This window comes from Streptomyces sp. NPDC033966, assembly GCF_055575955.1.
The window spans coordinates 1-223,609 of record NZ_JBVIRQ010000012.1; the positions used below are offsets into that span (position 1 = coordinate 1).

Consider the following 223,609-nt stretch of genomic DNA (forward strand, 5'->3'; position numbering starts at 1 on the left):
CCGCGTAACCGCCGCCGATCACGACCACGTGGGTGTTGTTCTCGCTCATCGTGTCCTCCTCCGTTGGGGTTCGGACACAAGACACCGGACGGCGGCAACCTGTGACAGGCTGTGAGCCAGATCACTCGGGGCGGGTTGGAACGGCCCCCTGCCGTCACCCCCGTGAACGACAAGTGCCCCTCTAGCCCTTCGGGCGGCGGCGGAACAGCCGCTTGCCCGCCAGGACCAGGGCCGTGCCCGCCGCGAGGACCAGCGCCCCCTTGGTGTAGCCGCCGGAGTCCTGCCCGGCGGGCGCGCCCTGCGCCCCGGAGGAGCCCGTCGGGCTGCCGCCCGGCTGCTGCGGGGCACCGGTGCGGGCAGGGCCGGACGGGCCCGCCGCCGGGGCCACCGGTACGGCCACCACCCTGCTGTTGGCGCCCTCCGCCCCGAACATCAGCGTCCTGCCGTCCGGCGTGTACGTCACCGACTCCGCCTGCCCCTGCCACGGCGCGTCCACCCGCTCGCCGGCGCCCTCCGGGCGGCCGTCCTTCCAGGGGTACGTACGGGCCGTGAGGTACCCGCGCAGCGTCAGCCGGGTCCCGTCCGGCGAGAACGCCCCGTCCGTCACCCACGGCACCTCCGCGACCCGCCGGAAGACGTTGCGCCCGTCCGCCGACAGCCGCTCGGGGCCCTCGTAAAGGCCGCCGCCCTGCTCGTTCTTGCTCGCGATGTACACCCGGCCGGTCACCGGATGCACCATCAGCGCCTCGGCGTTGCGCGGCCCGTCCGCGTACGCGACCGTGAACTGCTCGGCCTGCACGGTCCGGTCGCCGAGCTCCTTCGGCTCCTGGAAGCGGTAGATCCACACGTGCTCCCAGGTGCCGTCCTTGTTGTCGCCGATGTCCCCGACGTACAGCTGCCCGTCCGGTCCGAGCGAGATCGCCTCCACGTCGCGCGGGGTCCCGATCCCCGTCAGCTTCAGCCGCGCCACCGTCCTGCCCGTCGCCGAGTCCACCGCGTACACGTACGGGCCGTCGTCGCTGTCGTTGTGCGTCCAGTACACGCCCGGGTGGATCCGGCTGGCCGCGAGCCCGCTCGACTCCTTGATCCGCGGATCGGTGATGGTGAACCCGGACGCGGCCCCGGACGCGGCGGGGGTCTCCGCCGCGAGGGCGGCCCCCGGCAGCAGGGCGAGCACGAGAGCGGCGGGAACGGCGGTCGACCGGGGCAGCAGGCGCATCCCACAAGCCTGCCACCAGGCAGGGCGTGTCCGGCATCACAGGGGCTCCCGGCGCGTGATCCGCGATGATGACCGGATGCGTTTCATGTTCGTCGGCGACTCCATGACCATCGGACGCGCCGGCGACTACACCTGGCGCTACCGGATGTGGCAGCACCTCGGCGCCACCCTGGGCGACGGCTCCTTCGAGATCGTCGGACCGCGCACCGCGCTGTACGACGACACCGGTGCCGACGGCCCCGTCGGCCAGGACTACGCGGCCCCGGACTTCCCCGGACACGCCCGCCGGCACCTCGCCGGCTGGGGCGAGGGCTGGCAGCACATGGCCCCCCTCATCGGGCCCGCGGCCGCCGAGGCCCGGGCCGACGTACTGCTCGTCTCCCTCGGCCTGATCGACCTCGGCTTCTACACCAACGCCGAGCAGACCGCCGGCAACGTCCGCGCCTTCGTCACGGCCGCCCGCGAGGCCCGCCCGGCGGTCCGGATGGTGTTCCTCCCCGTGATCCCCAACGTGCGGGCCGAGGACGAACCCCCCTTCGCCGCCGAGGTCGCCCGCTTCAACGAGCTGCTCGCCAAGGCGGTCGCCGACCTGACCACGGACGCCTCGCCGATCCTGCTGGCCGCCCGCCCGGACGCGTACGACATCCGGCACGACACCTACGACGGCACGCACCCCAACGCCTCCGGCGAGCACCGCCTCGCGGGCGAGTTCGCGGCCGTCCTGCACCAGGCGTGGGGCATCGGCGGCCCCTACCGTCCCGCGTCGGACCGGTAAGTCCCGTCCAGCGAAAGGGTCTTGCCTGGAGGGCACTCCAAGCAGTTGGCTAGTGCCCCATGAAGTACACGCAGCTCGGACGCACCGGTCTCAAAGTCAGCCGCCTCGTACTCGGCACCATGAACTTCGGCCCCCAGACGGGCGAGCCGGAGAGCCACGCGATCATGGACTCGGCCCTCGACGCGGGGATCAACTTCTTCGACACGGCGAACGTGTACGGGTGGGGTGAGAACAAGGGCCGCACCGAGGAGATCATCGGCACCTGGTTCGCGCAGGGCGGCGGCCGCCGCGAGAAGACGGTCCTCGCCACCAAGGTCTACGGCTCCATGTCCCGCGAGGGCGAGACCTGGCCCAACTACGACCGCCTCTCCGCCCTGAACATCCGCAGGGCCGTGGACGACAGCCTCAAGCGGCTGCGGACCGACCACATCGACGTCTACCAGTTCCACCACATCGACCGGCGGACCCCCTTCGAGGAGATCTGGCAGGCCATCGAGGTCCTGATCCAGCAGGGCAAGATCCTCTACGCGGGCTCCTCCAACTTCCCCGGCTGGAAGATCGCCCAGGCCAACGAGACGGCCGCCCGGCGCGGCATGGTCGGCCTGGTCAGCGAGCAGTGCCTCTACAACCTCTCCGAGCGGCGCGCCGAGATGGAGGTCATCCCGGCCGCCGAGGCGTACGGGCTCGGAGTCATCCCCTGGTCCCCGCTGCACGGCGGCCTGCTGGGCGGCGTCCTCAAGAAGGAGGCCACCGCCGGCCGGCGCGCCTCCGGCCGCTCGGCGGACGCCCTCGCCAACACCGCCGTACGGGCGCAGATCCAGGCGTACGAGGACCTCCTCGACAAGCACGGCCTGGAACCCGGCGAGACCGCCCTGGCCTGGCTGCTGACCCGCCCCGGCGTCACCGGCCCGATCGTCGGCCCGCGCACCGCCGAGCAGCTGGAGAGCGCGCTGCGAGCGGTCGAGCTGGAACTCTCCGAGGAACTGCTGGGTTCCCTCGACGAGATCTTCCCCGGCCCGGGTCCGTCGCCGGAGGCCTTCGCCTGGTAGGCCGGGTGCCGGATGCCGGGGGTCCGGGGGTCGTCCCCCGGGCGGGCACAGTCCCGGCCCGGGTCCGTCGCCGGAGGCCTTCGCCTGGTAGTCGGTGCCGCCCACGCGCACCGCCCCGGCCGCGCTTCGAGCGCGGCCGGGGCGGGCGGGTACGGGCGTACGGGGGACGGACGGCGGGGGCTACTGGCCCACCGCGGCCGCCACCGCCACGACGACGAACATCAGCACGAGCACACCGGCCATGACACGGTTTCTGGTCTTCGGGTCCACCCGTCGAGACTAACGCGCTCCCACCCGCGCCCCTCGCCGCGGGCTGCGAGACTTGCGTCATGGTCACCGTCGAAGACGTACGGCAGCTCGCGCTCGCGCTGCCGCGTACCGAGGAGCACCTCGTCCGCGACCGGGTGAAGTTCCGCATCGGCCGGATCGTCTACCTCGCCCTCTCCCGGGACGAGACCGAGCTCGGCTTCGCCTTCCCCAAGGAGGAGCGGGCCGCGCTCGTCGCCTCCGAGCCGGAGAAGTTCTCCCTGCCGGGCGCGGGGGACATGCGCTACCACTGGGTGCACGCCCGCATGGCCGCCCTCGGCACCGAGGAGCTCGCGGAACTGGTCACCGACGCCTGGCGGATGTGCGTACCGGCCAAGGTCGCCCGCGCGCACCTGGAGGGCGGCGGCCTGCCGCCCGCGCCCGGCCTCGACGGGCTGCGGGCCGCCGCCGGGGTGTTCGGGGACTTCCCCGGGGTGGACCGCAGCTGGCACGCGCTCGTCGCCGGAACCGCACCCGGCATCGACCTCTCCGAGGCCGCGCACCGCACCGCCCTGCACCGCTGGCTCAACGCCTGGGGCTGCCGCATCCGCTACCCGCGCGAGGGCGAGCCCGACCCGCTGGGCGCCGGGCTCGGCACCTGGTGGGCCCGGCACACCCTGCCCGGGTCCCCGATCGCGGCCCTCACCGACCGGGAGATCGGCGCGCTCGCCGCCGCCTACGCGGACCTGGCCGCGCTGCCGCTCGGCCGGCGCACCCTCGGCCCGACGGCGGCCGCCAAGGCCCTGTTCGCGCTGCGGCCGCGTACCGTCATGCCCTGGGACGCGGCCATCGCCACCCGGCTGCACGGCGCCCGCGACGAGGCCGCCTTCGGCCGGCACCTGCGTACCGGCCGGGCCTGGGCCCGGGCCGCGCTGGCGGAGAGCGGCCTCGACGAGGACGCGCTCACCGCCGAGCTGGGACGGCCCGGGCTGCCGCTGGCCAAGGTGCTCGACGAATACCTCTACGTCACGCTCAGCCACTCACCCCGGCCGCCGGCACCAGCGCCGGCTCCGCACTGACCGATGCCCTCCGCGGCCGCACCAGCGCCAGGTAGCCGGCGGTGCGCAGCGCCACCGACACGTCGAGACGGCCCGCGTTGAACCAGATCTCCTCGTGCTCCAGGAGCGCCGGGTCGACGACCACCTCCACCGCCGGGTCGAAGCTCACCGGCATGATCGAACCGCTGACGCAGCCCGTCAGCTCCTCGGCGACCTCGCGGACGGCGAAGGAGGCGTTCGTGCCGCCGTACTCGGCCCGTACCGCCTCCAGGTCCACGCGGCAGTGGCCCGGCACCACGGCGATCACGTAGCGGCGCTGTTTGCGTCCCAGCGCGACTCTGATCACCAGGCATTTGGCGGCCTGTTCGAGGCTGTGGCCGCGGATCAGGCTGGCGAGTTCGGTACGCCCCTCCGGGGCGTGGCGCAGCAGCCTGTAGTCGGCTCCCGCGTCCGCCAGGAGGTCGAGCAGGCGGGCGTGGCTGTCCGCGATCGCGGTCGCAGAGGTCACAACTGTCCTTTCCGGAAACTACGTCGGTGGTGACTCAGCGGTCGCGCAGCTCCAGGGTGCAGCACTTCACGCTGCCGCCCGCCTTGAGGAGTTCGGAGAGCCCGACCCCGACGGGCTCGAAGCCGCGCGCGCTGAGCTGGGCCATCAGGCCGGTCGCCGCCTCCGGCAGCAGCACGTGGCGGCCGTCGGAGAAGGCGTTCAGCCCGAAGACCGCGGCGTCCTCGGCGGTGGCGAGGATCGCGTGGGGGAACATGGTGCGGAGCACGGCCCGGCTGCCCTCGGAGAAGGCGGCCGGGTAGTACATGACCTCGTCGTCGCGGAGCACGGCCAGGGCCGTGTCCAGGTGGTAGTACTCCGGGTCGACGAGGGTCAGGCTCGTCACCGGCAGGCCGAAGAACTCCTGGGCCTCGGCGTGCGAACGCGGGTCGGTGCGGAAGCCGGTGCCGGCGAGCAGCCGGCGGCCGACGGTGAGGAAGTCGCCCTCGCCCTCGTTGATGAACTCGGGCCACAGCACGTCGCGGTAGCCGCGGCGCTCGAACCAGCGCAGGTACGCCGGCCCCTCGGCGGTGCGCTGGGCGTGCCGGAACCGCGCGCCGTAGACCTTGCCGTCGACGACGGTGGCGCCGTTCGCGGCGAACACCATGTCGGGCAGGCCCTCGACGGGGTCGATCTCCTCGACGAAGTGGCCGAGTTCGCGGTACAGGTCGCGCAGCCGCTCCCACTGGCGGACGGCGAGGGCGGGGTCGGTGCTGTTCTCCGGGTGCATCCAGGGGTTGATCGAGTACGTGACGTCGTAGTGCCGGGGTCGGCACATCAGCAGCCTGCGGCGGGTGGCGACGCGCGCGGTCGCCGGCGGTGCCGGTGCCGGTGCCGGGGTCGGGGTCGGGGTGGTCGTCGGCTCGGTGAGCGGCACGGGGACTCCTTCGAGGGTGGCCGGAGGGACTCCGGGACGCCCCGCGGGGTGGTGGCGGGGCGGCCGTCGGTGCGGTGTCAGCGGGCGGCTTGCCAGGTACTGGTCCGGAGCATGGCGGGACCGCCTCTACTGCTTCTGTTTCACCGGAATCCGGATTCCGTGCCCCGAAGTACGGGCCACCGGGGGATGAACCGTCCCCGAACCCTGGGCCTCAGCCGGAGAGGGGCCAGGCCTCGACGACCTCGTAGCGGGGCTGTTCGCCGGGGACGCCGGAGGTGGGGAGGTCGCTGCGGACCAGGCTGAGGGTGTCGACCTGCCAGGGCGTGCCCTCGAAGTCCGCGAGGGCGTCGAGGCAGGGCCGCAGGTCGGTGCCGTGGCGGCCGCGGGCGAGGGTGAGGTGCGGGGTGTAGTGGCGGTGGTGCTCCATGGGCACCCCGGCCCGGCGGGCGGCGGCGTCGGCCCGTCCGGCGAGCAGCCGCATCGCGTCGAGCCCGCCGGCGGCGCCGGTCCACAGGGCGCGGTCGCCGAAGTGGCCGATGCCGTGGAGGCGGAGCGGGAAGGGGGCGCTGCGGTGTGCTGCGCGGGCGAGGCGGGCGTGCAGGTCGGGGAGGAGGGGGTCGGGGACCTCGCCCATGAAGGCGAGCGTGAAGTGCCAGGCCGCTTCCGCGGTCCACCGCAGTCCGTCGGGCCGCGGTGCCGTCGCGACGGCGTCGCGCAGCTCGGCGACGGCGTCGGCCCCTGGCAGCACGGCGGCGAACAGCCTCATGTCTCCGACGGTACCGGGTGCCGGGTGCGGGGGGTATGCCGCTGCGCGGGGCTGTCCCCTACCCGCCCTTCCACCGTTCCCCGGGGCTGCGCCCCGGACCCCGAGTGCGCTCAATCGCCGCGCGGGCCGGATTCGCGCAGCGAATTCCAGCCCCGCCGGCGTTTGAGGCGCGGGGGTCTGGGGGCGGGGCCCCTGGGAACGGGCGAAGGGTGGGGAGGGGCAGGCCCCGCGCAGCGGCCCACCCACCCGCAGGCGACCCACCGGCACCGGCCCCGCCCCGGCCCCGCCGGACGGAGTCCGGCGCAGCGGCGCGAAGCCGGGGAGGCCGCCTGCGGCCGAGCCGCGCGAGCGGCGCGTGAAGAAGGGCGGGCTCAGGCGGCCCGGGCGAGGTCGCGGGCGGTCGCCGGGACGAAGACGACGCCGTGGCGGTTCAGGCGGAGCCGGAGGTTGCCCACGCGGGACAGGACCAGGCCCACGGCCACCGCCGCCGCCAGGGAGATCAGGCCGCCGGACACCATGCCGAGGCGGGCTCCGTAGGTGTCCGTGATCCAGCCGACCAGCGGGGCACCGACCGGGGTGCCGCCGGTGAAGACCATCATGAACAGGGCCATCACCCGCCCCCGCATCTCGGGGTCGGTCGCCATCTGGACGCTGGAGTTCGCCACGACGTTGACGGTCAGGCCGAACATCCCGATCGGCACCAGCAGCGCCGCGAACAGCCAGAAGCCCGGCGCGAACGCGGTGACCAGCAGCAGGACCGAGAAGAGCACCGCCGCCGTGACCAGCAGCCGCAGGCGGGGGTGTCCGCGGCGGGCCGCCAGGAGGGCGCCGGCCAGGGAGCCGGCCGCGATGAGGGTGTTGAACAGCCCGTAGGTGCCCGCGTCGCCGTGGAAGACGTCTTCGGTGAAGGCCGACAGCCAGATCGGGAAGTTGAACCCGAAGGTGCCGATGAAGCCGACCAGCACGATCGGCCAGACCAGCTCGGGCCGGCCCGCGACGTACCGCAGGCCTTCGCGCAGCTGTCCCTTGGCGCGCGGCTGCGGGGTGACGGGGTGCAGTTCGTGCGTGCGCATCAGCAGCAGGCCCGCGATGGGCGCGGCGAAGGACAGGCCGTTCAGCAGGAAGGCCCAGCCGGAGCCGACGGCGGTGATGAGCACGCCGGCGATCGCCGGGCCGACCAGCCGCGCGGACTGGAAGTTCGCGGAGTTCAGGCTGACGGCGTTGGCGAGCTGCGCGGGGCCGACCATCTCGGAGACGAACGTCTGCCGGGCCGGGTTGTCCACGACGGTGACGAGGCCGATCGCGAAGGCGGCGAGGTAGACGTGCCAGACCTGGACGTTCCCGGCCAGGGTCAGTGCGGCGAGTGCGACGCCGGTGAGGCCCATCGCGCTCTGGGTGGCGATCAGCAGCGGCCGCTTGGGCAGCCGGTCCGCGAGTACGCCTCCGTAGAGCCCGAAGAGCAGCATCGGCAGGAACTGCAGGGCGATGGTGATGCCGACGGCGGACGCGGAGCCGGTCAGGGAGAGGACCAGCCAGTCCTGGGCGATGCGCTGCATCCAGGTGCCCGTGTTCGAGACGACCTGGCCGGTGGCGAAGAGCCGGTAGTTCCGGATCTTCAGCGAGCTGAACATGGAGTTCCTGCTCGCGGTGGCGGTAGTGGTGGATGTATGGCCGGGTGCGGAGTCTGCTCCGGTTCCCGTACTCAAAAGCGTTCGCCTCCTGGCGTCGTTACCTATAGGTGGGCGAGCTTCTCCAGGACGGGTGCGGCCGCGCGGAGCTTGGCCCATTCGTCCTCGGTGAGCTCGGCCGCGAGCCCGGCCAGGAAGGCGTTGCGCTTGCGACGGCTCTCTTCGAGCATCGTCTCGGCCTCCTCGGTCTGGCGGACCACCTTCTGGCGGCGGTCTTCGGGGTGCGGCTCCAGCGTGACCAGTCCCTTGGCCTCCAGCAGTGCGACGATGCGTGTCATCGACGGGGGCTGGACGTGCTCGCGCCGGGCCAGCTCACCGGGGGTGGCGTGGCCGCAGCGGGCGAGGGTGCCGAGCACCGACATCTCGGTCGGGCTGAGCGATTCGTCGACGCGCTGGTGCTTCAGGCGCCGGCCCAGCCGCATCACGGCGGAGCGCAGATCGTTCACGGCGGCGGCGTCGTCGCCATGGGAGAGGTCATGCATGTCTTTAGAATAACTCATTACTCTGTCTAATGAAAAATGGGTTAAGGGGATCTCGGGGAACCCCGCCGCCTCACTCGTACGGGTGAGTGGGCGGCGGAAAGTGACACGCGTACGCACCCTCTGGCCCGACCCTTTCGGGCATGGGGACACATGTGCTGAGCATGCGCATAGACGGGGAGCTGCTGGAACGGCTCCGGCACCATGCCGCCAAACGCGGAATGAGCGTCCAGGACTATGTGGTCCGGACGCTCATTCGCGATGACTTCGACGAGCGGTTCAAGGCCGCCGTCGACGAGACGGAGAAGTTCTACGGGCTTACGTGAGGCCGAGGGCGGGCATCGCGTAGTAGAAGACGAACACCGCGGAGACGGCGTACATGGCGGCCGGGACCTCGCGGCCCCGGCCCGTCGCCAGTCGCAGCACGGCGAAGCTGACGAAGCCGATGCCGATGCCGTTGGTGATCGAGTAGGTGAAGGGCATCATCACCATGGCCATGAAGGCCGGGACGGCGATGGTGAAGTCGCTCCAGTCGATGTCCCGGACCGAGCCCGCCAGGATCAGGAAGCCGACCGCGACGAGGGCGGGGGTGGCGGCCTGCGAGGGGACCATCGTGGCGAGCGGGGTCAGGAACAGCGAGACGGTGAAGAGGGCGCCGGTCACCACGTTGGCCAGGCCCGTGCGGGCGCCCTCGCCGACGCCTGCCGTGGACTCCACGAAGCAGGTGGTGGCGGACGAGGAGGTCGCGCCGCCCGAGGCGACGGCCAGGCCGTCGATCAGCAGGACCCGGTTGATGCCGGGGAAGGTGCCGTCCGGCTTCGTCAGCTTGGCCTCGTCGCCGACGCCGAGGATGGTGCCCATCGCGTCGAAGAAGCAGGACAGCAGCACGGTGAAGACGAACAGGATGCCCGTGAGCAGGCCGACCTTCCCGAAGCCGCCGAAGAGGCTGACCTGGCCGACGAGCCCGAAGTCGGGCGCGGCCACGGGGTTGCCCGGCCACTGCGGCACGGTCAGGCCCCAGGCCGGCTCGGGCAGGTCGGCGATCAGCTGCACGGCGACCGCGACGACGGTCATGGCCACGATGGAGATCAGGATCGCGCCGGGCGTCTTGCGGATCAGCAGCGCGAGCGTGAGCAGCACGCCGACGACGAAGACCAGGACGGGCCAGCCGTGCAGGTGGCCGTTGCCGCCGAGCTGGAGCGGGACCGTGGTGTGGGCGGCGTCGGGGATGCGGGTGACGAAGCCGGAGTCGACCAGGCCGATCAGCATGATGAACAGGCCGATGCCGATCGCGATGCCCTTGCGCAGGCCCTGCGGGACGGCGTTCATGACGCGCTCGCGCAGGCCGGTGGCGACCAGCAGCATCACGACGAGGCCCGCGAGGACGACCATGCCCATGGCGTCGGGCCAGCTCATGCGCGGGGCGAGCTGGAGGGCCACGACGGTGTTGACCCCGAGGCCGGCGGCCAGGGCGATCGGGACGTTGCCGATGACGCCCATGAGGAGGGTGGAGAAGGCGGCCGTCAGGACGGTCGCGGTGACGAGCTGGCCGCCGTCGAGCTGGTGCCCGTACATGTCCTTCGCGCTGCCCAGGATGATCGGGTTCAGCACGATGATGTAGGCCATCGCGAAGAAGGTGGCGAAGCCGCCCCGGACCTCGCGGGCGACGGTCGAGCCGCGCTCGGAGATCTTGAAGTACCGGTCCAGGCCGGTGGTGGGGGCCGCGGCGGGTGCCGAGGTGCTCATGCGGTCCTCAAACGGGTCTATTGGGCGGTTCATACGAACGAATCCGGTCGTAGACAAACCGTTTCAGTATGAACACATGAACGAAGGGCCGTCCATCTCCGCGCGTAGACCCCAAAACGCGCCACCTAGACTTGACCGCATGGCGAAGTGGACTGCGAAGCACGAGGCGCCCGAGCCCCTGGAGGGCCCGGTTGTCGCCACCATCACCGGCGGCACGATCATCTGGTTCGCCATGTTCCTCGTCCAGCTGCCCTTCTACGGGTGGTTCGCCGACCGCGACCTGCTGTGGTGGGTGTGGACCTGCGCCGCCGGCGGCGGGCTCGGCCTGATCGGCATCTGGTACGTCCGAGGCCGTGACGCGGCGCTCAAGCGCCACGCGGCGGAACGGGCCGCCGGGGCCGCCGGGGACGGGGAAGCCGGACCGGCCCCGCAGGCGGGCGGCGGAGCGTAGCTCCCGGGCGACCTCGGGACGATTCGGGTCATCCTGAAGTCGGATCTTCCGACCGCTCGGCGGGTGAAGCGTTCGAAGCGCCTTTACCGTCGAAAGCATGACGCAGCGGGCGAGGATCGACCATGACGGGCCGGAACGGGCCGGCGCCGCCATCGACGCGGGAGCCGAGCTCGACCCCGTACACCCGGTGAAACCCCCCGCCCCCCGGTTCAAGCCGGCCGGCCTCAGCACCGCCGAGGTCGCCGAACGCGTCGCGCGCGGCGACGTCAACGACGTCCCCGTCCGCTCCTCCCGCTCCACCGCCGACATCGTCCGGGCCAACGTCTTCACCCGCTTCAACGCCATCATCGGCGTCCTGTGGGTGATCATGCTGATCGTCGCGCCCATCCAGGACAGCCTCTTCGGCTTCGTGATCATCGCGAACACCGGCATCGGCATCATCCAGGAACTGCGCGCCAAGAAGACCCTCGACGGCCTCGCCGTCATCGGCGAGGCCAAACCCGGCGTCCGCCGCGACGGCACCACCGCCGAGGTCTCCACCTCCGAGATCGTCCTCGACGACGTCATCGAACTCGGACCCGGCGACAAGGTCGTCGTCGACGGCGTCGTCGGCGAGGCCGACGGACTGGAGATCGACGAGTCCCTCCTCACCGGCGAGGCGGACCCCGTCCTGAAGAAGCCCGGCGACCAGGTCATGTCCGGCTCCTTCGTCGTCGCCGGCGGCGGCGCCTTCACCGCCACCAAGGTCGGCCGCGAGGCCTACGCCGCCCAGCTCGCCGAAGAGGCCTCCCGCTTCACCCTCGTCCACTCCGAGCTGCGCTCCGGCATCTCCACCATCCTCAAGTACGTCACCTGGATGATGGTCCCGACCTCCATCGGCCTGATCATCAGCCAGCTCGTCGTCAAGGACTCCAACCTCAAGGACTCCATCGCCCGCACCGTCGGCGGCATCGTCCCGATGATCCCCGAGGGGCTCGTCCTCCTCACCTCCGTCGCCTTCGCCATCGGCGTCATCCGGCTCGGCCGCAAACAGTGCCTCGTCCAGGAGCTCCCCGCCATCGAGGGCCTCGCCCGCGTCGACGTCGTCTGCCTCGACAAGACCGGCACCCTCACCGAAGGCGGCATGGACGTCACCGAGCTCCGCCCGCTCGGCGGCGCGGAAGCCGCGTACGTGAAAAAGGTGCTCGGCGCCCTGGGCGAATCCGACCCCCGCCCCAACGCGAGCCTCCAGGCCATCATCGACGCCTACCCCGACAGCGCCGAGTGGCGCTGCACCGAGTCCCTGCCCTTCTCCTCCGCCCGCAAGTACAGCGGCGCCAGCTTCAGCGAGGGCGACGGCGAGAACAACACCTGGCTGCTCGGCGCCCCCGACGTGCTCCTGCCCGCCGGGGACCCGGCACTCGACGAGATCAACGGCCTCAACGAGCAGGGCCTGCGGGTCCTGCTGCTGGCCCGCTCCGCCCGCGAGCTCGACGACCCCGCCGTCGCCACCGGGGTCCGGCCCACCGCCCTCGTCGTCCTGGAGCAGCGCCTGCGCCCCGACGCCGCCGACACCCTGCGCTACTTCGAGGACCAGAACGTCAAGGCGAAGGTCATCTCCGGGGACAACGCCGTCTCCGTCGGCGCCGTCGCCGGCAAGCTCGGGCTGCCCGGCGCGCACCACACGGTCGACGCCCGCGAGCTGCCCGCCGAGCGCGCCGACATGGCCGAGGTCCTCGATGGGAACTCCGTCTTCGGCCGCGTCACCCCGCAGCAGAAGCGGGACATGGTCGGCGCCCTCCAGTCCAACGGCCACACCGTCGCCATGACCGGCGACGGCGTCAACGACGTGCTCGCCCTCAAGGACGCCGACATCGGCGTGAGCATGGGCTCCGGCTCCGAAGCCACCCGGGCCGTCGCGCAGATCGTGCTGCTCAACAACAGCTTCGCCACCCTCCCCTCGGTCGTCGCCGAAGGGCGCCGGGTCATCGGCAACATCACCCGCGTCGCGACCCTCTTCCTCACCAAGACGGTCTACTCGGTGCTGCTGGCCATCCTCGTGGTGTGCTCGCAGGTCGAGTACCCCTTCCTGCCCCGCCACCTCACCCTGCTGTCCACCCTCACCATCGGCATCCCGGCCTTCTTCCTGGCACTCGCCCCGAACAAGGAGCGCGCCAAGCCGCACTTCGTGAAACGCGTGATGCGCTACGCGATCCCCGGCGGCGCCATCGCGGCCGTGGCCACCTTCGTGACCTACCTGATCGCCCGCGCCCACTACAGCGGCCCCGACTCCCTCAAGGCCGAGACCAGCGCGGCGACGCTCGCCCTGTTCCTGACCTCGATGTGGGTGCTGGCGATCATCGCCCGCCCCTACACGTGGTGGCGGGTGGCCCTGGTCGGCGCGATGGGCGGCGCCTTTCTGGTCGTCCTCGTCGTCCCTTGGCTCCAGGACTTCTTCCAGCTCAAACTGGAGGGCGTCACCATGCCGTGGATCGCGGTCGCGATCGCGGCGGCGGCCGCCGCCGCGATCGAGTTCACCTTCCGCTGGGTGGACCGGCGCTTCCAGGCGTAGGCCGTGTCCTCTGGATCAGGCCGGCCCGGCGGGTCCGGTTAGTCGAACCACCTGTCCCGGGCCAGCTCCGCCGTCCGCGACGGGTCCTCCAGCAGGGCCGCCACCTCGAAGCGGCGCGGCCACTGGGACGCCGACCAGGCCAGGCCCGCCGCCACGCCCTCCAGGGTCGCCGCGTGCAGCACCCCGTCCGGGGTGAGCCGCCAGTCCAGCTCCGTGCCGCCCGCGACCAGCTCCTCGTGCTCCACGTACGTCGCCGGGGTGGCCGGGCCCAGCAGGACCCGTACCGACTCCGGGACCTCGTGCTCCTCGCCCGGCGTGCTCACCTCCGCCGGGACCGTCTCCGACAGGCGGCGCACCTGGAACAGGTCGGCCAGGTCCGCCGCGCGGGACGGGGAGACCGGCAGGAGGGGCAGGCCCGCCGTCAGCGGGAGCAGGTCGGGGGCGTCGGCGACGACCGCGTCGGCCGCGTCCACCACGACCACCTCGCCGTCCACCACCGCACGCAGCTCGTCCGGCAGCGTCACCTGCTCCGGGTCCAGATCGGCCAGCGCCCCGTACAGGCCGTGCAGCTGGTGCCCGGTGACCTCGCGGTCCGGGTCGGCGAGCCGGGACAGGAGCTCGGCCGCGCCGCCGGGCTCCTCCAGGAGGGCGGCGACGGAGGTGCGTACGCCCAGGGCCCGCAGCACCTGCTCGTCCTCGAAGCCCGTCGCGTCCGCCGGGGTGTACAGGCCCGCGAGCAGCGGGTCGCCGCCCGCCGCCCGCAGCCCGGCCGGGCGGCGGCCGTCCAGCACCGGGTGGTCGCGCAGCCACCAGGCGGTGTACGAGCGCACCGACTGCGTGGTGCCGTCCGGGAGCAGGATCCGCACCGGCTGGGTCAGGGCGTCGCGCAGCGGCGGCTGCGCCAGCATCGCCAGGGCCTGCGGCCAGCGGTCGTCGTCGACGAGGTCCAGGTCCCGGACGGCGATCAGCTCGGTCGCCACCGGCGGCACCGGGGTGTCGGGGAACTGGTCGAGCAGGTCCTCGCACCACACGTCGACCGCGTCCAGCAGGCCGGCGTCGTCGGGCTCGGCGAAGTCGCCCTCGCGGGGCTCCAGTTCGTCCGGGTCGAGGACCACGTCGGTGGCGCGGACCAGCTGGAACGCGGTCAGCACCCCGCACGCGGCCAGCGTGTCCGCGTCCCAGCGGGCGGCGAACTCGGCGTCCAGGCACGGGACCTCGTCCTCGCGCAGCACCGACGCCAGCGGGCTCCCGGCGAGCAGCAGCTCCCCGGCCGGGGTGAGTTCCCCGTCCTCGTCGGGCAGGGCCAGCGCGCCCAGCCAGGGCTCCTCGCCGGGCGCCAGGCCGGCCGCGCGGACCAGGGTCAGGACGGTGTCGGCGAGCTCCTCCGGGTCCGGCGCGTCCTCGTCCCAGATCTCGCCCGCGTCCAGGGAGGCGGCCACGGCGGCGCGGACCTGGGGGGTCGTCAGGACGGCGCGCGCGGTGGCGGGGAGCGCGCCCAGCTTCTCCAGCAGCGGGTGCGCGGCGTCCGGGTGGGCCACCTTCAGGCCGAGGCGGGCCAGGTCGGCGGGGGTGTCCGGGCCGGGCAGCAGGACGTGGCGCGGGCCGATGGTGGTGCGGCCGTCGGCGAGCGGCACGGGCAGGCCCGACAGCCGGTCGGGGTCCACGCCGGCCAGGGTGTCGTACAGGCGGTGCCACCAGTCCGGGGTGCGCTCGATGCCCGCGATCCGCTCGATGGCGTCGCCGAGCGGCAGCCGGCCCACACCCAGGGTGCGCAGCTCGGGGCGCCGCTCCAGCCCGGCGGGCAGCAGCGTCGGGAGGACCTCCGCGAGGACCCGTACGGTGTCGGCGCCGGCGCCCTCCACGACCTCGGCCTCGAAGGGCCGCAGCGACGGCAGTTCCTCGGTGGGGGCGGCCGGGGCGAGGAACGCGGTGCGGGGCAGCCGCCGCAGGACGGCGGCGCGCAGGGCGCCGTCGAGGGGGCTCCCGCCGAGCGGGCCGGGCACGAGGTCGACCAGGCCGGTGCTCACCGGCTCCCAGGAGTCCAGGAGTTCGGCGTACGCGTCGGCGGCGCGCTCCACGAGGAAGTCGGTCAGCGGCCCGGGCGCGGGGTGGCGGCGGGTGGTGTCCAGCGGCAGCGAGGCGATCAGCAGGGCGGGGACGCCGAGGGGCTCGTCGGTGGGGGTCGGGGCGTGCACGACGGGCGCGGTACGGGGGCGCACGGGGGCGCCGTCCGGGTCGACGGGGGCGGCCCAGGTGACCGTCCAGTCGGGCCGCAGCCGCTCCTCGACGGGCCGGTCGGCGAGGAGGGCGGGGTCGATGGGGCCGGTGTGGCGGACGGTGCGCCAGCGGTGGGTGCCGGAGGCGGAGTCCTCGATGACGGTGTACGGGCCGTCCATGCGCCGGAAGAGCACGCGGTGCCCGGCGGAGGGGGTTTCGACGACGACCTCGCGCAGCCCGGGCAGGGTCAGCAGCAGGGCGTCGTCGATGCCGGCCAGCAGGCGTTCGGCGAGGTCCTCGGCGGCGGCGTCGCGCAGCGGGAGGACGACGACGGTGTCGTAGCCCTCGGGGGCGGTGCCCTCGGCGGGCAGCGGCAGCCGCAGCAGCGGTACGTGGCCGTCGCGGCGGCGGAGTTCGTCGCCGAGGCCGGGGCTGCCGTTGGCGGCGTCCCGGGCCAGCTCGCGGGCCTCGGCGAGGGACCAGCGGACGCCGCCGTGGCGGCCGAGCACCGCCGGCTCGTCGGAGACGGCCAGTACGGCGGCGAAGCCGACGCCGAAGCGGCCCACGGAGCCCTGGTCGTTCTCCCGCTTGGCGGAGGCGCGCAGGGTGCTCAGCGACTCCACGCCCGTCGCGTCGAGCGGGGCCCCGGTGTTGGCGGCGGCCAGCACGGCGGGGCCTTCGGGTCCCGCGGGGTGCAGGGTCAGGCGCAGCCGGCCGGGGACCTTGGCGCGGGCGGCCGCGTCGGCGGCGTTCTGGGCCAGCTCGACGACGAGCCGGTCCCGGTAGCCGCCGAGCGCGAGGTCCTCCTCGGCGTTGGCGTCCTCGCGGAACCGGGCCGGGCCCGCACCCCACGCGTCGAGCACCCCGCGCCGCAGCCGGGCCGTACTGAAGGGGTCAACGCCGCTCTGGGCCGCCGTCACTCGCACGTTCACGCCGTTGCCTCCATGTGCCGCTTCTGGAGTGCTGAAGGTATCGCGTGGGGAGCTACGCCTTGCCCGTGAGGTGGGCGAACACGACGACGTTGGAGTCCCAGTGGCGGTCGGCGGTGAGGTTGCCGCCGCAGGTGATCAGGCGCAGCTCGGCCCTGCCGTGGGTGTCGCCGTAGACCTTGTCGGTGGGGAAGGCGTCCTTCTTGAAGGTGTCGACCGAGTCGACGGCGAAGACGGCGGTGGTGCCGTCGGTGCGGTGGACCTGGATCTCCTGGCCCTCCTTCAGCGTCTTGAGGTTGTGGAAGACGGCCTCGGGGACCTGTGGGGTGTCCATGTGCCCGACGATCGCGGCCGCGCCGGCCTCGCCGGGGGTGGGGCCGTCCTCGTACCAGGCGGCGTCCTCGGGTTTGCCGAAGTCGGGTTCGCGCATGACGCCCTGGGCGTCGAGTCCCACGGAGTCGAGCGGGGCGTCGACCTTGATGCCGGGGATCTCGATCCGGTCGGGGACGGAGGCGGGGAGGACGGAGGCGGGGAGGACGGACGCGGGCAGGGCGGAGGAGGCCGTCCGGGGGGTGGTCCCGTGGGCTTCGGCGCCGGCCGAGCAGCCGGTGGCCAGGACCACGGCGAGGGCCGGGGCCCCCGCCAGGGCGGCGGCGCGGCGGGCGCGGCCTCCCCGGCGGCGGGAGGGGGCGGGCTCAGGCATCGGCGGGGGCCTGCCCGGTGTTGACGGACCCCTTGGGCGTCTTGTGCTCGGAGGGCTTCAGCGGGGTCACCGGCTTCACGCCCGGGCTGCCCTTGGCCTCGGTGGAGAACTTGGCGGTGTCGAACTTCTTGCCGCCCGCGAAGGCGTCGACCCCGTAGTACCCGGTCCGGACGTCCTTGGCGACGGTCGCGGTGCCGGTGAAGGTGCCGTGGCCGTCGTTCTTCAAGTCGACGCGGCCGCCGGCGAAGGCGCCGGACTTCACGTAGGCGTCCTTGGCGGTGGTCTTCACGGTGACGGTGACCTTGTCGCCGGGCCGGCCGAAGTCCGTGGAGAGCCGGAGCGTGGAGGACACGGGGGTGGGCGGCTTCGGGGCGTCCCCCTTCTTCACGGTGAGCTGCGCGGTGGCCCGGAGCATGGTGCCGTCGGGGGCGCTGCCGGTGAGGGAGACGCCGTAGGAGCCGTCCTTGACGTCGGCGACCTCGGCGGTGCCGCTCCAGCTGCCGCCCTTGCCCGGGGTGAGCGGGACGCCGCCGAGGGCGGCGGAGGACACGGCGAGGTTCCCGGAGCCGGCCGGGGCGGTCACGGTGACGCTGATGGCGTCGCCGGGCTTCACGGGCGAGGAGGGCACCTCCACGCGGGCGGAGGCGGCGGGGTGCGTGCTCGCACTGGCGGTGGGGGAGGGGGCGGGGGTGCCGACGGCGAAAGCGGTGGTGCCGCCGAGGGCCAGCGACGTGGTGAGGGCCGTGGCGGTGAGGGTGAGTGCCTTGCGCATGAGTTCCTCCTGAACGGAACGGGCCGGCCGGGGATCGTTCCCGGCACACCGGACAAGAGGGGCATTCGGGGTGTTCGGTTTCGGTGGCCGGGCGGTGGCCGGAGGGGTGGGCCGAAGGTCCCGGGGGATGGATCCGCAGGTGGGGGCGGGGTGATGGAGGTCCGTTTGCGGGGTTTTTGCCCGGAATTTTGGGACCAAGGTCCCGTCGCTCCCGGGGCCCCGGGCGGGACGGGAGCCCCCGGAACGACGGGAGCCCCCGGCGCCGGGAAGGCGCCGGGGGCTCCACGCGTACGGGCGGGGCGGGCAGGGCCCGTCAGGTCAGAGCTGCTCGATCACGTAGTCGATGCACGCCGTCAGGGCCTGCACGTCCGCCGGGTCGATCGCCGGGAACATCGCGACGCGCAGCTGGTTGCGGCCCAGCTTGCGGTACGGCTCGGTGTCCACGATGCCGTTGGCGCGCAGCACCTTCGCCACGGCCGCCGCGTCGATGTCGTCGGAGAAGTCGATCGTGCCGATGACCGCGGAACGCTTGTCGGCGTCCTGGACGAACGGGTTCGCGTACTTCGACGCCTCCGCCCAGCCGTACAGGTTCCGCGCGCTGGCCGCCGTACGGCCCGTCGTGAACTCCAGACCGCCCTGCGAGTTCATCCACCGCAGCTGCTGGTCCAGCAGGAAGAGGGTGGACAGCGCGGGGGTGTTGTACGTCTGGTTCTTCAGCGAGTTGTCGATCGCCGTCGGCAGCGAGAAGAACTCCGGGATGTGCCGGCCCGAGGCGTGCACGCGCGCGGCGCGCTCCAGGGCCGCCGGGGAGAACACCGCCAGCCACAGGCCGCCGTCCGAGGCGAAGGACTTCTGCGGGGCGAAGTAGTAGACGTCGGACTCGGTGATGTCCACCGGGAGGCCACCCGCGCCCGAGGTCGCGTCCACCAGGACCAGGGACCCGGCGTCCGCGCCCGCGACACGCTTGACCGGCGCCGCGACACCCGTCGAGGTCTCGTTGTGCGTGTACGCGTACACGTCCACGCCCGCCTCGGCGACCGGCTCGGGGTGCGTGCCCGGCTCGGAGGAGATCACGGACGGCTCGTCCAGCCACGGCGCGAGCTTCGCGGCCTTGGCGAACTTCGACGAGAACTCGCCGAAGGTCAGGTGCTGGGACTTCCGCTCGATCAGACCGGCGGTCGCGACGTCCCAGAAGGCGGTGGAGCCGCCGTTGCCCAGGATCACCTCGTAACCCTCGGGCAGGGAGAAGAGGTCCCGGAGGCCCTGACGCACCGAGCCGACCAGGTTCTTGACCGGGGCCTGGCGGTGCGAGGTGCCGAGCAGGGAGGTACCGGTGGCGGCGAGGGCGTCCAGCGCCTCGGTCCGCACCTTGGAGGGGCCCGCGCCGAAGCGTCCGTCGGCGGGCTTGATGTCAGCGGGAATCTGGATCTCAGCCACGAGCGGAGCGTATCGGGTCCCGGACCGGGCGTTGGAGCCGCGTCCACCCGGTGAGACGGACGGGCCCCTTCCGTACCTGGTGGTTCAGGCCGCGGCGTCGACGAGGAGCGCGACCCCCGCGATCAGTCCGGCGTACGCGAGCATGATCAGCAGGCTGACCAGGAGCGCCAGCCAGCCGGCCAGGATGCCGAACAGGGCCGCGCCCCGGTCGCGGCCGCCGAGGCGTTTGGCGCGGCGCCGGCCCAGGTGCCCCGCCGGGATCGCGACGAGCCCGAACACCGCCATGGCGACGGTGTAGAGGTCGCCGAAGCCGACCCACAGCAACGGCGTCACGAAAATGCCGACGATCAGGCCGATGCCGCAGGCGGCGGACCAGAAGCTGATCCGGGCGGGTGTGTTGCGGGCCACCGCCGCCGGGCGCACCGCCGGATCGGGTATCTGCTCGGCGCCGGCGGTACTGCCGCCGGCATTGCCGCTGGTACTGCTGGTCACGTCGGGTCCCCCTCGTCAGGCCGGCCGGGCCGGGCGGGCCGGCCGGGCAGGCCACTCTACGGAACCGCCGCTGTGCCGGGACGGGACGGCGGCGCGCCGGTGGCAAGGTGGGCGCCGTGACGACACCCGGGGAACTCGAACGGACCTTGCGGGACCGGCTGCGCGGCGAGGTGGACTTCGGCGCCGCCGCGCGGGCGCTCGCGACCATGGACGCCTCGAACTACCGGCGGGTGCCCGTCGGGGTCGTCGCCCCGCGCGACGCCGAGGAGGTCGCGGCCGCGCTGCGGATCTGCGCCGATGCCGGGGTGCCCGTCGTACCGCGCGGCGGCGGCACCTCCGTCGCCGGGCAGGCGACGGGGACCGGGGTGGTGCTCGACCTCACCCGGCACATGAACGCCCTGGTGTCCGTGGACCCGGCGGCCCGGACGGCCGTCGTCCAGCCCGGCCTGGTGCTCGACCGGCTGCGCGACGCCGTGCGCCCGTACGGGCTGACCTTCGGGCCCGACCCGTCCACGCACTCCCGCTGCACCCTCGGCGGGATGATCGGCAACAACGCGTGCGGCGCCCACTCCGTGGCCTGGGGCACCACCGCCGACAACATCACGGAGCTGGAGGTCGTCCGCTACGGGGGCGCCGCCCACAGGATCGGCACGGGCTGGACGGGGGCGCCGGCCGGACTGCGGGAACTGACCGAGGGCAACCTCGCGGTACTCCGCACCGGCCTCGACGCCGGCTCCTTCTCCCGCCGCATCTCCGGCTACGGCGGGCTCGACGCCCTGCTCCCCGAACGCGGGGTGCAGGTCGCACGGGCCTTCTGCGGCAGCGAAGGCACCCTCGGCGTGGTCACGGAGGCGGTGGTGCGCCTGGTGGAGCTGCCGCCCGCGCCCGTCCTCGCGGTGCTCGGCTACCCCGACGAGAGCGCGGCCGCGGACGCCGCCGCCGGGCTCCTCGGACACGGGCCGCTCACGGTCGAGGGCATGGCCGAGGACCTGGTGCGCGGCGCCACCGGACTCCCCAGGGGCGGGGCCTGGCTGTTCGTGGAGATGCCGGACGAGGCCGCGGGCCGGCGCCTGCTGCGGGACGCCGACGCGCTCGATGCGGCACTGGTGACGGACCCGGCCGCGCAGCGCGCCCTGTGGCGGATCAGGGAGGACGCGGCGGGCACCGCCACCCGGACCCCTGGGGGCCCCTCCCGGACGGAGTCTGGGGGAGGCGGCATGGCCTGGCCGGGGTGGGAGGACTGCGCGGTCCCGCCCGCGCGGCTCGGGGCGTACCTGCGGGAGTTCCGGGCGCTGCTGGCGCAGCACGGGCTGCACGGGACCCCGTACGGGCACTTCGGCGAGGGCTGCGTCCACGTCCGGATCGACTTCGACCTGGCCTCGGCGCCGGGCGTGGCCCGCTTCCGGGCCTTCTCCGGCGACCTCGCCGACCTGGTCGTCGCCCACGGCGGCTCCCTGTCGGGGGAACACGGCGACGGACAGGCCCGCGCGGAGCTGCTGCCGCGGATGTACGGGCCGCGGGTCATGGAGCTCTTCGGGGCGTACAAGGACGTGTGGGACCCGGCGGGCGGCATGAACCCCGGAATCCTGGTCCGCCCGGCCCGGCTGGACGAGAACCTCCGGTTCGCGGTGGTCCCGGCCGGCGCGCCGCTGGGGGAGGAGGTGGCCCGCTGCGTCGGCGTCGCCAAGTGCCGGTCCGCCGAACCGGGCGGAGCCGGGGTGATGTGCCCGTCGTACCGGGTCACGGGGGAGGAGCGGCACTCCACGCGCGGCCGGGCCCGGCTGCTGCACGAGATGCTGGCCGGGGAGGTCATCACCGACGGGTGGCGCTCGGCGGAGGTCGCCGAGGCCCTCGACCTCTGCCTCGGCTGCAAGGGCTGCCGCAGCGACTGCCCGGTGGGCGTGGACATGGCCGCCTACAAGTCGGAGTTCCTGCACCGACACTGGTCCGGCCGCCTCCGGCCCCTCTCGCACTACACCCTGGGCGGCCTTCCCACGTGGCTCCGCCTGATCGCCGCGCTGCGCGCGGCCGGGGCCGTCAACGCGGCGGGGCGCGTGCTGCGGGTGCCCGGGCTGGCCCGGGAGCGGGGACTGCCGGCGGTGGCGGGGGTGCCGTTCACACGGTGGTGGGGTGCGCGGGGGTCCGGGGGCGGGGAGGCCGCGCCGACGGTGCCGGCCGTGGCGACGGTGCCGGCCGTGACCTTGTGGCCCGACACCTTCACGGAGTACCTGGCCCCCGAGGTGGGCCGGGCCGCCGTCCGGGTGCTCACGGCGGCCGGACTCGGCGTCACCGTTCCCACCCGGGGCCGGGTGTGCTGCGGGCTGACCTACGTCTCAACCGGCCGGCTGGACCGCGCCCGCGGGGTGCTTCGGCGCACCCTGGATGCTCTGGATGCTCTGGATGCTCTGGGCGACCTGGACGGCGTACGAGGACCCGTGCTGGTCCTCGAACCCAGCTGCGCGGCGGCCCTGCGCACCGACCTCCCGGCCCTCCTCCCCGACGACCCCCGCGCCCACCGCCTCGCCGCAGCCGTCCGCACCTTCGCGGAGACCCTGGAGGAGTACGCACCCCACTGGACCCCGCCCCGCCTGGACCGGCCCGTCGCCGGGCAGACCCACTGCCACCAGCACGCCGTCCTCGGCGACGCCGCCGACCGGCGCCTGCGCGCACGCGCCGGGCTGACGGGGGAGCTCAGCGGCGGCTGCTGCGGCCTCGCGGGCAACTTCGGCTTCGAGCCCGGCCACCACGCCGTCTCGGTGGCGTGCGCCGAGGAACAGCTGCTGCCGTCGCTGCGCACGGCGGCACCGGGCGCGGCCGTGCTGGCGGACGGCTTCTCGTGCCGCACCCAGATCACGCAGCTGTCCGGTCACCGGGCACGGCACCTGGCGGAACTGCTGGCGGAGGGGGTGGAGGAGGGGGTGGAGCAGGGCATGTAAGGCAGAACACTCAGTGATGGGCCTTACGCACCCCTTAGTCTGGATTCATGCCCGCACCATCCTCTTCGTCCCCGACGACCGCCCCGACGACCGCCGCCCCGGTTGCCGGTCCGGCTTCCGCCCCGGTTTCCGCCCCGGTTTCCGGTCCGGTTTCCGCCCCCGCCCGGGCCTCCCGGTTCGGGCCGGTCGCGCTGGTGGTCTCGGCCGGGGTGTCGGTGCAGTTCGGGGCCGCCCTCGCGGTGATGGTCATGCCCAGGGTGGGCGCGGCGGGCGTGGTCACGCTGCGGCTCGCGGCCGCCGCGCTGGTGCTGCTGGTGCTGTGCCGGCCCAAGGTGCGCGGGTACGGGCGTTCCGACTGGGGAACGGTCGTCGCCTTCGGCGTGGCCATGGCCGGCATGAACGGCCTCTTCTACCAGGCCATCGACCGCATCCCGCTCGGTCCCGCCGTCACCCTGGAGGTGCTCGGCCCGCTGGCCCTGTCCGTGGTCGTCTCCCGCCGCCTGGTGAACGTGCTGTGGGCCGCCCTCGCCCTGGCCGGTGTAGCCCTGCTGGCCGGCCACGGCGGAGGAGGCCTCGGCGGCCTCGACCTGCTCGGCGCGGGCTTCGCGGTGGGGGCGGGCGCGATGTGGGCGGCGTACATCGTCTTCAGCGCCCGTACCGGCCGCCGGTTCCCGCAGGCGGACGGCTTGGCCCTGGCGATGGCAGTGGCCGCGGTCATCTCGCTCCCGCTGGGCGTGGCGGAGGCCGGCTCCGACCTCCTCACGCCGAGCACGCTGGCACTGGGCCTCGGCGTCGCGGTGCTGTCGTCGGTGCTCCCGTACACCCTGGAGCTCCTCGCCCTGCGCCGCCTCCCGGCCCCGACCTTCGCGATCCTGATGAGCCTGGAGCCGGCCATCGCGGCGACCGCGGGCTTCCTGATCCTGAGCCAGGGGATGTCGGCGCTCGACGCGCTCGCGATCGCCCTGGTGATCGCGGCCAGCATGGGTGCGGTCCGGTCGCAGCGGGAGCGGAACGAGCAGAGGGAAGCCGGCTGAGGGGTGGCGGTAGCCCCTCGGGCGGCCTCATAGCCGGTTCGGGGGTTTCCCGTCAGTCCCATCGTCCTTCCGGTTCGGGCCGGTCCCTCAAGAGCGCTCCCTTCGGTCGCGTCGCTACGCGATGTCGCTTCGCTCCACTCTTGACCGACCGACCCGCCCCGGAAAGCCGAAAGACTGCCGGGAAACCCCCAAAAGAACGGTCACGGGGCAGGAGAGGAGGGGCGGGTCCGTCAGCGATGAGGCGACGGGGCCGGGCCTCGGCCCGCCGGGCATCCGGGCCCTCAAATAGTCGCGATTCCGGTCCGGGGACGCGACTGTGCGCACGAGAGGTCGACCAGAGCGGCCTGCGGAGCCCCCGGGCGCACCAGATCGCTACGCGCTCCTGTCGTCTCAGCGTCCGACGACCGCCCGGGGCTGATACCCGCACCAAATGACGACCAGAGCAGCGCGGGAAGCGCATGGGCGCGCCAGATCGCTACGCGCTCCTGTCGTCTCGGCGTCCGACGACCGTCCGTGGCTGATACCCGCACCAGAGGTCGATCAGAGAGCTCTGAGGAGAGGGCAGGCGCGACAGATCGCTACGCGCTGCCCATCTCTCGGCGGCTGACGACCGTCCGGGCTGATAGTCGCAGCTCAGGGGGCGATGGGGAGCTGGCGCTTGTGCTCCGTGAGGCGGTAGCGGTTGACGATCGTGTCGAAGGCGCGCGCGTCCACCGGCTTGCCCTCGAGGAAGTCGTCGATGTCGTCGTACGTGACGCCGAGGGCGTCCTCGTCGGCCTTGCCCGGGTCGAGGGTCTCCAGGTCGGCCGTCGGGGTCTTCCACACCAGTTCGGCGGGAGCGCCCAGGGCGTCGGCGATGGCGCGCACCCGGCGCTTGGTCAGGCCGGTCAGCGGGACCAGGTCCGCCGCGCCGTCACCGAACTTGGTGAAGAACCCGGAGATGGCCTCGGCGGCGTGGTCGGTGCCGACCACGAGACCCGCGTGCGCGCCGGCCACGGCGTACTGGGCGATCATGCGCTGGCGGGCCTTGATGTTGCCGTGCACGAAGTCCTGGTGGTGGGCGTCGCGGAAGGCCACGCCGGCGGCCACCGAGGCGTCGAGCGCCGCGTCGCTGGCGGGCTTGATGTCCACGGTCAGGACGTGGTCGGCCTGGATGAAGGACAGCGCGAGCTGGGCGTCGTGCTCGTCGGCCTGGACGCCGTAGGGCAGCCGCATCGCGTAGAACTGCGCCTCGTGCCCCGCCTCGCGGGCCCGCTCCACGGCGAGCTGGCAGAGCCGGCCCGAGGTGGTCGAGTCGACACCGCCGCTGATGCCCAGGACGAGGGACCGCAGACCCGTGGAGGTCAGCCGCTCGGTGAGGAAGGCCACCCGGCGCTCGATCTCCCGCTCGGCCTCGAAGGTCTCGGCGACCTGGAGTTCCCGGGCGATCTCCTGCTGCAGGGCGATGCCGCTCACGTCTGCTCCTTGTTCCGGTTCACGATGTGCCGTCCACCCTAGCCGGAAGGGTTGCGAGGAACCGGTGCGCGGCCCGCACCCCGCCTCGTCCCGTGCCCAGAGTCCCCACCTCGTCAGCCGCTCCTGGTCGAACGGCTCCGCGAACGTCCGTCACAAGTGCACGAGGAGCGCGTAGCGATCTGCCGCACCCGTCCGCTTCCCACAGCGCTCTGATCAGCATGTGGTGCGGGTATCAGCCACGGACGGTCGTCGGACGCTGAGACGACAGGAGCGCGTAGCGATCTGGCGCGCCCATGCGTTTCCCGCGCTGCTCTGGTCGTCATTTGGTGCGGGTATCAGCCACGGGCGGTCGCCGGACGCTGAGACGACAGGAGCGCGTAGCGATCTGGTGCGCCCGGGGGCTCCGCAGGCCGCTCTGATCAACCTCTCGTGCGCACAGTCGCGTCCCCGGACCGGAATCGCGACTATTTGAGGGCCCGGATGCCCGGCGGGCCGAGGCCCGGCCCCGTCGCCTCATCGCTGACGGACCCGCCCCTCCTCTCCTGCCCCGTGACCGTTCTTTTGGGGGTTTCCCGGCAGTCTTTCGGCTTTCCGGGGCGGGTCGGTCGGTCAAGAGTGGAGCGAAGCGACATCGCGTAGCGACGCGACCGAAGGGAGCGCTCTTGAGGGACCGGCCCGAACCGGAAGGACGATGGGACTGACGGGAAGCCCCCAAGCCTCCCTGACACCGCCCGGCGGAACCCCGCCCCCTCACACCCCCTCAAGGAACCGCGCCACCGCCGCCGCGAAGGCCTCCGGCTCGGCGGTGTACACGAAGTGGTCGGTGTCGAGTTCCGTCACGTCGGTGCCGGGGCGGCGTTCCGTCATGGCCCGGGCCTGGTCGGCCGGGATGACCCCCTTGGTGCCGCGTACCAGCAGGGCCGGGCAGGTGGAGGCCGTCCAGTCGGCCCAGTGGTCGCCGTGGACGTGGTGCTCGGAGTCGTACATCTCCCGGGGGCGGAAGGGCAGTCGCCAGCTGCCGCCGGTGTTCTCCCGGAGCCGGTCGGAGAAGTACGGCGCGGCCGGCCCGAGGCCCGCGATCAGCGCCTCGCGGGTCGGGGCCTCGTAGGGCAGCTCCAGCAGGAAGCCCAGCGGGTTCGAGCCGTCCAGCCCGAGCGCCGCAGGGCCCTCGGCATTGACGAGGGCGCTCACGCGCTCGGGGTGGCGCGCGGCGAACTGGTAGGCGTTGACGGCTCCGAGGGAGTGACCGAGCAGGACGACGCGCTCCAGCCCCAGGTGGTCCAGCAGGGCGCCGACGTCGGAGAGGTAGCCCTCCCGCGTGTAGTCGGCGGCGCTGTCGGACTCGCCCTGGCCGCGCTGGTCCGGGGCGATCACCCGCCACTCGGGGTTGAGGGCGCGGGCGAGGCCGGCGAACGTGGCGCCCTCGGACAGGTGCCCGTGCAGCGCGACCAGCGGGCGGCCGGTGCCGCCGAAGTCGAGGTACGACAACCGGCGGCCGTCGATGGTGAGTTCGGAGCGGGTGGCGGTGGTGGTGTCGTTCGCGGCCATGGTGGTTCGGCCCCCTTCGCGGTTCGTTCTCGCCTTGACGTGAAGAACCATACCCAGGATCCATACGCTTGTTCAATACGTTCGTCTAAAACAGTCGTACGGGAGCGTGCGCGAGCGTATGGAATCGTGCGGAATCCCGGACCCCTCACCCCACCGGCACCTCCAGGTACGACGGCGTCGGCTCCGGGGAGGTGAACGCCAGCGTCGCGCGCGGCAGGTTGGCGTCCCCGTAGAAGGGGTCCCGGGCGGCCGCCACCAGCAGGAGCCGGTGCCCGCGCGGGACGTCGTACGCCGCGGCCTGGAGGTCGATGTCCGCGCCGATCAGGCTGTCCGGCGGGGATTGCAGGTCGCTGAACGGGGCGTGTGTGATCAGCCGGGCCGAGCCGTCCGGGGCCAGGTCCAGGAGGTAAGCGACGAAGGTGGAGCCGGAGTTCGCGGCGCGGTACGTCACGCGCAGGCGGGGGACGCCCCGTACGCGGAGGGTCTCCTCGGCGGGGTCGCCGCACCAGGCGGCGGTGATGGACGCGGCCGCGGTGGCGCCGATCTCGCCGCCCGGGTACGGCTTCGGGCGGCCCGCCATCTCCGCGTACCCGGACCGGACCACCGCGTCGGCCACGGCGGCCGGCGTGTCCACCCCGCACAGCACGCCCGCCGTCCAGCCGTGCTCGGGCTCCCCGGCGAGCCCCCCGACACCGGCGAGCCCCCCGACACCGGTCGGCGCCCTGCCCCCGGCCGGAGCCCCGCTCCCGGCGGACGCCCCGGCCCCCGTGAGGTACAGCCGGCGGACGTTGCCGCCCGGTGCGGGCAGGGCGGCGGTGGGTTCCAGGGTGCGGCTCCACATCACCTCGGACAGCACCTCGGCCTCCCCCTCCACGCCGTTGGCGGCGCCGCACAGGTGGTGGTCGAGCCAGCGGTGCGCGTCCGTCCACACGGGGCTCGGCAGCCCCAGCAGTCCCGCGCTCTCGGGGCCGCAGTGGTCGCCGAGGGACAGGTCGAGCCGCTTGGGGCCGGTGAGTTCACCGAACAGCCTCAGCGTCTGGTTGGCCGGAAAGACCGTCTCGTGCCAGGCGTGCGAGAGGAAGACCGCCACCTGCCTGCGGTTGAACTCCTTGACGTGGACGGACGGCGAGCGCTGCTGCGCCCACCGCAGGGCGCCCTCTGCGCCCCGGTCGGCGAGGACGTCCTCCAGGGTCCGCTCCGTCTCGGGGCTCAGCCGGGCCCGTCCGGCCGACGTGAGCAGGGCCTGTACGGCGGCGGTGCGGCGGGTGGAGTTCTCGTACAGGACCTCGCCGAAGTCGCCCCAGGCGCTGAGCGCCGCCACCGCGTCGACCCGGGGGTCGTGCGCGGCGACGAGCAGGCCGATGCCGGCGCCGTACGAGACGCCGAGGAAGCCGATCCTGGTGACCGGGCCGGCGGCGCGTTCCAGTAGGTGGTCCAGGGCCCGTCTGCCGTCGGCGACGTCCAGTGGCCCGGCGAGGTCGGCCTGGCCGTCGGAGCGGCCGAACCCGCGGACGGTGTAGGCGAGTACGTCGTAGCCGCGCGCCGCGAGGGCGGCGGCCTGGACGGCGTACGTGGTCCAGCCCAGGCCCGTCCACGGCGAGGGCATCACGACCACCGCCCGCGGCGCGGGGCCGGTGTGCCGCCAGAGCGCGGCGTCGAGCAGGTCTCCGCAGGCGCCGGTCACCTTGCCCCGGCTGAAGGCGGCCGCGGCGCGTGCGGCCCGTACTTCCGCGGCGCGCGCGGGCGGCAGGCCCGCGGGGTCGCCGCTCTCCAGGGCGGTGGCGAAGGCGGTGAGGGCGGTGGCGTCGAGCTCGGGATAGAGGGAGTGGAACGCGGCTGGGGCAGCGGGATTCACGGCGGACCGTCCTCGTCGTCGAGTGGCGTGGAGGGGCGCGTGGAGGGAGGGGGTTGCGGGGCCCGGTGCGGCGGCTGCGCGGGCGGGGAGCCTCCAGTATCGGCGCGCGACGGGCGCAGCCAGGGCGCATTCCCGGCGTACGGCCGGAACCGCCCCTGATCGTTCCCGGTGTGCCGTGGCGCGTTTCGGCGGTGTCCTCGGCCGGGCCTTGTGTGATGGCCGGTAAGGATCAAGTCGCCCGCAGGGGAACGGAATTGACGGGCGTGGCGGGAACCGGACGCAGGCCGCAAAAATAATGCAAGCATGCTTGATTGTTTTAGCGGAGGCTGCCAGGCTTCCCCCCACGCCGAGAGGGGAGCACGCCGTGCCCGATCCGTCCGCCGAAGGCCGGTCCGCCACCACCGCCACCGCGTCCACCGCGTCCACCGCCACCGTCCTCGCCGACCTCCTCGCCGACCTCCGCGAGGAGGGGCGGGAACTCGACTCGCTCGTCGGGGAGTCGGCGGCTCAGGCCTGGGCGCGGCCGACGCCCGCGCCCGGGTGGAGCGTGGCCCACCAGATCGCCCACCTGCACTGGACCGACCGGGCCGCGCTGCTCGCCCTCACCGATGCCGAGGGCTTCGCGCGGATGGTGGAGGAGGCGTTGAAGGCCCCCGAGTCGTTCGTCGACGAAGGCGCGGCGGAGGGGGCCGCGCTGCAGCCCGCCGAGCTGCTCGCCCGGTGGCGCGAGGGCCGGGCCGCGCTCGACGCGGCGCTCGCTGCGGCCTCGCCCGACGCCCGGTTCCCCTGGTACGGGCCGCCGATGAAGGCCGCGTCCATGGCGAGCGCCCGGCTCATGGAGACCTGGGCGCACGGCCAGGACGTCGCCGACGCGCTCGGGGTACCGCGCACCCCCACGGCCCGGCTGCGGCACGTCGCGCGGATCGGGGTGCGGGCGCGCGACTACGCGTACGCGGTCCGGGGCCTGCCGGCGCCGGAGGGGGAGTTCCGGGTGGAGCTGACGGCTCCGGACGGGGGCGGGGTGTGGGCGTACGGTCCGGCGGACGCCGCGCAGCGGATCACCGGGCCGGCGCTGGACTTCTGCCTGCTGGTCACCCAGCGCGCCCACCGCGCCGACCTCGCCCTCAGCGCGACGGGCGCCGACGCCGACCGCTGGCTCGACATCGCCCAGGCCTTCGCGGGCCCGGCCGGCCAGGGCCGCGAGCCGCGGGCGAGCGGGCGGTGACGCGCCGGGCGGTGACGCGCCGGGCGGTGACGCGCCGGGCGCTGCGCGTCGGCAACGCGTCCGGCTTCTACGGGGACCGGTCCGACGCGGTGCGCGAGATGCTGACCGGCGGCCCGCTGGACGTGCTGACCGGCGACTACCTCGCCGAGCTCACCATGCTGATCCTCGGCCGGGACCGCCTGAAGAACCCGGACCTCGGCTACGCGAAGACCTTCCTGAAGCAGCTGGAGGAGGGCCTCGGGCTCGCGCACGACCGGGGCGTGCGGATCGTGGCGAACGCCGGCGGGCTGAACCCGGCCGGGCTGGCGGCGGCGGTGCGGGCGCTGGCGGCGAAGGTGGGGGTGCCCGTCTCCGTCGCGCACGTCGAGGGCGACGACCTGATGCCGTACGGGCAGGACGCGCTCACCGCCAACGCCTACCTGGGCGGCGCCGGCATCACCGCCTGCCTGCGGGCCGGCGCGGACGTGGTGGTGACCGGCCGGGTCACGGACGCGGCGCTGGTCAGCGGGGCGGCCGCCTGGTGGTTCGACTGGGGCCCGCAGGAGTACGACCGGCTCGCGGGGGCGGTGGTCGCGGGCCACGTGCTGGAGTGCGGAACGCAGGCCACCGGCGGCAACTACTCCTTCTTCACCGCCCACGACGTCCGGCGGCCCGGCTTCCCGCTCGCGGAGGTCTCCGAGGACGGCTCGGCGGTCATCACCAAGCACCCGGGCACGGGCGGGGCCGTCACCCCGGGTACGGTCACCGCCCAGCTCCTGTACGAGACCCAGGGCGTCCGGTACCTCGGCCCCGACGTCACCGCCCGCCTGGACACGGTCCGCCTGGCCCCGGACGGTGACGACCGGGTCCGGATCAGCGGGGTCCGGGGGGAGCCCCCGCCCACCACCCTGAAGGTCGGCGTCAGCCGCGTCGGCGGCTGGCGCAACGAGGTGGTGTTCGTCCTGACGGGCCTCGACATCGATGCGAAGGCCGCCCTGGTGCGGGCACAACTGGCGGGGGCGCTGCGCGAGGTGGAGTCCGTCCGCTGGACCCTCGCCCGCACGGACCACACCGACGCGGACACGGAGGAGGAGGCGAGCGCCCTGCTGCGGCTGGTGGTCCGCGATCCCTCCCCGGACCGGGTGGGGCGGGCGCTGACCTCGGCCGCGGTCGAGCTGGCCCTCGGCAGCTATCCGGGCTTCCACGTGACGGCCCCGCCGGGACCGGCCCAGCCCTACGGGGTGTTCGCCTCGGCGCTGGTCCCGGCCGGCTCCGTCCCGCACACGGCGGTCCTGGCGGACGGCACCCGCCTGCCGGTCCCGCCCCCGCCGGACCCCGCGCCGTTCCCCACGTCGGACCCCGCGTCGGACCCCGCGCCGTTCCCCGCGTCGGACCCCGCGCCGGACCCCGCGTCGGACCCGTCCCGGCCCCCTGCCCCGGATTCCGTGGCACCGCCACCCCCGGCACCGGCCCCCGACCGCACCGTCCGGGCCCCCCTCGGGGCCGTGGCCGGGGCGCGGAGCGGCGACAAGGGCGGCGACGCCAACGTCGGCGTGTGGGCGGAGGGCGAGGAGGCCTGGCGGTGGCTGCGCCGCACCCTCACCGTGGCGGCCTTCCAGGACCTGCTGCCCGAGACGCGGGCGCTGGCCGTCACCCGCCACGAACTGCCGAACCTGCGCGCCCTGAACTTCACCGTCCCCGGCCTCCTCGGCGACGGCGTCGCCTCCGGGCACCGCTTCGACCCGCAGGCCAAGGCCCTCGGCGAATGGCTGCGCGCCCGCCACCTCGACATCCCGGCCCACCTCCTCCCCGCCACCCCGACACCCGCTCCTGAGGGGACCCGATGACCCGCCTCGGAACCACCGTCGACCCGTACGCCGCCGAGCACGCGAAGGCCCGTACCGCCGCCCTGGAACGGCTCGCGGAGCTCGACGCCGAGCACGCCAAGGCCCTCGCCGGCGGCGGGGAGAAGTACACCGCCCGCCACCGAGACCGCGGCAAGCTGCTGCCGCGCGAGCGGATCGAGCTGCTCCTCGACCCCGATACCCCGTTCCTGGAGCTGTCCCCGCTCGCCGCCTGGGGCAGCGACTACCCGGTCGGCGCCTCGATGGTCACCGGCATCGGCACCGTCGAGGGCGTCGAATGCCTGATCACCGCCAACGACCCCACCGTCCGCGGCGGCGCCAGCAACCCGTGGACGCTGAAGAAGGCGCTGCGGGCCAACGAGATCGCCCTCCAGAACCGGCTCCCGTGCATCAGCCTCGTCGAGTCGGGCGGCGCGGACCTGCCCTCCCAGAAGGAGATCTTCATCCCCGGCGGGGCGATCTTCCGTGACCTGACCCGGCTCTCCGCCGCAGGCATCCCGACCGTCGCCGTCGTCTTCGGCAACTCCACCGCAGGCGGCGCGTACATCCCCGGGATGTCCGACCACACCGTCATGATCAAAGACCGTTCCAAGGTCTTCCTCGGCGGTCCCCCCCTGGTCAAGATGGCCACCGGCGAGGAGAGCGACGACGAGTCCCTCGGCGGCGCCGACATGCACGCCCGCGTGTCCGGCCTCGCCGACCACTACGCCCTCGACGAGTACGACGCCATCCGCCAGGCCCGCCGCATCGTGGCCCGCCTCAACCACCGCAAGCCGTACGCCGATCCGCCCCGGGCCGAGGAGCCGCTGTACGACCCCGAGGAACTTCTCGGGATCGTCCCGCCGGACCTGAAGACCCCCTTCGACCCGCGCGAGGTCATCGCCCGCATCGTCGACGCCTCCGACTTCGACGAGTTCAAGCCCCTCTACGGCACCAGCCTGGTCACCGGCTGGGCCACCCTGCACGGCTACCCGGTCGGCATCCTCGCCAACGCGCAGGGCGTGCTGTTCAGCGCCGAGTCACAGAAGGCCGCCCAGTTCATCCAGCTCGCCAACCAGCGCGACATCCCCCTCCTCTTCCTCCACAACACCACCGGCTACATGGTGGGCAAGGAGTACGAGCAGGGCGGCATCGTCAAACACGGCTCGATGATGATCAACGCGGTGTCCAACTCCCGCGTCCCGCACCTGTCCGTACTCATCGGCGCGAGCTACGGCGCCGGCCACTACGGCATGTGCGGACGCGCCTACGAACCCCGCTTCCTCTTCGCCTGGCCCAGCGCCAAGTCCGCCGTCATGGGCCCCCAGCAGCTCGCCGGGGTGCTGTCGATCGTCTCCCGCCAGTCCGCCGCCGCCCGGGGACTGCCGTACGACGAGGAACAGGACGCCGGGATGCGCGCCTTCGTCGAGGCCCAGATCGAGTCCGAGTCCCTGCCCCTCTTCCTCTCCGGGCGGCTGTACGACGACGGCGTCATCGACCCCCGCGACACCCGTACCGTCCTCGGCCTGTGCCTGTCGGCCGTCCACAATGCCCCCGTCGAGGGCGCCCGCGGCGGCTTCGGCGTCTTCCGGATGTGAGCCCCCAGATGACCGCACCGATCACCTCCCTCCTCGTCGCCAACCGGGGCGAGATCGCCGTCCGGATCTTCCGTACGGCCCGCGACCTGGGCCTGTCCACGGTCGCCGTCCACTCCGACCCCGACGCCGACGCCCTGCACGTCCGCCAGGCCGACGCGGCCGTCCGGCTGCCCGGAGCCGCCCCCGCCGACACCTACCTGCGCGGCGACCTGCTGATCGCGGCGGCGCGCACCGCGGGTGCGGACGCCGTGCACCCCGGGTACGGCTTCCTCTCCGAGAACGCCGGCTTCGCCCGGCAGGTCCTGGCCGCCGGCCTGGCCTGGGTCGGCCCGCCGCCCGAGGCCATCGAGGCCATGGCCTCCAAGACCCGGGCCAAGGACCTCGTGCGCGCCGCCGGCGTCCCCCTCCTCGACCCCGTCGACCCGGCCACCGCCACGGCCGCCGACCTGCCGCTCCTGCTCAAGGCCGCGGCGGGCGGCGGCGGCCGCGGCATGCGCGTCGTACGGCACCTCGACTCCCTCAAGGAATCCCTGGAAGCCGCCCGCGCCGAGGCCCTCTCGGCCTTCGGGGACGACGAGGTCTTCGCCGAGCCGTACGTGGAGCGCGGCCGGCACGTCGAGGTGCAGGTCCTGGCCGACGCCCACGGCACCGTCTGGGCGCTCGGCACCCGCGACTGCTCCCTCCAGCGCCGCCACCAGAAGGTCATCGAGGAGGCCCCCGCCCCCGGCCTGCCGGAATCCCTGCGTGAGAGTCTCCACGCCGCCGCCGTCGCCGCCGCCCGCGCGGTCTCCTACCGCGGCGCGGGCACCGTCGAGTTCCTCGTCGGCGCCGACGGCCGCCCGTACTTCCTGGAGATGAACACCCGCCTCCAGGTGGAACACCCCGTCACCGAAGCGGTCTTCGGCCTCGACCTGGTCGCCCTCCAACTGCGCATCGCCGAGGGCCGGCCCCTGCCCCTCACCCCGCCCCGGCCCTCCGGCCACGCCGTCGAGGCCCGCCTCTACGCGGAGGACCCGGCCCAGGACTGGCGCCCGCAGACCGGGGTGCTGCACACCCTCGACCTCCCCGGCCACGTCCGCGTCGACACCGGCTTCACCGCCGGGGACACGGTCGGCGTCCACTACGACCCCATGCTCGCCAAGGTCGTCGCCCACGCCCCGACCCGCGCCGAGGCGGTCCGGACCCTCGCGGACGCCCTGTCCCGGGCCCGGATCCACGGGCTCACCACCAACCGCGACCTCCTCGTACGCTCCCTGCGCCACCCGGACTTCGCCGCCGCCCGGCTCGACACCGGCTTCTACGAACGCCACCTCGACACCCTTGCCGCAGCCGCCCCGGACCCCGCACTCGCCTGCCTGGCCGCGGCCCTCGCCGAAGCGGCCCCGGCCCCCGACGCCCCCCTCGCCGCCCGCCTCGGCGGCTGGCGCAACCTCCGCTCCCAGCCCCGGACCCGCCGCTACACCGTCGCCGGCACCGAGCACGAGGCCCGCTACGCCCCGGTGGAGCACCCGGACGTCCGCGTCCTGGCCGCCACCCGCGAGGCCGTCACCCTCGAAGTCGGCGGCGTCCGGCGGATGTTCCACGTGAAACACAAATCGAACACCGTCTACGTGGACTCCGTGCTCGGCTCCCACACCCTCGTCCCCGTCCCCCGGTTCCCCGATCCCCAGGACCGCACCGAACCGGGGTCCCTGCTCGCCCCCATGCCCGGCACCGTCGTCCGCATCGCCGAGGGCCTCGCCCCCGGCGCCACCGTCACCGCCGGGCAGCCCCTGCTGTGGCTGGAGGCCATGAAGATGGAGCACCGCATCCTCGCCCCCGCCTCCGGCACGCTCACCGCACTCCACGCCGTCACCGGCCACCAGGTCGAGTTCGGTGCCCTGCTCGCCGTAGTCCAGGAGGACCAGCAGTGATCGAGACCGAAGAGCACCAGGCCCTGCGCGCCGCCGTATCCGCCCTCGGGCAGCGCTACGGCCGCGACTACCTCGCCCGCGTCGCCCGTGAGGGCCGCCACCCCGACGAGCTGTGGGCCGACGCCGCCAAGCTCGGCTACCTCGGCGTCAACCTCCCCGAGGAGTACGGCGGCGGGGGCAGCGGCATCGCCGAACTCTCCATCGTCCTCGAAGAGCTGGGTGCCGCGGGCTGCCCCCTCCTCATGATGGTGGTCTCGCCCGCCATCTGCGGCACGGTCATCGCCCGCTTCGGCACCGACGATCAGAAGAACGCCTGGCTCCCCGGCCTCGCCGACGGCAGCCGCACCATGGCCTTCGGGATCACCGAACCCGACGCCGGATCCAACTCCCACCGCATCACCACCACCGCCCGGCGCGACGGCGACGACTGGATCCTCACCGGCCGCAAGGTCTTCATCTCCGGCGTGGACATCGCCGACGCCACCCTCATCGTCGGCCGCACGGAAGACGCCCGCACGGGCCGCCTCAAGCCGTGCCTGTTCATCGTCCCGAGGGACGCGCCGGGCTTCTCCCGGTCGGTCATCGACATGGAACTCCAGGCGGCGGAGAAGCAGTTCGAGCTGGTCCTCGACGACGTGCGCCTGCCCTCCTCCGCCCTGGTCGGCGACGAGGACGCGGGCCTCCTCCAGCTCTTCGCCGGCCTCAACCCGGAGCGCATCATGACGGCGGCCTTCGCCATCGGCATGGGCCGCTACGCCCTCGGCCGTGCGGTGGAGTACGCGAAGACCCGCCAGGTCTGGAAGGAGCCGATCGGCGCCCACCAGGCCATCGCCCACCCCCTGGCGGCGGCGCACATCGACCTGGAACTCGCCCGCCTGATGATGCGGAAGGCCGCCGCACTCTACGACGCGGGCGACGACGCGGGGGCCGGTGAGGCGGCGAACATGGCGAAGTACGCGGCGGGGGAGGCGTGCGTCCGGGCGGTGGACCAGGCGGTGCACACCCTGGGGGGCAACGGGCTCACCCGCGAGTACGGGCTCGCCTCCCTGATCACGGCGGCCCGCGTCTCGCGCATCGCCCCGGTCAGCCGGGAGATGATCCTCAACTTCGTCTCCCACCAGACCCTGGGCCTCCCCAAGTCGTACTGATCGAGCCTCCAGCCCCGGGTTCCCGTGGCCGGGGCCGGTGGGCGCGTGTGGGCCGCTGCGCGGGCAAGGTCCCCTACCCGCCCTTCGCCCGTTCCCCGGGCTCCGCCCGGACCCGCGCCTCAAACTCCCCCAGCTACCGCTGGGAGGTGCCCCCAGGCGGGGCTGAATTCCCCCGGCTGGGGGCGGGGAGTGCAGGCCGGGGCTGGCTCTGCCCAGCCGGGAAGGTACTGGCCGGGGGCGGGGACGGGGTGGGGTGTCGTCCGGGACTAAAACGAGATGAATTCGGCGCGCGGTACCCCGTACGAATGCAATCCGGATCAGGCGCCGAACATCGAAGCCCGTCCCGGACGACACCCCACCCCGCCCCCGCCCCCGGCCCCGCAGCCACCCCACCCCCGCCCGACAGGGCGGGGGGTACCACCCACCGGCCCCCGCCCGGCCAGGGCAACGGCTCCACCCGCACCCGCCCGGCCAGGGCAACGGCTCCACCCGCACCCGCCCGGCCAGGGCAACGGCGCCGACCCCACCCCGCCCGGCCAGGGCAACGGCGCCGACCCCACCCCGCCCGGCAGGGCAGGGGGACCACCCACCCCGCACCCGCCCGGCCAGGGCCAGGGCAAAGGCCCCACCCGCACCCGCCCGGCCAGGGCAACGGCAAGGGCTCAGCCACCACGTACCCTGCCCCCGAGGGGGGCCGGCCGGGCCCACCCGCTCACCCCCTCCGGAGGAGACATGGCCCCACTCGTGCACGCCGCCCGGGCGGCGACCGGCATCACCACCCTCACCCTCGACTCCCCGGCCAACCGCAACGCGCTCTCCGCCCGGCTGGTCGCCGAGCTCCGCGGGGCCCTCGCCGAGGCGGCCGCCGACCCCGACACCCGGGCCGTGCTGCTCACCCACACCGGCAACACCTTCTGCGCGGGCGCCGACCTCAAGTCCCCCTGCGACCCCGCCGACTTCCTCGCCCTGCTCCGCGAGGTCACCGCACTGCCCAAGCCGGTCGTTGCCCGCGTCACCGGCCACGTCCGCGCCGGCGGCCTCGGCCTGCTCGGAGCGTGCGACATCGCCGCCGCCGGGCCGCAGTCCTCGTACGCCTTCACCGAGACCCACCTCGGCCTCGCCCCCGCCGTCATCTCCATGACCGTGCTGCCGCGCCTCGACCCCCGCGCCGCCTCCCGCTACCTCCTGACCGCCGAACCCTTCGACGCCGCCGAGGCCGCCCGCATAGGGCTCCTCACCCTCCACACCACCGACGACGTCGACACCGCCCTGGCCCCCGTCCTCGACGGACTCCGCAGGGCGTCCCCGCAGGCCCTCGCCGAGACGAAGGCGATGGTCGCCGCCGGCGTGCGCGAGGCCCTGGACCGGGACGGCGCCCGCCTGTCGGAACTCTCCGGGCGCCTCTTCGCCTCCGCCGAGGCCCGCGAGGGCATCACCGCCCGTTTCGAGCGCCGGGACCCGTCATGGGTACGGTGACCGGCGCCGTCCCCAAGCAGGCCCGCAGCCGCGTCACCCGGCGCCACCTGCTGGAGGCGGCCGTGTCCTGCCTCGCCGAACACGGCTGGGCGGGCTCCACCGTCGCCGTCGTCGCCGAACGCGCCGGCGTCTCGCGCGGTGCGGCCCAGCACCACTTCCCGACCCGCGAGGCCCTCTTCACCGCCGCGGTCGAGTACGTCTCCGAGGAACGCTCCACCGCCCTGCGCGAGCTCTTCCAGACCACTCCCGCCCCGCGCCCGCGCCCGGCGGTCGTCGAGGCCCTGGTCGACCTGTACACCGGCGCCCTGTTCCGCGCCGCGCTCCAGCTGTGGGTGGCCGCCTCCAACGAGGAGCAGCTGCGCCCGCAGGTCATCGAACTGGAGGCCCGGGTCGGCCGCGAGACCCACCGGATCGCCGTCGAGCTGCTGGGCGCGGACGAGTCGCAGCCCGGCGTACGGGAGACCGTGCAGGGCCTGCTGGACATGGCACGGGGCCTGGGCCTGGCCAACGTCCTGACCGACGACACGGCCCGCCGGGCCCGCGTGGTCGCCCAGTGGTCGAAGCTCATCGACGCGGCCCTCGGCTGACCGCAACACCACCCGGCCCCCCGGATGCGCGAGGGCGCCGCACCCCGTACGGGATGCGGCGCCCGGAGGGGGACGACGGCCGGAGCCTCAGGCGGTGGCGGTGATGTCCGCGAAGCCCCCGATGTCACGGGGGTCCCGCCGGCCCGGGCCCACGTACCGCGCCGACGGCCGCACCAGGCGGCCCGTGCGCTTCTGCTCCAGGATGTGCGCCGACCAGCCGGCGGTGCGGGCGCAGCTGAACATGGAGGTGAACATGTGCGCCGGGACCTCCGCGAAGTCCAGCATGATCGCGGCCCAGAACTCCACGTTGGTGGCGAGCACCCGGTCGGGGCGGCGTGCGTGCAGCTCCTCCAGCGCGGCCTTCTCCAGGGCGGCGGCGACCTCGTAGCGCGGGGCGTCCAGCTCCTTGGCGGTGCGCCGCAGCACGCGGGCGCGGGGGTCCTCGGCGCGGTACACGCGGTGGCCGAAGCCCATCAGCCGCTCGCCCTTGTCGAGCGCCTTCTTCACGTAGGCCACGGCGTCGCCGGTGCGCTCGATCTCCTCGATCATGCCGAGGACGCGTGAGGGCGCGCCGCCGTGCAGCGGCCCGGACATGGCGCCGACCGCACCGGACAGGGCGGCCGCGACATCGGCACCGGTCGAGGCGATGACGCGCGCCGTGAAGGTGGAGGCGTTCATGCCGTGCTCGGCGGCGGAGGTCCAGTACGCGTCGACGGCCTTGACGTGCTTGGGGTCGGGCTCGCCCCGCCAGCGGATCATGAACCGCTCGACGACGGACTCGGCCTTGTCGATCTCGCGCTGCGGCACCATGGGCAGGCCCTGGCCGCGGGCGGACTGGGCGACGTACGACAGCGCCATGACGGCGGCCCGGGCGAGGTCGTCGCGGGCGGTCTGCTCGTCGATGTCGAGGAGCGGTTTCAGACCCCACACGGGGGCGAGCATGGCGAGCGCGGACTGCACGTCGACGCGGATGTCGCCGGAGTGCACCGGGATGGGGAAGGGTTCCGCGGCGGGCAGGCCGGGGTTGAACGCACCGTCGACCAGCAGGCCCCAGACGTTCCCGAAGGAGACGTGGCCGACCAGGTCTTCGATGTCCACCCCCCGGTAGCGGAGCGATCCGCCTTCCTTGTCAGGCTCGGCGATCTCCGTCTCGAACGCGACGACCCCTTCGAGTCCGGGTACGAAATCGGACATCAGGCGGCTCCTCAGGTAGTGCGAACACGCGCGGTTCCCGGCGTGATTCGCGGTCCGACGCGGTCATCCCCGTTGATGCCCGGCTCGGCCGAAGGTCATCCGTGCGGGGACCCTCGGACCGGCCCCAAGATTTTGTCCGTTCCGGTGGGCCTGCGGAAGCGTGACATACGGCACACCGGCACCCGGCGTACTGCGGCAGGATGACCGTGTGACCGATCAGGACATTGACCCCGCCGTCATGCGCGAGCAGTACCGCTCCGAGATCATCGAGGAGGCGGGCCTCGCCGGCGACCCGATGGCGCAGTTCGCCATGTGGTTCCAGCAGGCGGCGGACTCGCACCTCTTCGAGCCCAACGCGATGGTCGTCTCGACCGCCACCGCCGAGGGCCGGCCGAGCTCGCGCACCGTGCTGCTGAAGCAGTTCGACTCGCGGGGCTTCGTCTTCTTCACCAACTACGGCTCCCGCAAGGTGCGGGAGATCGACGAGAACCCGTACGTCTCGCTGCTCTTCCCCTGGCACCCGATCGCCCGGCAGGTCATCGTGACGGGCCGGGCCGAGCGGGTCGGCCGGGAAGAGACGGCCGCCTACTTCCGGTCACGTCCGCACGGCTCGCAGCTGGGCGCGTGGGCGAGCGCGCAGTCCACGGTGATCGGCTCGCGCGCGGAGCTGGACCGCCGTTACGCGGAGCTGGCGGCGCGGTATCCGGAGGGGGAGCAGGTGCCGGTGCCGCCGGAGTGGGGCGGGCTGCGGGTGCTGCCCGACGCGCTGGAGTTCTGGCAGGGGCACGAGAACCGGCTGCACGACCGGCTGCGGTACGTCCTGGACGGGGACAAGTGGCGCATCGAGCGCCTGTGCCCGTAGCGCGAACGCGAACGCAGACGACCCGCGGTCTCGGGTTCCTCTCCTGCAGTGAGAGGAGCCGGCCGGACGTGCCGGCGAGACCGCGGGTCGGGTGACTGCTTGGGATTGGCGCCGGGCGGCTTCCGCCGGGCACCGCACTGGGTGCGCTGCTGACGACGGGCCCTAGCCCGCAGCCACCTCACGCGTCCGGTTTCCGTACATTTCGGGAACCACCTCCCTTCTCGTGTACGGCAGAGCCTAGATCGGCGTCCCGGAGCCCTCAAGCGATTTAAGGCACGGATTTCCGGGCGGACATTCCGGGAGGATTCCGGGAAGCGGATGTGGCATGGGTCACGTTCCAGTTCAATGATCTGACGTGCCGCACACGCGAACACCTGCAGGGGGTGCCAGGTGAGTGCTTCCGGGCGTAGTGACACCGCCGACGATCTGCTCGCAGCGCTGCTCGACGGGATGGACGCCGCCCTGTGCGCGTTCGACTCCGACGGCGTGATCACCCACTGGAACCGCGAGGCCGAGCGGATCCTCGGCTGGAGCGCCGCCGAGGCGGTGGGGCGGCGCGGGTTCGCGGGGTGGGCGGCGCGCGCCGCCGACGCGGGTGACGTGCGGGACCGGCTGATGTCCGCGCAGGACGCGCCGGGCCGGCAGGTCCACGAGTTCGCCCTGCTGACCAAGGACGGCGGGCGGATCCTCGTACGGACCCAGTCCGCCGGGGTGCCCGGCGCCGACGGGAAGCCGGCCGGCGTCTACTGCGCCTTCAGCGAGGTCCACGCCCAGATCGACCTGGAACGGTCCATCGCCCTCAGCGAGGCGCTGATGGACGACGCCTCCTGGGGGGTCGTCCTCGTCGACGTGGACCTGCGCCCGGCGGTGGTCAACGCGCACGCCGCCCGCGCCTTCGGAACCGGGCGCAGCGCGCTGCTCGGGCGGCCGCTCGGGGACCTGCTGGAGCAGGGCGTCGAGGAGCTGGAGGGCGCGCTCCAGCACGTGCTGGCCGAGGGGGCGCCGCCGTCGCCGCTGGAGCTGTGGGTCTCGGTGCGGACGCCGGAGGGGGTGCGGCGGCGCTGCTGGCGGTGCGGGTTCCTGCGGCTGGGGTCGCCGCTCGCGGAGGAGCCGGTGCCGCTGGGGGTGGGCTGGCTGTTCCAGGACGTCACCGAGGCCCGGCAGGCCGAGCTGGACACCGGGCAGCTGCGGTTCCGGGCCAGCCAGCTGTACCGGGCGGGGCGGGCGGCCGCCGAGTGCGAGGACCCGGCGGAGGCGGCCGCCGTCCGGCTGGACTTCGCACTGGCCGGGTTCGCGGACCACGCGCTGCTCGACGTACTGGAACCGGCGGCGGGCCGGCGTCTGGTCCGCTCGGCGGTGTCCCCGTCGGGGCTGGCGCTGCTGCTCCCGGGGCCGGGTGCGGTCCCGGTCCGGTACGAGGCCGCGCACCCGGCGCTCCAGGCCCTGGACCGGATCGGCCCGGTCCGGGCCAGCGCCCCGGCCGGGGAGGCGGCCGACGGGTGGGCCCGAGCCCGCCAGTGGCCCCCGGGCGCCACACACGCCCTGTGCGCGGTCCTCCGCAGTCGCGGCCGCACCCTGGGCGCGCTGACCTTCCTGCGGGGCCCGTCGCGCCCCGCGTTCGAACGCGCGGACGCCCTGTACGCGGAGGAGGTGGCGGCCCGTGTGGCGGCGGACCTGGACCTGGCCCGCCGTCCCGCTTGACTCCCGGCCCGGCCGGGCCGGAGGTCCGGTCCAGTGCCGGGAGAAGGTCCGGTCTAGTGCCGGAAGAAGATCCGGTCCCCGTACTCCTGCATGACCCGCCCGTTCCACTCGTGCCCGCCGTCCACGTTCCCGGACCGCAGCAGCGGCGGCTCGACCCCACGCGCCACCAGTTCCCCGGCGGCGGACGCCATCACCGCCTGCATGATCGCGCTGGTCACCACCGTCGACGCGGGAGCGAACGGCGCGTCGATGCCGTCCAGCGACAGCTCGGCGTCGCCGACCGAGATCTTGCTGTCGAGCACGATGTCGCAGTGGTCCTTCAGGAAGGTGCCCGAGACGTGCCGGGACCTCGTCTCCGTCGCGTACGCCACCGACGTCACGCCGATCACCTTCAGGCCGATCGCGCGCGCGTTCATCGCCATCTCGACGGGCAGGGCGTTGCGCCCGGACAGCGAGATGACGACCAGGACGTCCCCCGCCGAGGCGGGGCTGCTGTCCAGGACCGCTCCGGCGAGCCCCTCGACCCGTTCGAGTGCGCTGCCCAGCGTCGCCGGCATGACGTCGACGCCGGCCGTGCCCGGGACGGCGAGGAAGTTCATCAGCGCGAGCCCGCCGGCCCGGTAGACCACGTCCTGCGCGGGCAGCGAGGAGTGTCCGGCGCCGAAGGCGAAGAGCCGGTTCCCGGAGGCGACGGCCTCGGCGATCACGGTCCCGGCCTCGGTGATCCGTGAGCCCTCCTCGTCGCGCACCCGCTCCAGCAGGCCGATGGCGGCGTCGAAGAACTGCCCGGCCAGCTTGCTCTCGCTCATACGCCGTAGGCCCTTCCAGGTGTGGGGTGTCGGGTGTGCGGCGGCTGTGCCGCCGTTGTCCGCCGCTCACCGTGCGGTCTGGACCAAGGGCGTGTCAATACGGCCGTCAATCCGGGCGTGGACCCGCTCCGGCCGGATGTCCCGTACATGCCTTGACGCTCGACGCGGGACGGTTGTCGGCCCGATGCGTCAGAATTGGGGACAGGGCCAGCGCACGCAATCCGAGGGGCACGAATGTCCGGACTGATCGACACCACGGAGATGTATCTCCGCACCATCCTGGAGCTGGAAGAGGAAGGTGTGGTCCCCATGCGCGCCCGGATCGCCGAGCGGCTGGACCAGAGCGGCCCGACGGTGAGCCAGACCGTGGCCCGCATGGAGCGTGACGGGCTGGTCGCGGTGGCCAGCGACCGGCACCTGGAGCTGACGGACGAGGGGCGCAAGCTCGCGACGCGCGTGATGCGCAAGCACCGCCTCGCGGAGTGCCTGCTCGTCGACGTCATCGGCCTGGAGTGGGAGCAGGTGCATGCGGAGGCCTGCCGCTGGGAGCACGTGATGAGCGAGGCGGTGGAGCGGCGCGTGCTGGAGCTGCTGCGCCACCCGACGGAGTCCCCGTACGGGAACCCGATCCCGGGCCTGGAGGAGCTGGGGGAGAAGGCCGAGGCGGACCCGTTCCTGGAGGACGGCATGCTCAGCCTGTCCGACCTGGACCCGGGTACCGAGGGCAAGACGGTGGTGGTCCGCCGGATCGGGGAGCCGATCCAGACCGACGCCCAGCTGATGTACACGCTGCGCCGGGCGGGCGTGCAGCCCGGGTCGGTCGTGAGCGTGACGGAGTCGCCGGGCGGGGTGCTGGTCGGCAGTGGCGGCGAGGCGGCGGAGCTGGACGCGGACATCGCTTCGCACGTGTTCGTCGCCAAGCGCTGAAGCGGTCGGGCTGACGCCCCGAGGGTGTTGACGGCCGGCGGCCGGGTGCCGCCGGCCGGCCGGAAGCAAGGCGGTCCCGGCGCCTTTCGGCGCCGGGACCGATCCTCCCCTTGCTGACCTGGAGCCCCGAGCTCTCAAGGTCATCCCCTTCGGACCGTCTTCCCCGAGCGGCCCGCCTCCCTGTTGAAAGGATCTCCATCGGCAGCGGCGGCCAATCCTTGAGCAAGGTCACTCGAAAGAGCGGTGTTGTCGGCGAGACGCCCGTTTTCGAATGCGGGTTCGATAGTCTGGCCGGGAGCGAAGGGGGTGCATCTCCGGTGGTACAGCGCATCGATGTGACAGGTGCCGACGGCGTACGCCTGGCCGCCTGGGAGTTCCGGGACCCGCCCGCGGAGCCCCGGAAACCGGCGGTCCTGTTACTCCACGGCCTGATGGGCCGCGCCCTCCACTGGGCGGGCACCGCGCGCTGGCTGGGCGAGGACCGCCGCGTCATCGCCCTCGACCAGCGCGGCCACGGACACAGCGGCCACCCCGTGCCCGGCCCCGACCGGCTCGCGCGCCTGGGCCGCGAGGCATTCGTCGCCGACGCCGAGGCCGTCATCGAACAGCTCGGGATCGGCCCCGTGATCCTCATCGGCCACTCCATGGGCGCCCTCACCGGCTGGCAGCTCGCCGCCCGGCGCCCCGACCTGGTCCAGGCCCTGGTCATCTGCGACATGCGGGCCTCCGCGCTCGGCGAGGCCTCGCAGCAGGACTGGCAGGATTGGTTCCGCCGCTGGCCGCTGCCCTTCCCCACGCAGGACGCCGCCCGCCGCTGGTTCGGCGAGGACGACCCCCGGGTGGAGCGCCCCGACCCCGGCCGCGGGGCCTTCTTCGCCGAGGTGATGCACGAGGCGCCGGACGGCTGGCGCCCGCTCTTCTCCCGCAGCCAGATGCTGACCGTCCGCGAGACCTGGGTGCACGACGCGCACTGGGAGGAGCTGGCCCAGGTCCGCTGCCCCACCCTCGTCGTACGCGGCCTGGACGGCGAGCTGGGCCGCGCGGAGGCCCAGGAGATGGTCCGCGTCCTCCCGGCCGGCCAGTACGCCGAGATCCCGGACGCAGGCCACTACGTCCACTACGACCAGCCGGCCGCCCTGCGCGCCGCTCTGGAGCCCTTCCTGGAGGGGGTGGCCGTGTCGTAGCGGACCCCCGGCCGCGGGATCAGTCGTTGACGGTGCCGGCGGTGTCGGCGGTGTCGACGGTGAGGACGATCTTGCCGCGGGTCCGGCGGCTGTCGCTCAGCTCGTGCGCCTTGCCGGCCAGCTCCAGCGGCAGCACCGTGTCGACCTCGGACCGCAGCCGGCCGGCCTCCACCAGCGCGGCGATCTCCCGCATCCCCGCCTGGTCGGCCTCCACGGCCATGAACACGGCGCGCACCCCCAGCGGGTGCGCCGCCTCCGCGAGCCGGGCCTCGGCCGGAGAGGCCAGGGACACCACGATCCCGCCGGGGCGCAGGACGCGCAGCGAGCGCGGCCCGTACTCCCCGCCGACGGCGTCGACCACGACGTCGACGGGCTCGACGGCCGTCTCGAAGTCGACGGCGGTGTAGTCGACGACCTCGTCCGCGCCCAGGCCGCGCAGGAACGCGTGGTTGGCCGCGCGGGCGGTGCCGATCACGTACGCGCCGCGCGCCTTCGCGATCTGCACGGCGAGGTGGCCGACCCCGCCCGCCGCGGCGTGGACGAGCACCCGCTGCCCGGGGCGCACGTCGGCGGTGTCCACCAGCGCCTGCCACGCGGTGAGCGCGGCCAGCGGCAGCGCGGCGGCCTGTACGTGGCTCAGCGCGGCGGGCTTGCGGACCAGGTGCCGGGCGGGGGAGGTGACGTACTCCGCGTACGTGCCCGCCGGGACCGGGTGGCGCGGCATGCCGAACACCTCGTCGCCCGGGGCGAGGGTGGTGACCCCGATGCCGACCGCCTCGACGACCCCGGACACGTCCCAGCCGAGCCGGATCGGCTCCCCGGCCAGCCCGCCGGTGGCGCGGTGCCACGAGTCCGTCGGGTTCACCCCGGCCGCGTGGACCCGGACGAGGACCTCGGCCGGCCCGGGCTCCGGCCGCTCCACCTCGACGACCTCAAGCACCTCGGGTCCGCCGAAACCGTCCTGAGCCACTGCGCGCATGCCGTCATCCCCGTTCTCCGCGGGGCCCGTTCGGCCCCGTCCCGAGATCAAGGTTTCCGCACCGCACCCACTCGAACGAGTGGCAAGACTGCCACCATCTGAAAGAATCTTGCCATGCCCGCTCCTTCCGCACACCGAGTCGTAGTCCTGGCCCTGGAGGGCGTCTACCCCTTCGAACTGACGATCCCGGTACGCATCTTCGGCACCGCCGAAGGCCCGGACGGCGCACCGCTCTACGAGGTCGTCACCTGCAGCCTGGACGGCGCCCCGGTGACCACGAGCGCCGACTTCACCATCACCGTCGCCCACGGCAGCGAAGCCCTGAGCACCGCCGACACCCTGGTCATCCCCCCGTTCACCTGCGGCGTCGACGGCTCCCGCGAGTGGCTGCCCGCCGAACTGGCCGCAGCCCTCGCCCTCCTCCCGCCCCACGCCCGCATCGTCTCGATCTGCACGGCCTCGTACGTACTCGCCGCCGCGGGCCTGCTCGACGGCCGGCGCGCCACCACCCACTGGAACGAGGCGAGGAACTTCCAGGAGGCCTTCCCGCAGGTCAAGGTCGACGAGAACGTCCTCTTCGTCGACGACGGCCAGGTCCTCACCGCAGCCGGCGTCGCCGCCGGGGTCGACCTGTGCCTGCACCTCCTGCGCCGCGACCACGGCAGCGAGGTCGCCAACCGGGTGGCCAGGCTGTGCGTGGTCCCGCCGTGGCGGGAGGGTGGCCAGGCCCAGTACATCGAACGCCCCATGCCGGAACCGGAAGCCGCGACCACGGCAGGGACCCGCGCGTGGGCCCTGCGGCACCTGGACGAGCCGTTGTCCCTGGCGCAGTTGGCGGAGCACGCCCGCATGAGCGTGCGCACGTTCTGCCGACGCTTCGCCGAGGAGGTCGGCATGCCCCCGGGCCAGTGGCTGGCCCAGCGCCGCGTCGACCACGCCCGCCGCCTCCTGGAAACCACCGCCCTCCCGGTGGACCAGATCGCCGCCGAATCGGGCTTCGGCACCTCGGCGTCCCTCCGCCAACACCTGTCGGCCACCCTGGGCACGTCCCCGACGGCCTACCGCCGCGCCTTCAGGGCCACGACGCCCTGAAAGCCCCGACCACCCAGGCCGTTACCGGGAGCGGCCATGAACCGTCTCCTCCACCCCGACCGCACGCTCGACGAACTCGCCCCGCCCGGCTGGGGGTCGAGCCCGCCCAGCGGTGGCACCGGCGCTTCCGCATCTCGTGGAGCGGCCCTTCACTCGCACCGTAGGCGTACCGGTCGGAGTGCGACAGGTGCGCTCACGCGGGGTAGCGGCAGCATGGCCGAAGGGGGCGGCGGGTCTCGGCCCGTCGCCCCCTTCGGCCATGCACTCGGGGTGGGTCAGCCCTTGCTGACCGCCGTCAGGATCTCCGGGAGCTTGCGGGAGACCGCCGGGGCCGCCAGGCGGAGGCCCGCCCAGGTGGCCAGGCAGCCCCAGGCGATGCCGATCGGGAGGGCGAGCAGGGCCAGGGTGCCGGGGTCGTCCGACAGGCTGATGTAGATGGTCAGGGCGATCACCGGCGAGCAGATCACCGCCGACGAGACCATGCCGCCGACGATGCCCAGCCAGGCCAGGCCCGCCTGGCCCGGGGCGACGTTCTTGAACGCGCCCTCCGTCGGGATGGAGTACGCGAAGTGCGCCGAGGCCAGCGCGCCCGTGCACAGCATCGAGCCCAGCAGGGCCAGCGCCAGGCCCAGGGCGGCCGGGAAGCCCGGCCAGTCGCCCACCAGGGCGGCGGTGGCCACCGTGACCAGGACCGTGTACGGGACGGTGACCAGCGCCAGCGCGGCGGCGCGGGCCCGCAGTTCGGCGTACGCGTCGCGCGGGGAGGCGATGGTCTGGGCGACCATCCAGAAGGCGGAGGTGTCCTGCCCGAACTGGTTGTACATCTGTACGCCGAGCATCCCCGCGCCGAAGCAGGCCAGGTAGACCGAGCCGGTGCCCTGGAGGGCGTTGAAGACGGGGACGATCGCGCCGACCGCCAGCGAGGACACCCAGGCCGACTTCGTCTTCGGGTCGCGCACGGCGTACCGCAGCGTGCGCTGCATGACCGCGCCGGTGCGCCCGCCGGGCAGCAGGGACCAGAAGCCGCCTGCGCCGCCCCGGTCCTTCTCGGGCTTCGCGGCCGCGAGGGTCGAACCGTCCGGGGTGACCATCAGGCTGGTCAGGCTGCGCTCCCAGAACCACAGGAGGGCCGCCAGGGCCGCCAGGGTCAGGGCCAGCTGGGCGGCGGCCACGCCGTACGCGCCGTCGCTGACGGAGTCCACCATGCCGACGGCCGTCGCCGGCGGCAGCCAGCGCACGATCTCCTCGACCGGCTCCAGCGCGGTCAGGCCGCCCTGCTTGAACAGGCTCTGGCCGGCGAAGTTGACGAACTGGGCGCCGATCGCGATCAGCAGGCCGCTCAGCACCGCGAGGTCGCGTCCCTTGCGGCTGGACAGCAGCCGTACGTTCGCGGTGGCCACGGCGCGGGCGAGGGCCACGCAGCCCAGGAGGAGCAGCGGGGCGCCGAGTACGGCCGCGGCGATGCCCGCCGGGCCGTGCGCCACCGCGGCGACCGAGCCGGCGGCGATGCACAGGGTGAACAGCGGGCCCAGGCCGATGAGCGAGGAGGCCAGCAGGGCCCGTACGAGCGGACGCGGGCGCAGCGGCAGCATCACCAGCCGGCTCGGGTCCAGGGTCTCGTCCCCGGTCGGGAAGAAGAGCGGCATCACGGTCCAGCTGAGCGCGAGGATCGCGGCCAGCAGGACGACGACGGTGCCGGCGTGGACGTGGCCGTGCAGCATGGCCAGGCACAGGGTGACGAACAGCGAGAACAGCAGCGAGATCACCAGGCTGGCGATCCAGACGGCCTTGCGCTTCGACGACCCCTTGAGGCCGTTGCGTATCAGGGAGAGCTTCAGGCGGACGAACAGCGAGGTGACGGAGGCCGAGGAGGCCGAGGAGGCAGTGGAGGCCGTGGAGTGGGCCGTGGCGGTGCCGCTCATCGTGCGCCGCCGAGCCAGTCGAGGGAGTCGCCGGCGGCGTGGTCGCGGGCGCCGACGAGTTCGAGGAAGGCGGCCTGGAGGGAGGGCGCGGAGCCCCGTACGTCGGCCAGCGGGCCGGCGGCGCGGATCTGGCCGCCCGCCATGACGGCCACCCAGTCGCAGAGCGATTCGACGAGCTCCATCACGTGGGAGGAGAAGACGACGGTCGCACCGGACGCGGTGTAACGTTCCAGCACCCCGCGGATGGTCTGCGCCGACACCGGGTCAACGCCCTCGAACGGCTCGTCCAGGAAGAGGACTTCGGGGTTGTGCAGCAGCGCGGCGGCGAGGCCGATCTTCTTGCGCATGCCCGTCGAGTAGTCGACGACCAGCTTGTGCTGGGAGCCCGCGAGGTCGAGCACGTCCAGCAGCTGCGTGGCCCGCTTGTCGGTCTCCTCGCCCGGCAGTCCGCGCAGCCGGCCCATGTAGCCGAGGAGTTCACGGCCGGAGAGGCGTTCGAACATCCGCAGTCCCTCGGGCAGGACGCCGATGCGGGTCTTGACCTCGACCGGGTCGGCCCACACGTCGTGTCCGGCGACGACCACCCGGCCCATGTCCGGGCGCAGCAGCCCGGTCACCATGGACAGCGTGGTCGTCTTCCCGGCGCCGTTCGGGCCGACGAGCCCGATGAAGCGGCCGGCCGGCAGCTCCAGGTCGATGCCCCCGACGGCCACCTGCTCGCCGAAGCGCTTCCACAGCCCCTCGACCCGCACGGCGGCCGCGGGCTGCGCGGATCGCGCGCCACCACCCGTCCCGCCGTCCGTACCGCCTGCCGCATAACCCTGGTCCGGCATGCGCCTGCCTCTCGTTCCGTTCCCCGTGGTCGTACTTTCCTCACCATAGGAGGAGGGGGAGAGGCACCGGCAGTTACGAATGTCATGAACTGGCGGACACGTATGTCAGCAGCTCCGGGCGACGCGGCTAGGCCTTGCGGCGGTTGCGGGCCGCGGCCGCCTCGCTGCCGCAGGCGTACGCGAGCGCGTCGATCAGCTCCTCGGTGTCCGGCAGCCACCGGTTCGCCGGCGTGGGCTTGCGGGCCCACTGCACGGGGCCCTTGCCGCCGAAGCGGGTCGGCGGCGCGGCCACGTACTGGCCCTCGCCCCGCGTGACCAGGTCGATGGCGTGCGGCAGCCAGCCCAGCTTGCGCACCAGGTCCGGCACCTTCGCCCCGGCGCCCGGCAGGACGAAGAACAGCATCCGGTGGTCGGGGGTCAGCGCGACCGGCCCCAGGGTCCGCTCGTTGCGCTCCAGCCGGGCCAGTGCCAGGAACCCGGCGGAGTCCGGTACGTCGAGCGCGTCGAAGGTGCGGCCCGTCGGCATCAGGATGGAGGCGCCGGGGTTCTTGCCCCAGATCCGCCGCACGCCCACCGCGCTGCCCGAGGCCAGCGACTGCCAGTCCTTGACCGACGGGTGGGCGCCGGGGGCCGGGCAGTCGGCCACCCCGCACGAGCACACCTCACGGCCGTCGCCGGGCTCCAGCCACGTGCCGGCGAAGACGTCCCAGTGGCGTTCTTCCACGTACCGCACGGCATGGTCCAGCAGCTGATCCCCGCGCTGCTGGGGGATGGGCGCGGTCTCCGTGACTGTGATGGTCTCTTCCACGCCCATCACAACTCCCCGGGTCACGGCGGGTTACGGGCGTAAACCAGCCGGTGGGCGCTGCATCGATCCTGCATACGGGGCGCACGGGTGCACTTGCGGGGGCGCGTGGGAGGCCGGGGCGCGGTCGATGGGTAACGACACGTCGCAGAGCGGAAGATTCTCGGCACTTCAGGCGGGAAGTGATCATTCGAACGATCACCCGCGGCCTCAGGGGGTTTTCATGGCAGCCAGGCCTCTCGTAGCGCGCCAGCCGAACGAACGGCTGCAGGCGCTCATCCAGGAAGCCGGGTGCTCCAACGCCGGGCTCGCACGGCGCGTCAACATGTGCGGGGCCGAGCACGGCCTCGACCTCCGCTACGACAAGACCTCGGTCGCCCGCTGGCTCCGCGGCCAGCAGCCGCGCGGCCGGGCTCCCGGCATCATCGCCGAGGCCCTCGGCCGCAAGCTGGGCCGGACCGTCACCATCGACGAGATCGGCATGGCCAACGGGAAGAACCTCGCCTCCGGGGTGGGCCTGCAGTTCTCGCCGACCGTCATCGGCGCCATCGAGCAGGTCAGCGAGCTGTGGCGCAGCGACGTGGGGCGCCGTGACTTCCTCTCCGGGTCGAGCGTGGCGGCCTCCGCCCTGGTCGAGCCGAGCCGCGACTGGCTGATCACCGGCGCCGACCCGCAGGTGGCGCGCAGCGGCGGGGCACGGGTGGGGATGCCGGACGTGGAGGCGGTACGGGCGACCACCGAGGCCCTGACCGACCTCGACCACCGCTTCGGCAGCGGGCACGTGCGGCCCGTGGTGGTGCACTACCTCAACTCCGTGGTGTCGGGGCTGATCTCGGGCTCGTACCGGGAGCCGGTCGGGCGGGCCCTGTTCGCGGCGGTGGCCCGGCTGACCGAGCTGGCCGGCTACATGGCGGTGGACACCGGGCAGCCGGGTCTGGCCCAGCGCTACTACATCCAGGCCCTGCGGATGGCCCAGGCGGCGGGCGACCGCGCGTACGGGGGCTACGTACTGGCCGCGTCGATGAGCCACCTCGCGGCCGAGCTGGGCAACCCGCGGGAGATCGCGCAGCTGGCGCGGGCCGCGCAGGAGGGCACGCGGGGGCAGGTCACCCCGCGGGCGGAGGCGATGTTCTACGCCGCCGAGGCGCGCGGGCACGCGCTGCTGGGCGACGCCCGGGCCACGGCGGTGCTGTCGGGGCGGGCGGTGACGGCGCTGGAGCGGGCCGAGCCGGAGTCCGGCGACGACCCGGTGTGGATCCGCCACTTCGACCAGGCCTACCTGGCGGACGAGCTGGCGCACTGCCACCGGGACCTCGGGCAGGCCGACGCTGCGGGCCGCCGCGCCGAGGAGGCCCTGCGCCACCTGCCCGCGGCGAAGGCGCGCCGCCGGGCGATCGGGCTGCTGCTGCTGGCGGCCTCGCAGGTGCAGCAGCGGGAGGTGGAGCAGGCCTGCCAGACGGCGACGAAGGCCGCCGAACTGCTGGGCTCGCTGCGCTCGCGCCGGGGTGCGGAGTACCTGGACGGCTTCCGGGCGCGGCTGGAGCCGTACCGGGAGGAACCGGCCGTCCGGGAGTTCGGGGCGAGGCTGGAGGTTCAGGCGGCCTGACGTGATCACGGCGTTACCGGGTAGCGTGATCCGACGGTTCCGTGGGTTCGGACCGGTCGGAGAAGGCAGAAGGAGTCCCGGTGACGGAGAACGGACAAGGGGGCGTCCCCCAGCCCGGGACGCCGCATCAGGCACAGCCGGTGCCTGCTCCCGGCTACCCGCAGCAGCCGGGGCCGCAGCCCGGCGAGGCGTGGGGCACGCCCCCGGCGTACGGGTACCCGCCCGGGCAGGACCCGCAGGCGGCGCCGGCCCCGCAGCAGTACTCGGGGCCGTACGAGTCCGCGTACGAGCCGCCGCCGCAGCCCGGGCAGCCCGCGTACGGCTACCCGCCGCCGGCCGGCCACGTCGTCGGCCCGGGCTTCGAGGGGCCGGGGGACCCGCACGGCTACGGCTACCCGCCGCTGCCGGACGCGGCGACGCAGTACATCCCGCCGGTGCCGTCGGCGGAGCACGAGCAGGCGACGCAGTACATCCCGCCGGTGCCGTCGGCGCCCCACGAGCAGGCGACGCAGTACATCCCGCCCGTCCCGGCGGCCCCGCACGAGCAGGCGACGCAGTACATCGCCCCGGTCCCGGCGGGTCCGGGGGCGCCCCACGAGCAGGCGACCCAGTACATCCCGCCCGTCCCGGCCGCCGGTCTGCACGAGCAGGCCACGCAGCACATGGCCCAGGTCCCCGCCGCCGCGGCCGACGCGGCGACGCAGTACATCCCGCCGGTCCCGGCGGATCCGCACGAGCAGGCGACGCAGTACATCCCGCCCGTCCCCGGCGGCGCGGCCCCCGCGGCGAACGCCGCCGAGGGCTTCGACGCGCTGTTCCGGGCCGACGGCGACGCCGATGCCGCCGGGCACACCCAGCAGCTGCCGCCGGTCCCCGACCCGGGACCCCGCCGGACCCCGCCGCCCGCACCGCCGCAGCGGTACGGGTCGCGCCGGGCGCAGCAGCCGCAGCCTCCCCAGCAGCCCCAGCCCCAGCACCAGCAGCAGTACGCGCCGCCGCCCCCGCCGCCCGAACCCGCGCCCGCGCGCCGGATCCCGCCGGTCGTCATCGCGGCGTCGGTGTTCGGGCTGGTCGTGGCCGGGCTCGGGGTGGGCGCCCTGCTCAGCGACGGCAAGGCCCAGAACACCGACCCGGGCGCGGTGGCCCCCGCCGCGAGCGGCTCCGCGAACTCGGGCGCGGCCCCGGGTGAGGAGGCGGTGGACCCGGCCCGCCCGCAGGCCGTCCAGCTCGACAAGCTGCTCGCGGACGCCAGCGACAGCCGGACCTCGGTGATCAAGGCCGTGGACGACATCAAGGACTGCAAGAACCTGGGGCAGGCGGCCCAGGACCTGCGCGAGGCCGCCCAGCAGCGCGAGGGGCTGGTCACCCGGCTCCAGGAGCTCAAGATCGACCTGCTCCCGAACAACGCCCGGCTCTCGGCGAGCCTGACCAAGGCGTGGAAGGCCTCGGCGGACGCCGACAACAGCTACGCGGACTGGGCGGAGGACGCCGGCCACGACAAGGGCGGCTGCAAGGACGGCAAGGCCAAGGTGACGGACGACGCGCAGGACGGCAACAAGTCCAGCGCCGAGGCCACCAGGTCAAAGGAGTCGGCGGCGACCATGTGGAACACGATCGCCGCCAAGTACGGCCTCACGAAGCGGGACAAGTCCCAGCTGTGACGGGCGGCCGCCCCGCCCGGGTCAGGCCGAGCGGGGGGCCTGTTCCAGGGTCGGGGTCATGTCCAGGTTCTGCTCGCCGAGCTGGGCGACCAGGCGGCCCGACAGGACGGTCTGGAAGCTGACCCGGCCGTTGACCAGGCGCGGGAACCCGGCGACGGCGCGCATGTCCTGGTAGCGCCAGCTCAGCTCGGGGGTGAGGTTGCCGGTCTGGACGCCCGGGGACTGGTTGAGGGCCCGGGTCAGTTTGCGGGCGGTGATCTCCTCGTCGCTCTTGAACCGCTGGACGATCTGGTTGAGGACGCTGTACGCGATCCAGGTGGTCTGGGCCCCGCTGTCGTCGGGGTCCACGGTGTCGTCGCCGAAGGCCTGCTCGGCGATCACCTTGCGCATCGGCGCCCACAGGGGGTCGGTGGACACGGGGTACCAGCTGGTGACGTAGGCGCCCTCGAAGGGGCTGTCCTTGCCGCCGGTGCGGTCCACCAGGGCCTGGCTGATGCTGCCGAGGACGGAGGAGATCTGCGTCTTGTGCTGGGTGTCGACGCGGCGGAAGGCGTCGAAGAAGATCTCGGTGCGCTCGCCGAGGACGGCCGTCACGCAGCTCTTGTCCTTGGCGGTGTCGGCGGCCGGGGCCTTCGCGGGCTTGGAGTCCTTGGGGTCCTTGGCCGGGGAGGGGGAGGGCGTGGAAGGCGTGGCCGGGGTCGTCGCGGGGGTCGTGGTCGTGGCGGGTGTGGCGGCCGGGGCCGCCGGGGCCGTCGAGGTGCCGGTCAGCGCCTCGCGGGCCTGCGGCTTGAAGTCGGCGGAGTCCTCGGCCGCCCGGATGTCGTCGGCCTCGGGCATGCCGTTGGCCTTGAGCCCCGCGTTCAGCAGGACCGGCATGGTGTCACCCGCGAGGGTGTCCGGGCGGACCAGGGAGACCTGGGAGCAGGCCTTGCCGAGCTGGTGGCCGGCCCCGGCGAGCAGCGCGGGCTGCCCGCCGTTGACCGGGTAGGACAGGGTGCTCTGGAACTCCTCGGGGGACACCCCGTAGCCGCCGATGAAGGGGATGCCCTCGGCCTCCAGCGGGGCCATGAAGGCGCGCCCGTGCTGGCTGTAGGAGCCGACGACGGCGACGGCCTTCTCGGTGATGGCCTTGCGGGCGCAGTCGGCGGCGCCCGTGGGGGTGTTCTTCTCGTTGCAGGTGAGCACGCGCAGTTTGCGGCCCTTTATGCCGCCGTTGGCGTTCACCCAGCGTTCGTAGGCCTTGGCCATGCCCGGCATTCCGGCCATATTGGTCGCTTTGGTTCCGATGGGTGCGAAGGTCATGACCGTGAGGGAGTCCCCGGAGCCCCCCGGCCCACCGGGGACCACCCCGCACGCCGTGGTGAGACACGCGCCCGTCACCGTGGCAATAAGCAGGCGGGACAGGGGAGTTGCGCGTCGGTGATTGGTCATGTCCACCGACCCTTCCGCCCCGTGGGTAACTCGGCGATGAGATGGACACAACAAACGGTGACGTCGAGGTGAATTGCAGGGGAGCGGTCACGTACAGGTGCTTCAAGATCGCACCGGTCGGGAACGTACGATCGAAAGCGTGACATTCGCCCAAGGTTCGAAGAACTCTTCCCGCCGCGGCGGCCGCTCCTCCACCATGGGCGGCATGCCCCTCAACGACATGCCGTGGTGGCGCTGGCGCAGCAATGTGCGCTCGGCGCTGCACATGCTCTCCGACCCGGTGTTCCAGGACGAGGTCTGGGCGGCGGGCGTCGAAGGGTACGGCGACGTCACCGACGCCGTGTACCGGCTCGTCGAGGACACCTGGCTCGACAGCTGGTCCGCCGACAAGTACGTCGGCACGATCTTCCGGGACGCGCAGGAGGCGGCCCTGGTCGACCACGCCGTGCTGCGGGTGCTGCGGATCCTGCACCAGATCGGCCCCGACGCCCCCGTTTCCGCGTACATCGGCCACCAGGACTGGCCCGAGGCGGTCCGGGCGGCGCGCGAGGCGCACGTACGGATGTCGACGGCGGACGGGGAGGACCCGGACGACCGGCCGAGCTCCGTCGACGTGCTGAAAATGCTGACCCGAGTGGTGTGAAAGGCTGTGCCGTCATGAGCGCACACCCACAGGCCCAGGCCCAGGCCCAGTACGTCCTGACCGTCTCCTGCCCCGACAAGCAGGGCATCGTCCACGCCGTGTCGAGCTACCTCTTCATGACCGGCTGCAACATCGTGGACAGTCAGCAGTTCGGAGACCGGGAGACCGGGCTCTTCTTCATGCGGGTGCACTTCGAGGCCGAGCCCGCTGTGACGGTGGAGAAGCTGCGCGCCAGCTTCGCCGCGATCGGTGACTCCTTCCGGATGGACTGGCAGATCCACCGCTCGGACGAGCGGATGCGGATTGTGCTGATGGTGTCGAAGTTCGGGCACTGCCTGAACGACCTGCTGTTCCGCTCCCGGATCGGCGCGCTGCCGGTGGAGATCGCGGCGGTGGTCTCGAACCACACCGACTTCGCCGAGCTGGTCGGCTCGTACGACGTCCCCTTCGTGCACATCCCGGTCACCAAGGACACCAAGGCGGACGCGGAGGCACGGCTCCTGGAGCTGGTGCGCGAGCAGAACGTCGAGCTGGTGGTGCTCGCGCGCTACATGCAGGTGCTGTCGGACACCCTGTGCAAGGAGCTGAGCGGGCGGATCATCAACATCCACCACTCCTTCCTGCCGAGCTTCAAGGGCGCGAAGCCGTACCACCAGGCCCACGCGCGCGGCGTGAAGCTGATCGGCGCCACCGCCCACTACGTGACGGCCGACCTCGACGAGGGCCCGATCATCGAGCAGGAGGTCGAGCGGGTCGGCCACGAGGTCACCCCGGACCAGCTGGTCGCCATCGGCCGCGACGTGGAGTGCCAGGCGCTGGCGCGCGCCGTGAAGTGGCACAGCGAGCACCGCGTACTGCTGAACGGCTCCCGGACCGTCGTCTTCGCGTAGCCGGGGACGGGGCACGCCCCCGGGCGGCGTGCCCCCGGTGCCCTACTGGGCGGCGACCCAGCCGCCCAGCCCGTTCTTCTGGGTCTGCCCGGCCAGGCGCATCGCGTCGGTGAAGCCCAGCAGTTCCGGCGGCAGGTAGCCGGAGCGGACGCCGAGCTCCCACTGGTGCGTCTGGACCGCGAGGGCGGCCAGGGCCAGCGGGCCCAGCGGCAGCAGGGTCCGGGGCGCGGGGTCGGCCTCGGCCGCCGCGCTCTCGCGGTGGGCGGTGAGCCGCTCCGCGAGGGCCGCCTCGAAGGCCGGCTGGTCGTCGTCGAGGAGTACGCGCAGCAGCCGCTGGTCCGCGGTCAGCGGCCCGGCGGCGTCCAGCCCGGCGGCCGCGGCGGCGCGCGCGGCGGCGTCCGGCTTGCACAGGGGCACGGTCGGCCACCCGCTGGGCAGGTGGCTGGTGCTCTCGGTGAGGTAGCCGCACAGGGCGTCCATCGCGGCGAGGTCCCTGGGCTCCGAGTGCGAGGTGTGGGGCGAGTACGGCACCCCGTCGCGGACGGCGGGCGCGTAGTCGTTGCGCAGCAGCAGGCCGATGACCTTCCGCCAGTCCCACACCAGGCCGCTGGCCACCGTGGTCTCGAAGGCGTCGAGCCAGGTCCGGGCGGTGGGGGCGGCGGTGACGGCGCTCCCGAAGTCGAGGTCCTCGCTGCTGAGCTCCTCGCCGATCAGCGGGAGCGGTACCTCCTGGTCGCCGTCCGGGAAACAGCCGATGCCGAGGCCGCCCATGGCGCACTCCGCGGCGGTGTGCAGCGCGGTACGGGCCTCCTCGCCGAGCCGCCCGCCTTCCGTGGTGCGGGCGGCGACGTGGTCGAGGATCTCCTCGGACAGGCTCCGCAGCCGCTCGGGGGACGGGTCGGCTTCCAGGCGGCCGTGGCGCATCCAGGTCCGCAGCACGATGTCGTGGAGGGCCTGGGCCGTCCGCTCTTCGCCCACCGAGTGCCGTGCCACTTCCCGTACGTCCTGCATGCCGAGCCGCCTCCCATGATCGTTCCGGCTGGTGGCGGCACGCTATCAGCGCGCTCGGACAGTGCCCGGGGGGACGGCCCCGGGCTGTTGCCGAGCGGGCTTCGGGCCTCAGGCGTCGGGGTCGACGCCGCAGTAGCCGGCGAAGGCCTTGAGGATCTCGTCCTCCGAGATGCGGCCGTCGCCGTCCGCGTCCAGGGCCGCCGCCACCTGGGCGGCCAGGGCGGGCTCGGTGCCGAGGACGCGCAGCACGCGGGCCGCCGCCGCGGGGCTCGCGCCCGCGCCGTCCCCGGCCGCCACGGCGATCACCGCCGCCAGGAACGGCCGGGCGATCTCCGCGAACCGCTCCGGGTTGTCCCGCAGCCGCTTCGCCGCCCCCGTGACGAACTCCTCGCGCGAGACGCGCTGGTTGCCGTTCACGTCGGCGATCCCGGCCATTCCCTGCCAGAACGCCTCGGCCCCGTAGAAGACGGCCTGGCCCTTCTCCGAGCGCGCGGCCGTACCGAATTCGGCCAGCACGGCCCTCGCCGCCGTGCTGAAGTCCTCCCGGTCGATATAGCCGGACCCGTCCTGGTCGAAGGTGGCGAATCGGGCGGCGATCTTGCGCTCGTACTCTGCGCTGTCCATGTTCGGCTTCCGCCTTCACGTGTGCGTTGGGGCTGTGGTCGGGGTTGAGATCAAGACAGGCAGGAGCGTAAGGCCTACGGGGCCTGCGGGTTAAGCGAAGCGGTCAAGGAGGTGGCCGCATCGAACCCGCGCACGGGGAGCGCGCCGGGGCGCGTACAGGTGTACCAACGCGACCGCGTAGCACGGGGGTCCCGCTTCCGGGGGGAGGTTCTCGCAAAACCGGCGCGTTCCATCCGTTGCCCACTACATTTGACGGGTCGACACACGGCTGGAGGCACGATGGCGAAGGACGTTCCACCGCGCTGGGACCGTCGCATGCAGCAGCGCCTCGCCCGCGGTGAGGCCGCGGCGCTGGGGGAGCTCTACGACCGCTTCGCCTCGCTGGTCCACAGCCTGGCCCACCGGGTCCTCGGGGACGAGAAGGCCGCGGACCGCATCACCCGCGAGGTCTTCGGCTACATCTGGGAGAACCCGGACGCCTACGACCCCAAGCAGGGCTCCATGCGCTCCTGGGTCGCCCGGATCACCCAGGGCCAGGCCGTCGCCCGGCTGCGCCAGGCCGAACTGGGCCGCGGCTCGCGCGAGGAACTGGAACAGAAGGTGCGCAGCGCCAACGCGGCCGCCCGCGCGGACTACATCGTCACCTCCATGCCCGCGCCGCTGCGGGCCGCCCTGGAGCTGGCGTACTTCAAGCGCCGCGACTACCGCCAGGCCGCCGCCGACCTCCAGATCAGCGAGGACGAGGCACGGCGCCGGCTGCGGCTCGGCCTCCAGCTGCTGTCGACCGCCAACGTCCTCCCCCGGGAGGACACCGCCCCGCCCGGATACGGCCCACGCGGATACGGAACGCCCCGATGACCGGACCCTCCGAAGACACCCCCGACGACGCGTACGAGCAGCGGGCGGCCGGTCGCGCACGGATACCGGGTCCCCGCACGGCCGGTGACGACCTGGAAGCCCCGGAGACCCTCCCGCCCGCACCGCCTTCGCACGCCGTACTGAAGTCCCTGCTCGGCGCGTGGGCGCTCGCCGCCTGTTCCGCGGAGGAGACCCAGGCCGTCGAGGACCACCTCACCGAGTGCGCGCCCTGCGCCGAGGAGGCGCTGCGGCTGCGTGACGCGGTGGGCCTGCTGCACCCGGAGGAGAGCCTCGACCTCAAGCCGCTGCTGCGCTCGCGGGTGCTGGAGGACTGCCTGGGCAAGCGGCCCGCCCGCATCCCCGTGCCGGTGTGGGCGAACCCGTACGACACCGAGACGGCCCGGCTCGACGCGCTGCTGCGGGACTTCGGCGACTCGGAGTGGCACACCCCGGTGCGGCTGAAGTGGTTCGAGGAGGAACGCCGGCGCTCGCACCGCACCACGGTCGCGGGGGTGATCGGGCACCTGCTCACGGTGGACGGGCTGATCGCGACCGCGCTGGGACTGGACGACCCGCTGGGCCCCAAGGCGCCGCCGGGCGGCCCGGCCGACCGCACCGAGCACTTCTGGAACTCCTCCCACTCCCCCGTCACCCGCCAGGTCCGCGAGCCCTGGCGGGCCCAGGGGCACACGCTGGTCCGTACGGTGTCCTTCGCGGGCCGGGGCGTGGCCGAACTGGCCGTGGACTACGGGGGGTTCGCGCTGCCGCTGGGGGACGCCTTCCTGGAGCGGGCCTTCGAGTGCTGGGTGCACGCCTGGGACATCGCGGAGGCGGTGGACTACCCGTACGAGCCGCCCTCGGGGCCGCACCTGCACCGGATGATCGACCTCGCGGCCCGGCTGCTGCCCGGCGCCCTGGCCGGCCGGCGCCGCTCGGGACTGGCGGCGCCGGCGCGCGGCCTGGTCGCGGCGGGCGCTCCGGGGCGGACCCTGCACCTGGAGATCGAGGGTGCGGGCGGGGGCGGCTGGGACATCGCCCTGGACTCCCCGGCGGCGAAGCCCTCGCGGGAGCACACCGTGGCCGAAGTCGCGCTGGACGGCCTGGAGTTCTGCCAGCTGGCCGCCGGGCACATCTCCCCGGAGGAGGCCGCGGTCGGCCAGACCGGCGACCGGGAGGCGATCCGCGACGTGCTCTTCGCGGCGGCGTCGCTGAGCCGGCTGTAGCGGAGGCGGGGAAGCACGCGTACGCGGCTCCGGTGGTCCGGAGCCGCGTACGGGGTGGTGGGGATCAGTTGCGGGTGGCGAGCATCTGGGCGCTGCCGTCGGCGAGGCCGGCGATGGCGACCTTCTGGGCGCCCATTCCGGTGGCCCACCAGCCCTGCCAGTTGCCGGCTGCGTAGCGGGCGGCGTGGTAGGTCTTGCCGTCGTTGCCGACGGCGAGCATCTGGGTGTCGCCGCTGGGCATTCCGGTGATGGCGAGGCTGGAGGCGGCGAAGCCGGGGGCGCCGCCGTATCCGTCGACCTTGGCCCAGCCCTGCCAAGTGCCGGTTGCGGTGCGGATGTTGTGGTAGACGAGGCCGTCGTTGCCGGTGGCGAGCATCTGGGTGTCGCCGTTGGGCAGGCCCGCGATGGCGATGCTGCCGGCCTGGAAGGTGGTGGCGGTGCCGGTGCCGGCGACGGCGTTCCAGCCGGTCCAGGTGCCGTCGACGGCACGGACGGCGTGGTAGAGGTTCCCGTCGTTGCCGACGATCAGGGTCTGCGTCGAGCCGTCGGGGAGACCGGCGACCGCGATCTTCTTGGCCTGCCAGGAGCCGACGCCCGTCCAGCCGGCCCAGGAGCCGCTCTTGAAGCGGGTGTTCTGGTAGATCTTCCCGTCGTTGCCGATCGCCATCAGCTGGGCGTCGCCGTTGCCCATGCCCGCCATGGCCTGGTCCTTCGCGGCGAAGTTCGCCGCACCGCCGACGCCGGGCAGGGCCGCCCAGCCGGTCCACTGGCCGTTGCCGTAACGGGCGGTGTGGTACAGGTTCCCGTCGTTGCCGGTGGCCAGGGTCTGGGTGGAGCCGTCCGGGGTCGCGGCGATGGACTCCTGGGAGGCGTTGAAGAACGCCGCGCCGCCGAAGCCGTTCAGCGCCTGGAAGCTCTGCCAGCTGCCGTCGACCAGACGGGTGGCGTGGTAGAGGTCGCCGGCCTTGCTCACCGGGGCGGGCGGGGCGGTGTCGCCCGGGTACGGGTCCGCGTGGTCGTAGGCCAGCCCGGCGGCCGCACCGCAGCTGCCCCAGGCGCCGGCACCCTGGCCGGCGAGGATCTTCTCGGCTATCAGGATCTGCTGCATCTTGCTGGCCTGGTGGGGGTAGGCGGCGTAGGCCCTGCCGCCGAAGGCGTCCCAGGTGCTCTTCAGGATCTGGAGACCGCCGTAGTAGCCGTTTCCGGTGTTGATGCTCCAGTTGTTGGTGCTCTCGCACTGCGCCACCTTGTCCCAGGTGGTGACCGAGGCTGCCTGGGCGGAGCCGGCTCCGGCCGTGGAGAGGGCGACGGCTGCGAGCGCGGTGGCGGTGATGACGGCGAGGCGGGGGCGGCGGGCGGCGGTACGGGACATCGCTGGGGTCTCTCTCTGGCTTGGCGGGAAGGGCGGCGCGGGGCGGGGCCGGCCCACCGGGCGTGGTGGGCCGGCCCGGGTGCTCAGCTGCGGGTGGCGAGCATCTGGGCGCTGCCGTCGGCGAGGCCGGCGATGGCGACCTTCTGGGCGCCCATTCCGGTGGCCCACCAGCCCTGCCAGTTGCCGGCTGCGTAGCGGGCGGCGTGGTAGGTCTTGCCGTCGTTGCCGACGGCGAGCATCTGGGTGTCGCCGCTGGGCATTCCGGTGATGGCGAGGCTGGAGGCGGCGAAGCCGGGGGCGCCGCCGTATCCGTCGACCTTGGCCCAGCCCTGCCAAGTGCCGGTTGCGGTGCGGATGTTGTGGTAGACGAGGCCGTCGTTGCCGGTGGCGAGCATCTGGGTGTCGCCGTTGGGGAGGCCCGCGATGGCGATGTTGCCGGCCTGGAAGGTGGTGGCGGTGCCGGTGCCGGGGAGGGCGTTCCAGCCGGTCCAGGTGCCGTCGACGGAGCGGACGGCGTGGTAGACGTTGCCGTCATTGCCGATGATCAGCGTCTGGGTGGAGCCGTCGGGAAGGCCGGCGACCGCGATCTTCTTCGCCTGCCACGAACCGACCGGGGACCAGCCCGCCCACGTACCGCTCTTGAAGCGGGTGTTCTGGTAGATCTTCCCGTCGTTGCCGATCGCCATGACGTTGGCGTCGCCGTTGCCCATGCCCGTCATGGACTGGTCCCTGGCCGCGAAGTCGGCGGCGCCGTCGTAGCCGGAGAGCGGGGACCAGCCCGTCCAGGTGCGGTCCGCGTAACGGGCGGTGTGGTAGAGCTTGCCGTCGTTGCCGGTGGCGAGGGTCTGCGTGGAGCCGTCCGGGGTGGCGGCGATGGACTCCTGGGAGGCGTTGAAGAAGGCCGCGCCGCCGAAGCCGTTCAGGGGTGCGAAGCCCTCCCAGCTGCCGTCGACGAGGCGGGTGGCGTGGAAGAGGTCACCGGCCTTGCTGACCGGGGCCGAGGGGGTCTCGGCGAGGCCCGCCGGGCCGATGAAGGCCAGCGCCCGGCCGGCGCCCACCGGGCTGGAGTTGGTCTTCCAGTTGAACCAGGAGCGGAAGCGGACGCCGCCGCTCTCGTTGCCGCCGACCGTCTGGATGTCGTCCCCGTCGACCGCGACGACGATGTTGACGTGGTCGGCCTCGCCGTCGTTGAGGTTGCCGTCCCTGTCGTAGAGGACCGCGTCACCGACCTGCGGGGTGCTGTGCAGCGTCCCCTTGTTCTTGCCGTACTGGTAGATGCTGACGGCCGCCGCGCTGATGCCGGAGGTGTTCGCGCCGGCCTTGTTCCACACCCACTTGGTGAACTCCGCGCACCAGGCACCGGGGTACTGGCAGTTGTAGTCGCCGCAGGTGTTGCCGACCTGGGCACGGGCGATCGTGGCGACCGCCTGGGACTCGGCCTGCGCCGAGGCCGCGGGCAGGGCGAGGGCCAGCATCGGGGCGGCGACGAAGGAGGTGAGGGCGATGGTGAGCATGCGGGAGGAGCGGCGCGCGGTCATGGTGGTGTCTCCAAGAGGACATGGCGGCCCGAGGCGTCAGGGCCGGGAAGTTTCGGGTGTGGTGGCCCGCGGGCGTGTGCCGCGGGCAGGCCTGGTCGAGGCCGGAAGACGTGGGGCGCACCGTGGTGCCCGTGGGACGGCTGCCCTGCAGGAACAGCGGTCGGTTGCACCGGGCGACGGTGGCGCAAGAGGTGGTGCGGTGCGTCAGTTGGGGATCAGGGGGGCCATCGAGTAGTGGCGGGCCGCGCCCGTCCCGAGGACGGTGGCGAGCAGTGCGCGGGCCTTCCCACGGGCCTGGGCGTCGTTCTCGGCCCGGACGAAGAGGGCCACGCTCATCCCCTCCGGGAGGGGACGTACCCGTACGTGTTCGAGGGCGTGCTGAGGGCCGGCGTGGGCCCAGAGGGCGTCCTGGAGGAGGCTCGCCCCGCTCTCCGTACCCGGTGCCCCGGTGTGGCTGATCAGGGGCAGTCGGACGAGGAGCATGCCGCTCAGTCCCACCCGATGGGGCGGTCCGCGGCGTTGCGGATCGCGAGGGTGCGGAGTTCGGTGAGCTGAGTGGTTCTCGACATGGCGGTGCCCCCTGGCCGACTACTGGTTCCGGTGGATCCGGAAGGCGTTGACCGGGCTTCCGGGGGCGGTTCGCCCCGGTGGCCCCGGCTTCGGGTTTCGTTCCCGCCGCCGTTCCGGTGAGCACCATCCTGCTGGGCCGCCAGGGGCCGGGGAAGGTTTCCGGACCGGCACCAAGCGGCCTGACACCTTGGTGTCAGCCTCCGCTCGGGGCCGGCTCGGGTTCAGCTGTAGCGCTCGCGCAGCCGGTACTTCAGCACCTTGCGCAGGGCGTCGTTGCGGGGCAGCGCGTCGACCAGTTCCAGCTGCTCGGGGAGCTTGTGCGGGGAGAGTCCCTGTGCGCGCAGGTACGCGGTGACCTGGGGCAGGGTGAGGGGGGCGGCGCCGGGGGGCTGCTCGACGACGGCGCAGACGCGCTCGCCGCGCTCCTCGTCCGGCAGGCCTATGACGGCGGCGTCGGCGACGCCGGGGAGCTGGTGGAGGAGGTCCTCGACCTCCTTCGCCGAGATGTTCTCGCCCTTGCGGATGATCACGTCCTTGCTGCGTCCGGTGAGGACCAGGTGGCCGGATCCGGTGAGGTGGCCGAGGTCGCCGGTGATCAGGTAGCCGTCGGCGTCGAAGGTCTCGTCGCCCGTGTCCGGCCGGTTCAGGTAGCCCTGGCAGACGGCCTCGCCGCGCAGCCGGACCTCGCCGTCGGTGCCGGCGGGCAGGGGGGTGCCGTCGGGGGTGGTGATGCGGATGGACATGCCGCGCGGGGGGCGTCCCTCGGTGGTGGCGAGGTTCTCCGGGGTGTCGTCGGGGGACCCCATGGTGATCATCGGGACCTCGGTCATGCCGTAGCCGTGGGTGAGCTGGCAGCCCAGCTCGCGCACCACCGCGTGGTAGATCTCCGGGGGCTTGGGGGCGCCGCCGCCCGCCAGCAGCCGCAGGCTCGGGAGGAGCTTCACCGAGGGGTCCTTGCGCTGCTCGGCGAGGAACATGGAGTAGAAGGCGGTGGAGCCGCCGGCGACGGTGACGCCGTGGCGGCGGTAGGCCGCGAGCGCGTCCGGCATCGCGAACTTCTCGAAGAGCACCGCCGGGAACCCGTACAGCAGCAGCATCACCGTGTAGTCCGGCCCAGCTATGTGCGCGTACGGGAAGGCCATCGAGCCGACGTCGGCCGGGGTCAGGCGCAGGGCGTGGGCGAGGCAGGAGCCGCCGGCGATGAGGGAGCGGTCGGTGTGCAGGACGCCCTTGGGGTCGGAGGTGGTGCCGGAGGTCCAGTAGATCCAGCGCACGGAGGTGCCGTCGGCGGGCGGCGGGGGCAGTACGGCCGGGTCGCCGTCGGGGAGGTTCGCGTACGCCTCGAAGACCCCGCGGGCGCCGAGCCGGTGGGCCATCGCGGTGTGGTCGAAGCCGCGCCAGAAGCCGGGTACGGCGAAGAACTCCGCCTTGGACTCGCGCAGCGCGAAGCCGACCTCGCGGTCGCGGTAGAAGGGGATCACGGGGGACTGGACGGCGCCGAGCCGGGCGAGGGCGGCCGAGAGCAGGACGGTCTCGATGCGGGTCGGGAGCTGCCAGGCGACGACGGTGCCGGGGCGTACGCCCATGGCGTACAGGCCCGCCGCGACGCGTTCGGCGCGGTCGCGCAGGGCGCCGAAGGTGAGCGTGCGGTCGGCGGCACCCTGCTCGGCGGCACCCTGCTCGGCGGCGCCCTGCTCGGTGGCGGGCTGCTCGGCGGCCTCGATGAGGACCGTGGTGCCGGGGGTGAGGGCCGCGCGGCGGGCGATGAGCTCCCACAGGGTCGCGGACCGGCCGAGCTCCGTGGCGAGGGCCGTCACGTCGTCCGTCGCCGCCGTTTCCGTGGTCGTCATCGCGGACCTCCCCTGGGCGTGCCGGCCGGGTGCCAGCTGACGGTGAGTCAGATCAAGGGCAGAGCGTAGGGCTCCGGCGCTTGTCGGTCCAGGGGTGGCGGGGCTAGCTTGTTTCTGACGATGCATCAGATTGGGGAGAAGGAGCGCGAGCGCATGGCACTGGAACTGCCTCGGATCATCAGCGTCGACGACCACGTGATCGAGCCCGCCCACCTCTTCGACGTGTGGCTGCCCGCGAAGTACCGCGACCGCGGCCCGAAGGCCCTCACCGCCGGGATCGGGGAGCTGGAGTACACCGGCGGCAAGTACGTGATCTCCATGGACCCCGACGGCCCGCCGACCGACTGGTGGATCTACGAGGACCTGAAGTTCCCGTACAAGCGCAACATCGCCGCCGTGGGCTTCGACCGCGACGACATGACCCTGGAGGGCATCACCCGCGAGGAGATGCGCCGCGGCTGCTGGGACCCCAAGGCGCGGCTCCTCGACATGGACCTCAACCACGTCGAGGCCTCCCTGTGCTTCCCGACCTTCCCGCGCTTCTGCGGGCAGACCTTCGCCGAGGCGCACGACAAGGAAGTGGCCCTGGCCTGCGTGCGCGCGTACAACGACTGGATGGTCGAGGAGTGGTGCGGCGACAGCGGCGGCCGGCTGATCCCGCTGTGCATCATCCCGCTCTGGGACATCGGCCTCGCCGTCGCCGAGATCCGCCGCAACGCCGCCCGCGGGGTCAGGGCCGTCACCTTCTCCGAGATCCCGACCCACCTCGGGCTGCCGTCCATCCACTCCGGGTACTGGGACCCCTTCTTCGCCGTCTGCCAGGAGACCGGCACGGTCGTCAACATGCACATCGGGTCCTCCTCCCAGATGCCCGCCGCCTCCCCCGACGCGCCGCCCGCCGTCCAGGCCTCGCTGAGCTTCAACAACGCCATGGCCTCGATGATGGACTTCCTCTTCAGCGGGGTCTTGGTGAAGTTCCCGACGCTCAAACTCGCCTACAGCGAGGGCCAGATGGGCTGGATCCCGTACGCCCTGGAACGCGCCGACGACGTCTGGCAGGAGCACCGCGCCTGGGGCGGGGTCCGCGGCCTCATCCCCGAGCCGCCGTCCACGTACTACTACCGGCAGATCTTCTGCTGCTTCTTCCGCGACAAGCACGGCATCGCCTCGCTGGACGTCGTCGGCCGCGACAACGCCACCTTCGAGACCGACTACCCGCACGTCGACTCGACCTTCCCGCACACCAAGGAGGTCGCCCTCGACCACGTCAAGGGCCTCGACGAGGAGACCGTCCACAAGCTGATGCGCGGCAACGCCATCCGCATGCTCGGCCTGGACCTGGTCTGACATGGACCTCTCCCACACCGAGGAGGAGCAGGACTTCCGCGCCCGGCTGCGCGAATGGCTCGCCAAGGTGCTGCCCGAGCTGCCCGCCAGGCCCTCGCCCGACGACTGGCCCGGCCGGCGCGCGTACGACCTGGGCTGGCAGCGCAGGCTGTACGACGCCGGGTACGCGGGCCTGCACTGGCCCGTCGACGCCGGCGGGCGCGGCGCCACCCCGACCCAGCACCTGATCTTCCTGGAGGAGACCGAGCGCGCGGGTGCCCCGTACGTCGGCGCGAACTTCGTCGGCCTGCTGCACGCCGGCCCGACCATCGCCGCCGAGGGCACCGCCGAGCAGCGGGCGCGCTGGCTGCCGCCCGTGCTGCGCGGGGAGGAGGTGTGGTGCCAGGGCTTCAGCGAGCCCGGCGCCGGCTCCGACCTGGCCTCCCTGCGCACGCGGGCGGTGCGCGACGGGGACGCGTACGTGGTCACCGGCTCCAAGATCTGGACCTCCCACGCCGAGGTCGCCGACTGGTGCGAGCTGCTGGTCCGCACCGACCCGGCGGCGCCCAAGCACCGGGGGATCACCTGGCTGGCGATGCCGATGGACGCGCCCGGCGTCACGGTCCGGCCGCTGCGCACCCTGGCCGGGTCGGCGGAGTTCGCGGAGGTGTTCCTGGACGAGGTCCGGGTGCCGGTCGCCGACCGGGTCGGCGCCGAGAACGACGGCTGGCGGGTCACGATGGTGACCCTGTCCTTCGAGCGCGGCACCGCCTTCGTCGGCGAGGTCGTCGCCTGCCGGCGGACGCTGGGCGCGCTGGCCCGGGCCGCGAAGGCGAACGGCCGCTGGGACGACCCGGCGCTGCGCCGCCGGCTGGGCCGGCTCTACGGGGAGTTCGGGGCCCTGTGGAGGCTGACGCAGTGGAACGTCAGCGAGTCGCAGGGCTCGGGCGGCGTCCCGGGCACGGGCGGCAGCGTCTTCAAGCTGGCGTACTCGCACGCGCGGCAGGAGCTGTACGAGGCGGCCGCGGCGGTCCTGGGCGCGGAGTCCCTGTCCCTGGAGGAGGAGTGGACGGCGGAGCGGCTCTCCTCGCTGTCGTACACCATCGCGGCGGGCACCTCCCAGATCCAGCACAACATCGTGGCCGAGCGGATCCTCGGCCTCCCGAAGGGGCGGTGAGCGGTCGTGGACTTCCGGCTGACGCAGGACCAGCGGGACGTGCGGGCGGGCATCCGGGACCTCCTCGCCGGGCGGTACGGGCGCGAGGCGCTGCGGGAGTCGGTGTCCCGCGGCCGGGCCGTGGACCGGGGGCTCTGGCGGGAGCTGGGCGGGGCGGGCTTCTTCTCCCTCCGGCTCCCGGAGTCCGAGGGCGGGGTGGGCCTCGGCCTGCCGGAGGCGGTGCTCGTCTTCGAGGAGGCCGGGCGGGTGCTGCTGCCCGGGCCGCTGGTGGCCACCCACCTGGCCGCCGGAGTGGTCCCGGGGGCGGCGTCGGGCTCGGCGGTGGTGACGGCCTTCGACCTGGACGGGCCGCTGGTGGCCCACCTGGGGGAGGCGGACGCCGTGCTCGGGATGCCGGAGGTCCCGGCCGGGGTGCCGGTGCGCTCGGCGGACCCGCTGACCCCGCTGTGGCGGGCCTCCGGGGAGCCGGCCCCTCCCGGATACCGGGACGAGGGGGCGCTGCTGACGGCGGCGCTCCAGGTCGGGAGCGCGCGGCGGACGGTGGAGCTGGCGGTGCGGTACGCGGGGGAGCGCGAGCAGTTCGGACAGCCCATCGGGGCCTTCCAGGCCGTCAAGCACCTGTGCTCGCGGATGCTGGTGCGGGCCGAGGTGGCCCGTACCGCGGTCTACGCGGCGGCGGTCACCGGTGACCCCGCCGAGATCGCCGCCGCCAAGCTGCTCGCGGACGGGGCGGCGGTGCGGGGGGCCCGGGACTGCCTCCAGGTGCACGGCGGGATGGGCTTCACGTGGGAGGCGGACGTCCACCTGCACCTGAAGCGGGCCTGGGTGCGGGCGGAGCAGTGGCGCACGGCGGAGCGGGCGGAGGAACTGCTCGCGGAGGCGCTGCTGGCGGAGTCGTCGGCGCCGTAGCGGGGTGTTACGGGAGGGTGGGGGAGGGGTACGGGAGGGGCACGGCGGGGGCACGGTGGGGACGGCGCGGGACGCATGTCCGATTACAGAGAGTTGATATCGGTTTGTGTCCTTCGCCCAGCTCGATGCGGCCCGGACGCGGGGGCGTGCCGCGATACGCTCCCACGATGCGAGCGGTTGAGCGGCGTGAGCGTCGCACAGTATGCACCACGCCTACTCCTTCGCGCTGGAATATGCCCGAAGCGCTTGTTTTGGTGACTGTATGTCAACCATGCTGCTCGGCACGGGGATCACAGTCGGTGATCCCATCCTGTCGCGAGGCGAAGTGTCCGCCGGTTCGGATGGTGTGAGCGGTGCAGGTGCTTCAGGTACAGCTTGAGGTAGGACCCGACCCCGCCGAGGTCGGCCGGGCGCGCCGGTGGGCGCGGTCCCGGCTGGCGGGCTCGGGGATGGGGGACGACGAACCGCTCGCAGAGACGCTGATCCTGCTGATCTCCGAGCTGGTCACGAACGCGGTCGTGCACACGGGCTGTCCGGCCGTGCTGCGGATGCTGTTCGGCGGCCCGGGGGTACGGGTCGAGGTGGCCGACACCAGCGACCGCGCCCCGGCCAGGCGGCAGGCCTGCGGAGAGGACACCGGCGGGCGCGGCCTGGAGCTGGTGGACGGGCTCGCGGACCGCTGGGGCTGGCAGCGCGAGGGCGCGGGCAAACGCATCTGGTGCGAGATCGACCGCGCGGCGGGCGGCGTGCCGGAGGCTCCAGAGCAGGCTCCGAAAAATTGTGGGCTTATGAGGGAACCGCGCGTGTACCTCTAACGAGGTGTTGACGGTTCGTCACCTGTTGATCACTCTGGTGGTGAGCGATTCGTCGCGAGGGGACGCCAAGGGTCCTGTGCCTTGACGAGTGCGGGTCGTGGGGTGGCGGCTGCCGTGCCGCGCTCGGGGCGTGCACGAAAGCACGCCGCCACCCGCAGGTTTCACCGTTGCGTAGGCTCCGCCCCATGGCCGACCTCTACGCCCTCGAACTCGCGCTGGACCTCGACGCCTCCACCCCGGAGCCGGTACTCGCGGTGATCCGGGACCACATGGAGACGTACGCCGAGGACGCCGGCCGCTACGACGAGGACCTGGACGCGTACGTACCCCCGCCCTTCAAGGTGCTGGCGGAACGCGGCCCGGCGTACCGGGTGGGCGGCACCTGCACGGCGGACCTCACCCGTACCCCCGCCGGCTGGACCCTCACGGCCCGCCAGGAGATCCACACCGAGAACCTCCCGGACGCGGAGCAGTTCCTGGAGACCCTGACCCCGCACCTCACCACCCCCGACACCCCGCTCGGCACCCTCCGCTTCTACGAGAACACCGACCCGGAGCCGATCACCCCGGACGCGTCGGGGGTCGTGCGTCTGCCTCCCGGGGGCTGGACTACGTACTGATGGTGTCGAATTCACCGACCCAGCTGCGCGCGATGAGGTGCTTTGGCAAGTATTCGGACTCGACGGTCAGGGGGAATCCCGCATCGCGGGCCAGGCAGGCCATGGCGAGGGGGCCGAGGGCGACGAAGCTGCTGCAGTGGCCGGTGTTCGTACCTCCGTCCACATGCGTCCAGTACTCCTTGTGCCACCGGAGCGCATCGGCGAGGGCTTCGTTGAAGCGCACGTGGTCTCCGGTGATGTAGCGCAGGAAGAGGTTCATCGGGGGGTAGACGATCCGCAGCACGAGATCCCGATCGCCTTCCTCAAGCCCTTCCGGGTCGGTACCGTCGAACGCGGCGCTCAGTAGACTGCCCAGATCGCCGCCACGAAGCCACCATGTCTGCAGCGTCGAGATCCACGAGTAGACGTACTCGTCGCAGTCGGCACCTGAGGCCCGGAGGAGATCCAGGGGCACTTGGGCCAGAGCCGTCATCCGCTCCGGCTCGCCGCAGGCGATCGCCAGCCAGAAGGCGTTGATCCAGTTCTCCGGATTGCTGTGGTACTGGGGCCCGGTCGCCTGGATGGTCCGAACCTCGTCCGCGATACGGCACTTCACCGTGCCGGTCGCCGCGGTCGAGGTAGCGAAGAGGGCAGAACCGACCTGCGTGGCCGTCACCCACGCTTCCCAGGTAAGCAGGTTGGCCGCACGAGGGTCCTCACCGCAGTGCGTGAACGCCGCCAGCATCGCCGTGCCGAAGGCCAGCCTGAAGCCTGCGGGCGATGACTCCAACCACTCAACGTCCTCCGCAGTGCTCTCGTCAAGCTCCTCAGCACGACCTTCCAGCCCGTGGGGCAGCTCATGCCGGGGGACGAGCACAGTCATATTGATCAATCAGGTTCATGCCCTTCGTGGAAAGCTTGGCCGTGGGTCACCGGCACGGACGTGATCACATTAGATCGGTGAGATCCGGCCCACGGCCGTCGATGAGTTCAGCATCCTCCAACCCGTAGGCCCTGGGCATGCCGAAATAGGTGGGTTCCCCCGGCTCGGCCTCGACCCCCAGGAGCGCATCGAGTTCCCGCAGTGCCGCAGCAAGGCGGGGCGCGTTCCGGGGTGCACCTGGGGGTGCGGGTTGCCGCGGAAGTCGCAGGTGGACCATACGTCGTGGTGGACGGACAGCGTTGCGGAGGGCCCGATCGAGTCCGGCGACACCCGGAGCTCGACCAGACGGTTTTCGTTGCGAGCGGTCCCTTCCGCGTCGTACCAGGTCCCCGGACCGACTACGACGAAGCCCGTCATCTCCGCACCCGGATGACCCACCGGTCGGCAACCGCGGATCTCGTCCGCGAGTTCTCTCGTCGTCCAGAGACCTGCTGATGAGACTCAGCCCGCTGTCGATGCCGAGCCCGCCCTTGCCGACCTCGAACCAGCTCCATTCCAGCGCCTGGGGTTCGAGCAGACCGTGCGCGGACAGCAGAGCGGACATCCGTGCGGCGGTCGCGAGAGCCGGCTCCAGCCCGGACTCGCTCACGTCGTAGAGATCCCAGAACCACGAGCCGCTCTCCTTCGGCGCGCGCATCAGAATCGACATGGGGTTTCCTTGCGGCTTGGTGGCATTGGTGGGGTAGACAGTGATGGAACCGTCGTTGAAGCGCGGTTCGAACGAGGCGTTGGTGCGGTCTGCTGCCCCCTGTACTGATGGTGTCGGACTCGCCGACGCAGCTGCGTTCCAGCAGGTGCTTCGGCAGGTACCCGACTGGAAGGTGTGGCGAGCTCGCCGGCCTGCGCGGGGTCGAGCAGGGGGAAGGCTCCCAGAACCATTTCCCCAAGGGCTCAGGCGTGATCACAAACGTGGCGCCTCAGCCAGGCGGAATCGGCTGCTGCGGGGCGGCATTGAACAGGTAGTCGTACATGTCCCGTAGATAGGCGTGAAGGGATTCGCGATTGGGGAATTCGATATCGGTGAGCTGTTCGTATTCATCCGGACCGAACGAGCCGTCCGCCACAAGCTGTTCGAATCCCTCACGAACGCATTCGACATAGGATTCACTGGAGGCCGTAAGGGTGGGCCTCAGGTATCCGGTGGTGTCGTATCCCATCTCAAGGCTCAAGTAGGTCCTCAGGAAGCCCTTGAAGCGCTCCTCCATTGACACTCTCCTCTGCGGACGACGGCCAGGCGCCACCACGAGTTGACCGACATCACGAGTTCAAGTTCAGCAGACCGGCAGACCCGCCCCGGCCGCCCGGCGGCCGGGGCGGTACCGAGGCCCCGACCGACGGCTGCATCGAAGCTTTCCCGTATGTCCATCGCCTCCGTTCAGGCTGCGCAGACCACGGAGTTCGTGCCCCGGCTGGCCGCCCTGCTGCGCGAGCACACCGGCAAGGACGCCTTCAGGCTGGAGCCCGACACCATCGGCGTCGCAGGCCACGAGCTGGCCGACCGGATCCTCGCCGCGCGCCGCGCCACCGAGACCGAGCGACCCACCTTCAAGCCGCTGCGCGGCCGCTCCATCGAGCGCGACGAGGCCGGAACCGTGCAGGGCGGGGTCGCTGCGATGGCCGTGCGGTCCTGTTCCAGCGCGTCCAGATCACCCGCCAAGGGACGGACGCGGAGGAGGAAGGGGGCGGGCTGGTTTCGTTCGGGCGGGAGATCGGCGGGAACTCGGGGGTGGGCGGCTGGAATTGGGGGGTGGGGTTGGTAGGAGCGTACATAAAGGCCAGGGGGGCGTTGTTTTGGGGTCGGCGGAGTGCCTACGGTGGCGGCGCATTCTCAACGGGCCCTCGCCGGTACGCCTCCGGCGGGGGTTCGTGATCCTTTCATTCGGCCACAAGCCATGGATTGGGAGAGGGGGTACGGCGATGAAGATGCTTTTTGCCATTCGTAACGCTGTTTCCGGTCAGAAGAGCCTCAAGAAGAGCGCCTGGTACTTCTGGTACTAGACCGGCAGGCCCGCCCCCGGCCGCCTGGCGGCCGGGGGCGGTACCGACGGCCCCGACTCGACGGATAGACGGCTGCATCGGAGTCCCGCATGTCCATCGCCTCCCTTCCGGCCACGCGGACCACGGAGTTCGCGCCCCGGCTGGCCGCCCTGCTGCGCGAGCACACCGGCAAGGACGCCTTCCGGCTGGAGCCCGACACCATCGGCGTCGCAGGCCACGAGCTGGCCGACCGGATCCTCGCCGCGCGCCGCGCCACCGAGACCGAGCGGCCCACCTTCAAGCCGCTGCACGGCCGCTCCATCGAGCGCAACGAGGCCGCGGCGGTCATGCGCGTCATCGGGAAGGACGTACGGGAGGCGCTGGAGAGGCCGCTGGTGAGGAGCGTCGATCTCGCCGGGAGCTGGCCGCTCACCGGGCACTTGTTCTTGCGCGACCTCATTCTCGGCAGCGACCCGCGCCGGCTGCGCATTCTCATGAGCCGGAATCTGGAGCTCACCCCGAAACTCACCTGGTCGGTCATAGCCGCCGGAGCCGCCATTCCCCGGAGGAAGAAGGCGGGGGCGGAGTCCAGCGGAATTGCGCGGCTGTTCGCCGAAGCCGGCGGTTACCACGACCGGCGCTACGCGATGGGGATCTACCGCAGGGCCGCCGCGCCCGTCTGCTTCACCGTGTCCACGCTCGTCGCCAACGCCCTCTGGCTCGGCTCCCCCTTCGACGGGGGCACCTCCAACCGCGACATCCTCCACGAGGCCGCCCGGCTGCTGCCGCCCTCCTGGAACATCCTGCGCTACGCCTCCCCCGAGTACCGGGCCCTGGACGCGCGCATCGGCGACCTGGACGACGTACTCGTGCTGCCCCTGCTGTCCCACCGGGACCCCGCGCTGTGGGAGGACCCCGACGCGTTCCGGCCCGAACGGTGGGAGCACCTCGACCCCGACACCGCCCCCGGCTACCTCCCCTTCGGGCACTCCTCCGAGCGCTGCTGGGGCCGGCACATGGTGATGCCGCTCGCCGAACTGCTGCTGGACCTGCTCAGGGGCGCAGGGCTGGAGGTCGACCCCGCGCAGCGCAGGGCGAAGGTGCCGCTGGTCGGGCTGCTCGGGGTGGAGGACGTACGGGTGGTCAAGGGGGCGGTGCGGCGTGGGCGTTGAGGAGGTGCCCGTCTCCTTCTTCGACGACCCCCACCCCGACTACCGGCGCTGGCGGGAGCTGGCGGGCGGTGCGCACCGGGTGCGGATCCTCGGGGAGGCGCCGCTGGAGGGGTGGGTGGTCACCGGGCACGCCGAGTGCCGGGCCGCGCTCGCCGACCCCATACTCAGCAAGAACGCCGCCACCGAGGCCTTCGACCGCCGCGACGGCTCCGAGGAGGGGCCCGGGCCGGGCCGGGCGCTGACCGCGCACATGCTCAACTCCGACCCGCCCGCCCACACCCGGCTGCGCCGCCTGGTCCAGCAGGCGTTCACGGCACGGCGGGTGACCGCCCTGCGGCCGGTGATCGAGGGGCACGTGAGCCGGCTGCTGGACCGATTGGATGGAGGGGGACCTGCCGTCGATCTGGTGCGGGACTTCGCCGTGCCGCTGCCGCTCGCCGTGGTCTTCGACCTGCTCGGCGCCACCGAGGGCGCCGAGGGGATCCTCAAGGCCTGGGCCGCCACCCTCAGCGGCGAGGAGGGCGACGGGGAGGTCTCCGTCGGCACCGCCGAGGCGCTGGTGGGGCACATCCGCGCCCTCATCGACCACAAGCGCGCCCACCCCGGCGACGACCTGCTGACCGCGCTGATCGCGGCCCGCGACGAGGGCGACCGGCTCAGCGAGCAGGAGATCACCTCGATGGGGTTCCTGCTGGTGGCGGCCGGTCACCAGACCACCGCCAACCTCATCTCCAACGGCGTCCACGTCCTCCTCACCCACCCCCGCGAACTGGCCGCGCTGCGCGCCGACCCGGCCGCCCGGACGGGCCCGTTCATCGAGGAGGTGCTGCGCCACGAGAGCCCGTTCTCCATCGCCACCATGCGCTACACCACGCAGCCCGTGACCATCGGCGGCACCACCGTCCCCGCCGGGGAGTTCGTGCAGATCTCCATGCTGTCGGCCAACCGGGACCCCGCCGTCTTCGCCGACCCGGACCGCTTCGACTCCTCCCGCCCCACCGCCGGACACCTCGCCTTCGGGCACGGCATCCACCACTGCATCGGAGCACCCCTGGCCCGGCTGCAGGCCGAGATCGCCTTCGGGGCGCTGCTCGCCCGCTATCCGGCGCTGCGCCCGGCCGCGCCCGGCGCCCGCCCGCTGTGGTGGCGCAACCCGCGCCACCGGGGCCTGCGCACCCTGCCGGTGCTGCTGCGCTAAGCCGGGGTTCCGGGTTCCAGTACGCGTACGTCACCTCCGCGCGCCCGGATCCAGTCGTCCAGGCCGGCCCCGGCGAGGGCGGTGCGGGTGCCGTCGGCCGCCACGTGTTCCGCGGGGCCGAACACGGTGCCGGTCAGGCCCGCCACGCGGGTGTCGTCGTCCAGCATCACCTTGAAGCCGTTCTCCTGGAGCACCGCCCCGCTGAGGTCGGCCCCGCGCAGGTCGGCGCCGTGCAGGCCCGCCCCCAGGATGCGGGCGCCGCGCAGGCTCGCGCCGCGCGCGTCGGCCCCGTACAGCTCGGCCCGTACGAGGTCGGCGCCGTCGAGGAGGGTGCCGCGCAGGTCGGCGCCGTCCAGTTCGGCCCGTACGAAGCAGGCGCCGGCGGCGTCGGCCCCGGACAGGTCGGCGCCCTGGAGGTGGGTGCGGTAGAAGCAGGTGCCGACCAGGCGGGCGCCGGCCAGCTTCGTGCCGCAGAACAGGGACGAGGAGAAGTCGGCCCGGGTCAGGTCGGCGCCGCTGAGGTCGAGGTCGGTCATGTCGGTCCCGCCGGGCTTGCCCTCGGCACCGTCCTCGACCCACTTCCACAGCCAGCCCGCCGCCTCCGGGTCGGCGGGCAGCAGCACCCGCCACGGCAGTACGGCCGGCCGCCGCAGCCGGTACCAGGGCGCGGTCGCCGGGTCGGCGCCGAGCTCGTGGCCGCCGTCGTCGACGGTGACGGCCCGGAAGCGGGCGTCGAGGGCGTCGAGACGGGGATCGCCCTCCAGGTCGCTGCCGCTCAGGGCGTCCCGGGCGTCGAGGTCCTCCGCGTACATGTCGGCCCCGTACCAGCGCAGCGGCGCCCACCCGGCCTCCATGCGGCCGATCAGGTCGGTCCAGGCCCACATGCGCGGGTCGGTGCCCGGGGGTGCGAAGGGCACGGTCCGGACCACCTCGGGCAGCCCGCCTACGGCGGCGTCGGGGAAGGCCGCGACTCCGGCCTGGGTGGCGGTGACGCGGAGTGCGGGGAGGTCGTCGCCGTCCAGGTCGTCGACGCTGGCGTAGGTGGACCCGCCGCCGGGGGTGAAGGCGTGGTAGATCCACGGCAGGGTCGCGTGGTCGATCAGTACGGCCGTGCCCAAGCCCCGGGCCAGGGCCCGCGCGACGGTCTCGGCGGACGGCGGATCGGGGACGGCCGGGCCGGCGTACACGTTGAGCTGGCAGGAGATGTTCAACGGCTCGAACCACAGGATCGCGCACTGGACCGGGGTGTCCCACCGCCAGCCGTCGTACTCCCCGTCGAGCCCGACCTCGACGGCGCCCTCGCCCATGGCGAAGACGGCGTCGAGTATCGGGCCGAGGGCGGCCGGGTCGGGTCGGGCGGCGACGAGGAAGCCGTAGCAGCGTCCGGTCATCAGGCGGCTCCGTGGCCGGTGTACCGGGCTTCGATGCCGGCGATCACGAGCCGCAGGCCTTCCTCGAAGCCCTGGTCGTAGTCCTGGAAGAGGTCGGCTCCGGCCTCGGCGGACAGGGGGAAGTCGGCGAGGCGCTCGGCGCGTTCGGCGACGTCGTAGCCCTCGCGGCGCTCGCCGGGGAGCGGTTCGACGCCCTGTTCCTCGGTGACGAAGCCGAGGGTGAAGAAGTACGCGGTGGTGGTGGCGCGGACGGCCTGGGGGAGCGTGAAGCCGGCGCCGGTGAGGGCGCGCAGGTGCTCCTCCATCTGGGTGGCGTGCTCGGCGCCGGTGAAGCGGGAGCCGCTGAAGACCTTGGCGCCGTCGCGGTAGCGGAGCAGGGCGGCGCGCAGGGCGCGGTTGGCGGCGAGGAGCCGGTCCTGCCAGGGGAGGTCCGGGGGGAGGGCGGCGTCGGCGGCCATCCGGCGGTACATCTCCGTCGCCATCTCGTCGAGGAGCTCCTGCTTGTTCTTGAAGTGCCAGTACAGGGCGGGTGCCTGGACGTCGAGCTCCTTGGCGATGGCGCGCAGGCTGAGCCCGTCGAGGCCGAGGTCGTTCAGCAGGCGGAGGGAGGTCTCGACGGCCTGCTTCTTGTCCAGCTTGGGGGTTCTGCGGGTAGCCACGCTTGACAGCTTAACAGCGTTAAGGGCACTCTCGTGGGGCCAGCTACTTAACAGCGTTAAGGAGAAGTGGGATGAACACGGACGTACTGATCGTCGGCGCGGGCCCGGCCGGGCTCGCCCTCGCCGTGGACCTCGCCCGGCGCGGCGTACGCGCCCTCGTCGTCGAACGCTCCGCAGGCCTCTTCCCCGGGTCACGTGGCAAGGGCATCCAGCCGCGCACGCTGGAGGTCTTCGACGACCTCGGCGTGTACGACGCGGTCCGCGCGGCGGGCGGGCCGTACCCGGTCGGGATGATCTGGCAGGACGGGAAGCGGATCGGTGAGCACGCGATCCTCGACCCCGACGAGACCGGGACGGCCGACGAGGGCACCCCCTACGCCGAGCCGTGGATGGTCCCGCAGTGGCGCACCCAGGAGATCCTGCTGGCCCGGCTGGTGGAACTGGGCGGCGAGGTCGCCTTCGGCCGGGAGCTGGCCGGCATCGCGCAGGACGCGGAGGGGGTGACGGCCGAGTTCGCCTCGGGCCCGCCGGTCCGGGCGCGGTACGCGGTCGCCGCCGACGGCGGGCGCTCCACGGTGCGGCGGGCGCTCGGCATCGGCATGACGGGGGAGACCGTCGCCCCGACGCCGATGCTGGTGGCCGACGTACGCATCACCGGCCTGGACCGGGACAACTGGCACGTCTTCCCGCCGGCCGAGGGCGCGGGCGGCTTCCTCGCGGTCTGCCCGCTGGCGGGCACGGAGGACTTCCAGGTGACGGCCGGACTCCCGCAGTCCGACGCCCCCGTGGACCTCTCCCCGTCCGCGATCCGCACCCTGATCGCCGCCCGTACGCACATCGCCGCGGACGCCGTCACCGAAGTCCGCTGGGCGTCGGACTTCCGGCCGCGCGCGGCGATGGCCGACCGGTTCCGGGAGGGGCGGATCTTCCTCGTCGGCGACGCGGCGCACGTCCACTCGCCGGCGGGCGGGCAGGGGCTCAACACCAGCGTGCAGGACGCGTACAACCTGGGCTGGAAGCTGGCGGCCGTGCTGCGCGGGGCGGCCCCGGACACCCTCCTCGCCACGTACGAGGAGGAACGCCTCCCGGTCGCCGCCGAGATGCTCGGCCTGTCGACCCGCATCCACCGCGGCGAGGCGAGCCGCGGCGCGGCCACCCGCCAGCTCGGCCTGGCCTACCGGGACTCCTCCCTCGCGGTGGAAACCCGCCCCGCCCTTCCGGCGGACGCCCTCCACGCCGGCGACCGCGCCCCGGACGGCATACGCGGCGGCACCCGCCTCTTCGACGCCTTCCGCGGCCCGCACTGGACCCTGCTGACGGTCGGCACCGCCGAGTCCGCCTCGCTCCCGGGCGCCCGTACGGTCCGCATCCCGGCGTACGAGGCGTACGGCGACGGCGTGTTCCTCATCCGCCCGGACGGCTACGTGGCCTGGGCGGGGGCGGCGGGCTCGACGGAGGGCCTGGCGGAGTACGCGGCGGGGGTGGGGGTCTCACTCCAGGGCGAGTAGCGCCAGCTCCCCGAACTCGCCGACCTCGACGGCGGCATCCGGCTCGGGCCGCCCCGCCACGGGGTCACCGGGACTCCCGCTCAGCTCTGCGAGGGCCGCGCTCGGGGACAGCCCCCGGTCGTACGCGGCCTGCAGCCGCTCCAGCCAGACCAGCCCGGCCCGGTAGGCGTCGAGGTCGGCGGCGTCACGCGGCTCGAAGCTGGCCGCACTCTCGGCGTCGGACGCCCAGAGGTAGCCCAGGACCTCCTGGGAGCCCGCGACGGGGACGTACCGCACGGGGCCCGACACCTGACGGCCGTACCCGGCCTTGAACCTCGGGGTCTGGTTGAAGATTCGATTCCGGTAGGGGATCTCGAAGCTTCCCCACACGTCGGACGGGGAGCCGTCGTCCTGGTAGTGGTTCTCGACGCCCGATTCCGTCGGAATGCCGAACCAGGTGGCGTCCTCGGGGTCGATCTCCACGTCGAGCTCTTCGGCGATCTTTGCGAGGGCGGAGGCCAGGCGGGGCCGGTTCGCCGTGAAGATGGCCTCCTGTGCCCGTCCCCGCAGATCGAACGGCATCCACGCGTCGGAGTATGCGGTCAGGCCCACGTTGAAGTACCCCTCGGACACCTTGGCAGTGAGTGCGAAGAGTCCTTCCACCACCTCGGCGGCGCCGGTACCGGTCTCCACGACGCCGTCGCACGGCGCGTACAGATCCACGCCACCCATCTCACCGGGCGCGATACCTTTTTTGATCTGCGCCACCAGCACTTCGGCGAGCGCCGTCCCCTCCATGACATCCGCAGGACCGACGGCGTAATCCGCCCGGAGCAGGATGCTCCGGTTGCCCATCTCTGTGACCTCTACGGCCACGCGCCCGAGGTGCGGGGTTGCCAGTCTGTACAGGTCGAGGACCCTGAGCGCCAACAGGAAGCGGCGGACGGCCTCGCGGACCAGATCGGTCTCATGCCTGGGCTCTCCCCAGGACCACCGCGCGACGGGTGTGCTGGCAATCAAGGCTGTCCTCCTTGGACTCAGGCGTACCAGACCTAGTGCTGGAGGTGTATGGATTTCAATCTCTGCTCGGCCCGGAGGCCGCTGTGGCGGCGCTACGCTGGTAGGCCCTCGCTGGCGATTTCCCGAAGTGAAGCCAGATCCAGGCTACGGGGCTTATCAAATCCCGGTTGCCCGGTAAGCTCGGTGAGCGCTTGGGAGGGTGACAGGCCGCGTGCATATGCGGCGTTCAATCGCTCCAGCCAGATGTGTCCAACCTTGAAGCCTTCTTCGCCGGCCAAGTCCCTGGGCTCGAAGCTCGCGGCCGCTCCGGTGTCAGAAGCCCAGACGTATCCGAGTACCACGCCGCGTGAATTCGAGACGGCTACGTACTGGACTTCGCCGTCGGAAGTGCGCTTGTATGCGGCATCGAAAGCAGAGGCGTGGTGGAAGTGTCGCTTTCGGTAGGGCATTTCGAAGCTGGACCAGACGTCGGAAGCGTGTCCGTCTCTGTCAAAGAAATTCTCCACACCTGTCTCGGTTGCTTTGCCGAAATAGGTTGGATCTTCCGGATCTGTATCCGAGTCGAGCGTTTCGGCGAGACATTGCAGGACCGTGGACAGTCTGGGTGCGTTAGCGGCGTAAGAGTCCGGTTGGGCATTTCCCCTGAGGTCATGCCTCATCCAGATGTCCGAATACGTGATCAGTTCGACGGTGACGAAGCCTTCTTCCGCGGAGGCTCGCAGAAGAAGCGCATGATCATCCGGATTGCTGGCTGCGGAATCGCGAATTTCCGAATAGGATACGCGAGCGTCGACAGATCCGATGCGTCCGGGGTGAAGAATCTTCAGTGTCTCGCGATAGAGGAATTCGATCGATTGGGATGAGTTTTGCTCTATCGGTAGGCTGAAGTCGACCTCAAGTAGATAGTTCTGCGGCTTTCCCCACTCCGGAATGGAAATGTGGACCGTAGTTCGAGCCGGGGTCATCAGGTGATCCCTGAGGACCGAGTGTGCGGCCACGAGATCAGTAAGGCAGTTCAGGACGAGGTCGGTGGATTCTGTATCGCGCCCCCAGGTCCAGCGGGCAACGGGCGTGCTGGCGATCAAGGCCTCACCTCCGGTGTGAAGTGACCGTCATGCGGAACGAAAATAATACCGTCCGGCGTGCGGATGACGAACTGGACTCTCTTTGACTCGAAGCGCTGCTTGAACTCGTCGAGCTGTTCGAGCATCTCGGCCTTCGGTGCCTTTACTTCGGCCACGAGTGTCTGGATATCCGCATTGGAATCCAGTAGCTGACCCATGCTTTTCACGATGTTGCGTCTGATTTTAAATGGTTCGACAGGTGAGTCGACGCCCGTCATGTCCTTGAACTGCCAACCGTGAACCCTGCCGTCGGCCTCTCGCACCATCACGTCGAGATCTGTAGCCGAACCGGTGTATACACCGGGCTTGATCGGATATCCATCCTTGATTTCGAATGATATGTTAGTGAATCCATCATCGTACAACCGGTTGGCGAGGCGGATCTGTTCGATGCACCCCGATGCGTCCTTTGGCTTGGAGAGGTTCGAGACAACGCGTCCGAATCCTTCGGAATCTCTGAACCTTCCCGAGGCGACGGTCTCTGCAACCTCTCGCCCCGCGGCGTTATTAGCCAGTGTCTCAAGGATTGCAGGGACATCGCCCTGCTTGGTCGAGAGGCCGCGCACCTGTTCCCGAAATTGCTGCTCCAGCTTCCCTCCGAGTTCGAGGGGGCCCGACCCTTGAGCCCGCTCCCACCCGGCGGGGCCATCCGCGTTGTCACCTGCAGCACCCGAGGCGTGACCCTGTCCGCCCCCCGGCCCGTCGCCCTGGCGCGGGACAGTCGGGCTGTCGGCGTGCGCGCCGCCCGGGCCGTCGCCATGGCCGCCCGTGGAGGGGGTGTCGGTGTGGCCGCCTCCGGTGGGGCTGGTGTCGGTGTTGCCGTGGCTACCTGTGCCGCCGCCGCTGGGTTCGGTGTGGCTGTTGTGCGGCATGTGGTCCGCAGTGCCGCCTGGGGTGTGGGGCCTGCCGCCGCCGGGGCGCCGACTGTGGCTTCCTGGCGGGTGGGGACTTCGGTGAGGGGGTGGTCGGGGTCCTTGGGGATGGCGGTGAGGTCTTGTTTGGGGAGGCCGTTGTGGTTGAGGAGTTCGCCGGTGACCTTGTCGAGGTATTGGGGGCGGCCGAGGGCGTCGTCGGGGAGGCGGGCCGTGTCGTTGGGGTGGGGGAAGGTGACGCCGGGGGCGTCGGCTTTGGGGAGGTCGTTCCAGGCGACGTCGTCGACTTTGGGGAAGGCTCCGTCGGCTTTGCCGATGTTGGCGAGGAGTTCGCCGATCTTGAGGTGGTTGAAGGCGAGGGATCCGGCTTTGCCGGCTGCTTGGCCGACGTAGGTCATGGGGTCGATGAGGCGTCCGGCTTTGCCCGCGACGCTGATGGTCTTGGCGAGGCCGCCGGTTTTGACTCCGGTGCCGGCGCCGCCGGTGAAGACGGTGGTGAGGACGTTGAAGGTGACGGCGCCTGCGGCGCGGGCCGGGTTCTTGCCCCACTCGTCCCAGGCGACGAGGGCCTTGCCGGTCTCCTTCATGGTGTTGCGGGAGTCGCGGAACCAGGCGGGCATGGCCTTGTCGTCGGTGTTCCAGAAGACGAAGGCGGTGCCGGGGTTGGTGGTGAGGGCTATGCCGGTGGCGAGTTTGGCGAGGCCGGTCCAGGCCTGGCCGGCGGCGGCGGAGCCGTCCCATCCGACGAGGGTGCCCAGGCCGTGGACGGTGCCGACGATGCCGTCCATGACCACGCCGTCCCAGATGAAGGACTTCGCCCAGTGGCCGACGTCGTACCAGCGGTGGGACTGCTGGAGTTGGGAGCCCCAGGGGAGGTCCTGGACCTTGTTGAGGTCGGCGGCCCGGTAGCCGTACATGCCGTCGGCGTGGGTGCCGTCGTCGACGGTGAGCGCGGGCAGTCCGCACAGTGCGCGGATCTTGCTGGCGCAGGTGCGTTCGGCGGCCCAGAAGGCTTCGGCTGCGGCGTTGACGTCGTGGATCAGGTCGTTGTTCTCGTCGGTCTTCTTCCCGTCGTCCTTCCAGTGCGCGTCGCCCTGGATTTTCGGGGTGAAGGCCGTTGCCTGTGCCTGGAGTTGTTTGAGGCGGGCCACGATCGGGCGGGCTTCGGTGGCGAACTCGCCGAGGGCCTGGGCGGCTAATTCGAGCTGGTCGGCGAAGTAGTCGCTTTCCGTCTGCACCCGGTGGGTGGTGGCGAAGAGCTGGGCTGCTTCGGGTGCGGAGTAGAAGAAGGCCAGGTGCTGGAACGTGTTGTCGACGTTCGCGCCAGTGTCGCGGAGGGTGGACGCCGCCGCTGCGATGGCCGTGCGGTCCTGTTCCAGCGCGTCCAGATCACCGGTGAACTGGAAGGTCGCGCAGGGGTTGATCGGTATGTGGTCTGCCACTGCTGTCCCGCCCCCCGGCAGATCGATCTACGTGTTGGGTCCTGTCTACTGGCGAGCTGGTGCGAACATGAACTCGAAATGTGGTGCGTGAGGGGCAGGGCTGGAAAGCGCTGCTGGTTGACCGAATTACCGCCGCCGGGCCGGGCGGGAGTCGGGTGCTGCGCGCGACGACCTCGCGCTCGTGGAGGCCCACGCCGAAGCCGTGCGGGCAGACGTCCTACGGGTGCGGCGTTCACGGGCTCGGTGGTGGCCGCTCGTACGGGCCCTGGATGGACTCGACCCGTCAGCTCGCTGAGGCCCGGCGGACCATTTCGTTGATCCAGACCGGGGCGAAGGGGGAGGTGCAGCCCGGGGAGGTCGGGTAGTCCTTCAGGACCTCCAGGCGCTCGCCGATCTCGATCGCGCGGGCGCGGAGGGCAGGGTGCTCGATGCCGATCTGGGCGAGGCAGTGGTTCATCGCCCACTGGAGGCGGTCCGGGGCGTCCTTCATGTTCGTTTCGATGAGGTCGAGGAGGCCGGGGAGGTCGAGTCCCTCGGGCTTCTTCGCCACCCGGTCGGTGGTCAGCGCCCAGCCGGCGCTCGCGACGACCGGGTCCGGGTCGGTGAACCAGGTCTGGCGCAGTTCCTCGGCGTGCGGGCTCTTCTTGACGACGTAGCCGACGAGCCAGTCGTGCACCTTGGGCGTGCGGGCCTCGCGGAGCATGGTGTCGAGCTCGGCGCGGTCGTACGCCTTGGGGCGGCAGATCAGGAGGGCGAGGAGGCGGGCGGCGCTGTTGCCCGTGGCCCAGAGCTCGCGGGCGAGGTCCTGCTGCGTCTTGAGGCGTTTGGCGAGGGCGCGCAGCTTGGTGAGGTTCACGCCGTGGTCGTCTCCGTGGCGCTCGTTCACGGCAAGGATCTTCGGGTCTTCGAGGCCTGCCAGCTCGGCCATGACGGCAGTGAGCGTCGTCGTCGGTGGAGTCCCGGTCACCCGTCCGCCTCCCATTCATCGCGTATGGATTCAGGGCAGAGGTGCAGATTGTATTCGGCGGTGGCGAGCATCCTGACGATTTCGATGGGAGGCTCGCGGAGCTCGATGTCGATCACGTCGAAGGGGTCCAGGTGGTGGGTGTTGCCGTCCTGGCCCTGGGCTTCGAGTACGTAGCAGTACCCACGCGGTGACCTGGGATCGTCGGCGATGCGCCAGGCGGCGCCGTGGCGCCGGATCATCACGTCCGCGAGGTACGCGACCAGGTCGCAGCGGAACGTGATCCAGTCCGACTCCTCGAACTCGTCGAGCGGGGCCCGGTCCGCGTAGTTCTGGAGGGCGGGGATGAGGGTGGAGGGGTCGGCCGCGTACGCCTCGAGGGGCACTCCGAGCGTGTCCGCGAGGAGGCAGGCGTTCTGGTGGTTGCCGTCGTGCCATTCCCGGATGCGGGGGTCGTTGTCGTCCGTGGGCATCAGACCTCGAACTCGCCTACCCACGAACGCTTGAGGAGGTGCTCGGGCAGGTACGGGGACTCGACGTTGACGGGGATGCCGCCGTCGTAGGCGAGGCAGGTCACGGCGAGGATGCCGATCGGTACGAGGCCGTCGATGTCGTCGGCGCGTTCGGGGGTGGCCGTCCAGTACCGCTTGTGGAGTTCGAGGGATTCCAGGAGCGTGGTGTGGAAGCCTTCCTCGTCCTTCTGGAGGAACTTGTAGAACAGGTTGATCGGGGGGTAGGCCACGTGCTGGATGTAGTCGCGCCCTGCGATGACGGCGACGTCGGGGTGGGAGCGCTGGAAGGTCAGCGTCAGTTCCGGGACCAGCTCGGGGCGCTTCAGCCAGTACGCCTGGAGGGTGGCGACCCAGTGGTAGAGGTAGTCGTCGTGGTCGGCGCCCGAAGCGCGCAGCACGTCGATCGGGAGCTCGCAGAGCTCGGTCATCTTCGGCTGGTCGCGGGTGATGATCGCGTACCAGAACGCCTGGATCCAGTCCTCGGCATTCGCGTCCCACGAGGGCCCCGCCGCCGGCAGGGTGCGCATCTCGTGATGGATGCGCACTTCGGTGGTTCCTTCGGCCATACCCGCCGTGCGGAACAGCGCGCAGCCCAGCTGCGCAGCATCGACCACGGCCTCCCACGTGCCCAGCTCGGCGGCCTGCGGGTCCACCCCGAACCGGGCGTGGACGTTGAAGGTGCCGTCCTTCCATGCCGACCTGAGGCGCCGGGGCGATGAAGAAAGGGCGTCAAGGTCCTTGATCAGGTTCTCGGTGATCCTAGCGACCCAGGCGGCGCTGTCCGGCCTCGGCTCCGCATGGCCGGCAACGAAGACGGTCATCGCTTCTCCTGTCATTTGGTGAGGTCGAAACGGCGCATAGTGTATCCGGCGTAAGTTCCGGTGTTATCAGCTCCCTTGACGACGACGTAGTCGATCCGCGGGGGATCCGCCTTCAACGCTGCCTCGAGGGCTTCATACAGGTCCATTTCGCTTTGGATATCTCTTCCGCGCCTCTTCATTTGCTTGAGGATGTCCTCGAAGTACTCGCGGGTTCCCTGCGAGACACGCTTACCGCCGATCCGGCGTTCGCCCAAGTCCGTGGTGACGTGGCTCTTCGCCTCGACCACGACGTACCGGTCACCGTGCTTGTAGACCTGGTCGAACTGGTCGTTCCCGTTGGCCGGGCCGTGCAGGGTTTCTTCCTTGGCGCCGGGGAACTCCTTCGGTATCGCGTGTTCCCTGGCTATGGCCTCGCCGTACGCCTCGCTCTTCTTGGAAAGGGCCTCGTGGAGCGGCGCGTGCTCTGCCTTGGCCGCGTCGAGGGCCGCCTGGGTTTCCGCCGTGCTGTGGAGCTTGTGTGCCTTCTTGGCCTCGCCGTAGGCGTCGTGGGGACCCTTGTCGGCGGTGATGGCGTCGTGACGCTCCTTCGCTGCCTGGTCGAGCGAGTCCCGCATTTCCTTGGTGACGAGGACGTCCTTGTGGTCGACGGACTTCGCCTTGCCCAGGTAGTCCGGCGGCACCGGCGGCGGAATGTCCGACTTCGGTACCCAGACGTCGGGGGCGGTCTCCACGAGCTGCGGCGGGACCAGGCCGGTGTGGTCCGGGACGTCGGCCCGCAGGCGGTAGCCGAGCTTGTTGTAGTACTGCTTGAAGTAGGTGTCCGTCGGGTCGTTCGCCCGGTGGACCTGGTACTCCATGATCTGCCGCTTCTCGGCGTCCGTGTACTTGTGCGCGTTCTCCCGGTGGGGCGGCAGCTCGGGCCGTCCGCCGTTGCCGGGTACTGCCGGGTCGGGGCCGTCGCCGTGCCCGTGGCCCAGGTTGTCGGGGATCCCGTCGCCGCCGTGGCCGAGGTTGTCGGGGATTCCGCCGCCCTGGTGGGGGATGCCGCCGCCGTGGCCGCCGCCGGTGGACGGGGTGTCGGTGTGCGTCGCTCCGCCGCCGCCGGTGGTGGGGGTGGTGTCGGTGCCGCCGTGGCCGGGGGTGGTGTTGCCGCCGGGTTCGGTGTGGCTGTTGTGCGGCATGTTGTCCGCGGTGCCGCCCGGCGTGTGGGTCGCGCCGCCGCCCGGGGTGTGGGTGGCCGTGCCGCCCGGGGTGTGGGAGGTGACGTCCGCCGTGTGGGCGCCGACGCCGGCCGGGACCTCCTGGCGCACCGGGACTTCGGCGAGGGGGTGGTCGGGGCCCTTGGGGACGGAGGTGAGGTCCTGCTTCGGCAGGCCCTTGTGGTCCAGGAGCTGGTTCGTGGTCTTGTCGAAGTACTGCGGACGGCCCAGGGCGTCGTCCGGGAGACGGACCGTGTCGTCCGGGTGCGGGAACTTGATCCCGGGGGCGTCGGCCTTGGGGAGGTCCTTCCACACCACGTCGTCGATCTTCGGGAAGGCGCCGTCGACCTTGCCGAGGTTGGCGAACAGGTCGCCGATCTTCAGCTTGGCGAGGGAGCCGGCCTTGCCGATGTAGGTGATCGGGTCGATGAGGCGGCCGGTCTTGCCGGCCACCGAGAGGACCTTCGCGACGGCGCCGGTCTTCGCGGCGGTGCCGGCGCCGCCGGTGAAGACGGTGGTGAGGACGTTGAAGGTGACGGCGCCGGCGGCGCGGGCCGGGTTCTTGCCCCACTCGTCCCAGGCGACCAGGGCCTTGCCGGTCTCCTTCATCGCCGTGCGCGAGTCCTTCAGCCAGCCCGGGAGCTGCTTGTCGTCCGCCATCCAGAACGCCGTGCCGACACCCGGGATGGTGGTGATCGCGAGACCCGTGGCGAGTTTGGCGAGGCCGGTCCAGGCCTGGCCGGCCGCGTCCCAGCCGTCCACGCCCACCAGCGTGCCGAGGCCGCGGATGGTGCCCCAGATCCCGTCGACGATGATGCCGTCCCACACGAAGGACTTGACCCAGTAGCCGACCTCCCACGCCCGGTGGGTCTCCTCCAGCTGCGAACCCCACGGCAGGTCCTGGACCTTGTTGAGGTCATCGGCCTTGTAGCCGTACATGTTCGCGCCGTTGGAACCGTCGTTGACGGTCAAAGGGGGTGCGCAGTACAGGGCGCGGATCTTGTTCGCGCAGGTCCGCTCGGCGGCCCAGAACGCCTCGGCCGCCGCGTTGACGTCGTGGATCAGATCGTTGTTCTCATCGATCTTGTCCCCGTCGTCCTTCCAGTGCTCATCCCCGCTGATCTTGCTGGTGAAGGTCGTCGCCTTCGCCTGGAGCTCCTTCAGCCGGGCGACGATGGGGCGGGCCTCGGTGACGTACTCGCCCAGCGCCTTCGCGGCTGATTCGAGCTGGTCGGCGAAGAAGTCGCTGTCCGTCTTCACCGGCTTGGTCGTCGCGAACAGCTGCGCCGCCTCAGGGGCCGCGTAGAACGCGGACAGGCCCTGGAACTCGGAGTCCACGTTCGACCCCGCGTCGCGGAACGTGCCCGCGGCCGTGGTGATCGCCGCGTGGTCCTGCTCCAGTGCGTCCAGGTCACCCGTGAACTGCGGGATCGTGCACGGATTGATCGGTACGTGGTCGGCCACTTCTACCCCGTCCCCCGAAGTCGAGCTGCGTTCGCGAGCATCCCTGTCTACCCATCAAGTGACGCGAACACAAACGCGAATGGTTCCCGTGGGGGTCGGGGTGAGGGAGAGGTAGTCGACCGGGCGGACGCGCCATTCGGGGCGCAGGCCGCCGCGCAGGATGATGCTGAAGCCGGCGGTTTCGCCGCGGTGGAGGGCGGCGAGGGCGTGGACGCGGCCGCCGCCGTCGGCCCAGGTGAGGGCGCGGTGCACTTCCGTGGGGGAGAGGGCGAAAGGGTGTGCGGTGCGGATTGCCGCCGTGTGGTCCAGGGGAGGGCTCGCACTCGTCGCCGCCACCGCGGACGACTGGGCGGCCGTGGCTCAGGGGGACTCGGTCAAGGTGGTGTGGTTCGGCTTCGCGGCGGCAAGGGAATGAGGCCGTCCGGCCCCGCGGGGCGGGTTCCGGGCGGCCTCGTCAGCGGAGCGTCTCAGCAGGGGCGGATGTGGTAGACGGGGCTCCAGGACGCGGTGCCGGAGCCCTTGGCCACGTGCGACCAGCGCTCGCTGCCGTCGCTGTTGTAGAAGCGGGCCCGGGTGCCGGAGGTCTGGTTGTTGTTGAACGTGCCGTCGCCGATGCCGTTGAAGTCGTAGTAACCGCAGCGGTAGTAGTCGTAGTTCACGCCGCGCCCGTCCGTGATGCACAGGTGGCCGTTGTTGCAGGCCAGCGCCGTGTCCGGGGCGGCCAGGTCGCGGGTCTCGGTCTGGCCCGGGGCCCGCAGGACCACGCTGCCGCCGGCGGTGGTCAGTTTGTTCGCGGAGACCTGGCGGGCCCCCGGCTCCGACGCGAGGAACGCGTCCACCTGCTGCTGGAGTTCGGTCGCCTGCGCGGCCGTGAGGCCGGCGGCGCTGGTCTGCTGGGAGAAGGCGGTGGAGGTGGAGGCTTCGGCGGTCAGTACCGGGCCCGCTATCAGGGCCGCGGTGGCGGTCATCGTCGCGAGGATCCTGCGCGGTGACATGGGTGTTCCCCTCTTCTGCTTCGGCAGCCGGGCGACCGCTGCTCGTGGCGGCGGCCGCTGAGTCGCGGGACTCATCGTTCCGAAGTTGCGTCGCGGCATGAAGGGGGGATTCGGCCGGGTTGCCGGTCTTGTGTGGATAACTCCTGTGCGCGCCGGCCCCAGGCGGCGCAGGGGTATCCGATCAGGTGTGTGGTCAATGCATCGTTTTCGCTGGCCGGGCCGGGTTCACGCGGCTCCGTGGGCCCGGACCGGCAGATGTGGCGTAATGGCAGGGGTGCGTGTCCGCCGGCCGATCACGGCCCGCCCTGGCCGATCCGGTTGCCCGATGTGCCTGACCAGGAGACCGAGAGCGAGCGGTGGGAGGCGGCGCACGGCCTCTTCACCCGAACGGGCCCGCCTCTTCGGCGGCAGCGCGGTCCGTGCTCGCCGGACCGCATCGCCCGGTTGGTGCAGGCCGGCGGGAAAGCCGGATCAGCCGCAGGTGTAATGGCAGCAGGAAGCGAGCCGGCCGGGTCCGGGGCCCCGGGAATTTGGGAAGGGACGGCCACATGTCCACGAGTCATGAAGAGGATCCATCTCGTCACGCAGGCGAACTCTTCAGCGCCGGGAGAGCGCGGATCTTCGATGACACGGGGCAGCGGAGGCTTCACTACCACCTCCTCAGGCTGACCCTTGCCGGGCTCACGCACGAGGACGTGGAGGATCTGCGGGAGCTCGGCCGCCGGGTGTTCCAGGGCGGGGACGTCGCCGAGCAGTCGACCAGGATCAGGCAGCGGGCCGGTGCCAGCGTCCTCGCGCTGGCGATCGTGGACATCGTCGAGCGGGCCGACGACCATGACGTGCCCCGGGAGCGGGTGATGGTCGGCGCCCTTCTCGGCGCCTACACGGTCGTCGGCGGCACGTCCGTGTTCAGCGCCGTTTCGCGGGAAGACCTTCAAGCAGCAGCCGTTCTCGGCGCGGTCGGCGGTGCCCTTGCCGCATCGAGCGGCCCTCGTGTCTTCCATGTGATCGACGGAGTGGGCCTGGAGGAATACCTGGACCATCGGGATTGAGACACCGGTCCGGGCGAAGCCGTGCTCAAGGCTTCGCCCCGGCTCAGGTCTTGGACCAGACGATGAGCTTGCCGCTGACCACCGGGAGGCGCGGATCTTCGCTGACGTCGTCGAAGAGGGCCATCGTCACGTTGCCCCTGTCGGTGACGGAGCACACGGCGGCCCCCTTCACCAGGCCCCGGCTCGTCCACCGGCCGTTCCCGGCTTCCACGGGTCGAGCTCCTGTTCGGCGTCGCGGTCAGGTCACGGCCAGCCCTGGCCGATCTGGCTGCCCGACGTCGGCGACCAACCTGGCGTGCCGTTGCGGTTCAAGTCCTGGAAGAACAGCAGCGCCCCGTCGTCGCGGACGGCGTAGATGATCCCGTCCCCGCCGCTGACGATCCGCTTGACATCGCCCCAGCCTTGGCCGATCTGGTTGCCTGATGTTCCTGACCAGCCGGTGGAGCCGTCGGGGGCGTTGGTTCCGTCGCGCTTCAGGTCCTGGAAGAACAGGAGGCGGCCGTCCTGGTGGACGACGTAGAGGGTTCCGTTGCCGCCGCTGGTGATGAGTCTGGCGCTGTCCCAGCCTTGGCCGATTTGGCTTCCTGATGTTCCTGACCAGCCGGTGGAGCCGTCCGGGGCGTTGGTTCCGTCGCGCTTCAGGTCCTGGAAGAACAGGAGGCGGCCGTCGTGGCGGACGACGTAGAGGGTTCCGTTGCCGCCGCTGGTGATGAGTCTGGCGCTGTCCCAGCCTTGGCCGATCTGGTTGCCTGACGTCGCTGACCAGCCGGTGGAGCCGTCCGGGGCGTTCGTTCCGTCGCGCCTCAGGTCCTGGAAGAACAAGAGACGGCCGTCCTGGTGGACGTCGTACAGGGCTCCGTTGCCGCCGCCGGCGAGGAGTCTGGCGCTGTCCCAGCCCTGGCCGATCTGGCTTCCTGATGTTCCTGACCAGCCACTGGAGCCGTCGGGGGAGTTCGTCCCGTCGCGCCTCAGGTCCTGGAGGAACAGCAGACGGCCGTCTTCGTGACCGCTGTAGAGGACTCCTTTGTCACCGGAGGCGAGCTGGGCGAATCCCATGACGAACTCCAAACGCCGGGGTCGATGGACACCTGCTCTCTACCGGACGGGCCGTGGCAGGAAACGCGTTTCACCCGAAGCCCGCAAGGACGGCGGCTTCTTCACCCGGACGGGTCAGACGGCGGCTGTGGCCACCGTGCCCGTGACCGGGGCCGTGATCCCCGGTCACGGTGGCGGCGGATCCATCGATCTTTCGGGCGGTCTCAGAGGACGGCCACCGGGGCCACCGGGGTGCCGGTGCCGCCGACGAAAGGTTCCGGCATCGCCGACAGGAGGAAGGAGTGCCGGCCGGCTTCCGCACAGGCTGTGGACAGTTCCTCCAGGTTCCAGTTCTGGCCCTGGTGCATGCCCATCTCGACCAGGTCGAGCGCGTGCACCGGAAGCCACAGGTTCTCGATCTCCGGCGGGAAGATCTCGAAGGTCAGGGTGTCGTTCGCGACGGCCGCCACGTCCCGCGCGTGGAACCACTCCGGGGTGTGGACGGAGAGGCCGGGCGAGGGGAACCCGTAGCCGTGCTTGTCGCCCGCCAGGTAGGCCTGGATCTGGCCGGTGCGGACGAGGACGACGTCGCCCGCGCGGACGGTGACGCGGCCGAACTCCTCCGCCTCCGCCAGGTCCCCGGGGGTGACCGCGTGGTCCCCCGGGAGGCGGTCCAGGCCCTTGGCGCGGGCCACGTCCAGCAGGACCCCGCGCGAGACGATGTGCCGGGCCTTGTCGATGCCGCTGAACTCCGCGCGCCCGTGCGCGGTGATCGTGGAGGCCGGGCGGCCGTTGTAGATGCGGCCCGAGTGCGAGACGTGCGTGAGGGCGTCCCAGTGGGTGGCCGACTGGAGGCCCATCGTCACGGCGTCGTCGCTGCACGCCACCGTGCCCGGGCCGAAGAGCTCCTGGTTGATCTGGACCATGGTGTGGAGGGGGTTGACCCGGCCCGGGATGAGGCCCGCCTGCACCCCGTCCTCCTTGAGCGGGAGGGCGAGCGGGATCCGGCGGCCCGTGCGGATCTCCGCGGCCGCCGCCCGGACGACCTCGTCGGTGATCAGGTTCAGGGTGCCGGTCTCGTCGTCGGCACCCCAGCGGCCCCAGTTGTTGATCCGCTTGGCGATCTCGTGGAACTCGGGAGGGAGGGTCACCGGCCATCAGCTCCTAGGACGCAGGGCTTGTGTGAAGGGATCTGACTGGTCATAGAATCTAACGGTCCGTCAGAAAACACGGGAAGGGGTCGGCCGTGGGGAACTTCTTGGCAGGAAAGGTGGTCGCCGTCACCGGCGCGGGCCGGGGCATCGGCCGGGCGGTGGCGCTCGCCGCCGCCGCCGAGGGCGCCAAGGTCGTCGTCAACGACTACGGGGTCGGCATCGAGGGCGGCGAGCCCACCAGCGAGGTCGCGGAGAACGTGGTCAAGGAGATCCAGGCCGCCGGCGGCGAGGCGGTCGCCGTCGCGGACGACATCTCCACCATGGCGGGCGGCCAGCGCATCGTGGACACCGCCCTCGCCGAGTACGGGCGCGTCGACGGCGTCGTCTGCGTGGCGGGGATCCTGCGCGAGCGGATGCTGTTCAACATGTCCGAGGAGGAGTGGGACCCCGTCGTCGCCACCCACCTCAAGGGCACGTTCACCGTCTTCCGCGCCGCCTCCGCCGTCATGCGCCGGCAGGGCTCCGGCACGCTCATCGGCTTCACCAGCGGCAACCACACCGGATCCGTCGCCCAGGCCAACTACAGCGCCGCCAAAGGCGGGATCATCTCCCTCGTTCGCAGCGCCGCCCTCGGCCTCAACAAGTACGGGGTCACCGCCAACGCCGTCGCGCCCGTCGCCCGGACCCGGATGTCCGCCAACGTGCCGATGGAGCTGAAGGAGATCGGCGACCCCGAGGACGTCGCCGCGCTCGTGACCTACCTGCTCAGCGACCGCGCCAAGGCCGAGAACATCACCGGGCAGGTCTACACGATCGCCGGCCCCAAGATCGCCGTCTGGGCCCAGCCGCGCGAACTCCGCGCCGGCTACGCCGAGGGCGCCTGGACCCCCGAGAAGATCGCCGACTTCCTCCCCGGGACCGTCGGCACCGACCCGATGCCGATGCTCGCCCAGCTCGACGCCATGGCCAAGGCCGCCGCCGCCAAGGACCGGCCCAACGCCTGAGAGGGAGGGGAGCGGCGTGGACTTCGGCTTCGGCGCGGAGGACGAGGAACTGCGGGCCCGTGCCCGCGCGTGGCTCACCGGGCACCTCGTCGGCCCGTACGCGCAGGCGGTCGGCCTCGGCGGACCGGGCAGCGAGCACGAAGGGGTGGAGGCCCGCCGCGACTGGGAACGGGAGCTGGGCCGCGGCGGCTGGATCGGCCAGGGCTGGGAGGAGGAGGGCTACGGCAACCGGCGGCTCTCCCTCACCGGGCAGGTGGTGTGGGCCGAGGAGTACGCGGCCCTGCGCGCCCCCGCCCGGGTCGGCCACATCGGGGAGAACCTCCTGGCCCCCACCCTGATCGCCTACGGCAGCAGCGAGCAGAAGGACCGCTTCCTGCCCGCGATCGCCCGCGGCGAGGAGCTGTGGTGCCAGGGCTACAGCGAACCCGGCGCCGGATCCGACCTCGCCGGGGTGCGCACCGCGGCCGTACGGGACCCGGCGGACGGGCTGCTGCGCGTCACCGGGCAGAAGATCTGGACCTCCCTGGCCCGCGAGGCCGACTGGTGCTTCGTCCTGGCCCGCACCGAAGCCGGCTCCCGCCGCCACCGGGGGCTGTCCTTCCTCCTCGTGCGCATGGACCAGCCCGGCCGCGTCGAGGTCCGCCCGATCCGGCAGATGTCCGGGACGGCGGAGTTCAACGAGGTCTTCTTCGACGGGGCCGTGGCGCAGGAGGTCGTCGGCGGCGAGGGCAACGGCTGGGCCGTCGCCATGGGCCTGCTCGCCCTGGAACGCGGCGTCTCCACCCTCGTGCAGCAGATCGGCTTCGCCGCCGAACTGGAGCGCGTGGTCAAGGCGTACGCGGCCTCGGGCGCCCCGGACCCGGTCCTGCGCGAGCGCCTCGTACGGCAGTGGGCGGAGCTGCGCACCATGCGCTGGAACGCCCTGCGCACCCTCGGGGCGGCGGGCGGCCCCGGCGCGCCCAGCGTGACGAAGCTGCTGTGGGGAGGGTGGCACCGGCGGCTCGGGGAACTGGCCGTCCAGGTGCGGGGCGCGGCCGCGGCGGCCGGGCCGGGGCTCTGGGCGCAGGGGGACCCGTACGAACTCGGGCTCGACGAGGAACAGCGCCTCTTCCTGTTCACCCGGGCCGACACGATCTACGGCGGCTCGGACGAGATCCAGCGGAACATCATCGCCGAGCGGGTGCTCGGCCTGCCTAAGGAGCCCAGGTGAGAGGCGTCGTGTTCGACGGCAAGCAGGCCCAGGTGGTCGGGGACCTGGAGATCCGGGATCCGGGGCCGGGGGAGGTGCTGGTCGCGATAGCGGCGGCCGGGCTGTGCCACAGCGACCTGTCGGTGATCGACGGGACGATCCCGTTCCCGCCGCCGGTGGTGCTCGGGCACGAGGGTGCCGGTGTGGTGGAGGCGGTGGGGGCGGGGGTGACGCACGTGGCGCCCGGCGACCACGTGGCGCTGTCGACCCTCGCGAACTGCGGGGCGTGCGCGGACTGCGACCGGGGCCGGCCGACGATGTGCCGCAAGGCGATCGGGATGCCGGACCGGCCCTTCTCGCGGGCCGGGCAGCCGCTGTTCCAGTTCGCGTCGAACTCGGCGTTCGCGGAGCGGACCCTCGTCAAGGCCGTGCAGGCGGTGAAGATCCCCGAGGACATCCCGCTGACCTCGGCCGCGCTGATCGGCTGCGGGGTGCTCACCGGCGTGGGCGCGGTGCTGAACCGGGCGAAGGTGGGCCTCGGGGAGAGCGTCGTGGTCATCGGCACCGGCGGCATCGGGCTCAACGTCATCCAGGGCGCCCGGATCGCGGGCGCGTCGGTCGTCGTGGCGGTGGACGCGAACCCGGCGAAGGAGGCGGTGGCCCGGCAGTTCGGCGCCACCCACTTCGTGGACGCCTCGGCCGTGGCCGACACCTCGGCGGCGGTCCGGGAGGTCCTGCCCACGGGCGCGGACCACGCCTTCGAGTGCGTGGGCAACGTCAGGCTGATCCGGCAGGCGGTCGACCTCCTCGACCGGCACGGGCAGGCGGTGCTGCTCGGGGTGCCGGGCTTCAAGGAGGAGGCGTCCTTCCTGGTGTCCTCCATGTACCTGGACAAGACGATCATGGGCTGCCGGTACGGGTCCTCGCGCCCGCAGCGCGACATCGCCCTCTACGCCGAGCTGTACCGGCAGGGGAAGCTGCTGCTGGACGAGCTGGTGACCGAGGTCTACCCGGTGGAGGACTTCGCCAAGGCCGTGGACGACGCCCACCACGGGCGGGTCGCGCGCGGGGTGCTCACGTTCTGATCCGGGTGGCCGGGTGGCCCGGCGTGCGTACGGAGTCCTGTGCGCGCCGGGCCGTCCAGGCCGGCGCCGGCGGGCCCGGACCGCGGCCCCGGCGCTCCCCGCCATCGGCCACCCGCTGGTGCCCGTCCACCGGGTGCGCCCCGGCCCGTACGTGTTCCCCGTGGCCCCGCCCCGACGCCGACCGCAGGACTGCGGCCGGTCGGGCAGGGCGGGTCAGTCGGCCAGGCGGGCGAAGCGGCCCTTGTGGAAGAGGAGCGGGCCGCCCTCGCCGGCGGCGCCCATGGCCTCGACCCGGCCGACCACGATGAGGTGGTCCCCGCCGGTGTGGACGGCGTGGATCCGGCAGTCGATCCAGGCCGGTACGTCGTCCAGCTGCGGGGATCCGGTGGCGGGGGCGGGCCGGTGGGAGACCCCGGCGAACTTGTCGGCGCCGCTGACCGCGAAGGCCCGGCACAGCTCGCCCTGTCCGGCTCCGAGGATGTTGACGCAGAACACCCCGGCGCGGGCGATCCGCGGCCAGGTGGTCGACGTGCGGGCCACCATGAAGGTGACCAGGGGCGGGTCCAGGGAGAGCGAGGCGAAGGACTGGCAGGCGAAGCCGGCCGGGCCCTCCTCGCCCTCGGCGGCCGGGGCGGTGATGACCGTGACCCCGCTCGCGAAGTTGCCCAGTACGGCCCGGAACTCGGCGGGGCCGACGGGGGCGCGCTCGTCCTCGCCGACGGCCCGGAGGTCGGGGCGGGGCAGAGCGTCGACGTGTCCGGCGGAGGTGGGGGAGCCGGCTGACCTGAGGTATCGGACGACGGTGGCCGCCATCCCTGCGTGTCCCATCACCTTCCCGATTGAAGCTGACGGTTCGTCAGATGGGAAGGGGTGCGGGGGTGGAGCCGGGGTCGGGGTGTAGGGTGCGAGCGTATTGAACGTGTTCAAGTGGGGTGGGTGGGGCGCGATGGCGTACGCCGTACGGGTGCGCGGGCGGGGGCCGCAGGTGCGCGAGCCGGCGAGCGTGTGGAACCGCGAGCTGCCCGGGGCCCTGGCCCTGGCGGCCGGGCAGCCACTGCTGCTGCTGGTGGCCTCCGTGCTCCACACCGCCCGGGAGGGGTACGACGGCGCCAGCGGCGGAGCTTTCGGGATCATGGTCCTGCTCTGTGTGGCCCCCCTGCTGTTCCCGCTGCTGGGGCTGCTCCACACCGCGCTGTTCGCGCTCCCCGTCACGGCCGCGGCCCGGGCCCTCGGCCGGCGCACCGGCCTGCCCGCCGCCGGGGCGGCCGTCCTGCTGGGCGCGGCCCTCGCGGCGCTCTACGCGGCCGAGGGGTGGCGGCGCGGGCTGCCCTTCGGGGCGACCTGGGCGTGGGTGGCCGGGCTGGCGGTGCTGCCGGTGGCGGGGGCGCTGTACGCGCGGGCACGGGACACGGGCCCGGCGCAGACGCTCGCGCGCGGCGCCGCCGTGACCGTGGCCCTCCTGCTGGTGCTGCTGCTCTTCGGGGCCGGGTTCCTGCTCGGCGGCTGAGGACCGGCCGCACCCCCCGAACGGGTGAATCCGTCGGGGCCCGTGCGGACGTACGCCGTGCCGTGCACGAGGGGTGGGCATGGTGGCCAGCGACCGTGTCGCCCCACCCGCTGGAGGAACCCATGCTCGGCACCGCCTTCCGTACCGGATCGCCCAACTGGCTCGACCTCGGGAGCCCCGACACCGACGCGGCCGCCGCCTTCTACCGGTCGGTCTTCGGCTGGGAGTTCGTCTCCGCAGGGCCCGAGGCGGGCGGGTACGGGTTCTTCAAGCTGGACGGGAAGACCGTGGCCGGGCTCGGTCCGCTCACCCAGGAGGGCGCGCGGTCGGCGTGGATGGTGCACTTCCAGAGCCCCGACATGCAGGCCACGGCCGAGGCGGTGCGCGCCGGGGGCGGACGGGTGCGGATGGAGCCCATGGACGTCATGGGCGAGGGCTGGCTGGCCCAGTTCACCGACCCGCAGGGCGCGGAGTTCGCCTCCTGGCAGCCCGGGAAGACCGGCGGGCTGGAGGCCGCCTCCGAGGTGAACACGCTGGTGTGGGCGGAGCTCCACGTACCGGACCCGGTCGCCGCGATCCGCTTCTACGCCGGGGTGTTCGGCTGGCGGTACATCGAGATGGAGGCGCCGGGGATGACGTACCGGGTGCTGAGCATCGGCGACGGGGACCAGGAGGAGGGGTCCTTCGGCGGGGTGGCCCCGCAGGGCGAGGGCGCGGGCGGCGCCTCGACGATGGTCCCGCGCTGGGTGCCGTACTTCCAGGTGGCGGACGTCGACGCCACCGTCACGGCCATCGAGGAGAACGGCGGCGCGGTGCTGATGCCGGCCGCCGACATGCCGGACGTCGGCCGGATCGCCTGGGCCTCCGACCCGGCCGGAGCGGTGTTCGCCCTGCTCAAGCCCGCCCCCCGGATGTAGCCCGCCGCCGTGCGTGACCGGGGTCCGGCCGGCGGGGCGTGCGCCCCGCCTGCCGGACCGGTTCAGCTGGTCACTGCTGCCTCATGGGTGATCGATTTCAGTCGTCCGGGGCAGGCCTCAGCGCCCCAGGTACTTCGGGGTGCGGCGCTCCACGAAGCTCGCCACGCCCTCGTTCGCGTCGGCGGTGGTCATGTTGAGCTCCTGGGCGGTGGCCTCGGCGGCCAGCGCGGTGGCGCGGTCGCTGTCGAGGGAGGCGTTGACCAGCTGCTTCGTGAGCGCGAGGGCACGGGTGGGGCCCTGCGCGAGCCGCTCGGCCCAGTCGCGGGCGGCGGCCTCCAGCCCGTCGGCGGGGACCACCTTGTTGACCAGGCCGAGCCGGGCCGCCTCGGCGGCGGGGACGGCGTCGCCGAAGAACATCAGCTCCTTGGCCTTCTGCGGGCCGAGGAGCCGGGGCAGGAGGTAGGCGCCTGCCCCGTCGGGGACGAGGCCGCGGCGGACGAACACCTCGATGAAGCGGGCGGTGTCGGAGGCGATGACGAGGTCGCAGGCGAGGGCGAGGTGCGCGCCGATGCCGGCGGCGGTGCCGTTGACGGCGGCGATGACGGGTTTCTCGCAGTCGAGGACGGCGGTGATCAGGCGCTGGGCGCCGAGGCGGATCATGCGGGCCACGTCGCCGGCGACGCGCTCGCCGGAGGCGTTCCCTCCCCGGAGGTCGGCGCCGGCGCAGAACCCCTTGCCGGTGGCGGTGACGACGACGGCCCGGACGCCGGGGTCGGCGGAGGCGGCGTCGAGCAGCGCGATGACGCGCTCGCGCTGGTCCCAGGTGAGGGCGTTCATGGCGTCGGGCCGGTTGAGGGTGATCCAGCTGACGCCGGCGTCCGTGCGGTGCAGGATCTCGTCCACGGGGTGCGTGCTCCTGTTCGGGGGCGGGGGCCGAGGCGGGCGGGGGCCGAGGCGGGCGGGCGGCGGCGGGCGGCGGGCGGACGCCGCCCCGGGACGCGCCGGTCAGCGGCATATGGCCAGTGCGTCCAGGGCCACCGCCCCCTGCCCGCGGGGCAGGACCATCAGGGGGTTGATGTCCAGCTCGGAGAGGTCGTCGCCCAGTTCCAGCGCCATCCGCTGGACCCGCAGGACGACCTCCACCAGCGCGTCCACGTCCGCCGGCGGTGCGCCCCGTACGCCTTCCAGCAGTGCGTGCCCGCGCAGTTCGCGGAGCATCGTGCGGGCCTGGTCCTCCCCGAAGGGGGGTACGCGCACCGCCGCGTCGCGCAGGACCTCCACCAGGACGCCGCCGAGGCCGACGGTGACGGTGGGGCCGAAGAGGGGGTCCTGGGTGACGCCGACGACCATCTCGACGCCGCGTTCGATCATCTGGCAGACCAGGATCCCGTCCAGCGGGACGTTCTCGTAGCGGGCTATGTCCGTCAGCTCGCGGTACGCGTCGCGGATCTGGCTGGCCGAGGTGAGGCCGACCTTGACCAGGCCGAGTTCCGTCTTGTGGGCCAGCTGCGGGCCCGAGGCCTTCATGACCACCGGGTAGCCGACGAGCCCCGCCGCGCGGACCGCCGCCGCCGCGCTGGTCACCAGCTGCTCGCGCGGTACGCGGATCCCGTACGCCCGCAGCAGCTGCTTGGCGGCGTGTTCGCTGAGCTGCTGCCCGGGCCGCATCAGGGCCTGGGCCTTGCGGTGGGAGGGGGACGGGGTGCGGGGGGCCTCGGCGAAGGGGGAGCGGTAGGAGGCCGTGAAGCGGTGGTGTTCGAGGTAGGCGCGGACGGCGGTGATGCAGTTGCCGAAGGTGCGGAAGGTGGCCACGCGGGAGGAGCCGAGGAGGGTGGTGCGGTAGGCCTCCTCGGTGCCGACGGGGGAGCCCCAGATGACGCAGACCAGCTTGTCGGTGGCTTCGGCGGCGTCGACCAGGTCCTGCGCGAGCTTGTCGCTCATCGGGGGGAAGGGGCCGGTGATCGGGCAGATCAGGACGCCTACGGAGGGGTCGGCGAGGATCGCGTCGATGATCTTGCGGCCGCGCCAGTCGCCCACGGGGTGGCCGCCGTTGTCGACGGGGTTGGCGACGTTGAGGTAGGAGGGGATCCACTGGTGGAGTTCGGCCTGTTTGGAGTCCGGGAGGGTCGGCAGGGTGAGGCCCGCCTCGGTGGCCAGGTCGGAGAAGTGGGCGCCGGTGCCGCCGGAGATGGAGTACACGACGACCCCGTCGGCCCGCGGCGGCCGGGCCCGGGCCAGGAGGGCGGCGGTGTCCTGGAGTTCGTCCAGCCCGTCGACCCGGATGACCCCGAACTGCCGCATGGCGGCGTCCACGACGGTGTCGGCCCCGGTGAGCTTGCCGGTGTGGGAGGCGGCCATGCGGGCGCCGGTCTCGGTGCGGCCGACCTTGACCGCGACGACCGGGACCTTGTTGCGGGCGGCGCGGTCGGCCGCCAGGAGGAAGGAGCGGCCGTCCTTGAGGCCTTCGACGTAGCAGGCGATGGCCCCGACCTCGGGCCGCTCGGCGAAGTAGGAGATGAAGTCGGAGGTTTCGAGATCGGCCTCGTTGCCCGTGGGGGCCCAGTGGGAGAGGCGGATGCCGAGCTCCTGGAGGGTGTAGACGGGCCGGCCCTGGTGCCCGGACTGGGTGATGAGGGCGATGGCGGGGCCGTCGAGGTCGTCGCGGAACTTCTCGAAGGCGTTGAGGTTGGTGTTCGGGCCGAGCAGGCGCAGCCCGGAGCGGCGCACGGCGGCGGCCAGGCGGGCCTGGGCCGCGGCGCCCGCGTCGCCCGTCTCGGCGAAGCCGGAGGCGAAGGCGACGGCGAACTTGACCTTGGTGTCGGCCAGTTCCTCGATGACGGGGATCGGGTCGGCGACGAGGAGCACCGCGAGGTCGACCTGTTCGGGCAGCTCGGCCACCGAGGCGTGGCAGGGCAGTCCGAAGACGGCGGTGCGGGTCGGGTGCACGGGGTGGACGCGGGCGCCGACGCGTTCGGCCCAGGCGATGAGCTGCCGGGTGATGCCGGTGTTGGGCCTGCCTTCGGCGTCGGAGGCGCCGATGACCGCCACGGACTCGGGCCGGAAGAACCGGTCCAGGTCGGGCACGTCGGAGTGCAGGGGCCGTCCGCTGACGTCCAGGGCGTCCGAGTCCTCGGGTGTCGCCGTGGAGTGGACGGCCGTCCTGGGGGTCTCCCCGCAGGCCTCGACGCGTGCGCGGAAGTCGGTGGTGAGGGTGCCGTGAGTAGATCCAAGCATCGCTTCGCCCGCCCTGCTCGATGAGTCCATAGCTGACGCGTAGTCAGATTACTGAACTGACGCGCCGTCAGGAACAGGGATGCGCAGGAAAGGTGGTGGAGGTGGTGTGCTTGAACGGTGGCAGAGGTGTTCGCTTCGGTACAGAGGGGATTTCGGCCCTCTAGGACAGGGCCCTGGCTATGCGCACGGCGTCCAGGGAAAGCTCGCGGAGCATGCCGCTGATCGGGTTCGTGTACCCGGTGAAGTACAGCCCCGGCGCGTTGCGCGGCGCGCGGGCGCCGTGCGCGATCGGGCGGCCGCGCTCGTCCAGTACGTCCAGGTGGCCCACCAGCCCCTCCAGCCCGCGCCGGTAGCCCGTCGCCGCCACCACCGCGTCCGGGGTGATCCGCGTACCGTCGGCCAGGACCACCTCGTCGCCGTCGAAGCCGGTCACGGCGGCCACCGGCTCCACCCGGCCCCCGCGCACGGCCTTGATCAGGCCGACGTCCTGCACCGGCACCGCCCCCTCCAGGACCCTGCTGTACAGGCCCGGCGCCGGGCGCGGCAGACCGTACGCCGACAGGTCCGGGACGGCCTTGGCGGCGAGCGCCCCCAGCCGGTCCACCAGCCGCACCGGCAGCCTGCGCACCAGGATCCCCGTGCGCTGCGCCGGCCAGCCCAGGGTGGAGCGGCGCACGATGTGCGGGGCGGTGCGCACGGCGAGCCGCACCCGCGCGGCACCGCCCTCGGCGAGGTCCGCGGCTATCTCCGCGCCGGTGTTGCCGACGCCGACGACGAGCACGTCCCGCCCGGCGTACGGGGCCGGGTTCCGGTAGTCGCGGGCGTGCAGCAGCCGCCCGGTGTACGCCTCGCGGCCCGGCCAGTCGGGCACCGCCGGGGTGTGGTTGTAGCCGGTCGCCACCACCACCGCGCGGGCCGCGAGCAGCCGGCCGCCCGAGGCGTGCAGGGTCCAGCCCTCCCCGTCGGCGGCGCGCTCGATCCGGGTCACCTCGACACCGGTCACCAGCTCCAGCTCGTGGAACTCGGCGTACTTCTCCAGGTACCGGACCACGTCGGCCCGCGCGACCCAGCGTCCGAAGCGGCGCGGGATCGCCAGCCCGGGCAGGCCCGACAGCCGCCGGGTGGTGTGCAGCCGCAGCCGCTCGTAGTGGCCGCGCCACGAGGCGCCGACCGCGCCGGTCCGCTCGACGACCACCGCGCGCACCCCGCGGGCGCGCAGTGCGGCGGCGACGGCGAGGCCGCCGGGGCCCGCGCCGATCACGTACACGGGGCGGGGTTCGGTGGAGGTCAGGTCGGGCTCGGGCATGGCCAGTGAGCGTATCGACACCCAGTGTTGATGGGTCTCGGACGAGGAGGGAATCGATTGCGGATCGATCACGGGCGGCGGGCCGCACCGGCGCGGCCCGCCGCCAGGGCGGCGCGGATGGTGTCAAAGTGGGACATCCGGCCCCGTGTCCGGCCCCGTGTCCGGCCCTGGAGAGGAGTGCGTGCGTGATGTGGCAGCCCGACGGGTGGGACGTGCGCGTCCGCCTCGGAGTCCTCACCCCCCACGCCGACGTCGGCCCCGAGTCGGAGCTGCGCGCCATGGCCCCGGCGGACGTGGGCCTGCACGCCGCCCGGGTCCCGTTCGCCGCGATGGGCCCCGGCGGCGCGATGGGCCTCACCGTGCCGCTCGCCCCCGTCCGGGCCTTCGCCGAGCCGCCGCACGTGGACGACGCCGTCGAGCTGCTGGCCGCCGCGCCGGTGGCGGCGATCGCGTACGCCTTCACCAGCTCCGCGTACGTGATCGGCGCGCGCGGGGAGGCGTACATGCGGGAGCGGCTGACCGAGCGCGCCGGCGGCCTGCCCGTGGTCGCCACCTGCGCCGCCGCCGTCGAGGCGCTGCGCGCCCTCGGGGCCGAGCGGCTCGCGCTGGTCGATCCGCCGTGGTTCGACGCCACCCTGAGCGACCTGGGGCGGGGCTACTACGAGGAGACCGGGTTCGAGGTCGCGTACGCGGCCCCGTGCGGGCTGCCCAGCGGGCAGGCGCTGATCCGGCCGGAGGCCCTGTACGGGTGGGTGCTGGAGCAGGTACCCGACGCGGCGCAGGCGGTGGTGGTCGGCGGCAACGGCTTCCGGGCGGCCGGGGTGATCGAGGCCCTGGAGGCGGAGCTGGAGCGGCCGGTGCTGACCGCGAACCAGGTGCTGCTGTGGGCCGCCCTGCGCGCGGCGGGCGAGCCGGTGGACGGGGTCCGGGGGTACGGGCGGCTGTTCTCGATCCCCTGAGCCGGGGCCCTTGCGGGATCGCCGCCGATCCGCTGAACTGACGTACCGTCAGATCGAGTGGGTGGAGGGGTGGACCGTGCAGACCGTCTGGCTCACCGGCGCCGAATGGCTCGCCGTGCTGCGGATAGGCCTCGGCCTGTGGTGGCTGGAGAGCTGGCGGCACAAGGACAAGAAGGGCTGGTTCGAACGCGGCACCGGCATCGCCTGGGCCGCCGACGTCGCCGGCAAGCACCGCTGGGGCTTCGTCAAGGGCGGCTTCGAGAAGGTCGTCCAGCCCCGGCCGCGGCTGATGGCGTACGTCGTCGTCTACGCCGAACTCGCCCTCGGGCTGGGCCTCGTACTCGGCTTCCTCACCCCGGTCGCCCTGGTCGGCGGCCTGCTGCTGAACGTGCTCTACCTGGTCCTGATGATCCACGACTGGGCCGAGCAGGGCCAGAACTCGATGATGGCCCTCATCTCCCTCGTCGCGCTCGGCGCGATGTCCTGGCAGACCTGGTCCCTCGACGCGACGACCGGACTCTTCCTGTGAGCGCCGCACGGTACGACCTGCCCGAGACGGACGAGTTCACCCGCCCCTACTGGGACGCGGCGGCCGGGGGCCGTCTCCTGCTGCGCCGCTGCGCCGACTGCGGGCGCGCCCACCACTACCCGCGCGAGTTCTGCCCCTCCTGCTGGGCCGGCGAGGACCGCGTCGCCTGGGAGGAGGCGAGCGGCCGCGCCACCCTCTACACCTGGTCCGTCGTCCACCGCAACGACCTCCCGCCCTTCGGTACCCGCGTCCCCTACGCGGCGGCCGTCGTCGACCTCGCGGAGGGGCCCCGGATGATGACCGAGGTCGTCGACTGCCCGTACGAGGACCTCCGCATCGGCATGCCCCTGCGCGCCACCTTCCGCGAGGCGGCGGAGGGGGTGTGGGTGCCGGTCTTCCGCCCGGACGGCGACACCCCCTAGGGCCTGTCCGACCCTGATCCGCCGGACACCCCCTAAGGCCAGAGCAGCTCCCGCACCCAGGCGTCCGCGCCGCCGTCCGCCCGGCGGTAGCGCAGGCGGACGTGCCGGCGCGCGGTGTCGCCCTGGAAGAACTCCGCCTCGGCGGGCTCCAGTACGTACCGCGTCCAGGTCGGCGCCGGCGCGTCCGGCTCCGCCGCGGCCCGCTCCCACGCGGCCGCCGAGGCCCGCGCCAGCTCCTCGGCGGAGCCCAGCACCTCGCTCTGCCGGCCGGTCAGCGCGGCCGCCAGCGCCCCGCGCGAACGCACCGCCAGGTCCGCCCGGCTCTCCTCGGGCCCACACGCCACGACCCGGCCCCGGACGCGCACCTGCCGCGCCACGGACGGCCAGTAGAAGACCAGCGCCGCGTCCGCCCGGCCCGCCAGCTGGCGGCCCTTGGCGCTGGTGGAGTGCGAGGCGAAGTGCCAGCCCCGCTCGTCGGCGTCGTGCAGCATCAGCACGCGCGCGTCGGGCCGCCCCTCGGCGTCCACCGTCGCCAGGCTCATCGTGTGCGGCTCCGGCTGTCCCGCCCGCGCGGCGTGCAGGAACCACTCCCGGAACAGTTCCACCGGCGTACCGGGGGCGTCCCCCGGATCGAAGCCGGGGAGCGGGACGTCCCACACCCGCAGGGAGTGCAGGACCTCGTGGAACTCGCTGCTGCCGCTGCCGCTGCCGCTGCCGCTGCCGTCGCCGTCGTTCGTCATGCGGCCCAGGCTAAGAGGTCGGGCGCCGGCGCGGTACAAGATCGCCGCACACCCTTGTATCCCACTGGAGGTATACATACCATCAGGGGTATGCCACGGGGGCGGGGATTCTGTGAGGTGGTCTCTTCATGACGTACTGGTTCAGGCGGGCCACCAGGTTGAGGCACCGTCACTACGGGACCGTGGTCGAAGGGGCCGCCGTCGCCGTCGTGATCACCGCCCTGCTGGTCACCTCCGGGACGCCGGCCGGGCAGGCCGCATCCCTGGTCGGGCAGTTCCTGATGTTCGTCCCGACCGTGATGCAGATCCGGCACCGGTGGGGGCCGCCCTGTGCGGAGTGTGTCCGGGTGATGCCGCTCAACCCGGCCGAGTCGGCCCGGGAGCCCGGCGGGACGCGCCGGGCGTTGCGGGCGTTCCACGCCGGGACCGCGACGCTCCCGAGGTTCTTCCTGGGCGTCGCCGTGTCCCTCGCGCTCCTGGTCCTGGGCGCCGGTCCCGTCTACGCCATGCTCGGGATGGACGGCGCCGCGGCGCGGGCCAACGTCTTCCTCAGCCTCGGGCTCGCCTTCACCGCGACCGTGAACTGGCTGACACGGACGCACAACCGCCTGGGGCCGTGGTGCCCGTACTGCGACGACGACGGCGACGAGGACGGCGACGAGGAGCCGGCCGGGGACCCCGTCGACGGACGGGGCCGGCCCGCGCCGGTATAGGCCGGGCTCCTCAGATCCAGCCGTGGTCGCGGGCCAGGAGGGCCGCCTGGAAGCGGTTCGTCGCCCCGAGGCGCTGCATCAGGTCCGCCACGTACTTGCGGTACGTGCGGACGGAGACGCCCACCTCGCGGGCCCCGGTCTCGTCCTTCTCCGCCTGGTACATGGTGGCCAGCACCTTGCGCTCGATCTCGCTCAGCCCGCCCTCCGGCCCCTGCCGGGCCGCGACCGCCTCCGCCAGCGGCACCGAGTCCGACCACATCCGCTCGAACAGCGACACCAGGTTCGCCACCAGCCCCGTCTCGCGGATCACCAGCGCGCCCAGGCGCGGGTTCTGCGGGTCGATCGGGGTCAGCGCCGCCGCCCGGTCGAAGACCAGCATCCGCTCCAGCGGCTTGTCCGAGATCCGGATGTCCGCCCCCATCGCCGAGATCTCCTGGAGGTAGGCCAGCGTCGGGGCGTCCTCCACCGCCGCCGGGCGCATGATGGTGCGCATCTTGATGCCCCGCCGCAGGATCCGGGCGTCCAGCGGCCGGGACGCCTCGATGCTGGCCGCGCTCAGAGCCCCGTGCGGCTGCGTGGTCAGCCCCTCCTCCCGGGTGAAGAAGGTCAGCTCGTCGATCACCGCCCGGACGTTGGGCGTCCCCTCCACCCGCTCGATGGCCGGCCGCTCCGACGCCTCGCGCGCGGCCGGGCGTACCGCGTCCCGCTCGGCCAGCAGCGACTCCACCACACGCTGTTCGGCCGCCACCCGCCGCAGCTCCTCCTGGAGCTCCCGCAGCCGCAGGTCGATCAGCCGCTGCACCGCGATCGCGGGCGGGGCCGGGCGGATGCTGCCGTTGTCGGCCAGGGAGGTCAGCTCCATCGACTCCAGCCGCGCCAGCCACTCCTCCACCTCGTCCACCGGCGCCCCGAGGTGTTCGGCCAGTACGGGGGGCGTGCCCTCCGTGAGGCGGAGCAGGCATCTGTACAGGTCTTCGTCCTCGGCTGACATCCCCAAGTGGACGAGGCTTCCGGCGTGCATGGTTCCCCCTTGTGGTGGTGCTCCGTGTGGTCAGCACGGTGGGCTGATCATACGAACGCGGGCACCGGCTGACCATGGGTAACGGAAGCGTTCCCACCGGTCTTGGTTCCAGCATCCGTGCAGCTTGTTGCACACACCGACGCAGGAAGCTGCGTCCGGAAACGCTCGAAAGCGAGTCCACCGAACGGCAGTCTTATCCATGTCGGAACAACGGCGATCCACACAGGGGGAAACGATGAAGAAGAACCAGCTCGGCGGGCGCACCCGAATCGCCTCGCTCATCGCGGGATTCGCGGTCGCGGCCGGACTGACCTTCTCCGGTCCTTTCATCCACCCGCCGGCCCAGGACCAGCTCACCGCGTCCGGCCACGCGGCCGAAAAGGCCCGCTGCTTCCTCTCCGTGGTGGAACTCGACGAGACCGACTTCACGAAGTGCGGGCCCAAGCCGAAGCCGCCCGTCGACCGGCGCGAAACCTTCGACTGGGTTTAACGCGACAGCCACGCAACCGAGAACGAGGAAGGAAGAAGGGGAGCCGCACCATGACCACCCACTCGGTACTCATACCGTTCCTGCCGACCCGGCCGGAACAGATCCTCCCCTACGCCGGCCTCGTCCACTGGACCCAGGCGCAGCGGCTCTGGCAGGGACAGTCCCTGATGGTCGAACCCCACCACGGGTTCGTCCACGCCGCGGGAGCCGGCTTCCGGGTCCCCACCGGGCTGGGCGTGACGCTCATGCCGCTGCGCCACCCCTACGAGGCCGCGCTCCAGGCCCGCTCGCTGGCCCTGGCCACCGGGCAGCCGGTGACCGCCGGCTTCGGGCCCGGGGCGCCCTCCCTCCAGCAGGCCCTGCGCGGGGCCCCGTACCGCAGTCCACTGACCGCGGCCCGCGAGTACCTGACGGCCGTGCGCGGCCTGCTGGCCGGGGAACACGTGCGGATCGCGGGTGACTACGTCACCTGCGACGCGCAGCTCGTGCCCTTCCCCTCCGCCCCGGTGGAGATCGGCCTCGGCGTGCTGCGGCCCGCCATGGCCCGGCTCGCCGGAGAGGTCGCCGACGTGGCGATCACCTGGCTGACCCCGGCCGCCTACCTGCGGGACACCGTCCTGCCGGCGCTGCGCGAAGGCGCGGCGAAGGCCGGCCGGCCGGTGCCCAGGCTGACGGCGATGGTGCCGTTGGCGCTCGCCAGGAAGGACCGCACGGCCGGTGAGATCGCACTGGCCAGCAACTCCGCGCACCTGGGACTTCCGCACTACATCGACATGCTGCGCAAGTCCGGGATCGGCATCACCGGCACGGACCGGGAGCTGGACGCCCGCGCCCTCGTCGAAGGGCGCGGATTCCTCAGCGGCGACGTGGCGGAACTCGTCGCACAGCTGAAGGAGTACGAGGAGGCGGGCGTCGACGAAGTCGTCCTGAACGTCACCGGCGTGGCCAATTGTTACGGCCCGCAGGCGGCCTCCGAAGAACTCCGGACGATTCTGTCCGCCCTGGCCTGACCCCGGAACCTCCGGGTCCGGCCCCAGCACGGCCGGGCCCCGATCCGGCGTGCCCCGGACCGGCCCCGGCCGGAGTCCGGCTGACGCGTCCGGTACGCCACCGCGTTCACGCGTTCACGCGTCCACCGAATCACTTCGCATCGCTACGCATCACTTCGCATCGCTTCACATCGCTTCACTTTGCTTCGCATTCCTTGAAGGGGGAGTCATGGCGGGAATCAAACGGCATCTGATGCTCTGGGGTACCGGAAAGCCGGGGGCGGAGCTTTCCGCGACGGGCTCCGCGACCGTCGTCCTGGAGAATCCGGACCACCTTTCCACGCTGCTCGGCTCCGACCTCGTAGGCCCGCGGTCCGTGGTGTTCGCCCCCGGCCACACCCCGGACGCGGGAATCCCGGACGGCCCCGTCGTCGCCGGCTACGAGGGTTCGCTCAGCGAGCCCGGCCTGGAATGCTCCCTCGGCACGGACTTCTACCTCCAGATCCAGAACTACGGCGTCAGCGCCTACATGTCGGTGGTCGGCCCCACGCTGATCCGCGTCGCCGACGACATGGACCTCGACGCCTACCTCGCCGACGCCGACCAGGCCCGGCAGGCGGGCACCTTCCCCGACTTCCTCACCAACCCCGTCATCCAGCTCGCCGACCTGCCCGCCCTCGGCGCGGGCCCGGCCGGCGACGGCCCCCGCTGCCGCCTGTACGCCGACCAGGACGGCTTCCTGTCCACCACCCCGGGCGGCACCCGGCTCGGCGTCCTCGGCGAGGACACCCTGGAGCAGCTCGACAGCCGCTGGCTCCTCGACGCCGCCGCCGACGGCGGACCGGCCGCGGAACGCCCCTGGCTGGGGCGCTACCTCGCCGCCGTCTCCGCCGTCCGCGACCTGCGGGCCCGCGGCCTGGCCGACGTACGCGTCTCCGGGTTCGGCGGCCGGCTGAGCGCCGCCGCGGCCTCGTTCCCGGCCGACGCCGCCGCGGACACCGCCGACGCGCTGCTGCCGCTGCTGCTGTGGTCGGGCGAGCACGCCTTCGTCCACGACCCGGCGAGCGGGCGCACCTTCGGCCTCGACCCGGTCGCCGCCGGCCTCGCCGAGGTGCTGCTCGTCGCCGGTTCGGTGGAGGTGGGCGCCTCCTACGCCGACCGGGCGGGCCTGGAGCAGGTCGCCGCCTACTTCGAGGACGCCGGGGTCACCCTGCGGTCCGGCGAACTCGTGACGGCGGGGCACTGACCGCCATGACCGCGATGACGACGACGATGACGATGACGACCACCAAGCCGATGTCCGACGCGGGCCACCGCGTCCCCACCCCCGCCGACGTCCCCGGACGCGCCGGCGAACTCCTCGCCTCCCTCGGCGACCGGGCCGTGCTGTGCGACCTGTACGACGCGGTCGGAGCCTCGGTCTACCACGACCTCGCCGGCACCGGCACCCACGAGGTGCGCGAGCTGCTCGCCCTGGTCCGCCGCATCCCCGGCGACGTCCTCGACCTGGCGGCCGGCTCCGGACGCCTCACGCTGCCCCTGCTCGCGCTGGGACGCCAGGTCACCGCCCTCGAACTCTCCTCCTACATGCTGGAGTTGCTCGACGAGCGGCTCGCCGCCGCCCCGCCCGCACTGCGCGCACGCTGCCTGCCCGTCCGGGCCGACATGAGCGCGTTCGACCTCGGCCGCCGCTTCGGCGCGATCGTGCTGGGCACCACCACGATCTCCCTGCTCGACGCCGAAGGCCGCGTCGGCCTCTACCGGGCCGTCCGTGAACACCTGGAGCCCGGCGGCCGGTTCCTGCTCTCGACGGTCGACATGGCCGCCACCGGGGAGGGCTCCGCCGAGGTCGACATGGAGATCGTGACCGACAGCGGCCGCGCCTACCGCCTCTTCGAACACTGGACGCCCGACTCCGGCAGCCGCACCGTCACCCTCTTCCCCGCCGGCCTCGGCGACGAAGGCGGCGAAGGCGGCGAAGGCCCCGTGCAGGTGTGCACCACCACCATCGGCGTCCTGCCCGCCGCACTCCTGGAGGCCGAACTGGCCGCCGCCGGGTTCTCGGTCCTGTCCCGGCACCCGCTGCCCGCCGTCGGCGAGCGCCACCACGACGTACTGCTCGAAACGGAGGTGACCCCGTGAACGACACCACCACGACGACCGCGACCCCCGGCCACCACCCGCTGTGGCCGTCCCTGACCGCACCGCAGGACCAGGGCCGCGACGACACCTGCGCGGTCTCCGCACACGGCGTACGGGTCCGCTTCGCCGACGGCCGCGAACTCCTCGACGGCTCCAGCGGCCTGTGGAACACCAACATCGGCTACGGCAACGAGGCGATCGCCCGCGCCGCCGCCGAAGCCCTCCGCGAGGCCTCGTACCTCTCCGTCTTCCGCTACGAGAACACCTACGCCCGCCGGGCCGCCGAGGCCCTCGTCGAAGCGGCCGGCCCCGCACACTACGGCCGGGTGCTGTTCTCCACCTCCGGCGGCGCCGCCAACGACCTCGTCATGAAGGTCGCCCGGCACTACCACGCACTGCGCGACGAGCCGCGCCGCAAGGTCGTCGTCGGCCTGCGCGGCAGCTACCACGGCCTGACCTTCGGCAGCTTCGCCCTCACCGGCGACGACCTCGGCCAGCAGCTGTACGGGGTCGACCAGCGGTTCGTCCGCCACGTCGCCCCCAACGACCCCGCCGAGCTGAACGCGCTCATGGCCCGCCAGGGCGCCCAGATCGCCGCCGTCGTCGTCGAGCCGGTCCTCGGCAGCGGCGCCGTCCCCCTCACTGAGGAGTACCTCTCCGAGCTGCTGCGGCTGCGCCGCGAGCACGGCTTCCTGCTGGTCGCCGACGAGGTCGCCACCGGCTTCGGCCGCACCGGCAGCCTCTTCGCCTCCCAGCAGTGGGCCGAACAGCCCGACCTGCTCGTCTCCTCCAAGGGACTCACCAACGGCACCAGCGCCGCCGCCGTCGTCATCGCCTCCCGCCAGGTGGCCCAGGCCTTCACCGACGCCGGCGCCATGCTCACCCACGGCGAGACCCAGGCCGGGACCCCCGTCACCTGCGCCACCATCACCGCCACCCTCGACGAGATGCGCCGCCTCGACGCGGTCGCCCTCGGCCGGCGCCTCGCGGAGCGGCTCGACACCGCACTCGACGCGCTCGTCGCCACCCACCCCCGGGTGGCGTCCACCACCGGCCTCGGCTGCTTCCGCTCCGTCCGGCTGTGCGACCCGGACGGTACCCCCTTCCCGCAGGACCAGGTCCACGCCCTGGTCCGCGCCGTCCGGGACGCCGGCGCCATCGTCCACCCCGGGGTGAACGGGATCCAGCTCTTCCCCGCCCTCACCTACACCGACGCCGAACTCACCGAACTCCTCGCCCGCGTCACCGCCGGACTGGACCTCCACCTGGCACGCACCGCCGCCCCGGCGGCGGAGGCCCTGGCGTGAGCGCCGGCTGGCACGCCCCGGCGCAGCAGCTCATCGGCTGCGACAGCCTGGGCGCCTGGTTCACCGGACGCCCCGAGCGGCGGATCACCGTCCTCGTGGACGCGGCGGTCGCCGCCGCCCCGGTCACCGCCCGCGTCCGGGCCCTGCTCGCCGGGGACCGGTACGAGACGACGGTGCTGGAGCTGTCCGGCCCCGGCGACCTGGAATCGGTGGCCGCGCTCGCCGGCCGGCTCGCGGACGCCGAGCTGCTCGTCGGGATCGGCGGGGGCTCCCTCCTCGACCAGGTCAAGCTGGCCGCCGTGATCCGGACCAACCCCGACGCGTACGCCCGCCTCACGGTGCCGCAGCGCAGCGGACTGCTGGTCCTCGGCCACACCACCCGGCACGGACTCCCGCTGGTCGCCGTACCCACCACGGTCGGCACCGGCACCGAGTCCAGCGGCGTCGCCTGCCTCGGCTACCCCGGCCACGGCAAGCGGCTGGTGATGGGCACCGCACTGCGGCCCAGGGCAGCCGTCCTGGACCCGCTCGCCACCGCCACCCTCGACGACGAACTCGTCGCCGAAGGAGTCCTCGAAGCACTGCACCGCGTGGTCAGCCCGTACGTCGGCGACCACGGGGACCTGCCCACCGAGGACGCGCTGGTGGAGACCATCGCCGAACGGCTGGTGCTGCTGGGGCACGAGGTGCGCGACGCGCGCCGCGCCGACCGCCCCACCGACGACCGGCTGCGGCTGGAGATCGCCAAACTCAGCAGCCTCAGCCACGCCGAATGGGCCCACCTCGGCCGCGACCTGTACGCGGTCAAGGGCTGGCTCATCGCCAACGAGCTGTCCTCCGCCCTCGGAGTGCGCAAGATGACCGCGGTCGCGGCGATCCTGCCGCACCTGTGGCGGGCCGTCTCCGACGGCGAGGCCCGGCTCGGCTCGGCCGACAGGCTGCAGCGCCTGTGGTCCCGGCTGCGGGCCACCGACCCCGGCAACCTCCCCGCGGACCCGGCGGCGGGCATCGAAGCCCTCACCGACTCCTGGGGGATCCACCGCGGCATCAGTGCGGGACCCGACCGGCTCGCCGAGATCGCGAACCGCACCGTCCGCGCCTGGGGCGCCGGACTGCCGATGCTCGGCGGCCTGCGCACCGACGACGTGTACGGCCTGCTGGCCGACGCCGCCGCGGCCTGACACCGGCCCGGCACCACGGACTTCCGCACCCGCAGGCACCGCCGCGAGGCGCGGACGGGAGCACCGCTCCCACCGAGCACATCCCACGCACAGAGCACGCCCTGATCAACACACACGGAACAGGAGTACCTCTCATGCAGGACAACGCGATCGAGACCTTCCCCGCCCTGGAGCTGGGCATGCAGGAGCTCGAGGCCATGGAGGCCCCGGGCTGGTGGACCGGTATCGGCGTCAGCGCCGGTGTGGTCGTCACCTCCGCGGCGGGCTACGGCTCGTACGTGGCCTCCGCGGCCCTCATCGCCACCTGAGAAGCCCGTACCGCGCACGGCGGTACACCCCGCACCTCCCGCTGAACACACCGCACGGAACAGGAGAACCACCCATGCAGGACAACGCGATCGAGACCTTCCCCGCCCTGGAGCTGGGCATGCAGGAGCTTGAGGCCATGGAGGCCCCGGGCTGGTGGACCGGTATCGGCGTCAGCGCCGGTGTGGTCGTCACCTCCGCGGCGGGCTACGGCTCGTACGTGGCCTCCGCGGCCCTCATCGCCACCTGAGAAGCCCGTACCGCGCACGGCGGTACGCCTTCCACCCACCGCAACACACCACACGGATACAGGAGAACCCCATGCAGGACATCGTGAAGCAGGACATCGCCATCGCCACCGACAGCAACCTGGAGCTCGGCATGCAGGAGCTGGAGGCCATGGAGGCCCCGGGCTTCTGGTCCGGCTTCAAGCAGGGAATCGTCATCAGCGGTGTCGCCGTCGCGAGCGCCACGCTCGCCACCTGATCGCACCGGTAGCCCGGGCGGCTGCCGAGATCACAGCGGACCGGACTGCCGGTCCCCCAGGGTGACTTGGTCCCGTGGCGGTGGCGAAAGCCACCGCCGCGGGCCCCTGCACCCCACCACGCACCACACGCACCACACGCACCGAGCGGAAGGAAGAGGGAGCCAACATGCCGAAGGAGAACCCCCGCAAGGGGACGAACGGACAGCTGGGGACGACCGCCGCGCTGCTCGCGCTGGCACTGGCCGTCGCCAACGCGCAGCTGACCGGAGCCGCGCTCGTCGCCGTCATGACGGTCATCGGCCTCGGTCTCGTCGCCTGCGCCGCCAAGGTCGGCGCCAACGTCGCCGCGAGCAAGCGATGAGCGCCGCCGGCGTCGTCCGCGCCTCGGGCCTCACCAAGGAGTTCGGCCCGTTCACCGCCGTGCAGGACGTGACCTTCGAGGTCCGCCCCGGCCGGGTGACCGGACTGCTCGGCCGCAACGGCGCCGGCAAGTCCACCTCCCTGCGCATGCTCCTCGGCCTGGTCCGCCCCACATCCGGCACCGCCACGATCTTCGGCCACCCCTACACCGAGCTCCCCGACGCCGCCCGCCGCGTCGGCGTCTGCATGGACGGGGTCGGCCCCACCCCCGGCGCCTCCGGCCGCCGCGACCTGCGGATCTGGGCCCGCACCCTCGGCGTCTCCAACGCCCGTGTCGACGAGGTCCTCGACCGCGTCGGCCTCACCGACAGCGCCGACCGCGCCGCCAAGGGCTACTCCACCGGCATGAAGCAGCGCCTGGCCCTCGCCACCGCACTGCTCGCCGACCCCGAACTCCTCATCCTGGACGAGCCCGCCAACGGCCTCGACCCGGACGGCATCCGCTGGCTGCGCGACACCCTGCGCGCCCTGGCCGCCGAAGGCCGCACCGTCCTGGTCTCCAGCCACCTCCTCGCCGAGGTCGAGCAGACCGTCGACGACGTCGTCGTCATCCAGCGCACCCTGCGCTTCGCCGGCTCCCTCGCCGAGCTCACCTCCGACGGCGCCCAGCGCCTCGAAGACCGCTTCTTCTCGCTGGTGGACGGGGACGCCGAGACCGCCGCGCGCACCGAAAGGCTGACCCATGCGTAACGTCCTCGCAGGCGAGTGGATGAAGGCCTGGACCGGCCGCACCTGGCTGATCCTCGCCACCGCAGGGATCTTCATGTCCCTGCTCACCTGCTTCGGGTACGCCTCCACGGGCGACGAGGCCATCGCCCTCGGCAAGTCCACCGCCGCCGCCGTCACCGACGACATGGCCCAGGCGTGGATGATGACCTTCCTGATGTCCGCCGTGTTCGGCGCCATCCTCGTCACCCGCGAGTACAACACCGGCGCCATCGCCCGCTCGGTCCTGCTCAGCGGCGGCCGGCTGCGGCTGCTGTCCGCCAAGGCCCTCGTCGCCACCGCCGCCGGACTCCTCAACGGCGTCCTCGCCGCCGCCCTCGCCGTACTGTGCGCGTACACCCTCCCCGGCCACTTCGGCTACGACGGCGACTGGACCGGCCACACCACCCGCATCGTCCTCGGCGTCGTCACCGTCAACGCGATCGCCGCCCCCTGGGGCGCGCTCCTCGGCTGGATCGTCCGCAGCCAGCTCGCCACCGTCGTCACCGTCATCGCGCTCACCCTCCTCGTCGAGCCTGGCCTCCAGGAACTCGCCCCGAAGGCCGCCGCCTACCTGCCCACCATCGCGATGAGCTCCGTCTACCTCGACGGCAAGCCCGAGCTGCTCTCCGTACCGCTCGCGCTCCTGGTCCTCGCCGGCTGGCTCGCCGCCGCCGGGACCGCCGCCCGCCAGCTGCTGCTCTCCCGCGACGTCATCCAAGGGTGATCCAGACATGTCCACCAAGACGCTCATCCGGAAGGCGGCCACCAAGCCGGCCGCCTCCGCCGCGGACGACTGGGACCCCGCGCTCCTGGAACGACCCCGCATCGCCGCGAACGTGGAGATCCACGAGCCCATCGAGAGCGGCGCCCCCTGGGTCCTCCAGCGCGGCAACCACCAGCACTTCCGCCTCCAGCCCGACATGGCGCGCCTGGTTCGGGCCATGGACGGCTCCCTCGACCACACCGGCCTCGCCGAGGTCCTCGGCCCGCCGTGGACCGCGCAGCACGTCGGGACCGCCGTGCACAAGCTCGCCGACTCCAAGGTCCTCGACGACGGCAAGCCCGCCGAACGCCGAAGCACCTGGTTCCGCTTCGTCCCGCCGATGACCCTCCAGTTCACGGTGCTGCACCCCGAGCGGCTCCTCGCCCGCCTCGCGCCCGTGATCCGCCTCCTCGCCGGGCGCACCGCGGCCGCCGTCGCCGCCCTGTTCGTCCTCGGCGGGGTCCTCGCCCTCGCGCTCCTCGCCCCCGAGGTCGACGCCGCCCTCGGCCGGCCGCTCCCCTTCTACGCCTACTTCGGCGTGATGATCGGCGTCCTCGCCACCACCGCCGTCCACGAGGTCGGCCACGGCGCGGTCCTCACGTACTACGGCGGCCGGCCCAGCCGGATGGGCTTCATGCTCTTCTACATGTCGCCCGCGTTCTTCTGCGACGTCTCCGACGGCTGGCGGCTCTCCCGCAAGGAACAGCGCGTCCGGGTCGCCCTCGCCGGCATCGCCACGCAGACCGTGATCGCCGGGGCCGCCGCCCTGAGCGCCCTGTTCCTGGGCCCCTCGGACCTGCGCGACGCGGTCCTCGTCTTCGCCGTCGCCACCTACACCAGCGGCGTCGTCAACCTGCTGCCCTTCGTGAAGCTCGACGGCTACATCGCCCTGATGAGCCACCTCGACGTCCCGCACCTGCGCGACCGGGCCATGACCGACGCCCGCCGCTTCCTCGCCAGGACCCTCTTCGGCGGCCGCGGCTACGAACGCGAACTGGCCGGCCGCCGCTGGGCGGTCGCCTTCGGGCTGGCCTGCATGGCCTTCCCCCTCTACGTCATCGCCGGCGCCCTGACCCTGTGGTCCGACCTGCTCCAGCGGCTCGGCGCCGTCGGCACCAGCACCGTCCTGATGGTCGTCTGCTACCTCGTCTACCGCCTCGGCCTCGGCTTCGCCAAGCTCACCACCGAGGGCCGCACCGCCGGCGCCCCGCTGTGGCGCGTCATCGCCGCGGCCGTGCTCCTCACCGGGGCCGCCGGAGCCGCGCTGGTCCTCGTCAAGGCGCCGTACACCGTCGCCGCCGGATACGTCGCCCACGACGGCGGCCGCACCGAGCTGGTCCTGCCGAACACCGCGGACCTGTCCTCCGTCCGCCCGGACTCCGCGGTCCGCTTCTACCGGGCCGGACTGATGACCCGCGAGCAGACCGGCACCGCGTGCGTCGCCGCGACGGCCCGCACCGAGACCACCGCGCCCATGTCGGCCTTCTTCCCGGTGGCCGCCACCCCGGTGCGCATGCCCGTCGTCAGCCTCCCGCTGACCGTCGGCCGGGCCCCCGCCGACCGCGTCGGAGCGGCGCAGGTCGACCTCGGCGAACTCCCGCTGGGCGAGTGGCTGTACGTGAAGTACGTCGCCCCGCTCTGGCGCCGGTAGCCGTCCCTCCCCATCCCTCCTGTCCCTCCTGTCACGAACGGAGTGCACCATGGACCTCCGCTACATGAACTACTGCCAGCCCGGCAATCCGTTCTACGACGTACCGGCCACCGCCGCCGCCGACGCCAGCGTCTTCCCGGCGGTGACCGGCCCCCTCCCCGAGGGCTGGACGCGCAACGACAACACGCACTGGCTGCTGATGACCCCGCCCGACACCGTGCTCCCCGGCCAGGGCTGGAAGATCCACGTGTCGGCCACCCTGGAGAACGCCGACCGCGTCCTCGGCCTGGTCTGGGACTTCTGCGTCGCCGAGCGGGTCACCTTCAAGTTCATCCGCAGCGCCGGCATCCTCAAGATGCGCAACAGCAAGTACGGCGACCGCGGCAGCAGCGGCAAGTTCTTCACCGTCTACCCCGGCGACGAGGCCCAGCTGGAGCGGATCCTGCGCGGACTCGGCGACCTCCTCGACGGGGAGAGCGGCCCCACCATCCTCAGCGACCTGCGCTGGCGCTCCGGCCCGCTGTACGTCCGCTACGGCGGCTTCGTCTCCCGGCTCGGCCGCTCCGAGACCGGCGAGCTCGTGCACTGCATCGAGGACCCCGAGGGCCGGCTGGTGCCCGACGTGCGCGGCCCGTCCTTCCGGCCGCCGTCCTGGGTGGAACTGCCCGCCTTCCTCGGCGAGGCCCTCGCCGCCCGCAACGCGGCCACCCTCCAGGACTTCCCGTTCCGCGCCACCAAGGCCCTGCACTTCTCCAACGGCGGCGGCGTCTACCAGGCCACCGACACCCGCGACGGCGGCACGGTCCTGCTGAAGGAGGCCCGCCCGCTGGCCGGCCTCGACGAGGAGGGCGCCGACGCGGTGGCCCGCCTCCAGCGCGAGCACTGGGCGCTGGACAAGCTCGCCGGACTGGACTGCATCCCGCCGGTCGTCGACCACCGCAAGGGCAACGAGCACTGGTTCCTGGCCCGCGAATACGTCGACGGCAAGCCCCTCGCCCGTGAGCTCCTCAGCCGCAACCCGCTCGTCAACGACGACCGCACCGAAGGCGCGTACGCCGCGTACGCCGAGTGGGCGCTGAAGATCGTCGACCAGGTGGAGCGGGGCGTCGAGGCCATGCACGCCAAGGGCGTCGTCTTCGGCGACCTGCACCCCAACAACATCCTGGTCCGGCCCGACGACACGATCTCCTTCATCGACCTGGAGACCGCCACCCCCGCCGCATCGGAATCCGCCCAGGCCATCGGCGCCCCCGGCTTCCGAGCCCCCGCCAGCTACAAGGGCACCGCCGTCGACCGGTACGCCCTCGGCTGCATCCGGATCGGCGTGTTCCTGCCGCTGACGGTCATGGCCACCTGGTCCCGGGCCAAGGTCGACCAGCTGATCGGCCTGGTCACCGAGCACTTCCCGGTCCCCGACGGCTTCGCCGGGCAGGTCCTGGCCGACCTCGGCCCCGACCCGCACCCCGGGCAGCTCCCGGACCCCGCCCCGGCGCCCCTGTGGACCGCGCCCACCGCCGGCAGCTGGCCCGCGCTGCGCACCGCCCTCGCCGAGGACCTGCTGGCCAGTGCCACCCCGCAGCGCGAGGACCGGCTCTTCCCCGGCGACGTCGAGCAGTTCTCGGTACCGGGCGGCGGAGCCACCTTCGCCTACGGCGCCGCCGGCGTGCTGTGGACGCTCGCCGAGCTGGGGCACGCCCCCGCCGACGAGCACGTGTCCTGGCTGACGGACGCCACCGCCCGCGCCGCGGACATGGGCCCCGGTTTCCACGACGGGCTCAGCGGCGTCGCCTACGCCCTGGACCGGCTCGGCCGCAGCGACGAGGCCGCCGCCGTCCTGGAGCGGGTCCGCCGGGCCCCGCTGGAGGACGTCGACCACAGCCTCTTCGGGGGGCTCGCCGGCATCGGCCTGACCCACCTCCACTTCGGTGACACCGACGAGGCCGCCCGGATCGCCGCGCTCATCGCCGACCAGGCGTCGGGCGGGGTCGGCCGCCCCCGGCCCGGGCTGCTGCGGGGCGCGTCGGGCGGGGCGCTGCTGATGCTCCGGCTGCACGAAGCCACCGGCGAGCCCAAGTGCCTGCACGTGGCGGGCGAGTTGCTGCGCCGCGACCTCGCGGAGGCGGGCTGGTCCGGGGACGGTGACCCGGCCGGCTCCGAGGACGCCGCCTGGAAGGTGCCGTTCCTGGCCTTCGGCGGTGCGGGCCTGGCCATGGTGCTCCACGAGGCGGCGCGCCTGCTGCCCGAGCCGGAGTTCACCCGGGCCCGGGACGCGCTGCGCGAGCAGGCCGGCCCGTCCTTCATGCTCAACGCCGGGCTCTTCCACGGCCGGGCCGGCGCCCTGCTGGCCCTGCGCCACCTGCACGACGGATCCGCCGCCACCGACCGGGCCGTCCGGCGCCACCTGGACGCCCTCGGCTGGCACGCGGTGCGCTGCGACGGCCACCTCGCCTTCTTCGGCGACCACACGCTGCGCCTGTCCGCCGACCTGGCGACGGGTTCGGCCGGTGTACTCCTCGCGGTGGAGGCCGCGCTGGGCGATGCTGGCTCCGGTCTGCCGTTCCTCGCGCCGGGCCCCCGATGACCTGTCAGGAGAGCCCGATGCGCAGCGCCACGTACCACTTCGTCGTCGCCCCCGACGGCCGCGGGCCCGAGGGCGGGGCGCCGGAGCTGGCGGCCGTGCGGCTGATCTCGTTACTGCCGGCGGGCTGGGGCTACGCGCCCGAGTTCCCCGGCGGGACGGTGTCCCTGCGGCTGACCCCGCCGCCCGGCACCACCGAGGAGGCGGCGCACGCCACCTTCGCCGGCACCCTGGCCGACCCTGGCCTGCGGGGCTGGAGCTGGGCCAACGCGCCGGCGTGAGGATCCCGCGGTTAGGGTGCGGGGTCATGGACACGCTCAGAGCCGCCGGGTGGGGGCTGGTGGCCCTCGCCGGGGCCGCCGCCGCCACCGCGGTCGCCGCCCCGCTGTACGAACACCCCGGCGGCCCGGCCCTGCTGGCCGAACTGAACCACCCCGTACTCCTGGCCGGCCTGGCGGTCCTCGCGCTCGCGGGGGCCGCCCTGCTGCGTGCGCGCCGGCCGGAGGTGCGCAGGGCGGCCGGGGCGGGGCTGGCCGGGGCGGTGGTCCTCGGGGCGCTCGCCGTTCCCGCGTACGCGGTGGTCACCGACCCGATGCCGATGCTGGAGTGGGACGTCCCCGCGCCGGACGGCTTCCCCCGGCGGCTGGTCGTGGAGCAGACCTCGGCGCTGACCGACCCGGTCTGGCGGATCCACGTCGACGCGGGGACCTTCCCGACGGCCCGCCGCTGGCCGGTCGCCGAGTACCGGCTCGACCCGGAGTTCGACTTCACCAAGGGCGTACTCGAAGCGAACTGGCCCGATCCGGACCACATCCGCATCATCGACCTCGACCACGGCCACCACGACCTGCGCATCGCTCCCGACGGCCGCCCGCTGGACCGGCTGGACTGGTAGCAGACCGCCGCCCGGGCCGGGGCCACAAGGGCGGAGCCCGCCCCAAGAGGGGCCGTGCGGTGGGACGATGGGGAGTCAGGTCGAGGCCACCAGGGGGTGCCATGAGCGTTGACGTCCGCGAAAGGCTAGCCGAGCTCGGATTACGGCTGCCGGAGGTGAGCGCCCCCAAGGGGGCCTACGTACCCGCCGTTCGCAGCGGCATCCACGTCTTCGTCGCCGGTCAGATCCCGCTGACGGGCGGGGAGCTGACCCTGACCGGCAAGGTCGGCGCCGAGGTCTCCCCGCAGCGGGCCAGGGAGCTGAGCCGCCAGTGCGCACTGGCGGCACTGGCCGCCGCCGACTCGGTCGCCCCGCTGGAGTCCGTGGTGCGGGTGGTGAAGGTCGTCGGATACGTCTCCTCCGCGCCCGGCTTCACCCGCCAGGCGGGGGTGGTCGACGGGGCGAGCGAGCTGCTGGTGGAGGTCTTCGGCGAAGCGGGCCGCCACGCGCGCAGCGCGGTGGGGATGGACATCCTCCCGCTGGACGCCCCGGTGGAGATCGAGATCGTCCTGGAGGTCTCCGACCGGCCCTGACGCCGACCCCGGCAGGGGCCGCGGGCCGGGGCGGGCGTCGGGCCCGAAGGCGCCCCGGCCCGCCGTCGGGGCTGAGCGGGACCCCGGGCTCGCCGGCCGCGGGGCGAGTCCGGGCCCCGACCGGCCCGGACCGGCCGGTCGGAACCCGCGGGCCGCCGCCGAAAGCCGCCCGGCCACCAGACCGATCCGGGCCCCGGCCCGTCCGGCCCTGCCTGAACCCGGGTCTGCCCGGGCCTGTCTGAACCCGGGCCGCCCAGCCCTGCCCGAACCTGGCCCGTCCGGCCCTGCCCGAACCCGGCCCGCTCGGGGCCGGGTTCGGACGCCGGGCGTGTCCCGCCCCCGGTCCGCCCTCCGCCGGGCCGACCCGACCGGGCCGGTCGGCTCCGCAGGACGGCACCGCAACCCCCGGCCGTCAGGGCAGCACGCTCCGGCCCCGGCGCGCCGGTATCCGGAAACCGCCCGGCCAGGGCCTAGGCGATCGGGACCGCCGTGCCCGTCACCTCGATGCCGGCCGAGGGGTCCGCCGGGACGCCCACCGTGATCAGGCTCGGCCGGCCCATGTCGACGCCCTGGTGGACGGTCAGTACGGCCGGCAGCTCGACCAGGCCCAGGCTCCGCAGGTACCCGCCGAAGGCCGCCGCGGCCGCACCGGTCGCCGGGTCCTCGACCACCCCGCCCGGCGGGAACGGGTTGCGGGCGTGGAAGACGTCCGCCGACTCCCGCTGGACCAGGGTGATCGTGGTCCAGCCGCGGCGCGCCATCAGCTCGCTGAGCGCCGGCATGTCGTAGTCCAGGTCGGCGAGCCTCTCCCGGCTCGCCGCCGCGATCACCGGATGCCAGGCCCCCGCGTACGCGGTCCGCGGCGGCAGCGCCGGATCGAGGTCGTCCGCCGACCAGCGCAGTGCCGCCAGCAGCTCCGCCAGATCGGCGTCCGCGATGGGCTCCGTACGCGGCTCCACGCTCACCAGCGTCGCGACGACGCCGCCGTCCGGGCCGGCCGAGGTCGTCACCGGGACCTGGCCCGCCTGCGTGTGCAGCAGCAGGTCCCCCACCCCGTGCCGCTGGGCGTACGCCACGGCGGTCGCGATGGTGGCGTGCCCGCAGAACGGCACCTCGGTCTGCGGGCTGAAGTAGCGGATGTCCAGCGCCCCGTCCTGGCGGGGCACGGCGAAGGCCGTTTCCGAGTAGCCGACGTCCGCCGCGACCGCGGCCATCGTCGCCTCGTCGATGCCGGTGGCGTCCAGCACCACACCCGCCGGGTTCCCGCCCAGCGGGTCGGTGCTGAAGGCCACGTAGCGCAAGAGGTCCATCGCCCGAACGTAGCGGTCCCGTCACGGATCGTCAAAACACGTCCAGCGTACGGAAGTTGACGATTCCCGGGCCGGGCCCGCAGCGCCCGTACCCGTCACGCCCAGGTGAGCAGCTGCCCGGACGTACCGAGCCCCACCGCGAACCCCAGCGCGATCCTGCGGTCCCCGCGACTGGGCCGGACCGCGTGGAAGAACCGCGGATCGATCAGCAGCGCCTCGCCGACCTCCGGAGCGAGCTCGATCGACTCGGCACCCGCCACCACCGCCTCGTCGAACCCGTACCGGGCCGACAGCCGGTGCGCCTCGTCCTCGGGCCGCCAGCGGTGCCTCCACAGCACCGTCTCACCGCCCTCGGGCGGCACGCTGAGGTACAGGTTGAACGCGAACTGCCCGATCAGCGGCTCGTCGAGCAGGTCCCCGTCGTACTCGCGCAGCGCATCGTCGAAATGGACCTGGAACCCCTGGTTCGGCTCCCGGGCCACCCCGTCGCCCATCTCCACGCCGCCCCGGCGGCCCACCGCCACCCCGCCCGGCCAGGCCGCGGCGAGTGCCTCCCGGGAGGTACGGAACGGATCGAACGACAGGCCCAGGCCCTGCCAGGCCTCGTGGTGCCCCTGCAGCGCCTTCCAGTAGGAGTCGGCGACGCCCCCGTCCGCCATGTGGTCGCTGACGCCCACCCCGAACCGCATCACCGGCGGATCGACGCGGGCCTTCCCGTACGAGTCGAACACCTGCTGCCGCAGCGCGCCGAGCACCTCGTCACACCGCTCGCGCGGCAGGAAGGAAGGGACCCGGACCGCCGCGTACCGCCCGGCGGCCAGCCCGGCGAGCAGCTCGTGGGTGAACGCCGGCGCGGTCACGGCGCGGAAGAAGGGATCGTGCGGTGGGGCCGGTAACGCACTCTGAGTGGTTCGCCCTGAGGATTGCCCTGACGTCATTCGATCGCCCCCCGGCGTCGGAAAGACAACAGAAACCGATGGCACCTATCCGGGATGCGTCCCGCTGGTCGCGCGAAACGCCGTCTTGGCGTCGAGCTCCAGTGCTTGCCGTCCGGCCTCCAGCGCTTCCATCGCGATCCGCCGGCCGACCTCCGCCTGCATCTGCTCCAGGTCACTCCCCGGAGCGCCCCATCTGAGGGACTGGTCGTCGTTCGTATCGGTGGGGACAGCAGTCATCGGCGGACCTCCGCGCTTTTCGGTGTGGGACGCGTCACACAGGGTGAGGCAACGCCAGGCTACGCGCAAGCCCGCACCGGCCGTTGGAGTTCCGTCCAACTCGTATGAAAAGAAGGGGGTTTCAGCCCGGCATCTCCCGCAGGGTCTTCTCCAGCAGCGCCCTGGCCTGCACCGACAGCGGATGCTCCGGAGACACCATCCGGTCAAGGTCGCGCACCAGGGCCTCCAACTCGTTCACCGCTTCGGGCGTACGCCCCACGATCCCCATGAGCACCAGCACGAAGGTGTACCGGAAGCGCATCACCATGTTCGAGTCCGGGGGCTGAGCTGCGTCCCGCAGTGCCTCCCGGATCACCTGCTCCGCCTCCTGCGCCCGGCCCTGCCCCAGCAGCGCGTGCGCCAGCGTCTCGCGCACCCGCAGGATCTCCGGCGTCGACGGCGGCCAGTGGTTGCGCCGGCTGATGTCCCGGATCTGCCAGGCCTCCGCCTCCGCCTCCGCGTCCCGGCCCATCGCCCGCATCGCCCGGGCCAGGGTGTGGCGCACCACCAGGGTGTCGTAGTGCTCCGGGCCGCGCACCTCGTTCTCCGCCTCCACGATGGAGCGCAGCATCTTCTCGGCCTCCGCCGCCCGCCCCTCCTGCTCGTTGATCGCGCGGGCCAGCTTGTGCCGGCTGGCCAGGGTGTCGGCGTGGTTCTCCCCCAGGATCCGGGTACGCGCCAGCACCACCCGCGCCAGCAGCTGCTCGGCCTCCGGCAGCTGCTCCCGGTCCAGATGGATGCGGCCCTGCTCGTGCCGCAGCCCCAGGATCTCCCGGTCGTCGACGTCGAAGCCGAAGGAGGAGCAGCGCTCCACCATCGGAATCACCAGGTCGTGCGCCGGCCCCAGCAGCCCCGTCGCTATCAGGTAGCGGGCGGTCAGCCGCGCCAGCTCCAGCGCATCCGTGCGCACCGTGCGGTCCGACAGCTTCAGCTCCCCCAGCAGGCAGGCCCGGGCCACCTCCAGCGCGTGCGGGGCCAGCGCCGCCCACAGCGGCCAGTTCGCCGGATGGTCGGGATTGCGCTGGAGGGTGGCCTGGAGCACCATCCGCACCGCCAGCCCGTAGTAGTCCGCGGGCCGGTCCCGCACCTCCCGGTCCTCGCGCAGCACCCCGTGCACCACCGGGTGCAGGGTCAGTACGTGGGCCAGGTCGCGCTCGGCGACGCCCTCGCGCTCGTAGAAGTCCACCAGCCCGAACTCCTCCAGGCCCGCGAGCGCCGCGTAGGTGCGCGCCGGGGTGATCCCCGGGAAGAGCGGGGACTGCGAGAGCGGCGGATCGCCGAGCAGGCAGCGGTAGGGGACCGGGGCGATGCTCAGGCAGGCGAACACCTTCAGCAGGGTCGCCGCCTGCGCCCGCTCCTGGCTGCTCAGCAGGTCCATGGCGATCCCGCAGACCTTCTCCACGATCTCCCGGCCCAGCAGCTCGCTCAGGTCCGGGCCCGCCTGGCCCGGGGCGGCGTCGACCCGCGCGGCGACCGCCCGGCCGAAGGTCTCGAAGTCCTGGATGTCGCTGTCCAGGGAGATCCGGCTGTCGCTGACCGCCTTGATCACGTCTGCGGCGTGCCGCAGCGCCAGCGGCAGCCCGCCCAGCTCCTGCGACAGCCGGCGCGCCTGCTCGTTCGTACCGCCCAGGCCGCCCGTCCGCTCCAGCAGCATGGACGCCCCGTCCTCCTCGCCGAGCGGGACCACGTGGTGGACGGCGCTCGTCTCGCCCCAGGTCTGCTGGCGGCGCACCCGGCTGGTGACCAGCACCGTGCCGTTCTCGTTCTGCGGGCGCCGCAGCCAGCCGGAGCCGTCAGCGACCGGGCCCTCGGGAGGGCCGAGACGCTCGGGGTCGTCCGCGTTGTCGAAGATCAGCACCCAGGGGTCCGGGCACGCGTTCAGCAGCGTCCACACCAGGTCCATGGCCGTGCCCAGCAGCCAGGCCCGCTCCACCGTGATCGACGGGGCCCCCAGGTCCCGGGCGATCATCCGCATGCGCAGGCTCAGCTCCGGCATCGACACCCACCACACCCGGTGCCCGGCCCGCTGCGCCCGGTCGGCGACCTCCAGCGCCAGCCGGCTCTTGCCCGACCCGCCCAGCCCGGACAGTACGTGCACCTGCTGGCGGGCCTGCTCCGACAGCAGCGAGGCGACCAGGCTCAGCCGCTCCTGCCCCTTCAGCTTGCCCTCCTCCAGCGGCCCGTACGGCGGCGGCGGGAACGGCGCCAGATCCAGCTCCCCGGCCGCGGGCGGCGGCAGCGAGGGCCGCCCGGCCGCCTCGGCGGGGGAGCGCGGCGCGAGCATCCCGCCCCCGTCCGCCGGCCCCTCCGCGGGCCCGTGCGCCGCCTCCAGCAGCGCGGCACGGACCGCCTTGTAGGGGGCGGCGGCACGGTCGGCGGGCTGCACGATGGAGAAGTGGTCGGCGGTGACCACCCCGCCCTTGGGGAACACCCCGCGCGCGACGACGGGCGGCACGATCTCGTCGCCGGAACCCCCGTACGCGCGCACCGGTATGGGGCACTCCTGGTCCCCGTACGCCCGCCCGTGCACGACGGCGCTGAGGACGGTGCGCTGCGCCTCCGTCACGGCCCGGTCGAAGGGGCGCAGCTGCTTCTCCTGGGGGTTGCTCCAGATCTTGAGCCACTTGCGGACGGTGAGGAAGAACCCGGACCCGGTGTTGGGGCAGGCGAACATCGTGAAGTGCTTGATGCGGGACAGCTCCCGGCCCTCTGCGTTCCACAACTTCCGTGCCAGGAACCGCTGTACGACCAGCCCGCCCTGGCTGTGCGTGACCAGCACGATCCGGTCGGCCTCGGCGAGCTCGGTCTCCAGGAAGGTGCCGAGCTGGTCGGCGACGTCGTCGGTCTCCGCGACCCGCCGGTCGGGCCGCAGGCGGACGAGCGGGGAGTCGTACTCGAAGAGGTGGACGCTGACCCAGTCGGCCAGCTCGGGGTCGGTGGTGAGGAGCGTGTGGAAGGCCGTCCACACCTTGGCGGAGGAGAACAGGCCGTGCACCAGCACGAGGTGGACGCGTGTCCGTACCGCCATCGCGAACCTCCGCAGCCAGAATGTGGGTTGAAGCAGAAGGATTTCGGTCGCAGATGAAAACTTAGATGAAGAACTACCCGCGTCAATGATGCATGCGGGGCGACCGCAGGATCCATAACAAGACACCCTTACACCCGGCGCGCAACAGGCGCGCCGGTCGCGCGCGGGGGCGCGCCGAGCGCGAACCCGGGCGGCGCGAGCGCCCCGGAAGGGGGCGCCCGGCACGGCTGGGGCGCGTGGGGGGCGGCCCCTCAGAAGCCGCCGGGCGGGAGGGGCAGGGGCAGACCGGGCAGGCCGTCGATGCTCTGCGCGATGTGCTCCTTCTTCGCGAAGTACTCGCTCAGCGAGGCGTCGTCCTCGCGCGCGAAGCGGCGACCGTGCAGGTCGCGGTCCTCGTCGTACGACATGAACGGCACCCCGTACCCGCAGGAGTCGCGGACGAGCTCGGCCGTCACGACGATGATCGCGCGCAGGCCGTGCTGGGCGGGGTCGATGTCGGGGAAGTGCGCGAGCAGCTCCTTGAAGCGCGGGTCGTCACGGAACACGGGCTCGCCGCGCCCGTGCACCCGGACGATGTTGGGCGGACCCTGGAAGGCGCACCACATCACCGTGATCCGGCCGTTCTCCCGCAGGTGCGCGACGGTCTCGGCGGTGCTCCCGGCGAAGTCGAGGTAGGCGACCCGCTGTTCGTCGAGCACGGCGAAGGAACCCTTGAGGCCCTTGGGGGAGAGGTTGACCGTGCCGTCCCCGGCCAGCGGGGCGGTGGCGGTGAAGAAGACCGGCTGCTGCTCTATGAAGGTGCGCAGGCGTCCGTCGATGCGTTCGTAAGTCTTTCCCATGTCCAAGGATTATGCGGTGGCTGCCCGCCCGGGCTGGGGGTGGGGCGGGTGCGGGGCCGGGGGTGGGTGAGCGGGGTCCTGCCGGGGCGGTCTCACAGCTGGTTTGGGGGTTTCCCGTCAGTCCCATCGTCCTTCCGTGTCGGGCCGGTCCCTCAAGGGCGCTCCCTTCGGTCGCGTCGCTACGCGATGGCCTTCGGCCACCCTTGACCGACCGGCCCGCCCCGGAAAGCCGAAAGACTGCCGGGAAGCCCCCAAAAGAACGGTCACGGTCCAAGGGAGAGGGACGGGCCTCTCAGCAGTGAGGCGGCGGGGCCGGGCGTCGGCCGGCCGGGCATCCGGCCCCTCAAGAGCCGAGATTCCGGGCCGAGGTGCGGCAATGCGCACGAGAGGCTGATCAGAGCGACCTGCGGCGCCCCCAGGCGCAGCAAATCGCTACGCGCTCCTCTTATCTCGGCGTCCGGCGACCGTCCGGGGCTGATACCCGCACCGGAGGTCGATCAGAGCGCTGTGGGAAGCGCGTGGGCGCGACAGATCGCTACGCGCTCCTGTCGTCTCGGCGTCCGGCGACCGTCCGGGGCTGATACCCGCACCGGAGGACCGACGGAGTGGTCAGCGGATGCCCTCGTCCATGAGGACGTAGAGCAGGGGGACCAGGCAGCCGCTGCTGACGATCTCGCGGCGGTCGATCATGCCCCGGATGTCCGTCAGGGGGATCCACTCGATGCGGTCGGACTCGTTCTTCTCGGTCGGCGGGCCCACGTACGTGGCGCCGTCCGCGCGGAACAGGTGGTGCTGGGAGTCCGTGATGCCGGCCGCAGGCTCGGCGTAGACGAGCGGCTTCATCGGTGCGGGACGCCAGCCCGTCTCTTCGAGGACCTCGCGGGCGGCGGCCTCGGCGGGGGTCTCGCCCGCCTCGATGAGGCCCATCGGGAGTTCCCACGCCCAGGTGTCGGTGATGAAGCGGTGGCGCCACATCATCAGGACCTCGCGCCGTTCGTTGACCACGGCGGCCACGGCCAGGTTCCGCAGCTTGACCACGTGGTGGTCGAAGCGGCTTCCGTCAGGAGTCTCCACGTCCGCGAACCAGAGGTCGAGCCACTGGTTCTCGTAGATCGGACGCTCTCCGTGGATCTTCCACTGCATGCGTCCAGCATCGCTTATTCGATTGCCGCCGGTCAGCACGGCCCGGTAGGAAGCTCGCATGCTTACAGGCGGCAAGGTCGGGCTCAGGGCCCGGCACGAGGACGACATCCCGACCCTGCGGACCGAGTTGTACAACGACGTCGTCAACGGCTCGCGGTCCGACAGCGGGCCGTGGAAGCCGATGACCCCCGGCTCGAAGGACCCCCGGCTCGTCGTGGACGACACGAAGGAGAGCAGCGTCCAGTTCTCCGTGGTGGAACTGGAAGGCGGCACGCTCGTCGGCGAGGCCACCTTCTGGGGCATCGACACCCACAGCCGGTCCGCGCACATCGGGGTGGGACTGCTGCCGGCCGCACGCGGCAAGGGTTACGGGACCGATGTCGTCGCGACCCTGTGCCACTACGGTTTCGTCGTACGCGGCTTCCACCGCATGCAGATCGAGACGCTGGCCGACAACGAGGCGATGCTGCGCGCCGCCGAGCGCAACGGCTTCGTCCGCGAAGGCGTGCTGCGCTCCTCGGCATGGGTGCTGGGGGAGTTCCTCGACGAGGTGCTCCTCGGCCTCCTCGCCAAGGACTGGAACGGGAGGGTCTGAGGCATGCCAACGAGACTCGTACAGATCAACATGAAGGCCCACGACGACTCCGCGCTCGGGCGGTTCTGGGCGGAGGCGCTCGGCTGGGGCGTCGACAGTGAGGGACCCGGGGTCACCAACCTCGAACCGGTCGGTTTCGCCTACCCCGACCCCGCGGCCGTCTGTGTCGACATCATCGCCCGCCCGGAACCCAAGACGGTGAAGAACCGGGTGCACCTCGATCTGGCCACCACCTCGACCGCCCATCAGGCGGAGCTGGTCGCACGCTTGAAGGATCTCGGCGCCACGCTCGCCGACGTGGGTCAGGGCGACGACGTCCCATGGACGGTCATGGCCGACCCGGAGGGCAACGAGTTCTGCGTCCTGGACCCCCGTCCGATCTACCGGGACACCGGGCCGATCGCCGCAGTGGTGGTCGACTGCACCGACCCGCGGGAGATGGCCCGGTTCTGGGGCCAGGCGACGGACTGGACGGTGCACGAGGTCACCGACGACCAGGCGTCGCTGCGCTCCGCCAAGGGCGTCGGCCCCTACCTGGAGTTCATCCGCACCCCCGACGTCAAGAGCGGCTGGAACCGCGTCCACCTCGACGTCGCCCCCTACCGCGGTGACGACCCGGCAGCAGAAGCAGCCCGCCTGCGCACCCTGGGCGCCACCGACCCCGGCATCGACCAGTCCGCGATCCACTGGACGGTCCTGGCCGACCCGGAAGGCAACGAGTTCTGCCTCCTCACCCCCCGCTGACCTTGAGCAGCACCCCCGGCCGGCCCTGATCGGCATGTGGTGCAGGTATCAGCCCCGGACGGCCGCCGGCCGCCGAGGTCAGGGGAGCGCGTAGCGATCAGACGCGCCCATGCGCGTCCTCGGCCGCCCTGTTCGTCCTCCGGTGCGGGTATCAGCCCCGGGCGGTCGCCGGACGCCGAGACGGGAGAGGCGCGTAGCGATCTCACGCGCCCAACAGCTCCCTGGGCTGCTCTGATCAACCTCTGGTGCGGGTATCAGCCCCGGACGGCCGTCGGCCGCCAAGACGACAGGAGCGCGTAGCGATCTGGCGCGCCTGGAGGCGCCGCAGGTCGCTCTGATCAACCTCTCGTGCGCATAGTCGCGTCCCCGGCCCCGAATCCGGCATCCACGGGCCCGGATGCCCTGCCGGCCGACGCCCGGCCCCTCGCCTCATCGCTGACACGGCTGCCCCTCCCCTCCTGCCCCGTGACCGTTCTTTTGGGGGCTTCCCGTCAGTCTTTCGGCTTTCCGGGGCGGGACGGTCGGTCAAGGGTGGCCGAAGGCCATCGCGTAGCGACGCGACCGAAGGGAGCGCCCTTGAGGGACCGGCCCGCCCCGGAAGGACGATGGGACTGCCGGGAAACCCCCAAACCCTCCCTGACACCGCTCAAGGGGATCCCCCCGCCCCCCCCGCCCCCCCGGCCCGCACTGTGCCTGTGCCTCCCCTACCCCCGCCCCAGCAGTACCGTGCCCGAGGAGCAGAACCAGCCTCCCGTGCCCGAGGCGAGGGCCACCTCCGGACGGCGGCCGGCCGGCTTCGTGACCTGGCCCGGGCCCGCTTCGCCGCGGAGTTGGCGGACGGCTTCGACCAGGAGGAAGAGGCCGCGCATGCCCGGGTGGCAGGCGGAGAGGCCGCCGCCGTCGGTGTTGACCGGGAGTTCGCCCTCTCGCAGCAGGCGGCCCTTCTCCACGAAGGCGCCGCCTTCGCCCTTGGCGCAGAAGCCGAGGTCCTCCAGCGTCACCAGGGTCATGTACGTGAAGGCGTCGTAGATCTCCGCGAGGTCCACGTCCGCGGGGGTGAGGCCCGCGCGGGCGAAGGCCTGGCGGCCCGAGGCGGCGGCGGGGGAGACGGTGAAGTCCTCCCACTCCGACATCGCCGTGTGGGACACCGACGTGCCCGTGCCCAGCACCCACACCGGGGACTTCGCCGTGTCCGGTACGTAGTCCTCGGCCGCCAGCAGGACGGCGCAGCCGCCGTCCGAGCGGATGCAGCAGTGGAGCTTGGTGAAGGGTTCGGCGATCGGCTCCGATGTGAGGACGTCCTCCACCGTGATGGGGTCCCGGAACATCGCATCGACGTTGGTCGCGGCGTTCGCCCTCGCCTGGACGGCGACCGAGGCGAGCTGTTCCAGCGTCGTGCCGTACTCGTGCATGTGCCGTCGTGCCGCCATCGCGTACTTGGACACGAGCGTGTGGCCGTACGGGACCTCGAACTGGAGCGGCCCCCGGGCCCCGAACGACAGGTTCGACGTGCGCCGCCGGGCCTTGATGTCGGCGCGGGCCGTGGAGCCGTAGACCAGCAGGACGGCGTTGGCGTGGCCGGCGGCGATGGCGTCGGCGGCGTGGGCCGCCATGACCTCCCAGGTGGAGCCGCCGACGGAGGTGGAGTCGACCCAGGTGGGCCGCAGTCCTAGGTACTCGGCCACCTCCACCGGGGCGAGGACGCCGAGCCCCGCCGAAGCGAGGCCGTCGATGACGGAGCGGTCGAGGCCGGAGTCGGCCAGTGCCCGGCGGGCGGCCTGTGCGTGCAGGGCGTAGGGGGTCGGGCCGTCGACCCGGCCGCAGTCCGAGAGGGCGACGCCGACCACCGCGACCCGGCGGCGGGGTGTGGAGGGGGAGACGGGCGCAGAGAGGGGTCCAGGCATGGAGGGACGGTACAGCTGACGCACCGTCAGATGCTAGACCGCCGGCGACCCCTCCCCGCCGCACCCCCTCCACGCCCCCCGCCTCCCCCCCTCCCCCCCCCTCCCCCTCTCCCTCCTCCCACCCCCCTCCCACCCCCCGCCCGCGCCGGGCAAAGGGCGGCTCCCGCCCCCTGTGCATCTCACCCCCGCCGCCCTAACATGACGCCCCGTCAGATACGGGGAGGAGCCCGACGATGGATGCCGCCTTCACCGCGGAGCAGGACGAGATGCGCCGTACCCTGCGCGAGGTCCTGGCCAAACGCTGCGGGCCGGACGAGGTCAAAGCCGCCGTCCGGACCGCCGCGGGACACGACCGCGAGCTGTGGCAGCAGCTCTCCCGGCAGCTCGGCCTGCCGGGCATCGCCGTGGCCGAGGAGTACGGCGGCGTCGGCTGCGCCCCCGGGGACCTCGCGCTGGCCTGCGAGGAGACCGGGCGCGCGCTGCTGCCCTCGCCCCTCCTCGCCACCGCCGTCCTCGCCGCCCCACTGATCGCCGCCCTCGGCACCGCCGGGCAGCGCTCCGCCCTGCTGCCGCCGCTCGCCGCCGGGGAGCTGACCGCCGCCCTCGCCGTCCCCGGCCCCGCCCTGGCCGCCGCGCTCGCCCTGACCGGCGACAACGCCCCAGGCGACTGGGCGGGCGGGGGCCGGGCCGGCGGGGTCCAGGCGCGCCGTACCGACGACGGGTGGCGGCTGTACGGGGAGGTGCCCCAGGTGCTCGACGGCCACAGCGCCGGCCTGCTCCTCGTCGCGGCGCACACCGGCGGCTTCGCCCGCAGCCGCACCCTGCTGTTCCTGGTGCGGGAGGGTGCGCCCGGACTCGTACGGGACCGGCAGGCCACCCTCGACGAGACCCGTCCGCAGGGCCGGATCCAGCTCAGGGACGTCGGCGCCGAGTTGCTCGGCGAAGACGAGGACCGCAGCCCCCTCCCCGCCCTCCCCGCCCTCGCCGCCACGGGCCGTGGCGCGGCCGCCGTCCTGGCCGCCGAGGCCGTGGGCGCGGCTGACCGGGCGCTGGCCCGCACGGTGGAGTACGTACGCCGGCGCGAGCAGTTCGGCCGGGCCGTCGGCTCCTTCCAGGCGGTCAAGCACCGGCTCGCCGACCTCTACGTACAGGTCCAGGCGGCCCGCTCCGCGGCCTACTACGCCGCCTGGGACCCGGACCAGGGCGGCCTCGCCCTCGCCCAGGCCCTGGAGGCCCTGCGCACCACCGCCGGGGAGGCGATCCAGCTGCACGGCGGCATCGGCTTCACGTGGGAGCACGACGCCCACCTCTACTTCAAGCGGGCGGCCGCCGACGAGCTGCTCTTCGGCCCCGTCCACCGCCTGCGCGCGCACGCCGCGCACCACGCAGGGCTCTTCGACCCGTCCGCGACCCCGGAGAGGGCGGCCGTCTGATGGCACCCACCGCTTCCACAGGTCCCGCAGGCCCTACAGAGCCCACAGGCCCCACAGGTCCCACCGGCCCCACAGGTCCCACCGGCCCCAAAGGTTCCAACGGCCCCGCCGCTCTAGGCGTGAAGCTGATGCAGAAGGTCTCCTCCACCCTCCTCTTCGCCAAGGTCGCACCGCACTTCATCCCCGCCATGGACAAGGCCGTGCACCGCCTGACCCGGGGAAGGGTGCTGCTCAGCGCACGGATGCTGCCCGGCGTGATCCTCACCGCCAGGGGTGCGAAGACGGGTGAGCCGCGCACCACCCCGCTCGCGTGCATGCCGGAGGACGGAGGCGTGAGCTGGCTGCTGATCGGCTCCAACTTCGGCCGCCCCGGCCACCCGGCCTGGACCGGGAACCTGCTCAAGCACCCGGACGCGGACGTGAGCTGGCAGGGGCAGGACATCGCGGTGCGTGCCCGGCTGCTGGAGGGGGCCGAGCGGGCGGTGGCGTGGCAGGCGGTACTGAGGTTCTGGCCGCCGTACGCGACGTACCAGGCGCGCATCGAGCGCGAGATCAGGCTGTTCCGCCTGGAGCGGCGCTGACCGGTGGGTGCGGGGAAATCGACGGCGGACCCTCCAGGGGGTCCGCCGTCACCTGGTCGGCTTCTTGCCGGTGATGCCCAGGTGCACGAGCAGGGCCAGGTTCGGCTTGAGCTCGGCCTGCTTGACGCCCCAGGTCTGGAAGCCCTTCTGGTGCGAGGCGACCGCCGCCAGCATCGCGACGAGTGAGCCCGCCATCGCGGCCGGGCTGAGGTCCTTGTCGGCCTTGCCCTTGGCCTGGAGCTCCTTCATCGACTCCGTAAGGGAGTTGGTGACGGAGTTCAGGATCTTCATGCGGATCTTGTAGAACCGCTTGTCGCCCTCGGCGGCACCGAGGTCGACGACCCGCAGGATCGCGTCGTTGCTGCGCCAGAACTCCAGGAATCCCTCGACGAGTTCCTCGGCGGCGGCCCAGCCGGCCTTGCCGACCCAGTTCCGGCCCTCGACGAGCGCCGTCAACTGCGCGCCCTCCGTGGCCATTTGCTCGGCGATCTCCAGGACGGCGCCTTCGACGTCCGGGAAGTACTGGTAGAAGGTCGCGGGGGAGGTACCGGCCTTGCGCGCGACGTCGATCACCTTGACGTCGCGGTACGGCGAGGAGCTGAGCATCTCGCTGAGGCAGTCGAGCAGCTTCTGCCGCGTCGCCTGGCCGCGCCGGCCGGCGACACGCCCGTCGACGGTGCGTACTTGTCCTGTCATGCCGTCAGCTTACCGAGGGGCGATCGGCGCGCTATTCGGCCGCCTGCAAATGGGGTTACGCGGCCGCCGACCTGCCCGGGAGGCCCTTCGGGCGGGGCCCGGGGGCGGATTCCGGCCGCCCTTCCGCGCGGGGAGCCCGGGTGCGTACCGGGCCGTATCCCCCGAATAGTCTTATCAACAGGCTGTGGACAAGTTTTCGGGCGGACCATGGTTCATGGGCATGAAACGCCCGGTGTCCGGACAAGCCCACCAAGCTACCCAACGGCCCGCGCCCGGAACGAACCCCCACCACCGGCACCACCGGCGCGACCTGCACCACCGGAACGAACCCGCACCACCGGCACGACCCGCCCCACCGCCCCACCGGCCCCACCCGCACCACCCGCACGACGGAAGGAACCCGCCCCATGGCCGCAGCCGCATTCGCGGAAGGCTCGCCCTGCTGGGTAGACGCCTCCCTCCCGGACGTCGAGGCGGGCAAGCGCTTCTACGGCGAGCTCTTCGGGTGGACCTTCGCCGCCCCCGCCGGCGCCGAGTACGGCGGCTACACCCAGGCCTACAGCCGGGGCCGCAACGTCGCCGCCCTCGCCCCCAAGCCCGACGGCCGCATGCCCACCGTCTGGGGCGTGTACCTGTACACCTCCGACGCCTACGCCTGCGCGGCCCGCATCCGCGCCGCCGGCGGCCAGATGGTGATGGACCCGCAGCCCGTCGGCCCGTACGGCACCGCCGCGATGGCCGCCGACCCCGGCGGTGCCGTGTTCGGCCTGTGGCAGCCCGGCACCCACCACGGCTTCGACGCCCAGGACGAGCCGGACACGTACTGCTGGGCGGAGGTCTACACGCGCGCCCGCGACGCCGTCGACGTCTTCTACGCCAACGTCTTCGGCTACGTCCCCCAGGACCAGGACGACTCCGAGACCGGCGTCGAGTACCGCGTCTGGTCCCCGCCCGGCAGCGCACCCGGCCCCGACACGGCCGTCCTCGGCCGCAGTCTGATCACCGACGCCTTCCCGGAGATCATGCCGGCGCACTTCCTCGTCTACTTCGCCGTCCACGACTGCGACCGCGCCGTCGCCACCGTGCAGCGGCTCGGCGGGCGCGTCACGGCCGATCCGTTCGACACGCCCTACGGGCGGATCGCGGTCGTCGCGGACAATCAGGGGGCGGTGTTCGCGCTGCTGTCGGAGCCGCGTCCCAACGCACACCCGTAGCCGGGGCCGGACCAGGCGCGGGCCTGACAGAATCGGGTCTACCGGTGCGCGCGCCCTCGGCAGCCGCGCACGGGTGGAAGCGGGTCCGGCAGGGGCCCGTACGGGGAGGTAGTGGAGGCGAGTGGTGGAGCAGCTGACGCAGCACGACCCGAGACGGATCGGCCCCTTCGAGGTGCTGGGACGGCTCGGCGCCGGCGGCATGGGGCTGGTCTATCTCGCACGGTCGGCGTCCGGACGCCGGGTCGCGATCAAGACGGTGCGTACGGAACTGGCCGAGGACCAGCTGTTCCGGGTGCGCTTCACCCGTGAGGTGGAGGCGGCGCGCGCCGTGTCCGGCTTCTACACGGCGGCCGTCGTCGACGCCGACCCGCGCGCGGCGGTGCCGTGGCTGGCGACCGCGTACGTACCGGCGCCCTCGCTGGAGGAGATCGTCAACGAGTGCGGGCCCATGCCCGCCCAGGCCGTGCGGTGGCTCGCGGCCGGCATCGCCGAGGCGCTCCAGTCCATCCACGGTGCGGGGCTGGTCCACCGCGACCTGAAGCCGTCCAACGTGCTGGTCGTCGAGGACGGTCCTCGCGTCATCGACTTCGGCATCGCGAGCGGGGTGTCCAACACCCGGCTGACGATGACGAACGTCGCCGTCGGCACCCCCGCGTACATGTCGCCCGAGCAGGCGAAGGACTCGCGCAGCGTCAAGGGCGCGAGCGACGTCTTCTCGCTCGGCTCGACCCTCGTCTTCGCCGCGACCGGGCACCCGCCGTACCACGGGGCGAACCCGGTCGAGACGGTGTTCATGCTGCTGCGCGAGGGCCCCAACCTGGAGGGGCTGCCGGACGAGCTGCGGCCGCTGATCGACTCCTGCATGCAGATGGACGCCACGCAGCGTCCGACCCCCGCCGACCTCCAGGCGCAGCTGGCCCCGCACCTGTTCGACGGCGGCGACGACAGCGGGACGGCCTCGGCGTGGCTGCCGGAGCGGGCCGTCGCGATGATCGAGACCCGGCGCGCGGGCAACCGTACGGGGACCACCCCGTCCCCCGTCGCCTCCCCGGCGCCGCCCGTCGGCCCGTCCACGCACCGCCGGCCCCCGCGCGGCGCCGCCGACCCGTGGGTGGACCCGCGTACCGGGCAGGCCGTGCCGCCGCGCCCGGACCGGCCGCCGCTGACCCCGCCGCCGGTGCAGGGGCCCGCCCCGGTGCCTGTGTCGTCGATGCCCGGCATGCCCGTACGGCTCGGCGGTTCGCCGGTGCCGATCGGGCCCGGGCCGCGCGCGACGGCCTCCGCCCCGGCGGGGCACGCCGCGGTGGACTCGGCGACCGGCTGGGTGCGCCCGCCGGCCGGCAGCGCGGCGTCGTCGGCCGTGGCCCCGGCGGCGACCCCGTCCGTGCCGGCCCCCGGGCCGTCGCCGGACAGCGGGCGCTGGCGGCCGTGGCGCTTCCGCATGTCCAACGAGGTGTGGGGCACCCCGACCGTGGCGGGGGACCTGCTGTACGTGACCTCCTTCGAGGTGCACGCCCTGGACGTCGGCAGCGGCCGGCGCCAGTTCAAGACGCGGGACGTGGCCTGGTCGATGGAGGTGGCCGACGGCCGCATCCACGCCTCGGACGGCCCCTCGCTCTTCGCCCTCGACGCGAAGGACGGCTCCGAGCGGTGGCGGCTGAACGCCGACGCCTGGGTGTACGCGCTGCGCGCCGAGCGGGGCACCGTCATCACCGCCACGCGCGGCGGCGGGGTCCAGGGCTGGGAGGCGTCCAACGGCCAGAAGCTGTGGGAGCTGAGCGGCGCCCAGTCCGACTTCGAGACCCCGGAGGCGGCGCCCGTCCTGCACGAGGGCACCGTCTACGTGTGGCAGGACGCCCGGCTGCGCGCGCTGGACGCCCGCTCCGGCCAGGAGGCCTGGTCGTACCCGGTCGGCGACGCGGCGTCCTGCGGCAACGTCCCGGTCCGCGTCACCCCGGCCCCCGACGGCAACGTCTACATCGCCGCCGGCACCCGCGTGCTCTCCGTCGACCGGGCCTCGGGCCGGGTCCGCTGGCACTTCGAGGCCCCGGCGGTCTTCCTGGCCCCGCCCGCCTTCGCCCCCGGCCCGGCGGTCACGGGCGGCGGGGTGTACCTCGCCGACTACCTGGGCACCGTCTACGCCCTGGACGCGGCCACCGGCAAGGACCGCTGGCGCATCGCCACCGAGCCGCGCCCGGCGTCGGACCCGGTGCTGGTGGCGAACGGCAGCGTCCACCTGGGCGCGGGCAGCGCCCTGTACACGCTGGACGCGGTGACCGGGACCCCGAAGTGGCGGTTCGCGGCGGGCGGCGAGATCACGGGCCCGCCGGTGGTCGCGGACGGCCGCGTCCACTTCGGCTCCGCCGACCACTGCCTGTACACCCTGGACGCGGCGGGCGGCCAGCTCCGCTGGAAGCTGGCGACGGGCGGAGAGATCACCGGCGCCCCGGTGGCGGAGGCGGGCGTGGTGTACGCGTGCAGCAAGGACCGCTGCGTGTACGCCCTGGACGCCGCGAAGGGCACGGGCACCCGTACGAGCGCCTGACCTGGTACGCAGCAGGCCCCCGCCGTCCTCCGGCGGGGGCCTTCGCCGTCCTCCGGCGGGGCCTTCGCCGTCCTCCGAAGGGGGCTCCGCGACGCGCCAGGGGGCCCGTCCGCGGCCCCGCCGGGGTGCGGTTGGTACCGGGAGTGACAGGATGGGACCCATGAGCAACGTATTCTTCGACATCACCATCGACGGTGCGCCGGCCGGCCGCATCGTCTTCGAGCTGTTCGACAAGGTCGTCCCGAAGACGGCCCAGAACTTCCGCGAGCTGGCCACCGGCCAGCACGGCTTCGGCTACGCCGGCTCGGGCTTCCACCGCGTCATCCCGCAGTTCATGCTGCAGGGCGGTGACTTCACCAACCACAACGGCACCGGTGGCAAGAGCATCTACGGTGCGAAGTTCGAGGACGAGAACTTCGACCTGAAGCACGACAGCAAGTACCTGCTGTCGATGGCGAACGCCGGCCGCAACACCAACGGCTCGCAGTTCTTCATCACCACGGTCCTGACCCCGTGGCTCGACGGCAAGCACGTCGTCTTCGGCAAGGTCGTCGAGGGCACGGACATCGTCGACAAGATCGAGGCCCTGGGCTCCCCGTCCGGCGCCACCCGCGCCAAGATCGAGATCGCCGCTTCCGGCACCGTCTGAGCCTGATCTCCCGCACGTGCCGGTCGGCCCCGCCCCCCTCTCCGGGGTGCGGGGCCGCCGCCGTTCTCAGCGCTCCTTCGACGGGGCCGGAGCCCACGGCGCCGGATCCACCGGGTCGAGCGCGTCGCGCGGGAGCTCGCGCCGTGCGCGCCGTGCGCGGCGGGGGCGGCCGCGCATGACCGCCGCCGCGAGCAGCAGCAGGGCGCCCGCGCCGAAGGCGGTGGCGACGCCGGAGCCGATGCCGGTGCCCTCGACGCCGACCGACAGGCCCCCGGACGCCTGGCCCTGGCGGACCGTCCACAGCACCGCGAAGCCCAGTACGAGGACCCCGGCGAGCGCCATCAGCAGCCGCGAGCGCCGCACGATCGCGAGCAGCGTGAGCACCGCCGCGCACAGGGACGGCAGCAGCAGCGAGCCCAGCAGCGCGGCCCCGTCGTCGGTGATGCCGGAGCCGGAGAACAGCTCCTCGATCCGGTAGTCGCGCCCGGGGCGGCCGTCGTACCAGGCCCGGAAGGGGCTCCAGACGGCGGCCGTCGCGCCGATCAGGCCCATGAGCGAGCCGATTGCGTTGCGGATCATGCCCGGCCCTCCGGGGTAGGGGTCATGATCCCGACGCTACGTCGCAGGCCCCGGGCCCGCACGCCGGACGGAGTCCGTGAGGCCCCCCGACCCCCGGACTCCGTGCGGCGCACGCCGGGGGCGTCAGGACGTGGCGCGGGCCGATTCCACGCGGGTGCGCAGGGCGTCGTTCATCGCGGTGAGGTTGCGCGCGGTCCCGTCGAGGAGCTTTCCGCGGAAGGGGACCAGCAGGCCGCGGAAGCGCTCCCCGTGCTCCAGCCGGGTGGTGCGGTTCGGGCCCTCGGACAGGCGCAGGTAGTGCTCGCCGTCGAAGAGGCCGCGTACGAGGAAGTGTCCGGTCCAGCGGAGCTCGCTGCCGGGGATCGCGATCCGGACGGTCGGCCGGAAGGCCGTGGGCCTCCCGGACTCCGGGTACGTCCTCAGGGTGAGCCGCTCCCCGGGCACCGCCTCCCCGGCGGCCTCGCGGATGAACGGGTTCCAGGTGCAGTAGCGGGGGAGGTCGGTGAGGACCGCCCAGACCTCCTCGGGGGTCGCGTCAATGGTGATCTCGGTGGCGATGGTGCGCACTGTGCCGTGCTCCTCTTGGGTGGTTCGATGCCACCGAAGGGACGCGGAGTGGTGCGGTTCGCCGCCGGGTTCGGTGCTCGGGATGCAACCACGGTTTCCACCGGCAAAGCGCGGCGCGGGCGGCGTCTTCGCTGGTGGCGGAGAGAACGGAGAGGTGCGTTCCGGGTGTCGGGTGGTGAATGCCGACACGTCGGGCGGCGCGGGGGCGCCCGGAACCGGGCTCAGCGCAGCCGGAACTCCTTCCCCGGCGGACGGGACGCGAACAGCTCCGCCTGCCGCTCCGGCGGCAGGTTCCCCAGCGCTATCAGCGCCGGCGCCTGGTCCAGCGCCTGCTGGAGCGCGGCCCGCTTCGCCGACCACAGGGCGCGCACCGTGCCCTGGACCGCCTCCGTCGGGAACCCGGCCAGGGTCCGCGCCGAGCGCAGCGCCGCCTCCAGCAGCTCCCCGGGCTCCGCCAGCTCCGAGACCAGCCCGATCTCGTACGCCCGCCGCGCGGAGAGCCGTTCGGCCGTCCCCATCAGGGACATCCGGGCCGCCTCCCCGAAGGGCATCCGCTGCGCCATGTACACGGCTTCGTAGGCGCTGACCATCCCGTACGAGGTGTGCGGGTCGAAGTACGTCGCGCCGGTCGACGAGACGATGAACTCCGCCTCGCCCAGCAGGTAGAACGCCCCGCCGCAGGCCATGCCGTTGACGGCGGCGACCACCGGCTTCCACAGGTCGTTGGCCTTCGGCCCGATCGCGATGAGCGGGTCGTCGGCCGAGTACGGGGACTCCGGCTGCGGCACCTGGGCCGACCGGTCGATCCCCGTGCAGAAGGCGGCCGTGCCCGCGCCGGTCAGCACCACCGCCCGCACGTCCGCGTCGAAGCGGAGCTCCCGCCACACCCCGGCCAGCGCGGCGGCCGTCTCCAGGTCGATCGCGTTGTGCCGGTGCTCCCGGTCCAGGGTGACGACCGCGACCCCGGCGGCCTCGTCCCGCTCCACGCGCAGGGTCATGCCTTCTCCAGGACCCAGCGCGGCACGCTCACCCCGCCGGTCTCGGTGAAGACCACCTGCACCCGGGCGCCGATGCGCAGCCGGGCCGGGTCCACGGAGTTCAGCGGGGCGTCGGCGGCGGCGACCAGGTTCCCGGCCAGCCGGATCTGCGGCGCGTCGGCCAGCTCCACGAGGATGACGTTGTACGGGGCCTGCGCGGCGTACGCGGGCAGCAGCGGCGGGTGCGGCCGTACGTAGGACCAGATCCGGCCCCGGCCGCTCATCGGGCGCCACTCGCTGTCGAAGGACTGGCAGTGCGGGCAGCAGGGTCTGGGCGGGAAGCGCAGCCGGCCGCAGGCGGTGCAGGCCTGGATGCGGAGTTCGCCGCGGGCGGCGTACTCCCAGAAGGGGGCGCCGTCCTCGTCGGGGACGGGCAGCAGCAGTTCGTCGGCGGACGCGGTCGTCATCGGTCGGCTCCTCACGCGCGCAGCAGGATCGCGGACGTCGGGACGCCCTCGCCCGCCGTCACCAGACAGGTGGCGGCGTCCGGCACCTGGGCGGTGGAGGTGCCGCGCAGCTGCTTGACGCCCTCGTTGATCAGGTTGAACCCGTGGACGTACGCCTCGCTCAGCCCGCCGCCGCCGGTGTTGACCGGCAGCCGGCCGCCGAGCTCCAGCGCCCCGCCCTCGGTGAAGGCGGCGCCCTCGCCGCGCCCGCAGAAGCCGTAGCCCTCCAGGGACAGCGGGATCAGCGGGGTGAAGGCGTCGTAGATCTGGGCGACGTCCACGTCGGCCGGGCCGAAGTCGGCCTGCTTCCACAGGTGGCGGGCGGCGGTCCAGGCGGGGCCGGACAGCGGGTCGTCGTTCCAGTAGTTGACCATCCCGTGGTGCTGGGCGGGCAGCCCCTGGGCGGTGGAGTGCACGTAGACGGGCTTCTGCCGGCAGTCCCGGGCCCGCTCGGCGGAGACGATCACGCAGGCGAGCGCGCCGTCCGTCTCCAGGCAGTTGTCGAAGAGGCAGAGCGGTTCGCTGATCATGCGGGAGGTCATGTACATCTCGCGGGTCAGCGGGCGCTCGTACATCATCGCGGCCGGGTTCTCGTTGGCCCGGTTGCGGCAGGCCATCGCGACGTTGAAGAGGTGGTCGCGGGTGGCCCCGTACTCGTGCATGTAGCGGCGCGCCAGCATGCCGATCTCGTCGGCGGGGCGCAGCAGTCCGAAGGGGCGGGTCCACTGGCCGGGGGTGGGCAGCTGGACGGCGGTGTTCTTCCAGGGTCTGGGGCCGGAGCCGCGTTTGCGGGAGCGCCAGGCGACGCCCACGGTGGCCTGGCCGGTGGCTATGGCGGCGGCGAGGTGTCCGACGGTGGCGCAGGAACCGCCGCCGCCGTAGCCGACCTTGGAGAAGAAGGTGACGTCGCCGGCGCCGATGGCCTTGGCGACCTCGACCTCGTCGGTCTCCTCCATCGTGTAGGAGGCGAAGGCGTCGACCTCGGAGGGTGCGATGCCCGCGTCGGCGAGGGCCGCGAGGATCGCCCGGCAGGCCAGTTCCTTCTCGGTCGACGGCAGCCGTTTGGCAAAGGCGGTCTGGCCGATGCCGACGATTGCCGTAGCGTCCTTGAGCGTTGCCGCCATCGCCACCTCCGGGTGCACCAGTACTGACAGCCGCGAAGGCTACAGCTAATCTGACGGATAGTCAGCTACTGGGTTCCAGGGAGGGGCGGGCCGATGTACGAGGGCGCGGACGCGGACGGCATCGAACAGGACTCCGGAGCGGGCGCCGGCGCCCCGGGAACGGCCCCGGCCGCCACCCCCGACCCCCGGGGCGACCTGCGCTGGGGCACCGTCGCCGCCCTCGTACGGGACGCCGCCCTGCACCACGGCGACCGCGAGGCCGTCGTCGACGGACGCACCCGCATCACCTACGCGGAACTCGGCGCCCGCGTCGAACGGGCCGCCGCCGCCTGCATCGCCGCCGGCACCGAACCGGGCGACCGGATCGCCGTCTGGGCCCCGAACACCCTCGACTGGATCGTCTCCGCGCTCGGCGCCGTCACCGCGGGCGCGGTACTCGTCCCCCTCAACACCCGCTTCAAGGGCACGGAAGCCGCGTACGTCCTGCACCGCAGCCGCGCCCGCCTGCTGTTCGTCACCGGCACCTTCCTCGGCACCTCCTACGTCGCCTCGCTGCGCCGCGCCGCCGCCGAAGGCCCCGGCACCGGCCCGCTGCCCGGCCTGCCCCACCTCGACCAGGTCGTCGTCCTCGCCGACGACGCCCCCGAGGCCTTCCGCACCTGGAAGGACTTCCTCGCCGGCGGGGACGCGGTACCCGCCGCCGCGGTCCGCGAACGCGCCGACGCGATACGCCCCGACGCCCCCTCCGACATCATCTTCACCTCCGGCACCACCGGCAGCCCCAAGGGCGCCGTCATCACCCACGCCCAGACCCTGCGCTGCTACGCCGTGTGGAGCGAGCTCGCCGGACTGCGCGAGGGCGACCGCTACCTCATCGTGAACCCCTTCTTCCACACCTTCGGCTACAAGGCCGGGATCATCGCCTGCCTGATGCGCGGCGCCACGATGGTCCCCCAGCCCGTCTTCAACGTGGACACCGTCCTCGCCAACATCGCCGCCGAGCGGATCTCCGTGCTCCCCGGCCCGCCGACCCTCCACCAGTCCCTCCTCGACCACCCCCAGCGCGACCACCACGACCTGTCCGCCCTGCGCCTGGTCGTCACCGGCGCCGCCGTCGTCCCCCTCCAGCTCGTCGAACGGCTCCGCGCCGAACTGCGCATCGCCACCGTCCTCACCGCGTACGGGCTCTCCGAGGCCGGCGGCATCGTCACCATGTGCCGCCGCGACGACCCCGCCGAGACCGTCGCCGCCACCTCCGGACGGGCCATCCCCGACACCGAGGTACGCGTCACCGGCCCCGACGGCACCGCCCTGCCGGCCGGGGCGGCCGGCGAGGTCCTGGTCCGCGGCCACCACGTCATGCGCGGCTACTTCGAGGACCCGCAGGGCACGGCCGCCGCCATCACCCCCGAGGGCTGGCTGCGCACCGGCGACGTCGGCGTCCTCGACACGGCGGGCAACCTGCGCATCACCGACCGGATCAAGGACATGTTCATCGTCGGCGGCTTCAACGCCTACCCCGCCGAGATCGAGCAACTCCTCGGACTCCACCCGGACATCGCCGACGTCGCGGTCGTCGGCGTACCCGACCCGCGGCTCGGCGAGGTCGGCAAGGCGTACGCGGTCCGCCGCCCCGGCTCCACCCTCACCGCCGACGACCTGATCGCCTGGTCCAGGCGGGAGATGGCCAACTACAAGGTCCCGCGGGAGGTCGAGTTCGTCCCCGCACTCCCGCGCAACGCCAGCGGGAAGGTCCTCAAGACGGAACTCAGGAAGCCCTGAGCCGCCCCGGGCGCCCCTTCGTGCCGGGGCCCCGGCCCCGGATCCGGCATCACCCCCGGCCCGCCCCCACCCCCGGCCCGCCCCGGCTCCCGTCCCGACACGCCACGGACGCGTCCCCGACGGCCCTCCGCGCCCGCCGCGTTAGCCTGCACGGGTGAGCTCGCAAGAAGCAGGTGTTCGATTCCCCCGGGACGTCAGGGTCTGGACAGGGGCCGCCGCCGCCCTCGCCCTCGTCCTCACCGCCGTCGTCCTGCTGCCCGGCACACCCCCCGCAGACGGCCGGCCCGGCGCCGGCGGGCCCGCCGCGAAGAAGGCGCCCGGCCTCACCGCCGCCGTGTCCGCACCCTTCAGCGCCTTCACCGAGGGCTACGACTGCTACCGCATCCCCACCCTCATCACCACCAAGGACGGCACCCTGCTGGCCATCGCCGAGGCCCGCACCGCGAGCTGCAACGACATCGGCGACATCGACATCGTCCTCAAGCGCTCCACCGACGAGGGCCGCACCTGGGGCCCCATGCAGGTCGTCCGCGGCGCCGGCGACCCCGGCGCCTACGGCAACCCCGTCCCCGTCGTCGACTCCGCCTCCGGACGCATCACCCTGCTCCACGCCTACAGCACCTGGGCCCCCGACGCCGACGGCAACCGCGTGCGCGGCCCCCGCGAACTGCGCCTGGCCCACAGCACCGACGACGGCGCCGGCTGGACCACCGACCCCGCCCCGCAGCCCCAGCTCAAGGGCGCCGACTGGGCCTGGGTCTCCGTCGGACCCGGCCACGGCATCCAGCTCACCCCGACCCGCCCCGACCGCCCCGGCCGGCTCGTCGTCAGCGCCGACTACCGCAGCGAGTCCGGCGAATCCGGAGCCCAGCTCCTCTACAGCGACGACGGCGGCCTCACCTGGCGGCCCGGAGCCCGCTGGGGCGCCCCCGAAGGCACCCCCGCCCCCAACGAACCCGCCCTCACGCAGCTGCCCGACGGGCGGATCTACGTCAACGCCCGCTCCACCGCCACCTGCGGCACCCCCGACCACCGCGTCGCGGCGATCGTCGAGGACGCCGCCGCGCCCGCCGTCCCGGCCCCCGGCTTCGTCCCCGTCACCGACCTCCCGGCCCCGCCCGCCTCCGGATCCGTACTCCAGCTGCCCGGCGGCCCCCTGCTGCTGTCGGCGCCCAGCCGGCCCGGCGCCGAGTTCTCCGACCGCTGGACCCTGGCCGTGCGCACCTCGAAGGACGAGGGCCGCACCTGGTCCAAGGACGGTGCCGTCGTCCTGCGCGAGCGCGCCGGCTACTCCGACATGGCGGTCCTGCCCGGCGGCCGGGTCGGCATGCTCTACGAGACCGCCAACGGCACCCCGCACGGCTACGTCAAGTTCACCGCCTTCGGCCCCCACGAGCTCCAGGCCGCCGCCGAGGACCTCACCCCGCGCCACACCACCGACGCCACCCCGTTCCACAACCACGCCGTCGTGCACGGCGCCCCCAGGCTCGGCAACCGCCCCGACGGCGGCAAGGCCATGCGCTTCGACGGCAAGGACGACTTCCTGCGCCTGATCAACTGCCCGGACCAGCTCCGCATCGGCGACGGGGACTTCGCCGTCACCACCTGGGTCAAGTACAAGACCCGCGGCCAGGACCGCGACGGCGGACAGCGCCAGCCCCTCTTCTGGGCCTACGGCCAGGGCCCGGCCGCCGAACAGCTCCGCATCGAGGCCGACCCCGCCACCGGCCGGCTCGAAGCCACCGTCAACGCCGGCACCGGACCCGCCTCGATCACCGCCCCCACCCGCACCGACGACGACGCCTGGCACCACGTCGTCCTCCAGCGCAAGGGCACTCGGCTGGAACTCTCCGTCGACGGCGCCCCGCCCGCCGGCACCGGACTCGCCCCGGACCGGATGGACTTCCGCCCCGCCGGGGCCTTCACCGTCCACCTCGGCACCCAGCCCGACTACAAGGCCTTCTACGCGGGCGCCCTGGACGACGTACGCATCTACGGGCGGGCCCTGTCCGCCAACGACACGGCCCGCCTCCGCGCCGGCAACGACCTCACCGACCAGCTGCGCGTGTACCTGCCCTTCGACCGGGTCTGGTGATCACACCGGCTTCCGCGCCAGCAGCAGCCGCCAGTGCGGGGTGCCGTCCTCGCGGTGGCCGAAGTGGTCCAGCGGGACCGTCTCCACGCGGAAACCCGCCGCCTCCAGGTCGGCGCGGACCGGCCCGAAGGGGAAGGTGCGGTAGTACATGACGAACGGCGGCCGCCACACCGCGTTGCGCACCCGCATCACCGCGTCGAAGCCGGCCACCGCCCACCACAGCGGGGAGGTCAGCGGGATCGGGGCGCCGACCGGGAAGGCGAAGACACCGCCCGGCCGCAGCGCCCGGTGCACCCCGGCGAACAGGGCCGGCCGCTCCGACGGCAGGAAGTGGCCGAAGGCGCCGAAGCTCACCGCGAGGTCGTACGCGTCCCCGAGCGCGTCCGGCAGCGCCAGCGCGTCGGCCCGTACGAGGTCCACGCCCTCGGGATGCGCCCGCGCGGCCTCCGCCAGCATGCCCGCGCTGAGGTCGACCCCGGTCACCCGGTCCCGGCACAGCCGGCGCAGCATCCCCAGCCCCGCACCCGTACCGCAGCACACGTCCAGCCCCGACCCGAAGGAGCCCTCCCGCGCGGCGAGGGTCTCCTCGACGGCGTCGAGCATCCGGTCGGGGGTCCGGAAGGGGGTCCGGTCGAACTTGGGCGCGAGCAGGTCGTAGCCGTGCTCGACGGACGAGAGGGCCTGGACGGCCAGTTCGCGCAGGCTGGGCCCCTGAGAAGTGAACACGGTCACACCCTACGGCGTACCGGACACGGAAAGGCGGCGGCCGCGGTGGTCCCCCTCCGGCCACCGCGGCCGCCGCGCTCATTCCCCCGTGCGGACGGCCCCGAATTCCCCCGAATCCCCCGTGGGCCGCCGTCCTTGCGTTCCTTCCCCCGTACGCCCCCCGAGCGGCTCCCCCGTACGTCCCCCGTACGACCGCTCAAGGGCCCCCCGTACGCTTCCCCCCGTACGTTTCCCCCGTACGCCGTGCCCTGCTCCCGGTGTTACGGGCGCGGGCCCGACGCGTGGTTGTCCAGCGAGACGATCTCCTCGCCGGAGGCGTGGTTGTCGTCCGGCTTCTCCACGGGCTGCACCACGGGCGGGTCCACGGGAAGCTCCCGCGGGTCGATCTCGACGCCCGAGGCGTGGTTGTCGAACGGTCTGACGTCCCCGTCGAGCGGCATGCTGTTCTCGTTCGTCGTCATCTCGTGGCTCTCCTGATCCTGAGTCGGACCCGTCGTGGGTCGGGCCCGTTCGGCGGTTCCCCCGTCGACCGCCGAACGGGTAGTCCTCCAACCGGCCCGGCCGTCCCCCGAAGCGCCGGGTCGATGTACCTATCGTGGCGCGCGGCGATAAACGAACGATGAACGTCCACGTCCATCGCGCGGCAGCCCGCCGGCCACCCGGCAACGAGCAGGTCAGGCGGCCAGCTGCGACGCCAGCAGGGCCCGCACCTCCGCCAGCTCTGCCGACCCGAGCTGGGCGAAGACCGTCTCCGCGTCCCGCCAGCACGCCCGCGCCCGGTCCGGCTGGCCCAGGCGGCGCAGCGCCTTGCCCAGGACCGTCAGGACGGTGGCCCGGCGCCACTCCCCGCCGATGCCGCGCAGTGCGATCGCCTGCTCGGCGTGCTTGGCGGCCAGGGTGGGCCGCTGCGCCGCCAGGTGGGCCTCCGCGAGCCGGAAGTGCGTGACGCCCTCCCACAGCGGCTGCCGGTTGTCGTGGAACAGCGACAGGGCCTCACCGAGCTGCGCCAGCGCCTCGCCGAGCCGGCCGGCCTGGGTGAGGGCGATGCCCAGCGCGTAGCGGCCGTTGGCCAGGCGCAGCGTCAGGCCCATCCGGTCGTAGACGGCGATGCCCTGCCGGGCCAGGTCGATGGCGCTGCCGAGGCGGCCCAGACCGACGTGGATGCGGGAGAGGTTGCACAGGGCGCTGGCCTCGCCGATGTGGTTGTCGTCGGCGCGGAAGCTCTCTATGGCCTCCAGCAGGTAGCGCTCGCCGTCCTCGTAGCGCTTCTGGTAGAGGGCGATGATGCCCCGGTCGTTCGGCGCCCAGCAGCTGGGCAGCGGGTCTCCGGCCCCGCGGGCCAGCTCCATCGCCTGGCGGGCCTGCTCGTCGGCCTCGGTGAAGCGCCCGGCGAACAGGTGGACCATGGTCAGGGTGGTGCGTGCCCGGCCCTCCGCGCGCGGGTCCCGCGCCGCGCGGGCCGCCTCGCACAGGGTCAGCGCGGCGGACTCGTACTGCTTGGAGTTGGCGCCTGACTCGGCGAGGTCCTTGGCCGCCCACAGCAGGTCCACGGCCCGGCGCAGGGCGCCCGGCCGGCCCGCGGACTGCCGTGCGCAGGCGAGCAGCGGGTCGGCCTCGGCGAACAGCCAGTCCAGGGCCGCGCGGGGGTCGGTGAGGACCAGGCCGGGGTGGCGGGTGGCGCTGAGGTGGGCGGGGAGCCGGTCCCCGGGGCGCTCGACCGCGTACACGCGGGCGGCGGTGGCGAGGTAGAAGTCGAGGAGCCGGTCGAGGGCGTCCGTGCGGCCGGCGGGCTGCTCGTCGCGTTCGGCGCACGCACGCGCGTAGAGCCGTACGAGGTCGTGGAAGCGGTAGCGGCCGGGCGCGGCGGATTCCAGCAGGGAGCAGTCGACTAAAGCCTCCAGGAGGTCCTCGGTGTCGTGCTCCGGGAGGTCGAGCACGGCGGCCGCGGCGGCGAGGGAGACGTCGGGTCCGTCGGCGAGGCCGAGGAGGCGGAAGGCGCGCTGCTGGGCGGGTTCCAGCTGGCCGTAGCCGAGCTCGAAGGTGGCCTTGACGGCGAGGTCGCCGGCCTGGAGCTCGTCGAGGCGGCGGCGCTCGTCGGCGAGCTTGGCGGCGAGGACGGAGACGGTCCAGGTGCGGCGGGCGGCGAGCCGGGACGCGGCGATGCGGATGGCGAGCGGCAGGAAGCCGCAGGCACCGACGACGTCGAGGGCGGCCTGCCGTTCGGCACCGACCCGTTCGGCGCCCACTATGCGGGTGAACAGCTGCAGGGCCTCCTCGGGGCTCATCACGTCGAGGTCGACGAGATGGGCCCCGGCGAGGCCCGACATCCGGACCCTGCTGGTGACGAGGGCGGCGCAGCCGGCGGTGCCGGGCAGCAGCGGGCGGACCTGGGCGGCGTCCCGGGCGTTGTCGAGCAGGACCAGGACGCGGCGGCTGTCGAGGATCGAGCGGTAGAGCGCGGCCCGGTCGGCGGGGGAGTCGGGGATGGAGCTGTCGGGGGTGCCGAGGGCACGCAGGAAGGAGCCGAGGACGGCTTCGGGGAGGGCCGGCCGGGGTTCGGTGCCCTGGAGGTCGACGTAGAGCTGCCCGTCGGGGAAGTGCGGCCGGGCGGCGTGGGCGACGTGCACGGCGAGGGTGGTCTTGCCGACGCCGCCGATGCCGGCCAGCGCGGAGACGGCCATGACCTGCCCGTCGGCGCCGGCGAGTATCTTCCCGAGCTCCGCGACGAAGGGGGCGCGGCCGGTGAAGTCGGGGACGGTGGCGGGCAACTGGGCGGGCCTCACGGGTACGGGCGCGGCCGTGGGGGCGGGGTCCTCGGCGCGGGCGAGTTCGGCGTCGGCGTTCAGGATCCGCTGCTGGAGGGCGGACAGCTCGGGGCGCGGGTCGACGCCGAGTTCGTCGGCGAGGAGCCGGCGGGTGTCCGCGTACACGGCGAGGGCCTCGGCCTGCCGGCCGCTGCGGTAGAGGGCGAGCATCAGCAGCTCGCGCAGCCGCTCCCGGAGGGGGTGGGCGGCGGTGAGGGCGGTGAGCTCGGAGACGGCCTCGGCGTGCTGGCCGACCTCCAGGTCGAGGTCCAGACGGGTCTCCAGCAGCTGGAGGCGCCACTCGGACAGGCGGGTGCGCTCGGTCTCGGCGTGCGGTCCGGGGACCCCGGCGAGGGGCTCGCCGTCCCACACCTCCAGGGCCCGGGCCAGCAGCGTACGGGCGAGGGCGCGGTCCCCGGCGGCGCGGGCCTTCTCGGCGTCGGCGGCCAGGCTGCGGGCGATGCCGAGGTCCAGGGACTCCTGGTGGCGCAGCCGGATGGCGTACCCGCCGGCGTCGCTGACGAGCAGCCCCGGTTCGAGGACCTTGCGGAGCCGGGAGGCGTACGTGCGGATGGTGGCGAGGGCCTGCTGCGGCGGGTCCTCGCCCCAGATGGCGTCGATCAGCTCGGGCGCGGTGGCGGTGCGGCCGTCGCGCAGCAGCAGTACGGCGAGCAGGGCGCGCTGCTGGGGGCTGCCGGAGTGCAGCGCCTCGGCGCCGCGCCAGGCGCGGACGGGGCCGAGGACGGCGAAGCGGTTGTCGGAGGGGGCGGGTGCGGTGGCGGGCGCGGTGGCGGGGGCGGGCACGGCGGCGTCCGGCGTGGTGCCGGTGCCGGTGCCGGTGGTGGTGCCGGTGCTCATGTCGGTGCTGGTGCTGGTGCTGGTGCTGGTGCTGGTGCTGCTGCGCGACCGGGCCGCGTCGGGGTTGTTCCGCTGGTGCGGGATGGGCGGTACGCCGTCCATCTGCCGTCCCCCCTGCCTTCCGTCGGTTTAAGGGTCAGTCTGCCCTGTGTTGCACGTACAAGTCAGCCCGCAGCGGAGCCAACCGCTCCTGGCCGAACAGCGACTGCGGCCGGAATAGCTGACGGTTCGTCAGTTCACCGCTACCGTAGAGCGCATGGAGACCTTCCCGAAGATCATCTCGGTGGACGACCACACGGTTGAGCCCCCCAACGTCTGGCGGGACCGCCTCCCGTCCAGGTACCGCGACACCGGCCCCCGGATCGTCCGCGCCCCCCTCAAGGAAATGACCTTCCTCGGCGGGAAGTTCGCGCCCGTCATGGGCGCCAAGGGCGACGAGGGCCCGGTCGGCGACTGGTGGGTGTACGAGGACCTGCACCGGCCGCTCACCCGCCTCGACACCGCGGTGGGGTACGACCGTGACGAGATCAAGCTGGAAGTCATCACCTACGAGCAGATGCGCCCGGGCTCCTTCTCGGTTCCCGAGCGCCTCGCCGACATGGACGTCAACCACGTCCAGTCCGCCCTCTGCTTCCCCACCTTCCCGCGCTTCTGCGGTCAGACCTTCACCGAGGCCAAGGACCGCGAGCTCGGGCTGCTCGGAGTACGCGCGTACAACGACTGGATGGTGGAGGAGTGGTGCGGCCCCCAAGCGCGGGGCCGCCTCATTCCGCTGACCCTCATCCCCCTGTGGGACGCACACCTCGCCGCGGAGGAGGTGCGCAGGAACGCCGCCCGCGGCGTGCGCGCGGTCGCCTTCTCCGAGATACCGCCGCACCTGGGGCTGCCGTCGATCCACACGGACGAGTGGGACCCCTTCCTGCGGGCCTGCGACGAGACCGGCACCGTCATCGCCATGCACATCGGCTCCTCGTCGCGCATGCCCTCCACCTCGGCGGACGCCCCGCCGGCCGTCGGCTCCACCATCACCTTCGCCAACTGCTGCTTCTCGATGGTGGACTGGCTGATGAGCGGCAAGTTCGAGCGCTTCCCGAACCTGAAGATCATGTACGCCGAGGGTCAGATCGGGTGGATCCCCTACATCCTGGAGCGCGCGAACGTGGTCTGGGAGGAGAACCGCGGCTGGGGCGGCGTCGCCGACAAGGTCCACCGCCCGCCGTCCGAGCTCTTCGCGGAGCACGTCTACGGCTGCTTCTTCGACGACGCCTTCGGGCTGCGCAACCTGGACGCCATCGGGGTGGGCAACGTCCTCTACGAGACGGACTACCCGCACTCGGACTCCACCTGGCCGAAGTCCCGGGAGGTGGGCGAGGCGCAGATGGGGCACCTGGCCCCGGAGGTGGTGGACCGCATCGTGCGCGGCAACGCGATTGACCTGCTGGGGCTCACGGCGGAGGGGCTCTGGGCGGGGGCGTAGGGCGCTGGGCGGGGTCGTAGGGGGGTGGGAAGGGGCGCCTGCTTGCCTGTGGCTACAGAAACGATATCTCTTGAGGTCGATCTTGATATCGTTTAAGTAGAGCGGAGGCAGGTCGCCCCGCGCCGAGGAGGTCATCATGGCCAGAACCGTCATCGACGTGGACGACGCCCTGCTGGCGGAGGCCGCGGAGATCTTCGGCACGAAGACGAAGGTCGCCACGGTCAACGCGGCCCTTGAGGACGTGGTCAAGCGCCGCAAGCGAGAGGCGTTCTTCGCCCGCCTGGCCGAGGGGCGGCTGCCCGACCTCACTGGCCCGGTCGACCAGCCGGGAGCGCCCGATGCCGCTCCTGACGAGCACCCCGTTCCAGACGTGCGGGACAAGGCGGCATGAGCACACGTTTCCTCATCGACAAGTCCGCGCTCGCCCGCTACCCCAAGCCGGCTGTCCGGAAGGTGGTCGAGCCCCTGCATGTCCAGGGGCTCCTCGCCCTGTGCGGCGCCATCGAGCTCGAGGTGCTGTACAGCGCGCGGGGCGCGGCCGAGGCCCGGGAGATCCGTGAGGAGCTGCGCGGATTCGACTGGCTCGCCACCTACGACGAGGCGTGGGACCGGGCCATGGAGGTTCAGGCCCTGCTGATCGAAGCGGGCACCTGGAAGGCGGTGTCCGTACCGGATCTGGTCATCGCGGCGACCGCGGAGATGCATGGCGCGACCGTCCTGCACTACGACGGCGACTACGACCTGATCGCCGCCGTCACGGGCCAGCCGATGCGGTGGGTCGTCCCGCGCGGCACGGCCGACTGACGCACCCGGCGGTCAGGCGGTGGTGCGGGCGCCGACGGGAGCGCCCGTCACGGCCGGGCGGACGTGGGTCAGGAGGAGCTCCAGGAAGCGCTCCGGGCGGCGCAGCGCCGCGAAGTGGCTCGCGTCCTCGATCAGCTCGAACGCCTTGACGGGGGCCTCGACCGCGTCGAAGTAGGCCTTCGCGCGGGCTGCCGGGGTGATCACGTCGTGGGCGCCCTGGAAGACGAAGAACGGGATGCGGAAGGTGGTCCCGTCGGCCCAGACGTCGATGTCGTGGGAGCCGGGGGTGACGGACTCCGAGAAGCCCTGAGCCTTGAAGTACGCCGCGATCCGCTTGAAGGAGTACAGCGGAGACAGCCACATCGAACCCAGAACCACCTTCTTCACGGTGTCCAGCGTCAGCGGGTCGCTGCCCGCGCACAGCTTGTCGTACGCCGTCCGCTGCTTCGTGGTCCAGCGGCGCGGGTCCGGTCCCATGGCCTCGATCGTCGCGAGGTCCTTGGTCTTGCCGGCCGCTCGGAGCCGGTCCAGGGTGGCGTCGTACGCGGAGGTGTCCCGGCCCGCCTCCAGGACGTTCTGGTCGGTGCCGACGTACGCCGAGTAGAGCTCGGGGTGGTTGCGGGCCAGGCGGAGCCCGAAGACCGTGCCGAAGGAGCTGGGGAGGAGCACGACCCGGTCGGCGCCGAGGCGCTCGCGGACGTGGTGGGTGACCTCCAGGGCGTCCGCGTAGAGCTGCTCGAAGGTGGCCTCCCCGCCCTGGGCGGGCGCGCCGCCGTTGGCGAAGGTGAGGCCGGCGCCGCGCATGTCCCACCGGACGAGGGTGAAGTGCCGCTCCCAGGACCGGGTGCGGGCGCCGTAGGGGGAGTTGGCCGCACCGGGACCGCCGTGGATCTCCAGCAGCACCGGGTTCGCCCGGTCCTCGCCCCGGATGGAGATCCACTGGTCGATCCCGCCGATCCGGACGAACCCCTGCTCGTCGATGCCGTTCGGCGTCTCGATCCGCATCAGGCGCGCGTTGGCGGCCCGGCGGAACGCGCGGTGGGTGAGGAGGGCGGCGAGGGGGGCGCTGAGGGCGGCGGCGGTGATGGCGGTGGTGGTGAGAGCGATGATCGGCATTACTGTTTCCCCCGGACACTGTTTGGCTGTTGAGGGGGAGCTTACGTGAAAACGGGGGCTTGTAAAGGCCGTTGGTGATCGCGGGTGGTCGCATTCGACCGGGTTGCTGCTACTGGGGGTGTTGTACGGGTGGAGGTACTGGTCCGGGGGGATGGGCTGCCCTGAACATGGCGCGGAGGTGCGTGAGTTGGGGGTGTCGGAGGTGGAGCGTGTGAACGACGCCGACTGTGAGACCGAAGAGGAAGAGGGCTTCGAGGACCCGAACGGGACCCTCCGCAGCTTCGCGGCGGTCCTGAAGGCCTTCCGAAAACGCGCCCGCCTGACCCAGGAGGGCCTGGGTGAGCTGATCGGCTACTCCGCGCAGTACATCGCTTCGGTGGAGCAGGCCCGCCGCTACCCGAGTGAACGGCTGGTGGAGCTGGTCGAGGAGCAGCTCGACTGCTTCGGGGCGGTGAAGGGCGCGGCCCAGTACCTGACACGGCCGAGGCGGGTGGCGTCGTGGTTCCGCAAGTGGGCACTGCTGGAGCCGACGGCGCTGAGCCTGTACACGTACGAGTGCCGGATGGTGCCGGGGTTGTTGCAGACGGAGGGGTATGCGCGGAACACCTTCGCCGAGCGAGTGCCGCCCTTGCGGGACGAGCAGGTCGAGGCTCAGGTCGTCGGCCGCCTGGGGCGTCAGCACATACTGTCCGGCCTGCCCAACTCCTCGTTCAGCTTCGTCATCGAGCAATCGGTCCTGGACCGCTGCTTCGGCGGACCGATGGTCATGTGTGAGCAGATCGACCACATCCTGGAGATGGCCCGATCGCGTAATCTCACCGTCCAGATCATGCCTCGCGATCAGACGGATCACGCAGGTCTCGACGGCCCCGTCAGCCTTCTGGAGACCCCTGACCACCAGTGGTTCGGCTACAGCGAAGGGCAACGCACCGGGGTGCTCATCTCGGACCCCAAAGAGGTCAGCATCATCCAGCAGCGGTATGCCAAACTGCGTTCGCAGGCTCTCAATCCGGCTGATTCGCTGGGCCTGTTGGAGAGAACGCGAGGGACGCTATGAGCAATGTCGATCTGCACTGGTTCAAGAGCAGCTACAGCAGCAACGACGGCGACAACTGCGTCGAAGTAGCCCTCTCCTGGCACAAGTCGACGTACAGCGGCACGGACGGCGACAACTGTGTCGAGGTGGCCACCTGCCCGCAGGCCGTCCACGTCCGGGACTCCAAGGTGACGGCCGGACCCGAGCTGGCCCTGGCCCCTGCGGCCTGGGTGGCCTTCCTCGGCGGCGTCACGGGCTGACGGGGTTCGGGCCGGACGGTCTCAGAGAAGGTATGGGGGTTTCCCGTCAGTCCCATCGTCCTTCCGTGTCGGGCCGGCCTGTCAAGGGCGCTCCCTGCGGTCGCGTCACTTCGTGATCGCCTTCGGCGACCCTTGACAGGCCGTCCCGCCCCGGAAAGCCGAAAGACTGCCGGGAAACCCCCAAAAGAACGGCACGGTCCACAGTTGGAGGGGCGGCCGTGTCAGCGCTGAGACGAGGGGCCGGGGGCCGGCTACCTGCACCAAAGGTCGATCAGGGCGAGCCGGGGAGCCGACAGGCGCGTCAAATCGCTACGCGCTCCTCATGTCTCGGCGTCCGGCGACCGTCCGGGGCTGATACCCGCTCCAGAGGACGAACAGAGCAGCCCGGGGAGCCGACAGGCGCGCCAGATCGCTACGCGCTCCTCGCGTCTCGGCGTCCGGCGGCCGTCTGTGGCTGATACCCGCACCGGAGGTTGATCTGGAGCGGCATAGGGTCCGTTGCCATGGACGATATGACTGTCGGTGGGCGGGTGTTGGCCAGCGCGGCCGGATATGGCGAGGCGGCCGATGTGCTGGCCGAGCAGTACGAGAGCGTGACCTTCGAGGAGGTGCACCGTGAGGTCCTGCACCTGTTTCCCTCCCGGCCGAGCTCGGTCCTGGACGTCGGGGCGGGCAGCGGGCGGGACGCGGCGGCGCTGGCGGCACGAGGGCACCGGGTGGTGGCTGCGGAACCGACTCGGGAACTGCGCGAGCTGGGACGGGGCATTCACGCCGAGCGGGAGATCGAGTGGGTCGATGACGCACTCCCCGAGCTGCCGGGACTGGGGGCGCGCCGCTTCGACCTGATCCTCCTGACGGCGGTCTGGATGCACCTGGACGAAGGGGAGCGGGTCGCTGCCATGGCGCGGCTCGCCGACCTGCTGGAGGGTGGGGGCCGAGTGCTGCTCTCGCTGCGCCACGGACCGGTCCCGGCCGGCCGGCGGATGTTCGCCGTTTCCGCGCAGGAGACCGTCGGCCTCGCCCGGAAATGCGGGCTGGACCTCCTCCACCTCGCGGAGCGCGAGGACCCGCACGGACGGCCCGGGGTGTCCTGGACCTATCTCGGCTTCGGCGGTACCTGAGGCCAGCCGGTGGCGGCGTGGATCGCGTCGCGTTCTGCGGGGGTGGGGAGGCGGAACGCCAGGCGGTCTCCGTACCAGTCGAGGACGCCGCGACGGAGCTCGGCGGCCAGGTCGTCCAGGTTGTCGGTCTCGAACATGTCGTTCGCGTCCTCCGGCCGGCCCGGCGCGGCCGTCTGGAAGAGGATGACCTGGATGTGGTCGAAGGCCTTCCCGCCCCGGTCGTCGCTGAGCTCGCCCGCAGTGATGCGGACGTAGAACACCAGCCCCTCGGCGTCCTGCCCGATGCCCAGGACGCCGTCCAGGTCCGCGTACTTCCCGCTCACGTCCCCATTGTCCTCCGGGGGCGGCCATCAGCCCAAGACGGCCGCCAGCCGCCGAGACGACAGGAGCGCGTAGCGATCTGTCGCGCCCACGCGCTTCCCACAGCGCTCTGATCGACCTCTGGTGCGGGTATCAGCCCCGGACGGTCGCCGGACGCCGAGAAATGAGGAGCGCGTAGCGATTTGCTGCGCCTGGGGGCGCCGCAGGTCGCTCTGATCAGCCTCTCGTGCACCTAGTCGGGCCCCCGGCCCCGAATCCGGCATCCACGGGCCCGGATGCCCGGCCGGCCAAGGCCCGGCCCCGTCGCCTCATCGCTGACACGGCCGCCCCTGCTCTCCTGCCCCGTGACCGTTCTTTTGGGGGCTTCCCGGCAGTCTTTCGGCTTTCCGGGGCGGGTCGGTCGGTCAAGGGTCGCCGAAGGCGATCGCGTAGCGACGCGACCGAAGGGAGCGCCCTTGAGGGACCGGCCCGAACCGGAAGGACGATGGGACTGACGGGAAACCCCCAAACCAGCTGTGATTCGGCCATGCTGAATCCCGCCAACCCGGTCCTGCCCAGCGCTCCGGCCTTGCACCTTGGCATGCCCGCGGGGCATGCTCGCCAGGGCTAAGCGGGAGGGATCATGGCGGTGGACAAGCGGTCCGTGGTGACGGCGGTGCTGTGCGGGTTGGCGGCGCTGGGCGCATCTGCGGCGGTGGCCGAGTTGGCGCCGCCGCCGGAGGCGGCTGCTCCGGTGCGGGCCAAGTCGGCGCTGCCCTCGGCGTCGCCGACCGGGGCGTCGCGGGCGCAGGTGTCCAAGCCGCAGCTCGCCACGCCTCCGCCGGCCGCCGCGAGCCCCCAGCCCGGCGGGCCCGTCGCGTTCACCGGCGCCCTCTTCACCGGCGGCCTGGACGGCGAGCACTTCTGCACCGCCACCGTCGTGCGCAGCCCCGGCAAGAACATGATCGTCACCGCCGGCCACTGCCTGATGGAGGGCAAGCAGACGGGCGGCACGGGTGCCGTCTTCGCCCCCGGGTACGTGAACGGCACGGCCCCGTACGGCGTGTGGAAGATCGAGGAGGTCTTCGAGGACGAGCGCTGGGCCGAGGGCACCGACGACGACTACGACCTCGCCTTCGCCCGCCTCGCCCCCGACGACAAGGGCCGCACCGTCGAGGCCGTCACCGGCGGCGCGCCCCTGGACACGTCCGGCCGCGCGGGCGAGGAGGTCACGGTGACGGGTTACCCCGCCGACCGCAAGGTTCCGCGTACCTGCACGGCGGTCGCCGTCCGCACCGGCGAGCGGGAGCAGCGCTTCGACTGCTCCGACTTCCCGGGCGGTACCAGCGGCAGCGCCTGGATCGGCCGCGACGGGAAGATCATCGGAATTCTGACCGGCGGGGACACGGACGACGTCTCCACGAGCACGGTGCTCGGCGACTACGCCGCCAAGCTCTACGCGCGGGCCACCGGCCAGCGCTGATCCGGGGGCCCGAACAGGGGGAGGGGCGAGGCGTCCGGCGCGTCGCCCCTGCGTCCGGCGCGCCGGTCTCGGGACTCAACTGTGGTCACGACGTCAGGGGTGACTTCTACGCCGTCTGCGCCAACGTCAGCTCCTGAGGTCCCGGCCCGTCTCCCCGCCCAGGATCTCGCGCGCCAGCGCGAGCAGGTCCGGTACGGCCGGGTGGACCGGGCCCTCGCGCCAGGCGAGGACGACGGGGACCGGCGGGGCGTCGGCCAGGGGGCGGTAGACCAGCGACGGGTGCGCGTGGTTGCTGGGGGTCGCCGAGGTGGTGACTCCCAGGGCGCGCCCGGCGGCGATGGCCATGAGCCACTCGTCGGTGTTGGTCACCTCGATCACCGGCGCGGGCCGGACCGTCGCGGGCCACAGGTCCAGGGTGGTGGTCCCGGAGACGGTGTTCAGGGCGATGGGGCGGGCCGTCAGGTCGGCCAGGGTGACGCGGGGGAGTGCGGCCAGCGGGCTGTCCGCCGGCATGACCACCACCCGCTCCTCCTCCAGCAGCAGTGCCGTGCGCACCCCGGGCGCGGTGACGGCGCCGCGCAGCAGGGCCGCGTCGACCCTGCCCTGCGTCAGGCCGGCCGTGGGGTCGTCGACGCGGAGCAGCTCCAGCGGGACGTCCGGGCGGGACTCGTCCCAGCGGCGCAGCAGCGGGATCGTGTGGTCGCCGAGTGCCGCCCAGGTGTGGCCGAGGCGCAGCGGCCAGCTCCGCAGCCCGCCGGGGTCGAGGGCGGCGTCCACGGCGGCGACGGCGGCGCGGGCCTTGTCGCGGAACGTACGGCCCTGCGCGGTCAGCTCCAGGTGGTGGGTGGAGCGGTCGACGAGGCGGGTGCCGAGGTGGTCCTCCAGCCGGCGCAGGGTGCGGGACAGCGCGGGCTGGCTCAGGTGGAGGCGGGCGGCGGCGCGGGTGACGTTGCCCTCGTCGGCGATGGCGAGGAAGGCGCGCAGGTGCCGCAGCTCGATGGTCATGCCTGGGGAGCATAACCGCGCGCCACTCGGCATTTCACACGGCGCGGCCCGCTTCCTAGCGTGAAACCCATGACCTCCACGTCCTCCGCCACCTCCACGCCCTCCACGACCTCCATCACCTCGGCGCGTCTCCTCCGCCACCCCGCCGGCCGCGGCACCCTCGGCGGTGTCGGGCTGGTGCTGGCCGGGACGCTGTCGGTCCAGTTCGGGTCGGCCTTCGCGGCGCTGCTGTTCCCCCGGGCCGGGGCCCTGGGGACGGTCGCGCTGCGGGTGGCCTTCGCCGCGGTGCTGCTGCTGGCCGTCGCCCGGCCCCGGCTGCGCGGGTACTCGCGCGGCGACTGGGCGGTGGCCGTCGGCTTCGGCCTGGCCCTCGGCGGCATGAACCTGCTCTTCTACCAGGCCGTCGACCGCATCCCGCTGGGCGCCGCGGTCGCCTTCGAGGTGCTCGGGCCGCTGCTGCTGTCGGTGGTGGCCTCGCGGCGCGCGGCGAGCCTGCTGTGGGCCGCGCTCGCGCTGGCCGGGGTGTTCCTGCTGGGCCGGGGCGGCTTCACCGGACTCGGCGCGGCGGGGGTGGCGTTCGCGCTGGGCGCCGGCGCGATGTGGGCGGCGTACATCGTCCTCAACGCCCGGGCGGGCGCCCGTTTCCCGCGCCTGGACGGCCTCGCGATCGCGATGGCCGTCGCCGCCCTGGTCAGCCTGCCGCTCGGCATCGGATCGGCGGGCACGGCCCTGCTGGAGCCGGGCGTGCTCGCCCTGGGCCTGGCGATCGCGGTGATGAGCTCGGGGGTGCCGTACACCCTGGAGCTGCTCGCCCTGCGCAGGCTGCCCGCGGCCACCTTCGCGGTACTCGCCAGTCTGTCCCCCGCCGTGGCGGCGGTGGCCGGCTACCTGGTGCTGGACCAGGGGCTGTCCCCGGTCCAGTGCGCCGCGATCGCGCTCGTCGTGACGGCGAGCGCGGGCGCGGTGCGCACGGGCCGGCGGCGCGGCTGACGAGGGCCTACACGCCGCCCTCGATCAGGGTCCACCCCGAGGAGACCCGGGGGAGCGGGCCGACGTTGGTGTACTTGCCGTTCACGAGCGTCGAGGTCCAGGCGGTGCCGTCGTTCTTGTAGAAGAACAGGCTGTCGGAGGTCCGGCCCACCTTGTCCCAGATACCGCTGGTGCCGATCTGGCGGAAGGCGATGCCGCCGCCGCCGGAAGCCTTGGACACCCGGTGCTCGAGCCGGCCGCGGGCCCTCGCCCACGACAGCACGGAGTCCTTGGTCGCGGTCAGCTCCCCGAGGAAGTCGTCCCGCGGGATGCTGCCCTTGTCGGTGTAGACGCCGCCGGAGAGGGTCCCGTAACCCACGTTGCTCCAGGGGAAGTCGGTCGAACCGTGCCGGGCCGCCGCGACCAGGGTGTCGCAGGAGGCGGCCATGGTCCCCCAGCCCGAACTGAAGTCGTCGGAGACGCGGGACTCCCGGTACAGGCCGCCCTTGAGGGTGCCCGTGGCGCCCTGGCCGTCGTTCTTGTAGAAGAGCACGGAGTCGCCGGACGCCTCGACGAAGGTCCAGCCCGTGGAGAAGTCGTCGTAGGTCTCCTTGCGGGTGTACCTGCCGTTCGTGAAGGTGCCGGTCTCGCCGGCGCCGGTGTCCTTGTTGTAGAGCACCAGGGAATCGCGGCTGGCCGCCGCGTGCGTGTAGCCGGCCGGGAGGCGCAGCGCCCCCTTGTACTGCCAGCGGCCGCCGGTGAGCGTGCCGGTTCCGGCTTCGCCGGTGCTCGCCTTGTAGAACAGGATCGAGTTGTTCGGCGTCGACTGGTTGCAGTACGCGGACGCGGCACTCGCGGGCGTGACCGGGCCGGCCAGCAGGACGGCCGTCGCGGACGTGACGGTGGCGAGTGCGGCCACCAGGGATTTCCTCATGGGGTGCTCCCTTTCCTGACACGGGGGCGCGGGCGGTCGGCCCCGGAGGGGGGCGCGCCGCTGCGGTGCGGTCCGGAGGGGGACGCGTGTACGCGCGGACCGGCCGGTTCCTTCCCCGCCCCCGCGGCATCGGCCGTCGCTGCTGCCCGGACGTCCCCGTTCATGCTGCGCCGCGACCGGCCGCCCCGCATCTCGGCGCCGGCGTCAGGCGATCAGTCCCAGGTGGACCGGTTCGGCGGGGGTGCGGGCGAGGAGCTCCGGGAGGCGCGGGGGCCAGAGGGGTTCGCCGAGGCCGGCCAGGCGTTCCGGGGAGAGCCACTGCCAGTGGATGCCGGGTTCTTCGAGCACCGGCTCGCGGTGGGGGCCGGTGGTGACGTAGATGTGCTCGTGCTGGCGGACCGGGATGCCCTGGTGGGTGAAGTCGTGCTCCCAGGTGCACAGCAGCCGCTGCGGCTCCAGGTCGGTCCAGCCGGTCTCCTCGCGCAGCTCGCGCCGCACGCACTCCTCCGGGGTCTCGCCCGGGTCGATCCCGCCGCCCGGGGGCAGCCAGTGGATTCCGACTTCTACGTTGTTCTCGCGGAACAGGAACACCGATCCGCTGGGGGAGAGGACGACAATGCGGGCTGCCTGACGCGGAGTTCTCATCAGATCAGGGTAAGTCGGTGTGCTGCTCGGGCGGGAGGGGTCGGTGATGTGCCGTGCCTGTCGCCAAGGCGCCTTCTCGTTCCTCGTTCCTCGTCGTCGCGTCGTAATGGGTGGCGGCCGATGCGGGCCGGTGTCGGTTGCCGGGGCGCCTGGAGCAGGGTCACACTGGAAGTGAATAGCACCGCTCCCCTTCCCCGAGAGGGGGTAAACCCGGTGACCTCCCTGCAGATTTTCCTTTCCGAAGAAGGAGCGGAAGCCGAGCGGCTGGAGGGGCTGGCCGGCGTCCTGCGGCAGGATCTGCTCCAACTGGAAGTTGACGAAGTAACAACCGTCCCGGGCGGTGATGCTCCTGCCGGTGCGCGGGGGGCGGCTGCCGAGGTCGGAGCGCTGCTCGTCGGTCTTGGACCTTCCGCCACGATCCTCCGTGAGGTTCTTTCCGCAGTCATGGACTGGTGGCGGCGAAGCCGAAGCCGTCCGACCATCCGCCTGGAAATGGACGGTGACGTGCTGGAGATCTCCGAGGCGTCGTCGACCCAGCTCGACAGGTCGTTCGATCTCTTCGTCACCCGGCACTCCACACGCGAGGCCGCCCCGTGAACGACTCGCGCTATGCCCTGATCATCGCCAACGATGATTACGAGAATCCTGGACTCAAGAAGTTGGTGTCCCCCGCCGAGGACGCGATGGCTCTCGCGACCGCCCTCTCCGACCCCAGAATCGGGGATTTCGACGTACAAGTGGCCAGGAACGAGCCGCGGCATGCAATAGAGAGGAAGATCGACGACTTCTTCGCCGAGCGAGGGCCCGGCGACTCGGCGATCGTGCACTTCTCATGCCACGGTCTGAAGAGCGAGTCGGGAGAGCTGTTCTTCGCGGCGACCGACACGGTGCCGGGCCGACTGATCTCGACCGCGGTGTCGTCCGACTTCGTCCGCAGGTGCATGGTGGGCAGCCGGGCGCGGAACATGGTGCTCTTCCTCGACTGCTGCTACGGCGGTGCCTTCACCCGGGGCATGACCATGCGGGCGGGCGAGGAAGTGCACGTCCTCGAAGCCTTCTCGGGCAAGCAGCTCGGCGGTGGCCGCGGCTGGGCGGTGATCACCGCGTCCAACTCCATGGAGTACGCCTTCGAAGGCCCCAAGCTCAGCGGGGAGTTCAGCATCCCTCGGCCGTCGGTATTCACCGGTGCACTGGTGAACGGCCTCACCACGGGCGAGGCCGATCGTGACGAGGACGGTCTGGTGTCGCTCGACGAGCTCTACGAGTACGTGTACGGCCGGGTGCGGCAGGAGAACCCGCATCAGACGCCCGGTCGTACCGTCAATCTTCAGGGCGATCTGTACCTGTCGCACAGCGGCCGGAAGAGGATCAGGCCGGGACCCCTGCCGGAGGACTTGCAGGAAGCCATCTCGAGCCCGAACGTCTTCACCCGGCGGGGAGCCATCGCGGAGCTTCGCACCCGTATGGCGAGCCCCCACCTGGAGAAGGCGGAGGGCGCGCGGCAGGCGCTGGCCGAGATGGCGCACCGGGAGATCCAATGGGTCTCCGACGAAGCCAAGGCCGCCCTGGAAACCGTCGCGCTGAGCCCGGAACCGTCCACGCTGGACTTCGGTGAACTGACCCAGGGCTCCCCGTCGCCGCACTTGGAGGTGCGGCTGACGGGCCTGCCCCTTGCCCGGCAGTGTGACGCGTCCCCGGACGACGACCGCATCAGCGTCGTGAAGACTGCGGACGGCGGCCTGGACGTCTCGGTCGACACCGCACGGGCGGGCCGGCTGAGCGGAGGCATCGTGGTGAAGGGAGCCGCGGGTGAGACCAGGCTGCCGGTCGATGCCGAGATAACGCCGGAGCGTGTGGCCCCGCCGCCACCGGAACAGCAGCACCCTGAGCCGCCTCCGGACCCCGCGCCGCCTCCGGCCCCCGCATCACCTCCAGATCCCGCACCGCCTCCGCACTTCGTGCGGACCGTGCCTGGTGTCCCCACTTCGCAGGCCGCAGGGGCTCCCCACGGCGCACGGCCGTCGCCGCCTGCCAGGAGGACGGACGTGAAGCGTGCTCTCGCCCTGTCCGCTTGCATCCTGGCGGCAGGCGTCGTCTCCGTGGTGTGCGTCGTGCAGAGCATCAGCTCGACCCTCTTCGCGATGTCGGACATCTCCGCGGAAACGGGGCGCGGGACCGCCTTCGGGAAAGCGGTCGAGGCGACCGCGCCCAACATCTCGATCATGGGGGTGAACGCCCTGATCGCGGTTCTCGCCGCGGCCGGCGCCCTGGTCCTCGGAGGGCGCGCCAGAGCCGCTGTCGCGGTCGTCGCCGCGAAGGAGCCTCAGCCCGGTCCGGCCGCGAGGGCCGTGATGAAATCGGTCGCGGTCATGGTGCCCGTGGCCCGCGTCACGATGTTCCTGGGCCTTCTCCTCGCCGCCGCCTTCCTGGTCCTCGTCTCCCTGCGGTGACCCCGCGCCCTCCCGGCCCCGCCCCCTACGCCGCCTGGAGTGCCAGGGTCGGGCTGAGGCGGGCCGCGCGGACCGCGGGGTAGAGGCCCGCCAGGGTGCCGATGGCCAGGGTGGCCGCGAAGCCGCCGGTGACCGCCCACGGCGGGACCACCCAGGGCAGGTCGCCGGCCCGGGCGTAGACGCCCGTCGCCGCCCCGCCGAGGGCGATGCCCGCCAGGCCCCCGAGGCCGGACAGGAGCAGGGACTCGGTGACGAACTGGATCCGGATCTGCCCCTTCGTGGCGCCGAGCGAGCGGCGCAGGCCGATCTCGTGGCGGCGCTCCAGCACCGAGATGATCATGGTGTTGGCGACGCCGACCCCGCCCACCAGGAGGGCGATGCCGCCCAGGCCGAGCAGGAGGGTGCTGAACGCGCCCTCCGTGGCCGCCTTCGCCTGGAGCGCGGCCGAGGGGTCGGTCACCGAAACCGCGCTCGGGGCACGGGGGTTGGCCGTCTGCGCCATCAGGGAGCGGACGGCGGCCACCCGGTCGTCCGCCGAGCGTTCGTAGACCGCCGTCGGGTGGCCGTCGAAGCCCAGCAGCCGTTCGGCCGCCTCCCAGCCGACCAGGGCCGAGCGCTCGATCTCCGGGGCCAGCGGGACGGGCGCGAGGATGCCGACGACCGTGAAGTGGCGTCCGCCGATGAACACTTGCTGCCCCGGTTCCGTGATGCCCAGCCGGCGCGCCGAGACGTGTCCGAGCACCACCGACGGGTAGCGGGCGGTGGCGGCGTTCAGCCAGCCGCCCCGGGCCACGGAGGCGCGCAGGGTGCCCAGCAGGTCGTCCTTGGCGGCCTTGAGCGCGATGCCGCCGGTCTCCTCCTTCGGGATGTTCTCCGAGCGGCGGACGGACTCCCCGACGTCGCCCGTGGTCCCGACCGACTCGACCCCCGCGATGCGCGAGACCATCCCCGGGGCCTCCTTCGGGAGTTTGGTGTCCTGTCCCGAGAACATGGCGGGGGCCGGGGTGGCCACCAGCATGTTCGTACCCAGCTTGTCGAGCTCCCGCAGCAGCTTGGCCTGGCTGGAGGAGGAGATGCCGACCACCGCGATCATCGTCGCGATGCCGATCGCGATCCCGAGGGCCGACAGGAACACCCGCACCGGCCGGGAGCGCAGCCCCGCCGACCCGGCGTGCAGGACGTCGCGCGGAGTGAGCCCGGGCGGCCGGAGCCGCGTACGGTCCTTCGTACGGCCGCCCATCACGCGGCCCCCGCCAGGCCGGTGTCCTCGACGACCTCGCCGTCGCGGATGCGCACCTGCCGGGGCAGGCTCGACGCGATCTCGCTGTCGTGGGTGATCACGGCGATGGTGGCCCCGTCCTCGTTCAGCTCATGCAGCAGCTCCATCACCGACCGGCCCGACGCCGTGTCCAGCGCCCCCGTCGGTTCGTCGGCGAGCAGCAGGTCCGGTTCCCCCGCCACCGCCCGGGCGATGGCCACCCGCTGTTTCTGCCCGCCCGACAGCTCGTGGGGCCGGTGGTCCATCCGGTCGCCGAGCCCGACCCGCTCCAGCGCCCGCGCCGCCCGGCGGCCGCGCTCGGCCCGCGGGAGCCCGGAGTACAGCAGTCCCTCGGCGACGTTCGCCCGGGCGCTGAGGCCCGGCACCAGGTGGAAGGACTGGAACACGAAGCCGATGTGGCGCGAGCGCAGCGCCGACAGCGAACGGTCGGACAGCGCCGCGACGTCGTGGCCGGCGATCCGCACGGTGCCGGCGCTCGGCCGGTCCAGGGTGCCGACGATGTGCAGCAGGGTGGACTTCCCGGACCCGGACGGGCCGACGATGGCGAGGAGTTCCCCGCTCAGGACGGTCAGGCCGACCCCGCGCAGGGCCGTGACCCCGCCCGGGTACTCCTTGGTGACCCCGGCCAGTTCGACCACCGGATGCGCGTGCCGCCTCACAGCTTGGGCACCCCCACCCGCATGCCCTCCGCGAGCCCGCCGCCGCTGACCTCGACGCGGCCCTTGCCGAACATCCCGAGCTCGACCTTGACCTCGCGGGCCCTGCCGTTCTCGACGACCTGGACGCCGAAGCCGCCGCCGGGCAGCGCGAGCAGCGCGTTCACCGGTACGGAGAGCACTCCGGTACGGGTCTCGCCGGTCAGCTCCACCGACACGGGGGACTGTTCGGGGCCCTTGACCGCGCCGGGGTCGTCGAAGACGACGCTCACGTCCACCTTGGCCTTCTTGTCGCCCCCGCCCCCGCCCCCGCCTCCGCCGCCTGACCCGCCCCCGCCGCCTGACCCGCCGCCGGATCCGCCGGATCCGCCCGCGCCGCCGTTCTGCTCGTCCGTGCCCGCCGTGCCGCCCACCGAGTCGACCTTCCCGGTCGCGCTCCCGCCGCCCGGCAGCCGTACCGTCACCTTGTCCCCGGTCCTGGCGGTCCCGGCCTTCGCCGCGTCCAGCTGGAAGCGGACGATCCGCTCGGTACCGGTCACCGTCAGCACCGGCTTGCCCGGCCCCGGCTCGTCGCCGAGCGCCGCCTCCGTCCGCTTCACCCGCTGCGGGCCCGAGGCGAAGGCGATGTCCTCCCGCGCCACCTCGCCCGTCTCCGGCGCCTTGTGCGCCTTCTGCCAGCGCTTGACCGCCGCCGCCGTACCGGCCGTGAAGGTGCCGTCCTGCGCGTCCAGCCCCGTCCCGTACCCGAGGGCGATCAGGTTCCGCTTCAGCTGCCGGACGTCCTCGCCCTTGTCCCCGGCCTTCAGCGCCCGGTACATCGGCACCGCCCCGTACATCAGCCGCACCGCCTTCCCGTTGACCTCGAAGAGCCTCCCGTCCCGCTCCACCGCCGACCCCTCGGCCGCGATCCAGGTCAGGACCCCCGGCCCGGGCGCACTCAGCCTGCGCTCCTGCGCGTAGCCGAGGGTGCCGTCCACCTGGAGGCCCGAGGCGAGGTCGCCGCGCGTCACCGGGGCCGTCTCCGGCGGCAGCGCGCCGGCCGCGTCCTGCCGCCGGCCGCCGTCCTGCGGGGACTGCGCGAGGACGGCGTAGCCGCCGCCCGAGACCGCGAGTACGGCCGCCAGGGCGCCCACCAGCCACGTTCCGCGCCGCCTGGCCCCCATCAGGCCGCTTCGCACTTCTTCTGGGCCTCCTCGAAGGCCTTCTCCTGCCCCTTGGGGACCTCGATGCCGCTCTTCATGCCGCCGCTGTACTCGGGGTCCTTGAGGTCCACGCCGTTCTCGCGCATGCAGCGGACCCAGCGCAGCTCCTTGTCCTTCTGCTCCTGCGTCGGGCCCTCCCCGGAGCCGGGGGTGCGCATGCCGCAGGCCTTCATGGCCTCCTCCATCTTCTGCGGGTCCGCGCCGCCGCCGACCGTCATGCCGTTGGGGTTCTGGCCCGGCTTGGGGTCGGGGGCGTCTATCCCGTGCTCGCGCAGGCACTGGCGCATCTTCACGGCGTTGTCGGCGTCGGCCCCGCCGCCGTTCCCGCCGCCTCCCCCGTTCGCGGAGCTTTCCTTGCCGCCGTCCGGAGTGCCGCTGTTCGTGCAGGCGGTGACGGAGAGGGCCAGCCCGGTGAGGGCCGCGGCCATGGTCATGGTCAGGGTCAGGGATCGCTTCATGGGGCCGAGCGTGCGCGAAACCGGTGTTTCGCTTCCCTCTCGCAGTCCGCTTACAACGGCGAAATGTGCTCCTCCTGTAGAGAGGACGGCATGCGAGTTCTGGTGGTGGAGGACGAGGAGTTCCTGCGGGAGATGATCGCCGAGGGGCTGCGCCGCGACGCGCTGGCCGTCGACGAGGCCGGCGACGGGCCGGAGGCGCTGCGCCGGCTGCGCCTGGGCGAGTACGACGTCCTCGTCCTCGACCGGGACCTGCCCGGACTGCACGGCGACGAGGTGTGCCGGCAGGTCGTACGGGAGCGGCTGCTGACCCGGGTGCTGATGCTGACCGCCTCCGGGACCGTGCGGGACCGGGTGGAGGGCCTGGGCCTGGGCGCCGACGACTACCTCACCAAGCCCTTCGCCTACGACGAGCTCCTCGCCCGCGTCCTGGCGCTCGGCCGGCGCGCCCACCCGGCACTGCCGCCGGTGCTGGAGCGGGCCGGGATCGCCCTGGACACCGCGCGCCGCGCCGCCTCCCGCGACGGGCACCGGCTCGCCCTGTCGCGCAAGGAGTTCGCCGTGCTGGAGGCGCTGCTGCGGGCCGAGGGGGCGGTGCTGAGCAGCGACGACCTGATCGAGCGGGTGTGGGAGGAGGACACCGGCTACCGCACCAACGCCGTCCGGGTCACGCTGAGCAAGCTGCGCGCCAAGCTGGGCGAGCCGCCGCTGATCGAGACGGTGCCGGGGGAGGGCTACCGCATCGCGGCCGGGCCCGCGGGCCCCGCCCAGAGCAGCGGTCCGCGATGAGATCAGTGCTCCGTTCCGAGCGCACCCGTCTCACCGCGCTGTACGGTGCGCTGCTGCTCCTCGCGGGCGGCGGCCTGGTCGCGCTGGTCAACGTACTGCTGCGCACCGGCCTCTACTCCCGCGTCAACGGGGCCGTGACCACCGTCATGCCCGGCCTGCCCGTCCACTCGGACGGGGTCACGCCCGTCCCCTCCGGCCGCAGCTTCGAGCCCGCGCACAGACTCCCGCCCGGCACGGCACCCACCCCGGAGCAGATCGAGCAGTGGCGGGTCACCCAGAACCTCTCCGACGCCGCCGCCCGGGCCGCCCTGCAGGAGCTGACCCTGGTCTCCCTCGTCGCCCTCGCCCTCTTCGCCGTCCTGTCGGTCTGGCTCGCCTGGTGGATGGCGGGCCGCGTGCTGCGCCCCGTCGGGGTGATCACCGAGACGGCCCGGCGCCTCTCGGGCGCGAACCTGCACGAACGGATCGGGCTCCAGGCCCCGCCCGGCGAGCTCAAGCGGCTGGCCGACACCTTCGACGGGATGCTCGACCGGATCCAGGACCTGGTGGGGGCCCAGCGCCGGTTCGCCGCCAACGCCGCGCACGAGCTGCGCACGCCGCTCGCCGTGCAGCGGGCCGCCGCCGAGATCGGGCTGGCGGGGGAGCCGGGGCCGGCGAAGGTGGCGCGGATCCGGGAACGGCTGATCGCGGTGGCCGACTCCAGCGAGCACCTCGTGGAATCGCTGCTGCTGCTCGCCGTGTCGGAGGAGGGGCTGGAGTCGTCGCAGCCGGTGGAACTGGCGGCCCTGACGGCTGCGGAACTGACGGCGGCCGTGCCCTCCGGGGAATCCCCTGCCCCGGCCCCGGCCCCGGCCCCGCCCCCGGCCCCGCCCCCGGCCCCGGCCGAGGTTCCGCTTACGAGCCCCCGGCACCCGCAGCCCGCCCCCGCCCCGACCGTCGTACGGGAACTCGCGCCGCTGACGGTGACCGGCGACGCCACCCTCCTCGGCCATCTGGTGCGCAACCTCCTCGCCAACGCCGTGCGCCACAACCGCCCCGGCGGCCGGGTGCGCGTGGCGACCTCCGCCGACGGGGTGCTGACCGTGTCCAACACCGGCCCGCTGATCGAGCCCGGCGACGTCCCCCGCCTGCTGGAACCCTTCCGCCGCCGCGCGGAACGGCGGCACACCGCGGGTGAGGGCGCCGGACTCGGCCTCTCCATCGTCGCCTCCATCGCCCGGGCGCACGGCGCGACGCTGTTCGCCGAGGCCAATCCAGCGCCCGACGGCGGGCTGACCGTCAGCGTCCGCTTTCCCGCGCCGCACGATGCGCCGGAGACCGCCGTTCGCGGGGAACGATGATCACCTGATGTACCTTCGTGTGGATGAGCAAGCACGCCCGAGCCCGCTCCCGCTCCCGCGCCCGTACGGCCGACCGCCGGCGTTCCGTTTACCCGGGGCGCCCGCCGAAGGCGCTGATCGCCGTGGCCGCTCTCGGCCTGCTGACCTTCGCCGCCGTCTGGCTGCACGCCCTGCACGAACAGCCCGGCGCGCCCGTCCCGGCGGCCCGTTCGGACGCCCGCCCGCAGACCCAGGGCCCGGCCCCCGAGCAGCAGCCGCAGCCGCAGGGCGGCGCCCCGGGCCACGCCGCGCGCGGCACCCCCCGCGCGGACGCCCTCCAGGGCCTCCCGGACACCCTCAGCGCGGCGACCCGCGCCCGGATCCCGGCGGGCGCGCGCCAGCTCGTGCTCGTCACCGGCAAGGCGAAGGACTCCTCGGACTCCACCGTCACCTTCTTCACCCGCACCGCCGCGGGCAAGGACTGGACCGCGGCCGGGCACTGGCCCGCCCGCAACGGCGCCAAGGGCTGGTCCGCCGAGCGCGAGCGCGAGTACGGGGACCTGACCTCCCCGCAGGGCGTGTTCTCCCTCACCGACGCGGGCGGCCTGCTGTCGGCCCCGCCCGGCACGAAACTCCCGTACGACCAGGACCGCGGCTTCGTCCCGTCGGGCCGGGGCGTGAACGGCGAGTCCCTGGACGGCTCCTTCGACTACGTCGTGGCGATCGACTACAACCGCCGCAAGGGGGTCTCCCCGCTCGACCCGGGCATGCCGGAGGGCGAGGACAAGGGCGGCAACATCTGGCTCCACGTGGACCACGACGGCCCCTCCCAGGGCTGCGTGGGCCTCCCCAGGGAGGCGATGGAGCAGCTGCTGCGCACCCTGGACCCGGCGGCGAAGCCGGTCATCGCGATGGGCCCGGCGGGGTTCTGACCGCGCCCGGATCGACGCCGGGACCGACATCGGGACCGACGCCGGGACCGGCGCCCGGGCCGACGCCGACACCGGGGCCGACGGCGGGCCGCAGCACCAGCAGCCCGATGTAGACGAGGTCGAAGACGCAGCACAGCACGCCCAGCCCGAGCACGAAGCCGTTGCGCTCCATCACCCCGAACAGCACGGTCGGCGCGAGGGTGCCGAGCCATTTGGCGACCGCGATGAGCAGCGACTGCCCGCGCGGGCCGCGCCGGGCGGCGTACATGCCGATGAACAGGCCGGACATCAGCAGGTTCTGCAGGAACGCCGAGTAGCGGCTGGCGTCGTGCGTCCCGAAGTGCGCGACGAACAGCAGCTGCACGGCGAAGCCGGTGCCGAGGAGGAGCGTGCTCCAGGCGGCGAACAGCGGCCGGGTGACGAAGGCGGGCAGCCCGGCCCGGCCGTGGCGCAGGTAGGTGTAGAGGATCACGGCGTCGGCGACGGCCCACACCACGTTGACCACGCCCTGCGGGGAGAGCCCGGTACGGACGTCGTCGAAGGCGTGGACGACCTCCCAGGCGAAGTTCAGCGCGAGCGCGGCGGCGGGCACGGCGTACGTCCGGTCCCGCAGCCCGACCCGCACGGCCTCGACGTACACGACGGTCCAGGCGACCCCGCTGATGAGCGTCAGCATCAGTTCCACGCGCGCACCCTAGGCGCTGCGCGGCCGCCCCGGACAGCCCCCGGGCTATGGGTTGAGGTCGAGGATCCGGACGGGCTCGCCGGCCCACCACTTCGGATCCGTGGTCGCGACGATCGCGCCGTCGGGCCGGTCGGGGGTGGGCTGGGCGGCGCAAAGGCAGTGGGCGGCGGCCCAGGTCTCCTTCCGGGCGAGGGCCAGTGCGGCGGGCAGGTCCAAGTCGAGGACGACTACGCCGGGCAGAGCCGCGAGGTGTTCCGCCGTACCGGGCCGGGTCCGGTCGGCTTCGACCAGCGCGCAGGACGGGGCGTAGAGGAACCAGCCGGGCTCGGCGTGGGCGCGGTGGATGAGGCGCGAGGCCAGGACGTTTCCCTGGCCGGCGGCGGTCATCGCCGTCTTGTCCAGGACGATGTGCACGGGTTCGGTCACCTCGGCCTCGCCCCGTGGAGGCGGCGGTCCAGCTCGCTGTCCAGCTCGTGCTGTTCGGCTGCCGTCGGCGCGTAGCCGTTCCAGTCGCCCAGCAGGACGCGAGCGCGTTCGGCGCGTTCGGCCGGGGTGAGCAGGGTCTCGGCCAGGCGGGCCAGGTAGGCGCGGAGCGAAAGTCCTTCGGCGGCCGCTATGGCGGCGAGTCAGTCCTTGGCTTCCTCGGGGATCCGGATGTTGGCGTCGGGCATCGTCGTGCTCCTTCCCCTTCCCGCAACATACGGGTGCGTACCCGTACCCGTACCCGTATTCACCGGCGCTCACCCGGTCGGGCGTATCCCGCCCCTCTTGCCTGACGCACCGTCAGCTACGACGATGGCCCGGCACCGCACGACGAATCGGCACACGAAGGCGAGGCGGGCCCGGTATGGCACGCGTGTTTCCGGAAGGCCGGCTGGAGTACGGGATGCAGCTCCCGGTCCAGTCGCAGAGCACCATCTACGCCGAGCCCTGGGAGGCCTCGGCCGGCGCGGCCGACCTCGCCGAGGTGGCCCGCGCCGCCGACCGGGCCGGCTTCGGGTACGTGGCCACCTGCGACCACGTGGCCGTTCCGCGCCGCCTCGCCGGTCCCATGAGCACCGTCTGGTACGACCCGGTGGCCACCCTGGCCTTCCTGGCCGGGATCACCGGGCGGGTGCGGCTGCTGAGCCACGTCGCGATCGTCGGCCTGCGCCACCCGCTGCTCACCGCCAAGCAGTACGCGACCCTCGACCACCTCTCCGGGGGCCGCCTGGTCCTCGGGGTCGGCGCCGGGCACGTCCAGGAGGAGTTCGAGGTGCTCGGCGTCGACTTCGAGCGCCGCGGGGCCGTCCTGGACGAGAGCCTGGACGCGCTGCGCGCCGCCCTCGGCCCGGACGAGTACCCGGAGTTCGAGGGGGAGCGGTTCTCCTTCCGGGACCTGGGGCAGCTGCCCCGGCCGGCGCAGGAGCGGATCCCGGTCTGGGTCGGCGGCTCCTCCCCGGCGGCCGTCCGCCGGGCCGCCGTGCGCGGCGACGGCTGGCTCCCGCAGGGCGACCCGCGCGAGCGCATCCCGGGGCAGGTGGCCCGGATCCGCGAGCTGCGGGAGGCGGCCGGGGTGGAGGGGCCCTTCGAGGTCGGCGCGATCACCGAGCCGCTGTACGTGGGCGAGCCCGGCTGGGACACCGGCCGCCGGACCCTGACCGGCAAGGCGGAGGTGCTCGCCGAGTCCCTCCGGGAGTACGCGGCGCTGGGCGTGGACCAGATCCAGGTGCGCTTCCGCAATCGCGACCGCGCCGAACTCGTCGACCAGATCACCGCTTTCGGGGCCGAGGTGGCTCCGCTCCTCAACGACTAGGAGTACGGGATGGGCAAGCTGGACGGGCGCGTCGTCGTCATCACCGGTGCGGCGCGCGGCCAGGGCGAGCAGGAGGCCCGCCTCTTCGCCGCCGAGGGCGCACGGGTGCTGCTGGGCGACGTGCTGGACGAGCAGGGCGCCGCCGTCGCCAAGGAGATCGCCGCGGAGGCGGGCGCGGACCGGGTGCGGTACGTACGGCTGGACGTGAGCCGGGAGGAGGACTGGGCGGCGGCCGTGGCCGCGGCGAAGGAGGCCTTCGGCCGGGTCGACGGGCTGGTCAACAACGCGGGCATCCTGCGCTTCAACGAGCTGGCCTCCACCCCGCTGGAGGAGTTCCGCCAGGTGGTCGAGGTCAACCAGGTCGGAGCCTTCCTCGGCATCAAGGCGCTCGCCCCGGAGATCGGTGCGGCCGGCGGCGGGACCATCGTCAACACCTCCTCGTACACCGGCCTGACGGGCATGGCGTACGTGGGCGCGTACGCGGCGACCAAGGCGGCGATCCTCGGGATGACGCGGGTGGCGGCCCTGGAGCTGGCCGCGCGGAACATCCGGGTCAACGCGATGTGCCCGGGCGCGGTGGACACCCCCATGGCGAACCCCGGGCTGCTCGACCCGGCGGGGATGACGGACGAGGCCAGGGACGCGATGGCCGAGCTGTACAAGCGGGTGGTCCCGCTGGGCCGGGTGGGGCGGCCGGAGGAGATCGCGAAGCTCGCCCTCTTCCTGACCGGCGACGACTCCTCGTACATCACCGGCCAGCCGTTCGTGGTGGACGGCGGCTGGATGGCGGGAGTGAGCATCCTCTGAGATTCCTGACGACTCGTCAGGTAAGGCGGTGCGACTCTCTTGACGCTTCCGCCCCGGCGGTGGAACAGTCGGATCCATCAAATCTGACGCAACGTCAGAAACCTAAGGACGGTGAACCCCTTGGAATTCGGGCTCTTCGTGCAGGGATACGTGCCTGAGGCGCGGTCCAAGGTCGACCCCGAGGCAGAGCACAAGGCGCTGCTCGAGGAGACCCAGTACGTCATCCAGGCCGACAAGTCCGGCTTCAAGTACGCCTGGGCCTCGGAGCACCACTTCCTGGAGGAGTACTCCCACCTCTCCGCCAACGAGGTCTTCCTCGGCTACCTCGCCGCCGCCACCGAGCGCATCCACCTCGGCTCCGGCATCTTCAACCCGCTCGCCCCGGTCAACCACCCGGTGAAGGTGGCCGAGAAGGTCACCATGCTCGACCACCTCTCCAAGGGCCGCTTCGAGTTCGGCACCGGACGCGGCGCCGGCAGCCACGAGATCCTCGGCTTCCTCCCCGGCATCACGGACATGAACCACACCAAGGAGATCTGGGAGGAGACCATCGCGGAATTCCCCAAGATGTTCCTCCAGGAGGAGTACGAGGGCTTCCAGGGCAAGCACTGGTCGCTGCCGCCCCGCAAGATCTTCCCCAAGCCGTACGGCAAGGCCCACCCGGCCATGTGGTACGCCGCCGGCTCGCCCTCCTCGTACGCCATGGCGGCGAAGAAGGGCCTCGGCGTGCTGGGCTTCAGCGTCCAGAAGGTCTCCGACATGGAGTGGGTCCTGGAGCAGTACAAGACGGCCATCCAGGAGGCGAAGGCGATAGGCGCCTTCGTGAACGACAACGTGATGGTCACCTCGACCGCGATCTGCGCCGAGACGCACGAGAAGGCGGTGGAGATCGCCGTCAACGCGAACATGAACCGCTTCCAGTCGCTGGTGTTCCGCTACCACGACACCTTCCCGCGGCCGGAAGCGATCCCGCAGTGGCCCGAGACCCTGCCGGAGTACAACGCGGAGATCATCGAGCTGCTCATCGCGGAGGAGCTGCTGATCTGCGGCGACCCGTCGGAGGTACGGGCCCAGTGCAAGCGGTGGGAGCAGGCGGGGGCGGACCAGCTGTCCTTCGGACTGCCGACCGGTGTCTCGTTCGAGGACACGATGACGACGGTCAAGCTGATCGGCGAACACGTCATCCCGCACATCGACACGGACCCGGTGCACCGCACGACCCGCTTCCGCCAGGCCGCCGGCTCCACCTCTTCTTGACGCGCCGCTCGCGCGGTGCGGCGCGGGGCGCCCTACCGGCTTCGCGCCGCTGCGCCGGCCTCCGGCCGGCGGACCCGGGGCGGGCCGGTCTGCATGGCTGGGGCCGGTGGGTCGGGTGCGGGTGGTGTGCCGCTGCGCGGAGCGGTCCCCTACCCGCCCTTCCACCGTTCCCAGGGGCGCTGCCCCTGACCCCGCACGGGCGCTCCGCGCCCGTCGCCTCAAACGCCGACGGGGCTGATTTCAGCCCCGCCGGCGTTTGAGGCGCGGGTCCGGGCAGAGCCCGGGGAACGGTGGCAGGGCGGGTAGGGGACAGCCCCCGCAGGGCCGACACCCCGCAGGGCGCGGCAGGGAGACGCCCCGGCAGGGGATACGGAACACGCCCGGCCAGGGCAACGGCCAGGGCGACAGGAACCACCCAGGAGGGGACCGTCATGCTCGACCACCTCATCCGCGGAGCGACCGTCGTCGACGGCACCGGCGCCCCCGCGTACACCGCGGACATCGGCATCAAGGGCGGCCGCATCGCCCTCATAGCGGAGCCCGGCACACAGGCAGTGGCGGCGGCGACCGCCGAGGACGCCACCGGCCTCGTCCTCACCCCCGGCTTCATCGACCCGCACACCCACTACGACGCCCAGCTCTTCTGGGACCCCTACGCCACCCCCTCCATGAACCACGGCGTCACCACCGTCGCCGGCGGCAACTGCGGGTTCACCCTCGCCCCCCTCAACCCCGCCCGCCCCGAGGACGCCGACTACACCCGCCGCATGATGAGCAAGGTCGAGGGCATGGCCCTCGCCGCCCTCGAAGAGGGCGTCGACTGGACCTGGTCCACCTTCGGCGAGTACCTCGACGCCCTCGAAGGCCGCATCGCGGTCAACGCCGGCTTCATGGTCGGCCACTGCGCCCTGCGCCGGCACGTCATGGGCGAGGACGCCGTCGGCGGGCAGCCCACCCCCGCCCAGATGGAACAGATGCTGGCGCTCCTCCACGAGGCCATGGCGGCCGGCGCCTGGGGGCTGTCCACCACCCAGTCCTCCACCCACTCCGACGGCGCCGGCGCCCCCGTCGCCTCCCGGCACGCGGAACCCGCCGAGCTCCTCGCGCTCTCCCGCGCCGTCGGCGAACACGAGGGCACCCAGCTCGAAGCCATCGTCGCCGGCTGCCTCGACCAGTTCTCCGACGACGAGATCGACCTCTTCGTCGAGATGAGCGCCGCCGCCGGCCGGCCCCTCAACTGGAACGTCCTCACCATCGACGCCGCCGTCCCCGAACGCGTCCCGCGCCAGCTGGTCCCCAGCGAGCGCGCCCGCAGGTCCGGCGGCCGGATCGTCGCGCTGACCATGCCGATCCTCACCCCCATGAACATGTCCCTCGGCACGTTCTGCGCACTCAACCTCATCCCCGGCTGGGGCGAGGTCCTCGCGCTCCCCGTCCCCGAGCGGATCGCGAAGCTCCGCGACCCGGACGTACGCGCCGAGATGCTGCGCCGCGCCGACAGCAAGGAGGCCGGGGTCTTCCGGCGCCTCGCCAACTTCGGCCGCTACGTCATCGGTGACACGTACAGCAAGGAGAACGAGGGACTCAGCGGACGCGTCGTCGGCGACATCGCCGCCGAGCGCGGCCAGGACGCCTTCCAGTGCCTGGTGGAGATCTGCGCCGACGACGAGCTGCGCACCGTCCTGTGGCCCATGCCCACCGACAACGATCCGGCGACCTGGGCCCTGCGCGCCGAGACCTGGCAGCACGAGGACGTCATGCTCGGCGGCTCCGACGCCGGCGCGCACCTGGACCGGATGTGCGGGGCCCCGTACACGACCCGGTTCCTCGGCGACTGCCTGCGCGGCCGCAAGCTCGTCCCGCTGGAGCAGGCGGTCCGGATGCTCACCGACGACCCGGCCCGGCTGTTCGGGCTGCGCGAGCGCGGCCGGATCGCCGAGGGCTTCCACGCGGACCTGGTCCTCTTCGACCCCGAGCGCATCGACGCGGGCCCGGCGACCCTCGTCCACGACCTGCCCGGCGACAGCCCGCGGCTGGACGCGCGGGCGATCGGGGTGGTGTCCGTACGCGTCAACGGGGTCGAGACCATCCGCGACGACGAGGTGACCGGCGCGGTCCCGGGGATCGTGCTCCGGTCCGGCCGTGACACGAGGACGGTGAGCACCCGATGACACGCCTCTACATCGGCGGCGAGTGGGTCGAGCCCGACGGCGGCCACTACGAGGTGGTCAACCCGGCCGACGAGTCCGTCGTCGGCCTGGCCCCCGAGGCCTCCCGCGCCCAGGTCGAGGAGGCGGCCCGCGCCGCCGCCGAGGCCTTCGGTACGTGGTCCCGTACGGCCCCAGAGGAGCGCGCGGCCGTCCTCGACCGGGCGGCGGACGTCATCCAGCGGGAGTTCGAACCGTGGGCGGCCCTCGCCCGGGCCGAGACCGGCGCGCCGACGGGCATCGCCCGCGGGATGCAGGTCGGCGTAGGGGTGTCCCGGTTCCGGCGGTACGCGAAGGGCGCCCTGGAACCGGTGGAGAAGGGGCTCCCGCCGCAGGTCACCGAGGCCGGCCCGATGGGGAAGGCGTCCGTCCTGGGCGCGCTGGAGGTCCGCCAGCCGGTCGGGGTGGTCACCTGCATCACCTCGTACAACAACCCGTGGGCGAACCCGGCCGGCAAGGTCGCCCCGGCGCTCGCCATGGGCAACACGGTGGTGGTGAAACCGGCTCCGCAGGACCCGCTGTCGGTGTTCAGGATGGCCGAGGCGCTGCACGAGGCGGGCGTCCCGGCCGGGGTGGTGAACGTGGTCTCGGGTGCCTCGGTGGAGGTCGGCGAGGCGGCCGTGGACTCCCCGTACGTGGACATGGTCTCCTTCACCGGTTCCACGGGCGTCGGGCAGCGCATCGCCGAGGTGTGCGGGCGGACCATGAAGCGGCAGCTGATGGAGCTGGGCGGCAAGGGCGCGGCGATCGTCCTGGAGGACGCGGACCTGGACGCGGCGGTGACGGGGATCGGCACCACCTTCTCCTTCTACAGCGGCCAGATCTGCACCGCGCCCACCCGGGTGATCGTCCACCGCTCGGTGTACGAACCGCTGGTGGAGAAGCTGCGCGGCTACCTGGCCTTCATGAAGGTCGGCGACCCGGGGGAGCGGGGCACGGTCGTCGGCCCGGTGATCTCGGCCGCGCACCGCGACCGGGTGGAGTCGTACGTGGAGCTGGGCCGCAAGGAGGGCGCGCGGATCGCGTACGGCGGCGAGCGCCCGGTGGTCGGCGACGGCCGCGGCTTCTACGTGGCGCCGACGCTGCTGGTCGACTGCACGAACGACATGCGGGTGGTGCGGGAGGAGATCTTCGGCCCGGTCGTGGTCGTGGTCCCGTTCGACGGGGACGAGGAGGAGGCCGTCCGGCTGGCGAACGACAGCGACTTCGGGCTGATCAGCTACGTGTGGTCCGGGGACGCCGCCCGCGCCTTCCGGGTGGCCCGCCGGCTGCGCTCGGGCGGGGTCGGGGTCAACACGATCGGCCGGAACATGGAGGCCCCGTTCGGCGGGTTCAAGCGGTCGGGGGTGGGGCGGGACGTGGGCTCGTACGCGCTGCACGCGTACAGCGAGGTGCAGTCGGTGGTCTGGACGACGTGACGGGGAGGTGTCCCCCGGGGTGCCGCCCCGGGGGACCCCGCCCAGGGCCTTTCCGACCCTGGTCCACGGACAGGGCCTAGCTGCGCTGCGGCCAGGCGAAGCCGAGGGACTCGGCGAGCTCCCGGCTCCCGCCGGTCACCCTGGCGTACGTCTTCGGGTCGGTGGACTCCAGCCGGGCCAGCGCCGCTTCGGCCTGTGCCTCGGGCGGGCGGCCGTCGTCGGGGAGCTGCCATTCGAACATCAGGCTGGGGGCGGGGTCCTCTCCCCGTACCGGCTGGGCGGCCGGGGCGGGCCGGTGGCCGAAGGCCACGGTCACCGTGTCCGGGTCCTGCCATCCCGTGGTGGCCCGGATCCAGCCGAGGCCCCAGCGGGTCCGCAGCTCCGGCCGTTCCCGCAGGCCCGCCGTGATCCGCCGGGCGGTGCTGCGGGCCGGCCAGGACCACGACTCGTCGGCCCGGGCGCGCCGGACCTCGGCCTCGTAGGCGGCGGCGTCGAAGCGCAGTTCGGGCGGGGGCGGTCCGGTCGCCCCGCGCCAGCCGTCCCAGACGACCTCGTCCCCGTCGCGGCGGACGGTCACGTACAGGGCGCCGCAGCACCCCTCGGTGCAGTCCGCCTCGGCGAGCTGCACCTCGTGCGGTTCGGGGCCGGCGAGCAGTGCGCCGTTGTCGAGCAGGTGTTCGGGCTGGTGGGCCGGGCCGTGGGGGAAGAGGGCCGGTACGAGGGGGCGGCCGTCGATCAGGATCCGCGTCTCGACGGCGGGGCGGGTGGCGGGGTCGCCGGCGACGACCTCGATGCGCAGGGGCGCGTGCGGTGCGCGGTGGTGGAAGGGGCGGGTGCGGTTGCGGGCGAGCCAGGCGGTGCGCCGGTCCCGGGGCCCGGGCGGGGGCCGGGTGCCCAGGTGCTGTCGGAGGAGGGCGAGCAGCTCCTCCCGTTCGCCGGCCGGCCAGTCGAGCAGTGCGCCGGTGCCGCTGTGCAGGTCCTGGATGAGGGAGAGCAGGAGGGCCTGGTGGTCGAGGTCCGGGGCGGGGCGGCCCGCCCGCGCCGCCACCGTGCGGTACGCCTGGACCGCCGGGCCGTAGTCGAGGAGGTCGGCGCGGGCGTTGTACTGGGCCGCCATGGCGTGCAGCAGCAACCCGGCGGCGGTGATCAGGGCGGTGTCGTCGGGGTGGGCGCGCAGGAGGGCGTCGAGGCGGGCGGCCTCGGCGATCCGGCGGGACTGCCGGCGGCTGGTGGTGGCCCAGTCGGGTGAGGTGACGAGGGCGACGAGTGCGTCCCGTACGGCCCGGTCGTCGGCGGACCCGGCAGCGGCGGAGGCCGCGCCGATCAGCGGGGTCAGGGCGTGGTCGCGGTTGCGGTGGGCCAGGTGCAGCACGGCGGCCGCCTGCCGGTCGAGGGGGTCGAGTGCGGCCGCGGCCGGGCTGCCCAGTCCGCGCAGCAGTCCGAGGGCCTTGAGGCAGGGCACGTCCTCGGGTTCCCCGAGGCGGATCAGGAGTGCGATGCCGACGCCGACGGCGCCGGGTGCGGTGCCGCTGCGGGTCAGCCGGCGGGCGGTGGCCCGGGCGGCGGCCTCGTCGGTCAGCGGGAGGCGGGTGGCCACCGCGCGGACGGTGCGCTCGGGCAGCCGGAGCCCGTCGACCGCCCGGTGCACGGCGTCGGCGGCCCGGACGGGGTCCGGGTCGGCCAGCGGGCCGGCGAGGGCGGCGGTGACTTCCTCCCGTGCCTGGTCCCAGGTGAGGCGGGGGCGGGAAGGGGGCGGGTCCGGCGGGCTTTCCGGCAGGGGGTGGCCGCGGTGCGGGAAGGCGGCGCCGGCGGGTTCGGCGCCCTGGCGGAACAGGGCGTAGTCGTACAGGGAGGTTCCGGGGGTGAGCGGCGTCCGCTCGTCGCGGGCGCTCACCGGGCGGGGTGGGACTCGATTCCGTAGGTCATGCCGGCAGCCTGCCAGCGGTGGTCACGGGCCGTCCAGTGGTTTTCACGGGGCGCAGTCGTTTGGGGGCCCGGGGTGGGTTCCGGGGGCCTCGAAAATTGGCACGGGAAAGTTTTGAAACGGACAAATGGGGTACTCCTGCGGTTTCCGCAATCCGGAACGTCCATCTCGGCGCCTCCCGAACGGTGGATGGGTTCCGGAGTGAACCTTGTATTACCAGTTCACGAACGCCTTGGATCTTCGCAATCCAAGGAATTTAGTCCTGTGAATTACCGGACTTAAATCTTCCGGATCAGGAAACCGCAGCATCTACCGTCCTGTCCCATGACACAGCTGGACACGCGGCCTCAGGTCGGAGACACGGTAAGCGGCGTCGCCGAGGGCGGCGCCGGGACCTCGGCCGGAACCTCGGCCGACGTCCGGGGCAAGGGCCTCGGCAAGGGCTCCGTCGGCCTGCTGGGCAGCGCCGTCATCGGCGTCTCCACCGTCGCCCCCGTCTACTGCCTGACCTCCACCCTCGGCTCCACCGCCGGCGAGGTCGGCGTCCAGATGCCGGCGGTCTTCCTGGCCGGCTTCCTCCCGATGCTCCTGGTGGCCTTCGCCTACCGCGAGCTCAACAAGGCCATGCCGGACTGCGGCACCTCGTTCACCTGGACCGTCAAGGCCTTCGGTCCGCGGATCGGCTGGATGTGCGGCTGGGGCCTGGTGATCGCCACGATCATCGTGCTGTCCAACCTCGCGGGCGTCGCCACCTCCTACTTCTGGCTGCTGGCCGGCGAGATCACCGGAAACCAGTCGATCGCCGCCCTCGACGACAACAAGCTCGTCCACATCGCCACCTGCCTGACGCTGATCGCCGTCGCGACCGCCATCAGCTACCGCGGCATGACCGCCACCAAGGGCGTCCAGTACACCCTCGTCGGCCTCCAGCTCGTCGTCCTCGCGGTCTTCGTCGCCATGGCCCTCCAGAAGGCCTCCGCCGGCACCTTCGACACCGGCATCGACTTCACCTGGCAGTGGATGAACCCCTTCGCGGTCGAGTCCATGGGCGCCTTCACCGCAGGACTCTCCCTCTCGATCTTCATGTACTGGGGCTGGGACGCCTGCCTGGCCACCAACGAGGAGACCACCGGCTCCGCCAAGACCCCCGGCCGCGCCTCCCTCATCGCCATGGTCGTCCTCGTCGGCTCCTACCTGGCCACCGGCATCGCCGCCCAGATGGCCGTGGGCTCCGGCGGCCAGGGCCTCGGCCTCGGCAACGAGGAGACCTCCGGCAACGTCTTCGCCGCCCTCGCCGGCCCCGTCATGGGCCCCGCCCTCGGCATCCTGCTCTTCGTCGCGGTCCTGGCCTCCGCCGCCGCCTCCCTGCAGACCACCTTCATCCCGGTGGCGCGCACCGTGCTGGCCATGTCCGCCTACGAGGCCCTGCCGCCCTCGTACGCCAAGGTCCACCCCAAGTTCAAGACCCCCGGCCGCGCCACCGTCATGGCGGGCATCGCGACCGGCGCGTTCTACACCGTGATGACCCTGGTCAGCGAGAACGTCCTCACCGACACGATCTTCGCGCTCGGCCTGATGATCTGCTTCTACTACTCCCTGACCGCCTTCGCCTGCACCTGGTACTTCCGCGGCGACCTGCGCCGCTCCGCCCGCGACCTGTTCTTCAAGGGCGTCTTCCCCGTCCTGGGCGGCCTGCTGCTCGCCGCGGTCTTCTTCAAGACCCTGGCGGACGCGTGGGACCCCTCCTACGGCTCCGGGTCCGACGTCCTCGGCGTCGGCAGCGTCTTCGTCATCGGCGTCGGACTGCTCGCCCTCGGGCTGGTCGTCATGTTCGTCACCGAACGCCGCAGCCCCGCCTTCTTCCGCGGCGAGGTCCTGACGAAGTCCACCCCTGCCCTGGTGGTGGAGGACTGACCGCCTGACCCCCTCCTCCCGCCGTCTTCCCGCTGTGTCATGGCCCGCGGCCCCGGACCGGTCCCCCGATCCGGGGCCGCCGGCGTGCGCGGGCCCGGGTCATCCGATGCGCGGAACAGCGGAGGCGGGCGGTGACCCGGGATGCGGGGGGTCGTTGGGCGGGGCATGAAGGCAATGAAGCGCACCCTCACCGCCCTGGCCCTCACCGGCGGGGCCGCACTCGCACTCACCCCCCTGACCGCCCACGCCGCCGGAGGGGGCGACGGCGCAACCCTCGGAGGCCAGCCCCCGGTCAAGCGCGTCGTCGGCATCGTCGACCACCCCGGCCAGGCCGTGCAGGACACCCGGACCGCCGTGGCCATCACCGGCGCGGCCGTCGGCAGCGCGGCCAACTCCACCAACAGCTCCCTCGCGGGCGCCGGCAGCGCCGTGGACGCCGGGGTCCCGCACGCCCCGAAGGTGAAGGGGTAGCCCGGCGGCTCCCTCAGCCGGACGGGGTGACCAGGACCAGCGGGATCTCCGAGGGGTTGGGGCTGTCGGTCACCGGCTCGGCGGTCATGAGGCCACCGCTTCGGCGACGCCCGCGTGGACCGCGTGCAGGGTCGGGGCCGTGACCTCGTCCATGACGGCCTCGGCGAAGCCGGCCGGGGTGATCCGGCCGTCGGCGTCGGCGGGGGCGTACGCGTAGCCGCCGTGCGGGGTGGCGTCGTGGTCGAAGTCCCCGGCCGGGGACAGCACCGCCCAGTCCAGGGCCTCGGGCGCGGCGGCCCGCAACGCCTCGGTGCCGGCGCCGTGCCCGACGTAGAACTCCCGCCACTCCTGCGGGTACCCGGCGGTGTCCATCAGCAGGGTCCCGTCCGCCGTGGGCAGTACGGAGGCCAGCCCGACGGACACCAGCCGCCGCACCCCCGCCCGCGGCAGGCCCGCCGCCATCGCCCGCGCCACGCCCGGGAAGAACTCCCCGGGCGCCGCCTGGGCGTCGTACACCGACACCACCGCCGCGTCGTGCCCCGCCGCGAGCCGCGCCACGTCCGCCGCCGAGGTCACCTCCCCGTCGGCCCGCCCCACCGCCGTCACCTCGACCCCCCGCGCCCGCGCCGCCGCGACCACCGCCCGGCCGACGCGGCCGGCGGCACCGAAGACGATCAGGCGGGTGGGGGCGGTGGCGTGCCCGTCGGCGGTCCGGGGCTGGATCTGGGTCTGGTTCTCGTTCGCGTTCGTCATGGCTGCGAGCGTAGGGAAAGGGGTGGTTACCGATTGGATACCGGCCTACCGTGGCGATCATGACGCAACCGCCCCTGGACCCCGAGATGTTCGACCCCGTCTGCCCCTCGACGCTGGTGCCGTTCCGCGTCGGTGACAAGTGGGCGCCGTTGATCCTGCGCTGTCTGGAAGACGGCCCGCGCCGCTTCTCGGAGCTCAAGGTCCCCCTGCGGGGGATCACCGCCAAGTCCCTGACGCAGTCCCTGCGGGGGCTGGAGCGCGACGGCTTCGTCGTGCGCGAGGAACCCGGCGGCTACGCCCTCACCGTGCTCGGCCACGGCCTGCTGGGGCCGTTGGACGCGGCGTGCGCGTGGACGCGGGAGCACTGGGACGAGCTCATCGACGCCCGGGAAGCGGGACTGACGGCCCGGGCGTCAGACGCTCAGCCCCAGGTGCGGGAGCACAGCACGAGCCGGTAGCCGTCGGGGTCGGCGAACGTGACGCCGTACTCGTCCCAGTACGGGTTGTGCGAGGGGACCCGGGTCCCGCCGCAGTCGACGAGCCGGCGCACGAGTTCCTCGTCGGGGGCCTCGCCGAGGTAGACGACGAACAGGTCGTCCACGGTGGGGGACGGCTCGATCGGGTTGTCGGGGTCGAGGGTCAGCTCGAAGTGCCACCCGCCCCCGGCCGGCCCGACCATGAGGAGGTCGTGCTCCCCGGGCGTACGCTCGGTGCTCCGCCACAGGATGTCGAGCCCGAGCCCGTCGACGTAGAACCGCTCGGCGGCCCCCAGATCGCGGGAGGGGCGGGCAACTCGGACGTGGGTCTGTGAGTTGATCATGCCCGGAGCGTAGGACCCGGACGCGGCACGCCCGGAGGTGGGGTACGCACACGGCCGCCCCGGCAGGGCACCGCCCCCGGTACCCCGCGCATAATCGGGCGGGTGATCAAGCCTGGGACCGTTCGTACCGCCCGGCTCGACCTGCTCCCGCTGCGGGTCGAGGACGCCGAGGAGATGGCCGTTGTGCTGGGCGACCCCGCCCTGCACGCCTTCATCGGCGGCGAGCCGGAGACCGTCGAGGAGCTGCGCGCCCGTTACGTGCGGTGGGCCGCCGGCTCGCCGGATCCGGCCGTCTCCTGGTGCAACTGGGTGGTGCGGCTGCGTGCGGAGGGCTGCCTCGTCGGCACCGTTCAGGCGACGGTCGGCGGGGGCACCGCCGAGGTGTCCTGGGTGGTGGGAACCCCTTGGCAGGGCCGGGGCATTGCCGCCGAGGCCGCCAGGGGGCTCGTCGCCTGGTTGCGGGAGCGCGAGGCGGGGACGGTCGTCGCGCACGTCCACCCCGACCACGGGGCGTCGGCCGCCGTCGCCGCCGCAGCCGGCCTCGTCCCCACCGGGCAGTGGCAGGACGGCGAGGTCCGGTGGGAGGGGGCTTAGGGGGTGTCTGGTGGATCAGGCAGGGCCCTGGGCCCGCTCGGCGGCGCTGCGTTCGACGCAGAACTCGTTGCCCGACGGGTCGGTCATGGTCACCCAGCCCGTGCCGTCCGGGTTGCGGTGGTCGCCGGAGACGGTGGCGCCGAGGCCGGCCAGGCGTTCCACCTCCTCGTCGCGGGTGCGGTCCTGCGGCTGGATGTCCAGGTGGAGCCGGTTCTTCGCCGTCTTGCCCTCGGGCACCCGGATGAACAGCAGCCCGGCGCCGGGGGTCTCGACCAGCACCTCGGGGTCGCCGGGCTGGTCGCCCTCGCCGAGTTTGCCGTCGAGGGCGGCGATCCAGAACTGCGCCAGGGCGTAGGGGTCGGAGCAGTCGAAGGTCACGTGTCGTACGAGAGATGCCATGGCGGCACTATCGATCAGGCTCCGACCCCTGTCCATCGAGTTGTCGCGAGGACGTCACCTCCGGCCGCGTGAGGACGGTGGCGTTTCCCGATTCCCTACGGCGCCTGTTCGGGCTTCGTGTGGAGGATCTCGCGGGCCTGGTCGGCGGCGCGGACGATGCTCTCGGAGACGAAGTCGACGAAGCGGCCGATGTTCTCCAGGCGGTTGGCGGCGGGGGTGTCGCGGCCGAGGACGTTGACGCCCTTGCGCGCGGTCTCGGCCAGCAGGGCCGTGGACCGGGCGCTGGCGATCATCGAGTCGTACCAGACGTCGTCGTCGACGATGTAGCGCTCGCGGCGGCGTTCGTCGCGTTCCCGGCGGATGAGGCCCTGGCTTTCGAGCAGCGCGACCGCCTTGGAGATCGACCCCGGGCTGACCTGGAGGCGCTGGACGAGTTCGGATGCGGTGAGGGTGCCGGAGTCGGCGATGTAGAGGCAGACGAGGACCTTGGCCGTCATCTTGGGCAGGCCCGACTGGATCAGGACGGTCGTGAACATCTCCTCGTACTCGCGCACCGCCTCCGGGTCGCGGCCGTGGCCGGGCGCGGGGGCCTGGGCGCCCCGGGGCGCGGCCTGCTTGCGGCGGTGGGTGCGGTGTTCGGTGGCGCGTTGGGCGAGGTCGGCGCGGTATCCGGCGGGGCCGCCGTTGCGCATGACCTCGCGGGTGACCGTCGAGGTGGGACGGTCGAGGCGCCTGGCGATCTCTGCGTAGGCGAGGCCGTCGGCCACCCCCAGTGCGATCTGCTGGCGTTCCTGCGGGGTGAGCCTGCCTCCCGGCATGTGCGGTCTCCTTTGCGCTGCTTGCGTGCTTCCTGTACCGCCTGTGGCTCCAGCGTAGCGTTCAAATCCGATCTGTTGCAACGAACGCATAGCTGTCGTTGCGTTAGATTTAGGCGTGGTGCAACGATCTCACAGCTCTGACCAGCAGGGATAGGGATTCCTCGCAACGAAGTTGTTGCTCGGTCTTTGAACGCGACGTAGCGTTCAGGTCGTTGGAAACAGCGAGCAACGAACTGAAGGAAGAAAAACCATGCAGAACTTCGCCACCACCACCGCGATCGCCACCCTCCTCGACGTCCCCGCCGGGAACATCCGCTTCATCGCCACCGACCGCGCCGACACCACCGTCGAGATCCTCCCGGCCAACGCCGGCAAGAGCCGCGACGTGAAGGCCGCCGAGGAGACCACCGTCGACCTCCGCGACGGCGTCCTGCGCATCAGCACCCCGCAGAAGAACGAGGCGTTCGGCGCCTCCGGCTCCGTCCGGGTCACCGTCCAGCTCCCCGCCGGGTCCAGCATCGAGGCGAAGACGGCGTCGTCCGAGTTCACCACCACCGGCCGCCTCGGTGACGTGTCCCTGGAGAGCGCCCACGGCACCGTCAAGCTCGACGAGGCCGCCCGCGTCCGCCTCACCCTCGCCGCCGGCGACATCACGGTCGGCCGCCTGACCGGCTCCGCCGACATCCGCACCCAGAAGGGCGACCTGACCATCGCCGAGGCCACCGGCGGCACCGTCACCCTGCGCACCGAGCACGGCAACATCACCGTCGGCGCCGCCCGGGGCGTCTCCGCCTCCCTCGACGCCGGCACCTCCTACGGCCGGATCAGCAACGCCCTCCAGAACACCGGCGAAGGCGACACCCTCACCATCCACGCCACCACCGCCTACGGCGACATCACCGCCCGCACCGCCTGAGCCCCCGCCCACCCCGCACCGCACCGAACCGCACGCCCGACACCCCGAGGAGCACACCACCATGTCCGCCATCACGCCGAACGACCGCCCGCAGCTCCAGAAGGCCGTGGAGGAGATCGCCGCATCCGGCAGCTGGGCCGGGGTACAGGTGCGCATCAACGACCCGCGCGGCGAATGGGCCGCCTCCGCCGGCACCGCCGAACTCGGCGGGAACACCGCTCCGCCGACCGACGGCCACTTCCGGATCGGCAGCAACACCAAGACCTTCACCGCGACCCTCGTCCTCCAGCTGGTCGCCGACGGCCTGATAGCCCTCGACGGCCCCGTGGACGACCACCTCCCCGAGTACGGGCTCGACCGCCGGATCACCGTCCGGATGCTGCTCCAGCACACCAGCGGCCTCTTCGCCCACACCGGCGAGTACTACGAGGACGGCACCATCGCCCCGGGCATCGACTGGGAGGGCCAGGCGTGGGTGGACAAGCTCTTCCACACCTACGAGCCCGAGGAGCTCGTCCGCTTCTCCCTCTCCAAGCCCGCCCGCTTCGAGCCGGGGACGGACTGGAGCTACTCCAACACCAACTACGTCCTCCTGCGCCTCCTGGTCGAGAAGGTCGTCGGCCGCCCCTTCGCCGAGGAGATGCAGGAGCGGCTCCTGACCCCGCTGGGCCTGACCGGAACCAGCGTCCCGGACGCCTCGCCCGAGCTCCCCGAGCCCCACGCCCACGGCTACTACACGTACCAGGACGGCGAGGAGTGGAAGACCGTCGACGTCACCCGCGCCAACCCCTCCTGGATCTCCGCCGCCGGCGACATGATCTCCACCACCCGGGACCTGCACACCTTCTTCTCCGCCCTGATGAGCGGCAAGCTCCTGCCCGCCCCGCTGCTCGACGAGATGCGCTCGCCCCACACCAAGTTCGCCTACGGCCTCGGCCTGATCGTCCAGGAGACCGAGCACGGCACGCTCTACACGCACAACGGCGGCTTCTGGGGCTGGGGCGCCCTGATGTTCAGCTCCCCCGACGGCCGGACCACCCTCACCGCCTCGCTCACCACGGGCGACGCGCGGCTCGACCTCGCGAAGACGGCCGAGGCCTTCACGGCGGTCCAGCAGTCCCTGCTCGCCGAGGCGTTCGGCGCCTGAGCGCCGGGAAAAGCAGGTGCGGCGGCCCTCAGGGGCCGCCTAGCTTGAGCTGGATGAGCAGCGACTATCCATTCGCGGACGGGTACAACCTCGTCTGGGACCTGACCGGATTCGGTGACGCGGACGAAGAGATAGTCGAGTCCGTCTCCCTCACCCGGGACCAGTTCCTCAAGATCCGGCACCTCTTCGTGCTGGGCGACGACCCCTGGATGGTGTCCGGCGAGTACCGCGTGGCGCCGAGCATCTGGACACACGTACGCGGCGCCGTGCCGGGTGTCCGGTTCCAGCGCGATGCCGACTACTTCCTCGGCGCCCGTCAGGCCCTGCCTGACGGGCGCTTCTGGCGTCCGGCCCCGGGCGTGGCGGCGCCGGGACCGATCCCGCCGCCCTAGCGGGTGACCCCGCCGAGGAACGCGGTCCAGGTGGCGGGGCTGACCGCCAGCTCCGGGCTCGCGGTGAGCTTCGAGTCCCGGACGTGGACGGTGTCGGCGCAGGCGGCGACCTCGACGCAGTCGTCGCCCTGGCTGCCGCTGTAGGTGGACTTCTGCCAGGAGAGGGCGACCTCGACGCAGCTGTCGCCCTCGCTACCGCTGTAGCTGCTCTTGAACCACCGGAGCTGGGAGCTGTTCACAGGGATCCTCGCAATCGCATCAACAGGCCCGCACTGTCCGTGGGATTGAGGGCCTGGATGCGAAGTTTGGCATACCGCTGGTGGAGCATGCTGATGTCTTTCGGGTCGGACAGGACCTGGCCCGACTGCTGGCCTTCGCTGTAGCCCCACCACTCGTTTTCCTGGGTTTCGAGGAGCCGGAAGGGGCCGTCGGTGCCCGAGTGTTCCGGGCTGACCGTCGGCATGAGCTGAATGTCGACGTTGGGGAGCCGGGAGCATTCCAACAGGTGGTCGATCAGCCCACGGGAAACCTCCGGGCCCCCCGTCTGCCGTTCGATCACCGTCTGCTCGATGATGAAGCTGAAGGACGCGTAGGGGGTTCGAGTGAGCAGCTTCTGTCGCTCCAGGCGTCGGGCTATCCGGTCCTCCGCTTCCTGGGCCGTAGGCATGGGCGGCACGTTCTGGATCTGCGCCCGCGCGTAGGCCTCGGTCTGCAACAGTCCCGGAACCACCCTGCACTCATACGTATTGAGCGCGACCGCCGTCTCTTCCAGCTCCGCCCACCGCCTGAACCACGAGGCCAGCCCACGCCTCCGCGTCATCTGCCTCGCCGCGATCTGGATGACCCCGAAGGTGTTCAGCACCTCCTCCGCCTTGTTCACGAACTTCACGGACGGATGTCGGCGGCCCTGCTCCACGGAAGCCACGTACTGCACCGAGTACCCGACCCGTGGACCGAACTGCTCCTGGGTCAGATCGGCCCGTTTGCGGGATGCCTTGAGCATGTCCCCGAAGTTCTTCAGGTCGGGGTCGGGCTCCACCTTCTCGTCACCGTTGCCGCCCTCGCCAGCCGTCATCACGGTCACCTCCCGATTACTCATGCTCACGGTCGGTGACTACGCTTGTCCAGTCACTGGACTACTACTCTTCATCAGTAGTAGTCCACGTGCTGGGAACTCCCCTGCCTCCACGGGACGTTATAGCCATGACCGCACCCTCCGGCCACCCCCAGGCCTTCGTACGCGTGTTCACTCAGCGTTTCAGCTGCACCCCCCGTGGCGCCCGCCTCGCCCGGCAGCTGGCCCTCGTCTCCCTGCACGACTGGGGTGTCCCCGAAGGCACCGCGCTCTCCGCCGACGCCGGGCTCCTCGTCGCGGAGCTCGCCTCCAACGCCGTCACCCACGGCCGGGTCATCGGGCGGGACTTCGAGCTGCGGATGACGCTGCTGGAGGGTGTGCTCCGGCTGGAGGTGTCCGACCCCCGCCGTGACCGGCGACCCGCAGTGCGGCCCCACGCGTACCAGGCGGAGTCCGGGTACGGGCTGCGCATCGTCGACGCCCTCGCGACCGACTGGGGGGTCATGGACCGGATCATCGGCAAGACCGTCTGGGCGGAGCTGGCCCGGTAGGGGCGTTGTCACACGCCCCGGCTACCTTGCACAGGCAACGGGACACGAGCAAGGAGCGGCCATGGTCGTCGAGGTGGGGTACGCGCAGGCGTGGGACCTGGAGGCCCGCGGGCCCTGGCGGCCCCTGTCCGCCGGGGAGGCCCGGGAGCGGGATGACGCCGGGCTGCCGTACGTGGTGGTGTACCGGGCGGCGGGGCGGGAGGCGCCGCTGGAGGTCCGGCTCGTCTCCTGGCGGGACCACTACGTCGGGCTGTGGGTCTACGACGACCAGGGCCGCCGTACCTTCGACCTGGACATGCGGCTGCTGGACGACCCGCAGCGGCTGTTTCGCCGGTACTCCGTCGGCTGGTACTACACCGGCCCGGAGATGGCCGAGTTCGACCCGAAGTGCCCGCGCGTCATCGTGGACCTCTTCCCGGACGGGAGGGGGCGGCGGACGGAGGAGCCCCGGGGGTACTCCACCACCGCCACCCTCCGCGAAGACGAGCGCTGGACGGACCGGCCCGCCTTCGGGGAGTGGCCGCTGCTCTCGGCGCAGGTGCACGGGTTCGCGGAGCCGCCGGTGTTCGAGGCCGCAGAGGTCGTCGAGGGCGGTGCCGGCGAGGCCCCCGCCACCTGCTGGCGGCCGCCGCGTCCCGCGCAGCCCGGCCGGATCGGTGAGCTGTTCCGGCCCGGGGTGCGGGTCACCGACGGGTACCACCCCGAGCAGACGGTCGTGGAGCCGCGCCGCGTCGGCAGCCTGCGCGTGCCGAGCGGGCTGCTGGCCGTGTCCGGCCCCGACAACTGCGACGAGGGTCCGGCGATCACCGTTCCCGTCCCGCCCGGGGAGTACGTGCTCGACGAGGCGCGGGTCCGTTACAGCTACCACTGCGAGTGGCGGGACAAGGAGGTGACGACCACGGCCCCCACCGCCGTCCGCCTGCTCGTCAGCGAAACCCCCGCCGTGTCCTGGGAGATGGCCCTCGGGGCGGACGACGACCTCCGGCTGTTCATCGAGAAGCAGATAGCCGGCTTCGACACCGACGGCGCCACGGGCTGCTTCGCCGACGCCGGGTCCTTCGAGGCCCTCCTCTCGCTCTTCGAGCGGGGGCTGATCAAGGGGGAGCCGGATCTCGACGGGTACGAGGACCTCGACGACGGTTCCATGTTCATGCAGCGGACCTGGGACACGGCCACCGGCGGCGAGCTGATGGCCTTCGCGACGAGCGGGGACGGCACCTACCCCGTGTGGGTCGGGCGTTGCGGGGCCGGCGACGTGGTGGCGGTCGTGGTGCTGACCGAGGGCATGCCCGAGATCCTCCCGGAGCGGGACGGGGACACCGCCGGTGCCTGAAGGGACGTACGTGACCTTCGAGGAGTCCTGGCAGGTGGCGTCCCGTACCGGCGGGCGGCGGCTGTCCGCCGGCGAGGCGCGGGCGCGGGACGCGGCCGGGCTCCCGTACGCGGTGGTCTACCGCGCCCCGGGCCGTGAAGTGCCGCTCGGGGTGCGGGTGGTGGCGTGGCGGGCCGGCTGCGTCGACGCCTGGGCGTACGACGAGCACGGGCGCCGGACCGCCGAGGCGGAGCTGCGGCTGCGGGACGACGCGGGGCGGCTGCTGGTCCGGCGGCTGCTCGTGCGGCGGTACCCGGACGCGCGGACGGCGGAGTACGCGGTGGACTGCCCCCGGACGGCGGTGGAGCTGTCCGCCGACGGCACGGCCCGGATCTCGCACCAGCCCGGGGGGATGCGGGGCGAGTCCCTGGAGGCCGAGGTGGCGGTGGCCGACGGGGACCTGTGGACGGTGCGGCCGGGCTTCGACGACTGGCCGGGGCTGCCCGTCGCGGACTCGCTCCCGGACTGGGTCGGCGCGCCGCCGGCCGTGGAGGCGGCCGGCTGGCGGCGGGAGCCCTCGCGGCTGCGCGGGCCCGCCGACTTCGACCGGGTGTTCCGGGCCGGGGCGGAGATCCCCGGGCTGAAGGTCCTCGACCCGGTGCCGTGCGGCAGCCTGCGCGTGCCGAGCGGGGTGCTGGCCGTGGCCTGCCCGGACACGGGGGAGGGACTGTCCCGGATCACGGTGGCCGTGCCGCCGGGCACGTACCCCGTCGAGGCGGCCTGGGTCGAGGTGCCGGAGGAGTACTGGGGGTCGTACGAGGAGGTGGCGGCCGTCCGGCTGCGGATCGGTGACGCCCCGGTGGCGGTGTGGGAGATGGCGCTCGGGCCGGGTGACGACACGCTCCGGCTCCGCGCCGGGGAGGCCTTCGGCTTCGGGACGGACGCGGCCACGGGCGCCTTCGGCGACGCCGAGGCGTGGGTGGACCTGCGGGACCTGCTGGAGCGGGCCCGGCGGGCGGGGTCCCCGGACCACGACCGCCTAGCGGATTCCGCCGCCGGGATGCACCTGGACGGCGGGAGCCTCGGTGCGGACCTGGCGGTCTTCTGCACCGGCGGAGACGGGGTCCACCCGGTGTGGGTGGGGCGTTCGGCATCCGGGGACGTGGTCCGGGTGGCCGTCCGGACGGCCTTCGGACTGGACCTCGACCCCTAGCCCGAGGCGGCGGACCGCGGCGGTGAGTCTTCCGCAGCGCGCAGTCCCTCGCGCCCCTCTCCGCCTGCCCACTCCCGTCGAGCCTTCGGGCCTGCCAGTGCGGCGAGGACGACCGTGGCGGCCACCACCTGCCAGGCCGCGCCGGCGCCGAGCACCGTCGACGTCCCGACCGCCGCGGCGAGGGGGCCCGCGAGGGCGAGCCCGAGCGGGCCGAGGGCGAAGGCGCCGAGCGTCCCGTACGCGCTCACCCGGGCCAGCGCCTCCGCCGGGACGTCGCGCTGCTGCATCGTCGCGTAGAGACTGCCGCACACGGTCGAGCCGAATCCGGCGGCCAGCGCCGCAGCGCAGATCCACCCCACCGGGGCGTGCCAGGCGAGCGCGGCGGAGGGCAGTACCCACCCGAGCGTCGCGACCGTGGCGACGACGAGCGGCCGACGCGGCTTACGGCGCAGCATCAGCAGCCCACCGGCCGTCGCCCCCGCGCCGTACACGGCCATCACCAGCCCCCACCCGCGGGCGCCGCCGAGCCGCTGCTCCGCGACGACGGGTCCGAGGACCAGGAACGGTGCCCACACCAGCAGGTTGAACAGGCCCATGTGCAGCGAGGTGACCCAGATCCACCGCTTGGCGGTGAACTCCGCCCAGCCATCGCGGAGTTCGGCGAGCAGTGAGGGCTCGGGGCGGCCGCCGGCGGCGGTGGCCCCGTCGGTGAGGGCGGGCAGTCCGCGCAGGGCGAGGAAGCTCACCGCGTAGCTGACGGCGTCCAGCGCAAGGACCCAGGACGGTCCGACCGAGGCGATCAGCAGGCCGGCGAGGACCGGCCCGGCCACCGTTGCGGCCGAACGGGCGGTCCCGAGCATGGAGTTGGCGTCCGCCAGGCCGCTGTCGTCGGTGAGCCGGGGAATCAGCGCGTCCAGCGACGGCATGAACAGCGCCTCGCCCACGCCCCACACCGCGACCAGGAGCACCACCGGCCACAGCCCCGGCCGGGCCGCCAGCACCACGGCGAGCACCGCCTGCACCAGGCACCGCCCGGCGTCGGTCGCCAGGATCACCCGTCGCCCGCCCAGCCGGTCCGCGACCACACCGCCGAGCAGCAGCAGCAGAACGATCGGCAGCACCCGGGCGGTCATCACGAGGCCGATTCCGGAGCCGCCCGCGCCGCCGTCCAGCAGGGCGAAGGTCACCGCGAGCGGCGCCATCGCGGAGCCCAGCAGGGACGCCGAGTAGCCGATCAGAAATCGGCGGAAATTCGAAGCCATGGGCGGCAGCGTGCCCTGCTGGAGCGATCCCCTGCAAGGAATTGGCGGGAGAAACCTGAGCCTAGCCGCATCAATTTTCTCCGAGGCCTGAGTTGCCGCAGTAAATCAGCTGTTTACTGCCGGAAGAGCGGCTGTTCACCGATGGTTGACCAAAACCTTCCGGTGTCGGTTTACTGCGACAGTGATTCCCGTTGAGTACGCCGTAGCCGTCGAGCGCTATCTCGCCGCCGCGCCGCTCGGAGAGGCGTCGCGCCGGGTGTACCGGATCGCGCTCACCACCTGGGCGTGGCTGCTGGTCGGCCGCCCGGTCCCGGTCGGTGGCGAGCGGCGGCGGGCCGTGCCGCCGGTGGTGGCGCTCGCGGCACTGGACGGACCGCAGGCGGCCGGACGGCTGGAGGCGGCGTTCGCGGCGCGATCGGCGGCCGTCGGCGCACGCACCGCCAACCGCGAGCTGTCCGCGCTGCGCAGCGCGCTCGGCTGGTGGCGGGCGCAGGGCTGGCTGACCGCCGACCTCGGGGCGGAGCCCGCCAGGCTGCCGACTCAGCGCCGCGACAAGGCGCAGACGGAGGCGGGATTCGGCGAGGCGGAGGCGAGGGCGGTGCTCGCGCTGCGCGCGCCGCTGCGGGAGAAGACGTTCTGGCGGCTGCTGTACGAGACCGGCGCGCCGATCGAGCGACTGCTGGCGCTGGACGTGGACGAGCTCGATCTGGTGGCGCGAAGGACGCGTCGCGGTTCGGCCGGGCCGGTGCTGCGCTGGCGTGGCGGGGCCGGGCGGCTACTGCCGCTGCTGGTGGCGGGCCGCATCGAGGGCCCCTTGTTCCTCACCGAACGCCGGGCCCCGGCCGGTACGCCGTCGGCCGACCGGTGCCCGCTCACCGGCCGCGCCCGGCTCTCCTACCGGCGCACGGCGGAACTCTTCACCGCCGCCACCCGCCCCCTCGATCCGGCCGGGCGCGGGTGGACCCTGCGGACCTTGCAACAGGCGGCGAAGGGCTAGGGCCTGTCCGGCGGGTGTCTCCACCGCCCCGCGACCGGCGCGCAGGGCGGCGGTGGCGGGGCGGTCCGGGTCGGCCGGGGTTGCGACTACGACTTCGGCAGGGCCGGGAGGGAGGGGAGCTTGCCCGGCTCGCTCTTCTGGAAGGTGTCCTGGCCGGCGCCCTCCCACGTGACCTTCAGGGTGGTGGCGTCGACCGAGTCGACCTTGCCCTTCGAACGGGTCGCGCCGGCCGGGCACTTCAGGTCCAGGGTCGAACCGCTGGCGGTGCCCTCGCAGGTCAGGCCGGAGGCGGCCTCGACCACGAACGCCTTCTGGCCCTTGACGGTGAGCACCACGCCCTTGCCCGGGGTCTGCATGGAGATCCAGCCGCCGTCCAGGCTGCCCGCGGCCGTGCCGCCGCCCGTGGCGGGGGAGGCGGCCGGGGTGGCCGCCGACGGGGCGGAGGCGGCGGTGTCCGGCTTCTTGTCGGCGGCGGGCTTGCTGTCGCTGCCGCAGGCGGTCAGGGTGAGGACGGCCGCGACTCCGGCTGCGGCGGCGACGGAGATACGCAGGTTGCTGTGCACGGGAAGTCCCCCAAGGGCGAGTCGGTCGAAAGACGGGCCAAGCTAGCAGCCGTCCGGGCAGGCGGCGGCACCCGCAGACACGCCGGGGCGGGGTGATCCGGTTCCGTGCGGCCGGAGTGCGGGGGTGTCAGAGGTACTGGGCGAAGTCGTCCAGGGCGCGCAGGACTTCCGCCTCCCGTGCCGACGGGAGCTGGAGGACGACCTCCTCGATGCCCAGTTCGGCGTAGTGCCCGAGCTTGCCCGGCGTCGGCTGGACGGCGTACGGGACCACCTGGAGGTCCTTGGGGTCGCGCCCGGCGTCCTCCCAGACCCGGCGGAGCGCCGGCACGGATTCGGTGAGGCCGCGTCCGCCGATGGGGAGCCAGCCGTCGGCGTGGTCGGCGATCGCGGCGAACAGCTTCGGGCCGGCCGCCCCGCCGATCATGGTGCGCGGACCGTGCAGCGGCTTCCCGGGGGCGAGTTCGCGCGGGGCCTGGACCGGCTTCGGGTACGCCGAGCTCGCGCGGACGGAGCCGTACGGGCCCTCGTACGCGGTCGGCTCCGGCGCCCACAGGGCGCGCATCAGGGCCATGTGGTCCCGGACGCGTTCGCGGCGGGTGGGCCAGTCGACGCCGTGGTCGGCGGCCTCCTCGACGTTCCAGCCGTAGCCGATGCCGAGGGTGAGGCGGCCGCCGCTGAGGTGGTCGACGGTCGCGACCTGCTTGGCGAGGCCGATCGGGTCGTGCTGGGCGACGAGGGTGATGCCGGTGCCGAGGTGGAGGCGTTCGGTGACGGCGGCGGCCTGGCCGAGTGCGACGAACGGGTCGAGGGTGCGGCCGTACTGCGCGGGGAGTTCGCCGCCCATGGGGGCGGCGGTGTCCCGGCTGACGGGGATGTGGGTGTGCTCGGGGAGGTAGAGGCCGGAGAAGCCGCGCTCCTCCAGGGAGCGGGCGAGGCGGGTGGGGGAGACGGTGCGGTCGGTGAGGAAGATGGTCGTGGCGATCCGCATGGGCGAGGGCACCTCCGAGACGTCGGGAGGGCCAAGGTACGGGCATCGCCGTGCGGGCGGCAGGGCGTTGGTCCGTTGGTGTGTGATGAGGTGGCCGCATGGACTCGATGGAGACGATCACCGTTCCGGAGGCGTTGCACGGCTACCCCGGGGTGGCCTTCGGCGGATACGTGGCCGGGCTGCTCGCGGGGCGGCTGCCCGGGGACACCGGGGCGGTGCGGGTGGACTTCCGGCGGCCCGTGCCGACCGGGACGGCGGTGCGGCTGGAACCGGACACCGGGGGCGGCGGGGCCGCGCTGCTCGACGCGGACGGGGTGCTGCTGGCCGCCGCTTCGGCGGTGGCCGCGCCGGGCGGGGAGGTACCGGGGGCGCCCTCCTGGGCGGAGGCCTCGAAGGCCGCCGACGCCTACCGGGCGGACCCGCCGGGCGGGGAGGTCGACTGCTTCGGCTGCGGGCTGGGCCGGACCCCGGCGACGGGGCTGCGGCTGCACTGCGGGCTGGTGCCCGGGCGGGACCTCGTCGCCACCGCCTGGACCCCGGACGCCGCACTCCTCGACGCCGACGGGCTGCTGCCGCCCGAGCTGGCCTGGGCCGCGCTGGACTGCCCCGGCAACGCGGCGGGCCGGCTGCTGGCGGGCGGGCCGGCCGGAGCCGTCACCGCGGCGCTGACGGGGCGGCTGCTGCGTGCGGTGCCGGGTGCGTCGGGGCTGCTCTCGTACGCGTGGCTGCTCGGGGTCGAGGGGCGCAAGTGCCGGGTGGGGACGGCGCTGGCCACGCGGGAGGGGGAGGTGTGCGGGGTCGCGGAGGCGCTGTGGGTGTGGCCCCGGTCGGGGGTGTGACCCCGGTCGGGGGCGTGACCCGCCCCTCGATCGCCGGCGGGGCCGGAGACGGCCTCAGCCGCGGGGGTAGCGGGTCAGCCAGGCCGAGGTGGTGACCGCGGGGCCGTGCAGGGAGGAGCCCTGGGTCAGTTCGAGGGCGAAGTCATCGGCCAGTTCCAGCAGGATCGCCCGGCCCTCCAGTTCGGCCAGCCCGGCCGCGGGGAGGGCCGTCTCGCCGTGCAGGGCGCCGAGGAGGGCCCCGCACAGGGGGCCGCCGCGGCCGGCGGCGGCCAGGCGCAGCCCGTGCGGGACGTCCTCGGCGACCAGGGTGCTGTAGACGGCGACGGCGAGGGCGTCCTCGGCGCTACGGCCCCCGCCCGGGGAGAGGGCTTCGACGGCGACGGGGCCGGGCTCGCCCCGGGTGACGGCGGTGAGGGCCCGGTGCAGGGCCTCGGTGACGGGCTCGTGGCCGGGGCGGGCGGCGAGCAGGGGGAGGGTGCGCCGGACCGCGGTGTCGAGGGAGTCGCCCCGGGTCAGGCCGTGCACGATCACGGCGAAGGCCCCGGCGGACAGGTAGGCGGCGGGGTGCCCGTGGCTCTGGACCGCGCATTCGACGGCCAGTTGGAGGACCAGCGCGGGCTCCCAGCCGACCAGCAGCCCGAAGGGGGCCGAGCGGACGGCGGCGGCGGCGTCCCTGGCGGTGGGGTTCTTCGGCTGGTCGAGAGTGGCGAGGGTGTCGTCGCCGAAGCCGGTCAGGCAGGCCCGCTCCGGGCCGCGCCGGGCGTAGAGCCACTCCTCGTTGGCGAGCCAGCCGTTGTCCTCGCGCCGCTCGTCGGGGCCCCAGTCGTGCTGGGTGGCCGACCAGCGGCGGTAGGCGCGGTGGACGTCGGTCGGCGGGTGCCAGCCGCCGGTGTCCCGGCGTACGTGGGCCCGTATCAGGCCGTCGACGGTGAACAGGGTCAGCTGCGTGGCGGCCGTGACGGCACCCCGGCTGCCGTGGGCGTCCCCGAGCGCGGCCCCGAGCAGCGCCCCGCGCACCCGGCTCCGGAAGTCCTGCTGCTGGGCCCGCCCCCACAGCGCGGTGCCGATGCCTCCGGTGGTGGCTCCCGTGGAGCCGAGCCCGACGCTCCCGGTGTGCCCGGCGCCCGAGGGGCCGGTGTCCGCGCTTCCGGCGGCGAGCCGTGTGGTGCCGGGGGCAGGGTCCCCGGAGGCCGCCGCGATGCCGGCCGCCGCCCGGGCCGCGCCGGCGGAGGCCGCCCGGGCCGCCCTGGCGGCGGCTCCCGTGGCGCCTGCGGCTCCCGTGACCCCCGTGGCGCCCGTCCCGGCCGGCCCGGTCGGGACGACCCTCAGCACAGCCGTGTCCGTCGTACCGCCGCCCGCGTCGGGCGTGCCGCCCACCGCCCCCGTCGTCCCGCCGTCCGCCGTGCTCGTCGTCGTGTCCATGCCGTCCCCCAAGGCGCTCAGGACGCGCACTGTAGTGGACGGGTTCGGTCGTTTTCGGAAGCGCTCCGGCGGGTCGCCCGTAACTGAGCGGAGAACGGCCGGAATGCGGACGGTTCCGGCCACCGCCCAGCCGAGTGGCACGTTTTGTCATCCGCCTTCACCCCGGTCGTTTTCGGCCACGCCTCGTTCATCCGGCGTTCGCCGGGCGCCCACAGCCTCGGAGGCATGAAGAAGGCCCTCCTCGCCGCGACCGCCGTCGCCTCCGCACTCGCCGCCTCCCTGGCCGCCGTTCCCACCGCCTCCGCCTCCGACTGGGAGTGGTTCGCCAGCCACCAGGACCGCTCGGCCATCCCCTTCACCGAGGCCACCGTCACCGCCTCCGCCGACGGCTCGTACACCCTGAAGTGGAACACCAAGGGCACCGAGCGCGTCGTGGTCAAGGCCGGCGGCAAGGTCGTCGCCCGGGGCGGCGCCCGGGGCGAGGCCGTGGTCGACGGGCTGCCCGCGGCCGACCGGCAGTGGTTCGACTTCCAGCCGGACCACGGCCAGGGCCTGCGCCTCGCCGACCGGCTGATCAAGCTGGAGGGCACGGTCAACTTCCGTGACGCCGGCGGCTACCGCACCGCCAACGGCCAGTGGGTGAAGATGGGCGAGGTCTACCGCTCCGACGCCCTCGCCCGGCTCACCGCCGACGACCTCGCCAAGCTGGAGCGGCTGCGCGTGCGCACCGTCTTCGACCTGCGCACGCAGGACGAGCGCGGCAAGAACGCCGACAAGGTCCCGGCCGGCGCGAAATACGTCGTCGCCGACGTCTTCGCGGGCTCCGGCTCCTTCCAGACCATGCCCAAGACCCCCGACGAGGCCGTCAAGGCCATGGTCGACGCGGAGAAGGCCATGGTCGGCGGCGAGGGCGGCAAGAAGGCGTACACGCAGGTCCTCGACGGCATACGCGGCGACCGCGGCCGCGCCGCGCTCTTCCACTGCACCGCCGGCAAGGACCGCACGGGCTGGGCCAACGCCACCCTGCTGACCGCCCTCGGCGTCCCCCAGGAGACGGTGCTGGCCGACTACCTGGCCAGCAACGACTACCGCAAGGCCGCCGACGACGCCGTCCTCTCCCACCTCCCGGCCCAGCAGGCGGCCGTCTACAAGCCGCTGCTCGACGTCCGCCCCGAGTACCTCAACGCGGGCTACGACGAGGTCAAGGCCCAGTACGGCTCCTTCGACCGCTACCTCAAGGACGGGCTCGGCCTCGACGCCCGCGAGCTGCGCGAGCTGAAGAAGGACCTCCTCGTCGGCTGACCGCAGGCGGGGAGCGGGGCCCGTGCGGACGACGGGCCCCGCTCCCGCGCGTTCACTCCAGGACCGGCAGCAGCTCCGGCAGGTGGCCGTCCGAGGCGCGGGCCGCGTCCTGGCGCTCCTGAGGGACCTCCCCGTACAGGGTCGTACGGGGCTTCGCGGGCCGGCCGGCCGCCTCCGCGACCGCGATGAGGTCCTGGACGGACTTGTAGGAGCCGTAACTCGACCCGGCCATCCGGGAGATGGTCTCCTCCATCAGCGTGCCGCCCAGGTCGTTGGCCCCGGAGCGGAGCATCTCCGCCGCGCCCTCCGCGCCCAGCTTCACCCAGCTCGTCTGGATGTTGGGGATGTGCGGGTGCAGCAGCAGCCGCGCCATCGCCGTGACCGCCCGGTTGTCGCGGACCGTCGGGCCGGGCCGGGCGATGCCCGCCAGGTAGACGGGGGCGTTGGTGTGGATGAAGGGCAGCGTCACGAACTCCGTGAAGCCCGCGACGCCCTTGGCGAGGGCCTCCTGCTGGATGCGGGACAGGGTGCGGAAGTGGCCGAGCCAGTGCCGGGGCTGGTCCACGTGCCCGTACATCATGGTGGACGAGGAGCGGATGCCCAGCTCGTGCGCCGTCGTGATGACCTCGGTCCAGTCGGCCGTGGGCAGCTTGCCCTTGGTCAGCACCCAGCGGACCTCGTCGTCCAGGATCTCCGCCGCCGTCCCCGGGATGGAGTCCAGCCCGGCCTCCTTGGCGGCCGTCAGCCAGTCCCGTACGGACATCCCGGTGCGGGTGGCGCCGTTGACGACCTCCATCGGGGAGAAGGCGTGCACGTGCATGCCCGGGACCCGTTCCTTCACGGCCCGCGCGATGTCGAAGTACGCCGTCCCCGGCAGGTCCGGGTGGATGCCGCCCTGCATGCACACCTCGACCGCACCGACGTCCCAGGCCTGGGCCGCGCGGTCGGCGACCTGCTCCAGGGACAGGGTGTAGGCGTCGGCGTCCGTGCGGCGCTGCGCGAAGGCGCAGAAGCGGCAGCCGGTGTAGCAGACGTTGGTGAAGTTGATGTTCCGCGTGACGACGTACGTGACGTCGTCGCCCACCACCGACCTGCGCAGGTCGTCCGCGATCCGGCACAGCGCGTCCAGTGCCGGGCCGTCCGCGTGCAGCAGGGCCAGCGCCTGTTCGTCGGTGAGCCCCTCCGGGTCGTCGGCGGCCCGCGCCAGCGCGGCCCGTACGTCGGTGTCGATGCGCTCGGGCACCATGCCGGGCGCCGCGGCCTCGCGCAGGGCCTCCCAGTCGCCGTACACCTCGTCGAAGTCCTCGCGGCGGTCGCCGGTGCGGCCCTCGGTGTCGACGGCGGTGTGCAGGTCGGTGCGCCCGTAGGAGGCGAAGGAGTCGTCCGGCTCCTGCCACGGGTGTCCCTCGACGGCGGCGGCCGGATCGGCGAGCCCGGTCTCCGGGTCCGCGAGGGCCCGTACGTGGGGCAGCAGGCGCGGGTCCAGCCACGGCTCGCCCCGCTGCACGAACTCCGGGTACACGCACAGCCGTTCGCGGAGCTCGAAACCGGCCTCCGCCGACCGCTCGGCCAGCAGGTCGATCTGGGGCCAGGGCCGCTCGGGGTTGACGTGGTCCGGGGTGAGCGGGGAGACGCCGCCCCAGTCGTCGATGCCGGCGCCGATCAGCCGGGCGTACTCCCCGTCGACCAGGTTGGGCGGGGCCTGGAGGCAGGCCGAGGGGCCCATGATGTGGCGGGCGACGGCGATCGTGGCGACGAGGTCGTCCAGCTCGGCGTCCGGCATCCCGCGCATGGCCGTGTCCGGCTTCGCGCGGAAGTTCTGGATGATCAGCTCCTGGATCCCGTGGTAGGCCCGGGAGATCCGGCGCAGCGCGAAGAGCGACTCGGCGCGCTCCTCGTACGTCTCCCCGATGCCGATCAGCAGCCCCGAGGTGAAGGGGACCGAGGAGCGGCCCGCGTCCTCCAGTACGCGCAGCCGGACGGCCGGCTCCTTGTCGGGGGAGCCGTGGTGCGGGCCGCCGGGCTCCGACCACAGGCGGGTGGCGGTGGTCTCCAGCATCATCCCCATGGAGGGGGCGACGGGCTTGAGGCGCTGGAAGTCCGACCAGGACATCACACCGGGGTTGAGGTGCGGCAGCAGCCCGGTCTCCTCCAGGATGCGGATGGAGATGGCCCGCACGTAGGAGATCGTGTCGTCGTAGCCGTGCGCCTCCAGCCATTCGCGCGCCTCGGGCCAGCGGTCCTCGGGCTTGTCCCCGAGGGTGATGAGGGCTTCCTTGCAGCCGAGGGCGGCGCCGCGGCGGGCGATGTCGAGGACCTCGTCCGGGGACATGTACATCCCGTGGCCGGCACGGCGCAGCTTGCCGGGGACGGTGGCGAAGGTGCAGTAGTGGCACTTGTCGCGGCAGAGGCGGGTGAGGGGGATGAACACGCTCTTCGAGTACGTGATCACGCCCGGCCGGCCGTCCTCCTCCAGGCCCGCGTCGCGGACCCGGGCGGCGGAGGCGGTCAGGTCCTCCAGGGCCGGGCCGCGGGCCTGGAGGAGGACGGCCGCCTCGGCCGCGTCGAGCGCGACGCCGTCGCGGGCTCGGCGCAGCGCCCGGCGCATCGCGTTGTCGGTCGGGGCGTCACTCGGAGTGGTCATGTGGCGAGCATACGATCCGTCCGGATTCCGGTGGAGGGCGTCATCGCATCAGCTCACCGGCGTTGACCAGCAGGGATTGGCCGGTTATCGCCCGGGCCCGGTCGGAGGCGAGGAAGACGGCGGCATGGGCGACGTCCCCGTCGGTGGCGAGGTCGGGCAGGGCCATCCGGTCGGCCAGGCGCTGGTGGACCTCGGTCTCGGGCACGCCCTCGGTGTGGGCGGTGAAGGTGACGAAGGCCTGCACGGGCGGGCCCCACATCCAGCCGGGCAGCACGGTGTTGACGCGGATCCGGTGCGGGCCGAGCTCCCGGGCCAGGGAGTACATGGCGGAGGTCAGGGCGCCCTTGGAGGCGGCGTAGGCGGCCTGGCGGACCTCGTTGGGCGCGGCCACCGCGGACTGGGTGCCGATGAAGACGACGGAGCCGCCGCCCGCCTTGAGGGCGGGCAGGCAGGCCCGGGTCATGCGCAGGCTGCCGAGGAGGTTCACGTCGATGATCTGCTGCCAGGTCCCGAAGTCGGCGTCCTCCAGGCCGCCGAAGTACGAGTCCCAGGCGGCGACGTGCACGACGGCGTCGATGCCGCCGAACCGTTCGACGGCGAGCGCGGCGAGGGCCTCGCACTGCCGCTCGTCGGAGATGTCGGTGGGCAGGTGGGCGGTGCGGGCGCCGTCGGGGTCGATCTCGGCGGCGGACTTGGCCAGGTTGGCCTCGGTGCGCGCGCCGAGGACGGCGTTGCCGCCGTCGCGGACCACGGCGGCGGCCACCTGGTGGCCGAGCCCGGCCCCCACCCCGGAGACGACGACGGTCTTCCCTCGCAGCAGCATCTCGCGCCCCCTGGCGGCTCGGATCAAGGATCTGACGGGCCGTCAGGGTAGGGGTGCGGGGCGCCGGTGTGAAGGGGTGCGGGGCGGGGGCCGGGTCCGGCGCGGCTCAGCGGCGGCCGCTCACGTCCAGGAAGATGTTCACGGCGACCCAGGTGGCCCAGAGCAGCGGGATGATCGCCACGTAGGCGAGCGGCCGCGCGTGGACCGGCGGGCCCTCGTCCAGCGGCTGGCGGCCCGGCGCGGGGGTCGGGTGCGGGAGCTTGGAGTACTTCATCGCCGCGAACAGGTTCCACAGCAGGGTGAACGGCGTGAAGATCGCCAGGGAGAACGGGCTCCACCAGCCCTGGCACAGGGTCTTGGTGGTCATGGTGCGGATCAGCGACCGGCCGCACGGGCGGCAGAAGGGCCCGTTGAGGGTGTGGAAGCGCATCAGGATCAGTACGCCGACGTGCGCGCGCACCGCGAAGTTCGCCGTCTCCGGAGCCCCGCAGTTGCGGCAGCCCGGCGCCTGGGCGTGCGGGTGCGGGTACGGGGCCGCGTACTGCGGGTGCTGCGGCTGCTGCGGCTGCTGCGGGTAGCCCGGGGCGGGGTGGCCGGGGGCCGGGTAGCCCGGGGCCGGGTGGTGGCCGGCGGCGCCCGGCTGCCCGTACGGGTTCTGCCCCGGGCCCGGCTGCTGTCCGTACGGGTTCGCTCCCGCCGGGGGCTGTCCGTACGGGTTCTGCCCGGCCGGGGCGCCCGGGTGCGGGTTCGGCGGAACGGGGGCTCCGGAGTAGGGGTTCGGCGGCGGAGTGCTCATGGGAGGGCCTTCGGGATCGGCGGCGGCAGGCAGCGGCGACCGGCGGGACCCCCGGGCCGGTTCCGGTTCCGGTTCCGATTCCGGTTCTGCTTCCGGGCGTTCTCACGGAAGGGCCCACGGAAGAGGGGTGCCGAACACCAGTGCGCTCGATTGGCCTGAAACGTATCAGGCTCCTGTGACAGCCCCTGTTACGTTCCAGGACTTCCGGGACGGCGCTCTTGCCCGGACCGGCCGACCCCGCCGCGTACAGGCCCACCCCGACCGTGACGGCCGGCATGGCCGCCGGCGGCTCGCCACGAAAACCAGGGTAAAGGCCAACGAGGCATGCCAGTACGGGTCTTTGGGGTGTTTCGGACAGGGGTGAAGGCCCCCTCCGCCGCCGGGCCGGAGGTCCGGCGGGGCCGGGCTGGACGTCCTGGGTCACAGCGGGGTGAAGCCGAGACGAATGGTGCGTCATATCTGCGGGGGCGACGGTGAGTCGTGTCGGAATACCTGATAGACAGAACAATCGCGGTCCCGAACGGCCGCACGCCTCTGACGGCCGCCTTGGGGGGATCGCCGCACCGTGAAGCCGCTTCACCGCCATGTAGTCAACACCTCGCGCAAGGTCTTGTGCACGGCCGCCCTCGCGGCCAGCCTGACCACCGCCGCCGTCGTGACCAACACCCCGGTCGCCGGCGCCGGAGAGGCGGAGCCCACGCCCGACAGCCCGCAGGCCACCGACCGCGGCGACGCCCGCCTCGACCTGCCGGGCCAGCTCGCGGACCCGGTCGTCCCGCCCCCGGCGGCCGGTACGGGCGGCAACGCCAACGAGGCCGCCTCCGCCATACCCGCGACCGCCCTCGACGCCTACAAGCGCTCCGAGGTGGCCGTGGCCGCCGCCCTGCCCACGTGCAAGCTGCCCTGGGCGCTGGTCGCGGCGATAGGCCGCGTCGAGTCCGTGCACGCCTCCGGCTACGGGCTCAAGAGCGACGGCACCACGGAGAAGCCGATCCGCGGCCCCCGCCTGGACGGCAACGGCTACGCGAAGATCCTCGACACCGACAAGGGCGAGTTCGACGGCGACACCGAGTACGACCGCGCCTTCGGCCCGCTCCAGTTCATCCCCTCCACCTGGGCCACCTGGAAGGCCGACGGCAACGGGGACGGCAAGCGCGACGCGAACAACATCTACGATGCGGCGCTCGGCGCGGGGCTCTACCTCTGCTCGGGCGGCAAGGACCTCTCGCTCCCGGCCGACCTCGACAAGGCGATCCTCGGCTACAACCAGTCGCGCGAGTACGTGAACTCCGTGCTCGGCTACATGCGCCAGTACCAGCAGGACGGCACGGCCGGGATCCCGAACCCGCCCGTCGGCAACTACCCGACGCCGCCCACGCCGACGATCCCCACCCCGCGCGTGCCCACCACGCAGCCGCCGGCCACGCGGCCGAACAACCCGACGAACCCGACGAACCCCTCCAACCCGGGCACCCCGACCCCGAAGCCCACCCCGGAGCCGTCGAAGCCGACGCCCACGCCGGAGCCCTCCAAGCCGACCCCGGCACCCGCGACCCTGGCCAAGCTGGAGCGGGTCGGCGAGGCGAAGCTGGAGGCCGAGGCCGGCAGCCTCTTCGCGGAGGGCACCCGCTTCAAGGCGGTCCTCAGCGACGGCAAGCCGGCCGTCGGCCAGGCCGTCGTGGTCGCCGTCGAGCAGGACACCACCGGCGGCACCGGATTCGTCTTCGGCAGCGAGTCGAGCGTGGTCGTCCGTACCGACGCCCAGGGCATCGCCACCACCCCGCGGCTCAAGGCCGGCCCGAAGGCGGGCACCTTCACCCTGCGGGCCACCGCCTACGACGCCAAGAGCCAGTTCACCGTGGCCCTGGACGGCAAGACCACCGAGAAGCCGGCCGAGAAGCCCGTCGTGCTCACCGGCACCAAGACCGTGCAGGTCGCGGCGGGCACCTCGGTCAAGGGCCTGGAATACCTGGTCGCCCGCGGAGACAAGCCGGTGGAGGGCGCGGAGCTCACCGCCGCGCTCGTCGAGAAGGCGGGCGGCGTCTGGACCCCCGTGGACGCCAACACGGCCAAGGGCCCGTGGTTCAAGGGCGCCACGGCCGAGGAGAAGCTGTTCACGAAGGCGCTCCCCAAGACCGGCGCCGGCGGCAAGACGATCCTGCCGGAGCTGCTCACCACCGACGTCCCCGCGGGCACGTACCACCTGCGCCTGCTCACGGCGGACAAGACCGAGCTGATCCTCACCATCGAGATCACCGCCGCCGCCCCGAAGGCCTGACCCGGGGACCGCGCACACGACACGACACGGCCGGCCGCCCTGCGCGGCCGGCCGTGTCCCGTCGTGGCGTCCGGACGGATCAGACCGGGGTGGCCTGGACGGCCTGGAAGCCGACGCCGCAGGTGCCCGGCAGGTTCGTCGGGCTGAAGGCCGTCGCGCTGGTGGTGCAGCGGGCCTCGTAGATCACGCCACTCTTGCTGAGCAGGGTGAGGGTGAGCCGGCCGCCGGTGGCCTCCTCCACGTTGACCGCGACGTCCACGACGCACTTCGGCGCGTTCGGGACGACCTTGAGGTCGATCCACACGCCCTGGTTCCGGCTGTCGTTGAGGAAGGCGTGCCCGTCCCGGCTGGTCGCCAGGCGGAAGACGGTGCCCCTCAGGCTGCCGAAGTCGGGGCCGGCCGCGGCGACGTGGCGGGCCACCGGCCCGCACTTCTTCTTGCCGTGCTCCGGTTCCGGCGCCGGACCGCCGCTGGCCGCCGCGGACGGGACCATCAGGGCCCCGAGGAGCAGGGCCCCCGTAGCGGCGGAGACACCTCGTGCGGCCCAAGCGAGCTTCCTCATGTGCTGTGCGTCCTTTCCCGTGGCGGCCTCGTACCAGGACCGACCATCCCCGAGCCGCGAGAAATACACACATACCGTCACGAACAGTCACTCAGGGGAACCATCGATGCACCTCGGACGGCTCTGTCCGCCGGGGGCCACGGAAAAAGCAGGGCCACGGAAAAGGCAGGAGCCCCGCCGCCTCCGCTCGCACGGAGGAGGCAGGGCTCCTTGGGTACTGCTGATCCGACCGCGATCCGGTCGGCCTGGCGACTAGGCCGGGGTGACGTTCTCCGCCTGCGGACCCTTCGGGCCCTGCGTGACGTCGAAGTTGACCTGCTGGTTCTCCTCGAGGGAGCGGAAGCCAGAGGCGTTGATCGCGGAGTAGTGGACGAAGACATCCGGGCCGCCGCCGTCCTGGGCGATGAAGCCGAAGCCCTTTTCAGCGTTGAACCACTTCACGGTTCCGGTAGCCATGAGCCCTCCTATGGGCCAAAGGGTCGCCCTGCTCCAGAACCTGCTAAGAAGTCTGAAAACTACAAAAGCCTGCGGGTTACATGCTCCGCAGGCCTCGTACTGCAAGGGAAACCAAACTGCAACTTGCGTCGAGCCTAGCACGCACCCTCGGGCCGAGACCAGAGGGAAAGATCACGTCACCCGGACGTTTGAGACCCGCTCGATCGCTGACGGAGAACCGCGGCTAGTCTCGCGATGTGGACGTCTATCGCAGCCGGCCCCGCGTCGGCCACATCCAGTTCCTGAACTGCCTGCCCCTCTACTGGGGGCTGGCCCGAACCGGCACGCTGCTGGACATGGAGCTGACCAAGGACACCCCCGAGAAGCTGAGCGAGCGGCTCATCGAGGGCGACCTCGACATCGCTCCCGTCACCCTCGTGGAGTTCCTCCGCAACGCCGACGACCTCGTCGCCTTCCCCGACCTGGCGGTCGGCTGCGACGGCCCGGTGATGTCCTGCGTGATCGTCTCGCAGGTCCCGCTGGAGCAGCTGGACGGCGCCCGCGTGGCCCTCGGCTCGACCTCCCGCACCTCCGTACGCCTCGCCCAGCTGCTGCTCGCCGAGCAGTACGGAGTCCGCCCCGACTACTTCACCTGCCCCCCTGACCTGGGGCTGATGATGCAGGAGGCCGACGCGGCGGTGCTGATCGGCGACGCCGCGCTGCGTGCCTCGCTGCACGACGCGCCCCGGCTCGGGCTGACCGTGCACGACCTGGGCCGGATGTGGAAGGAGTGGACGGGACTGCCGTTCGTCTTCGCCGTCTGGGCCGCCCGCAAGGACTACCTGGAGCGCGAGCCGGTGCTCGTGCGGGAGGTCCACGAGGCCTTCCTCGCCTCCCGGGACGTCTCCCTGGAGGAGGTCGTCAAGGTCGCCGAGCAGGCCGCCCGCTGGGAGGCCTTCGACGCCGAGCTGCTCCAGCGCTACTTCACCACGCTCGACTTCCGCTTCGGGCCCGACCAACTGGCCGGCGTGCGGGAATTCGCGCGCCGGACCGGACCGGACACCGGCTACGACGCGGACGTCACCGTGGAGCTGCTGAAGGCCGCCGCGCCGGATCGCTGATCGCGATATCCCCGCCCGGTCTTCCGCTTCTCCCCCGCTCTCTCCCGGGAATGTTCCGTTTGCCGGGAATTCGTTCCCCTTTCGTATTCACGTCGCTCGAAGGCGAATGCGAACGGGAGCGGGGGGAAGCGGAAGCTATTCGGCGGGAACGCACCCCCGTCACCCCCTAAGGTGCTGTCTGTTCACACGAACACGAACACGGATCCAGGGGGACGGGGGAAGCGATGCAGCCGCTCGAAGCCGGCGAGCCGCGCACCGTGGGCGCCTACCGGCTGCTGGGCCGGCTGGGCGCGGGCGGTATGGGCCGGGTCTATCTGGGGCGCAGCGTCGGCGGCCGGACCGTCGCCGTCAAGATCGTGCACCCGCACTTCGCCTCCGACCCGGAGTTCCGCGCCCGCTTCCGCCGCGAGGTGGAGGCCGCGCGGCGGGTCGGCGGTGAGTGGACCGCGCCCGTGCTGGACGCCGACCCGGAGGCGGCCGTGCCGTGGGTGGCGACCGGGTACGTGGCGGGTCCCTCCCTGGACCGGGCGGTGGCCGGGCACGGGCCGCTGCCCGAGGCCTCGGTACGGGCCGTCGGCGCGGGGCTGGCCCGCGCGCTGGTGGCGGTGCACGGGCTGGGCCTCGTACACCGGGACGTGAAGCCCTCCAACGTGATGCTGACCCTGGAAGGGCCGCGGCTGATCGACTTCGGGATCGCCCGGGCCACGGACGGCACCGCCTCGCTGACCTCCACCGGCGTCTCCGTCGGCTCGCCCGGCTACATGTCCCCGGAGCAGATCCTCGGCAAGGGCGTCACGGGCGCTTCGGACGTGTTCTCCCTGGGCGCGGTCATGGCCTTCGCGGCGACCGGCCGGCCGCCCTTCAGCGGGGACAACTCCGCGACCCTCCTCTACAAGGTGGTCCACGAGCCGCCGGAGCTCGACGGCATCCCCGCCGGGGCGCTGCGCGAGCTGATCGGCTCCTGCCTGGCCAAGGCCGCCGCCGACCGCCCGGCGCCCGAGGCCCTCGCGGCGGCCCTGGGCGGCGCCCTGGGCGCGCCGGGGTGGCTCCCGGCAGCGCTGGTCGAGGAGGTGAGCCGGGCGGCGGTGGCCCTGCTGGACCTGGACGCCGATACCTCCGGGGGCGGTGCCGGGGACGTGGCGGGTTCGGGTTCCGGGTACGTCCCGGGAGCGTCCGGGGCGGGGTCCGGCTACGCCTCCGGGTCCGGGCCGGTGCCGTTCACGCAGGGCTCCTTCGGGGGGCCGGCGGGGGTCGGCTTCGGTACGCCCGACCCCTCCTACGGCTCCGCCGCGCAGCAGGCCGGCGCCCCCCACCCCGCGACGGCGGGCCCGTACGGCTCCTTCGGCGCGGGCGTCTACGGCGCCCCCACCGAGACGGCCGGCCAGGCCGGCGGCGGTACCGCGGTGCCGCAGCCGCGGAGCGCACCCGACGGCGGCCGCGGGGTCACCGTCACCGCGGCCGGGCGCCGCTTCAGCTGCACCCTGGTGCTCGGCGCCGCCGCCGGGGTGCTGGCGGTGCTGTCCGGCGGGCTGTACGCGCTGGACCTGCTGCCGGGCCAGGGGCAGACCCGGGACTCGGCCTCGCCCAGTGGCCCGAAGACCCCCGCCCCGGCCGGCTCCGCGCCGGGCTCCGCGCAGCCGTCGCCGTCGTCCTCGGCCCCGCCCAAGGGGACCCGTAACGACGTGCCCAAGGAGCTCGTCGGCACCTGGAAGGGCACGGTCACCACCGCCCGCCTGGGCGTCCCGAGCAAGTTCGAGATCACCATCAGGGCCGGCAAGGTCGGCGAGGTCGTCGCCCGGGACAAGTCGGTCATCGACCTGCTGGGCACCGACTGCAGCGGCGACTGGAAGCTCGCCTCCGCCACCGACCGCTCCCTCGTCCTGGACACGGCCGGCGGCCCCAACCCCGCCCCCGGCGTCTGCTCCAACGGCTCCGCCGACGAGCGCTTCACCCTCAACGAGAACGGAACCCTGCACTACAAGTCGGGTGACGTGCCCGCCGGGAACCCCGAAGGAGACCTCACGCGCAGCCCGTGACCCCCGCCCTGAATACGGCGCGCGGGCCCTGGCGTAGGCTGGATCGGTCCGGACCCTTGACACACCGCCGAAAGGTGATCCACCGGTGACCGACCTGGCCGCACTCCAGTCCGTCCTCGACCGCGCCGCCGCAGGGGGCCGGATCACCAAGGAAGAGGCCCTCGACCTCTACCGGCACGCGCCGTTGCACGCGCTCGGCCAGGCGGCCGACGCGGTGCGCCGCCGTCGCTACGCCGGTACGGAGCACATCGCGACGTACATCATCGAGCGCAACATCAACTACACCAACGTGTGCGTCACGGCGTGCAAGTTCTGCGCCTTCTACGCGGCCCCGAAGGACACGAAGAAGGGCTGGTCGCGCGACCTCGACGACATCCTGCGCCGCTGCGCGGAGACCGTCGAGCTGGGCGGCACCCAGATCATGTTCCAGGGCGGGCACCACCCGGACTACGGCGTCGAGTACTACGAGCACCACTTCTCGGCGATCAAGAAGGACTTCCCGCAGCTGGTCATCCACTCCCTCGGCGCGTCCGAGGTCGACCACATGGCCCGCATCTCCGGCGTCTCCGCCGAGGAGGCCATCAAGCGGATCCACGCCGCGGGCCTCGACTCCTTCGCCGGCGCCGGCGCCGAGCTGCTCCCGGAGCGCCCGCGCAAGGCGATCGCCCCGCTGAAGGAGTCCGGCGAGCGCTGGCTGGAGATCATGGAGATCGCCCACGGGCTGGGCGTGGAGTCCACCTCCACCATGCTCATGGGCACCGGCGAGACCAACGCCGAGCGCATCGAGCACATCGCGATGATCCGGGACACGCAGGACCGCACCGGCGGCTTCCGCGCGTTCATCCCGTACACGTACCAGCCCGAGAACAACCACCTCAAGGGCCGCACCCAGGCGACCGTCTTCGAGTACCTGCGCATGATCGCGATCGCGCGGCTCTTTCTCGACAACATCGCCCACATCCAGGGCTCCTGGCTCACCGTCGGCAAGGAGGCGGGCCAGCTCGCCCTGCACTACGGCGCCGACGACCTCGGTTCGATCATGCTGGAGGAGAACGTGGTCTCCTCGGCCGGTGCCAAGCACCGCTCGAACCGTCAGGAGATCATCGACCTGATCCGCAACGCGGGCCGCGTCCCGGCGCAGCGCGCCACCACGTACGAGCACCTCGTGGTGCACGAGGACCCGGCGAACGACCCCGTCGACGACCGGGTGGTCTCGCACATCTCCTCGACGGCCATCGAGGGCGGCACCGCGCACCCCGAGCTGAAGCTCATCTCCACGAACTGACGCTCGATGCTGACGCTGCACACCGCCGACCTCCTCGTCACCGGACCGGGGGACGCGCCGCTGGAGGGCGGCGCGGTCCTGGTCGAGGGCGACCGGATCGTCCGCACGGGCACGTACGAGGAGCTCGCCGCGGCCGCGCCGCACGCCCGGATCCGCCGCTGGCCCGGGCTGCTCACCCCGGGGCTGCTCGCGCGCGGGGCGGACGAGCTGCTGGAGCGCACGTACTACCCGGACGACCCGTACGAGGTCACCGAGCTCGGCGCCGACCCGATCACCGGGGCCGAGGCGCTCGACGCCCTGAAGATGACCGAGTCCCGCTGGGGCAACAGCGCCCGGCGGGGCACGCAGAAGCTGCTCGCCCGCGGGGTGGTGGCGGTGGCGGGGCGCTTCACGATCGGCTCCGTCCGCACGGCGGTGACCCGCTCGGGCCTGGCCGTGGTGCCGCCCGCCCCGTACGAGGGCGCGCCCGCCCTGGACCCGCTCACCGGGCGGGAGTCGGCCGGGCAGGCCTTCCACGGGGTGCTGGGGGCGGGCGCCGCGGCCCGGTTCGCGGTCTTCGCGGTGGCGGACGAGGCCGAGCTGCTGGAGCGCGGCGCGACGACCTGCGTGGCCACGGTCATCGCCGGGCGGCTGCTGCACCGGCGGCGCTGAGACCGCCTACGGCGTCGGCGGCCCGCTCAGGTAGGTCCCGTCGGCGGTGTACGGCCAGGCGTTGGACGTGCATCCCAGGAGCCCCTTGATCTGCTGCATCATCGCCGGGGCGGGGGCGCCCGGCCGCGGGCAGGTCTCGTGGCCGCGGCCCAGTTCGTGGCCCACCTCGTGGTTGATGATCAGCGCCCGGTACTCGGCGGCCGAGCCCCGGAACTTCGGCGATCCTTCCTGCCAGCGCTTGAGGTTCACCACGATGGTGTGGTGGGCCTGGCAGTTGGTCTCCCCGATCAGCTCGGGGGTCACCACGTCGCACAGCCGGTCGGTGGTGGCGGGGGTGGCGATCTTCACGGTGAAGTCCACCGGCTCGCCGCGGCCGGCCAGCCGGAAGCCGTACGCGGAGTCGCGTATCCACCCGCGGCGGTCCCCGAGTATCGCCTCGACGTTCCGCGCGGCGGAGTCCGGGTCGACGCCGCTGCTGTTCTCCGTTTCCACCCGCCAGCGCAGCGGGCGCCCTTGGCCCTGGGCCCGGCCGGCGGTGGAGGAGGCGGTGAACGCCCCTGGCGCCGCGGTGGGGCTCGGGCTCGGGCTCGCGGCCGGGCTCGCGGCCGGGCTCGGGCTCGCGGCCGGGCTCGGGCTCGCTGTCGGTGCCGCGTGCTCGGCCGGGGCCGCCGCCCGCTCGGCCGCCGGTGACGGGCCGCCCCGGCCGGCGGTGGCGGCGCCACTCCCCGGCCCGAGCCGGTAGGCGGCGACGGAGAGCGCGGCTAACGCCATCGAGCCCAGGACCGTGCGGCGCAGTCGCCTGCGCCGTTTGGCCCGTCGTGCGTTGACTGATCGGCGTGTCGCCATCCATGGTCCCTTTGTTCGGATTGCCCGACCAGTCTGCCCGTTTCCGGTCCTGATCTGCCGGAATTTCGGCCGGGGCGGGCCGGGCCGGGCCGGGGCGGCCGACGCGGTGGCGGCCTGAGAGGATGACGGGGTACGACCCGTCCGCCGCAGAAACACCGAGCACCGAGGGGCCAACGCCAGTGACAAGGGCTTCCCTGGACAAGCAGCCGCACGAAGTCGCCTCCATGTTCGACGGGGTGGCCGCGAACTACGACCTCACCAACGACGTCCTGTCCCTCGGCCAGGCGCGCCTGTGGCGCAAGGAGGCCGCCAAGGCGGTCGCCGCCCGCCCCGGGCACAAGGTGCTCGACCTGGCCGCGGGCACCGCGACCTCGTCCCTCCCGTACGCGGCGACCGGCGCCTACGTCGTCCCCTGCGACTTCTCCCTCGGCATGCTCCGCGAGGGCAAGAAGCGCCACCCGTGGCTGCCGCTGACGGCGGGCGACGCGACGAAGCTCCCCTTCAAGGACGACGTCTTCGACACCGTGACGATCTCCTTCGGGCTGCGCAACGTCCAGGACACGGACGGGGCGCTGCGCGAGCTGTACCGGGTGACCAAGCCCGGCGGCCAGGTCGTGATCAGCGAGTTCTCGCAGCCCACCTGGGCGCCCTTCCGGACCGTCTACACCGAGTACCTGATGCGCGCCCTGCCGCCGGTCGCCCGCGCGGTCTCCTCCAACCCGGACGCGTACGTGTACCTCGCCGAGTCCATCCGCGAGTGGCCCGACCAGCCGGCGCTGGCGGCCCTGCTCCAGAAGGCCGGCTGGTCGAAGGTGGCCTGGCGGAACCTGAGCGGCGGCATCGTGGCGCTGCACCGCGGGGTCAAGGCGTAACCCTCCATGTCCATGGACTACCAGGGGCTGCTGGAGCAGATCGCGGCCGACGTCTCCCCGCTGGTGGGCAGCGGCACGCCCGCCGAGTACATCCCGGCGCTGGCGAAGGTCGATCCCCGGCAGTTCGGCATCGCGGTCGCCGACCTCGACGGCAACGTCTTCGGGGTCGGCGACTGGCGCGTCCCGTTCTCGGCGCAGTCCGTCACGAAGGTCTTCGCGCTGGCGCTGGCCCTCGCGGAGGGCGGGGACAGCCTGTGGGAGCGGGTGGGCCGGGAGCCGTCGGGCAACCCGTTCAACTCCCTGGTGCAGCTGGAGTACGAGAACGGCATCCCGCGGAATCCTTTCATCAACGCGGGCGCGCTCGTCGTCACCGACCGGCTCCAGACCCTGACGGGCGACGCGAGCAGCGAACTCCTGGAGTTCCTCCGGCAGGAGAGCGGCAACCCGGACCTCGGCTTCGACCCGGACGTCGCGGCGTCCGAGCAGGAACACGGCGACCGCAACGCGGCGGTGGCCCACTTCATGGCCTCGTACGGCAACATCGACAACCCGGTGCCGGCGCTGCTGGAGCACTACTTCTGGCAGTGCTCGATCGAGATGAGCTGCGCGGACCTGGCCCTGGCCGGGCGCTTCCTGGCCCGCCACGGCCTGCGCGCGGACGGCTCGCGGCTGTTGACGCGCAGCGAGGCGAAGCAGGTCAACGCGGTGATGCTGACCTGCGGTACGTACGACGCCGCGGGGGAGTTCGCGTACCGCGTGGGCCTGCCGGGCAAGAGCGGCGTGGGCGGCGGCATCGTCGCGGTCGTCCCGGGCCGGTGCACCCTCGCGGTCTGGAGCCCGGGACTGGACGCCCAGGGCAACTCGGTGGCGGGCGTCGCGGCCCTCGACCGCTTCACGACGCTGACGGGCCTGAGCATCTTCTAGCTGCCGCCTTGCGGCTGTGGCCGGTGGGGCTTATTTCAGCCCCGCCGGCGCTTGAGGCGCTGGGGGTACCCCCAGCGGTAGCTGGGGGAGGGTCTGGGGGCGGAGCCCCCAGGTGGTCCGGGCGCAGCCCTGGGGGCACCTCCCAGCGGTAGCTGGGGGAGGAACGGGCGAAGGGCGGGTGGGGGAACCCGTCCCGCGCAGCGGAACCCGCGGCCCCGCACCCCCGGCTCCGCGCGGCAGCGCAGCGGCCCCGCGCAGCGGCGTACGCACGGACCCCGGCCAGGGGCAGGGCCCACACCCGCACCCCAGCGGGAGCGCCCCGGCTGCATAGACTGCGTCATGTCCTGTGCCGCTGGGCACTTTCCACCGAGCCTTCAGGAGACCCCGCAGTGACCGAGCCGCTCACCGAACACTCCGCGGACGTGATCGTCGTCGGGGCCGGGCCCGCCGGTTCCACGACCGCCTACTACCTCGCCAAGGCGGGACTCGACGTCCTGCTCCTGGAGAAGACGGCGTTCCCGCGCGAGAAGGTCTGCGGCGACGGTCTGACCCCGCGTGCCACCAAGCAGCTGGTCGCCATGGGCATCGACATCTCCGAAGAGGCCGGCTGGCTCCGCAACAAGGGCCTGCGCATCATCGGCGGCGGGCAGCGCCTCCAGCTGGACTGGCCGGAACTCGCCTCCTACCCGGACTACGGACTCGTCCGCAAGCGCGACGACTTCGACGAGACCCTCGCCCGCCAGGCGCAGAAGGCCGGCGCCCGCCTGTACGAGCGCTGCAACGTCGGCGAGCCCGTCCGCGACCCCCGCACCGGGCACATCACCGGCGTGCAGGCCAAGCTCGGCGAGGACAAGACCCCGGTCACCTTCCACGCTCCGCTCGTGGTCGCCGCCGACGGCAACTCCTCGCGCCTGTCCCTCGCGATGGGCCTGCACCGGCGCGAGGACCGCCCGATGGGCGTGGCCGTCCGTACGTACTTCACCTCGCCCCGGCACGACGACGACTACCTGGAGTCCTGGCTGGAGCTGTGGGACCGGCGCGGTCCGCAGGACCGGCTGCTGCCCGGCTACGGCTGGATCTTCGGCATGGGCGACGGCACGTCCAACGTGGGCCTCGGCATCCTCAACTCCTCCTCCGCCTTCAAGGAGCTGGACTGGCGCGAGGTGCTGAAGGCCTGGTGCGCGTCCATGCCGGAGGACTGGGGCTACACCCCGGAGAACATGACGCAGCCGATCCGCGGCGCGGCGCTGCCGATGGCCTTCAACCGGCAGCCGCACTACACCAAGGGCCTGCTGCTGGTCGGTGACGCGGGCGGCCTCGTCAACCCGTTCAACGGCGAGGGCATCGCCTACGCGATGGAGTCCGGGCAGATCGCGGCGGAGGTGATCGTGCAGGCGCACGCCCGCGCGACCCCGGCGCAGCGCGAGCTGGCCCTGCACGGCTACCCGAAGGTGCTCAAGGAGACCTACGGCGGCTACTACACGCTGGGCCGCGCCTTCGTGAAGCTGATCGGGAACCCGGCGGTCATGAAGATCGCCGCGCAGCGCGGTCTGACGCACCCCGTGCTGATGCGCTTCACGCTGAAGATGCTGGCGAACCTGACCGACCCGACGGGCGGCGACGCGATGGACCGCATCATCAACGGCCTCTCGAAGGTGGCCCCGAAGGCCTGAGCGGGCCCTGTGAGCCGCTCCCGGGTGCCCGGGGGCGGCTCAGCCGTTGCCGGGCCCCCGCAGGGCCGTGCCGGCCCCCTCGGCCGCGTCGGGGGTGCCGTGCACGGTGCGGACGCAGCGGGCCAGCAGGACGAGCCCGGACAGCAGCAGCGCGCCGGAGACGGTCCAGCCGAGGCCCAGGGTCAGGGGGTTGCCCGGTTTGTGCCAGGGGCGGGTGGTGGTCAGCAGCCAGCCGCCGACCGACAGGAGGCCCAGCCCGAGGGCGGCCGGGACGGCGGTGGGGTCGCCCGCGGTGGGGTCGCCGGCGCTGGGGTCCTCGTGGCCCTGGCCCTCGCGGCCGTTGTCCTCGTAGGACGGTCTGCTCACGGGACCACCACCTCCAGGGTCTGCTCGAACGGCCGGGCGACACGCACCGGCCATCTTCCCAGCATGCCGAAGGCCCGGTACTCCGCCCCCGAGCGGGGGAGTACCGGACCTCGCCGGCGGTCGCGGGACCGTGCGATCAGAGGACGCGGACGGCGCCCGTCGGCATGTCGTAGCTCATGTTGCGCTCGACGATGCCGGTGCTGGGGTTCTGCGCACCGATGAACTTGCCGTTGCCCGAGTAGATGGCGACGTGGTACGCGCTGCCCTTGGGGCCCCAGTACAGGATGTCGCCCGGCTGCAGGTTGCTCAGCGAGACCGAGCGGCCGGCCATGGACTGGTCCTGGGAGACGCGGTCCAGCGTGATGCCCGCCTGGCGGTAGGCGGCCTGGACGAGGCCCGAGCAGTCGTACGCGGTGGGGCCGGTGGAGCCCAGGACGTACGCCTTGCCGATCTGGGCGCGGGCGAAGCTGATGATGGCCGCCGCCGAGCCGGTGGCCGGCTTCGAGGCGGTGGAGCCGGAGCCGGTGACGGCGGAGGAACCGCCGTTGTCGGCGGCGGAGGCGTTGGTGAGGGAGGTGCGGGCGCTGTCGCGGCCCGCGCGCTCGGCCTCGGCCTTGCGGTCGGCCTCCTGCTTCGCCTTGAGCTCGGCGGCCTTGGTGGCGTCTTCCTTCGCCTGCTTCGCCTCGGCGGCGGCACCCGTGCGGGCGCTCTCCTCCTGGGCGTTCAGCTCGCCGGTGATGGCGGCTTCGACTGCGGCGACGCGGGTGTTCTCCGCGGCCGTGTTGACGGCGTTGGAGACCTCGGTGCCGAGGTCCAGGTTGAGGACCGGCATCTCGAGCGTCGTCTCGGCCACGGGCTCGGACGGGGACGCGCTCGCGGTTCCGGCCATGGCCAGGGTGCTGAGGACGCCACCGGCAACTCCGGCGCGGACCGCGAGCTTCGAGGCGCTGCGGCGGGGCTTCCGGTGGCTGGGTATGTGAGCGGTGTGGGACATGGGACAACCGCTATCAGGGGTGCCGGGTTTCCTTCAAGAAACGTGGTCTGCGCCACAGTTGCGCGCCGGGGCCGCGAACCGGGCGCGTCGCGCCTCTTATTGACGCCGTAACGGACGTAACGGACACGCTTTCACAAGCCTGTGATCATGGGGTTTCAGTAATAAGTCCGAATTGATCCACGGCCTACCATCGACCCGCACAGTTGGCCAAGCCCCCTTTTCGCGGCCTCCGCTCGACGTGACGCAGGTCACAGTTACCCGCCGTCGTGAGGCGGTCGTGGCCGGTCCGTGATCCGACCGTGAACTCGTCGCGCGGTTCGTGAACGGATGCACAGGATCTCCCCCCGGATCCGGTCGGCGGCGACTTCCGGCCACCGTGTCCACTCCCGTACGCGCGCAGTCCCCCGGGTGGGGGACCCGCGTTCCCTTATCACTTGAGCGGCCGAGCCGCGAATTTGCTTGCAGTGCCCATCGTTTGATAGAGCGACAGGCCTTTCACCTGCGCCTACGGGCCCGGATGTCACCTTTGGTGATCATGTGGATGCCTTCAGTGCGAAGATCACCACTCATCGGCCTTCATGATCGTTCGTCAGGTGGTGGAGATCACAAACTCGGTGTTGTTACCCGTGTCGCAGATCACAGACCGGCAGGCATAAGATGCGCACCAGTCCGGCTTGTGAACTGCCTCACATGCGATCGGTCCCTGTTCGAAGCGGCGGCCGTCGAGGGGGCGGGGCACTCGGCGCCGGCGCAGCGGTCCAACGGTCAAGGACGACTGGAAGGAGCGAGGAGCGTGAATGCGTACGCACCCATCCTCGTGCTCGGCGCCATCGGCGCAGGGTTTGCGATCTTCTCCGTGGTCATGGCCACGCTGATCGGCCCAAAACGGTACAACCGGGCGAAGCTCGAAGCCTACGAGTGCGGCATCGAGCCCACCCCGATGCCCGCCGGCGGCGGTCGCTTCCCCATCAAGTACTACCTGACGGCGATGCTCTTCATCGTCTTCGACATCGAGATCGTCTTCCTCTACCCCTGGGCGGTCACCTTCGACTCCCTGGGGATCTTCGGGCTCGTCGAGATGCTGCTCTTCGTGCTCACCGTCTTCGTCGCCTACGCATACGTGTGGCGCCGCGGCGGCCTGGAATGGGACTGAGGGGCTGAATTTCCCATGGGACTGGAAGAGAAGCTGCCGAGCGGCTTTCTGCTCACCACCGTCGAACAGGCCGCGGGCTGGGTGCGCAAGTCATCCGTCTTCCCGGCCACCTTCGGCCTCGCGTGCTGCGCCATCGAGATGATGACCACCGGCGCCGGCCGCTACGACCTGGCCCGCTTCGGCATGGAGGTCTTCCGCGGCTCCCCGCGCCAGGCCGACCTGATGATCGTGGCGGGACGCGTCAGCCAGAAGATGGCGCCGGTGCTGCGCCAGGTCTACGACCAGATGCCCGCCCCCAAGTGGGTCATCTCCATGGGCGTGTGCGCCTCTTCGGGCGGGATGTTCAACAACTACGCGATCGTCCAGGGCGTCGACCACATCGTCCCGGTGGACATCTACCTGCCCGGCTGCCCGCCCCGCCCCGAGATGCTGATGGACGCGATCCTCAAGCTCCACCAGAAGATCCAGGGCTCGAAGCTCGGCGTGAACCGGGAAGAGGCGGCGCGCGAGGCGGAGGAGGCCGCCCTCAAGGCCCTCCCCACCATCGAGATGAAGGGGCTCCTTCGGTGAGCGACGACCCGGCCGTCGAGAACGGCAATAACGTCCCTGCTCCCCGGGCCGCCTCCGGGCCCGAGGTGATCGGCGTCCGCAAGGGCATGTTCGGCGCCGGGAACGGCGGCGACACCAGCGGCTACGGCGGCCTCGTGCGCACCGTGTCCCTGCCCGGCGCGAGCAGCCGCCCCTACGGTTCGTACTTCGACGAGGTCGTCGACGAGCTGGAGGGCGCACTGGAGGAGCAGGACCTGCTCCCGCAGAACGCGATCGAGAAGACCGTCGTCGACCGGGGGGAGCTGACCCTCCACATCGCCCGCGAGCACCTCCTGCGCGTCGCGGCCACCCTGCGCGACGACCCGGCGCTGCGCTTCGAGCTGTGCACCGGCGTCTCGGGGGTGCACTTCCCCGGCGACAAGGGCCGCGAGCTGCACGCCGTCTACCACCTGCGCTCGCTCACCCACGGCCGGATCCTGCGGCTGGAGGTGTCCGTCCCGGACGGCGACCCGCACCTGCCCTCGCTCGTCACCGTCTACCCGACCAACGACTGGCACGAGCGCGAGGCCTACGACTTCTTCGGCCTGGTCTTCGACGGCCACCCGGCCCTCACCCGGATCATGATGCCGGACGACTGGCAGGGCTTCCCCCAGCGCAAGGACTACCCGCTCGGCGGCATCGCCGTCGAGTACAAGGGCGCCCAGATCCCGGCTCCCGACCAGCGGAGGTCGTACAGCTGATGTCCCCCACCCCGAACCACGCGGAAAACCACGCGTCCTCCCGCGAGACGACCGAAGGCACCGTCTACACCGTCACCGGCGGCGACTGGGACGAGATCGTCCGGTCGGCGGCCAAGGCGGACGACGAGCGCATCGTCGTCAACATGGGACCGCAGCACCCCTCCACCCACGGAGTGCTCCGCCTGATCCTGGAGATCGACGGCGAGACGGTCACCGAGGCCCGCTGCGGCATCGGCTACCTGCACACCGGCATCGAGAAGAACCTCGAATT

Annotated in this window: 214 protein-coding genes and 1 pseudogene (1 of these 215 cut by a window edge); 116 read left to right on the forward strand and 99 right to left on the reverse strand. The window is 72.8% G+C overall.

The window, feature by feature from the left end:
• Positions 1–181: 181 nt before the first annotated feature.
• Positions 182–1,219 (reverse strand): WD40 repeat domain-containing protein, encoded by a 1,038-nt coding sequence (locus ACZ518_RS29205; RefSeq protein ID WP_469116012.1) that lies wholly within the window; start codon positions 1,217–1,219, stop codon positions 182–184.
• A 76-nt stretch (positions 1,220–1,295) separates the two neighbouring features.
• Between ACZ518_RS29205 and ACZ518_RS29210 the strand changes: the two genes are divergently transcribed.
• From ACZ518_RS29210 to ACZ518_RS29220, 3 genes are all read left to right on the forward strand, one after another.
• A complete protein-coding gene (locus tag ACZ518_RS29210; RefSeq protein ID WP_469116013.1) occupies positions 1,296–1,994 on the forward strand; it encodes a GDSL-type esterase/lipase family protein in 699 nt (232 codons plus the stop codon).
• A gap of 59 nt (positions 1,995–2,053) precedes the next feature.
• On the forward strand, positions 2,054–3,043 hold the full coding sequence (locus ACZ518_RS29215) for an aldo/keto reductase (RefSeq protein WP_469116014.1): 990 nt from the start codon (positions 2,054–2,056) through the stop codon (positions 3,041–3,043).
• A 329-nt stretch (positions 3,044–3,372) separates the two neighbouring features.
• Entirely contained in the window at positions 3,373–4,368 is a 996-nt protein-coding gene (locus ACZ518_RS29220; RefSeq protein ID WP_469116015.1) for an MmcQ/YjbR family DNA-binding protein, read from the forward strand.
• Here ACZ518_RS29220 and ACZ518_RS29225 read toward each other — a convergent pair.
• From ACZ518_RS29225 to ACZ518_RS29245, 5 genes are all read right to left on the reverse strand, one after another.
• Positions 4,322–4,855: a YbaK/EbsC family protein gene (locus ACZ518_RS29225; RefSeq protein WP_469116016.1), complete on the reverse strand. Its 534-nt coding sequence runs from the start codon at positions 4,853–4,855 to the stop codon at positions 4,322–4,324. The genes ACZ518_RS29220 and ACZ518_RS29225 overlap by 47 nt on opposite strands.
• A 34-nt stretch (positions 4,856–4,889) precedes the next feature.
• Complete coding sequence (ddaH, locus tag ACZ518_RS29230) at positions 4,890–5,768, reverse strand: dimethylargininase (RefSeq protein ID WP_469116017.1); 879 nt, start codon at positions 5,766–5,768, stop codon at positions 4,890–4,892.
• A gap of 211 nt (positions 5,769–5,979) precedes the next feature.
• Complete coding sequence (gene thpR, locus ACZ518_RS29235) at positions 5,980–6,534, reverse strand: RNA 2',3'-cyclic phosphodiesterase (protein ID WP_469116018.1); 555 nt, start codon at positions 6,532–6,534, stop codon at positions 5,980–5,982.
• 371 nt (positions 6,535–6,905) lie between these two features.
• Positions 6,906–8,240 carry an MFS transporter gene (locus ACZ518_RS29240; protein ID WP_469116019.1) on the reverse strand — a complete coding sequence of 445 codons (1,335 nt, stop codon included), beginning with the start codon at positions 8,238–8,240 and terminating at the stop codon, positions 6,906–6,908.
• Between the two features lie 26 nt (positions 8,241–8,266).
• Complete coding sequence (locus ACZ518_RS29245; protein WP_125603236.1) at positions 8,267–8,704, reverse strand: MarR family winged helix-turn-helix transcriptional regulator; 438 nt, start codon at positions 8,702–8,704, stop codon at positions 8,267–8,269.
• Between the two features lie 140 nt (positions 8,705–8,844).
• Between ACZ518_RS29245 and ACZ518_RS29250 the strand changes: the two genes are divergently transcribed.
• Positions 8,845–9,027, forward strand: coding sequence for a hypothetical protein (locus ACZ518_RS29250; RefSeq protein ID WP_007265601.1), 183 nt, complete (start codon positions 8,845–8,847; stop codon positions 9,025–9,027).
• Here the strand turns inward: ACZ518_RS29250 and ACZ518_RS29255 are convergent.
• Positions 9,020–10,447: an NCS2 family permease gene (locus ACZ518_RS29255; RefSeq protein WP_469116020.1), complete on the reverse strand. Its 1,428-nt coding sequence runs from the start codon at positions 10,445–10,447 to the stop codon at positions 9,020–9,022. The genes ACZ518_RS29250 and ACZ518_RS29255 overlap by 8 nt on opposite strands.
• 139 nt (positions 10,448–10,586) lie before the next feature.
• Between ACZ518_RS29255 and ACZ518_RS29260 the strand changes: the two genes are divergently transcribed.
• Both ACZ518_RS29260 and ACZ518_RS29265 read left to right on the forward strand, forming a co-directional pair.
• Positions 10,587–10,898, forward strand: a complete 312-nt coding sequence (locus ACZ518_RS29260) for a DUF2530 domain-containing protein (RefSeq protein ID WP_469116021.1) — start codon at positions 10,587–10,589, stop codon at positions 10,896–10,898.
• Positions 10,899–10,995: 97 nt separating this feature from the next.
• Entirely contained in the window at positions 10,996–13,449 is a 2,454-nt protein-coding gene (locus tag ACZ518_RS29265) for an HAD-IC family P-type ATPase (protein WP_469116022.1), read from the forward strand.
• 38 nt (positions 13,450–13,487) lie between these two features.
• Here the strand turns inward: ACZ518_RS29265 and ACZ518_RS29270 are convergent, their stop codons facing one another.
• The 5 genes from ACZ518_RS29270 to ACZ518_RS29290 all read right to left on the reverse strand — a co-directional run bounded on the left by ACZ518_RS29270 (position 13,488) and on the right by ACZ518_RS29290 (position 19,999).
• Complete coding sequence (locus tag ACZ518_RS29270) at positions 13,488–16,598, reverse strand: sacsin N-terminal ATP-binding-like domain-containing protein (RefSeq protein WP_469116023.1); 3,111 nt, start codon at positions 16,596–16,598, stop codon at positions 13,488–13,490.
• A 52-nt stretch (positions 16,599–16,650) separates the two neighbouring features.
• Positions 16,651–17,298, reverse strand: a complete 648-nt coding sequence (locus ACZ518_RS29275) for a class F sortase (RefSeq protein ID WP_469116024.1) — start codon at positions 17,296–17,298, stop codon at positions 16,651–16,653.
• Positions 17,291–18,070: a hypothetical protein gene (locus ACZ518_RS29280; protein WP_469116025.1), complete on the reverse strand. Its 780-nt coding sequence runs from the start codon at positions 18,068–18,070 to the stop codon at positions 17,291–17,293. The genes ACZ518_RS29275 and ACZ518_RS29280 overlap by 8 nt, the downstream gene beginning before the upstream one ends.
• Before the next feature lie 318 nt (positions 18,071–18,388).
• On the reverse strand, positions 18,389–19,507 hold the full coding sequence (gene serC, locus ACZ518_RS29285; RefSeq protein WP_469116026.1) for a phosphoserine transaminase: 1,119 nt from the start codon (positions 19,505–19,507) through the stop codon (positions 18,389–18,391).
• 84 nt (positions 19,508–19,591) lie between these two features.
• Positions 19,592–19,999 (reverse strand): hypothetical protein, encoded by a 408-nt coding sequence (locus ACZ518_RS29290; protein ID WP_469116027.1) that lies wholly within the window; start codon positions 19,997–19,999, stop codon positions 19,592–19,594.
• 116 nt (positions 20,000–20,115) lie between these two features.
• Here ACZ518_RS29290 and ACZ518_RS29295 point away from each other — a divergent pair, with 116 nt between their 5' ends.
• Both ACZ518_RS29295 and ACZ518_RS29300 read left to right on the forward strand, forming a co-directional pair.
• Positions 20,116–22,935, forward strand: a complete 2,820-nt coding sequence (locus tag ACZ518_RS29295) for an FAD-binding and (Fe-S)-binding domain-containing protein (protein ID WP_469116028.1) — start codon at positions 20,116–20,118, stop codon at positions 22,933–22,935.
• 47 nt (positions 22,936–22,982) lie between these two features.
• Positions 22,983–23,969 carry an EamA family transporter gene (locus ACZ518_RS29300; RefSeq protein WP_469116029.1) on the forward strand — a complete coding sequence of 329 codons (987 nt, stop codon included), beginning with the start codon at positions 22,983–22,985 and terminating at the stop codon, positions 23,967–23,969.
• A 633-nt stretch (positions 23,970–24,602) separates the two neighbouring features.
• Here the strand turns inward: ACZ518_RS29300 and nadE are convergent.
• The 3 genes from nadE to ACZ518_RS29315 form a co-directional block, all read right to left on the reverse strand.
• Positions 24,603–25,424 carry an ammonia-dependent NAD(+) synthetase gene (gene nadE / locus ACZ518_RS29305; RefSeq protein ID WP_469116030.1) on the reverse strand — a complete coding sequence of 274 codons (822 nt, stop codon included), beginning with the start codon at positions 25,422–25,424 and terminating at the stop codon, positions 24,603–24,605.
• A gap of 750 nt (positions 25,425–26,174) precedes the next feature.
• Complete coding sequence (locus tag ACZ518_RS29310) at positions 26,175–26,972, reverse strand: alpha/beta fold hydrolase (protein WP_469116031.1); 798 nt, start codon at positions 26,970–26,972, stop codon at positions 26,175–26,177.
• Positions 26,973–27,117: 145 nt separating this feature from the next.
• On the reverse strand, positions 27,118–28,827 hold the full coding sequence (locus ACZ518_RS29315) for an alpha/beta fold hydrolase (protein WP_469116032.1): 1,710 nt from the start codon (positions 28,825–28,827) through the stop codon (positions 27,118–27,120).
• A 364-nt stretch (positions 28,828–29,191) separates the two neighbouring features.
• Between ACZ518_RS29315 and ACZ518_RS29320 the strand changes: the two genes are divergently transcribed.
• The 7 genes from ACZ518_RS29320 to ACZ518_RS29350 all read left to right on the forward strand — a co-directional run bounded on the left by ACZ518_RS29320 (position 29,192) and on the right by ACZ518_RS29350 (position 38,597).
• Entirely contained in the window at positions 29,192–30,052 is an 861-nt protein-coding gene (locus ACZ518_RS29320; RefSeq protein ID WP_469116033.1) for a TIGR03084 family metal-binding protein, read from the forward strand.
• Between the two features lie 98 nt (positions 30,053–30,150).
• Positions 30,151–31,878: an acyclic terpene utilization AtuA family protein gene (locus ACZ518_RS29325; RefSeq protein WP_469116218.1), complete on the forward strand. Its 1,728-nt coding sequence runs from the start codon at positions 30,151–30,153 to the stop codon at positions 31,876–31,878.
• The gene (locus tag ACZ518_RS29330) at positions 31,875–33,473 is read left to right on the forward strand and encodes an acyl-CoA carboxylase subunit beta (protein ID WP_469116034.1); all 1,599 of its coding nucleotides are present in this window, start codon (positions 31,875–31,877) and stop codon (positions 33,471–33,473) included. Before ACZ518_RS29325 ends, ACZ518_RS29330 begins: the two co-directional genes overlap by 4 nt.
• A gap of 8 nt (positions 33,474–33,481) precedes the next feature.
• Complete coding sequence (locus ACZ518_RS29335) at positions 33,482–35,386, forward strand: acetyl/propionyl/methylcrotonyl-CoA carboxylase subunit alpha (protein WP_469116035.1); 1,905 nt, start codon at positions 33,482–33,484, stop codon at positions 35,384–35,386.
• Complete coding sequence (locus tag ACZ518_RS29340; protein ID WP_469116036.1) at positions 35,383–36,534, forward strand: acyl-CoA dehydrogenase family protein; 1,152 nt, start codon at positions 35,383–35,385, stop codon at positions 36,532–36,534. The genes ACZ518_RS29335 and ACZ518_RS29340 overlap by 4 nt, the downstream gene beginning before the upstream one ends.
• A 732-nt stretch (positions 36,535–37,266) precedes the next feature.
• Positions 37,267–38,010 carry an enoyl-CoA hydratase family protein gene (locus tag ACZ518_RS29345; protein ID WP_469116037.1) on the forward strand — a complete coding sequence of 248 codons (744 nt, stop codon included), beginning with the start codon at positions 37,267–37,269 and terminating at the stop codon, positions 38,008–38,010.
• Positions 37,998–38,597 carry a TetR/AcrR family transcriptional regulator gene (locus tag ACZ518_RS29350; RefSeq protein WP_469116038.1) on the forward strand — a complete coding sequence of 200 codons (600 nt, stop codon included), beginning with the start codon at positions 37,998–38,000 and terminating at the stop codon, positions 38,595–38,597. Before ACZ518_RS29345 ends, ACZ518_RS29350 begins: the two co-directional genes overlap by 13 nt.
• An 87-nt stretch (positions 38,598–38,684) precedes the next feature.
• On the opposite strand, the gene ACZ518_RS29355 is transcribed toward ACZ518_RS29350, so the two are convergent.
• Positions 38,685–39,791 carry a citrate synthase 2 gene (locus ACZ518_RS29355; RefSeq protein WP_469116039.1) on the reverse strand — a complete coding sequence of 369 codons (1,107 nt, stop codon included), beginning with the start codon at positions 39,789–39,791 and terminating at the stop codon, positions 38,685–38,687.
• A gap of 238 nt (positions 39,792–40,029) precedes the next feature.
• Between ACZ518_RS29355 and pdxH the strand changes: the two genes are divergently transcribed.
• Complete coding sequence (pdxH, locus tag ACZ518_RS29360; RefSeq protein WP_469116219.1) at positions 40,030–40,653, forward strand: pyridoxamine 5'-phosphate oxidase; 624 nt, start codon at positions 40,030–40,032, stop codon at positions 40,651–40,653.
• A 390-nt stretch (positions 40,654–41,043) separates the two neighbouring features.
• Positions 41,044–42,354, forward strand: coding sequence for a PAS domain-containing protein (locus tag ACZ518_RS29365; protein WP_469116040.1), 1,311 nt, complete (start codon positions 41,044–41,046; stop codon positions 42,352–42,354).
• 53 nt (positions 42,355–42,407) lie between these two features.
• Here the strand turns inward: ACZ518_RS29365 and ACZ518_RS29370 are convergent, their stop codons facing one another.
• A complete protein-coding gene (locus ACZ518_RS29370; RefSeq protein ID WP_469116041.1) occupies positions 42,408–43,163 on the reverse strand; it encodes an SIS domain-containing protein in 756 nt (251 codons plus the stop codon).
• 234 nt (positions 43,164–43,397) lie between these two features.
• Here ACZ518_RS29370 and ACZ518_RS29375 point away from each other — a divergent pair, with 234 nt between their 5' ends.
• Together ACZ518_RS29375 and ACZ518_RS29380 are read left to right on the forward strand one after the other, a co-directional pair.
• Positions 43,398–44,090: a metal-dependent transcriptional regulator gene (locus ACZ518_RS29375; protein ID WP_362474979.1), complete on the forward strand. Its 693-nt coding sequence runs from the start codon at positions 43,398–43,400 to the stop codon at positions 44,088–44,090.
• Between the two features lie 317 nt (positions 44,091–44,407).
• Positions 44,408–45,274, forward strand: coding sequence for an alpha/beta fold hydrolase (locus tag ACZ518_RS29380; RefSeq protein WP_469116042.1), 867 nt, complete (start codon positions 44,408–44,410; stop codon positions 45,272–45,274).
• A gap of 19 nt (positions 45,275–45,293) precedes the next feature.
• Here the strand turns inward: ACZ518_RS29380 and ACZ518_RS29385 are convergent, their stop codons facing one another.
• Positions 45,294–46,253, reverse strand: a complete 960-nt coding sequence (locus ACZ518_RS29385) for an NADP-dependent oxidoreductase (RefSeq protein ID WP_469116043.1) — start codon at positions 46,251–46,253, stop codon at positions 45,294–45,296.
• Between the two features lie 114 nt (positions 46,254–46,367).
• On the opposite strand from ACZ518_RS29385, the gene ACZ518_RS29390 reads away from it, so the two are divergent.
• Positions 46,368–47,345, forward strand: coding sequence for a GlxA family transcriptional regulator (locus tag ACZ518_RS29390; protein ID WP_469116044.1), 978 nt, complete (start codon positions 46,368–46,370; stop codon positions 47,343–47,345).
• 275 nt (positions 47,346–47,620) lie between these two features.
• Here ACZ518_RS29390 and ACZ518_RS29395 read toward each other — a convergent pair whose 3' ends face one another.
• The 3 genes from ACZ518_RS29395 to ACZ518_RS29405 form a co-directional block, all read right to left on the reverse strand.
• A complete protein-coding gene (locus tag ACZ518_RS29395) occupies positions 47,621–49,267 on the reverse strand; it encodes a transporter (RefSeq protein ID WP_469116045.1) in 1,647 nt (548 codons plus the stop codon).
• Positions 49,264–50,100, reverse strand: a complete 837-nt coding sequence (locus tag ACZ518_RS29400) for an ABC transporter ATP-binding protein (RefSeq protein WP_469116046.1) — start codon at positions 50,098–50,100, stop codon at positions 49,264–49,266. Before ACZ518_RS29400 ends, ACZ518_RS29395 begins: the two co-directional genes overlap by 4 nt.
• Before the next feature lie 127 nt (positions 50,101–50,227).
• A complete protein-coding gene (locus ACZ518_RS29405) occupies positions 50,228–50,914 on the reverse strand; it encodes a bifunctional DNA primase/polymerase (protein WP_469116047.1) in 687 nt (228 codons plus the stop codon).
• A 214-nt stretch (positions 50,915–51,128) separates the two neighbouring features.
• Between ACZ518_RS29405 and ACZ518_RS29410 the strand changes: the two genes are divergently transcribed.
• Positions 51,129–52,511 carry a transcriptional regulator gene (locus tag ACZ518_RS29410; RefSeq protein ID WP_469116048.1) on the forward strand — a complete coding sequence of 461 codons (1,383 nt, stop codon included), beginning with the start codon at positions 51,129–51,131 and terminating at the stop codon, positions 52,509–52,511.
• An 80-nt stretch (positions 52,512–52,591) separates the two neighbouring features.
• Complete coding sequence (locus ACZ518_RS29415) at positions 52,592–54,172, forward strand: hypothetical protein (protein ID WP_469116049.1); 1,581 nt, start codon at positions 52,592–52,594, stop codon at positions 54,170–54,172.
• A 21-nt stretch (positions 54,173–54,193) separates the two neighbouring features.
• Here the strand turns inward: ACZ518_RS29415 and ACZ518_RS29420 are convergent, their stop codons facing one another.
• Entirely contained in the window at positions 54,194–55,603 is a 1,410-nt protein-coding gene (locus ACZ518_RS29420) for an ABC transporter substrate-binding protein (RefSeq protein ID WP_469116050.1), read from the reverse strand.
• Between the two features lie 196 nt (positions 55,604–55,799).
• On the opposite strand from ACZ518_RS29420, the gene ACZ518_RS29425 reads away from it, so the two are divergent.
• A complete protein-coding gene (locus ACZ518_RS29425; protein ID WP_469116220.1) occupies positions 55,800–56,246 on the forward strand; it encodes an SCO4402 family protein in 447 nt (148 codons plus the stop codon).
• Between the two features lie 14 nt (positions 56,247–56,260).
• The gene (gene purU, locus ACZ518_RS29430) at positions 56,261–57,136 is read left to right on the forward strand and encodes a formyltetrahydrofolate deformylase (RefSeq protein WP_469116051.1); all 876 of its coding nucleotides are present in this window, start codon (positions 56,261–56,263) and stop codon (positions 57,134–57,136) included.
• Positions 57,137–57,178: 42 nt separating this feature from the next.
• Here the strand turns inward: purU and ACZ518_RS29435 are convergent, their stop codons facing one another.
• Together ACZ518_RS29435 and ACZ518_RS29440 are read right to left on the reverse strand one after the other, a co-directional pair.
• The gene (locus ACZ518_RS29435; RefSeq protein ID WP_469116052.1) at positions 57,179–58,147 is read right to left on the reverse strand and encodes an Imm49 family immunity protein; all 969 of its coding nucleotides are present in this window, start codon (positions 58,145–58,147) and stop codon (positions 57,179–57,181) included.
• Positions 58,148–58,255: 108 nt separating this feature from the next.
• Positions 58,256–58,771 carry an EF-hand domain-containing protein gene (locus ACZ518_RS29440; RefSeq protein WP_469116053.1) on the reverse strand — a complete coding sequence of 172 codons (516 nt, stop codon included), beginning with the start codon at positions 58,769–58,771 and terminating at the stop codon, positions 58,256–58,258.
• Positions 58,772–59,050: 279 nt separating this feature from the next.
• Between ACZ518_RS29440 and ACZ518_RS29445 the strand changes: the two genes are divergently transcribed.
• Together ACZ518_RS29445 and ACZ518_RS29450 are read left to right on the forward strand one after the other, a co-directional pair.
• The gene (locus ACZ518_RS29445) at positions 59,051–59,629 is read left to right on the forward strand and encodes a sigma-70 family RNA polymerase sigma factor (RefSeq protein WP_007265652.1); all 579 of its coding nucleotides are present in this window, start codon (positions 59,051–59,053) and stop codon (positions 59,627–59,629) included.
• On the forward strand, positions 59,626–60,852 hold the full coding sequence (locus ACZ518_RS29450; protein WP_469116054.1) for a zf-HC2 domain-containing protein: 1,227 nt from the start codon (positions 59,626–59,628) through the stop codon (positions 60,850–60,852). The genes ACZ518_RS29445 and ACZ518_RS29450 overlap by 4 nt, the downstream gene beginning before the upstream one ends.
• A gap of 64 nt (positions 60,853–60,916) precedes the next feature.
• Here the strand turns inward: ACZ518_RS29450 and ACZ518_RS29455 are convergent, their stop codons facing one another.
• The 4 genes from ACZ518_RS29455 to ACZ518_RS29470 all read right to left on the reverse strand — a co-directional run bounded on the left by ACZ518_RS29455 (position 60,917) and on the right by ACZ518_RS29470 (position 66,182).
• A complete protein-coding gene (locus tag ACZ518_RS29455) occupies positions 60,917–62,224 on the reverse strand; it encodes a transglycosylase family protein (protein ID WP_469116055.1) in 1,308 nt (435 codons plus the stop codon).
• 83 nt (positions 62,225–62,307) lie between these two features.
• On the reverse strand, positions 62,308–63,762 hold the full coding sequence (locus ACZ518_RS29460; RefSeq protein WP_469116056.1) for a CHAP domain-containing protein: 1,455 nt from the start codon (positions 63,760–63,762) through the stop codon (positions 62,308–62,310).
• Between the two features lie 204 nt (positions 63,763–63,966).
• Positions 63,967–64,245, reverse strand: a complete 279-nt coding sequence (locus ACZ518_RS29465; protein ID WP_469116057.1) for a hypothetical protein — start codon at positions 64,243–64,245, stop codon at positions 63,967–63,969.
• A 308-nt stretch (positions 64,246–64,553) separates the two neighbouring features.
• Complete coding sequence (locus ACZ518_RS29470) at positions 64,554–66,182, reverse strand: class I adenylate-forming enzyme family protein (protein WP_469116058.1); 1,629 nt, start codon at positions 66,180–66,182, stop codon at positions 64,554–64,556.
• A 153-nt stretch (positions 66,183–66,335) separates the two neighbouring features.
• Here ACZ518_RS29470 and ACZ518_RS29475 point away from each other — a divergent pair, with 153 nt between their 5' ends.
• The 5 genes from ACZ518_RS29475 (at position 66,336) to ACZ518_RS29495 (ending at position 71,029) form a co-directional block, all read left to right on the forward strand.
• The gene (locus tag ACZ518_RS29475; protein ID WP_469116059.1) at positions 66,336–67,529 is read left to right on the forward strand and encodes an amidohydrolase family protein; all 1,194 of its coding nucleotides are present in this window, start codon (positions 66,336–66,338) and stop codon (positions 67,527–67,529) included.
• Position 67,530: 1 nt separating this feature from the next.
• Entirely contained in the window at positions 67,531–68,685 is a 1,155-nt protein-coding gene (locus ACZ518_RS29480; RefSeq protein ID WP_469116060.1) for an acyl-CoA dehydrogenase family protein, read from the forward strand.
• Between the two features lie 6 nt (positions 68,686–68,691).
• Positions 68,692–69,594 carry an acyl-CoA dehydrogenase family protein gene (locus ACZ518_RS29485; RefSeq protein WP_469116061.1) on the forward strand — a complete coding sequence of 301 codons (903 nt, stop codon included), beginning with the start codon at positions 68,692–68,694 and terminating at the stop codon, positions 69,592–69,594.
• Positions 69,595–69,947: 353 nt separating this feature from the next.
• Positions 69,948–70,409 (forward strand): ATP-binding protein, encoded by a 462-nt coding sequence (locus ACZ518_RS29490; protein WP_469116062.1) that lies wholly within the window; start codon positions 69,948–69,950, stop codon positions 70,407–70,409.
• A gap of 185 nt (positions 70,410–70,594) precedes the next feature.
• On the forward strand, positions 70,595–71,029 hold the full coding sequence (locus ACZ518_RS29495; RefSeq protein ID WP_469116063.1) for a hypothetical protein: 435 nt from the start codon (positions 70,595–70,597) through the stop codon (positions 71,027–71,029).
• On the opposite strand, the gene ACZ518_RS29500 is transcribed toward ACZ518_RS29495, so the two are convergent.
• The 3 genes from ACZ518_RS29500 to ACZ518_RS29510 all read right to left on the reverse strand — a co-directional run bounded on the left by ACZ518_RS29500 (position 71,019) and on the right by ACZ518_RS29510 (position 73,156).
• Positions 71,019–71,891: an immunity 49 family protein gene (locus ACZ518_RS29500; protein WP_469116064.1), complete on the reverse strand. Its 873-nt coding sequence runs from the start codon at positions 71,889–71,891 to the stop codon at positions 71,019–71,021. The genes ACZ518_RS29495 and ACZ518_RS29500 overlap by 11 nt on opposite strands.
• Before the next feature lie 64 nt (positions 71,892–71,955).
• The gene (locus ACZ518_RS29505) at positions 71,956–72,600 is read right to left on the reverse strand and encodes a hypothetical protein (RefSeq protein WP_469116065.1); all 645 of its coding nucleotides are present in this window, start codon (positions 72,598–72,600) and stop codon (positions 71,956–71,958) included.
• A 268-nt stretch (positions 72,601–72,868) separates the two neighbouring features.
• Entirely contained in the window at positions 72,869–73,156 is a 288-nt protein-coding gene (locus ACZ518_RS29510; protein WP_469116066.1) for a hypothetical protein, read from the reverse strand.
• Positions 73,157–73,309: 153 nt separating this feature from the next.
• On the opposite strand from ACZ518_RS29510, the pseudogene ACZ518_RS29515 reads away from it, so the two are divergent.
• The 4 genes and pseudogenes from ACZ518_RS29515 to ACZ518_RS29530 form a co-directional block, all read left to right on the forward strand.
• Positions 73,310–73,546 (forward strand): annotated as a pseudogene (locus ACZ518_RS29515) (cytochrome P450); the annotation flags it as partial.
• A 328-nt stretch (positions 73,547–73,874) separates the two neighbouring features.
• On the forward strand, positions 73,875–73,949 hold the full coding sequence (locus ACZ518_RS29520) for a tryptorubin family RiPP precursor (RefSeq protein WP_350325497.1): 75 nt from the start codon (positions 73,875–73,877) through the stop codon (positions 73,947–73,949).
• An 89-nt stretch (positions 73,950–74,038) separates the two neighbouring features.
• Positions 74,039–75,100, forward strand: a complete 1,062-nt coding sequence (locus ACZ518_RS29525; RefSeq protein ID WP_469116067.1) for a cytochrome P450 — start codon at positions 74,039–74,041, stop codon at positions 75,098–75,100.
• Positions 75,090–76,298 carry a cytochrome P450 family protein gene (locus ACZ518_RS29530; protein WP_469116068.1) on the forward strand — a complete coding sequence of 403 codons (1,209 nt, stop codon included), beginning with the start codon at positions 75,090–75,092 and terminating at the stop codon, positions 76,296–76,298. The genes ACZ518_RS29525 and ACZ518_RS29530 overlap by 11 nt, the downstream gene beginning before the upstream one ends.
• Here ACZ518_RS29530 and ACZ518_RS29535 read toward each other — a convergent pair.
• Together ACZ518_RS29535 and ACZ518_RS29540 are read right to left on the reverse strand one after the other, a co-directional pair.
• A complete protein-coding gene (locus ACZ518_RS29535; protein WP_469116069.1) occupies positions 76,295–77,689 on the reverse strand; it encodes a pentapeptide repeat-containing protein in 1,395 nt (464 codons plus the stop codon). The two genes, ACZ518_RS29530 and ACZ518_RS29535, sit on opposite strands and share 4 nt — an antisense overlap.
• Positions 77,689–78,348, reverse strand: coding sequence for a TetR/AcrR family transcriptional regulator (locus ACZ518_RS29540; RefSeq protein ID WP_469116070.1), 660 nt, complete (start codon positions 78,346–78,348; stop codon positions 77,689–77,691). The genes ACZ518_RS29535 and ACZ518_RS29540 overlap by 1 nt, the downstream gene beginning before the upstream one ends.
• A 71-nt stretch (positions 78,349–78,419) precedes the next feature.
• On the opposite strand from ACZ518_RS29540, the gene ACZ518_RS29545 reads away from it, so the two are divergent.
• Complete coding sequence (locus ACZ518_RS29545) at positions 78,420–79,856, forward strand: FAD-dependent oxidoreductase (RefSeq protein WP_469116071.1); 1,437 nt, start codon at positions 78,420–78,422, stop codon at positions 79,854–79,856.
• On the opposite strand, the gene ACZ518_RS29550 is transcribed toward ACZ518_RS29545, so the two are convergent.
• From ACZ518_RS29550 to ACZ518_RS29590, 9 genes are all read right to left on the reverse strand, one after another.
• Positions 79,839–80,855 (reverse strand): hypothetical protein, encoded by a 1,017-nt coding sequence (locus ACZ518_RS29550; protein WP_469116072.1) that lies wholly within the window; start codon positions 80,853–80,855, stop codon positions 79,839–79,841. The two genes, ACZ518_RS29545 and ACZ518_RS29550, sit on opposite strands and share 18 nt — an antisense overlap.
• Positions 80,856–80,947: 92 nt before the next feature.
• Complete coding sequence (locus tag ACZ518_RS29555) at positions 80,948–81,940, reverse strand: hypothetical protein (protein WP_469116073.1); 993 nt, start codon at positions 81,938–81,940, stop codon at positions 80,948–80,950.
• Positions 81,937–82,248 carry a hypothetical protein gene (locus ACZ518_RS29560; protein WP_469116074.1) on the reverse strand — a complete coding sequence of 104 codons (312 nt, stop codon included), beginning with the start codon at positions 82,246–82,248 and terminating at the stop codon, positions 81,937–81,939. The genes ACZ518_RS29555 and ACZ518_RS29560 overlap by 4 nt, the downstream gene beginning before the upstream one ends.
• Complete coding sequence (locus ACZ518_RS29565; RefSeq protein ID WP_469116075.1) at positions 82,245–84,293, reverse strand: hypothetical protein; 2,049 nt, start codon at positions 84,291–84,293, stop codon at positions 82,245–82,247. Before ACZ518_RS29565 ends, ACZ518_RS29560 begins: the two co-directional genes overlap by 4 nt.
• A gap of 283 nt (positions 84,294–84,576) precedes the next feature.
• A complete protein-coding gene (locus ACZ518_RS29570) occupies positions 84,577–85,221 on the reverse strand; it encodes a DNA alkylation repair protein (RefSeq protein ID WP_469116076.1) in 645 nt (214 codons plus the stop codon).
• A gap of 35 nt (positions 85,222–85,256) precedes the next feature.
• Complete coding sequence (locus ACZ518_RS29575) at positions 85,257–85,730, reverse strand: hypothetical protein (protein WP_469116077.1); 474 nt, start codon at positions 85,728–85,730, stop codon at positions 85,257–85,259.
• Entirely contained in the window at positions 85,730–86,590 is an 861-nt protein-coding gene (locus tag ACZ518_RS29580) for an immunity 49 family protein (RefSeq protein WP_469116078.1), read from the reverse strand. The genes ACZ518_RS29575 and ACZ518_RS29580 overlap by 1 nt, the downstream gene beginning before the upstream one ends.
• An 11-nt stretch (positions 86,591–86,601) precedes the next feature.
• A complete protein-coding gene (locus ACZ518_RS29585; RefSeq protein ID WP_469116079.1) occupies positions 86,602–89,253 on the reverse strand; it encodes a hypothetical protein in 2,652 nt (883 codons plus the stop codon).
• A 54-nt stretch (positions 89,254–89,307) separates the two neighbouring features.
• The gene (locus ACZ518_RS29590; RefSeq protein ID WP_469116080.1) at positions 89,308–89,505 is read right to left on the reverse strand and encodes a hypothetical protein; all 198 of its coding nucleotides are present in this window, start codon (positions 89,503–89,505) and stop codon (positions 89,308–89,310) included.
• A gap of 31 nt (positions 89,506–89,536) precedes the next feature.
• Here ACZ518_RS29590 and ACZ518_RS29595 point away from each other — a divergent pair, with 31 nt between their 5' ends.
• Positions 89,537–89,668 (forward strand): hypothetical protein, encoded by a 132-nt coding sequence (locus ACZ518_RS29595; protein WP_469116081.1) that lies wholly within the window; start codon positions 89,537–89,539, stop codon positions 89,666–89,668.
• Between the two features lie 52 nt (positions 89,669–89,720).
• On the opposite strand, the gene ACZ518_RS29600 is transcribed toward ACZ518_RS29595, so the two are convergent.
• On the reverse strand, positions 89,721–90,248 hold the full coding sequence (locus ACZ518_RS29600) for a hypothetical protein (RefSeq protein ID WP_469116082.1): 528 nt from the start codon (positions 90,246–90,248) through the stop codon (positions 89,721–89,723).
• A 548-nt stretch (positions 90,249–90,796) separates the two neighbouring features.
• Between ACZ518_RS29600 and ACZ518_RS29605 the strand changes: the two genes are divergently transcribed.
• Positions 90,797–91,300 carry a hypothetical protein gene (locus ACZ518_RS29605; RefSeq protein WP_469116083.1) on the forward strand — a complete coding sequence of 168 codons (504 nt, stop codon included), beginning with the start codon at positions 90,797–90,799 and terminating at the stop codon, positions 91,298–91,300.
• Between the two features lie 43 nt (positions 91,301–91,343).
• On the opposite strand, the gene ACZ518_RS29610 is transcribed toward ACZ518_RS29605, so the two are convergent.
• The 3 genes from ACZ518_RS29610 to ACZ518_RS29620 all read right to left on the reverse strand — a co-directional run bounded on the left by ACZ518_RS29610 (position 91,344) and on the right by ACZ518_RS29620 (position 93,486).
• Complete coding sequence (locus ACZ518_RS29610) at positions 91,344–91,511, reverse strand: hypothetical protein (protein WP_469116084.1); 168 nt, start codon at positions 91,509–91,511, stop codon at positions 91,344–91,346.
• Positions 91,512–91,543: 32 nt separating this feature from the next.
• Positions 91,544–92,356 (reverse strand): tachylectin-related carbohydrate-binding protein, encoded by an 813-nt coding sequence (locus ACZ518_RS29615; RefSeq protein ID WP_469116085.1) that lies wholly within the window; start codon positions 92,354–92,356, stop codon positions 91,544–91,546.
• Between the two features lie 203 nt (positions 92,357–92,559).
• Positions 92,560–93,486 carry a cyclase family protein gene (locus ACZ518_RS29620; RefSeq protein ID WP_469116086.1) on the reverse strand — a complete coding sequence of 309 codons (927 nt, stop codon included), beginning with the start codon at positions 93,484–93,486 and terminating at the stop codon, positions 92,560–92,562.
• A 95-nt stretch (positions 93,487–93,581) separates the two neighbouring features.
• On the opposite strand from ACZ518_RS29620, the gene ACZ518_RS29625 reads away from it, so the two are divergent.
• From ACZ518_RS29625 to ACZ518_RS29635, 3 genes are read left to right on the forward strand one after another with little or no spacing between them, the layout of a single operon-like run.
• Positions 93,582–94,493 carry an SDR family NAD(P)-dependent oxidoreductase gene (locus ACZ518_RS29625; protein WP_469116087.1) on the forward strand — a complete coding sequence of 304 codons (912 nt, stop codon included), beginning with the start codon at positions 93,582–93,584 and terminating at the stop codon, positions 94,491–94,493.
• A 16-nt stretch (positions 94,494–94,509) separates the two neighbouring features.
• Positions 94,510–95,703, forward strand: a complete 1,194-nt coding sequence (locus ACZ518_RS29630; RefSeq protein ID WP_469116088.1) for an acyl-CoA dehydrogenase family protein — start codon at positions 94,510–94,512, stop codon at positions 95,701–95,703.
• Positions 95,700–96,767, forward strand: a complete 1,068-nt coding sequence (locus ACZ518_RS29635; protein WP_469116089.1) for a Zn-dependent alcohol dehydrogenase — start codon at positions 95,700–95,702, stop codon at positions 96,765–96,767. Before ACZ518_RS29630 ends, ACZ518_RS29635 begins: the two co-directional genes overlap by 4 nt.
• A gap of 213 nt (positions 96,768–96,980) precedes the next feature.
• Here ACZ518_RS29635 and ACZ518_RS29640 read toward each other — a convergent pair whose 3' ends face one another.
• Positions 96,981–97,595 carry a flavin reductase family protein gene (locus ACZ518_RS29640; RefSeq protein WP_469116221.1) on the reverse strand — a complete coding sequence of 205 codons (615 nt, stop codon included), beginning with the start codon at positions 97,593–97,595 and terminating at the stop codon, positions 96,981–96,983.
• A 91-nt stretch (positions 97,596–97,686) separates the two neighbouring features.
• Here ACZ518_RS29640 and ACZ518_RS29645 point away from each other — a divergent pair, with 91 nt between their 5' ends.
• The gene (locus tag ACZ518_RS29645) at positions 97,687–98,274 is read left to right on the forward strand and encodes a hypothetical protein (RefSeq protein WP_469116090.1); all 588 of its coding nucleotides are present in this window, start codon (positions 97,687–97,689) and stop codon (positions 98,272–98,274) included.
• Between the two features lie 122 nt (positions 98,275–98,396).
• Positions 98,397–99,191: a VOC family protein gene (locus tag ACZ518_RS29650; RefSeq protein ID WP_469116222.1), complete on the forward strand. Its 795-nt coding sequence runs from the start codon at positions 98,397–98,399 to the stop codon at positions 99,189–99,191.
• 117 nt (positions 99,192–99,308) lie between these two features.
• Here the strand turns inward: ACZ518_RS29650 and ACZ518_RS29655 are convergent, their stop codons facing one another.
• The 3 genes from ACZ518_RS29655 to ACZ518_RS29665 form a co-directional block, all read right to left on the reverse strand.
• Entirely contained in the window at positions 99,309–100,028 is a 720-nt protein-coding gene (locus ACZ518_RS29655; RefSeq protein WP_469116223.1) for an enoyl-CoA hydratase/isomerase family protein, read from the reverse strand.
• Positions 100,029–100,196: 168 nt separating this feature from the next.
• Positions 100,197–102,425 (reverse strand): acetate--CoA ligase family protein, encoded by a 2,229-nt coding sequence (locus ACZ518_RS29660; protein ID WP_469116091.1) that lies wholly within the window; start codon positions 102,423–102,425, stop codon positions 100,197–100,199.
• A 160-nt stretch (positions 102,426–102,585) separates the two neighbouring features.
• On the reverse strand, positions 102,586–103,731 hold the full coding sequence (locus ACZ518_RS29665) for a flavin-containing monooxygenase (RefSeq protein ID WP_469116092.1): 1,146 nt from the start codon (positions 103,729–103,731) through the stop codon (positions 102,586–102,588).
• A 188-nt stretch (positions 103,732–103,919) separates the two neighbouring features.
• On the opposite strand from ACZ518_RS29665, the gene ACZ518_RS29670 reads away from it, so the two are divergent.
• The 3 genes from ACZ518_RS29670 to ACZ518_RS29680 all read left to right on the forward strand — a co-directional run bounded on the left by ACZ518_RS29670 (position 103,920) and on the right by ACZ518_RS29680 (position 105,641).
• Positions 103,920–104,690, forward strand: coding sequence for a maleate cis-trans isomerase family protein (locus tag ACZ518_RS29670; protein WP_469116093.1), 771 nt, complete (start codon positions 103,920–103,922; stop codon positions 104,688–104,690).
• A gap of 76 nt (positions 104,691–104,766) precedes the next feature.
• The gene (locus ACZ518_RS29675) at positions 104,767–105,219 is read left to right on the forward strand and encodes a DoxX family membrane protein (RefSeq protein ID WP_469116094.1); all 453 of its coding nucleotides are present in this window, start codon (positions 104,767–104,769) and stop codon (positions 105,217–105,219) included.
• Positions 105,216–105,641, forward strand: a complete 426-nt coding sequence (locus tag ACZ518_RS29680; RefSeq protein WP_469116095.1) for a Zn-ribbon domain-containing OB-fold protein — start codon at positions 105,216–105,218, stop codon at positions 105,639–105,641. The genes ACZ518_RS29675 and ACZ518_RS29680 overlap by 4 nt, the downstream gene beginning before the upstream one ends.
• Positions 105,642–105,673: 32 nt before the next feature.
• On the opposite strand, the gene ACZ518_RS29685 is transcribed toward ACZ518_RS29680, so the two are convergent.
• On the reverse strand, positions 105,674–106,381 hold the full coding sequence (locus ACZ518_RS29685; protein ID WP_469116096.1) for a pyridoxal 5'-phosphate synthase: 708 nt from the start codon (positions 106,379–106,381) through the stop codon (positions 105,674–105,676).
• Positions 106,382–106,509: 128 nt separating this feature from the next.
• On the opposite strand from ACZ518_RS29685, the gene ACZ518_RS29690 reads away from it, so the two are divergent.
• Positions 106,510–107,094, forward strand: a complete 585-nt coding sequence (locus ACZ518_RS29690) for a hypothetical protein (RefSeq protein ID WP_469116097.1) — start codon at positions 106,510–106,512, stop codon at positions 107,092–107,094.
• Positions 107,095–107,104: 10 nt separating this feature from the next.
• Here ACZ518_RS29690 and ACZ518_RS29695 read toward each other — a convergent pair whose 3' ends face one another.
• Positions 107,105–108,115, reverse strand: a complete 1,011-nt coding sequence (locus ACZ518_RS29695; RefSeq protein WP_469116098.1) for a LuxR C-terminal-related transcriptional regulator — start codon at positions 108,113–108,115, stop codon at positions 107,105–107,107.
• Positions 108,116–108,350: 235 nt separating this feature from the next.
• Between ACZ518_RS29695 and ACZ518_RS29700 the strand changes: the two genes are divergently transcribed.
• The 17 genes from ACZ518_RS29700 (at position 108,351) to ACZ518_RS29780 (ending at position 122,604) form a co-directional block, all read left to right on the forward strand.
• On the forward strand, positions 108,351–108,605 hold the full coding sequence (locus ACZ518_RS29700; protein WP_469116099.1) for a hypothetical protein: 255 nt from the start codon (positions 108,351–108,353) through the stop codon (positions 108,603–108,605).
• Positions 108,606–108,655: 50 nt separating this feature from the next.
• Positions 108,656–109,615: an LLM class flavin-dependent oxidoreductase gene (locus ACZ518_RS29705; RefSeq protein WP_469116100.1), complete on the forward strand. Its 960-nt coding sequence runs from the start codon at positions 108,656–108,658 to the stop codon at positions 109,613–109,615.
• Between the two features lie 208 nt (positions 109,616–109,823).
• Positions 109,824–110,840: a daptide biosynthesis RiPP recognition protein gene (mpaB, locus tag ACZ518_RS29710; RefSeq protein ID WP_469116101.1), complete on the forward strand. Its 1,017-nt coding sequence runs from the start codon at positions 109,824–109,826 to the stop codon at positions 110,838–110,840.
• Between the two features lie 5 nt (positions 110,841–110,845).
• Positions 110,846–111,736 (forward strand): daptide-type RiPP biosynthesis methyltransferase, encoded by an 891-nt coding sequence (gene mpaM / locus ACZ518_RS29715; RefSeq protein ID WP_469116102.1) that lies wholly within the window; start codon positions 110,846–110,848, stop codon positions 111,734–111,736.
• Positions 111,733–113,043 (forward strand): daptide-type RiPP biosynthesis aminotransferase, encoded by a 1,311-nt coding sequence (mpaD, locus tag ACZ518_RS29720; protein WP_469116103.1) that lies wholly within the window; start codon positions 111,733–111,735, stop codon positions 113,041–113,043. Before mpaM ends, mpaD begins: the two co-directional genes overlap by 4 nt.
• Positions 113,040–114,224: a daptide-type RiPP biosynthesis dehydogenase gene (gene mpaC / locus ACZ518_RS29725; RefSeq protein ID WP_469116104.1), complete on the forward strand. Its 1,185-nt coding sequence runs from the start codon at positions 113,040–113,042 to the stop codon at positions 114,222–114,224. Before mpaD ends, mpaC begins: the two co-directional genes overlap by 4 nt.
• A gap of 134 nt (positions 114,225–114,358) precedes the next feature.
• Positions 114,359–114,532, forward strand: coding sequence for a daptide-type RiPP (locus ACZ518_RS29730; RefSeq protein WP_385764048.1), 174 nt, complete (start codon positions 114,359–114,361; stop codon positions 114,530–114,532).
• A 74-nt stretch (positions 114,533–114,606) separates the two neighbouring features.
• Complete coding sequence (locus ACZ518_RS29735; protein WP_385764048.1) at positions 114,607–114,780, forward strand: daptide-type RiPP; 174 nt, start codon at positions 114,607–114,609, stop codon at positions 114,778–114,780.
• 71 nt (positions 114,781–114,851) lie between these two features.
• Positions 114,852–115,016, forward strand: coding sequence for a daptide-type RiPP (locus tag ACZ518_RS29740; protein WP_469116105.1), 165 nt, complete (start codon positions 114,852–114,854; stop codon positions 115,014–115,016).
• Positions 115,017–115,183: 167 nt separating this feature from the next.
• Positions 115,184–115,378, forward strand: a complete 195-nt coding sequence (locus ACZ518_RS29745; protein WP_388943019.1) for a hypothetical protein — start codon at positions 115,184–115,186, stop codon at positions 115,376–115,378.
• Positions 115,375–116,127, forward strand: coding sequence for an ABC transporter ATP-binding protein (locus tag ACZ518_RS29750; RefSeq protein WP_469116106.1), 753 nt, complete (start codon positions 115,375–115,377; stop codon positions 116,125–116,127). Before ACZ518_RS29745 ends, ACZ518_RS29750 begins: the two co-directional genes overlap by 4 nt.
• Positions 116,120–116,869, forward strand: coding sequence for an ABC transporter permease (locus ACZ518_RS29755; protein ID WP_469116107.1), 750 nt, complete (start codon positions 116,120–116,122; stop codon positions 116,867–116,869). The genes ACZ518_RS29750 and ACZ518_RS29755 overlap by 8 nt, the downstream gene beginning before the upstream one ends.
• 7 nt (positions 116,870–116,876) lie before the next feature.
• Positions 116,877–118,559, forward strand: coding sequence for a daptide biosynthesis intramembrane metalloprotease (gene mpaP / locus ACZ518_RS29760; protein WP_469116108.1), 1,683 nt, complete (start codon positions 116,877–116,879; stop codon positions 118,557–118,559).
• Between the two features lie 49 nt (positions 118,560–118,608).
• Positions 118,609–121,140 carry a class III lanthionine synthetase LanKC gene (gene lanKC, locus ACZ518_RS29765; protein WP_469116109.1) on the forward strand — a complete coding sequence of 844 codons (2,532 nt, stop codon included), beginning with the start codon at positions 118,609–118,611 and terminating at the stop codon, positions 121,138–121,140.
• 17 nt (positions 121,141–121,157) lie between these two features.
• Positions 121,158–121,418, forward strand: a complete 261-nt coding sequence (locus ACZ518_RS29770) for a hypothetical protein (protein ID WP_469116110.1) — start codon at positions 121,158–121,160, stop codon at positions 121,416–121,418.
• A gap of 26 nt (positions 121,419–121,444) precedes the next feature.
• Positions 121,445–122,032, forward strand: a complete 588-nt coding sequence (locus ACZ518_RS29775; RefSeq protein WP_469116111.1) for a hypothetical protein — start codon at positions 121,445–121,447, stop codon at positions 122,030–122,032.
• A gap of 101 nt (positions 122,033–122,133) precedes the next feature.
• Positions 122,134–122,604 carry a RidA family protein gene (locus ACZ518_RS29780; RefSeq protein ID WP_469116112.1) on the forward strand — a complete coding sequence of 157 codons (471 nt, stop codon included), beginning with the start codon at positions 122,134–122,136 and terminating at the stop codon, positions 122,602–122,604.
• Positions 122,605–123,074: 470 nt separating this feature from the next.
• On the opposite strand, the gene ACZ518_RS29785 is transcribed toward ACZ518_RS29780, so the two are convergent.
• The 6 genes from ACZ518_RS29785 to ACZ518_RS29810 form a co-directional block, all read right to left on the reverse strand.
• On the reverse strand, positions 123,075–123,914 hold the full coding sequence (locus tag ACZ518_RS29785; protein ID WP_469116113.1) for a PhzF family phenazine biosynthesis protein: 840 nt from the start codon (positions 123,912–123,914) through the stop codon (positions 123,075–123,077).
• Between the two features lie 95 nt (positions 123,915–124,009).
• A complete protein-coding gene (locus ACZ518_RS29790) occupies positions 124,010–124,774 on the reverse strand; it encodes a 2OG-Fe(II)-dependent halogenase WelO5 family protein (protein ID WP_469116114.1) in 765 nt (254 codons plus the stop codon).
• A 123-nt stretch (positions 124,775–124,897) separates the two neighbouring features.
• A complete protein-coding gene (locus ACZ518_RS29795) occupies positions 124,898–125,089 on the reverse strand; it encodes a hypothetical protein (protein ID WP_007265721.1) in 192 nt (63 codons plus the stop codon).
• A gap of 121 nt (positions 125,090–125,210) precedes the next feature.
• Positions 125,211–128,156, reverse strand: coding sequence for an alpha/beta hydrolase (locus ACZ518_RS29800; RefSeq protein ID WP_469116115.1), 2,946 nt, complete (start codon positions 128,154–128,156; stop codon positions 125,211–125,213).
• A 251-nt stretch (positions 128,157–128,407) separates the two neighbouring features.
• Positions 128,408–128,995, reverse strand: a complete 588-nt coding sequence (locus ACZ518_RS29805) for a pyridoxamine 5'-phosphate oxidase family protein (RefSeq protein WP_469116116.1) — start codon at positions 128,993–128,995, stop codon at positions 128,408–128,410.
• Positions 128,996–129,604: 609 nt separating this feature from the next.
• Positions 129,605–130,138 carry an NUDIX hydrolase gene (locus ACZ518_RS29810; RefSeq protein WP_469116117.1) on the reverse strand — a complete coding sequence of 178 codons (534 nt, stop codon included), beginning with the start codon at positions 130,136–130,138 and terminating at the stop codon, positions 129,605–129,607.
• Between the two features lie 58 nt (positions 130,139–130,196).
• On the opposite strand from ACZ518_RS29810, the gene ACZ518_RS29815 reads away from it, so the two are divergent.
• Together ACZ518_RS29815 and ACZ518_RS29820 are read left to right on the forward strand one after the other, a co-directional pair.
• A complete protein-coding gene (locus ACZ518_RS29815; protein ID WP_469116118.1) occupies positions 130,197–130,733 on the forward strand; it encodes a GNAT family N-acetyltransferase in 537 nt (178 codons plus the stop codon).
• Between the two features lie 3 nt (positions 130,734–130,736).
• The gene (locus ACZ518_RS29820) at positions 130,737–131,477 is read left to right on the forward strand and encodes a VOC family protein (RefSeq protein WP_469116119.1); all 741 of its coding nucleotides are present in this window, start codon (positions 130,737–130,739) and stop codon (positions 131,475–131,477) included.
• Positions 131,478–132,181: 704 nt separating this feature from the next.
• Here the strand turns inward: ACZ518_RS29820 and ACZ518_RS29825 are convergent.
• On the reverse strand, positions 132,182–133,381 hold the full coding sequence (locus ACZ518_RS29825) for a thiolase C-terminal domain-containing protein (protein ID WP_469116120.1): 1,200 nt from the start codon (positions 133,379–133,381) through the stop codon (positions 132,182–132,184).
• 233 nt (positions 133,382–133,614) lie between these two features.
• Between ACZ518_RS29825 and ACZ518_RS29830 the strand changes: the two genes are divergently transcribed.
• Positions 133,615–134,814 carry an acyl-CoA dehydrogenase family protein gene (locus tag ACZ518_RS29830; protein ID WP_469116121.1) on the forward strand — a complete coding sequence of 400 codons (1,200 nt, stop codon included), beginning with the start codon at positions 133,615–133,617 and terminating at the stop codon, positions 134,812–134,814.
• A gap of 128 nt (positions 134,815–134,942) precedes the next feature.
• Complete coding sequence (locus tag ACZ518_RS29835; protein ID WP_469116224.1) at positions 134,943–135,395, forward strand: nitroreductase family deazaflavin-dependent oxidoreductase; 453 nt, start codon at positions 134,943–134,945, stop codon at positions 135,393–135,395.
• Between the two features lie 48 nt (positions 135,396–135,443).
• Here ACZ518_RS29835 and ACZ518_RS29840 read toward each other — a convergent pair whose 3' ends face one another.
• A complete protein-coding gene (locus ACZ518_RS29840) occupies positions 135,444–136,091 on the reverse strand; it encodes a TetR family transcriptional regulator (protein ID WP_469116122.1) in 648 nt (215 codons plus the stop codon).
• 407 nt (positions 136,092–136,498) lie between these two features.
• Here ACZ518_RS29840 and ACZ518_RS29845 point away from each other — a divergent pair, with 407 nt between their 5' ends.
• From ACZ518_RS29845 to ACZ518_RS29855, 3 genes are all read left to right on the forward strand, one after another.
• The gene (locus tag ACZ518_RS29845) at positions 136,499–137,305 is read left to right on the forward strand and encodes a VOC family protein (protein WP_469116123.1); all 807 of its coding nucleotides are present in this window, start codon (positions 136,499–136,501) and stop codon (positions 137,303–137,305) included.
• A 124-nt stretch (positions 137,306–137,429) separates the two neighbouring features.
• Positions 137,430–139,850 (forward strand): protein serine/threonine kinase AfsK, encoded by a 2,421-nt coding sequence (gene afsK, locus ACZ518_RS29850; protein ID WP_469116124.1) that lies wholly within the window; start codon positions 137,430–137,432, stop codon positions 139,848–139,850.
• Positions 139,851–140,010: 160 nt separating this feature from the next.
• The gene (locus ACZ518_RS29855) at positions 140,011–140,499 is read left to right on the forward strand and encodes a peptidylprolyl isomerase (protein ID WP_469116125.1); all 489 of its coding nucleotides are present in this window, start codon (positions 140,011–140,013) and stop codon (positions 140,497–140,499) included.
• A 66-nt stretch (positions 140,500–140,565) separates the two neighbouring features.
• Here ACZ518_RS29855 and ACZ518_RS29860 read toward each other — a convergent pair whose 3' ends face one another.
• The 5 genes from ACZ518_RS29860 to ACZ518_RS29880 all read right to left on the reverse strand — a co-directional run bounded on the left by ACZ518_RS29860 (position 140,566) and on the right by ACZ518_RS29880 (position 144,252).
• The gene (locus tag ACZ518_RS29860; RefSeq protein ID WP_469116126.1) at positions 140,566–141,078 is read right to left on the reverse strand and encodes a hypothetical protein; all 513 of its coding nucleotides are present in this window, start codon (positions 141,076–141,078) and stop codon (positions 140,566–140,568) included.
• Between the two features lie 123 nt (positions 141,079–141,201).
• Positions 141,202–141,645, reverse strand: a complete 444-nt coding sequence (locus ACZ518_RS29865) for an SRPBCC family protein (protein WP_469116127.1) — start codon at positions 141,643–141,645, stop codon at positions 141,202–141,204.
• 221 nt (positions 141,646–141,866) lie between these two features.
• Positions 141,867–142,643 (reverse strand): enoyl-CoA hydratase/isomerase family protein, encoded by a 777-nt coding sequence (locus tag ACZ518_RS29870; protein WP_469116128.1) that lies wholly within the window; start codon positions 142,641–142,643, stop codon positions 141,867–141,869.
• Positions 142,640–143,089, reverse strand: coding sequence for a Zn-ribbon domain-containing OB-fold protein (locus ACZ518_RS29875; protein WP_469116129.1), 450 nt, complete (start codon positions 143,087–143,089; stop codon positions 142,640–142,642). The genes ACZ518_RS29870 and ACZ518_RS29875 overlap by 4 nt, the downstream gene beginning before the upstream one ends.
• 11 nt (positions 143,090–143,100) lie before the next feature.
• Positions 143,101–144,252: a lipid-transfer protein gene (locus ACZ518_RS29880; RefSeq protein WP_469116130.1), complete on the reverse strand. Its 1,152-nt coding sequence runs from the start codon at positions 144,250–144,252 to the stop codon at positions 143,101–143,103.
• Positions 144,253–144,345: 93 nt separating this feature from the next.
• On the opposite strand from ACZ518_RS29880, the gene ACZ518_RS29885 reads away from it, so the two are divergent.
• Together ACZ518_RS29885 and ACZ518_RS29890 are read left to right on the forward strand one after the other, a co-directional pair.
• Positions 144,346–146,034, forward strand: coding sequence for a FadD3 family acyl-CoA ligase (locus ACZ518_RS29885; protein WP_469116131.1), 1,689 nt, complete (start codon positions 144,346–144,348; stop codon positions 146,032–146,034).
• 154 nt (positions 146,035–146,188) lie between these two features.
• The gene (locus ACZ518_RS29890; RefSeq protein ID WP_469116132.1) at positions 146,189–148,129 is read left to right on the forward strand and encodes an exo-alpha-sialidase; all 1,941 of its coding nucleotides are present in this window, start codon (positions 146,189–146,191) and stop codon (positions 148,127–148,129) included.
• Here ACZ518_RS29890 and ACZ518_RS29895 read toward each other — a convergent pair whose 3' ends face one another.
• The 3 genes from ACZ518_RS29895 to afsR form a co-directional block, all read right to left on the reverse strand.
• Positions 148,130–148,855, reverse strand: a complete 726-nt coding sequence (locus ACZ518_RS29895) for a class I SAM-dependent DNA methyltransferase (protein ID WP_469116133.1) — start codon at positions 148,853–148,855, stop codon at positions 148,130–148,132.
• Between the two features lie 260 nt (positions 148,856–149,115).
• The gene (locus ACZ518_RS29900) at positions 149,116–149,316 is read right to left on the reverse strand and encodes a hypothetical protein (RefSeq protein ID WP_469116134.1); all 201 of its coding nucleotides are present in this window, start codon (positions 149,314–149,316) and stop codon (positions 149,116–149,118) included.
• A 213-nt stretch (positions 149,317–149,529) separates the two neighbouring features.
• On the reverse strand, positions 149,530–152,619 hold the full coding sequence (gene afsR, locus ACZ518_RS29905) for an SARP-family global regulator AfsR (protein ID WP_469116135.1): 3,090 nt from the start codon (positions 152,617–152,619) through the stop codon (positions 149,530–149,532).
• A 154-nt stretch (positions 152,620–152,773) separates the two neighbouring features.
• On the opposite strand from afsR, the gene ACZ518_RS29910 reads away from it, so the two are divergent.
• From ACZ518_RS29910 to ACZ518_RS29920, 3 genes are all read left to right on the forward strand, one after another.
• Positions 152,774–153,994: an amidohydrolase family protein gene (locus ACZ518_RS29910; RefSeq protein WP_469116136.1), complete on the forward strand. Its 1,221-nt coding sequence runs from the start codon at positions 152,774–152,776 to the stop codon at positions 153,992–153,994.
• A gap of 136 nt (positions 153,995–154,130) precedes the next feature.
• Complete coding sequence (locus tag ACZ518_RS29915; protein WP_469116137.1) at positions 154,131–154,385, forward strand: type II toxin-antitoxin system VapB family antitoxin; 255 nt, start codon at positions 154,131–154,133, stop codon at positions 154,383–154,385.
• Positions 154,382–154,798 (forward strand): PIN domain-containing protein, encoded by a 417-nt coding sequence (locus ACZ518_RS29920; RefSeq protein WP_469116138.1) that lies wholly within the window; start codon positions 154,382–154,384, stop codon positions 154,796–154,798. Before ACZ518_RS29915 ends, ACZ518_RS29920 begins: the two co-directional genes overlap by 4 nt.
• 12 nt (positions 154,799–154,810) lie before the next feature.
• Here ACZ518_RS29920 and ACZ518_RS29925 read toward each other — a convergent pair whose 3' ends face one another.
• Positions 154,811–155,914 (reverse strand): alpha/beta fold hydrolase, encoded by a 1,104-nt coding sequence (locus tag ACZ518_RS29925; protein WP_469116139.1) that lies wholly within the window; start codon positions 155,912–155,914, stop codon positions 154,811–154,813.
• 211 nt (positions 155,915–156,125) lie between these two features.
• Here ACZ518_RS29925 and ACZ518_RS29930 point away from each other — a divergent pair, with 211 nt between their 5' ends.
• The 3 genes from ACZ518_RS29930 to ACZ518_RS29940 all read left to right on the forward strand — a co-directional run bounded on the left by ACZ518_RS29930 (position 156,126) and on the right by ACZ518_RS29940 (position 158,331).
• Complete coding sequence (locus ACZ518_RS29930; protein ID WP_469116140.1) at positions 156,126–156,971, forward strand: helix-turn-helix domain-containing protein; 846 nt, start codon at positions 156,126–156,128, stop codon at positions 156,969–156,971.
• On the forward strand, positions 156,968–157,210 hold the full coding sequence (locus ACZ518_RS29935; RefSeq protein ID WP_468477097.1) for a DUF397 domain-containing protein: 243 nt from the start codon (positions 156,968–156,970) through the stop codon (positions 157,208–157,210). Before ACZ518_RS29930 ends, ACZ518_RS29935 begins: the two co-directional genes overlap by 4 nt.
• A 503-nt stretch (positions 157,211–157,713) precedes the next feature.
• On the forward strand, positions 157,714–158,331 hold the full coding sequence (locus ACZ518_RS29940; protein WP_469116141.1) for a class I SAM-dependent methyltransferase: 618 nt from the start codon (positions 157,714–157,716) through the stop codon (positions 158,329–158,331).
• Here ACZ518_RS29940 and ACZ518_RS29945 read toward each other — a convergent pair.
• The gene (locus tag ACZ518_RS29945) at positions 158,307–158,654 is read right to left on the reverse strand and encodes a hypothetical protein (RefSeq protein WP_469116142.1); all 348 of its coding nucleotides are present in this window, start codon (positions 158,652–158,654) and stop codon (positions 158,307–158,309) included. The genes ACZ518_RS29940 and ACZ518_RS29945 overlap by 25 nt on opposite strands.
• A 620-nt stretch (positions 158,655–159,274) precedes the next feature.
• On the opposite strand from ACZ518_RS29945, the gene ACZ518_RS29950 reads away from it, so the two are divergent.
• Positions 159,275–160,114, forward strand: a complete 840-nt coding sequence (locus ACZ518_RS29950) for a trypsin-like serine peptidase (protein ID WP_469116143.1) — start codon at positions 159,275–159,277, stop codon at positions 160,112–160,114.
• Between the two features lie 126 nt (positions 160,115–160,240).
• Here the strand turns inward: ACZ518_RS29950 and ACZ518_RS29955 are convergent, their stop codons facing one another.
• Complete coding sequence (locus tag ACZ518_RS29955) at positions 160,241–161,119, reverse strand: LysR family transcriptional regulator (protein ID WP_469116144.1); 879 nt, start codon at positions 161,117–161,119, stop codon at positions 160,241–160,243.
• A 69-nt stretch (positions 161,120–161,188) separates the two neighbouring features.
• On the opposite strand from ACZ518_RS29955, the gene ACZ518_RS29960 reads away from it, so the two are divergent.
• On the forward strand, positions 161,189–162,109 hold the full coding sequence (locus ACZ518_RS29960) for an EamA family transporter (protein WP_469116145.1): 921 nt from the start codon (positions 161,189–161,191) through the stop codon (positions 162,107–162,109).
• Between the two features lie 7 nt (positions 162,110–162,116).
• Here ACZ518_RS29960 and ACZ518_RS29965 read toward each other — a convergent pair whose 3' ends face one another.
• Together ACZ518_RS29965 and ACZ518_RS29970 are read right to left on the reverse strand one after the other, a co-directional pair.
• Positions 162,117–163,022, reverse strand: coding sequence for a hypothetical protein (locus tag ACZ518_RS29965; protein ID WP_469116146.1), 906 nt, complete (start codon positions 163,020–163,022; stop codon positions 162,117–162,119).
• Positions 163,023–163,226: 204 nt separating this feature from the next.
• On the reverse strand, positions 163,227–163,667 hold the full coding sequence (locus ACZ518_RS29970) for an NUDIX hydrolase (protein WP_362473102.1): 441 nt from the start codon (positions 163,665–163,667) through the stop codon (positions 163,227–163,229).
• Positions 163,668–163,880: 213 nt separating this feature from the next.
• On the opposite strand from ACZ518_RS29970, the gene ACZ518_RS29975 reads away from it, so the two are divergent.
• Positions 163,881–164,264 (forward strand): effector-associated constant component EACC1, encoded by a 384-nt coding sequence (locus tag ACZ518_RS29975; RefSeq protein WP_469116147.1) that lies wholly within the window; start codon positions 163,881–163,883, stop codon positions 164,262–164,264.
• Positions 164,261–166,117 carry a caspase family protein gene (locus ACZ518_RS29980; RefSeq protein WP_469116148.1) on the forward strand — a complete coding sequence of 619 codons (1,857 nt, stop codon included), beginning with the start codon at positions 164,261–164,263 and terminating at the stop codon, positions 166,115–166,117. Before ACZ518_RS29975 ends, ACZ518_RS29980 begins: the two co-directional genes overlap by 4 nt.
• A gap of 25 nt (positions 166,118–166,142) precedes the next feature.
• Here the strand turns inward: ACZ518_RS29980 and ACZ518_RS29985 are convergent, their stop codons facing one another.
• The 4 genes from ACZ518_RS29985 to ACZ518_RS30000 are packed head-to-tail and all read right to left on the reverse strand — an operon-like array spanning position 166,143 to position 169,712.
• Positions 166,143–167,357, reverse strand: a complete 1,215-nt coding sequence (locus ACZ518_RS29985; protein ID WP_469116149.1) for an ABC transporter permease — start codon at positions 167,355–167,357, stop codon at positions 166,143–166,145.
• The gene (locus ACZ518_RS29990) at positions 167,357–168,055 is read right to left on the reverse strand and encodes an ABC transporter ATP-binding protein (protein ID WP_469116150.1); all 699 of its coding nucleotides are present in this window, start codon (positions 168,053–168,055) and stop codon (positions 167,357–167,359) included. The genes ACZ518_RS29985 and ACZ518_RS29990 overlap by 1 nt, the downstream gene beginning before the upstream one ends.
• A complete protein-coding gene (locus tag ACZ518_RS29995; protein WP_469116151.1) occupies positions 168,052–169,230 on the reverse strand; it encodes an efflux RND transporter periplasmic adaptor subunit in 1,179 nt (392 codons plus the stop codon). Before ACZ518_RS29995 ends, ACZ518_RS29990 begins: the two co-directional genes overlap by 4 nt.
• Positions 169,215–169,712: a hypothetical protein gene (locus tag ACZ518_RS30000; RefSeq protein ID WP_469116152.1), complete on the reverse strand. Its 498-nt coding sequence runs from the start codon at positions 169,710–169,712 to the stop codon at positions 169,215–169,217. The genes ACZ518_RS29995 and ACZ518_RS30000 overlap by 16 nt, the downstream gene beginning before the upstream one ends.
• A gap of 90 nt (positions 169,713–169,802) precedes the next feature.
• Between ACZ518_RS30000 and ACZ518_RS30005 the strand changes: the two genes are divergently transcribed.
• Genes ACZ518_RS30005 through ACZ518_RS30015 form a run of 3 tightly spaced genes read left to right on the forward strand, consistent with a single transcriptional unit; the run spans position 169,803 to position 172,749 of the window.
• Entirely contained in the window at positions 169,803–170,498 is a 696-nt protein-coding gene (locus tag ACZ518_RS30005) for a response regulator transcription factor (RefSeq protein ID WP_469116153.1), read from the forward strand.
• A complete protein-coding gene (locus tag ACZ518_RS30010) occupies positions 170,495–171,838 on the forward strand; it encodes a sensor histidine kinase (RefSeq protein ID WP_469116154.1) in 1,344 nt (447 codons plus the stop codon). Before ACZ518_RS30005 ends, ACZ518_RS30010 begins: the two co-directional genes overlap by 4 nt.
• A 23-nt stretch (positions 171,839–171,861) precedes the next feature.
• A complete protein-coding gene (locus ACZ518_RS30015; RefSeq protein ID WP_469116155.1) occupies positions 171,862–172,749 on the forward strand; it encodes a L,D-transpeptidase family protein in 888 nt (295 codons plus the stop codon).
• Here ACZ518_RS30015 and ACZ518_RS30020 read toward each other — a convergent pair.
• From ACZ518_RS30020 to ACZ518_RS30030, 3 genes are read right to left on the reverse strand one after another with little or no spacing between them, the layout of a single operon-like run.
• Positions 172,721–173,425 (reverse strand): transmembrane-type terpene cyclase, encoded by a 705-nt coding sequence (locus ACZ518_RS30020; RefSeq protein ID WP_469116225.1) that lies wholly within the window; start codon positions 173,423–173,425, stop codon positions 172,721–172,723. The genes ACZ518_RS30015 and ACZ518_RS30020 overlap by 29 nt on opposite strands.
• A 54-nt stretch (positions 173,426–173,479) precedes the next feature.
• A complete protein-coding gene (locus tag ACZ518_RS30025) occupies positions 173,480–173,821 on the reverse strand; it encodes a PIN domain-containing protein (protein WP_469116226.1) in 342 nt (113 codons plus the stop codon).
• 35 nt (positions 173,822–173,856) lie between these two features.
• Complete coding sequence (locus ACZ518_RS30030; protein WP_469116227.1) at positions 173,857–174,051, reverse strand: hypothetical protein; 195 nt, start codon at positions 174,049–174,051, stop codon at positions 173,857–173,859.
• 230 nt (positions 174,052–174,281) lie between these two features.
• Between ACZ518_RS30030 and ACZ518_RS30035 the strand changes: the two genes are divergently transcribed.
• The 5 genes from ACZ518_RS30035 to ACZ518_RS30055 all read left to right on the forward strand — a co-directional run bounded on the left by ACZ518_RS30035 (position 174,282) and on the right by ACZ518_RS30055 (position 180,918).
• Entirely contained in the window at positions 174,282–175,229 is a 948-nt protein-coding gene (locus ACZ518_RS30035; protein ID WP_469116156.1) for an LLM class F420-dependent oxidoreductase, read from the forward strand.
• A 9-nt stretch (positions 175,230–175,238) separates the two neighbouring features.
• A complete protein-coding gene (locus ACZ518_RS30040) occupies positions 175,239–176,036 on the forward strand; it encodes an SDR family NAD(P)-dependent oxidoreductase (RefSeq protein WP_469116157.1) in 798 nt (265 codons plus the stop codon).
• A gap of 120 nt (positions 176,037–176,156) precedes the next feature.
• On the forward strand, positions 176,157–177,293 hold the full coding sequence (locus tag ACZ518_RS30045; RefSeq protein WP_469116228.1) for an LLM class flavin-dependent oxidoreductase: 1,137 nt from the start codon (positions 176,157–176,159) through the stop codon (positions 177,291–177,293).
• Between the two features lie 431 nt (positions 177,294–177,724).
• Positions 177,725–179,464, forward strand: coding sequence for an N-acyl-D-amino-acid deacylase family protein (locus ACZ518_RS30050; protein WP_469116158.1), 1,740 nt, complete (start codon positions 177,725–177,727; stop codon positions 179,462–179,464).
• Entirely contained in the window at positions 179,461–180,918 is a 1,458-nt protein-coding gene (locus tag ACZ518_RS30055) for an aldehyde dehydrogenase family protein (RefSeq protein ID WP_469116159.1), read from the forward strand. Before ACZ518_RS30050 ends, ACZ518_RS30055 begins: the two co-directional genes overlap by 4 nt.
• A 76-nt stretch (positions 180,919–180,994) precedes the next feature.
• Here ACZ518_RS30055 and ACZ518_RS30060 read toward each other — a convergent pair whose 3' ends face one another.
• The gene (locus tag ACZ518_RS30060; protein ID WP_469116160.1) at positions 180,995–182,812 is read right to left on the reverse strand and encodes a hypothetical protein; all 1,818 of its coding nucleotides are present in this window, start codon (positions 182,810–182,812) and stop codon (positions 180,995–180,997) included.
• A 354-nt stretch (positions 182,813–183,166) separates the two neighbouring features.
• On the opposite strand from ACZ518_RS30060, the gene ACZ518_RS30065 reads away from it, so the two are divergent.
• Positions 183,167–184,756, forward strand: a complete 1,590-nt coding sequence (locus ACZ518_RS30065) for an APC family permease (RefSeq protein WP_469116161.1) — start codon at positions 183,167–183,169, stop codon at positions 184,754–184,756.
• Positions 184,757–184,921: 165 nt separating this feature from the next.
• A complete protein-coding gene (locus tag ACZ518_RS30070; protein ID WP_469116162.1) occupies positions 184,922–185,227 on the forward strand; it encodes a hypothetical protein in 306 nt (101 codons plus the stop codon).
• A gap of 84 nt (positions 185,228–185,311) precedes the next feature.
• Here the strand turns inward: ACZ518_RS30070 and ACZ518_RS30075 are convergent, their stop codons facing one another.
• Positions 185,312–185,980, reverse strand: a complete 669-nt coding sequence (locus ACZ518_RS30075) for an NAD(P)-dependent oxidoreductase (protein ID WP_469116163.1) — start codon at positions 185,978–185,980, stop codon at positions 185,312–185,314.
• A gap of 59 nt (positions 185,981–186,039) precedes the next feature.
• Here ACZ518_RS30075 and ACZ518_RS30080 point away from each other — a divergent pair, with 59 nt between their 5' ends.
• The gene (locus ACZ518_RS30080) at positions 186,040–186,438 is read left to right on the forward strand and encodes a winged helix-turn-helix transcriptional regulator (protein WP_469116164.1); all 399 of its coding nucleotides are present in this window, start codon (positions 186,040–186,042) and stop codon (positions 186,436–186,438) included.
• On the opposite strand, the gene ACZ518_RS30085 is transcribed toward ACZ518_RS30080, so the two are convergent.
• Positions 186,402–186,800, reverse strand: a complete 399-nt coding sequence (locus ACZ518_RS30085) for a VOC family protein (protein WP_469116165.1) — start codon at positions 186,798–186,800, stop codon at positions 186,402–186,404. The genes ACZ518_RS30080 and ACZ518_RS30085 overlap by 37 nt on opposite strands.
• Before the next feature lie 102 nt (positions 186,801–186,902).
• Here ACZ518_RS30085 and ACZ518_RS30090 point away from each other — a divergent pair, with 102 nt between their 5' ends.
• Complete coding sequence (locus ACZ518_RS30090) at positions 186,903–187,394, forward strand: GNAT family N-acetyltransferase (RefSeq protein ID WP_469116166.1); 492 nt, start codon at positions 186,903–186,905, stop codon at positions 187,392–187,394.
• A 15-nt stretch (positions 187,395–187,409) separates the two neighbouring features.
• Here ACZ518_RS30090 and ACZ518_RS30095 read toward each other — a convergent pair whose 3' ends face one another.
• On the reverse strand, positions 187,410–187,793 hold the full coding sequence (locus tag ACZ518_RS30095) for a VOC family protein (protein WP_469116167.1): 384 nt from the start codon (positions 187,791–187,793) through the stop codon (positions 187,410–187,412).
• Between the two features lie 95 nt (positions 187,794–187,888).
• Positions 187,889–188,611 carry a helix-turn-helix domain-containing protein gene (locus ACZ518_RS30100; RefSeq protein WP_469116168.1) on the reverse strand — a complete coding sequence of 241 codons (723 nt, stop codon included), beginning with the start codon at positions 188,609–188,611 and terminating at the stop codon, positions 187,889–187,891.
• 250 nt (positions 188,612–188,861) lie between these two features.
• On the opposite strand from ACZ518_RS30100, the gene ACZ518_RS30105 reads away from it, so the two are divergent.
• The 3 genes from ACZ518_RS30105 (at position 188,862) to ACZ518_RS30115 (ending at position 191,066) form a co-directional block, all read left to right on the forward strand.
• The gene (locus tag ACZ518_RS30105) at positions 188,862–189,527 is read left to right on the forward strand and encodes a DUF4097 family beta strand repeat-containing protein (RefSeq protein WP_469116169.1); all 666 of its coding nucleotides are present in this window, start codon (positions 188,862–188,864) and stop codon (positions 189,525–189,527) included.
• A 61-nt stretch (positions 189,528–189,588) separates the two neighbouring features.
• Entirely contained in the window at positions 189,589–190,674 is a 1,086-nt protein-coding gene (locus ACZ518_RS30110) for a serine hydrolase domain-containing protein (protein WP_469116170.1), read from the forward strand.
• Positions 190,675–190,727: 53 nt separating this feature from the next.
• On the forward strand, positions 190,728–191,066 hold the full coding sequence (locus ACZ518_RS30115) for a hypothetical protein (RefSeq protein WP_469116171.1): 339 nt from the start codon (positions 190,728–190,730) through the stop codon (positions 191,064–191,066).
• On the opposite strand, the gene ACZ518_RS30120 is transcribed toward ACZ518_RS30115, so the two are convergent.
• Both ACZ518_RS30120 and ACZ518_RS30125 read right to left on the reverse strand, forming a co-directional pair.
• Positions 191,063–191,305 carry a DUF397 domain-containing protein gene (locus ACZ518_RS30120; RefSeq protein WP_469116172.1) on the reverse strand — a complete coding sequence of 81 codons (243 nt, stop codon included), beginning with the start codon at positions 191,303–191,305 and terminating at the stop codon, positions 191,063–191,065. The genes ACZ518_RS30115 and ACZ518_RS30120 overlap by 4 nt on opposite strands.
• A complete protein-coding gene (locus ACZ518_RS30125) occupies positions 191,302–192,141 on the reverse strand; it encodes a helix-turn-helix domain-containing protein (protein ID WP_469116229.1) in 840 nt (279 codons plus the stop codon). The genes ACZ518_RS30120 and ACZ518_RS30125 overlap by 4 nt, the downstream gene beginning before the upstream one ends.
• 128 nt (positions 192,142–192,269) lie before the next feature.
• On the opposite strand from ACZ518_RS30125, the gene ACZ518_RS30130 reads away from it, so the two are divergent.
• From ACZ518_RS30130 to ACZ518_RS30140, 3 genes are all read left to right on the forward strand, one after another.
• On the forward strand, positions 192,270–192,692 hold the full coding sequence (locus ACZ518_RS30130) for an ATP-binding protein (RefSeq protein ID WP_469116173.1): 423 nt from the start codon (positions 192,270–192,272) through the stop codon (positions 192,690–192,692).
• 61 nt (positions 192,693–192,753) lie between these two features.
• Positions 192,754–194,025 carry a DUF4241 domain-containing protein gene (locus ACZ518_RS30135; RefSeq protein ID WP_469116174.1) on the forward strand — a complete coding sequence of 424 codons (1,272 nt, stop codon included), beginning with the start codon at positions 192,754–192,756 and terminating at the stop codon, positions 194,023–194,025.
• Positions 194,018–195,217, forward strand: coding sequence for a DUF4241 domain-containing protein (locus ACZ518_RS30140; protein WP_469116175.1), 1,200 nt, complete (start codon positions 194,018–194,020; stop codon positions 195,215–195,217). The genes ACZ518_RS30135 and ACZ518_RS30140 overlap by 8 nt, the downstream gene beginning before the upstream one ends.
• Here the strand turns inward: ACZ518_RS30140 and ACZ518_RS30145 are convergent.
• A complete protein-coding gene (locus tag ACZ518_RS30145) occupies positions 195,214–196,479 on the reverse strand; it encodes an MFS transporter (protein ID WP_469116176.1) in 1,266 nt (421 codons plus the stop codon). The two genes, ACZ518_RS30140 and ACZ518_RS30145, sit on opposite strands and share 4 nt — an antisense overlap.
• Positions 196,480–196,660: 181 nt before the next feature.
• On the opposite strand from ACZ518_RS30145, the gene ACZ518_RS30150 reads away from it, so the two are divergent.
• Positions 196,661–197,476, forward strand: a complete 816-nt coding sequence (locus tag ACZ518_RS30150; RefSeq protein ID WP_469116177.1) for a hypothetical protein — start codon at positions 196,661–196,663, stop codon at positions 197,474–197,476.
• An 86-nt stretch (positions 197,477–197,562) separates the two neighbouring features.
• On the opposite strand, the gene ACZ518_RS30155 is transcribed toward ACZ518_RS30150, so the two are convergent.
• Entirely contained in the window at positions 197,563–198,039 is a 477-nt protein-coding gene (locus ACZ518_RS30155; protein ID WP_469116178.1) for a hypothetical protein, read from the reverse strand.
• Between the two features lie 127 nt (positions 198,040–198,166).
• Complete coding sequence (locus ACZ518_RS30160; protein ID WP_469116179.1) at positions 198,167–199,027, reverse strand: TIGR03619 family F420-dependent LLM class oxidoreductase; 861 nt, start codon at positions 199,025–199,027, stop codon at positions 198,167–198,169.
• Between the two features lie 98 nt (positions 199,028–199,125).
• On the opposite strand from ACZ518_RS30160, the gene ACZ518_RS30165 reads away from it, so the two are divergent.
• Positions 199,126–199,866 (forward strand): hypothetical protein, encoded by a 741-nt coding sequence (locus ACZ518_RS30165; protein WP_469116180.1) that lies wholly within the window; start codon positions 199,126–199,128, stop codon positions 199,864–199,866.
• A 54-nt stretch (positions 199,867–199,920) separates the two neighbouring features.
• Here the strand turns inward: ACZ518_RS30165 and ACZ518_RS30170 are convergent, their stop codons facing one another.
• A complete protein-coding gene (locus tag ACZ518_RS30170) occupies positions 199,921–200,934 on the reverse strand; it encodes an ADP-ribosylglycohydrolase family protein (RefSeq protein WP_469116230.1) in 1,014 nt (337 codons plus the stop codon).
• Between the two features lie 579 nt (positions 200,935–201,513).
• Here ACZ518_RS30170 and ACZ518_RS30175 point away from each other — a divergent pair.
• Positions 201,514–202,590: a tyrosine-protein phosphatase gene (locus tag ACZ518_RS30175; RefSeq protein ID WP_469116181.1), complete on the forward strand. Its 1,077-nt coding sequence runs from the start codon at positions 201,514–201,516 to the stop codon at positions 202,588–202,590.
• Between the two features lie 52 nt (positions 202,591–202,642).
• Here ACZ518_RS30175 and ACZ518_RS30180 read toward each other — a convergent pair whose 3' ends face one another.
• From ACZ518_RS30180 to ACZ518_RS30190, 3 genes are all read right to left on the reverse strand, one after another.
• Complete coding sequence (locus ACZ518_RS30180) at positions 202,643–205,234, reverse strand: bifunctional FO biosynthesis protein CofGH (protein ID WP_469116182.1); 2,592 nt, start codon at positions 205,232–205,234, stop codon at positions 202,643–202,645.
• A 40-nt stretch (positions 205,235–205,274) separates the two neighbouring features.
• Positions 205,275–206,057, reverse strand: coding sequence for an SDR family oxidoreductase (locus ACZ518_RS30185; protein ID WP_469116183.1), 783 nt, complete (start codon positions 206,055–206,057; stop codon positions 205,275–205,277).
• Positions 206,058–206,163: 106 nt separating this feature from the next.
• Complete coding sequence (locus ACZ518_RS30190) at positions 206,164–206,853, reverse strand: hypothetical protein (RefSeq protein WP_469116184.1); 690 nt, start codon at positions 206,851–206,853, stop codon at positions 206,164–206,166.
• A gap of 565 nt (positions 206,854–207,418) precedes the next feature.
• Here ACZ518_RS30190 and ACZ518_RS30195 point away from each other — a divergent pair.
• Positions 207,419–209,131 carry a lytic transglycosylase domain-containing protein gene (locus tag ACZ518_RS30195; RefSeq protein WP_469116185.1) on the forward strand — a complete coding sequence of 571 codons (1,713 nt, stop codon included), beginning with the start codon at positions 207,419–207,421 and terminating at the stop codon, positions 209,129–209,131.
• A gap of 79 nt (positions 209,132–209,210) precedes the next feature.
• Here ACZ518_RS30195 and ACZ518_RS30200 read toward each other — a convergent pair whose 3' ends face one another.
• Together ACZ518_RS30200 and ACZ518_RS30205 are read right to left on the reverse strand one after the other, a co-directional pair.
• Entirely contained in the window at positions 209,211–209,693 is a 483-nt protein-coding gene (locus ACZ518_RS30200; protein WP_469116186.1) for a hypothetical protein, read from the reverse strand.
• A 252-nt stretch (positions 209,694–209,945) separates the two neighbouring features.
• Complete coding sequence (locus ACZ518_RS30205) at positions 209,946–210,149, reverse strand: cold-shock protein (RefSeq protein WP_007265804.1); 204 nt, start codon at positions 210,147–210,149, stop codon at positions 209,946–209,948.
• Between the two features lie 236 nt (positions 210,150–210,385).
• On the opposite strand from ACZ518_RS30205, the gene ACZ518_RS30210 reads away from it, so the two are divergent.
• The 4 genes from ACZ518_RS30210 to ACZ518_RS30225 all read left to right on the forward strand — a co-directional run bounded on the left by ACZ518_RS30210 (position 210,386) and on the right by ACZ518_RS30225 (position 215,221).
• Positions 210,386–211,249: a menaquinone biosynthetic enzyme MqnA/MqnD family protein gene (locus ACZ518_RS30210; protein WP_469116187.1), complete on the forward strand. Its 864-nt coding sequence runs from the start codon at positions 210,386–210,388 to the stop codon at positions 211,247–211,249.
• Between the two features lie 224 nt (positions 211,250–211,473).
• Positions 211,474–213,285 (forward strand): serine/threonine-protein kinase, encoded by a 1,812-nt coding sequence (locus ACZ518_RS30215; RefSeq protein WP_469116188.1) that lies wholly within the window; start codon positions 211,474–211,476, stop codon positions 213,283–213,285.
• Between the two features lie 85 nt (positions 213,286–213,370).
• Complete coding sequence (mqnC, locus tag ACZ518_RS30220) at positions 213,371–214,570, forward strand: cyclic dehypoxanthinyl futalosine synthase (RefSeq protein ID WP_469116189.1); 1,200 nt, start codon at positions 213,371–213,373, stop codon at positions 214,568–214,570.
• A gap of 6 nt (positions 214,571–214,576) precedes the next feature.
• On the forward strand, positions 214,577–215,221 hold the full coding sequence (locus ACZ518_RS30225; protein WP_469116190.1) for an imidazolonepropionase-like domain-containing protein: 645 nt from the start codon (positions 214,577–214,579) through the stop codon (positions 215,219–215,221).
• A gap of 6 nt (positions 215,222–215,227) precedes the next feature.
• On the opposite strand, the gene ACZ518_RS30230 is transcribed toward ACZ518_RS30225, so the two are convergent.
• Positions 215,228–215,992 carry a DUF3152 domain-containing protein gene (locus ACZ518_RS30230; RefSeq protein WP_469116191.1) on the reverse strand — a complete coding sequence of 255 codons (765 nt, stop codon included), beginning with the start codon at positions 215,990–215,992 and terminating at the stop codon, positions 215,228–215,230.
• A gap of 254 nt (positions 215,993–216,246) precedes the next feature.
• Here ACZ518_RS30230 and ACZ518_RS30235 point away from each other — a divergent pair, with 254 nt between their 5' ends.
• From ACZ518_RS30235 to ACZ518_RS30245, 3 genes are all read left to right on the forward strand, one after another.
• Positions 216,247–216,939: a demethylmenaquinone methyltransferase gene (locus tag ACZ518_RS30235; RefSeq protein ID WP_469116192.1), complete on the forward strand. Its 693-nt coding sequence runs from the start codon at positions 216,247–216,249 to the stop codon at positions 216,937–216,939.
• Positions 216,940–216,951: 12 nt separating this feature from the next.
• Entirely contained in the window at positions 216,952–217,863 is a 912-nt protein-coding gene (locus ACZ518_RS30240; protein WP_469116231.1) for a glutaminase, read from the forward strand.
• 389 nt (positions 217,864–218,252) lie between these two features.
• Positions 218,253–219,536, forward strand: a complete 1,284-nt coding sequence (locus ACZ518_RS30245; RefSeq protein ID WP_469116193.1) for a geranylgeranyl reductase family protein — start codon at positions 218,253–218,255, stop codon at positions 219,534–219,536.
• 39 nt (positions 219,537–219,575) lie between these two features.
• On the opposite strand, the gene ACZ518_RS30250 is transcribed toward ACZ518_RS30245, so the two are convergent.
• Both ACZ518_RS30250 and ACZ518_RS30255 read right to left on the reverse strand, forming a co-directional pair.
• Positions 219,576–219,902 (reverse strand): hypothetical protein, encoded by a 327-nt coding sequence (locus ACZ518_RS30250; RefSeq protein ID WP_469116194.1) that lies wholly within the window; start codon positions 219,900–219,902, stop codon positions 219,576–219,578.
• A gap of 136 nt (positions 219,903–220,038) precedes the next feature.
• Positions 220,039–220,896, reverse strand: coding sequence for a C40 family peptidase (locus tag ACZ518_RS30255; RefSeq protein WP_469116195.1), 858 nt, complete (start codon positions 220,894–220,896; stop codon positions 220,039–220,041).
• A gap of 793 nt (positions 220,897–221,689) precedes the next feature.
• On the opposite strand from ACZ518_RS30255, the gene ACZ518_RS30260 reads away from it, so the two are divergent.
• The 4 genes in view from ACZ518_RS30260 to ACZ518_RS30275 are tightly spaced (at most 15 nt apart) and all read left to right on the forward strand, a layout consistent with a single transcriptional unit that may run on beyond the window.
• Positions 221,690–222,049, forward strand: coding sequence for an NADH-quinone oxidoreductase subunit A (locus ACZ518_RS30260; protein ID WP_045946775.1), 360 nt, complete (start codon positions 221,690–221,692; stop codon positions 222,047–222,049).
• Between the two features lie 15 nt (positions 222,050–222,064).
• A complete protein-coding gene (locus tag ACZ518_RS30265) occupies positions 222,065–222,619 on the forward strand; it encodes a NuoB/complex I 20 kDa subunit family protein (RefSeq protein WP_007265818.1) in 555 nt (184 codons plus the stop codon).
• Complete coding sequence (locus tag ACZ518_RS30270; RefSeq protein WP_469116196.1) at positions 222,616–223,338, forward strand: NADH-quinone oxidoreductase subunit C; 723 nt, start codon at positions 222,616–222,618, stop codon at positions 223,336–223,338. The genes ACZ518_RS30265 and ACZ518_RS30270 overlap by 4 nt, the downstream gene beginning before the upstream one ends.
• Positions 223,338–223,609, forward strand: partial view of an NADH-quinone oxidoreductase subunit D gene (locus tag ACZ518_RS30275; protein WP_469116197.1) — the 5' portion only. It continues 1,069 nt past the right edge of the window; only the first 272 of its 1,341 coding nucleotides appear in the window; the start codon lies at positions 223,338–223,340; its stop codon lies off the right edge, out of view. Before ACZ518_RS30270 ends, ACZ518_RS30275 begins: the two co-directional genes overlap by 1 nt.

Bases quoted from the DNA above. Each gene is read 5' to 3' on its own strand.
- ACZ518_RS29335 (WP_469116035.1), top strand. From the start codon at position 33,482: ATGACCGCACCGATCACCTCCCTCCTCGTCGCCAACCGGGGCGAGATC.
- ACZ518_RS30185 (WP_469116183.1), bottom strand. From the start codon at position 206,057: ATGCTGCTGCGAGGGAAGACCGTCGTCGTCTCCGGGGTGGGGGCCGGG.
- ACZ518_RS29440 (WP_469116053.1), bottom strand. From the start codon at position 58,771: ATGGACAGCGCAGAGTACGAGCGCAAGATCGCCGCCCGATTCGCCACC.
- ACZ518_RS29370 (WP_469116041.1), bottom strand. From the start codon at position 43,163: ATGAGCGAGAGCAAGCTGGCCGGGCAGTTCTTCGACGCCGCCATCGGC.
- ACZ518_RS29770 (WP_469116110.1), top strand. From the start codon at position 121,158: ATGCGCAGCGCCACGTACCACTTCGTCGTCGCCCCCGACGGCCGCGGG.
- ACZ518_RS29750 (WP_469116106.1), top strand. From the start codon at position 115,375: ATGAGCGCCGCCGGCGTCGTCCGCGCCTCGGGCCTCACCAAGGAGTTC.
- ACZ518_RS29420 (WP_469116050.1), bottom strand. From the start codon at position 55,603: ATGACCAATCACCGACGCGCAACTCCCCTGTCCCGCCTGCTTATTGCC.
- ACZ518_RS29915 (WP_469116137.1), top strand. From the start codon at position 154,131: ATGGCCAGAACCGTCATCGACGTGGACGACGCCCTGCTGGCGGAGGCC.
- ACZ518_RS29650 (WP_469116222.1), top strand. From the start codon at position 98,397: ATGCTCGGCACCGCCTTCCGTACCGGATCGCCCAACTGGCTCGACCTC.
- ACZ518_RS29605 (WP_469116083.1), top strand. From the start codon at position 90,797: ATGTCCACGAGTCATGAAGAGGATCCATCTCGTCACGCAGGCGAACTC.
- ACZ518_RS29510 (WP_469116066.1), bottom strand. From the start codon at position 73,156: ATGGAGGAGCGCTTCAAGGGCTTCCTGAGGACCTACTTGAGCCTTGAG.
- ACZ518_RS29985 (WP_469116149.1), bottom strand. From the start codon at position 167,357: ATGGGCGGCCGTACGAAGGACCGTACGCGGCTCCGGCCGCCCGGGCTC.
- ACZ518_RS29350 (WP_469116038.1), top strand. From the start codon at position 37,998: ATGGGTACGGTGACCGGCGCCGTCCCCAAGCAGGCCCGCAGCCGCGTC.
- ACZ518_RS29690 (WP_469116097.1), top strand. From the start codon at position 106,510: ATGACGTACTGGTTCAGGCGGGCCACCAGGTTGAGGCACCGTCACTAC.
- mpaB (WP_469116101.1), top strand. From the start codon at position 109,824: ATGGCGGGAATCAAACGGCATCTGATGCTCTGGGGTACCGGAAAGCCG.
- ACZ518_RS29410 (WP_469116048.1), top strand. From the start codon at position 51,129: ATGGCAGCCAGGCCTCTCGTAGCGCGCCAGCCGAACGAACGGCTGCAG.
- ACZ518_RS29570 (WP_469116076.1), bottom strand. From the start codon at position 85,221: ATGGCCGAGCTGGCAGGCCTCGAAGACCCGAAGATCCTTGCCGTGAAC.
- ACZ518_RS29755 (WP_469116107.1), top strand. From the start codon at position 116,120: ATGCGTAACGTCCTCGCAGGCGAGTGGATGAAGGCCTGGACCGGCCGC.
- ACZ518_RS29805 (WP_469116116.1), bottom strand. From the start codon at position 128,995: ATGGGAAAGACTTACGAACGCATCGACGGACGCCTGCGCACCTTCATA.
- ACZ518_RS29775 (WP_469116111.1), top strand. From the start codon at position 121,445: ATGGACACGCTCAGAGCCGCCGGGTGGGGGCTGGTGGCCCTCGCCGGG.
- ACZ518_RS29900 (WP_469116134.1), bottom strand. From the start codon at position 149,316: ATGACGACGAACGAGAACAGCATGCCGCTCGACGGGGACGTCAGACCG.
- ACZ518_RS29665 (WP_469116092.1), bottom strand. From the start codon at position 103,731: ATGCCCGAGCCCGACCTGACCTCCACCGAACCCCGCCCCGTGTACGTG.
- ACZ518_RS30230 (WP_469116191.1), bottom strand. From the start codon at position 215,992: ATGGCGTTAGCCGCGCTCTCCGTCGCCGCCTACCGGCTCGGGCCGGGG.
- mpaM (WP_469116102.1), top strand. From the start codon at position 110,846: ATGACCGCGATGACGACGACGATGACGATGACGACCACCAAGCCGATG.
- ACZ518_RS29735 (WP_385764048.1), top strand. From the start codon at position 114,607: ATGCAGGACAACGCGATCGAGACCTTCCCCGCCCTGGAGCTGGGCATG.
- ACZ518_RS29580 (WP_469116078.1), bottom strand. From the start codon at position 86,590: ATGACCGTCTTCGTTGCCGGCCATGCGGAGCCGAGGCCGGACAGCGCC.
- ACZ518_RS29640 (WP_469116221.1), bottom strand. From the start codon at position 97,595: ATGGGACACGCAGGGATGGCGGCCACCGTCGTCCGATACCTCAGGTCA.
- ACZ518_RS30240 (WP_469116231.1), top strand. From the start codon at position 216,952: ATGGACTACCAGGGGCTGCTGGAGCAGATCGCGGCCGACGTCTCCCCG.
- ACZ518_RS30025 (WP_469116226.1), bottom strand. From the start codon at position 173,821: ATGACCGCCGCCGGCCAGGGAAACGTCCTGGCCTCGCGCCTCATCCAC.
- ACZ518_RS29815 (WP_469116118.1), top strand. From the start codon at position 130,197: ATGCTTACAGGCGGCAAGGTCGGGCTCAGGGCCCGGCACGAGGACGAC.
- ACZ518_RS29275 (WP_469116024.1), bottom strand. From the start codon at position 17,298: ATGCCTGAGCCCGCCCCCTCCCGCCGCCGGGGAGGCCGCGCCCGCCGC.
- ACZ518_RS29700 (WP_469116099.1), top strand. From the start codon at position 108,351: ATGAAGAAGAACCAGCTCGGCGGGCGCACCCGAATCGCCTCGCTCATC.
- ACZ518_RS30225 (WP_469116190.1), top strand. From the start codon at position 214,577: ATGCTGACGCTGCACACCGCCGACCTCCTCGTCACCGGACCGGGGGAC.
- ACZ518_RS29300 (WP_469116029.1), top strand. From the start codon at position 22,983: ATGCCCGCACCATCCTCTTCGTCCCCGACGACCGCCCCGACGACCGCC.
- ACZ518_RS29660 (WP_469116091.1), bottom strand. From the start codon at position 102,425: ATGCTTGGATCTACTCACGGCACCCTCACCACCGACTTCCGCGCACGC.
- ACZ518_RS29400 (WP_469116046.1), bottom strand. From the start codon at position 50,100: ATGCCGGACCAGGGTTATGCGGCAGGCGGTACGGACGGCGGGACGGGT.
- ACZ518_RS29950 (WP_469116143.1), top strand. From the start codon at position 159,275: ATGGCGGTGGACAAGCGGTCCGTGGTGACGGCGGTGCTGTGCGGGTTG.
- ACZ518_RS29355 (WP_469116039.1), bottom strand. From the start codon at position 39,791: ATGTCCGATTTCGTACCCGGACTCGAAGGGGTCGTCGCGTTCGAGACG.
- ACZ518_RS30080 (WP_469116164.1), top strand. From the start codon at position 186,040: ATGACGCAACCGCCCCTGGACCCCGAGATGTTCGACCCCGTCTGCCCC.
- ACZ518_RS29685 (WP_469116096.1), bottom strand. From the start codon at position 106,381: ATGACGAACGACGGCGACGGCAGCGGCAGCGGCAGCGGCAGCGGCAGC.
- ACZ518_RS29245 (WP_125603236.1), bottom strand. From the start codon at position 8,704: ATGCATGACCTCTCCCATGGCGACGACGCCGCCGCCGTGAACGATCTG.
- ACZ518_RS29445 (WP_007265652.1), top strand. From the start codon at position 59,051: ATGGCGAAGGACGTTCCACCGCGCTGGGACCGTCGCATGCAGCAGCGC.
- ACZ518_RS29925 (WP_469116139.1), bottom strand. From the start codon at position 155,914: ATGCCGATCATCGCTCTCACCACCACCGCCATCACCGCCGCCGCCCTC.
- lanKC (WP_469116109.1), top strand. From the start codon at position 118,609: ATGGACCTCCGCTACATGAACTACTGCCAGCCCGGCAATCCGTTCTAC.
- ACZ518_RS29860 (WP_469116126.1), bottom strand. From the start codon at position 141,078: ATGATCCGCAACGCAATCGGCTCGCTCATGGGCCTGATCGGCGCGACG.
- ACZ518_RS29670 (WP_469116093.1), top strand. From the start codon at position 103,920: ATGTGGCAGCCCGACGGGTGGGACGTGCGCGTCCGCCTCGGAGTCCTC.
- ACZ518_RS29920 (WP_469116138.1), top strand. From the start codon at position 154,382: ATGAGCACACGTTTCCTCATCGACAAGTCCGCGCTCGCCCGCTACCCC.
- ACZ518_RS29250 (WP_007265601.1), top strand. From the start codon at position 8,845: ATGGGGACACATGTGCTGAGCATGCGCATAGACGGGGAGCTGCTGGAA.
- ACZ518_RS30020 (WP_469116225.1), bottom strand. From the start codon at position 173,425: ATGCTGACGCTCATCAGCGGGGTCGCCTGGACCGTCGTGTACGTCGAG.
- ACZ518_RS29820 (WP_469116119.1), top strand. From the start codon at position 130,737: ATGCCAACGAGACTCGTACAGATCAACATGAAGGCCCACGACGACTCC.
- ACZ518_RS30175 (WP_469116181.1), top strand. From the start codon at position 201,514: ATGAAGAAGGCCCTCCTCGCCGCGACCGCCGTCGCCTCCGCACTCGCC.
- ACZ518_RS29615 (WP_469116085.1), bottom strand. From the start codon at position 92,356: ATGGGATTCGCCCAGCTCGCCTCCGGTGACAAAGGAGTCCTCTACAGC.
- ACZ518_RS29740 (WP_469116105.1), top strand. From the start codon at position 114,852: ATGCAGGACATCGTGAAGCAGGACATCGCCATCGCCACCGACAGCAAC.
- ACZ518_RS30085 (WP_469116165.1), bottom strand. From the start codon at position 186,800: ATGATCAACTCACAGACCCACGTCCGAGTTGCCCGCCCCTCCCGCGAT.
- ACZ518_RS29545 (WP_469116071.1), top strand. From the start codon at position 78,420: ATGAACACGGACGTACTGATCGTCGGCGCGGGCCCGGCCGGGCTCGCC.
- purU (WP_469116051.1), top strand. From the start codon at position 56,261: ATGAGCGCACACCCACAGGCCCAGGCCCAGGCCCAGTACGTCCTGACC.
- ACZ518_RS30000 (WP_469116152.1), bottom strand. From the start codon at position 169,712: ATGAAGCGATCCCTGACCCTGACCATGACCATGGCCGCGGCCCTCACC.
- ACZ518_RS29470 (WP_469116058.1), bottom strand. From the start codon at position 66,182: ATGACGACCACGGAAACGGCGGCGACGGACGACGTGACGGCCCTCGCC.
- ACZ518_RS30135 (WP_469116174.1), top strand. From the start codon at position 192,754: ATGGTCGTCGAGGTGGGGTACGCGCAGGCGTGGGACCTGGAGGCCCGC.
- ACZ518_RS29425 (WP_469116220.1), top strand. From the start codon at position 55,800: ATGGGCGGCATGCCCCTCAACGACATGCCGTGGTGGCGCTGGCGCAGC.
- ACZ518_RS29390 (WP_469116044.1), top strand. From the start codon at position 46,368: ATGCCCGCTCCTTCCGCACACCGAGTCGTAGTCCTGGCCCTGGAGGGC.
- ACZ518_RS30200 (WP_469116186.1), bottom strand. From the start codon at position 209,693: ATGAGGAAGCTCGCTTGGGCCGCACGAGGTGTCTCCGCCGCTACGGGG.
- ACZ518_RS30125 (WP_469116229.1), bottom strand. From the start codon at position 192,141: ATGACGGCTGGCGAGGGCGGCAACGGTGACGAGAAGGTGGAGCCCGAC.
- ACZ518_RS29375 (WP_362474979.1), top strand. From the start codon at position 43,398: ATGTCCGGACTGATCGACACCACGGAGATGTATCTCCGCACCATCCTG.
- ACZ518_RS29525 (WP_469116067.1), top strand. From the start codon at position 74,039: ATGTCCATCGCCTCCCTTCCGGCCACGCGGACCACGGAGTTCGCGCCC.
- ACZ518_RS29260 (WP_469116021.1), top strand. From the start codon at position 10,587: ATGGCGAAGTGGACTGCGAAGCACGAGGCGCCCGAGCCCCTGGAGGGC.
- ACZ518_RS29795 (WP_007265721.1), bottom strand. From the start codon at position 125,089: ATGACTGCTGTCCCCACCGATACGAACGACGACCAGTCCCTCAGATGG.
- ACZ518_RS29210 (WP_469116013.1), top strand. From the start codon at position 1,296: ATGCGTTTCATGTTCGTCGGCGACTCCATGACCATCGGACGCGCCGGC.
- ACZ518_RS29880 (WP_469116130.1), bottom strand. From the start codon at position 144,252: ATGGCGGCAACGCTCAAGGACGCTACGGCAATCGTCGGCATCGGCCAG.
- ACZ518_RS29405 (WP_469116047.1), bottom strand. From the start codon at position 50,914: ATGGGCGTGGAAGAGACCATCACAGTCACGGAGACCGCGCCCATCCCC.
- ACZ518_RS29475 (WP_469116059.1), top strand. From the start codon at position 66,336: ATGGCACTGGAACTGCCTCGGATCATCAGCGTCGACGACCACGTGATC.
- afsR (WP_469116135.1), bottom strand. From the start codon at position 152,619: ATGGACGGCGTACCGCCCATCCCGCACCAGCGGAACAACCCCGACGCG.
- ACZ518_RS30005 (WP_469116153.1), top strand. From the start codon at position 169,803: ATGCGAGTTCTGGTGGTGGAGGACGAGGAGTTCCTGCGGGAGATGATC.
- thpR (WP_469116018.1), bottom strand. From the start codon at position 6,534: ATGAGGCTGTTCGCCGCCGTGCTGCCAGGGGCCGACGCCGTCGCCGAG.
- ACZ518_RS29465 (WP_469116057.1), bottom strand. From the start codon at position 64,245: ATGCTCCTCGTCCGACTGCCCCTGATCAGCCACACCGGGGCACCGGGT.
- ACZ518_RS29830 (WP_469116121.1), top strand. From the start codon at position 133,615: ATGGATGCCGCCTTCACCGCGGAGCAGGACGAGATGCGCCGTACCCTG.
- ACZ518_RS29205 (WP_469116012.1), bottom strand. From the start codon at position 1,219: ATGCGCCTGCTGCCCCGGTCGACCGCCGTTCCCGCCGCTCTCGTGCTC.
- ACZ518_RS30265 (WP_007265818.1), top strand. From the start codon at position 222,065: ATGGGACTGGAAGAGAAGCTGCCGAGCGGCTTTCTGCTCACCACCGTC.
- ACZ518_RS30255 (WP_469116195.1), bottom strand. From the start codon at position 220,896: ATGTCCCACACCGCTCACATACCCAGCCACCGGAAGCCCCGCCGCAGC.
- ACZ518_RS29835 (WP_469116224.1), top strand. From the start codon at position 134,943: ATGCAGAAGGTCTCCTCCACCCTCCTCTTCGCCAAGGTCGCACCGCAC.
- ACZ518_RS29395 (WP_469116045.1), bottom strand. From the start codon at position 49,267: ATGAGCGGCACCGCCACGGCCCACTCCACGGCCTCCACTGCCTCCTCG.
- ACZ518_RS29825 (WP_469116120.1), bottom strand. From the start codon at position 133,381: ATGCCTGGACCCCTCTCTGCGCCCGTCTCCCCCTCCACACCCCGCCGC.
- ACZ518_RS29480 (WP_469116060.1), top strand. From the start codon at position 67,531: ATGGACCTCTCCCACACCGAGGAGGAGCAGGACTTCCGCGCCCGGCTG.
- ACZ518_RS29730 (WP_385764048.1), top strand. From the start codon at position 114,359: ATGCAGGACAACGCGATCGAGACCTTCCCCGCCCTGGAGCTGGGCATG.
- ACZ518_RS29810 (WP_469116117.1), bottom strand. From the start codon at position 130,138: ATGCAGTGGAAGATCCACGGAGAGCGTCCGATCTACGAGAACCAGTGG.
- ACZ518_RS29935 (WP_468477097.1), top strand. From the start codon at position 156,968: ATGAGCAATGTCGATCTGCACTGGTTCAAGAGCAGCTACAGCAGCAAC.
- ACZ518_RS30205 (WP_007265804.1), bottom strand. From the start codon at position 210,149: ATGGCTACCGGAACCGTGAAGTGGTTCAACGCTGAAAAGGGCTTCGGC.
- ACZ518_RS29255 (WP_469116020.1), bottom strand. From the start codon at position 10,447: ATGAGCACCTCGGCACCCGCCGCGGCCCCCACCACCGGCCTGGACCGG.
- ACZ518_RS30215 (WP_469116188.1), top strand. From the start codon at position 211,474: ATGCAGCCGCTCGAAGCCGGCGAGCCGCGCACCGTGGGCGCCTACCGG.
- ACZ518_RS29960 (WP_469116145.1), top strand. From the start codon at position 161,189: ATGACCTCCACGTCCTCCGCCACCTCCACGCCCTCCACGACCTCCATC.
- ACZ518_RS30165 (WP_469116180.1), top strand. From the start codon at position 199,126: ATGGACTCGATGGAGACGATCACCGTTCCGGAGGCGTTGCACGGCTAC.
- ACZ518_RS29280 (WP_469116025.1), bottom strand. From the start codon at position 18,070: ATGCGCAAGGCACTCACCCTCACCGCCACGGCCCTCACCACGTCGCTG.
- ACZ518_RS30190 (WP_469116184.1), bottom strand. From the start codon at position 206,853: ATGAGCACTCCGCCGCCGAACCCCTACTCCGGAGCCCCCGTTCCGCCG.
- ACZ518_RS30100 (WP_469116168.1), bottom strand. From the start codon at position 188,611: ATGCCGGGAGGCAGGCTCACCCCGCAGGAACGCCAGCAGATCGCACTG.
- ACZ518_RS29215 (WP_469116014.1), top strand. From the start codon at position 2,054: ATGAAGTACACGCAGCTCGGACGCACCGGTCTCAAAGTCAGCCGCCTC.
- ACZ518_RS29870 (WP_469116128.1), bottom strand. From the start codon at position 142,643: ATGACCCTGCGCGTGGAGCGGGACGAGGCCGCCGGGGTCGCGGTCGTC.
- ACZ518_RS29695 (WP_469116098.1), bottom strand. From the start codon at position 108,115: ATGCACGCCGGAAGCCTCGTCCACTTGGGGATGTCAGCCGAGGACGAA.
- ACZ518_RS29875 (WP_469116129.1), bottom strand. From the start codon at position 143,089: ATGACGACCGCGTCCGCCGACGAACTGCTGCTGCCCGTCCCCGACGAG.
- ACZ518_RS30010 (WP_469116154.1), top strand. From the start codon at position 170,495: ATGAGATCAGTGCTCCGTTCCGAGCGCACCCGTCTCACCGCGCTGTAC.
- ACZ518_RS30050 (WP_469116158.1), top strand. From the start codon at position 177,725: ATGCTCGACCACCTCATCCGCGGAGCGACCGTCGTCGACGGCACCGGC.
- ACZ518_RS30180 (WP_469116182.1), bottom strand. From the start codon at position 205,234: ATGACCACTCCGAGTGACGCCCCGACCGACAACGCGATGCGCCGGGCG.
- ACZ518_RS29600 (WP_469116082.1), bottom strand. From the start codon at position 90,248: ATGTCACCGCGCAGGATCCTCGCGACGATGACCGCCACCGCGGCCCTG.
- ACZ518_RS29705 (WP_469116100.1), top strand. From the start codon at position 108,656: ATGACCACCCACTCGGTACTCATACCGTTCCTGCCGACCCGGCCGGAA.
- ACZ518_RS30065 (WP_469116161.1), top strand. From the start codon at position 183,167: ATGACACAGCTGGACACGCGGCCTCAGGTCGGAGACACGGTAAGCGGC.
- ACZ518_RS30115 (WP_469116171.1), top strand. From the start codon at position 190,728: ATGAGCAGCGACTATCCATTCGCGGACGGGTACAACCTCGTCTGGGAC.
- ACZ518_RS29495 (WP_469116063.1), top strand. From the start codon at position 70,595: ATGGCCGACCTCTACGCCCTCGAACTCGCGCTGGACCTCGACGCCTCC.
- ACZ518_RS29460 (WP_469116056.1), bottom strand. From the start codon at position 63,762: ATGACCGCGCGCCGCTCCTCCCGCATGCTCACCATCGCCCTCACCTCC.
- ACZ518_RS30015 (WP_469116155.1), top strand. From the start codon at position 171,862: ATGAGCAAGCACGCCCGAGCCCGCTCCCGCTCCCGCGCCCGTACGGCC.
- ACZ518_RS30110 (WP_469116170.1), top strand. From the start codon at position 189,589: ATGTCCGCCATCACGCCGAACGACCGCCCGCAGCTCCAGAAGGCCGTG.
- ACZ518_RS29780 (WP_469116112.1), top strand. From the start codon at position 122,134: ATGAGCGTTGACGTCCGCGAAAGGCTAGCCGAGCTCGGATTACGGCTG.
- ACZ518_RS30130 (WP_469116173.1), top strand. From the start codon at position 192,270: ATGACCGCACCCTCCGGCCACCCCCAGGCCTTCGTACGCGTGTTCACT.
- ACZ518_RS29910 (WP_469116136.1), top strand. From the start codon at position 152,774: ATGGAGACCTTCCCGAAGATCATCTCGGTGGACGACCACACGGTTGAG.
- ACZ518_RS29455 (WP_469116055.1), bottom strand. From the start codon at position 62,224: ATGTCCCGTACCGCCGCCCGCCGCCCCCGCCTCGCCGTCATCACCGCC.
- ACZ518_RS30075 (WP_469116163.1), bottom strand. From the start codon at position 185,980: ATGACGAACGCGAACGAGAACCAGACCCAGATCCAGCCCCGGACCGCC.
- ACZ518_RS29840 (WP_469116122.1), bottom strand. From the start codon at position 136,091: ATGACAGGACAAGTACGCACCGTCGACGGGCGTGTCGCCGGCCGGCGC.
- ACZ518_RS29220 (WP_469116015.1), top strand. From the start codon at position 3,373: ATGGTCACCGTCGAAGACGTACGGCAGCTCGCGCTCGCGCTGCCGCGT.
- ACZ518_RS29800 (WP_469116115.1), bottom strand. From the start codon at position 128,156: ATGGCGGTACGGACACGCGTCCACCTCGTGCTGGTGCACGGCCTGTTC.
- ACZ518_RS30070 (WP_469116162.1), top strand. From the start codon at position 184,922: ATGAAGGCAATGAAGCGCACCCTCACCGCCCTGGCCCTCACCGGCGGG.
- ACZ518_RS29385 (WP_469116043.1), bottom strand. From the start codon at position 46,253: ATGCGCGCAGTGGCTCAGGACGGTTTCGGCGGACCCGAGGTGCTTGAG.
- ACZ518_RS29855 (WP_469116125.1), top strand. From the start codon at position 140,011: ATGAGCAACGTATTCTTCGACATCACCATCGACGGTGCGCCGGCCGGC.
- ACZ518_RS30105 (WP_469116169.1), top strand. From the start codon at position 188,862: ATGCAGAACTTCGCCACCACCACCGCGATCGCCACCCTCCTCGACGTC.
- ACZ518_RS29965 (WP_469116146.1), bottom strand. From the start codon at position 163,022: ATGAGGAAATCCCTGGTGGCCGCACTCGCCACCGTCACGTCCGCGACG.
- ACZ518_RS30095 (WP_469116167.1), bottom strand. From the start codon at position 187,793: ATGGCATCTCTCGTACGACACGTGACCTTCGACTGCTCCGACCCCTAC.
- ACZ518_RS30055 (WP_469116159.1), top strand. From the start codon at position 179,461: ATGACACGCCTCTACATCGGCGGCGAGTGGGTCGAGCCCGACGGCGGC.
- pdxH (WP_469116219.1), top strand. From the start codon at position 40,030: ATGCGCGAGCAGTACCGCTCCGAGATCATCGAGGAGGCGGGCCTCGCC.
- ACZ518_RS29345 (WP_469116037.1), top strand. From the start codon at position 37,267: ATGGCCCCACTCGTGCACGCCGCCCGGGCGGCGACCGGCATCACCACC.
- mpaP (WP_469116108.1), top strand. From the start codon at position 116,877: ATGTCCACCAAGACGCTCATCCGGAAGGCGGCCACCAAGCCGGCCGCC.
- ACZ518_RS29500 (WP_469116064.1), bottom strand. From the start codon at position 71,891: ATGACTGTGCTCGTCCCCCGGCATGAGCTGCCCCACGGGCTGGAAGGT.
- ACZ518_RS30145 (WP_469116176.1), bottom strand. From the start codon at position 196,479: ATGGCTTCGAATTTCCGCCGATTTCTGATCGGCTACTCGGCGTCCCTG.
- ACZ518_RS29785 (WP_469116113.1), bottom strand. From the start codon at position 123,914: ATGGACCTCTTGCGCTACGTGGCCTTCAGCACCGACCCGCTGGGCGGG.
- ACZ518_RS29330 (WP_469116034.1), top strand. From the start codon at position 31,875: ATGACCCGCCTCGGAACCACCGTCGACCCGTACGCCGCCGAGCACGCG.
- ACZ518_RS29435 (WP_469116052.1), bottom strand. From the start codon at position 58,147: ATGCAGGACGTACGGGAAGTGGCACGGCACTCGGTGGGCGAAGAGCGG.
- ACZ518_RS29265 (WP_469116022.1), top strand. From the start codon at position 10,996: ATGACGCAGCGGGCGAGGATCGACCATGACGGGCCGGAACGGGCCGGC.
- ACZ518_RS29955 (WP_469116144.1), bottom strand. From the start codon at position 161,119: ATGACCATCGAGCTGCGGCACCTGCGCGCCTTCCTCGCCATCGCCGAC.
- ACZ518_RS30040 (WP_469116157.1), top strand. From the start codon at position 175,239: ATGGGCAAGCTGGACGGGCGCGTCGTCGTCATCACCGGTGCGGCGCGC.
- ACZ518_RS29845 (WP_469116123.1), top strand. From the start codon at position 136,499: ATGGCCGCAGCCGCATTCGCGGAAGGCTCGCCCTGCTGGGTAGACGCC.
- ACZ518_RS29450 (WP_469116054.1), top strand. From the start codon at position 59,626: ATGACCGGACCCTCCGAAGACACCCCCGACGACGCGTACGAGCAGCGG.
- ACZ518_RS30035 (WP_469116156.1), top strand. From the start codon at position 174,282: ATGGCACGCGTGTTTCCGGAAGGCCGGCTGGAGTACGGGATGCAGCTC.
- ACZ518_RS29885 (WP_469116131.1), top strand. From the start codon at position 144,346: ATGTACGAGGGCGCGGACGCGGACGGCATCGAACAGGACTCCGGAGCG.
- ACZ518_RS30160 (WP_469116179.1), bottom strand. From the start codon at position 199,027: ATGCGGATCGCCACGACCATCTTCCTCACCGACCGCACCGTCTCCCCC.
- ACZ518_RS29310 (WP_469116031.1), bottom strand. From the start codon at position 26,972: ATGGCCGCGAACGACACCACCACCGCCACCCGCTCCGAACTCACCATC.
- ACZ518_RS29940 (WP_469116141.1), top strand. From the start codon at position 157,714: ATGGACGATATGACTGTCGGTGGGCGGGTGTTGGCCAGCGCGGCCGGA.
- ACZ518_RS29745 (WP_388943019.1), top strand. From the start codon at position 115,184: ATGCCGAAGGAGAACCCCCGCAAGGGGACGAACGGACAGCTGGGGACG.
- ACZ518_RS29325 (WP_469116218.1), top strand. From the start codon at position 30,151: ATGCTGACCGGCGGCCCGCTGGACGTGCTGACCGGCGACTACCTCGCC.
- ACZ518_RS29535 (WP_469116069.1), bottom strand. From the start codon at position 77,689: ATGACCGGACGCTGCTACGGCTTCCTCGTCGCCGCCCGACCCGACCCG.
- ACZ518_RS29655 (WP_469116223.1), bottom strand. From the start codon at position 100,028: ATGAACGCCCTCACCTGGGACCAGCGCGAGCGCGTCATCGCGCTGCTC.
- ACZ518_RS29575 (WP_469116077.1), bottom strand. From the start codon at position 85,730: ATGCCCACGGACGACAACGACCCCCGCATCCGGGAATGGCACGACGGC.
- ACZ518_RS29505 (WP_469116065.1), bottom strand. From the start codon at position 72,600: ATGTCGATTCTGATGCGCGCGCCGAAGGAGAGCGGCTCGTGGTTCTGG.
- ACZ518_RS29970 (WP_362473102.1), bottom strand. From the start codon at position 163,667: ATGAGAACTCCGCGTCAGGCAGCCCGCATTGTCGTCCTCTCCCCCAGC.